This is a genomic window from Haladaptatus sp. AB643 (assembly GCF_024136975.1).
Classification (GTDB): domain Archaea; phylum Halobacteriota; class Halobacteria; order Halobacteriales; family Haladaptataceae; genus Haladaptatus.
Genome location: NZ_JAMYJW010000001.1, coordinates 560169 through 784684 on the forward strand (window position 1 = coordinate 560169; position 224516 = coordinate 784684).

Here is a 224516-nt window from a genome sequence, read left to right on the forward strand (position 1 = left end):
ACAATTCGCCGGAGATTTGTGGCTATGTTTTCCTTGAGTTTTTCAATGGTAAATGATTCCTCGATGCTATCAGTGGGTTCCACCGGATCAAGGTTCTCGATGAAATCCTCCAGTTCTGGTGCCGACTCAATGAGATCCTCAATGACTCGGTCATAGAATGCCCGGATACTCAATCCAAGGTTGGAGACGTATGCCGGTGCAGCTTTGTGTTCCTCACCATCAACCTCGATTCCCTCTCGGATTTTATCACGAAGTTGCAGTAGGTGGTGGGATTTACCTGTCCCATACTCACCGTAGAGGAGATTTCGTTTCATCGAGTGTGGTTCTCGGATACCAGATTCCACAAACCGACGAAGTCTCTCTTCCTGATCGTCTCGACCTACGATTTTATACTGGCTGGCGATACTCTCGTCGGCGATAGTCGTATCGAAGGGATTCCGCGTGAATCCAAGTTTCTCGAAGTTGCTGGCTGGTTCACTCATAGATATGTGCCTCCATCAGAGCCGACAGGTCGATCGTCATCTCTTCATAACTTCCCTCAGCGACGATTCCATATCGCTGTAACCGGGAAAGTAATCTATCAAATGTGTTTCGGTCTACACCATACATCGTCTCAAGTCGTTCAAATAGCACGGGTTCTTTGACGTTCTTCGAATCGTCACCATCGGTCAAGTCGTTAAATTCCTCACCAAGAATATGGGCGAATGCCTGTTCGGGCCAAGATGCACCGACGACTCCCCTATCCGTATCCTCGATTACACCAGAGTCTCGGAGAATATGTTGGCTCATCGACAGCGTGAATTCATTCATTTTGTTTCCTCGGAAGGTTTGTCCATCGAATTCTCGCTTAATCTCGTGATCTTTGACGGGCCCATTTCGGAAGATGAATTTCGTGATAATTATTAGTTCAGGATACTCGTGAGCAAGGTTCGTGAAAAGACGATCCATCTGGGTCCGAGTATCGACGGTTTCAGCAACTTGTTTCCCAGTATGAAGAAAAACACCTTCTCTCCCACCAGGAATGTCATCCTCCGAACTCAAGCGTACCAAATTACTCTCCTCGATGATCACCAAGTGAATGTTCTGAAGTTCACTGATAATATCCTTCGCACCCTTATCGGAATCAGGCTGATTCGCTCCTAGACTCTTCCGATTCCGTATCTCTGTTACCAAATGATCTTTCTGCTGTTTCCCGTTCTCTCCGAGTACGTTAATTCCAGCACGCAGCAAATATGGACGAGCATATTGAAGTGTCATATCAGTCAATTAAGTGGCTATTGATTCAATAATTCTTAGAGATATGGTTTAAGTGTATCGGAATGTCAGACATCCTGAAAAGTCTCGTCAATCTCTAGTACATATAATTAGAAAAATCCAGTCTCAAAACTATATTCTACCGAGTCATCGGTCTCTTTCATCGTTATCAGACCCACCCTTGCCATCCGGCTCAACGTCTCCTCGACCTCGCGCGGCGTCACACCCTGTTTGACAACAGTAGGTAACCGTTCATATACCAGAGAAGATGGAGTGGGCGAGTCATCCAGAATTGTCTGCAATTCCTGTTCCAGTGACGCTCTATTATCCTCTGCAATCTCATCTTCTCCAACTAATTCCTCTTCCTCAGCGAATACTTCTAGAATTTCCTCTAAGACGCGCTCAGTATATACCCGGAGTGAAGGATCACGACCCTTCGTGGCCTGAAGAGTATCGAAAATACGGATAAATAATTCTTGGTAGCCGAGTAACCCAGTACCTCCACGTTCAATCATTGATTCAAATGTTTCCTGAATTTCATCAACCCGATGCCGGTCATAGCGATACCGTGCATAAACCCCTTCAGCTTCTGAGAATCTCTTTGAAAGTTCATCATTTTCCTCTCCTTCAATAACTGGTAATGGAAGAAGTCGAGTATTGATGTAGTGACGGGGATACGATGTGAGATATTCTAGCACTTCTTGCTCATCGATGCCCCAGAATCCTCCGATCACGATTGCGTAGTCCTCATCGATATCTGAGACAGAACCCGCTGGAATCTGGCCAGAAATCCGCTCGAACGAAGATACACACTCTCTCATATTCAGAAGACTCATCCCAAACGTTGGGTCGGTTATTCTAGCATGGTAGGGAACAGATTCCAACGAATAATGACAGATAGTACTATTTAGAGATTTGCCTCTCAAGATGGCCGCACGGGTAGCAAGCAGTTCCTTCGTTGGGGACGTAAATCCGCGTTCACCCATTCTCCTCAACTGATTTACCACCGATCTTACCTCGCGATCCTGAAGGCCAAACTCATCCGCTAGCTCAGGAATACTCCAGTGTCCTCTGTCGAACTTGTCGAGAATCAGTTCTCTAAGTGGCTTGGAAAATACCCGCACGGGTGTTCGTTCGTCCGGAATTTCGGTGACTAATTCTGAATTTGTAGCGATTCTCTTTTTCCTGATCAACCGCCTTTTCTCATTATTTGATAATTCGTGGAAATCTATATCGATATACTCGGACGACATATGTATCTGGTTATTATTACACTACACTTGAATTTTTTGTATAGAGAACTCTTTTGTCGTCTGCTTCATTAGGACTTCACATTCGTATCCACACCCTCACCGGAGTCAAGAAAGTAATAGGCTGCCCAGTGGGGTTCGACAAGACGTGAACATCGGAATCCCGACCTCCGATTAACAAAGCCGTCAGTACTCTTGGATGCCATAAAATCACGCTTCAGTGGACATTCCGTGTGGCACGATAAATTCTAGCGGTCCGAGATCGATTCTTGAATGAATTCCGGGGTTATTTCTGTTTCATTAGCATCGTTTGCTGAATCAAGTATACGACTACAGAGAGCGAGCACCTGCCGAACATTGCCCTGCGATCGCTGTAGGATCAGATCGAGACTTTCTTCCGAGAATGGTTGCATTCCTTCTGCGTTAGATTCTGTTTGTCGTTCTCTCTCTAGATAGTTTCCGACCAGTTGCCACAGTTGTTCACTCGTCAACGGTTGAAGCGCAACTTCCTGTCCAATTCGTTCGCTGAACGCATGATATTCACTCATCACATCCTGCCAAACTTCCGGGGCACACCCAAAGAGCAGACACAACCCGGAACTGTTCTGATCCATCAGGTGTCGAATACTGTTCAGCGTTGCTTGCTCGTTTTTAGACGAAAGACGGGCAATGCTCTCAAATTCGTCGACAAACACGAAAACACCGGTATACCCAAGGTCGAGTAAGAGGTTCTTCAGCGCGGTAAACGCCCGAACACCCATCGTATCGTCGTCGAGGGCGGTGTGAATCTCCATCTCTTTACGTTGTTCGTAACGAATACCTTCAGCCGTCAACCATTGCCAGGCGTAGAGATTCGTATCCTCATACACCATGTGAACAATCGCACGTGCGAAATCAGCGAAGTGGGTGATGTCACTGAGTCGTCTGATCGCTTCCGGGATAATCTCAGAGAGCAGGATATCACCTTCATCGATAAGCGATTGCATGGCCGCTGCATCGTGTGGATCGGCCTCGGTTAGATCGCGAGTTACGGTTGCTAAATGTTCGTACGCGATCTCCTGCAACCGGGTGAATCCGAGGTCGTAAACGAATTCGTGGTAGATGTCGAGGAACCCCTCGCCAGGTTGTGCGACATATCCAACGACTACGTCGTCACGATCGCGGACCAGTGACCGAGTGTATTTCAGCGTATGTGACTTGCCGTTCCCGTACTTGCCAGTAATGACAAGATGCTTCGACTTTCCAGTCGCGAGCATCGATGAGACTGTTGAGCTGATCTGCTTCGTGACGTGTTCTTGCCCACAGTAAATCTCCGGATCTTCGGCGGGAACTGGGCTATACGGGAACGGATTCGATTCTAGGCCGTACTGGGAGTAATCTCGTTGCTGGTCGGTAATGTTGAATGCGTTGGACATTATTGGGCCTCCGTTTCGAAGGTGAGTTCGCGGTCGTGTACCGCGAGATAATAGTATTGTTTGTCGTACAGTTCCACGCCAGCCATCACTTGCTGGCTCGACTGTGATGTCGAGACCAGTGCATCGTCATCAGCTAATTCGATTTGCTTGATACCAAGTGCAGCGTCTTTCGCCGCAGTATCGATCGGCGCGCCAGACAGTTCGAGTTTCCCAACGTTTTGTTGGCAGAGCTCAATTAGCGTCCGGTCGAATTCGTTTCGAGCACAACGTACTCGCTCACAGATCGTCTCCCGTAACTGTGGTATCGACAGATACCGCTGTCTGAGATTCACCCCTGCTGTCTGTTCTAGGTTGTCGTAGGCGTCGAGAAGCGTAGTAGAGAAATCGCTTAACTCACCAGCAGGAGATGGTCGGTAGTAACGACCTGTAAATGCGTTACGTTGCACACATCCGAGTCGTTCCGCCCAATCAGCCATTACATCAATACTCGTCTGATTGTATGTGTACGGCGTGTCCTGCTGGGTTTCCTCGAGTCGTTCAAGTACCGTGGTGATGTTCGCAGGGGCAATATCACCTACCACATCAAGAAATGCGGCAAAGTGAGGACTATTGGACTCGAGAATAGTACTCACCCGGTACCAATCCTCTGCCAGAATTGCTGCTAAGAAGTCGCCGCCAATTGTTGAGGTGGCATAGACTTGATCGTCATCGATCTCCGTTTCCTGCAGCAGTCCGATTCGGGTTGCTTCCAAGATCGTTTCGCGAGCACGACGATGTGATACATCGAGGTCACTCTCGAGCTGTTCTGTTGTGACTGGTTCCGTGTCACAAGCGTGTGTCAGTTCCGCTAACCGGCTAAGCGTGACTGGCCGAATGGTTGGTCTCTCGTCAGTCATACCAGCCTCCGGACTTGCTGTTTGGTGATTTCGTACGCTCGCTTTGTTACCTCGTTCCCCTGAAATCGAAGGTCAAGATAGTGTTCGATATCCCGTCCTGATTCGACCATATATCGGAAACGACGCAGTTCAGTTGCAAGCGCCCAGAGGTTGTGCTGTGTAAACGCCGCCCTGTCTTCTCGAATGTCATCAAGTGTACGCTGTCCACAAATCGGGCAGGGGCAGGGGAGTCGATCGATCTCTTCGATCTCGTGCATCTCTTCACCGCCAAATCCCGGTATCAGGTAGTTTCGATTCCCTGCACTGCGAATGAACGCAGACGAATCGAAACTATCCACTCCAAGATAGAGCAACAGCGGTTGATAGACGAGTCCACCAAGACCGTACACGTGTAGATGTTTGTTCGTCGCTTTTCGTGCAGAAAGAATTAGTTTTGTTACCTTTTTGTAATCCGTTCTGACCGGTATTAAACTGCCGAGTGCATAGCCGTCGAAGTCACCACGTTTCTCGAGATAACGAATGCTATTCCGGATGGTTTCAGGATCATATCCGTGAACGCTTGCGAGAAGAAACGCATCACCGTGATGGCGATCACTCGCCTCTAACGCAAACTCGATACTCTGCTCGGTGCGACGCTGATTTTCTTCTGTGCGGTTTTTTGGAGACAGTGGAACGTCGACCGTTCCATAGATGTCTGCATCCAACTGTCGTTGGGTCTCAAGTGTTTCTGCAGGGGTGGTATCGGGCTTTTCACTGAGGAAGTCGAATCCACCACTATCTGCGAAGACGATAGTGTCTTCGGGAACACCCATTTCTTCGCGAAGTGTAACGCCGTCCATCAGTCGATTCCACATCGGTTCGCGGTTTTTGATCGAACGAGCGTTGATCATGGCCGCCGAGAACTCAGGGATGGTACCGACGTATGCAGGGGTATTATCGCTTGACCGTTTGCCTATGTTTCGTACTGGGAAGAGAACTGGTGTGTGTAACTCCCCATGGGGAAGGTCGAGTTTTCGATGTCTGTACAGCATACCTCCCCTGCGGATAGGCTGTCGTATTTGATAGATAATCGGTGCATAGGATAATGACAGGAAAACGCTGATTTCGTGGTACGGGGCGGCTAACTAACAGTAGAGCGTTAATATTTCTCGAATACAGTCTGCGTTGGTTCTTCTTCGACTCGACGACAAAGTTGTTCGATTGTCCGTGGCTCTAAGTGGTCAATGTTGTTGATTCGCTGTGCGAAGTTCTTCATGTACAGCCCTTTCAAGCCGATGACGATCGTCCCATGGTTCTTTGCGTCCTCGGTTCGAGCTCCGACTGAAACGATATTGTCGAACTGTTCGTCAACCAGTTCACGGTTAAATACGACGCCGATGCGATCCGCTCGAACCATCTGAACCATCTCGTCAATGTCGATACTGGTGTAGTAGTCCTTTCCAAGGGTGAAAAAGACGAGATCGTAGTCAGTTTCCTCCAGCACCGGTCTCAAATCCTGTTGGATGCCTAGTTGTTCCGACCGTTCTCGAATTTCGTTGACTCTCATCGAACTGAAGGTGACTTCGTAGGGCGGTAACTCCTCATCCTCTTGTACGAGGCCGAATCCTGCACTTATGAAATATCGACTCACATTGTGCCCTTCATCTCCGAGCCAGCGCATTGCCTCCTTGACGTTTTCTTGCTGCCGTCCTGTGTAGAGGTCACGTGCAGCAATCCCAGGGACGTTTTCCCGCTCTAAGAGTTCCTCTTTCGAGAATTGGTCGAGTTCATCCTGCTCGAACACAGGTGCCCCATCAGGGACTTGCTTTGAGCCCGAACACTGATCGATGATGAGAATGTCCAGGTCATCGTCGGTATCGATTTGTGGTGGATGTGGCAGGAAATCGCGTCCAGCAGCGTAGTTTTCACCCAGTGCAGTGAGGACCTGTTCACGCAGTACCTCAGCGCGTTCAAACGTATGGAACTCACATTCGGTGCCCTCGACCGAATCGATAACGGAGTCGTCAAACTCGGCGTTAGGCAGATGAATGAATGCGTGTTGATAGCGCTGCGTCTGTTCACCAACGCTTGCTGCTATCGCATCGGGGTCAAGTGACACCGAATTCGGCGTTTCCTCCCACCACTCTCGCATACCATCTGCATCAAGAATTCCGATTTCAGCCACTGGAAGGTCGTGAACATGCTGCCAGAATGCAGGATGTTCTTCTCGGAGATAGTCCTCGACAGTCTCGTACTGTCCCTGTGCAGCAGTACCGGGCGTGGCAATCAAAACTTTTGGGAGATCTCTCGCGAACTCGTCGTAAAATCGTCGTGTATTATGGAATCCTCGACGTCGATTGCGATCGTTTCCACGGAAGATGCACACTTCGATTCCATGTTCTGAACAAATCGGACAATCGCACTTCTCCCACGGTCGTTCTTCAAGCGTTTGGTGATATTCTTCGAGAAGATCATCATCACCAACCCACGTCGCATAATCCCGAACGACAGCCCAAATCGGATCAACGGCATTACTATCAGACTGTTCTTCGATGGATTCGAGTTCTGACGTCATCCGAGGGAACGTCTCGAATCCACTCTCTGCCAGTTGCAAAAGATCGTCGTATTCCGCGAAGTCAAGGGCATTATCGTCCTTGTCTTTACGGAGTAATTTGACGATCCTCCGACGGAGGTTCGCACTGAAACTGGCTTGCAACTCGCGCCCATACTCGAAGTCTTCGCGGAATGCGGATTCGACATCTCGCAGGCGGGAGACATTGTACCGTTCGTCGTGACGATGCTCACGGAGATAGGCCCGGGTCGCCTCTAGAACTGGCTCCACCTTTGTTTTCCAATCCTGCAATGCAGCGATGATCGATTTGTTGTCCGCATAGGCACGAAGCGCAGCAAGTGTCTCTCGTCCCCTTAGCGATTTTTCGATAGACTGCTCTAAATCATCTCGAGTAGAGGGATATCGAACACGAATTGCATCGTAGCGCTCGTCGACATTTAGTCGGTAATTCTGGCCCCCCGTCCAAGCCGAGCGAAGCATGCTTGCACTGTCGAAGCTCGTCATTCCCGACCGGCCGACTGTCTCGAATCCTTCTGTCTTTGCAAATCCGAAGACGTGGGAGTCAACACGAGTGTTATTGTCCCGTTCATACCCCTTCACAACCTTTCCAATCCCCTTCACGATTTTTCGAACTTCGTGAATCGGGCTTCCAGCAACTCCACCGATACCAAGGTAGTCGTAGCCGATATCAAGTACATCATCCGCGGCTTCAACATAGGATTCTGTGTTCCAGCCCTGGATCGCTACCATCAAACGGAATGGATAGTCACCGTCTTCGTAGAGGTCGTACATCTCGCGAGCGTTTCGAAGCGTCAGATCGTATCGGAACTGTTTGTCGTCTTCTCGGTAGACCGCACGGGGATCGTCGGCGAGTTGTGCGAGAACGTCGTCTACGTCTCCGTCAAAGATGTCCGGGTCGAACGGGTCGACTTCCTCTTCAGAATCGGTTCGTATTGACGATTCGTACTCATCGACAAATGACGGCCACTCCTCTGGCCATTCATCGACCATCAAATCGACGACGTCAGTCAGTGTGTCCGGGATATCCTTTTGCTTGAAATCGCTGTGAAAGGCACGCTTATCTAGATAGAGACGACCTTTGTCCTTTCCAGACCCGAGGACGAGATGGTCGATTGTCACGCCCACAGAAACTTTGAGCGTTTCATAGAAATCGAGCATCTCCTCGTTGTCGTACGGGGGGAACGGGAGGGACTTGTATCCCCACGCACCACAATCGCTGATCGTCGGCAACCATTCCGGAATCGAGAGGACGGGATCATCGTAGACGCCGTACTCTTTGAGACGCTTTGCTTTCCGATCGGTATCTTCGACTTGCTCTCTAGAGATGAGGACACCATCGATCGGGGTAGTTTCTCGATCGAAGATATCCCAAATATAGTCTAATTTGCGCTCCTGTCGGTTGAGATTGGACAGTTCGTCGTGCTCGAAATCATAGCCAGCATCGACGGCGTCGTCCCACTCAGGAACGTAGAACCTCACGGATAGTATTCACCGTTCCTTCGTTATTCGTTCCACCATATGAATCTCCCTTTTGCGTTCGAGTTGAGATTATGATGGGAAGAGTTGCTACAGTAATCACCTCTATTTTGAAAACCAAATCGGACTGTCCACACCTAGATTGAGTGGAATCAACTGAACAGTCTTGTGGCATCGATTGAATCTATAAAGGATGATATCTTCCCAGAAACAGTGTTCTACAGCATCAAACCGTTTTTTCTCGCGCTTCAGTGATTGAAGCGCGATAAGTGACCAATCGAGCGAATCGACGGTTGCCATGGCAAATTCGTGCTTCTAAGAGAAGAGCATGTATACAGACAGTCGAAATCCAGGAAATACGGCGATAGAAGCGTCCTATAGAAGCCATTCGTGTCGAATAAGAGGGTCCACGAAATGACTGACTCGAGTAGAAAAGGGAATCCTGATCAATCTGATGTCTACCACTTACTGGATAACAAACGACGATTGCTCGTTATCGGGTACCTCTCTCTTTTCGATACAGGGGCGATCGTAGAAGTTCGGCACGTGGCAAGGGTAATCCGCGGGATCGAGACGGGCATCCCTCCCCGACAAATCGGAACTGGACAGTATGAATCAGCGTACAATAGTCTCATTCAGACTCATCTTTCCAAATTGGATGCTATGGATTTGATTGAATACGATGAAAGAGCCAAAGAGATAGTCGTCAACCAACGACTCGAGAGCTATGCATTTCTCATCGCTGTCACTCGTTTTGTCACCTCATCTGAGGGATTCTGAACACAATTTCAGCAGAGAAGGATGTATTAGATTCGTCCAGATTCCATATCTTGTTACGTTCGTATCGATTCGGCTTACGTCATACTGGATGTTGATTGGTAGTTGATTCATGACTGATGTCGCTCACCAGTAACTTCTGAACTTGCGTTTGAACCATGACGCATAGTTGGATAAATAACCAGGATTAATTGTCCATGCATTCCAATACACAATCATGACCAGAATTTCACAAACAACCCGTCTTGAGAAAGTCGAACACATCGTTGGGAGTGGGTCAGGATTACTCGATTTCGCAGTCAAGGGAGAGAACGGATACGATACGTGGGAAGGAAATGAGGATGCGGATTGGACTGTCGAGGATGTGGATTCAGTTCAGAACGTCGAAGAAGATCGCTACATCATGTATCCCGAAGGGGACTATTTCATCTGCGAGATTGAGGCGGATACCGAAGAACGAAATAGTGGCCCTGTTCGGTGCTGGTGTGAGTGAGGGGAACGATTCCATCAATATCTCGTAGGGACATTCCGAGGCGTTTCACTTCTCGTCGCCATTCTCTTCAGATCGTCTGTGAAATCTATTTCGTACTGGCTTCGATTCTCGAAGGACACTTCCCCATCTTCGGAAAGCGATTCGTATTCGCTTCAATAGCCGATTCGGTTGTCCAATAAGCGCAATCGAACTCCTCCACGAAACAGTAACCGCTGCGATTTTATTTGCCCCTGACGGGTGCGGGGCCAGTCATGAATTGGCCGTGCGTGACTACCGATGGCAACGAGTGAAATCTACACCAAGTCCTTCGACGAAGACAGTGGACGAATAATTAGCGCATCTGAGTGCCCGGAATGTGACGGAAAACTCGCTTCAGAAGGCGGTGAAATCGCCTGTGAAGATTGTGGTCTGGTCGTCAACGAGTATTGGATCGATCATGCAGCAGAACGGTCGTACTCACACGATGACGAAACAAATACCAAACGTACAGGACCGTTGCTCACTCAAACGAGACACGACCGTGGGCTTTCCACGGAGATTGGAATCGGCCGTGATGGGAAGGGAAAATCGCTTTCATTACAGAAGCGTTTGCACCTCGGCCGACTTCGGCGTGAACACAATCGTGCTCGCTGGCGGTCGACCGCTGAACGGAATCTCGGCACTGCCTGCACCGAAATTGCACGTCTGACGAGTGCACTTGAACTCCCACGTTCAATACGAGAAGAATCCTGTGTGCTTTTTCGAAGGGCTCAGGATGCCAATCTCGTTCGTGGGCGTTCGATCGAATCTATCGCAGCAGCAAGCGTCTACGTAGCGTGCCGCCAGAACGATCACACGCTTACCGTGACCGATTTCGCAGCTGTCGCTCAGTGTCCGGAACGAAAAGTAACGAATGGGTATCGAATTCTGAATTCGGAGCTTGGAGTGGCAATCCGGCCACGACTCCCCGCCGAATTTCTCCCGAGGTTTGCTTCCGAACTGGCAGTTCCGACATACGTCGAACGACGTGCTCACAATATCGCAAAACACGCGACAGATGCGGAACTCGTTGTAGGCTGCAACCCCGCAGGTGTGGCGGCCGGATGTCTCGCCATTGCCTCGAACGATTTGGATGTCACTATCCGGCAAATCGACCTAGCGGATGTAGCCGATGTTTCGGCCTATACAGTGCGTGTCCAGCGAAACCGGATTCGAGACGGAATTGAGGACGGGGAGTCGGTCGCATGAAGTCCCTGCTGAAGCGGCTTCTCGGACGGAGGCGAAGTACGACTATCGCCGAGTGTCGACGATGTGGCACGGTAGTCGAAGTTGGGGAGTCCCGCTGTCCAAATTGCGACCACGAAGCGATTGCAATCTACCGATTCGATTGACCGACTGGATTGTTTTTCTACGCTTGCTATGAGTGATCCTTTCCAGATAGCGTCGCACGCCTGTTTTTGTGCCCCCGATGGGTGCGGGGCACAGCAGATGTGCTTCGTGGAAAGACAATGACTAGTGAAAACCACGTCCTGTCCAACCTGACGTACAGTAAGCGAGTCGCAAAGCGCGCCCAATTCGAGGCCCTCGAATTTACAGTAGATGTTAGAGGTGTTCGCGTCCGCAACGCAAGTCACGCAAATCCAACTAACCACGAATATCTCGTCAACGTTCGTAATGGAATCCCCATTGCCTGTGAGTGTCCGGCGGATAAACAGTACAATGGTGCCTGCAAACACCGGGTGGGGGTCGCAATCCGAACGCCACTCCTGCAGGCAGCAACAGAACACTCGCTCGTCGCTGATGGTGGCACAGAAGTCGAGAGAACGCATGACTCTGACACGGAAGACAGCGATACCGACCAGCCAGCGGAGTGCGAGTGCGACGAACTCGGTGATTTTCCGTGTTGGCCCTGTGTGCGAACAGGGCGACGTGAGATTCCAGACGAGTAGCAACGAGTCAAGGCCGAGCTCGCTTTTCTCTATAACGGTTTGTGTGCGCCGGGAAGGGTGCCGGCGCACAGACAGAGATTCGTCTGATATCGTAGTGTCGAGCCAGTGCGTCGGCAAGGTGACCCCAATGCACCAGATCATTTACGCAGTCGTAGAAGCACCGACTGAAGACGACGCCCTCGCTAGTGGAAACGCAGTGTTTGACCGACTCGTTGGCGCTGACCCCGAAGCCGCCGCCGTCTTCGATTACTACGTGACGTTCGATGACGAGAGTTCGACCGTCGCGGGAAAAGCTCGCTGGGGAGAACTCCCAGTCGTGGCACCAGTCGATTCAACCGACGGCGAAGAGCTTGTAGCGCGTGGCTGGACGGCAACCAAACAGGAGTTCGAACGGAATCTTGACCAGGTGAGAACGGCGGTCAACGAGTTCAGTACTGACGAGTTCATGCACGACAAAGAGCTTGCCCGGCATGCCTGCTACAATCTCGGCGCCTACCGTGGGCCGTCACTCTTCCTGTACGACGAATTTGGAGGTGCGATTCGTCATAGAGAGCAACTCGATCGCGTCCTTGATGCAGACGAGCAGATGTGGATTATCCCAGCAGATGTCCATTATTGAACAACCAGCAGTCAAAATCCTCGTTCAGGGATTAACCAACAGTACGACTCTACTGGGAGCGACGTTGGTTAAGTTGAGCAACTGCCCTCCTTCACGAGTCAAACGACAAGAACGGTTTTTCACCCCCTGACAGGGGTGCGGGGGCAAACAGAGACCCTCGTGGAGAATATATGACTGAGTCCAGTAAACTACCGAGTACGAAAGCCGAGTCGAATCCGAATCGCAAGCCATCACCAGAGACAGAATACGTCGAACGAACTGACGTCGGTGTCTCACTCACAGTACAGCTCACGCGTGGCACCGGCACCCGCGATCAAGACAAGCTCACGACCAAAGTGAAGGCGGCAACGTTAGAGGAGGCACGGGAAGACATGGAGACGCTTCGAACGTACGTCCACAACCTCGCCGCGGATGTGCGGCAGATTCAGCCAAGCGACGAGCCTGAATAGCGTTCTCGGCAGCCATTTCGATTTTTGATGACTGTAGAAGGGCAACGGGAATGAGGACGAATCCTCTTTTTCGTAAGTTGTCTGTGAGCCAGAAGTCGAGTAGATTGTCTCTCCATGCGTAGGCTAGCAGTTGCAATGCCAACGAAGGACTACGACGCTGCCGCAACTCGCACATTGGAAACCATCGATACATCACCGACCATCCATCCGACGAACAAACGGCTCATTCGGGAATTTCACCGTGATCTACTCCTCGATGGAATCAGTGCAGCACGTCGGCAGAAAGTTACGGCGCATCTCAATATTGTCGCTGAACATATCGGGCAGAATCGCTTCGATCGATTAGAGCGACGTGACATTACCGATCTCATCGAATGGATCCACAATCGAGATATTATGTCATCGACGGTCTCAGACTACAAGCAGATCATCAAGCAGTTTTACAAGTGGCAAAACAACGGTGAGGAACCAGAACAGACCGCCTGGATCCGTCGCGACGCGGCATCATATCACCACATCCTTCCGCGTCATCTCCTTACTCCGCAAGATATCTCCCGACTCATCGATGCATGTGTCAACGACCGCGATCGAGCGTTCATCGCGCTCCTCTGGGAAACAGGCGCCCGCATTGGCGAGGTAATCGACCTTCGATATGGAGACATTGAAGATGACTCCATCGGAAAGCGTGTCGTCGTAATGGGGAAAACTGGCTCTCGACGACTTCCCCTCATCGAATCCAGTCCGTATATAGTGCAGTGGCTGATGACACATCCGGCTCCCGGGACGGAGGCTCCGCTCTGGTGTAAAATCGAGCAAGGCACATCAGACGACCAGATCGGCTATAACTACATCCGACTTCGGCTTCTCATGCGCGCTCAGAAGCGTGCTGACATCGAGAAACCGGTGAATCCGCACCACTTCAGACATAGTCGTGCAACCCATCTCGCAAACTGGCTCACGGAAGCCCAGCTGTGTGAATGGTTTGGGTGGGTACAGGGGTCGAAAATCCCAGCAAGATACGTTCATCTTTCCGGGCGGGATATCGACAATGCCTATCGAGCCCTATTCGATGAACAAGCGTACAATAGCTTACCGCAACCAAATAGACGCTAGCCTTGAACTCAGAATCACGATTCTTCTGAATTGATGAAGGCGGGATTCGCAGCCTGTCAGATACCGATTTCCCCATGAAAGGGAAGTCAGACAAGGGTGTGCGAAACTTGTGATACACCCCTTGATGGGCCGAGTTTTTAACTTACAGAATAACGAACTTGCTGCTATCAATGATATCTCCTCGGGATTCTAACTCCACACCGTTATCACCGATGGCGGAGGAAGCCTTCGCATATCTCCATGCCCACTTTGGGCCAGATGAGTCCTTCACCTATGGACAAGCGACGCAGGTGCTGCAGACGAATGATATAGAACATCTCCTTGCCGACGATTTGCTCGAAACACTGTTGCTCCGGGGCTATCTCTATGAAGTTGACGACAGGTTGCGCATCACCGAGTAACGACCACGACGAATCGCGGTGCTGAGTCAACGAGCAACTTCTCGGGGGCGCCGATATCCGTTCTTGCAGCAGAACAATTGAAGACCTACAAATCCTGTCCGCGCAGAGCAGTTTTTAGCCCCTTGAAGGGGTGCGGGGCAGTCCGAATCGGGTTGTCCCAGTACGAACTTATGGCGACAAGTGACTCCTCAGCGGTGTCGTTCGATGACTCCGACACCCGACGCGACCAGATGCATAGTACGATCGAAACCTGGATTGACGACCTCGTTACGTTGACTGACGAAGCACGAGCGAGCCAGCAATTCCAAGCGTGGCTCGACGTCCAGTCTCAGTTCCACAACTACTCACATCGAAACACGCTCCTCATCAACCTACAGTGTCCCGAAGCGACGAAGGTCGCAGGGTACAACACCTGGCAGTCCGAGTTCGGCCGGCACGTCCAAGAAGGCGAACAGGCCATCTGGATCTGGGCACCCGTTATCACCAAGCAGTGTCCCGAGTGTGAGAATTCTCCCTCTTATCATGAGTCGAGTGAGTGTGTGTACGACGGGACGCCACCCGATGAGTGGTCAAAAGGACTTGTTGGGTTCAAACCGGCCGCCATCTTCGACATCTCACAGACTGAGGGTAAGCCACTTCCCGAATTAGAGACCGAGGCAATTGGGAATGCTGATAGTCTGGTGCCTGCACTCCTCGATGTAGCGGATGACCTCAACGTGACGGTTAACATCGTCGACAGTGAAGACTGGGAGCATGGCGACGCGAAAGGTGTCTGTAAGCAACGTAGTTTCCACGATCTCAACCCAGTCATTGAAGTGAAAGCCAGAACGAACCAAGCCGATCTCGCGGTCACGCTGGTTCACGAGTACGCTCATGCGCTGCTCCACTTCGATGTCAAGGACGTAGATGAGCGGTCGAAACGCGAGGTAGAGGCAGAGGCAGTGGCGTACGTCGTTGGCCGGTACTTCGAGCTGGATACGAATGGATCGGCATTTTATCTCGCCGCGTGGCAGGGTGAACAACCGGAGACAGTTACGAATCGACTTGGTCGGATTCGCCACACAGCCAATGAGATAATCACCAATGTTCGCGAACAATCGGCCGTCAAGGCACCGGGCGACTCCTCATTATCTACCTGACTGTCTAAGGGTGTGAGTATTCCCCACAATTACTACAGCACGCATACAACCACTCCCTTGTCATATGTTTTCACGCTCGAAACGGGGAAGAGACGCAATCCACCCGGCTTCCTGCCAGATCGGTGAGAAAACCCATGACACCGCACTTAATATGGACGACTCGTTCTGCATGCAGAACCCTGACCGGGGTACCGAGGATTGTACTGTAAACGGTTCTGTCTTTAAGAAACGGTTGGTGAGGATGATCCTCGTGGGATACATCGCTATTAGAAGAATCAGTCTTCGCGCTACGAAAGAAATATTACATCTTTTGGGAAAGTGTTGAATCGTGTACCTCTATACGCCGGACGAGATCGACCGGGAACGCGCCCATCACCAAGCGGTCATTCAGGGGGCTGACAACATCGATGTCAAACGTATCGGGAACCTCGGCGAACTCGCCTTTGAGCAGTTCTGCCGTGAATACCTTCCCGTCGAGATGTGGGAGTGGGAAAATGAGGAAGCAATCCGGCGCTGTAATCCCGAGAGCTTCTCCGGCCACGACTTCAAGGCCTTCGGTTACAAGATCGACGTGAAAACCTCCCGGGACGTCTCCGCATTCCGTCCCGCCAAACTGCTCGACAACGATCCCGACGACGATATCTTGGTGATGGTCTGGCACCGTGACAACGAGGACGCCCTCATTCTTCTCGGCTGGGAGCGCACTGAGACTCTCAAATCGAAAGTTCGCACCCAAGAGCAGTACTCTGGCGACGAGCCGGAGAAACTTGCACATCTGGCTGCGCGTCCGATGAACGAGTTGCACGACCTCGGGCCCAATACGGCGCACCTGAACCAGAAACCAGAGAACCCATTCCGGCCTGGTGACCGCGTGGTCAAAGCTGGCGACAACGATGCCTCAACGGCTGTCGTCGTCGAAGTGTTGCCACCTGAAGAGAACGCGACACTCTACGGGCAAGAGATGGAAGGCGAAGCAGTGAGTGTGGCGTTCCCGAACATGCTCGACGCTGGACCTGGTAACTGGCGAGAGATTCATCCCGCGAAGCTTTCCTCGTACTGTAGCGATCAGGACATCAAACTCTACACGTACAAACACACGAATCTAGAGTATACCGACCGCCCGTTCACACCGGGCGATTACGTCATTAAACCCGACTACGATGATCCCGACCTCGCTGTCGTCGCAGAGGTGGTCGATGGCGACGTGAGCGTTGTCTTCCAGCATCACCTCGACAACGAACTAACCGATTCCTATGTTTCACCTGAAAACCTTACGACAGTCTGTGACGATGCCGGTATCAAGCAGTACACCTTCGAAGCCGACGCAATGGCATTCGAGCCACAGTATTAATCTAGTCGGCATCAGCCATCGTCCTGACCGACCATCTCACCGATGAAGTCGCAATAAATCTGGGGAGACGACACATGTCTATCGCGCCTTGAGCCGCATCGGCAGACCGTTCTTCGTCTTCGTAGTTATCTCTGGTTCAATCGAGACTGTCGTCTCTTCACCGGCCCATTCGAACGACCAGTGTTGTCCGATTGTCGCCAGTACAAGTGTCGCTTCTAGCCGAGCGAAGTCTCGACCAATACACGTCCGCCGACCACCACCAAACGGCATGAAAGTGTAGTCGGGAAGTTCGTTCTCGAACTCCGATATCCAGCGGTTGGGGCGGAACGAATCGGGGTTTTCGTAGAAGCGCTCGTCACGGTGAACCGAGAGTACAGCAAGGTGGATTTCCCTATCCGCTGGAATCTGGTATCCGTCGACCTCGACGGCACGTGTGGTTTGTCGAGGAATCGTATGCACAGGCGGATACATGCGAAGCGTCTCGGTGACGATTCGACATGTGAGTTCCAAGTCATCGATATCCTCGTGCGTGGGCGGGTCACCGCCGAGTACCGTGTCGAGTTCCTCGTGGAACGCCTGTTGAATGTCGGGATTCATCGCCAGCGAGTACCAGGCGAACCCGAGGGCAGCAGCAGTCGTCTCGTATCCCGCAAATAGCATCGTGAGCAGTTGTCCCTCTACTTCTTCGGTACTGAGATGGTTTTGCCCGCTCGAATGCCGCGCCTCATCAAGTTTCGACAGTAATGTTTCCCGTTGGAGACCATCTGGTTGTGAATTCTCGTCTGCTCTTTTGTCTGGATCGTGCTCTGTAAGCAATCGTCGAATCTCTGTTCGGAGGCGTTCCTTCGAGTCGAAAAACGCCCGTCGAGACGGGGTTGATACCCAATTGGGGAGAAGCCACGAGGTCGGTGCGAACCACTTATTGAGTCCCTCCGATGCAGTGCGCAGATCGGCCCCCTCTCCTGGTGTCAATTCCCGGCCGAAGAGTGTCGCGAAGAGAATTTCTAATGTGAGGTCCTGCATCTCTGATTCGACATCCTGAACCTCGCCTGGCGTCCACGTATCGAGGCGGCGCTGTGTCGCGGCGACCATGTAGTCTCCGTAGCCCGTAATGCGATCTTGGTGAAAGAGTGGTTGGAGGATTTTCCGTTGGCGACGCCACTGGGCACCGTCTGTTGCGAGTACTCCACTTCCGAACGCCTTCCGATAGTCGTCCGTTTTTCCGAACGCGTCGACGTCGGTTACCAGCACTTGTCTAAAATAGTCGGGATGGGCCATGACACAGACCTCGGTGGTCGGCAGGACTAACCGATAGATGTCTCCACACTCATCGATTGCACGATACGTGAATTCGAATGGATCCCGAGCGAAATCGAGTGTATGGCCGAGCACCGGCAAACCTGATGGAGTAGGTGGAGGCTGCGGTTCGGGACTCATACTCCAATAGCAATGCAGCAGTTAGATAAAGCCATTGCACCCCGAGCCATCATTTTCAACGATAGTGGATTATTATGGCTGAAGAAAGACGTATCTCTGCGATATTCAATGTGAAATCCCATATTTTGAGAGTTAGTTCGGGGATGTTGCAATTATCTTGTAAAGACACAAATCATATATTAGAGCCAGGAACCGAGAAGGCATCACCGATTTCAAATCGTGACTGCCACCGCACGGAACCCACTCACAGATGAGGTGCTCGATGTTCGAACCGTCATTAGTGAGACGGTGGACTCAGTACGCCTCGCTGTCCTTCGCGCGTTCAGGGAGCTTTCAAACCCAACAACAAGCAGGAACCTCGCTACCCACGCCAACGTCTCTCGACAAGCAGTTTCTCTACACCTCGGTGTTCTTCACGAGCGAGGATTGGTCAATCGCTACGATGGCGGAATCGAACTCACTACTGGTGGCCTCTTGTTTCTCGATGCAATCGAAGACTGCCTGCAAACCGTCCCGGTTGAAGCGCTTTCGTATTTGACTAGAACTGCCCACCCACTCACCCTCTTACAGTTGCTTGCAAAGCAACCCTATCGGTTGAGCGACCTACCGACCACAGCGAGCGATTTACCCTCACAATCCACGATCCGCCGCACCCTCATTGGCCTTACAGAGTATCAGTGGCTGAGTGATGATGGTGGTACGCACCGGATTACATCTGTAGGAAGCGACGCACTATCTGCGTATACTGAATTGGCCGCCATCGTCGAGCAACTCGTGGAGAAAGCCCCGTGGTTTCAACGTCTTCCACCGGAAGTCGTTCCGATCCCTATCGACGCGCTCGTCGACGCTGAATTCGTCGTCTCAAACCCTCGAAATCCTGCATCGGTCCTTTCGACTTGTCTGAAGCTGTATGACCGAAACATCAGTCAGTTCCGATGCCTCTGTTCCGTATTCAATCCCGTTCTCTTCCACGCATATCGTGGCTTGCTCGAACTCGGTATCGAGTCAGAGGCAATCCTTGATCGGCCGACAGCCCTGAAAGCAGCCAGCAACGCAGGCACCCGATACTCTGTCCAGAGTGGACGATACAGTCATTATCACCCCCTCGTGCTGGAGGAGTCTCAGACACTCGGAATCGGAATCTATGACGAGCGGAAAGTCGCTGTTGCAGCGTACAACGAGGCTGGCAGTGGAAAGCATATTGCGATGATTGTGGGTTCGAACGAGAAGCTGGTCAACTGGGGGATCGATTTGTATGACTCCTATCGTGCAGACGCGCGTCCCGCTACCGAAGTTGATCTAAATAGTAAGTAGGTATTCTAACACGCTCATATCTCGATTTTGGTCTTGTTAGGACTCCTTTGTCAGTCGACAGGATTCAATGGCCGTGCTGAATACAGAACGCGTGTCTTGCTTCGATCGAAGCAGGCAATTGGACGATACAAAGTTGTGGATGAGTAAAATGATGAGCGATTTTAGGATGCATATGGATTGTAGAGTCAATAATTCCCATCTCCGTCTATGATTGGTGACCAGAAATGAATATTGATTATGATTATGTCACCGTGTATATAGGGAAATGACGTGTTGTTTATGCTGATCGATGGCATATAAAACAGACTATGACAACATCAACCCACATCGACAATATTGATGGTGTGAATATTAAAAAATTCGAACTTGAAGACGGTGAAAAAGTAGCTTGGGGACGCCGAGTTAAAAGACTTGACTGGAAGGGTCCAACTGGTGTTCTAATTATCACGACCAATCGATTAGTCTTTTGTCCAAGTTCAAATTGGATAGAAGGTATGGGCACATCAATCTGGGAGGTGAAACTTGACCAAATTAGTAAAATTAGTGCTGAAAAATGGTCTGGTAATATGCTGTTTTCTTCCGCGAACGCAGGTGTTTCAATTACTGTTTCACCAATTGTTGGGAAAGTGTTTGATAGTATAGTAAAGTCCTATTGGTTATCCACTGTTAGAACTAAAGACGGCCAGGTAGAATATTTCAACAGTCTACCAAATCATTTCAATTGGCCCACAAAAGAATCAGCAGAGCAACTTTCATCAGAGATGAATGATGCATTAGACCATATCAAATAGTGCTCGCAATTCTTTCTGATACTGTCTTAGTTAATTCGAACCGTTTCAACCTGATTATATAGTTGGCATAAATGTAGTGTTGAATAGAGCCTCTGTATTCAGCATCTTACCTCCCACAGAATATGGACACCCTCAGCTTATAGTGAAACAGTAGGGATTCTCTCGAAGTTGTAAACAAAATACCTGCTAACGAGTTCACGGATTATCTCAGCAGACACAGGAGAATCAACAAGACTGATTATTCCGATTTCGAGGGCATGTTTGAGACATGTATACAGAATTTCCAGTGTTCCATACGCTTTTACAGTGTAAACGCCGGTGCAGATAATATACTGTAGTGGGAAACGATAGCCGTCAGAGATCGCGTCTCGACGGCTATCAAGCGATTGGACCGTCGGTTTGACGACTTCGAGAATCGAAAGCGTACGGCTCGCGGACGAGAAGTCGCCGGTGCGCGAATCACGCGAACCCTAGTGGGCTCTAATCACACGTTCGCGGGCGCACCGAGCATCTCTGGCACCTGCATCATGACCAAATCACACGCCCATGACCATGTCCCAGAGCAAGCACATCTTGGCGACCACGTTTTGTAAAGCTATCCCGACACCGGAGAAACGCGCAACCCAGACCCATCGGCGGGTTAAATTCTCTATTAGAGGCATCGGTCGCCGACGATTCCCCGAGACCCAGGCGTATTTTCATATACCAAACCAGGGGCAGACCACGATGTCCCCCCGATCCGGCAGCAACCAATGGATCACTCACCACCCGCTCGCTACCCGCCGAGCGCCGCCGGAGGTGTCCCGGCCATGACGTACGACACTGACCCCACCGAATACATCAAAGAGAACCGTACGAAAATCCTCGCTGTCATCCGTGGCAGCGACGACCCGTTCGCCCGAGCATGCGCGTGGGCGTTGCTCGACCGCTACACGCCAGACAACGACTTTGAAACGCTCTCCGAAGAACTCGAATTGGTGGCCAAACGGAGGGCTGATCCCTAATGCTACTCGACAGCAGACGGGACTTCGACATCAAGATCGCCCGCAATATCGACTGCCTGCTCGAAGAAGTCGTCATCGTCGAGCAGCATCTGGGTGACCGCCTTCCGCGTGAGGACGTCTTCCAGAAACTCCTCGTCCTGTTGGAAGAGATGAAGGGCCATGTCCGTGACTGTCGATTCGGTCTCGGCGAGATCTTCGTAGGTGTCGTGGTCGAGCGCTTGATTACACCACATGCAGATGTCCTTGTCCCGAGGAGTCTGCTGCCGACAGCGCGGGCACGTGATAGGTGTGTAGTCCTGCGGGTTCTCAGTTTCGACGTCCTGTCCGTGCATCGCGGCGTATTCGCGGGCGCGGTCGTCGCCGTACATCGCGACGTAATGCGATATGGCGTCACTGCCGCGTTTGCGGCCCTGGCGATCCTCGATGAACGATTCGTTCTTGCCGAGTTTGGCGAGCCACGTCGCATTCGATTTACGGAAGTTCTTGGGCGTGACGGGTTTGTCGAGACCGATACGCTTGGCAGCGCGCTTGAAGTACCGCTGGAAAGTGACGTAGCTCATCCGCTCACCGTTGGATTTCACCCAGAGGTAGGCGTCTTTGTCGCCAGGACAGGGATGGTGGTCACCCAGCCAGCGGTTCAGATATGGCAGGGCAAGAATCATCGTCACGGAGCGCTCGCCGGTCTTGCCGTCTACTTCGATTTCGACGCCATAGTCGGTATCTTTGACATCGCCGACCCGCATCTCGTAGAGTTCGCAGTGCGGTCGAAACCCACCCTCGAACTGGACGGCGAACAGTGCCTTGTTTCGGGCAGGGTCGGTTCCTTCGTTGATGAGCGGGAGGACGTCATCCTGCCAGTCGAGCATATCGGCGCGCGACGGTTGCGGGTCGTAGTTCCGGGGCGTGTTCGAAGACATCCAGGCGATGGACTCCGGTGGTTCGCCGTGCGTACCGCGTCGAAGGGCGTGCTTACCCATGGCGCGGATGGCGAGTCGGTAGTCACACTTCGTGCGTGGATTATCGTATTTCAGATTGATCCAACGGACAAGGGCCTCGGCAGCCTCACGGTCATCGAGTGCGTCGGTCAACCCGCCGACCTTCTCAGCAACGCGGACGAGGTGGCGCAGGAGCTTTTCGTGGCGGTTGTCGCTGTAGTCGTGAAGGTCGAATTGGTCGGAGACTGTGAGCAGCGTGGCGGCGTCGTCGTCGCTGATGGTGTCATCCTCGTATTTGGGGTCGTCGTAGTAGGTGGCGGCGCCCCCATCCCGGATGCGTTCTTTCAGTACCCGGATTCGTTCGCGCTTGGGCATACGGTATTAAGTACCACGGACGAGCAGGATTTAACCATGTGGCTAGAATCCCGGCCTAGGCTTCTCCGATTTTTGAACTACGAGTTACATCATTCGTGGTATGTTTCCTTTGGCTTCGTGGTTGACTACGGAACGATGCTCAGGGCAGTCTGTGATAACAATACGTGTTTTTAGAAACACACGTGTCTCTCCGAAAATATAGAATTCATTTCCAGTTATCGGATACATAAATGCGTTCTTGTAGGTATTATATGAATTATAGGGAAGGTCGTGTCGCCGAGAATGGTAATCGAACATGCCAGAAGACAGCAGGCGGACGTTCCTGAAGACGGTCGGCCTCGCCACCGGAGCCGCGACGGTCTCCGGAACGGGAATGGTCCTCGCACAGCAGAACGACGATAGCAGCGAAAGCAGCGACGAGAGCGGAGGCGACGACGCCACAGGACACGGTGGCGGTTGGACGACCTTCCGCGGCGACTCGGCTCGCACGGGAGCGACGGACGCCAGCGGTCCGAGTCCGTACGCGACGACCGATTGGTCGATGGACATCGACGGGACGACACGGCTGGGTGGTAGATCGACAAACGACGTGGATCGGAGCCAGATAGAACCGGTGTTCGCTGACGGGACGATGTACCTCGGCGTGAAGACCGATACTGGAACCTACGCGAGCGATGGATACGTCGTCGCGTACGACCCCGACACCGGCGACGAACTGTGGAAGCAGACCGATATGGGCGCACCTGATACACCAACGGTAAGCGACGGAACCCTCTACTTCGCCACGGAGACACCCGGAAACAACTACAAGGAAAGAGGTGCCCTCTACGCGCTCGATGCGAGTGACGGTTCGATACTGTGGAAACGGGATGACCATTTCCAATGGGCGAACCCGCTCGTCGCGAACGGTCGTGTCTACACCGCATACGGTCACTTCTCGAACGATTCCGGAACAGTCGCGCTCGACCCAAAATCAGGAGAGACCGCCTGGGAGAACACCGACGTTTACACCGACGAAGTATCCTACGCCGATGGAATACTGTACGCCCGGACCGGAACTGCTCTGAACGCTGACGATGGGACAGTGCTGTGGAATCGGGAACTCTCCTCGTTGGAAGCGGTCTCCGACGGTATCGTGTACGGCAGCCGTGAGCGTGACGGCGAACCGGGCTTCGACATCCTCGCGTACGCGGCGGCCGACGGTGAGGAAAAGTGGAACACGTCGTTCGACATCGAGTCGGACGATCAGATCAGCAACGTGGTCGTCGGGGAAGGAGGAGTGTACGTTCTCACCTACGCGGGGTATCCGGATGGCGCGAACGACCATCAGAAACTTCACGCCATCGACGCGAAGACCGGCGATATCGACTGGACGTACCGCACCCTCGCGTTCACCTATGGTGATCCCACGCTCGCCGACGGGACCGTCTACTTCGGCGGGAAATTTACTCCCGCTTCCGAACCCGACCCCGGCCCACCGGCTCACTACAAGACGGTCGTCTACGCCGTCGACGCGGCGTCGGGCGAACGGAAGTGGACCTACATGATGGACGGCGACAGGATCAGGACTTCCAGCACTCCTGTCGTTCGGGATGGCAAACTGTACGTCTCGACCTACGAACTCGATGGAGAGTACGCTAAGTACGTCTCGTCTCAGCTGTTCGTCCTCGAATCCACCGACGAAGCACCGGATGCCGACCATCGTATCGCTAACGACAAGGTCGTCGATCCGAACGAACAACCGACGGCGCACATCGAGTCGTCACCGGATTTGGACTCGCGTACGCTCGAAGCGGGCGACGAAGTCACACTCGACGGTTCCAACTCCACCGATGATGACGGTGTCGTCAGCTACAAGTGGGACACGGACGGCGACGGGACGTTCGATGCGACCGGAGAAACCGTGACGGTGACCGTGCCGCGCTGTGGTTCGGTGAAAGTCACGCTCGAAGTGAGCGATGGATACAACGCCGACAAAGCGAGCGTCACCATCTCGGCGAACTAACACCACACGAGTTGCCGATTTTCAGATCGTGAGTCCGAGTTCCGTCGGTTTCGGGGAACCGAGCGAGGTTTTTGGAATCGCCTTCATCATCTGAAATTCGTGAGGGCGGTCACTCGGTTCCTTCCGGGATGTAGCCGTGCAGGAACGACATCTTCGTGTTCGTTATTCCCTCGATGAAATCGATTATGACGCCGTCCTCCGGTTGTACACAGTTCGTCGATGAGAACACGACGAGGGTTCCGACGGCGGCCAATACGAGTGCGACCGGTAGCAGCACGATGGACAGGGAGACGAATCGAGACGCTATCACGGTCACCGGGATGAGAGCCAGTGGCACACGAGTCATCGTTCTGACGGTCCATCGGGAAAACGGCGTTATCCCGAATTTCCACCAGAGCACCGAGAACATGAAGAGATTGAGGATGATGTTCGAAGTCGAGGATGCGACCGCGGCACCGACGAACCCGTAGATGGGTATCAGGATCAAGTTCATAACGAAGTTGAGAGCGAACGCGATGGCGTTGCCCGCGAGTATCAACCGAGTATGACCGAGCGCGGAGAGTGTCTCACGGTTTCGGCCGCCCGCCGCGTTGGTAAAGAAACCAACGGACAGAATCGCGAGGGCGAGTCCACCACTCGCGTAGTCGGTACCGAAAAAGATCGAGATGACGTCACTGGGAAACGTAACGAAGAGGAGAAACGCGGGAAACGTGACGAGAAACACCCATTTCGTAGTGAGCTGATATATCTTCGTTATCTCGTCCCGCTCCCCGTCCGCATCGAGCTTCGATGCGAGGGGAAGATAGAGAAATCCGAACGACGAGAGTGCGATCAGTAGGCTGTTGGCGAGCGGATAGGCCGCCGAATAGAGTCCCACCTGATGGGAGGTGGAAAAGTAGCCGAGCATGACGGTATCAGTTCGGGTGAGGAGGTCACCGAGGACCGATGAAACGACGAGGGGTGCGGAAAACGTCGTAATCTCCTTCACGTGCAGGGTGAATTCACCGAAGAGAGGGATGAGTTTATTGAGAAGGTAGTGAGCGACCAGAAAGGCGATGACGGCGCTAACCAGGTATGCGTAGCCGGCCGCTTTCGCTCCGAACCCCAACGCCAACAGCGTGCCCAGAAGTAGTAATCTCCCGAACGGATAGAGGAGGTCACCGACGTACGTCTTGTAGATGGTGTTCTGGAAGCCGCGAATTCCGCCGATACCGACGAGATAGCCGACGACGGGAGGGATGGCGAACGCGAACACCGGTATCAGGTTGCTCGCCCCTCCGTGGTCGAACAGTTTCGACGCCACGAAATCCGCGTTGAAATAGAGGATTCCGGCGAACAGGACGCTCACGATACCGGCGAGGAGAAATCCAGTCAACCATGCGCCCCTCATATCGCGCTCCGTCTCGAACCGTGAGACGTAGCGCGGGATGCCCTGTCCGAGGCCGATGAGCGCGAACGTCGTTCCCAGCGCCATCGTCGTGATCGCGATGTTGATCTCGCCGTAGATATCCGGCGAGAAACTCCGCCCCAAAACGATTCGCTCGGCCAGTTTCGCTACTGCCGCCACACCTGCGCCAACGAAGACGAGGCTCGCACTCGAAAGGAGCTTTTTGAGTTCACGTTCCGATCCCATGGATTACAGGTAGCCGAGGTCCTCCAGTCGCGAGGTCACGTCGCCTTCCGTCTCGACCGTTTCCGTCGATCCGTACTCGATATCGCGGTACGAAGACCGCTCCACTGGCAACGTTACCATCCCCTGTGGAACGTGTCCGGTCATCCGGTCGGGAACGTCCAACCCGGCGGAAGCCATGACGATCGGAGCGACGTCCGTCAGCGAGAGTCGTTCGGGGTTGACGGAGGGATCGAACGACGGTCCGGTGCCGATGAAGACGCCGTCGGGTTTGTGGTTGTATTCGTCTACAGGGAGGAACCGCTCGCCGACGAGTCCCGGAAGGACGAGGTGGTTCATGTCCTTCGGCATGAAGACGACGTCCGGTCCGCTTCCCGGGTCCGGGTCGTGGTTTACGTTTTCTGCCCTGTCGACGAAGTCGAACGCCAACCGTCCGTCCGGCGTTCTGACCGACGAGAGGAGTTCGATCAACTCCGACCGAACGGCTTCGTACTCGGATTGCGGAACGACACCGCTGGGGTCTCTCCCTTCGAGGTTGATACGGATACCGAGTTCACCGAGCGCCCGACAGTACGCCTTCGACTGACGCCAATCGACGGTTCGTTCGGCCGCCGAGCGAACGTTGCTCGGGACGAGGCGTTTCAGTTCTTCCTCCAATCCGATATGTTGAGCCACGGTGAGCACCTTCGCCGGGGTTAAGCCGACCTTACCGAGCCCGGTAATCCCCATTGAGGCTGCGCGTTCTATCGGACTGTTTTCAGTATCGTCGCGTACTTCCTCGTCCGGGTTAACGATCGATTGTTTAACCGAACTGAGACTGGTTCCGTAGTTGTTCCCGGTCGAATCCTCCCGGACGAAGCCGTGCTCTCGGAGAATCTCGTTCACGAACAGTTTGTACCCGTTCGTGACACCCATCCCGTGGTCCGAGCAGACGACGATGTTGGCATCGGAGGCACACTGCTGAACGGTGCCGACGAGTTCATCGGCGGCCCGGTAAACCCGCCGAAACGCGCTTCGTTCGTCGAAATTGTGAAAAACTGCATCCGTCTTTTGGACTTGGATAATCGCCACGCGCCACTCGTAGTTCGTCAGTAAATATTCTGCCGCGCGCGCACGCATGCCAACGAGGTCAGCATATCCATCGAGTTTGCGTTCCTTGTCGCTCACCATCTCCGCTTGTGAGTAGATGGTGTACTCCTCGCCGAGCGCGTCGGACAACTCGCCTCTGATGTCCTTCGGATAGCCATCGGCGTCCTCCGATGCGAGGTATCCCGGAACGAGGACTCCGTTCAGCGGCTCCGCAGGATGCGTGACCGGGACGTTGAGCACGATGGATGGCTCGTCGATGGAAGTGAGGTAGTTCCAAATCGCCGGTTGCTGTACGTCGTTGCGAGTGATGATGTTCGCCTCGTCCGGATACGTGTCCTCGTAGTCGAAGAACCCGTACGCGTCGTGCCGACTCGGGTCGGTCCCCGTGTACATTGACGGCCACGCGCTTCCGGTCCACGGTGGATGTGTCGAACGAAGTGGTGCGTCGATACCCGTGGAACGGAGACGGCCGAAATTCGGCAGTTCATCCGCAAATTCGTCGAGATACTCGAAAGAAAGCGCATCGAATCCGAGCACGACGGTACGTGATCCGTCGGAAGTCACCGCTCCCACCTCACGACGGAACGCGTATCGATGATTCGATGCGTCGAGGATGTCGTTCTGACCCCGATCCGCCCAACGACTCGCCGATGTATACTGTCGAGAGGATGGAGGTGCCGATGTTCAGATGCTCCGCTCATTCACATCGTACACCCCCTTCGTGGTACTTTGTTATACTCTACAGCCCCGCTTGTAAGCGAAGCCTATGCGTATCACCGCACCTGCCTGAATAAATCATCAAGAATCTATCTGGAATTTTCCCCTGGCCGGTGACGCTGGCCACGAGTAAGCTGTAGATACTCATTTCGCTCCGGGTGTACTCCGGTAACGAGAGGTATCTCCGATCACGTATCACAAGAGAACCGCTCTCGTGTACGATTTCGACTATCTCGGTATTTCAGCGTCGATCCTGTGGTAATGGGTCACAACGTCGTATCATGGGTCTCCTTATAAATTGTTAGTACTACATTGAAAGAGAATCGCTACACTTTTACCATACCAACCTCACGTTGAACCTGCATGGCACGCGAATTCGAAAACGACACAACCGACAATGGATCGTTTCTGAAACGACGTTCGTTCCTGAAGGCGGCCGGTACCGCAGTGGCCGCGACAGGGGCAGTAGGCGTCAGTTCAGTGGCGAGTGCGAAAGGGTATGATACGATTACCGTCCCCGCTGGCCAGCAAAAGGCGATCGAAGTCGGCGACGGAGAAACGTTCGAAAACACGCTTATCGATCTCACCGCCGAAGGTGCCGGAGTCGCGTTCACGACGAGCGGAAGCGGATGGACGATTCGCAACGTCGGTATCAAGGGACAGGACAGCGGCCAGTCCTACATCATGATGCCCGGCGTCGAATCGCCGGACGGTCACGGTCTCATCGAAAACGTCTACATGGGCGACGGTACGAAGCCCGGAAAAAGCGGAGGCGGCATGTGGGTCAACGCCAACCTCCCGCACCAGGGCGTCATCACGGTTCGTCGCACGCACGTAGCAAAGACTGTCAACAACGGTCTGTACGCGTCGGGTCCGGGGAAACAGGGAGCGAAAGGAATTACGAACGTCGAGGATTCGTACTTCCACTCGAACAACATCTCCAACATCCGCCTGAACGCGAAGGGTGACCGAACACCGTACGTCAAGAATACGGTCGTAAAAGTCGACGATAAGACGCCCGTCTGTGGCGAGAACTGCTCGGCACCCGGTACGGTCAACAACCGTGGTGTCTGGTCGTGGTACGGTACGACGAAGGTCATCAACTCCGACATCCAGGGTGGCTTTGCCACCACGGACGGCGGAGACTTCAAAACGAAGAACACCAAGACCGGTAAACAGGCGGACACGACGCCCCCGAAGGGCGTCCCGATGTCGGCTGAAGAGGCCGTGAAAGGCCACAAATAACGAGAATTTGAGTTCGCCAGTCTCTTTCCTTTTCTATCTATTCCCATTTTGTCGCGGATCGCAGACGGTCAACGATCGTTGACGCTCCCCCGAACGAACGAGTGCAACGACAGCGAACGAGCGTCACGACGGGATGATCGTCGCATTCGATGGACGTCAGTCGACTCCACGTCCGCGGACGTAATCGAACGGGGAGAACCACCATCGTCGGTGGAAAGCCCTACGCCAGTAGCAACGGAAGCGGAATCCATGACTGAAGGCGAATAGGTGACGGAAGCAGAATCGGTGATAGAAGCAGCATCCGTAACGGAAATAGAATCCGCGACGGAAACGAAATTCGTGTCGAAGTCGGACCGTACGAACTTCGTGAAGCGTACCGACGCTTCGACCTTTTTGTCAACCCACCTTCACCGACCGTGACGTTTTTGTCGTCGGTCGCGTTCTGAAACAGTATGCGATTTGTTATCGTTGGGTATGGTCGTGTCGGGATCCGGACCGCACAGATACTCTCGGAGGAGGGTCACGAGGTCGTCGTCATCGATGACGACCCCGACAAAGTTGATCGTGCGCGAGAGGACGGCTTCGATGTCGTCGAAGGGGACGGGTCGGACGAGGACGTACTGACCGAGGCGGGCATCGAGTCGGCGGACGCCATCGGCGGACTGACGGGTGACTTGAACGTCAACTTCGCGGCGTGCATGGTCGGCAAGCATCACGGTTGTCGAACCGTCATGCGCATCGACGAGGACTACCGGGAGGAGATCTACCAGAAGTTCGCGGACGACGTGGACGACGTGATCTACCCCGAGCGCCTCGGTGCGGCAGGGGCGAAAACCGCGCTTCTCGGCGGCGACTTCGACGTCATCGCCGACTTGACCGAAAACCTCCAGTTGACGACGATGACGATTCCGGACGACTCGCCGCTGGTCGGAACGCGCGTTCAGGCGGTCGAACTCCCCACGAACGCACGGATCTACGCACACGGTCGAAACCGCGAGCGGATGACCATTCCGCTGCCGGGAACGAAGCTCGAAGCGGGAGACCGTGTCGCGCTCATCGCTTCACGCGAGGCGCTTCCGGCGGTACGCGACCGGCTCCAAGCGACTGCTTGAGAACGGGTTCGAGTATCGAAATCGGAGAAATCGCTCGTCGGTCGTATCGAAGCGAAAAACGATTGGGCAGCGCGGGGTTCTAGGGCCGTCCGGGACGAGAACTTTCGTGGGGGGGGTTGGTGACACTGTAACGGGAAGCCAACCCGTCGCCAGAGCCCCCGGCCCCGCCGGAGACCCACCGCGAGACTGCGACACGCTTCGCGCCCGAGCCGTCGGGCGCAACTGTACGAATGAGCGGACACCACTTTGTTATGAACCGTTTGCACCCGGTACAGGTACTCTTTGTTACGATCAGGATGTGTCTACGGACGAGTGGACGTCTCCTAAAACGGAAGAGGGGGAGTGTCGAACGGGATTGGAGAGCGGAACGGGATGGGAGAGCGGGGTACAGGGGCGATGTGGGTGGTGTGTGCCGGGCGCGCAGAGTGGGAGGATGGGAGAGAGGGTGTTGTGCGCGCCCATTTTCGGATGGGAACGGCGAGAACTTAAAACCGCGTCAGACACCCGTGAGACACTACCGCTCCCCCCGATTTCATACGCTCTCCGGGAGAGATGACTGCCATGCACGGAACTGGAGTACCGCTATTGACGCCGTTCGACCGGGAAGGAATCCTCCAAGAAAACGACCTCCGTGAACTCGTCGCGTGGGTCCAAGAGCGTGGCGTGGACTTCATCGTCCCGTGCGGGTCGAACAGCGAAGCGGAACTGATGAGCGTCGAGGAGCGTGCCCGCGTGGTCGAAATCGTGGTCGAGGAGGCGGACGTTCCAGTGCTGGCCGGAACGGGCCATCCGGGCTTTCACGAGACGCTCCGTCAAACGTCCCTCGCGGCGGAGGCGGGAGCCGACGCGGCGCTCGTGGTGACGCCGTTTTACTACGGCCACGACGACGAGTCGATGGCCGACTACTACCGTTCGGTTGCCGACGAGAGCCCCCTGCCGGTGTACCTCTACAGCGTCCCGGCCTACACGAATGTCGTCCTGTCGCCCGAAGTGGTCGATGAACTCGCCGACCACGAGAACATCGCCGGAATGAAGGATTCGAGTGGAAACCTCACGCGTCTCCAACGCGAGCGTGCCCGAACCGAGCACGCCGATTTCGATCTGTTCGTCGGAAGCGGGGGGGGTCTACGCCCCCGCACTCGACGCCGGGGCTGACGGCGGTATCCTCGGCTTGGCGAACGTCGTACCCGAGCGCGCCAGCGAAATCCATCGTCTTCACCGGGGCGGACACGGAGAACAGGCCCGACAGTTGAACGCCAGCCTCGTGGAACTGAACCATGCGGTCACGAGCGAATACGGCGTCCCCGGGGCCAAAGCGGCCATGGCGGAACGCGGCGCACCGGCCGGGGAACCCCGCAGTCCTCACCGACCGGCATCCGAGGAGGTTCGAGCGGAAATCATCGACCTCGTCGGTGCCGCCGAGCACTGATCTGTCCTCTTTCTCAATTTGACACGTTTCGTTGATCTTGGGTATGTCATATCCAATTTCGTTGTCGTGATGGCGGGTGATACCCGCTCTTGTACTGGATAATTACAGGTAAAGTTACTTGGTGGTGGCTGCGAATTGACCGGATAATGAACTGTGGGACAAAAGACATATATGTTAGGAGAGTAGACAATGGCGATTCGTAGCCTCCTCGGAAAACTGCTCGTGGGAGTGATGACGGTCCTCCTCGTGAGCGCTGGCGGACTGGGCGTGGCGCTCACGTCCGGAATCGTGACGGTCGGGCAACCGAGCGTCGACAACGTCGACGCCGCGTGGGGCGGCGTCAGCGCGAAGACGACCGAAATTCGGACGAACATCGACGTGAACAATCCCAGTTCGGTCGGGATGCCGGGTGTCGCGGACCTCGATTATCGGGTGGACATGAACGACGTGACCGTGGCGAACGGGAAAAAGGAGAACATCGGATTACCGTCCGGACGGTCCACGATTTCGATGAAGACACGCATGGACAACCGAAAGATACCGGCGTGGTGGGCGAGCCACATCAACAACGGCGAGAAGACGACGGTCAGTATCTCGCCGACGGTCAGCGTTCCGCTGTATTCGAAGCGACTTCCCGCACAGAAACGGACGTTCCGGACCGACCTGCTCAGCGCGTTCGACAGCAACGAGACGCGTACGATGACCGCTGGAAACCGGGAAATCCTGCGGGTGACGAAAACGAACGCATCGTGGGGACACGCCACGACGGAGCGGACGCCGCTGTCCGTCAACGCGACCGTCGAGAACCCGACCAGCGGCGAGGTGGTCTTCTCACAGTTGGGATATACGATCACGATGAACAACGTGACCGTCGCCAACGGAACGACCGACGGCGAGGTACACATGAAACCGGGGAAGACGACCACGTTCGGTATCGACTCGACGTTCGACAACGGCAAACTGCCGGAGTGGTGGGAAAACCACGTGGAGAACGGCGAGAAGACGACGATGGACGTGCAGTTTTACGCGGTCATGCACGACAACGGAACCACGCAAAACGTCGACCTCCCATTCCTGAGCAAGCGTATCGTCTTTACGACCGACGTACTCGGTAGCGGGAAGACGACGACGAAGGTCGTTCCACGCGACGGAAACTCGTCGTTCGCGCCGCCCGAACTCGAATCCGTCGAGAGTAACTGGATCGTTCCTGCGACGGGTGACACCGGCGTTCGAACCCGAGCGACCGTCGTAAACCCGAACGAACCGGGGTCGGTGTTCGCAAAGCACCTCTCGGTCGATGCGGGGTATCGCGTGTCGATGAACGACGTCCCGCTGGTCGAGGGTGAGACGGCCCGCCAAATCGAGTCAGGAAAAACACATCTCGACTTTACCGAAAGGATCTCTGATGAGAAGATCCAACGCTGGTGGGTCAGTCACGTCAACAACGGCGAGAGGACCGACCGCGTTATCGAGCGTAACGTGACCGTGGATGCCGGGTTTGCCCGACTGCCCGTCGGTGGCAAAGCCGACCGGGGAACGATAACGACCGATATGCTCGGCCCCGTCGATTCGACGTCGAGTCAGTCGTTCTCGGTCGCCGGGCAGGAGATCGGACGAATCTCCGATGTGCAGGCGAACTGGGGCCACGCGACGATGGAGAAGACACCCATCGACGCATCCGCGACCGTCGAAAACGATCGGAGTCAGTCGATTCATATCGTCGAAGTCGGATCACGTGTGACGATGAACGGCATCGTCCTTTCGGACGAATCGAGGCAGAAATCCGTCGAGGTCCGCCCGCACAGCGAGGCGACGATTCGGGATACGATGACCCTCGACAACTCGAAACTCGGCCCGTGGTGGAAGACACACCTTCAGAATGGTGAGAAGAGCACGCTCGAAGTCAGCTATTACGTCGTCGTCGAATACCACGGCTACACCGAACGGATCGATCTCGATTCGCTGAACTACCGGAAGACGGTGACCACGAACATCCTCGGAAACTCGACGGCCTGAGACACGTTCGTCCTGTTTCCGTGTTGATTTCCAGCCACACGTTCGTAATTCCCGACGCAATTTATTTGTGTGTGAAGGTAAATACTCGCGTATGCCTTCGAGACGTGCCGTGCTAGCATCCCTGTCGGCCGCCGTGGTGGGCGGGGGTCTCGCTGGCTGTTCCGCGTTTGCATCCGTCGGTGGATTCGTCCGAAAGAAGGAGATAACCGGCAAACGTCGAACCAGCGGCGGTCTTCGTGACGAAACCATCGTCAGCGTCGGGCTAACGAAACCGAGCGACGAACCGATAATGGACGTCGCGAAGGAGTGGGCTGACCGCTTTTCCAACCCGGGGGAGTTACACGTCTCGACTACGCTCAACGACCTCCTACGGGACGAATACGAGGAGTTCGGCTACGTCATCGGCGTCTGTAGCAAGGATTGGTCGGGTGGTGGTGACCGGATCGGGTGTTACACCGCCTCCACGAAACGCGAGGACTTCAACCGGGCACAGGTCGGGGACCACGTGAAAGCCAGTTACTCCGATTCGTCCATCGAGATTCACGGCGTCGAAGGGACGTAACGTCCGAGCGAGCGAAAAATAAGTGCGTGTTTTTGGAATTCAGTCGCGCCGGGCGAGCAGTGCCACTGCGGCGAGCGCGACGACTGCGACACCGATGCCGAAACCGGGTTGGCCAGATTCACTCTTCGATTCCTTCACCCGTTCATCCATACCAGTTTTCCCGTTCGGCCACACACGTCGAACCATGACGTGGCGCGACCTGTTCGACCGAGCAGCGCGGTTCGAAACGGACATCGAGACGATTCGGAAGACGCTCGCGGAGCGACGCGATGAGTGACCCAAATCCCGCCCGCCTCGCCGTCGATGCCGACGTGTTGGCGGCGGACGTACTCGTCGGCGGCAGTGCCCGCGAGGCGATGGACATCGTCCGTGCACACTCGTGGGTCGAACTCGTCGCCAGCAACGAACTACTCGACGATGCCGAGGAAGTCATCCGTGAACTGGCCGACGACGAGTTGGCCGATGACTGGCGAGAAACGGTCGAGGATCTGCGAATCGAGGTGGAACAGACACCCGGAGACCATCCCGCCCTCGCCAGTGCACACGCGGGCAACGCGGCCCACATCCTCTCCTACGACGACTCCCTGCGGAGCGCGGAAACGGCAAGTGCGCTTCAGGGCCGGATTCCGGTCAGCGTGAAGCGCCCCGACGGGTTCGTGACCCTGTTCGACCCCGAGAGCCTGTACGACGCGGTGGTCGGCGGGGAGTACCCGGGGCCGGACCACGATTCGCGGGAGTAACTGCAAACGTCGAAAACGACCCTCGCTACCTCTCAGCCAACCAGTCCGCGAACTTCGCCAGTGCGCGGCCGCGGTGTGAGATGGCGTTTTTCTCCTCGGTGCTCATCTCCGCGAGCGTCTTCCCTTCGTGTTCGAAGATGGGATCGTAGCCGAATCCGCCGTCGCCGCGGGGCGCGACGAGCGTGCCCGGAACCGCGCCGGAGAACGTCTCGGCGGTCTCGCCGTCGTAGTACGCGACGACACAGCGGAAGTGTGCGCGGCGGTTCTCCTCCCCCTCCGCGAGTTGCCACACGCGCTCGACGCCGAGAGTGTCCTCGACGTAGGCCGAGTACGGTCCCGGAAACCCGCCGACGGAATCGATGAACAGTCCCGCGTCGTCCACGATTATCGGGTCGTCGTCGCCCGTCTCCTCGAACGCCTCGCGCGCGCCGTGGAGCGCGATTTCGGCGAGGTCGTCGCTCTGGACTTCCGTGTAGTCGTAGTCGATCTGGCGAACCTCGTCGTCCAGATACTCGCGTGCCTCCCGAACCTTTCCCTCGTTGCCGGTGACGAATCGAATCATACGCGAGAGAGGGATGTGCGGGGAAAAAGAAGCGTCGAATCAGTCGTCGTCGACGATGACTTCGACGGGTTCGTTCTCGGCTTCGGACTTGCCTTCCTTCTCGCTCTCCAAGTAGAACATCAGGCCGGCGACGGCGAGGATGACCCACGAGCGCCAGTTGGCGAGGTTGAGCGTGTAGCCGACGCCGAACGGTTTCTCGACGAGCATTCCCTCGCCCGGCTTCCAGTACGCCGAGAGCATTCGCCCGACGCTGGGGCGTTCGAAGTTGTACGGGACACCGAAGAGCGTTCCTGACGTTTCTTTGTCGGACATGTGATAGACATTGTCCGCACCTATTATAGCGTTTGGGGCATCGGATTGCAAGGCGACGGAGGGTCCGTTTCGGATGTCGTTCGGGAGTCGATACGGACGAAGAAGCGGATTCGAAAACGAGTTCGTTCTCACTGATACCGGCCGCGGCCTTCGATCTCACGGAGTTGGTCGAGAACGAGGTCGTCGCCGGTCTCCTCGTAGGCGGATTCGAACTCGCGCTGGAGGTCCTCCGCGTCGTCGGCGGTCCCGGCGAGGCTCTGGCTGAAGACGTGCAGATCCATCGCGTAGTCCTCCACGTCGTCCGAGTAGTAGCCCAGTCCGAAGTCGATGGCGTAGGTTCGGTCGGCCGAACACCGGAAGTTCCGCGTCGTCGGGTCGCCGTGAACGATACCCTCGCGGTGGAGCGTGCCGAGGTGACGGCCCACGTCCCGCACGCGGTCGGCGGTGAGTTCGTCGCGCAAATCCGCCTCGCCGACGCGTTCGAACTCGATGGAAAATTCGGCGAGATCGATGTCGTAGACGACCGGCGTCGGGACGCCAGCGCGTCGGGCGTCGCTCGTCAGGCGCGCTTCGAGCGTCGTGCGCTCCTTGCGAAGCGTCGCGTCGAGTTCGGGATGGCGGTAGGATTTGGGCGTCCGGCGCTTTTCGACGCGCTCGGGACCGATGTCCACAGTCGCTTCCGCGCCGCGAACCTCGCGCTCGTCGGGGTGCCGAAGCACGTCGGGGGCTTCCGTCCCACGCCACGACACGGCGACTTGATCCGGGCGGAAGTTCGAGTTTACCGCGGATTCGGCAACCGGAATCGTGTCGCCCGCCGCGACCATCTCCGCGCCGAGCACCGCGATCATTCCGGCGTTGTCGCTCAAAAAGCGCGGTTCCGGCGCGTAGAACTTCGCCCCGCGCTGCTCGCACATCTCGGCGAGCATCTCGCGCAGTCGAGCGTTGTTTCCGACACCGCCGCCGAGGACGAGTTCGTCCCGGCCGGTCAGCGAGAGGGCGCGCTCGGCCACCTCGGTCAGCATGGCGAAGATGTTCTCCTGCAGGGAAAAGCACACGTCCGGAATCTCGTGACCGTCGTCGACGGCCTGCTTCGCCGCGCTCATGATTCCCGAAAACGAGAAATCCATCCCCTTCACGACGTACGGCATGTCGATGTACTCGCCGTCCGCGGCGGCCTGCTCGACTTTCGGTCCGCCGGGGTGTGACCACCCGACGTGGCGCGTGAACTTGTCGATGGCGTTGCCGACGCCCGTGTCCATCGTTTCCCCGAGGACGCGGTACCGGCCGTTTCGGTAGCCCAGCACGTGAGCGTTGGCACCGCTCGCGTTCAGACAGACGGGCGAGTCGAACCCGGATCGTTGCCGCCCGATTTCGAGGTGGGCGACCATGTGATTCACGCCGACCAGCGGCACGTCCAACGTCTGTGAGAGCGCGCGGGCCGCCGTCCCGACGATACGCAGACACGGGCCGAGGCCCGGGCCGCGCGAGAAGGCGACGGCATCAACGGGCGACGCCCGTTTGCTCGATGAGCGAAGCTCATCGGTGTCGATATCACCGTCGGCCTCGGAGAGTGCCGTTTCGATGACGCGCGGAATCGCCTCGCTCATGTGCTCGGCGGCTTCGCGCGGATGAATGCCGCCGCTCTCCGGTTGGTAGGCGTCGGTTTCGATAAAAACGGAATCGGTGTTCGAATCGTAGACGGACGCGCTGGCCGCCCACGCGGTACCCTCAACGCCGAGGATTCGCATTTACTTCCACTCGGTGTAGCTGCACTTGCCACAGTGAAGCCGGTCACCGTGGTCCGCGAGGAACGTGTCGCCACAGCGCGGGCACTGCTCGCGCTCGGTCGTGCCGTCGTCGTTGTAGAGTTCGTTTCGCGCCATTATTCAGCCTCCTCGGCTTCCGGTTCCGCCTCGCCCTCGGAGTCGGCCGTGATCTTGTTTCGTTCGAGCATGTACTCCTGCTCGACGTCACGGGCGTGTTCGGAGCTGTCGTAGACCTTCGCGTAGCCGACGGTCTTTCGCATCCCGAACTTCGTGTTCATCTCGTGAACGACGACTTCGTCCGCGTTCTTGTCGAGTTTCGCCGCGAGGCTGTCGCGCACCGAGAGGCGCGAGGGCGTTGCCTCGTCGTGAACGATCTGGAACCGCACTTCAGTCCGGTGGAGCATTGGATTTTGCTCCTGTGAGAGGATTTCGACTTCCATGTGTAACACTCAGTTATAGTGTTCTTCTCCCCGAAGCGTGTAAAAGGATTTCGAAGTGGGCGATTCCACTGGAACGCGATTACAGTGGAAGCCACGGCGAACGGAGGTCGTGATGGGGAAAATGCCACCGCTCCTCCCGTCCTGCCTCGACGCGATATTCGATGACGCCGTCGAACAGCGGTTCGAGGGCCGTCACGAGTTCGTGGTCGTACGGTCGCGGCAGGACGTAGTGACCCATCCCGTTCGCGCCGCGGACTTGCCCACCGACGATGCCGAGGAACTGCCGAACGAGCGTCGGATCGTACCGGGTCAACATCGACCCGAGCGAGTCGAGGCCGAGTCGGAGTTCGCCCGGTTGAAAGTTCCTCGACCCCTCGAACGACGTTATCGTCTCCGAAATAGAACTAGTGAGCTCCCGAATCCCCGAATCGACATCGACGACCGGCGCGGAAATGTGGGGTGGTATCGACACGCCTTCGTGTGAGATGACGGTGGCGTTCTCGTCCAACGCCGTCGTCGGCAATCGTTCGTACACCACTGTCCGTGGCGTTCCCGAGAGAACGGCAACGCGAAATCGACGCTCTTCGGGGTCGCCGAACAGCTTTCGGCTTGCCGCTGAGAGCACGGAATCCGGAACGGAACCGACGAGTAGGAGGTTACACCCCTCCCGTTTCAACCGCTGGAGCGTTCGCTCGAACTCCAGCGCACGCGTCTCGTCGGTTCCACTTTTCCGCATCGTGATACAATTGTGAAACCAGCCTAATAAACTGTTTCACCTCCTGTTAGCGGCGGTCAGCGTAACCGACGAGCGAGAACAACCGCTCGACGTCGCCGTCCATGCGCGCCAACAGGTCGGCAACGTCGGTTTGTAGGTCGGACGTGACGCTCGTGAGAACCATCCCTTCGTTCGGCTGTCCGTAGACGACGCTTCCACCGACCGGCACGGCGAGCACCGCCGGAAGCGCGGCGAGGTCCTCCTCCCCGTCCACGACGAGAACGGTCGATGCGTCCGCCTCGATCGCGTCGGCGAGCGCCATAAGGAGGTCGTCCGTGAGGACGCCGGCCGGGTTCTCCACCGGAACGCGTCGCGCGTCGTCGCTGACGGCGTCCCGGATTTCGGGGTCGACGGCGTCGCGTTTGGTGATCCCGTCCACGAGCGCGACGTCCGGCGTGACGCCAGCCGATTCGAGGTGATACGTGACGACGTCGCCGACGGCGACTAGCGGTCGCTCGGCCGATTCGAGAAGCGTCTCCGCGTCGGTGAAAATCGGTCCGAGCGGTTCCTTTAGCTCTCCACGCAACGCGCGGGGAAGCGAGACGACTGTTTCTGACACGTCCCTATCTGACTTTCAGCGCGTAGCTTCCCGGCTCCGTTACTTCCATCTCCCGCCCGATTTCGCTCTCCTCGGGGTGGGCGATGGAGACGTAGCCGCTCCAGTCCTCGGTGAGGCTGGTGGAGTTACAGACGGGACAGATTTCCTCGTCCGGCTCCACGACGGCGTGGCAGTCACGGCAGGCGAGGCGATTGCTCGCCATCGTTATTCGCTCTCCGTCGTCGCGTGGCGCTTCTGACGGTCTTCTTTCAGCCAGCCGTGTTTACCGAGGCCGACCTGCTTCGCCGTGAGACCGATCTTGCTCTCACGCGGGTTGCGTTCGTCGATGCTCTTGGTGACGATACGCGTGCGAACGGAGTCGCCGACGCCGAGCGTGCGGTTGGACTCGCGGGAGGCGAGCGCTTGGCCCTCCTCGTCGAACGCGAGGTATTCGTCCGAAATCTGGGAGACGTGGAGCAGGCCGTCCACCGGCCCGATGCCGACGAACGCCCCGAAGTTGACGACTTCGACGACTTCGCCGTCCACGACTTCCTGCATCTGCGGGTCGAACGTCAGCGCGTCGAACTCCGCTTCGTAGTAGACGCCGGGACGGTTCGGCAGCACTGCACCTTCGCCGATGTCGTGAACTTCGGTGACGCTGACGACGCTTCCGACGTCCTCGTCCATCCGTCCTTCGAGTTTGTCCTGTAGTAACCGTTTCACCAGGTCCGGCGTAACGTCTGCGAGGAACTGGGGAGGTACTTCGACCGTGTCCTTCAATCTGGCCCGTTTATACATGCTATGGTTGAGTGATTGCGAGTTTGTTCTTCCCCCTTATATGGATTACCGATACGCCAGCGTCGAGCAGGCGTGTACGAAGGGGTGCGTCGTTCGTGACGACGAAGTCGAACTCGGGTCCGAGTTCGACCAATGCGTCGTCGGCGTACGATTCCTCGTGGTCGATGGTTCGACATCGCGTCGCCAAATCGGCTCCCACACTCGCGGCGGTCGCCTCCTTGCCGTTGCCCTGTGACAGTCCGTCGAGTTCGGTGACGACGGCGCGAGGGGTGACACACTCGAACTGGCCCAATAGCCGGTCGAGTTCGTCGAACACCCTGACGCCACATTCGACGGGCATCATGAGGGCACTGGTATCCATGACGACGGTGTGAACCATCAGTTCTGGGTCGTGAGGGTTCCGATGCCGATGAGCCGCCAGCGTGCGCCGATACGGCGGTTGATGGCGATTTTCGCCCCTTCAGCCGCACAGACGGGACGCTTGAGCGAGACTTCACACTCGTCGTCGCGCGCGCTGGTGACGGCACCGACCGTCGTCGCCGTTCCGACCGTCAGCATGAGCGGTTCGCCCGTGCTGATTTCGTCCACGTTCTGCTCGTCCATGCCGACGAGACGTTCGAGCAGATCGACTTTCATCGTGAACTGCTCCCACGTCGGCGGGAGACTGCCGGGGGTCCCTGCGACCTGTCCGGCCAGCGCGTCACCCTTGGTGAGGCTCGGGTCGAGACCCGTTCCGACGCCGAGTAGGCCGCCGGGCGTGGCTTCGTCCACCATCTCGCCACCCGCTTGGAGGGACCGAACGTCGGTCTGGATGGGTTCCCACTGCGTTTGGCCGCCTTCTTCCACTTCGCGTCCGGGACGGAGTTCGAGTTCGTCGCCCGCGTTGAGCTTTCCTTGAACGAGACTGCCGCCGAGCACGCCGCCTGTGAGACTGTCCCACGTCGTGCCGGGACGGTTGATGTCGAAACTGCGAGCGACGTACATCTGTGGGTCGTCGTTCGGGTCCTGTTCCGGTGTCGGGATCTCCTCCTCGATGGCCTGAATCAGCAGGTCGATGTTGACCTCCTGTTGGGCGCTGATCGGGACGACTGGCGCGTCCTCCGCGACCGTCCCTTCCACGAACTCCTGAATCTGTTCGTAGTTACGTCGCGCGCGGTCGGGACTGACGAGGTCGATCTTGTTCTGTGCGATGACGATGTTCTCGATGCCGATGATGTCGAGCGCCATCAGGTGCTCTTCGGTCTGGGCCTGCGGAACGTTCTCCGTGGCCGAGACGACGAGCACTGCGCCGTCCATCAGCGACGCTCCCGAGAGCATGGTCGCCATGAGCGTTTCGTGGCCGGGCGCGTCCACGAACGATACTGTTCGAATCGGTTCGCTTTCCGAACCGTCGGCGCACGTCTCGTCTACCGTGTAGCACTCCGGTGCGTCCACGCCAGGGCACTGCCTGAACGTCGCGTCCGCGTATCCGAGTCTGATAGAAATCCCCCGCTTCATCTCCTCGGAGTGCTGGTCGGTCCATTCGCCGGAAAGAGCCTGCACGAGCGTTGTCTTTCCGTGGTCTACGTGGCCGACGAGTCCGATATTCACCTCCGGTTGGTTGTGTGTTCCTGTCAACGTTGACCTCCTGAAGTAATCTTGTCGTAGATTCGGCCCGAACGACTGATAAACCTACTGTTCTCGCATCGAGCGAGTTCCTGACAAGGACGTTACAAAAATGTAATTCACATAACGTTTTATCCGCTACCCGACGAAACTACTCCCATGAGCAGCGACACCGAGTTACAGGAGTGTGAGGACTGTCTTGCTCCGGCGAAAGCGTTCTCGGTCATCGCCAACGAGACGCGCCTCTCGATTCTGGAGGCGCTCTGGCAGGCCCCGGAACGACCAGTCGGCTTTTCCGAACTTCGAAAGGAGGTCGGGATGCGCGACAGCGCCCAGTTCAACTACCATCTGAAACAGCTGACCGACCACTTCGTCGTTCGAACCGACGAGGGCTACGACTTCCGCCAGGCCGGAAAGAAGGTCGTGAGCGCGGTGCTGGCGGGTTCGTTCAACGAACATCCGCATCTCGACCCCATCGAACTGGACGAGACGTGCGCCGCCTGTGGTTCCCACCTCCGAGCGACGTACGAGGAGGAGACGCTGACGGTGGCCTGTCCCGACTGCGGGAAGGCCCACGGCAACTATCCGTTCCCACCGGGCGGTCTGAACGACCGTACCAGCGACGAAATCATGGACGCGTTCAATCAGCGCGTGCGCCACCTCCACTGTCTCGCCGCCGACGGGGTGTGTCCGGAGTGCAACGGGAAGATGGGAACGACGGTGAAGAAGGATACGGAGAACGTCCTCGGAACGAAGGTCAGGGTGGACCACCACTGCGAGCAGTGCCATCACCAACTCCATTCCACGGTCGGACTGTCGCTTCTGGACCAGTCGCGGGTCGTCACGTTCTACAGCGACCACGGCATCGACCTCTGTACGAAGCCGTTCTGGTCGCTCTCGTGGTGTGTGGGCGACGAAACCACGACGATTCTCGGGGACGACCCGTGGCGAATCCGAGTCTCGATAACGCTTTCCGACGAGACCCTCGACGTCACCCTCGACGCCGACATGAACGTCGTCGAAATCGATCAGAGCTGTCCGTCGGCAACCGACGCCGAGAGCGTCGCCTGACACCGAAATTACAGGAACGCGTTTCAGTATCGGATCCTACAGAAGTGTTCTTCAGCTAACATATTTGTCGGTAGCTCCCCTTCGTTCAAACGAGGAGAGCCACCATGAAGTACGAAACCACCGTCGGATTTGCTGAACTGAACCCCACCTTCGACATCGTCCGCCGAGCGCTCGCCGCGCTACTCGCGCTTGTGCTCGGAACCGCTGTTGCACTTGCTATCGGCCTCGTCTTCGTCTACGGTGCGGCGATGGTCGGTGCAACACTCCCCGCTATGCTCGTCGCGTGGGCGGCTATCTTCGGAATTCTCGTCTTGCTCCCGTTCCTCGTCGTCCGAACGATGGCGAGCGTGTTTACGGCGTTGGAACTCTGAACGAATCGTTTGTGATTTCGGGTTACGGCGGGAACGTGGGGTTGTTGGATTCGTTTGTCGATTCCAACCGAGACGACACCGGTTTTGTTGTGGTTCGTTTGTAGCAACTGCGATGACGATGAGGAGCGCTTCCGTGCTCCCGTTTGCAACCTCACGAGAACTACGTTCAGTCGTCTCGCGCGACGGCGCACGGCCGTGCGCCGTGCGCTACTCGGACGTAACGTTCGTCTTCTGGACGACGTCGCCGTCGTGAACGACCGTCAGCGTGAATTTCCGGTTCGGACCGCCGTCCGGAATTTCGACGGTTGCGGTGTAGTTCGCCAGCGCGGGGCACCCTCGCTCGGCTTTTCCCGTTTCTTTCCGACTATTCACCCGGAGCATGTAGTCTCGCCAGCCGTTTTTCACCAGTTTCGGCTGGTCGAGCGAATGTGCGGCGTCGGGGACGCTCACGTTTCCGGTGACGACGAGGAGCGACCGTCCGCTCGCGTTGCGCCGGGTCACTTCGACGCGGTTCGCCGGTGATGGGACACAGCCACCCCCCGTGCTTACCGCGTCGACGAGTTTCGGTTCCACCGGTTTCTTCTCGACGTCGACCTGCGTCGTTCGGTCGAGAACTCCGGCGTCGCTGCAACCCGCGAGGAGGACGGAAACGACGACGAGGCCGGCGAGGAATTGCGAGCGCATCGACGCTGTAATCACGCGTCGTCGGTATATGCTTTCCTCACGGACCCCGAACAGTTATCGCCGCTCGAACAGACCACGAAACCATGACAGCGCCAGCGGATCTGATCCTCACGAACGCGGAGGTGCACACCCTCGCGGACGACTCGGCGGGAAACGACGACGCGGACGACCGACCTGAAGCGGTCGCGGTCCGGGACGGGGAAATCGTTCGCGTCGATTCGGCGTACGAGGTGAACTTCCTGAACGGAGTCCAAACCGAAGTCATCGACCTCGGCGGACGCGTCCTCCTGCCGGGATTCATCGACGCGCACACCCACATGCAGACCGTGGGGAGCTATCTGGTGAACGCCGACCTCTCGGACGCCGATTCACCTGCCGACTGCGTCGACCTGCTGGCCGAGTTGGACGAGGACCGCGATTCGAACGACCACGAGTGGGTCCTGGGCTACGGCTTCGACGAGAGCATGTGGGACGAGTCGCGCTATCTCACCCGCGAGGACCTCGATTCGGTGAGCGAAACCCGTCCCGTCGCCGCGTTCCGCGAGGACCTGCACGTCGCCTCGGTCAACGGCGTGGTGCTCGACCGACTGGGCGACGAGATGCCCGAGGAGGACGTCGAAACCGAGGACGGCGAACCGACCGGCGTCATCGTGGAGGACGCGGTCAACGCCGTCTACGAGGCCATCGAACCCGACGCCGAGACGACCCGCGAACTCCTGCTGGCGGCCCAGCGCGACGCCCACGAGAAGGGCGTCACCGGGGTCCACGACATGTGTCGGCAATCCCGTTCGCCGGTGGTGTACCGCCGACTCGAACTGGAGGGTGACCTGACCATGCGCGTCCGCATCAACTACTGGAGCGACCACATCGAGGCCGCGGAGGAGGTCGGTCTCGTGACGAACCACGGCAGTTCGTTGGTGACGACGGGCGCGATAAAGTCGTTCACCGACGGCAGTTTCGGCGGTCGGACGGCGAAGCTCTTGGAACCGTACGCCGATGCGGAGGAGGTCGTCGATGCGGACGCCGACGACGTGACCGGCCAGTGGGTCGTCTCCCCCGAGGAACTGGACGACATCGTCACGCGGGCGGACGGTGCCGGATTTCAGGTGACGGCCCACGCCATCGGCGACGAGGCGATCGAGGCCGTGCTGGACGCCTTCGACGAGACCGGGGACGCGGGCGAGAAGCGCCACCGGGTCGAGCACGTCGAACTCGTGACGGACGAACAGATCGAGCGGTTCGCGGAGTCGGGCGTAATCGCCTCGGTGCAACCGAACTTCCTGAAGTGGGCGCAACCGGGCGGCCTGTACGACGCTCGACTGGGCGAGGAGCGCCGGAAGCAGACGAACCGCTACCGCACTCTGCTCGATGCGGGTGCACATCTCGCGTTCGGCAGCGACTGCATGCCCCTCGACCCACTGCTCGGGATTCACCAAACCGTCAACGCGCCCGTCGAGGAACAGCAGCTTTCCGTGACGGAAGCGCTCCGCGCGTACACGCTCGGGGCGGCCTACGCCGGATTCGACGAGGACGACCTCGGCACCGTCGAAGTCGGCAAGAGGGCCGACTTCACCGTCCTCGACCGCTCGCCGTGGAAACACGCCGACGACATCGAAAACATCGACGTGGCGATGACCGTCGTGGACGGCGTCGTCGCTTTCGACGGACGGAACGATTAAGCCGTTTCCAGACAGTTCTCGATCATGTCCTTCGCCCTCCCCATCCTCTTCCCCATCTCCATTCCCCTCGCCGCCGAACTCGGCGGCATCTTCGTCCTCTTCTTTCTCTTCGCCATCGGTGGCCCGCTCGTCCTCTGGTGGCTCATCGATACGGAATCGGACCGCGAGGAGACCGAGCATCACGACTGGTCGAGCGCCGAACGCGCCGCCCGCCGCGACACGCGCGACGACCGGCGATAACGGGAACTGAACCCATTTGATACCGGGAACTGAACTCGTTTTTCGAGTCGTATTCCGCGGTGGATAGCGAACAGCACGCGCTATCAATAACCGAATGAATCGGAAACCGTGTTTTGAAGAGAAAATATTTTCAATACTGGCTGTTGTTGGCTAGTGCAACCACAGGTGGATCAACGTGCCAAAAATGGAGACCGCAAACCTCGAAACCGAGCTGAGTCTGTTCAAATACGATAATCTGGAACAGCTTCCATCGGAATATCGGGGGTTGAGTGAAGAAGAGCGAACGGAGCGTATCGAGCGGGCGCTCGATACGCTGGGCGACGACGTCGTCGTCCTCGGACACAACTACCAGCGGCGGGAAATCGTCGAACACGCGGATTTCATCGGCGATTCCTACCAACTGAGCGTGAAGGCGGCCGAGGCCGACGCGAAGTACGTCGTCTTCGGCGGCGTCACGTTCATGGCCGAGTCGGCGGACATCATCACGGACGACGATCAGACCGTCATCCTACCGTCGATGGAGGCGTCCTGTCCGATGGCCGGGATGGCCGAGGCGTTGCAGGTTGATTCCGCGTGGGCGAAAATCGAGGCGGCCGCGCCCGACGCGAACATCATCCCGATCACGTACATGAACTCCTACGCCGACTTGAAGGCGTTCTGCGCCGAGCAGGGCGGCGCGGTCTGTACGTCCTCGAACGCTCACCGAGTCTTCAAGTGGGCGCTGGAGCAGGGCGACAAGGTGCTCTTCCTGCCGGACAAACACCTCGGCGAGAACACGGCCCATCGTCTCGGATTGGAGGACGAGACGGCGATGTGGAACCCGTGGGACCCCGAGGAACAGGACGCCGCTGCTATCGCGGATTCGAAGATCGTCCTCTGGGACGGCTACTGCCAGGTCCACGAGCGCTTCGGCGTGGAACACATCGACCGAGTTCGTGCGGACCACCCCGATGCGAAGGTCGTCGTCCACCCCGAATGCCGCCGCGAGGTCGTGGAGGCGGCGGACGTCGTCGGAAGCACGGCGACGATCTGCGAGTCCATCGCCGAGGCCGACCCCGGCGAGACGTGGGCCATCGGAACGGAGATCCACCTCGTCAACCACCTCGAACGCTGGCATCCCGAAGTGAACGTCCTCCCGCTCTGCGGCGACGCCTGCATGGACTGCAACGCGATGCGCCAGATCGATCCGAACTACCTGACGTGGGTGCTCGAAGAACTGGTCGAAGGGCGGGAACGGAACGTCATCGAAGTCGCGCCGGAGGAAAAGGACCTCGCCATGCTGGCGCTGGAGAGGATGCTGGAGCTATGAGCGGGGAAGAAACCGATATCCTCGTTATCGGAAGCGGTATTGCGGGCTGTAGCGCCGCGCTCGGCGCGGCGCGTGCGGGTGCGAACGTGCTCGTCGCCACGAAGGCGACTCGCCCGGAAAACGCTTCGACGCACTGGGCACAGGGCGGTATCGCCGTCACCCGAGACGATCCGAAGGCGTTCCACGCCGACGTCCTGTCGGCGAGCGCGGACACGGCCGACGCCGAAGCGGTCGACGTACTGGTCGAGAACGCGAACGACGCCGTCGAGGACGTGCTCATCGATACGCTCGGCATCACCTTCGACTCGGACGGCGAGGGGTACGATTACGGGCGGGAGGCCGCCCATTCCGAAGAGCGAATCCTCCACATCGACGCCAGCACGGGCCAGCACGTTCTCGGCCCGTTCCTCTCCCATCTCGATTCCCATCCGCGCGTGACCGTCGCGGAGGACACCGCCGCGCTCACGCTCGTGACCCACGAGGGTCGCGTTCACGGCGCGATGCTCGAACGGGACGGCGAAATTTGGCCCGTCTTCGCCGGGGCCACGTTACTCGCCACCGGCGGGGTCGGCGCACTGTACGACCACACGACGAACCCCGATTCGGCGACGGGTGACGGCATCTCCATGGCCGCGCTGGCGGGGGCGAAGACGAGGGACATGGCGTACGTGCAGTTCCATCCAACCGCATATAGCGGAGACGACCCCTTCCTCGTCAGCGAAGCCGTTCGCGGCGAGGGCGCAGTCCTCCGGAACGCCGACGGCGAGCGGTTCATGGTCGACGAACACCCGGACGCCGAACTCGCGCCGCGGGACGTGGTCGCCCGCGCGGTCCAGCGCGAACGCGACCGAACCGGCGAAGTCGTCCTCGATACGACGCCGCTGGATTTCGCGGGGACGTTCCCCGACCTCGCCGAGAAATGCGACGAGCGCGACGTATCCCACGACTCGATTCCGGTCGCGCCGAGCGAGCACTTCCTCTGCGGCGGCATCGAGGTGGACGACCACGGAACGACGAGCCTCGACCGCTTGTTCGCGGTCGGCGAGTGTGCGCGGACCGGCGTTCACGGCGCGAACCGCCTCGCCTCGACCAGCCTTCTCGAAGGGTTGGTCTGGGGTCTCCGCGCGGGTGAGCGCGCGGCAGACGTTTCGACCGGCCCGGAACCGGTCGAAACCCCGGAATTACTGAACAGCGACCCGGCGCTTCCCGCCGGGTTCGCCCGCGACAAGTTCACCCGCCTCCGACAGGTGATGGACGAGTACGTCGGCCTCTCGCGGAATCCCGACGACCTCCGACGGGCGACCGCCGCGATTCGGCGGTTGAAAGGAGAGGTGGACGCCTACGCCAGAACCCGAACCGCACGGGACCTGTACGAACTCCGACACGCGAGCGTCGTCGCCCTGCTCATCGCCCGGGACGCGATGGACGCCGAATCCGTCGGCTGTCACCACGTGGAGGAAATCCATGCTGACTGATAGCGACGTCGAGCGATGGCTCCGCGAGGACGTGGGCCACCACGACGTGACCAACCACGTTCCAGGAAAGACCGTCGGGCGACTCGTCGCGCGGGAGTCCGGCGTCGTCGCCGGGTTGGACGCCGCGCTGGCCGTGTTCGACTACCTCGACTGCGAGACGAACCCGCTGGTCGAGAACGGCGCGAACGTGGACGTGGGCGAAACCGTCTTCGAGGTCCACGGCCCGGCGACCGACGTGCTCCGCGGGGAGCGAATCGCGGTCAACCTCGTCGGTCACGCCTCCGGAATCGCCACGAAGACGGCCGAAGCGGTGTCCGCCGCGCGACTCGTCAGCGACGACGTGGCGATTGCAGGAACACGAAAAACCACGCCCGGCCTGCGCGGCATCGAAAAGCGGGCGGTCGCCGCCGGTGGCGGCGACACGCACCGCCTCACGCTGTCGGGCATGGTCATGGTCAAGGACAACCACATCGAGGAGATGGGGATGGTCGGCGCGATCGAGCACTTCCGGGAGTTGGCGTCGTTCGCCACGAAAATCGAGGTGGAGGTCGAACGACCGGAGGACGGTCGTCGCGCGGCGGAGGCGGGCGCGGACATCGTCATGTTCGACAACCTTCCCCCCGAAGCAGTCGAAACGGGCGTCGAACTCCTTCCCGACGGCGTCCTCTCCGAAGCCAGCGGCGGTATCGACCTCGAAGCCGTCCCCGACTACGCCGGAACCGGCGTGGACGTGATTTCCATCGGCGCGTTGACCCACAGCGCGCCGTCGCTGGACTTCTCGTTCCGTACCGGGTGAAATCGGGCGACCGGGACCGGGACGGATTTTACCGCTCGATGACAACTATTACTATGGAAAACGATCTTCCGGACGAGCGCCGCCTCGATTCGTTCGAGGCGGCGGGCGTTCGGGCGTGTGAACTCGCGGGCGAGTATCTCGTGTCCGAGTTCGAGACCGAATCGCTCGCCGCGGAGTACGGCCCGGACGACGTGAAGGCGCTCGCCGATAGGGAAGCGGAGACGCGGATTTTGGACGTTCTGACCGACGAATTCCCGGATCACGCGATTTACGCCGAGGAGTCCGGACGGCGGTCGGGTTCGGGCGCGTACCGCTGGGTCGTGGACCCACTCGACGGGACGAACAACTTCTGTTCGGGGATTCCGTACTTCGGGACTGCACTCGCGCTCCTCCGTGGGGACGTTCCCGTGTTGTCGGTGGTGTGCGACCCGCTCCACGATCACACGTACGTCGCTCGACGGGACGGCGGTGCCACCCTGAACGGCGAGCGGATTCGAGCCGAAAGCGCCGTTGCGAGCGACAACGCGACGGTGTCGTTCGTCCTCGGGTTGGACGCGCTTCGGGACGACGAACTGCGGGGGACGGCCGACCGACTGGAAGCCGAGGTCGGAACTCGTTGTAAACGGGTGTGGCGCAGTTGGGCACCCGCACTGGATTGGGGACTGCTCGCGCGCGGCAAACTGGAAGCCGTCGTCTGTTTCCATCCCGACACAGTGGAACAGCACGCGGGGTGGTTGCTCGCGGGCGAAAGCGGTGCGAGGCTGATGCGCGAGGACGGACTGTACCTCGCGGCGGCCAACGACGACGTGTTCGAGGCGTTGGAATCCCTCTTCTGATTCGACTCCCTGTTTCGGTGGATCTGTCAATCGATTCGATTGGCTTCCTCGCCGGGTCGCTCCGCTTCAATGGTGGGAAACACCGGTCGAAATCGAGCATGGGCTCGCGTCAGAATAACGACCAAACATCTCGAATAATCGATATGGTTATGTGGTGCCATGACAAAGCATACCGTATGGCAACTAGGTCGAGCCGGTCGCCATTCGACCGACTCCGTCAGCACTACGAACACAAGGAGCACAAATGCATCAAGTGTGGATACATCGATACGGACACTCACTGGCGCGTCACGAAACGCGGCCACGAAATCCACTACCAGCACATCTGCCCGTCGTGTGGCAACGTCGACACGCGTGTGCTTCGATACGGCGAGCGGTAGCCGGTACCGATTGGTGACTGACGGCCGCTAAAGGCGGTTGCTGACTAGTTTTCCAACAACGATTCGCCGGTCATCGCGCCCGGCTGTTCGACGCCGATGAGTGACAGGAGCGTCGGCGCGAGGTCACAGAGCGATCCGCCGCTTCGAACCGTCTTTCCGTCGTCGTCGCCGTTCGGGGAGACGTAGACGAGCGGGACAGGGTTGTAGGTATGTGCCGTGTGCGGGTCGTCCGGCGTTCCCATGTCGTCGGCGTTGCCGTGGTCCGCCGTGATGAGGACGTGTGCCCCGTGTGCTTCGAGCGTTTCCACGAGTCGCCCGAGTTGTTCGTCCACCGCCTCGACGGCTTCGACGGCGGCGTCGAAATCGCCGGTGTGGCCCACCATGTCCGGGTTCGCGTAGTTCAACACGAGCACGTCGGGGTCGTCCGAGTCGATGACCGAGATGGCCGTGTCCGTCACTTCCTCGGCGCTCATCTCCGGTTGCTGGTCGTAGGTCGGTACGTCCGGACTCTGGATGATGCGCCGGATTTCGCCGTCGAACTCGATCTCCCGTCCGCCGTTCAGGAAGTAGGTCACGTGGGCGTACTTCTCCGATTCCGCGAGACGAAGCTGTGTCAGGCCGTGCTCCGAAAGCACCTCGCCCAGCGTGTCCTCGGGTTGATGCGGTGGGAACGCAACGGGAAGATCGAAATCGGGGTCGTACTGGGTCATCATGACGAACTCCACGTCCGGCGGATGCGTGTCGAACGTCCACACCGGGTCGATATCCGCGATCATCCGCGTCAGTTGCCGGGCGCGGTCCGAGCGATAGTTGAAGAAGACGACCGCATCGCCGTCCGCCAATTCGGGACCGTCCGCCACCAGCGTCGGTTTCACGAACTCGTCCGTGTCGCCGCGGTCGTAGGAGTTCTCGACGGCCTCCACTGCGGTTCCGGCTTCGAACTCCGCGTCCCGGTTGACGATGGCGTCGTAGACTCGGTTCGTCCGCTCCCAGTTCTGGTCGCGGTCCATCGCGTAGTAGCGCCCGGAGACGGTGGCGACCTCGCCGGTTCCCTGCTCGTCGATGACCTCCTGTAATTCCCCGAGGAAGCCCGCCCCGCTCTCCGGCGACGTATCCCGTCCGTCCGTAAAGGCGTGGGTGACGGCCTCGACACCGTGGTCCGCCGCGAGTTCGATGAGCGAGTACAGGTGTTTCTGGTCGGAGTGGACTCCACCCTCGCTGACCAAGCCCATGAAGTGGACCCGGCCGTCGTGCTCGTCGGCGTAATCGAGCGCGCCGATGATGGCCTCGTTTTCGTCCAACTCACCGTCCGCGATGGCGTCGCTGATTCGCGTGTACTCCTGTCTGACCACCCGTCCCGCGCCGATGTTCAGGTGTCCGACCTCGCTGTTCCCCATCTGGCCGTCGGGTAGTCCGACCCGCCGCCCCGTCACGTCGAGCGTGCCGTACGCGCCCGACTCCGCGAGATGGTCGAAATTCGGCGTGTCCGCCGCCTCGATGGCGTTCCGGCCGCCGTCTTCGCTTCCCAATCCCCAACCGTCGAGGACGATGAGTCCCGCTTTCATATTCGATTCGTCGTCGGGGCGGGGTAACAAGTCTTCGCCTGCGGTGGAAAATGCGACCGTGACCGGTGGGGCGCTTTCGTTCACTTTCACTCCACGTAAGAATTCGTTTAACTATCGAGGCGGTGGTGCTTGTACTCGCTCGTTCCAAACGACGGGTGATATTATGCCCAATGGGGCACCATCGAACGGGGTTTCCGTGGCGCTCATCACCGCTGGCGCGACGATCATCGCCAGTCGAAACGACTGCGGGTGGATACTCGTCGCCGTCGGAGTACTGATAGCAAAGCGGAACTCGGGCGGATAACGGCCATCAGACGTCCATCCGCCCGAAATCTACCACTTTTGTTGTAACGCCGAGCGCGTCGCTCGACGGAACCGAGTAGGGAACGGAGCGTTTTATTCGTTGCGACAGCATGAAACTTTGACATTTTAACGCCGGTTCGACCGTGTCCGAACCGACTCGTTTCACGTATCGAAGAACGGTATCTTTTTTCGGGGTGGACCGGGTTGGACCGAGCATGACACTCGACCCCGTTCACTTCGACGGCATCGCCGAACTGGCGGACAGGATAGAGTACGAAGGGGAAGAGCGCAACCATCGGGAACTCGCACGGGAGGTCTGGGAGAACTATCTCGACCCGCTGTACCACGACGGGACGGAGGTCCTCGCGCCGCTAACGGACCTCGAACGCCGGTGTGCGAACATCGAGGAACTCGCGCTGGAAACCGATCAGTTCGAGACGATGCACGGGTTGGATTCGGGGAGCATCAACCCGAAGGTGTTCAAGAACGGACTGGTGGTCGATGTGGCCCACGCGGCGATGAGTTCGTCGCCGTCCGACCTCGACCTGCACGACTCGCGCACGGTGGTCAAGGCGCTCCACACGAACGATGTGGAGCCAAAATTCGGTACCGAGTGGGAATCGTACAACGAGGGAAGTAAACGCCGTATCGTACACGCGCCACGGCGGGACGAGTTCGAACAGGACATCGTCCACGCGCTGGCGCTGTACCGCGCGGAAAGCAGACACGCGCTCGACCACACGGAGGACGTATCGGATCTTCTCCTGCTGGACGGGCCGGTGTACCCGAAAGGAATCATCCGCTGGCGTGACCGCGGTTCGATTCTTCCGGACCTGTTCGAGGAATCGAAGGAAGTACGGACGATTCTCGAAAACTACGTCGAATTGGTCGAGACGTTCGCCGACCGCGACGTGCCGTTGGCGGGATTCGTCAAGAACATCTCCGCGCGGTCGATAATCCGGACCCTTCGGGAGAAAGGCGTGAACACGCCGTGGGCACACGACGCCGCGTTTTTCTCGCAGGTTCTCGAACGCGGTGAGGTCACCGATGGGGAGTACGAGCGATTGACCGACGACCTGACGCTGACGAACTGGTTCGTCTCCCGGGCCGGTTCGGACGCTTTTTTCGGGGGCGACGAAGCCACCCGATACATCGACCGGAAGTTCGCACCGGAGCAGTACGACGTGACGTTCTGTGTCATCTACGACCCGCGGCAGGATCTGCTGTTCAAAATCGAAGCGCCCAGGGTCTTCACGAGCGACGAGACGTGTCGTCGTCGTATCGAACGACAGGTGTTGAAAGAAATCGCGATCTCTCGAGGGCCTCCGACCGTTATCTCGAAAGCCGACTCGCTCGCCCGAATCGGGCGCAACAGCACCTATTCGTTGCTACGGAGTTTCGAGCGGTCGTTCGACAGCGAACTGGACGAAAACTACAACAACGTCCGTTGGGGACTCAATTACTGAAGTTCGCCCTTCTCCATCGAGAACTCGACTTCGCTCTCGTCCACGCCGATGCGGGCGAACTGCGTTCGGATGTGTTCTTCGGCGGCGTCGAGGGCCTGGTCACGGGTGTCGAACCCGCGCGGCATCGGGGTCTCGAACGCGACGTGAACCTCCTTGCCGGAGACCATCTGGGAGGTCCCGCCGCTCTCGACCTGATAGAACTCGTCGCAGACCCATACGTACGGCGCGTCTTCGTCCGGCGCGCCCTTGAACGTGGGTGAGCGTTCACCCCGCTCGTACAGCGTTCCTGTGAGGGTCGTCCCTCCCGCCTCGCCGCGAACGAGCAACATAGCACTCAGTAGGACTCGGGAGGATAAAAGGGAAGTGGGAAACGGGGTGTGGAATGACACGGTGGTGGTCGTGACGGAGGGTGCGATGACACATTACCATCCGCGCCGACCGCCACCCGTGCGAAACACGTTTCAATCACGCACGAGATGGCAGGTCCATGAGCGATTTGGGCGACTTCTCGGATTTCGGGAGCGACTCCGGCGACTCGTCGGCGTCGGAATCGGCGGAAACGGACGGGGAGACTGCCGAAAACGGTGACGAGGGAAGCACGGGACGCGAGGGAACGACGGATGCAGGGCGGAACGACGGCTTCGATCGGATGGACCTCGACCCGGTCGGCGACGATTACGGTATCGGCAGTCTCGCCGTCTCCGAGGGACTCTCCATCGGCGAGGAGAGCGACGATACCTGCCTACGGGCGTACATCACCGCGCCGAACCGGGGCGACGTGCGGATCGGGAAGTACCTGCTCGTCCCCTACCCGGACGGCGAAAAGCTGTTCTGTCGCATCACGACGCTCGAATACGCACAGGAGTTCCACAGCGACGACGCCACCGAGATTCACGCCCGCCGGGCGATGCGAAACGGATCGATAGACGAGACGGACTACAAGTTCATGGCGACGTTGGAGCCCATCGCGGTGCTCTTCGCGGACGGCGACGACCTGAAGCGGCGGATGACCGACCGCGTGCCGAAACCCGAGACGGTGGTTCGACAGGCCAGCGACAAGGGAGAGATCAAGACGGGATTGAAGATTCCCGAGAACGGCGTCTTTCTGGGCCACCTCTCGGTCGGGGGCGAAAAGGTTCGGACGGCCGCCCAACCGCCGACCATCGACTACCGCGTGAAGGACGATTACGACTCGGGCGACCCGCTCGTCTTCCGGCACTCGCTCGTGGCGGGTGGCACCGGGTCGGGAAAGACCCACGGCGCGAAGAACATCCTCCGGCAGTATCTCGCCGAGGAACGGACGTATCCGATGGACGACGGGCGAAACGCCCGGATGGCTGTCGTGCAGTTCGACCCGCAGGACGAGTACGCCCAGATGCACGACGACAACCCGGACGTGACGGCCGAGGACGAACGCGCGTGGGAACGCGAGGGCGTCGCCCACGGCGGCCACGACGAGACGGTGGCGTTCGTCCCGAAAGTCGGCGGCGAGACGTATGCCGCGAGCCACCACGACGCCGAGCAGGTCGAGTTCACGATTCCGTTCTCGATGGTTCGGGGCAACCAGTGGCTCGTCGCGGGCGCGAGCCTCAACGACAACCAGTACGGCGCGCTGACACACCTGCTCAATCGGTTCTTCCGAGAGCGCGGCGACGGCGGGACGTACCAGGAGTTCCTGAGTTTCCTCGACGACCCGGCGCTCCGCGAGGAACTGGACGAGAGCGGGCGGGTACACGAGGCCACGTTCGACGCCGTGAAACGCCGTGCCCGCTCCGTTCCGGGCGGCGTGTTCGATCAAGCGGCGGACCCCATCACCGACCTCGTCCCGCAGTTCGTTCGCTCGGGGCGGCTGTCGGTCGTGCCGACCTACCACCTGCCGTCGAGTCGGGCGAAGGAGATGGTCGTCCTCGCCGTGTCGAGCCTGCTCATCGACGAGAAGCTCTCGAACGCGCCGAACTACCCGACCATCAAGGAGACCCCGCTCCTCGTCGGCATGGACGAGGCGCACAACTTCCTCTCGAACGCCGACAGCGTGCAGGCTCGGCAGGTCATCGGCAAGTTCACCGACGCGGCCAAGCAGGGCCGCAAGGAACGACTCGGGTTGTTCCTCATCACGCAGGACCCACAGGACATCGCGGAACCCGTGTTCAAGCAAATCAACACGACCGTCGTCCTGAACCTCGGCGACGAGGACGCCATCAAGAGCGTGAACATCCCGACCACGCTGGAGAAGAAGGTGCCGTACATGGAGAAGGGACAGATGGTCGTCTACTCGCCGGACAACTCCGAACCCGTCGAAATCACCGGCCTGCCGAAGTGCGTCACCCGCCACGGCAGGGATTGAGTCTCACGAGAGGAGAATTGGATAAAACGCTATGTGATGGCGATGTGTCTCTCCAACCATGGTAGAGAAAATACTCATTCCGATAGACGGTTCGGAGCACGCGACGAAGGCACTGTCGTACACGTTCGAGGAATTCCCGGACGCGGAGGCCACCGTCATCAACGTCATCGACCCCATCGATGTCGGCTACACGTCGACGGTCGGAATGCCCGGTTACTCCGAGGAGTGGTACGAGGACTCGAAGGAGAACGCGGAGGAGTTGTTCGCGGAGGCACAGGAGAAGGCCGACGAGTACGGAACCACGGTCTCGACGATAACCGACGTCGGGCAACCCGCCCAAACCATCGTCACTGCCGCCGAGGACTTCGACCACGTCGTGATGGGCAGTCACGGCCGTTCGGGCGTCTCCCGAATCCTTCTCGGAAGCGTCGCGGAAACGGTCGTCCGACGCTCGCCGGTTCCCGTGACCGTCGTTCGGTAATTCGGCAGAACTCACCAGATGTCGTGCAGAAGATAGTGGCTGTGAAACACGGGTTGCCAGCCGAGACGCTTTCATTATCACCAGTTCCCTTCGAAGAAGGAGAGTACATTGGGGAAATAAACCAGAATCATCATCCACAGAGCAACGTAGTACAGCAACGCAATGACGCGGAGGACGACTGCAGTGCGATAGTACCGCTCCGGCAGGACGTTCGGCACCGAGAGAAGGAGCAGTCCCCCACCCGCGAGGATACCGACTTTGGCTCCCCGGACGACGAGAGCGTACCCCGCGAGCAACACGCTGAACGCAAAAAACGACCACCCGTAGAGGCCCCCAGCGGGGTCGCTGAATATCGTCTTTCCGATAACCGGATACTCACGATATCTCTCGAAGTTCATATTCGATAATCAATTTATTCCCTAATAACGTATGCTCACGCTCGACTGAATCGGTTGGTCTCGTTGGCCACTGAGATGACCGTCAGCGACGGAATCTGCACAACCGCCAGAAACGGCCAGTGGCACGACCGCCGGACGGGATTTCGGTCCCTCGTAACCATACTGATTCTGACAACCAATACGGACGTTCCGAATCTGGTGCGCGTATCTTTCACACGCCCGTTTCCGTTGAATCGGCCGGATTACGTCGGTGCAGAAATATCAGAAGACCGATTCCAACGAAAGCGATGAGAATTCCGGGGAGTAAATAGACGATATTTGGTGAGCAGTGATCCCCGGGACCGCCTACCATCGAACACATCTGCCGCTGGAATCCATACCAAATCAGGATACCACCGCTAACGATACCAAGAGTACCGATTGCCTGTAAGAGACGTGTTGAATACATATCAGATATGAACGCGAGACCCGGTAAATCTCTTCTGTAAAGTCGAAATAGACCTGCGTAATTTGCACCACGAACTCCCAGTCAGTGATGTGGGATTCGCACCAGTATTCAGCACGCTCTCTCTGTCACGGTCTACGGGTTTCAAGGGAGTCGGGATTTCGGTTCTTTTCAGAAAACTCATAACCACAACTCACTACCGTGGGATATGGAACGAAATACACTCGCCTCTGCTCTCCTCGCGTACACCGTCGTTGCAGCGGGTGTGACGGTCGTTCCGCTCGCGTATTTCTTGGGCCGAGCCATCGTCCTACTGCTAATCGTGTCCCTGTTCGTGTTCTCCCTTCTCCATGCACGGACCGGAAGCGGTCCGACCATGCAGATGGATGGCGATGGTGGTGGTGGAGAAGACTATACAGAAATGGACGCCGCACCATCCCAGGTCCATATCGGGTCCTCACTCCCCACGAACAATCGAGCGATTCTCACGTTTTACCTCCTCGGAATCGTCCTCTGGAGCTTCGTTGGGACTATCATCGTCGTCATCTGAGATTCTACTTGGTTCTCTCCACTTCCGCACGCTCCAGGGTGTTTTAAAGAGAATTGGAGTTTTCACAACCACCAGAGACGGCCTACGACACAACCACTAGTCGCTAGCAATTCCGCCGGAAAATCGGAGATTTTCCGGGCCGACGACTGAACGGAGCGAAGTCCTCGTGAGTGAAACGAACGAGGGCACGGAAGACGCATTGCGTCTTCCGAAGCGAAGTGAGGGAGGAGCGCTTTTGATCGACATTTTGCCAGGGAGCCATCAGGGATGCCGACGGGTGCCGTCGGCATCCCTGACAGCGACCACAGCAAAAGGTCGTTTAGAAGAGATTGGCCTGCTGGTACACGCTGATTCCCTCGTCCGTGATGTCGTAGGGTTTGATGTCGCGGGAGTGGTTGGCGTCGCGGATCTTTTGGATTTCGATGGCGAGTCGGGTTTCGATGAATTCGTCCTCGCTTCGGACGTAGCGGAGGACGAACACGGCGTCGGTGAGGTACTCGATGATGCCGTGGCGTGAGGCGTAGGGGTTGTCGTCGCTGGCCTCGCTCGTGAGCATGGTGGTGACGCCCGCTTCCTTGAGACTGCGGGTGAAGTCGTAGATTTCGTTGCGGCGGGTGGCCTGTTCCTCGTACATCATTTCGAGGAGCGAGACGGAGTCGAGGACGAGGCGCGTGGCACCGAAATCGCGGACGAGTCCCGGTAGTTCGCTGCGGATGCTCGACAGCGAGTTGGCCATCTCGATGGGGTCCAAGTCCACGACCGCGAGTTTTCCGTCTTCGACGTACTCGTCGTAGGGCCAGCCTTTCTCGGTCGCGCTGTCCACGATTCGTTGGTGGCTTTCCTCCAGCGTGACGTAGACGGCCTTCTCGCCGCGTTCGAGGGCGTGGTTCAGGAACTGAAGCCCGAACGTGGTTTTTCCGGTCCCCGCGTTGCCGATTGCGACCATCAGGGTGTGCTGGGGGACGCCGCCCTGGATCATCCTATCGAGACCGTCGATCCCGATGTCGATGCGTGGAATCGCTGACTCGAACTCCTCGTCGTCGAAGTTGGTACTGGACGGGCCGCCGCCGAATCCGCCGCTACCGCCATCGAAGTCACTGCCGCCACCGAACCCGCCTGCGTCGAATCCACTGGCGTCGAACCCATCGGCACCGGCGTCGCCGCCGAAGTTGCCATCGTCGTCGAAGTCCGGTTCGGTTCCGCCCATGTTGGGGGCTGATGCGAACGCGCTGGCGAAGTCGTCGTCGAACAGCGGTTTATCGTCGGACTCCGCCTCCGGCGACGTTTCCGGGACCGGGTCGGGGTCGCCGTCCGTCGAGTCAGTCACCGCTCCCGTTTCCGGTTCGATATCGCCGTCCGATTTGTCGGGGTCGTCCGCGTCCTCTTCATCCGCGTTCGTCTCGTCCGCGTTTGCCTCATCCACTTCCACTTCATCCGCATCGTCCGCCTCCCCATCTCGGAGTGCGGTCTCGAACCAATCGTCGTCGTCGCTCACACCGCTTCCTCCTGGCCGTTCGTGGTTTGACGTGGCCCGTGGCACGGTGGTTCGGTCGTCCGCGTCCGTATCCGAGCGACAGCTATCATCGTCCTGTCACTGGCACTCTGCGTAAATTAATGTTCGTGTCGGCGGCTTTTTGAGCACCGAGGGAGAACGAGGGCGTGATGAACGTCGGCATCGTCGCGCAGCGAGGAAACGAGCGGGCCGCGACACTTGCGGGGAAACTACGTGAGACACTCCGAGACGATACCGTGACGGTTCACCTCGACACGGCAACTGCCGAGCACTTGGGTATCGACGGCGTCGATGTGAGCCGAATGGCGGAAAACGATCTCGTCGTCAGCATCGGCGGCGACGGCACGTTTCTCTTCTCCGCGAGCGGTGCGGGTGGGACGCCGATACTCGGTGTGAACCTCGGCGAAGTCGGATTTCTGAACGCCGTCGCCCCGGAAGACGCCGTTCGTGAAGTCCGCGAGGTCGTCAGCGAATATCTGGACTCGGGAGAGATTCCGTCGCGCGAAGTACCACGGCTGGAAGCGACCGGCGAGGGCGACTGGTCGGTCCATCCCGCATTGAACGAAATCGTCGTGCAGGGCGCACAGCGTGGTCACGGACAGGGGATCGACTACGAGATCCACGTCGACGATGTGGAGTACGGCAGCGGCCACGCCGACGGCATATTGGTTTCGACGCCGACCGGGAGCACGGCGTACAACCTCAGCGAGGGTGGGCCGTTGGTCCACCCGAGCGTGAACGGTCTCATCCTCACCGAGATGTGCGCATCGCACCCGATGCCGCCGCTGGTGTTCGAGCCGAATCACGACGTGGAGATCCGCGTGACGAATGCACCCTCCGCGGTCGTCGGAAGCGACGGGAAACAGGCCCGCATCGACCTTCCGGAGACGATCACCGTCTCCGCGTCCTCCGAACCGGCCAGAATCGCCGGTCCGTCTCCGACGTTCTTCGAAGCGCTCGGAAAGCTCGACTAGCTGCCGGAAGCGGAAGCCTCTAATTCTGCCTCCCGTAAGGAAACCACAATGAAAGGGCAACTTCCCGACGTACAGGCGACTGAGCCTGACGTGACCGTCGGGTTGAACCGAGTGGGAGTAACCGGAGTCGAGAAACTGGTCGAGGTCGCCCGACCGGACAAACGACCGTACGTTCTCACCGCCGAATTCGACGTGCTGGTGGACCTCCCGAGTTGGCGCAAGGGCGCGGACATGAGCCGAAACATGGAGGTCGTGGACGAAGTCCTCGAAGACGCCGTCGAGGAGCCGACCTACCGCCTCGAAGACGTGTGCGGCGACGCCGCAGAACGACTACTCGAAAAGCACGACTACACCTCGAAGGCCGAAGTCAGCATGGAAGCTGAGTTCATGGTGCGCGACAGGACCCCCGAGAGCGAGCGGCCCACCCAAGCCATGGTGGACGTCATCGCCAGCGCGACGGCGACCGAGGAGGAGACCACGGAAGAGATCGGCGCGCGCGTCACGGGCATGACCGTCTGCCCCTGCTCGCAGGGCATGATGTCCGGCCGTGCGGAGGAGAAACTGCTCGACCTCGGCGTCGGCGAGCGCGAAGTCAAGGAGTTCCTGCGCGAGATTCCGCAGGCGGGTCACTCCCAGCGCGGCCACGCCACGCTCACCGTCGAGAGCGCGGGCGCGCCCGAGGTGGACCTCCACGAACTCATCGAGGTCGCGCGCGATTCGATGAGCGCGCGGATTTACAACCTCGCCAAGCGTCCCGACGAGGATCACATGACGTTTCAGGCCCACGCCGACGCGAAGTTCGTCGAGGACTGCGTGCGCGACATGGCCCACGGCGTGGTCGATAGCTTCCCCGACCTGCCGGACGACGCCGTCGTGACGATGAAACAGAGCAACGACGAGTCCATCCACCAGCACAACGCCCACGCCGAGCGCGTGGCCGAGGTGGGAACCCTGCGCGAGGAAGTCGCCGAATCGGACCGCGAATAAGTCGGCGAAACAGTTTATTTTCTATTATTTCGTGGACATCGACCGAGCATGATCGGTCGAGACGTGATTCTGTTTGGAATTCTGGTCGTCCTTTTCGGTGGGTTCAACTCGATCATGGATGGGAGACCGCTCGGTCCGAACGCTGGATACTGGATAATGATTCTCGGACTGCTCATCGGCCTGTTGGGCCTCACGAACAGCGTTTCGAACGAATTCTCGGAGTGATCCACGATCCGCATCGGTTTCCCGCGGAAAACGTGTGCTCGCTATCGAATCCGAACGCCGCCGACGTATAGCCCGTTACCGAGGATGAACAGGCCGATGGCACCGTAGAGGACGGCCGAGGCGGGGACGGTGTGCGGGTCGATGGCCCAGTCGATGATTTCGACCGCGATGAACGCGAGGAGGAGACCGAACAGTTGCCGGGAGAGAGACCTCGGAAGGACGTGAACGGGACCGAAGAGGCGGCGGGACCGGGATGGGGACGTATCGGAGGACATCATGTGATACTCGATTCGTCAGTAACAAATACGTTCTGTATCCGGTCTGATTTTTCGTGGCCGTTTGATAGGAAACGATTCCAACTTTGGAGCGATGAAGAAGGCCCTGAAAGCCCCTGTCCGTTCGCTACGATTCGTGTATGATGGTTTTGCGATCACAGTTGCTGAGAAGTATACCTCCTCGAAAGCCCCCGTCCGTTCGCGGTCGGGGGGCTTTCTGGGCCTTCTTCGTAGTCGCTGCAGTCGCAAAACCTTCAAATTCGTCTCAGAGCGAGCGGGCGGGGGCTTTCGAGGTCTTTCTCACAGTTGCTGCAGTCGCAAACCGATCGAAATCTATTCTAACTCATCGTAGCGAGCGTGGTTTTCGAAACCACTTTTCGTTCGAACCTGTCCGATTGCTGGGTCGTAACACGTATTCCACGGGGGGACGAATCGACGGACTATGATAGGTATCGTTGGTGGGGGAATCGCCGGATTGGCCGCCGCCTACCGCCTCCAACAGCACGGCTACGACGTGCAGGTATTCGAAGCGAGCGACGACCTCGGTGGACTCGCCGCGACCTACGAGACGAACGGGGACCGCATCGAGAAGTTCTACCACCACCTCTCCGCCTCGGAGGAGACCATCATCGACCTCATGGGTGAACTCGGATTGGACGACGACTTGGAGTGGCCCATCGGGAAGAACGCCTACTACGTCGATGGGGTCGTCCACCCGCTCGACAAGCCGTGGGAAATCCTCGCTTACCCGCACATGAGCGCCTACGACAAGTTCCGGTTGGCGCTCCTCACGCAGGAAATCGACATCCGGGGCGGGATTCCGAAGTTCGATTCCTACGAACGACTGGAGGATTACGAAGACGTGCCGATAGACCAGTTCCTCATCGAGCACACCTCGCGCGGCGTCTACGAGAACTTCTTCGGGCCGCTTCTGGACGCGAAGTTCGGCAGCAGAAAGGAGGACGTGAGCGCGGCGTGGCTCCTCGGACGCATCAAGTTCCGCGGCGAGCGCGACCTCCTGCGCGGCGAACCGCTGGGCTACCTCCGCGGTGGGTTCGGCCGTCTCATCGACGGGCTTGTCGAGGAGGTCGGCAGGGAGAACATCACGACCGGCGTGTACGTCACCGACCTCGACAGCGAGGACGGGCAGGTCACGTCGCTCACGACGAAACCGGCGGGGAGCGCGGAAGTCGCCGCCGCGGACGGCGGAAGTTCGGATGGCGACACCGCGACCGAGACGCACGACGTGGACGACGTCGTCGTCGCCGCGATGCCGAACGTCCTCGAAGAGTTGACGGGATACGAGTGCACCATCGACTTCCAAGGGGCGGTCTGTGCGCTCGTGACGATGGACGAACCGCTGACCGACACCTACTGGCTCAACATCGGACACGACGCGCCCTTCGGCGCGCTCATCGAGCACACCAACTACATCCCGCCGGAGCGCTACGGCGGCGACCACCTGCTGTACGTCGCCAGCTACATTCAGGACTACGAGGAGGAGTTGTGGGGGATGAACGACGAGGAAGTCGAGGACCTGTGGCTGGGTCACATCGAGGAGATGTTCCCCGACTGGGACCGCTCGTCGGTGTCCGAGTTCCGCCTCGCCCGCAACGCGCGCGCCGCGCCGGTGTACGAACGCGGCTATCTCGACATGGTCGTCCCGTACGACCTCGGAGACGACATCGCGGACGGCATCTACTACGCCGGAATGGCGAGCAAGGCCCAGTACCCCGAGCGTAGCCTGAACGGCGGCATCGTCGCGGGCTACGAATGTGCGGACAGAATCGCGGGCCAGAAAGTCGTCGTCGATCCGAACGACTACCAGCAGTCCTCATAACCACCTCGAATACGCCACGCGCAGGGTTTTGCCCGCTCGTCGCTTCCATTATGCATCATGGTTGGGGTGGGGCAGTTGGGAATCGTCGGTATCGGCGCAGTGGCGAGTTTCTTCATGGCGTGGACGGTCGGCGCGGGGTGGACGCCGTACGCGCCCGGCGTCGGCGCTCGTCGGATGACGGTCATGCGAGCGGCCTTCTTCACCGGTCTGTTCGGGATTCTGGGCGCGGTGGTTCAGGGACAGAACGTCACGGAAGCGATTTCCGCCGGACTCATCAACGGCGTGACGCTCTCGCCGGTAGCGGCCGTCATCGCGCTCGTCGTCGCCGCCGGACTCGTCGCGATCGGAATCTTCGCGGGCTATCCGCTCGCGACGGCCTTTACCGCGACCGGTGCGGTCATCGGCGTCGGGTTGGCACTCGGCGGAGCACCGGCGTACGCGAAGTATCAGCAAATCCTGCTCCTGTGGGTGCTGACGCCGGTCTTCTGCGGCGGAATCGCGTACGGACTCGCCCGCCTGATCCGGCGTGACGACGTACCGGACGAGTACTCGATTCCGCTGTTCGGGGCCATCGTCGGCCTCATCCTCGCCAACTCGCCGTTCACCTTCCTCGCGCCGGAATCGGGCGGCGCGTCGGTCGCCGCGGTGGCAGCCGAAAGCCTCCCCGTTCCGTCGCTCGCCGGTCTCGTCGCGGCGACCCTGTTCGTCGCGCTCGTCTTCGGCGTGATACTCCTGATCGAGGTGCGTACCGACGTCAAGACGGGACAGCGACACCTGCTGTTCGGTATCGGCGCGCTCGTCTCGTTCTCGGCAGGCGGGAGCCAAGTCGGTCTCGCCGTCGGGCCGCTCGCACCGATGACGATACCCATCGGACTCTCGCTCGCCGTCGTCCTCCTGTTCGGCGGTATCGGCGTCATGCTCGGCGCGTGGATGGGTGCGCCGCGGATGATCAAGGCGCTCGCGCGGGACTTCTCGTCGCTCGGGCCGCGACGGGCGACCGCCGCGCTGATTCCGGCGTTCGCCATCGCGCAGACGGCGGTGCTGTTCGGCATACCCGTCTCGTTCAACGAAATCGTCGTCAGTGCCATCATCGGGAGCGGTTACGCGGCGGGGGCCGGACGCGTCAGCAAGAAGAAGATGTCCTACACCGTCCTCGGGTGGGTCGTCTCGTTGCTCCTCTCGTTCGTGTTGGCCTACGGCGCGTTCGTCGGCGTCGGACTGATTTAGTCACGTCTCGTGATGCTAACGATTCACCGCAGTCCGTTACCGTAACACCGCGACTCCGGGTATTTGTCAAAAATCTAGATATCCGTTGCGAGCGTACCACGCGATATGGAGGAGAGCGTTGCTGGCTTCAAGGAGACGGGGGACTGGGTGACCATCGTCGAACACGGCGAGAGAATCACGACGGCGCTCGAAGCGGAATCCGTCGAGGGTCGTGCCTTCGACGACTGGAACGAGTGGCGGCCGAAAGTACACGAGCGACTGAGAGAGGACGTCAAAGAGAAGACTGCGGAGCAAGCGAGCGCGTCACGCGGGGAGGGGGAAAAGGCAGGGAAGACGCCGACGGAGGACGTGAAGACAGCACGGGAGGAACTCGGAGACACAGTGTCGGAACTCGCCGAGGGCGACATCGACGACGCGGTCGATGAAGGGCAAGATACCGTCGAATATGCGACGCGTGCGGCCGATACGGTGGGGCGGAAGGCGCTTCGAACCGTCGAGGAAACGGTGTACAAACACGTCATGACGCAGGTGTCGCCGGTGTACTTCGACAACGAACTCGTCAGCGCGAACGTCGAACGCGGTCGGAGCGGAAACGAATACACCTTCGAGGTGAACATCAACGACGACGACCTCAAGGGTCGCGTCGGCGACCGACTGAAGGAGTACGAGGACGTCGACCGCTGGCGTGGCGAGACCGAAAAGCGGACCGATTCCGCCGAGGCCGCCGAGGGAATCGACCCGGTGGAGTGACGACATGTACGACCGAATTCTCGTCCCCATCGACGGCAGCGACGCGGCGGCGAACGCGATTCCGTACGCGCTCGACGCCGCGAAAACGTACGACGCCGCGCTCTACACGCTGTCCGTAGTCAATGCGGGCGACGCTGACGACGGGGAAAAGCGCGAGGCGATGTACGAGGAGTTCGAGACGGAATCGAAACGGACGGTCGAAGATCTGATCGATCGCGCGGAGGAAGAAGGAATCCGAACGACGGCAGGGTCCATCGCCGAGGGGAAGCCACACCGAGCGATTCGTCGGTACGCCGACGAACAGGGTATCGACCTCATCGTGATGGGAACGCACGGGCGGGGCGGTATCCGCTATCCGCTTCGACGGAGCGTCACGGAGGCGGTCCTCCGGCGCGCGGACGTGCCGGTGTTGGTGATCCGATTGGGAAATGACGAGAGTTGAACGGACTCAGGCTTCGCCTTCGTCCACGCCGACCGCGTCCGAGATGTCCACGTCCTCGGGTTCGTCGAACCCGCCCACACGAATCTCGCCGTCGTCACCTTCGACGTACACGTCGTCGGCGAAGCCACCCTCCGCGTGCGGGTGGACCGGATCGTCCAGTTTTTCGGGCGTCGATGGCGCTTCCGGTATCTCGTCGGGCGCGAAGTCGCCGAGCGGGTCGGCGATGGTGATGTCGTGGTTCGAGAAGAACGTCTCGTAGCGCTCGTAATGTTCCTCCAGTTCGTCGCTCGGGAATTCCATCATCTCCGTCCAGCCGTGATTGTAGAAGTCGAAGTTGGACTGGATGTGCGTGATTTCGCGGGCTTCCTCCTCCGGCGCGCCCGCTTGTAGCGCGGCGAGGTACGAATCCATCGTCGCATCGAAGAACGCGTCCAAGCGTTCCTTCCGCTCTTCCCGGTGCTCCGGGTCGGCCTTCTCCAGGAAGATTCCGGTGTGCATTCTCACCAATCCGGCCTTCGTTACGTCCCTGACGACCGGCAGTTCGAGTGCCTTCTTCGACGCGAAGTGGCGCGCGTTCTGGTGGATTTTCATGCACGTGGCTTGGGACGCGAAGGTCTTCAACGTCCCGACTACCCCCTCTATGTGGTCGTTTGATACCGACTTCCAGATAGCAACCCACTTTAATCCCGACGAAGAACGTCTCAGACATGACCGAATCGTACGTGATTATCGGGGATGGTATCGCGGGTAGTTCCGCGGCCGAAACCATCCGTGAAGAGAAGCCAGACGCTGACATCGCAGTCATCACCGACGAAGGTGAAGCGCTGTACAACCGCATTCTCATCAAGGAGTTCGCCAAAGGAAAACTTCCGGAAGCGCCGATCTCCATTCACGAACCCGACTGGTACGACGAGCGCGACATCGACCTCGAACTGAACACGTTCGTCACCGACATCGACCCGGACGCACACGAGGTCCACACGCACGCGAGCGGAACGTACGACTACGACAAACTGCTCGTCGCCACCGGCGGGACGCCGACACAGCTTCCGGTCGATAACAGCGACGCAGACGGCATCCACCACTTCTGGACGTTCCAGGACGCCCGACGCATCGCCGAACACGCGGAAGCGGCGGACACCGGTGTCATCATCGGTGCCGGACTGCTCGGCATCGACCTCGCCGCCATCTGTGCCGCACAGGACGTGGACGCCAAGTACATCATGCGCGGTAACCGCTGGTGGCGCTACGGTCTGAGCCTCGACGGCGCGGAGATCATCCACGACGCGCTCGAAGAGAAGGGCCTCGATATCGTCCTCGAAAGCGGCGTCAACGGCTTCAAGACCGACGACGACGGCAACGTCGTCGCCACCATCGACGCGGACGACAACGAGTACGAGAGCGACTTCGTCGGCGTCGCCATCGGTCTGAACTTCAACACGGAGTACCTGCAGGGCAGCGGCGTCGAGACGGACAACGGCGTCGTCGTCGACCAGTTCATGCAGACGAGCGTGGACGACATCTACGCCGCAGGGGACATCACCCGGTTCTACGACACGATTCTGGACGAGTACGCCCAGAACGGATCGTGGGGCAGCGCGAAGGAACAGGGTGTCGTCGCCGCCAAGAACATGGTCGCGGACGACGAAGCCGAGGAGTTCCGCTGGGTCTCCTCGTACTCCATCACGCACTTCGACTTCCCGTTCCTCTCCTTCGGGTTCCCGACGCTGGGCGACGATGAGTGCGAGCGGAAGTACAGCGACACCGAGTGGCGGCGTCTCTCGTTCAAGGACGGCAAACTCGTCGGCGGCGTCCTGATCGGCGACCTCGCCCCGCAGGGCAAGTACAAGGACCTCATCCGCAACGAAGTCGAGTGTGCGGACCAGAAGGAGGTCCTCCTCGAAAAGCAGTTCGACCCCGAGAAGCTCGCACAGCCACAGGAACAGTAAGATCGTCGTGCGATGCGGTGGTTTTTTTTGTCGTAGTTTCGAGAGCGACTGCCCCGGCGACGGGTCGCCGCAACAATCGGCCCCGATTGTCTCGACGTGAAGGTTTAAGTCCCACCACGACAATCGGTAGCACTGACCACATCGGTCGGGTGACTTCGTGAAATACAAAATCGCTCTCGAACCAGTGGAAACGGTCCCTGACGACGCACGCGTCCGCCACTACGACGAACTCGACTACGGTGCGAAGGGGCACTTCCCCGACGTCGTCGAGCGTGGCGAACGACTCATCGACCCGGAGACGGCACGCCAGTTTAGCGACGGCGAGTTCGTCAAATACACCGGCTATTTCCGCGTCCTGCTCGCGTAGCTTCTATTCTTCACGTTTGTTCACCTTTCAGCCGCAAGCTTTAACACCCACTACGACAATTGATAACATATACCAATGGCATCGAACAGCACGAGTAGTCTGGGGTCTTCATCGACCGGAGAACCGGCGGCGCTCATCGTCACCCGAACCGAAACCGTGCCAGCGGGCGTTCCGGTGCGAAGTTACGACGAACTGTCGGACACCGCTCAGGGGTTCCTGGCGGAGTTCGACGGTCACGAGAAGGTCGTCCGGATGACCAGCGACGTGTCCGAGGAGTTCACCGAGGACACCGTCATCGTGTTCAACGACTACCTCCGGGTCGACGTGGCGTGAGGAACCAACAACCGAAGCCGTTTTCTCCGGCAGGACGGCATGTAGGGACATGAGCATGAGCGGAAGCGGTGAGATGACGCTGGCCTTCGAACTGTCGGCGCTCAAAGAGCTTGCGAGCCCCGGCACCGTCTTCGAGGACGCCCGGCGCTGGACGCGCTACGTCGGCGTCATCTCCGACCAACCGACATACGTGGTGACGAACTTCACCCGAAAGAATCGCATCCGACAGGATTTCTTCTCCGGTCCGAAGGGACGGGCCGAAAGCCTCGACAGCGTGAAATCGCAGTTCGACACCGACCGACACGTCTTCGTCGGTACGACCGACGACGACCGTGAACTCGCCGAGGACCACGACTGGGAGTTCCTGCACGTCGAAGACGCCGCCGAGGCGGCCGAGTGGGACCTGGCGTCCGACGCCGACGAGGACGACGAAGGGAAAGAAGAGGACGTGCGCGACGATTGGCCATAGCCACCCGGAATTTTCGTCCCGTCAGCACTCCGCCCGCAGGCGCTGTTTTCCCCGCTCGGTGATCTCGTAACAACACCAGTTCGTGTTTCGCACGAGGTTACGCTCGGCGAGGGAGCGACAGCGGCTCGCGGTGACGCAGTTCGACAGGGCGAGTCGCCGTTCGATGTCGAGTCGAACCTGTATTCCGTCGGCCGCGAGCAATCGGAGGATTCGTTCGTCTATCGGGCGCAGTCGGTCGGGAACCCCGCTGGCCTGTGCCATACGCCACCTCTTTTTTCCGGGGATAAGTAGCTCGCTAAGAGGGGTATTGAGGGGGGACGGTCGGTGGGGAGCGCTATTGAGAACTATCCCTACGCTGACGACACCTGTCGGAATTCGTTCGTATCCTCGCACGGCGATATCCGATCACGCCGTTTAAAATCGTCAGGACCGAACGGACCGGTATGGCAGAACCGCGCGTCCCGGGAGGGAACGGTGCGACGCTCGAACTCCCCTGTGGCGAGACGGTAGCGACCGGACGACTCGACATGGGGATGCGCGAGTACGACTGTGACTGTGGCGAATCGCACGCGGTCGTCATGGACGTGCACCCGCCGTCACGCTTCGTTCCCGAATTTCTCGTGGACATCCTCCGCGAAACCATCGATACGACCGACGAGAACGTCGAGTTCGGCACGCTTCACATCATGGGCGTCGTCATGGAGGAGTTCCCCGAGGACGTCGCCAGCGAGGACGTGGCCGACAACCCCGACCTCGGCTATTCGATGGTCTGGGTGACGGACTTCGACTCCCGACGGCTTCACGAAATCGTCGTCGAACTCATCGTCGAACTGATGGAACACGCCATCAGCCACGCCGAGGACGACGAGGCGATGAGCCAGTTCGAAGCGGACATGCTGAACTTCGACGTGCCGACCTTCGTCGATCAGTATCGAGCCGAACGGGACTTCTCCGGCCCACACGACCGCCCCGCGTGAGGATACTTCCGCCGAACTGACCTCGCCGAGCAGACACTTGTCTGACAGAGGTTTAAGTGGTGGGCAGCCAACCCTGCTCATATGTCTGCTCGGGAAGAAACGTTCGAATCCATCCGGCAGGCCGTTACCGAGCACGACGCTGGTGAACCGCTCACCGCGCGCGAGATTCTCGAACTCCTCGACGAAACGGACCACAGCGGCGGGGAGTTCGGGAGCACACACGAAATCGCGACCGTCCTCGGACGGCGAGCACGGGCGGGTGACGTACGGGTGATTCGTTCCTCCCCGTACCGGTACGAACTCTAGATTTTTCCACATACCAAACTACAAGACCCCGGGACACGCGCTTCGAGTCGATGCTGGACGAGTTGCTCGGGCGCGCCGAGTTGAAAGAGCGAATCGACGAACTCGAAGACGAGAACCATCATCTCGAACGACGGGCACAAGCCGAGGAGGAACGCCGCTCCGAGGCCGTGACGGAGCGTCAGAACGCCGAGGAGCAGGTCAATCGTCTCGAAAGCCGTATCGTCGAACTCGAAGACAGGGTCGAACGGCTAGGGGACGACGAGGAGTCAGTGGAGTTTCGAGGCACCGAATCGCTTCACGGGAAGCGACTGGACGAGGTGCTGGCCCGTCTCGAACGTATCGAGACGGAACCCGAAGGGGTGCTGACCGCGATGGTGACCGACGACCTGTCGGAGACGGTCCGCGACGCGTTCGGCGACCACGCGCCGCTCGTCGCCCGTGCCGCGCCGTGTTTGGCGCTGACCGACGACGCGGGACTGGTCAGCGCGGCGCTCTCCCCGCCGAATCCCCCGGAGGAGTTCGCCTCGTGGAGCGATTCGTTCGATTTCGATTCGGCGTGGTTCCGCCCGGAGGGGCGCTTTACCTTCGCGCTCGTCCGCTCCGACCTGTTCGCCATCGCGGAGTACGACGGCCGGGAGCGACTGTCCGTTTCGGGCTTCGAAAGCGACGTGAAGGGTGACCACTCGAAAGGCGGGTTCTCGCAGGCGCGATTCGAGCGGATTCGGGAGGGACAGATCGCCGACCATCTCGACCGCTGCCGGGAGGAAATCGACTCCCACGACGCGGACCGACTGTACGTCGTCGGCCAGCGGACGCTCCTCGCGGAGTTCCGCGATGTCGCCGACCGAACGAAACCGGTCGATGCGACCGGAAAACCGAAAGAGGCGCTGGACGACGCGTTCTACGAATTCTGGACGACGCGGCTGTTTCGCATCTAACCGATTCGGCCGTTCCGGATCAAACCGATTCGGCCATTCTGGATCTAGTCCAACTTCGCGTGAAACAGCAGTCGGCCGCATTCCGGACACATCGCCGTCTCGACTTCCTTTCGCTCGTTCATCCCGAGCGAGCCGAGAAGCCCGCCTCGGCGTTCGCTCGTCTTGACGTACGGTTTCCACGCGTCATTCATGCCGAATTTGACCGGTTCGAGCGAAACGCCACAATCGGGACAGCGATCACTGCTCGTCATGGGTAACTCGTCACGGAGAAGCCTCGTGGTCGTTACGATCCGCTCATTCTTCTATCGTCGCGCCACCACCGATCGCGGTCGGATACGCACGGGCCTCGACGTCCTCGTCGTAGAAGGCGTCGAGCATCGCGCTCGCGATGGCGTTCCGTTTCCCGTCGTGACAGACGGCGAGGACGCTCGGTCCGGCCCCGCTCACGGCGACGCCGGTCGCACCCGCGTCGAGTGCGGCGGTTCGGACCTCGTCGAACCCGTCGATGAGCGCCGCCCGCGACCCCGTGACCGACCCGTCTTCGAGTCCCTTCCCGACCAGTTCCGGGTCGTCGCGGAACATCCCGGCGGTCAGCGTCGCGGCGTTGCCCACGGTACTGACGAGTTCGTCGACTTCGACCGATTGGGGGACGACACGCCTCGCGTCCCGCGTCGAGACGACGGTTTCCGGCAGGCAGGCGACGACCGGTATCGACGCGTCCACCTGCGTGATTTCGTCCTCGGTAACGATCGTGAATCCACCGAGAATCGAGGGAGCGACGTTGTCCGCGTGGGCTTCGCCCGAGACGGCCGCTTCCCCCTCCGCCGCGACGCGAACGAGTTCCTTTCGCGTGAGACCGCAGTCGTAGAGTTCGTTCAGCGCGACGGCGGCGGCGGCAGCGCTGGCGGCCGACGACCCGAGTCCCGACGAGGGTCGAACCCCTTTGTTGATTCGAATGTGTGCGGGCGCGCCGAGTTCCTGGGCGACGACGCCCGCCGTGTTCTTCGCCGGTTCCTCGGGGATGTACTGTCGCCCGACACCCGTTACCTCTATCGTCGTCTCCTCGGCGCGTTCGACCCGTACGATATCCGCGGGTCGTTCCAACGCCAACCCGAACACATCGAACCCACACCCGAGATTGGCACTCGTGGCCGGTGCCCGCACTGTGACCATGCAACACGTATCGAAAGCACGGACAAAAACCTTCGCCTCCGGTCGAAAATTGTCCGACGCTGGCGGGGGGTGCATCGAAACGAGATAGGTAGGTTTTATGATGCCCGTTCGGTGCGACGGCTTCCACGTTACCGGGAGAGTCGGCTTTAAGATACCGTGCCACCACCGCACACGCATGCAGGTTGCGATACTGGCGCACGAAAAGTTCCCCGGTCGCGCGAAAACGGCGGTCGGAATTCTACGATATGCGGACTACGATGTCGCAGCGGTGCTCGACCGAGACCATCCCGGCGAACGCGTCAACGACCACGTTCCCGACGTGCAGGACGCGCCCATCGTCGCCGGGATGGACGACGTGCCCGAGGTGGACGCACTCATCATCGGCATCGCGCCCATCGGCGGCGGGTTCGACGAGTCGTGGCGGTCGGACGTGGCGACCGCGCTCTCCCGCGGTTGTGACGTAATCTCCGGACTCCACTACTTCCTCGAAGACGACGAGGAGTTCGCCCGACTCGCCGCGGCGAACGACTGTGAACTCTGGGACGTTCGAAAACCCCACGACGACCTCACCGTCAGCCAAGGCATCGCGAAGGACGTGGACGCCGAAATCGTCCTCACGGTCGGCACGGACTGCTCGGTCGGCAAGATGACCGCGACGCTGGAACTCGTACAGGCGGCCCGCGACCGCGGCGTAAACGCCGGATTCATTCCAACGGGACAGACCGGCATCATGATCGACGGCGGCGGAAACCCCATCGACCGCGTGGTAAGCGACTTCACCGCCGGGGCCGTCGAGGAGACGATTCTGGAGCGCGCCGACGAGTACGACTACCTGTTCGTGGAGGGACAGGGGAGCATCGTCCATCCGGCCTACTCCGCGGTGACGTGCGGAATCCTCCACGGGTCGATGCCCGACAAACTCGTCCTCTGCCACGAGGCGGGCAAGGAGGCCATTCACGGCTACGAATCCGTCTCCCTGCCGCCGATTTCCGAGTACGTCTCGCTCTACGAGGGACTCGCCCACCCCGTTCACGAAACAGAAATCGTCGCCGGAGCCATCAACACCTCCGGAATCGCGGACGACGAGGACGCCCGCGCGGCCGTCGCGGAGTACGGATCCGAACTCGACGCACCCGCGGCCGACCTCGTCCGTTTCGACGCGGATGCGGTCTTGGAGGAGATTCTATGACCCTCACGACGGCGTTCGAACGGATTTCGCTCCCGCTCGAACACGCCTTCACCATCTCTCGCGGAACGCAGACGACGGCCGAGAACGTCGTCGTCAAGATCGAGGACGACGACGGCAACGTCGGTATCGGCGGGGCCGCACCCTCCGAACACTACGGCGAGACGGCGGCGACGGTCGAGGCGGTCATGCCGGACCTGCTCGACGTCGTGGAGCGGGTGGACGACCCGCACGCGCTCGACCACATCGAACGCGAGATGCGCGAGACGGTCAATCGGAATCCCGCGGCGCGCTGTGCGGTGAGCATCGCGCTGCACGACCTCGCCGCGAAACGCACCGGACTGCCGCTGTATCGCTACTGGGGACTCGACCCCGAAGACACGCTGGAAACGTCGTTCACGGTCGGCATCGACACGACCGACGTCATGGCCGAGAAGACGCGGGAGGCCGTCGAAGCCGGGTACGGCACGCTGAAAGTCAAAGTCGGTACCGACCGCGACGAGGAAATCGTCGGCGCGATTCGGGACGAGGCCCCGGACGCGACGATTCGCGTGGACGCGAATCAGGCGTGGAGTCCGCGTGAGGCAGTGCAAAAAATCGAGGCGCTCGCCGAGTTCGACGTGGAGTTCGTCGAACAGCCGATTCCCGCCGAGAATCCCGAGGGAATGCGGTTCGTGCGCGAACGCGCCGCGCTCCCCATCGCGGCCGACGAATCCTGCGTCACGCTGGAGGACATCCCGCGAATCGCCGACAAGGCCGACATCGCCAACCTGAAACTGATGAAATGCGGCGGCCTTCGGGAAGCGATGCGGATGATTCACGCCGCGCGGGCGGAGGGCCTGGAACTCATGCTCGGCTGTATGATCGAAAGCAACGCCAGCATCGCGGCCGCGTGCCACCTCGTCCCGCTGCTCGACTACGCCGATTTGGACGGCTCGCTCCTCCTCGCGGAGGACGACTACGAGGGCGTTCCCATGCCGAATGGCGTCATCGACCTCGAAACGGGATTGGCTGGAACCGGCGCGCGGAAACGCTAACCCTACTCTTACTCGACCAGTTTTCCGACCCGTTCGGCTCGAAACCCGACCATCTCATCGTAACCGTCGGTGGACATCAAGACGGGATAGAACGGCCGGTCGGCGCGGAGTTCGCTGGCCCGGTCGTCCTCTCTTCGGGCGAACACCTCTCCTTCCGCGACGCGGACGAAGTTCTCGCCGACGAACTCGTAGTTCGCGCCCTCCACGGCGTCGAACACCCGGTACAGTTCGGGGGAACCGTCGTCCGAAAGGGTATCCAGTGCGTCCATCTCGCCGAGGAAGTTCCGGAGGACGCGCTCGGCGTTTCGCTCCGCTCGTTCGCTTCCCCGGTACCCGCACTCGACTGCCACGCCGTCGACGTAGTCGATGAGGCCGCCAGCGAGGTAGCTGATGTCCACGACGCGCCCCACGCCGGTCGCCCGCGCCAGCCGTTTCGTTCGGTCGTTCAGCCGCGTGACGAGCGCGAACGGCTCGGGTTGTGATTCCGTCGAATGTAAGTCGAGGACACCACACCCGTCGAGTTCCGGCAGGAGTTCCGCCGCGAGCCGGGATTCGTGTGTTTTCCCGTTCGAGTCTCCCGGAAACGCACGGTTCAAATCCTCGTCGATGAATCGGACGTCCTCCGCGATGGCCTCCTCGTTGGCGAGGACGAAACGAACCGCGCGGGAGAAAGAGGGTTTTTCGGCCAGCACGCGCTCGACGGCCGTCTTTCCGCAGCGTTCGTTGCCGTGCAGGCAGGCGACGACGGCCAGGTCAGGGGTCCCGGCACCGAAGGTCTGGACGCGCATCGATAATCGTGCCACGCAGACCCACGACTTGAGGCTGTGGATTCCCGCACGACGTTGCCTCCTATTCCCGCTTTTTCTCGTGTTCGGTGTCGTGGGTTCGGAGTTGAACCTCCTTGTCCGTTATCCCGTGGATGGCCTCGTGCGGAAGCGGGTAGATGTCCTTCGCCTCGTCCTTCCACCCGAGTAGCATCTTGTACTCGTCGAGGAGGCTCGGATGCGGATCGACGTAGGCGATACCGTCCTCGACCTTGGTGATGATGCCGACCTTCTGCTCGTCCACGTTGAACACCGGCTTGTCCACGTCCTCGGGCTTCGGTGATTTTCGCATAGGGGTCGTACTACTGTCAGCACCTTCATATTAACCGTCGAACGCGGTGCCGTCGTCACCGACCATCGGTCGCGTGAACGTCGTCGGTCGGGTCGTACTCCATCTCTTCGGCGACGGTGCGAACGATTTCGGTCCCGAACTCGCGCTCGACGATGTGGAACGCGAGGTCGATACCCGACGTGACACCACCGGCGGTCAGGATATCGCCGTCGTCGACGACGCGAGCGTCGACGACGTGTGCCGCCGAGTCCCGGAGGTCGGGGAGTGCTCCGGCGTGGGTGACTGCGGGACGACCGTCGAGTAGTCCCGCACTGGAGAGCAACATTCCGCCGGTGCAGACCGCGGCGATTGTCGTTCCCCGTTCGTGGTGCGTCGCCAAAGCGTCGGGAAGGTCGCCTCGTTCCGCTTCCGTCCGCGCTCCCGCCTCGCTCCGGTCGTTCCATCCACCGCCGGGAACGACGATGAGGTCCGGTGAGCGGTCGTCGAGTGTCGCGTCGGGTTCGACACGGAGGCCGTGACTCGCCGTGATTCGTTCCGTTTCCGCGAGCGTACAGAGAGAGACCGTGAGGTCCGAACCGGCATCGGCCGCGTTCTCGAACACTTCGTACGGGCCGATGGCGTCCAACTCGTCGAATCCCTCGAAGAGGACGATAGCGATTTCCATGTTCCGACTATCGATAGCGCTTTTCGAGATAGTAAACCCGCTGGTGAACCGGATATCGAACCCCTGTCCGTCGTGGTTCCTCGCGCCGTCTCAACACACTTATCTGGCGCGTGGCGCGTACCCAACCGCATGAGCGATATCGTTGTCACGCTCCCGGACGGTGCCGAACTCCAGATGGAGGACGGTTCGACCGTGGAGGACGTGGCGTACGAAATCGGCCCCGGACTTGGCAAGGACACGGTGGCAGGTGTCGTGGACGGCGAACTCGTGGACAAAGCGACGCCGCTGTCGGCGGACTGCCGACTCGTCATCGTCACCGACCAGAGCGACGAGTACCTGAGCGTCCTCCGTCACTCCGCCGCCCACGTCTTCGCACAGGCGCTGAAACGACTCCACCCCGAAGCGAAACTCACCATCGGCCCGTGGACCGACGAGGGATTCTACTACGACATCGCGGGCGTGGAACTCGACAGCGACGACCTCGCCGCAATCGAGGACGAGGCCCACGACATCATCGCCGAGGACCTCGACATCGAGCGCACCGAGAAGTCCCGCGAGGAAGCGTTCGACTTCTACGAGGACAACGAGTACAAACAGGACATTCTCGACACCGAGGCGGCCGACGACGACTCGATATCCTTCTACGAACAGGGCGAGTTCACCGACCTTTGTAAGGGTCCGCACGTCTCCTCGACGGGCGAAATCGGCGGCTTCAAACTCCTCGAAACCTCCGCGGCCTACTGGCGCGGCGACGAGGAGAACGACACGCTGACCCGCGTCTACGGTACGGCGTTCCCCTCCGAGAAGGACCTCGAACAGTACCTCACGCGAGTGGAGGAAGCCGAGGAGCGCGACCACCGCAAACTCGGCAAGGAACTCGACCTGTTCTCCATCGACGAGACGACCGGCCCCGGCCTCCCGCTGTATCACCCCAACGGGAAGACCATCCTGCGCGAACTGTCGGACTACGCGGGCGAACTCAACCGCGGCGCGGGCTACGACGAAGTCGAGACGCCCCACCTGTTCCGGACGGAACTGTGGAAGAAGTCGGGCCACTACGACAACTACGTGGACGACATGTTCCTCCTCGACGTGAACGACGAGGAGTACGGCCTGAAGCCGATGAACTGCCCCGGCCACGCGACCATCTTCGACCAGCACAGTTGGAGTTACCGCGACCTGCCGATCCGCTACTTCGAGAACGGCAAAGTGTATCGCAAGGAACAACGCGGCGAACTCTCCGGTCTCTCCCGCGTCTGGTCGTTCACCATCGACGACGGCCACCTGTTCGTCCGCCCCGACCAGATCGAACGCGAGATTCGCCAAGTGATGGACCTCATCTTCGAGGTTATCGAGACGTTCGACTTGGACGTGGAAGTCGCCCTCGCGACCCGCCCCGAGAAGTCCGTCGGTAGCGACGAACTCTGGGAGCACGCGGAGGAGCAACTCCGCTCCGTCCTCGAATCCAGCGGCATGGATTACGACATCGAAGCGGGAGACGGCGCGTTCTACGGCCCGAAGATCGACTTCGGCTTCGAAGACGCCCTCGGGCGCGTCTGGGACGGCCCGACGGTCCAACTCGACTTCAACATGCCCGAGCGCTTCGACCTGAGCTACGTCACCGAGGACAACGAGGAGGAGCGCCCGGTCATGATCCACCGCGCGCTGTACGGTAGCTACGAGCGCTTCTTCATGGTGCTTATCGAGCACTTCGACGGCAAGTTCCCGCTCTGGCTTTCGCCCGAACAGGTCCGCGTGCTCCCCGTCAGCGACGACAATCTTGGGTATGCTCACCGCGTTGCCAACCAACTCGACGACTTCCGCGTGGAAGTCGAGGACCGCTCGTGGACCGTCGGCCGAAAGATCCAGCAGGCCCACGACGACCGCATCCCGTACATGATCGTCGTCGGCGGCGACGAGGAGGAAGCGGGCACGATTTCGGTCCGCGACCGTCTGGAGCGCGAGGAGAAGGACGTTTCGCTGGAGGAGTTCCGCGAGCATCTGGAAGAAGAACGCGACGAGAAGAGTACGGACCTCGCGTTCTTGGACTGAACCCCTGTGGTATTTCCCTAAGCGAGTTTTTCACGTGGAATCGACCGTCACGTCGTCCAATCACTCGATTTCTAGCTGGCCACTCCCACTATCTCCCTCTCCGCTGTTCTCGTCCCATTCGAGTTCGAACTCGATACTCAATTCACCGGGTCCGTCCGTCGGTCCTTCACGTTCGGCTTTGACCTCGAACGTTGGACGTGCCGATGGCTCCATCGTCACGGACTCGGACCCCGATTTTAGCGTAATCGCGTCACCTTGTTCCAACTTCTCGGCTACACGGCGAAGGTACGTTGCGATTTCCTCTCGACTCTGATCGCTCTCCGATTTGAACAGGACTTCTTCGGGCATGTAGACGTATACACAGCCCATACTGATAACTGCACCCTCTGCTTGGACCGCTCTGCTGAACTCATCCTCTGCACTGACACCATACTGCCCCGAACAAATCTCGAACGAATCACTCACTCGACCCACCCACTGCTCAGTCCACCTCGTCGCTTCCGCTCGTCTCCCGTCGAACGAACGGCCAGATTCACTCTATCCGCGCACGGAGGTCGTTCGCTACCTGTTCGGTCCCCGAATCGCCGCCGATATCGGGGGTTCGCGGGGCGCTCGTCTCGGCCAGTTGGTTCGCGACGGCGGTCCGCAGCGCCCGTGCGACCGCCTGTTCGTCGAGGTGGTCCCAGAGGAGCTCCCACGAAAGCACCGTTCCAATCGGGTTCGCGATACCCTCGCCCATGATGTCGAAGGCGCTCCCGTGAACCGGTTCGAACATCGACGGATACTCTCCCGTCGGGTCGATGTTCGTCGACGGAGCGAGACCCATGCTTCCGGAGATACCCGCGCCGAGGTCGGTGAGGATGTCTCCGAAGAGGTTCGAGGCGACGATAACGTCGAACTCCTCCGGTCGCCTGACGAAGTCCATGCTGGCCGCGTCTACGAGCAGCCGTTCGACGTCGACTTCGGGATAGTCTCGATGAACTTCGGTTACGATATCGTCCCAGAAGACCATCCCATGAGCCTGTGCGTTGGATTTCGTGATACTGGTGAGTCGTCCTTCGCGCTCGGCCGCGGCGGCGAACGCCGCGCGGACGATACTCTCGGTGCCTTCGCGAGTGTAAAGGGCACTCTGGATCGCGACTTCGTTCTCGAAGCCCTGGTATTCCCTGCCGCCCACGTCGGCGTACTCACCCTCCGTGTTCTGTCTGTAGACGACGAAGTCGATATCCCCGTCGGCGTAGTTCCGCAGCGGACTGGTAACGCCCTCGAACAGGTAGGTGGGACGTTTGCAGACGTGTTGCTTGAATCCCTTCGTGATCTCTAGTCTGAGCCCACGCAAGGTCACGTGGTCGGGGACGTCGGGGTGTCCGACCGCACCGAGAAAGATGGCGTCGTACTCACGGAGTTCGTCGAGTCCGTCGTCCGGCATCATCATCCCTTTTTCGAGGTATCGCTCGGACCCCCAATCGTACAGGGTCGTCTCGAACGAGACGCCGCACGCGTTGGCTGCGGCCTCGACGACCGGCATCGAGCACTCGACGACTTCGGATCCGATACCGTCACCCGGAATCACCGCTATCTCATATGACATTAGCTACCATAAAACAGGGAATCACAAGGGTGTTATGAATCTCGACGTGTCGTGAATCCCGGTGTACCGTAGTGTTCGCAATGTCGAAATCCGTACTTCCAACCGACCCACTTCTCACTCCAACTCGTCGCTTCGCTTCGTCTCCCGCAGGATGAACGGTCCGATCGAAAGCGTCCGCTTGGCCACCGTCGCAATCCGGAGAATAAACGCCAGCAGGATCATGAACGGCGTGATCGCAATCGTGGACGCCAGACTGACCGTCAGCACGTCGTTGCTGATGCCGAACGTGTAGCCCGGAATCGCTTTCGCGTCGAAGTAGATTATCATCGAAATCGTGACCACGAGCGCGGGGACCGCCGTGTACAGCATGGCCCGCGAGAGGTTGACGAGTTCCCACTGGAAGTAGAGCGTCTTGAAGTGCTCACGCGCCGGTCCGAAGAAGGTGAGCGATTCGATGATGTCCTCGAAGGCGTCGTTCGCGTCCTCGGAGAGCGCATCGGCGTGCTTGTGGCGGATCTTCCGCGCGAGGAAGACCTTCCACGAGTAGTTGAAGTTGAGGATCGCGGAGAGTACGTCGAACGTCCCGAACTGCGTGTCCTCGAGCGTGTCGCTCACCTCGTCCGCGTTGCCCGTCAGGCCATCGACGTAGCTCCGGATTTCCTCTTTGAGGTCTTCGTCTCGACTTTCGTCCACGGCGTCGGCAAGCGTTTCGGCCCGCGATGCGGTTTCATCGAGGAGCGCCTTCATGAACGACGCCGGTTCGGGCGGTGCGGCCGGAACGTCGAGCGCGTTCTCGACCTCCTGGCGAAACTCCATCGCACCCTCCATTCGACTCCGCTGGTCGCCGACCGGCCCGAGTTCCTGCGAGAGGACGAGTTGGTTCAGCGTCACGACGAGGGTCACGCCCGTGATGATCGCCCCGACGAAGCCCTGAAACACCGTATCGACCGCGTCGTCGCTCGGGCCGATGTACTGTTGCAGCGGCGACGGGTCGAGCACGCCCAACACGACCAGCGCCACGAAGACGGCTATCAGGGTACCGCCCGCGACGAACCATCGGTTCGCCTCCATCAAGATCCACAGCTTCACCCGGCTCTCGTTCGCTCGCTCGCGCATCGTGTCCCCGGGTTGCGCGCTCCCGCCAGACTCGCTCATGGGAAATGAAAAGCCGAGTACGTTGAAATAGACACTTGCCGAATACGGTCGTTCTTGCCGGAGGGATTACGAATTGTTCTGTTCGGTCTCGCTCTCCGTTTCGCTCTCCGCGTCCGATTCCGATTCCGATTCTTCCGTGGCGACTTCCGCTTCGATGTCCGAGAGGTCGATTTCGTCGTCATCGGAGGACGTGGACGCCGATTCTTCTTCGGGTTCGTCCTCGATTCCCATGTCGGCTTTCAGCGTCTCCAGTTCGGAGTCGACTTCGCCGCTCGTGCGCATCTCTTCGAGTTCGCGGTCGAGGCTGCTTTTATCCGAAAGCGCATCCTCGAACGCGCCGGTGTCCTGCAGTTCGTCCATCGCTTCCGCACGGGCTTCCATGTCCTCCGTCTTCTCCTCGGCGCGCTCGATGGCCATCCCGACGTCTTGCATCTCGTCGCCGACGCCGGTCATCGCCTCGGAGACGCGGCTGTTGGCTTCCGCGGCCTCGTAGCGGGCTTTCATGCTCTCCTTCTTCGTACGGAACTCCTCGATGCGGTTCTGGAGTTCGTTCTTCTTCTCCACGAGGTTGTCCTGTGTGTTCTGGAGTTGTGCAATCTGACTCTCCAGGTCCTCGATCTGGTTCATCTTCTGCTTTTTCTTTTCGAGGGCCTGTCGGGCCAAATCCTCGCGGTCCTGCTTGACCGCTTGGCGCGCCTGATCGTTGTGCTTCTCGACGTTCTCTTCGAGGCGGCGCTTCTGGATTTCGAGGCGTTTTTTCTGCGTCGTGAGGTCTGCGATGCCCTGTTTGACGTCCTGTAGTTCATCGCGCATCTGCTCGTAGGAGTAATCGAGCGTCTCGGTCGGGTCTTCTGCCCTGTTGAGGACGGCGTTTACCTTCGAGCGGACGACGTACGACATGCGTGAGAGTACTCCCATACCACTATATTCAGAACCCGACCTTTAAAATCCTCACCAAGCTAACACGCCAGTGTGACCTCGAACAAAGTCGTCGTCCCCGGCGTTCGGGACGTGCGGGGGTCGTTGGACGAGCCTGAAGGGGAGACGGACGGGGTAATAGTCGCCTGTCCACCCCATCCACAGTTCGACGGCAACCGAAACGACAACCGCCTCGTCGCACTGTCGGAGTACCTCACGGACCACGGCATCGCCTGTCTGCGCTTCGATTACGGCGATTGGGACGAAGGCTACGGCGAGCGCGAGGACGCCCGCAATGCCGTGCGCTTTGCGCGCGAACGCTACGACTCGGTGGGAATCTTCGGCTTCAGTTTCGGCGGCGCGATCGCCACCCTCGCGGGCGTGGACGAGAACGTGGATGTCATCGCACTTCTCGCACCCGCCTCCCGGCTCACCGACGAGTTGGACGCCGCGGCCGCGCTTGACGACGTCGAAGTCCCGCTGAAAGTCCTCTACGGAACGCGCGACGATTTGGCGGACTGGGAACCGCTCGTCGAGCGCGCGGACGAACTCGGCTTCGAGACCGAGGAGTTCCCCGCCGACCACTTCTTCGTCGGCCAGGAGCAGAAAGTAGCGAATCGACTCGGAGAATTTCTCGTTGCACGACTCGAAAGCCCTGCGTAGACGGGACGACGCGCCGTCCGACTCGATAGGAGAGCGAAGTGGAAGCGATAGGCAAACGAACCGACGTTACAGCGATTCGGTGAGCTCGGTCAGTCGGTCGCTCCCGTCACGATAAAACGGGACGCCGTGACCCATCGCCGCTATTTCGAAGTCGGGTGCGCGGGACTGGAGGGAGAGGATGCTGTCGTGTACCGCTTCGGTGTCGTAGCTCATCGCCCACGCGGAGGCGGTCAGTTTTCCGTGGTCCTCGAAAACGAGGTCCCCGAGGAAGGCCACGCTCAGCGATTCGCTGACGTAGGCGAGGTGGCCCGGCGAGTGCCCCGGGGTTGCGTAGGCCGTGAAACTCCCGATTTCGTCGCCGTCCTCCACGGGATGGACTTCGGTGTCGGGTCGGGAGAGGAGCGCGCCTGCCACACGCTGGAACGCTCCCTTGTGGTTGTGCCAGTCGGGCGCGTCCGCCCCGGAGACGAGCGGGGCGTCCGCTTCGCCGACGTATATCGGCGCTTGGAGCGGTAGACGGGCGAGTGCGCCGACGTGGTCGAAGTCGTAGTGCGTGATGAGAACGCGGTCGACGTCGTTGATGGAGTAGCCCGCCTCCCGCACCTCGCGCATGATGTCGCCGCTGTCGAAGGGCGTCCCGGCATCAACGAGGGTCAGATCGCCGTCGTCGTCCGCGAGATAGCAGTTGACGCCTCCGAGGTCGAGCCACCACACTTCGTCCGAGAGTTGTGTCACCATGCGAGGTGGTACGACGGCTAGCCACTTGAGCATGAACGGGTGATTCTTCCAACGTACGGACGAACGGTTGCCACCGCGTGGGCACGAACGGACGGTTTTTGGTCGTCCGCCACGCAACAGGTGGTATGGGAACGCCACTACCAACCGAAACCGGTGAAGTAGACCGGTGGCGGGCGATGAAAGCAGTCGTTCCGTTCATGGCGCTCGGGTTGATAGACTTGGTGCTCATTCTCGGCTGGGGACTCAACCCGCTCTGGGGGTTCGCCATCCTCCCGCCGATGATCTTCATCAGCGTGCTGGCGTGGATCAGCTTCAAATCCGGATTCATCGACGAGAACGCGAGCGCGGAGTACTACGAGGGGGAGTAGCGTGCGCGACCGCTATCCCGACCTCGACCCGGACGAGGGCGAAGTACTGACCGAGGAACTGGTCGTCACTGACGACGTGCTCGTGAAGGCCTTCGCGCTCGGGCCCGGCGCGGAACTCACCCCACACGAACACGGCGACAGCACGAACGTCTTCCACGTCCTCTCCGGCGAGGTGACCGTGATTCAAGACGGTGAGGAGGAGACGGTATCGGCACCCGGAGTGATTCTGCACGAGCGCGGTGTGAGCCACGGCGCGCGGAACGATTCGGACGAGCGTGCGATTCTGACGGCGAGCCTCTGTCCGCTTCCGTGACGGCGGGAAGGTGTCGAATTTGGCAGGCGTCGCGTCTCGCTGGTCGCATCTGACTGCAATATCGTCCCACCGTCTGTACTTTCGTCCAACTCCACGACGGGCCCCTAGCCGAGGTGACCGCTTTCGGAACGATTTTGAAACCGCGATACATCCCCGCATGCATGAACCGAATCATCGGGGAGCGCGAGTTGGATGAAACCCCGTTCTCCGCGGAAGAGGCGCGAGAGACCTACCGGCAGATGGTTCTCGCCCGGCGATTCGACGAGCGCGCGATCGCGCTCCAACGACGCGGCTGGATGAGCAGTTGGCCGCCGTACCGCGGACAGGAAGCCTCGCAAGTCGGTGCCGCGCTGGCGATGGCCGACGACGATTGGCTCTTCCCTACCTACCGCTCGAACGGACTGCAGGTCGCACGTGGCGTCCCGATCAGCGACATCCTGCTGTTCCGCCGTGGCCGACCGGAGTTCAACTCCGGCCACGACATCCCGACGTTCCCGCAGGCGGTTCCCATCGCAACACAGATCCCGCACGCGGCGGGCGCTGGCATGGCGATGAACTACCGCGGCGACGAGAACGCCGCCCTCTGTTACTTCGGCGACGGGGCGACGAGCGAGGGCGACTTCCACGAAGGGCTGAATTTCGCGGGCGTGTTCGACGCGCCGGTCGTCTTCTTCTGTGAGAACAACAACTGGGCCATCAGCCTCCCGCGACACAAACAGACCGCGAGCGAGAGCATCGCGGTGAAAGCGCAGGCCTACGGGTTCGACGGCGTGCAGGTCGACGGCAACGACCCGCTGGCGGTTCGCCAGACGGTCACCGAAGCGCTCGAATCCGCCCGTCAGGGCGAACCCGTCCTCGTGGAGAGCCTGACCTACCGACAGGGTGCCCACACCACGAGCGACGACCCGAGCAAGTACGAGGACGTGGAGAAGGAACTCCCGGCGTGGCGCAAGATGGACCCCCTCGAACGCTACGAGTCGTGGCTCACAGAACAGGACCTCATCACCGACGAGTTCGTGGAGGGGGTCCACGACGAGGCGGACGAAAAACTCGCCGAAGCCGTCGAGGAAGCGGAAGCCGTCGAGGACGTGGACCCGCACGACGTGTTCGACCGGGTGTACGCCGAGATTCCGCCCCGACTCCGCGAGCAGCGCGGATGGCTCGACTCGTTCCTCGAAGACCACGACGTGTACGAACTGGAACACTGAGAACTACACAAGTCGCTCGTTCTGCGACCGTGGCCAGCCGTTTAAGTCACCTCCATTCGAACATCAGCCGAGTCAATGCCCGTACCGAGTTTTGGAATCGCCCATCGACATTACCACGGACAGTATTTCGGAGTGGAATGACCGATGACCGAGGACAGCGACGTACGGGCCATCGCCGCGCTCCTCGAAGACGAGTACGCCCATGCAATTCTCATCCACACGAGCGACCGAGCCATGTCCGCACACGAACTGAGCGATGTGTGTGATGCCTCGGTCTCGACCGTTTACCGGCGTATCGAGCGACTGCAGGAACACGAACTGCTGACGGAGCGATTGGAACTCGACCGCGACGGCCACCACTACAACACCTACACCGCCCGACTCGACCGAATCGAGATTCGACTGGAGGAGGGTGCGTTCGAAATCGAAGTCACGTACCGGGAGGAGAACGCCGCCGACCGATTCACCGACCTGTTCGAGGGGTTGCGATGATTGCTACCCTTCAGATGCTGGCGGAGACGACAACGACGACCGGCGGCTCCACGCTCGTCATCGTCCTCGCGCTGGTCGGTTTGCTCGTCACCGCCGGGCTGTCGCTCGCGGTGGCGTACCTCGTAATTCGCGGCTACCGGTGGAACCGCGACAGGGCACGGCTGTGGCTAGCAATCGGTCTGATACTGCTCACGACCGCGCCAATCATGTTACAGCTCGTCCTGACGAATCTTACAGAAGTCTCAGCAGTCGGGCGATCCGCGGCCGCGAACGCGAGCAAACTGCTCGGACTCGGTGCCATGCTGTACGCGATTTACGGCGTGACCCGTCCCCGAAAGACATCCGAAACGAACGGGCCGCGAAACGAATCGAGCGGTGCAGAAAAGGCGGTTCTGCCGTTCGTTCCGCTGGCCGCGACGACGAACACGGATGCAGGCAACCTCACATTCGTTTTCGCGGGGATAACCGGCGTTGCCGGGTTGTTCGTCGCGTCGTTGGCCTACCGTGGCTATCGACGCAACGGGAGCAGGCCGATGCTGTATCTCGCGCTCGGAATCGTCCTGCTCACCGCCGTCCCTGCCGTCGTCAATTTCCTGTTGACGGTTGTGACGGGGGCCACCGACGCGGAAATTCTGCTCTCCATCATCGTCGCCAACCTCGGCGGTGTCGTGTCGATTCTGTACGCACTCACGAGGGCGTGATGTCCGTGTGCTGTCCACGTCCGCATCAGTCCTGCAACATGATTCGTGCGTACCGACCCCACAGTCGGGCCAGCCCGTTCAGCAACTGAACCGAACAGAGGAACAAGAGCGCCCCGAGGACGGCGACGAGGAGGGCACCGGGAAGCGTCTCGACGTGCCACGACCCGAGTTCGAACGTCGTCGTGAGACCGACAAGGAGGTTGTCCCAGCCGAATAAGATGTCGAGCGTAAACGGGCGGGTCGGAATCGGGGAGAACACGGCGACGGGTGAACGGGTGTAGTAGAACGGCGCGAGCAGGAAGCTCCCGGCCGTGGCGACGAGCCACCACAGCACGCTGAACACGACCGTTCCGTAGACGAACTCGCTCAGCAAGTACGCGACCGACCTCCACGTTCGCGTGTCCGTCACGAGGTGTTTGGCGCGGTTCCAGAGACCGTCGTGGGATTCCGTGGGTGAGAGCGGTATCTCGACGCCGAGCAACGAACCGACGAGGGTGCGTTCGAGGCCAGCCAACGTGACAGCCAGTGCGAGCGACAGCATGAGGATGGGAATCCCGACGAGGACTATCGTGAGACCGATACCGAACGGGACCACGAAGGAGAACAACACGAAATAGCCGAGGCCCAGCGGAAACATCAATAGGAGATAACAGAGGTTGCGATACGTCTGGGGGCGTGTCGGCGCGCGGAGCAGACGACCGAGATGGCCGACGTCTCCTGTCTGGGGCGAAGGCTGGGCCGACATCGTGCTATGATCGGGGAGCGACCGGCAAAGGTCTATCCGTCCATCGGGTGGAATTCGAAAACTCGTGTACTGTCATCTCTGATACTGGAGTTGGTTCCACAATCGTATATAAAATTTGTGCAGACTCGCCCCGGCTGCGACCGTGCTATCCGGGTTATGGCCAGCTCTGTCGATGCTCCGAACGAGACAATTATGACGGACAAACGACTCGGAGACAACGTTGCTCGGACGAAAATCGGTCGGCGGAACCTCCTTCGTGCAACTGGTGGAATGATCCTCACGGGCGTCCTTGCCGGCTGTTCCGGTAACGGGGACGGCGATACTGGAAACGGCGATGGCGACAGCGAAAACACCAGCGTTGATGAGTGGCTGTCGAGCACCGATAACTACGATTCGGTGACGGATATGACCGGAAAGGACGCCGTCACCGTCGAAGTCGGGCCGAGCGGGAACGAATACGTGTTCGAACCGGCCGCGATTCGAATCGACCCCGGAACGACCGTGACGTGGCAGTGGGTGGGAAGCGGCCACCACAACGTCGTCGCCACCGACGGGGGATTCAAAAGCGGCCCGCCGGAGAAAGAAGCGACGTTCGAACACACGTTCGATTCGGCCGGAAAGGCGCTGTACTACTGCCAGCCGCACAAGTCGATGGGCATGAAAGGTGCCGTCGTGGTCGGAAGCAGTGACGAGGGGACGGATGACAACAACTGACTGGGTAATGAAGACCGTTTCCCGTCGAACGCGGTGGGTACGATACAGCTACGTCGGACTGTTGGCACTGTTCGCCGTCTGTGTCGTCGTCCAGATTTACATCGCCGGGATGGCGGTGTTCATCGACCCGGCGAACTGGGGGATGCACATGGGGTTCGTCCACGCCTTCGAACTCCTTCCCCTCCTCATGCTCGTCGTCGCGTTTCTGGGTGGACTTCCGCGGACGTTCAAAGCGATTCCGGTCGTCCTGTCTGTGCTCATCAGCGTTCAGTACGCGACGGCACACCTGTACGGGTCGTACGTCGCCGCGATTCATCCGGTGAACGGGATGGTGATTCTCGGCGTGGCAGTCGACGGGACGAAACGAGCGTGGTCGCAAGTGGCACGATAAAAGCTCAGTCGATGGAGATGTACGTTTTCGTGTCCATGACGCCGTCGAGCCCCTGAATCGACGAGGAGGAAGTCTGGAGCACTTCGTACACCTCGTCCGCGTCCACCTCGACGACGATGTCGTAATCCCCGGCGACGATGTGTGCCTCCCCGACGTTCGCCAACTCGCGCACCGAATCGAGCAACCCCTGTGACTTTCCTGCGGCCGTGTTCACCATGATAAATGCATGCACCATTATGGTGTGGGATACTCTACCATGCGAGAAAAACCTTTGCCCGGGGACGGTAGCTACCGTCGGTTCATCGGAGCTATCACGGACGGAGAGCGGCCAACTCCGGAGGAAAATTTGATGCGGGTTCGTCTCCGGAGAAAGCTTATTTAACCCCTCTATCGTACAACCGTTCATGCGATTCGTTATCATAGGTGCCGGGAGGGTCGGCCTACGAACCGCCCGTGTCCTCCGCGAGGAGGGTCACGAGGTGACGTTGGTCGAAAACGACACGACGAAGGCAAAGCGTGCGCGCACCGACGGTTTCGAGGTCATCGAAGGGGATGGGTCGCGTGAGGCGGTACTCCAACAGGCGAATCTCGATGATGCGGACGCGCTGGGTGGGCTGACGGGTGATCTGAACGTCAACTTCGCGGCTTGTTTGATCGGTAAGCACCACGGCTGTCGAACCATCCTCCGGATCGACGAGGATTACCGCGAGGACATCTACCGGAAGTACGCGAGCGACGTGGACGAGGTCGTCTATCCGGAACGCCTCGGTGCGATCGGCGCGAAGAACGCGCTTCTCGGCGGAAACATCCGTGCAATCGCCGATATCGCACAGAACTTGCAGGTGGTCGAACTCACGATCACCGAGGAGTCACCCATGCGTGGGTACTCCATCAGCGAACTGGAACTGCCCGCGAACTCGCGTGTTCTCGCGTTCGGCAAGCGCGACGAACGGATGGGAATCCCGCTCTCCGACGACTCGCTCGAAGTCGGCGACAGGGTCGCCGTCCTCGCCGATTTCGACGTCCTCGATGACGTTCGCAAAATCCTCGTCGGCGACGGTAGTCGAGCGACTCCGGCAGGAGGTATTTAAAATGGTTGCCGCATACATCATGGTCAAGGCGAACACGGGAGAGGCTGATCGACTGAAAAACGCGATTCTCGACATCGAGGGGGTCGAAGACGCCCACATCGTCGCCGGGGACGTAGACATTATCGTCAAGGTCAACGTCGACAACCCCGCCGAAGTGAAGACCGTCGCTGCCGACGGGATTCAGGGCGTACAGGGCGTCGAGGACACCCAAACGTACATCTCGATGGATTGAGGTCGACGGAAAATCAGTCGTACTGCTGGTGTGCCCGGTTCAGCATTCCCGCCGCTGGCTCACCGTACTCGTAGCCCGGAATGATCCCTTGCATCCACGTTCCTTCGGCGAAATCCACGATAGCCTTGGCGTCGTCGGCCGCCTTGTCGCTCCCCGAGAACTCGACCGAGAGAACTACTTCGTCCCCGTCGCGCTCGACCGTCGGTGGCGTCGCATCGTCCGCCGAAACGACGCTGTGAGCGTCTTCCAACCGTAGTTCGAGCGTTTCTAACCAGCCGGATTCGACGACGTCTGCGACCGGTTCGTCCGTCACGACGGCCGACAACGTCGGCATTCGTACGGTCACTTCGATGCTATCGTCTACCGTGACAGATCCGTCGAACGGCGTCGTGGTTACGACGTACTCCTCGTCGTCGTCTTCGAATCCGTCGTGGAGACGAAACGCCCGTTCGACCGCGTCCTTCCGATTCATTGGTCCCGTTAGGGAGGGGAGAGGGAAGGGCGTTACGAGAGGTCCCGATGGACGTCGATCTCGGACGACCACCGCATCTCGTCGTCGTACATGACCGGCGTCTCCGCGAGACCGAAACACCGTTGCAGTTCGTCTCCCGTGAGCGTGAACGTCGGGAGATCGCCGCCGACGAGGAAGTATCGCTCTACGCCGTCGAGGAACGGCATGGCGAACGATCCTATCGGGTTCCGACTCGTCGGAAACATGCGCATACGGAACTCGTATTCGTCGCCGCCCAACGGTTCGACGAAGAAGATGGTCGGTGCACTCTCCGATTGGACGACTTGGATGCCGCCGTCACCCACGACGACGTACTGATTGCCGACGAGTCGGCGACGTTTGGCGATCGAAAGCGCCGCCCGGAGCGGGAATCCGGCGTTGAGCAGTCTGGCAATCGTCCGCCCGATGACCGTCGCGCCGGCGTTTCCGATCTCGCTGTACGTGACGATGCCGCCGACGCTTCCCGCCTCGACGAGTCGCTTTCCGGGGACGTAGGATCGACACGCGTTCAACAGGAACATGTCCACGCCGATGTCGGAGACATCGGCGGGGTGGAGCAGTCCGTCGTGGCAGACGAACGCCTCGTTTTCGACGTGACCGATGTAGTGGAAGAAGTCCGTCGGTTCTCGAAGATGGTTTCGAAGCTCCGCCGTCGAGCAGTTCTGCTCGACGGTCACGTCGAACGGCAGTCGGTCGCGGTTGCCGTACAGGGTATCCTGATACTCCGCCCGCATCTTCGGGTCGTTACAGACGATGGTGATTTTGGCGTCGTCCGCCGACTCTTCGCGGTCCAACCGGTGTTCGAACCCGGACGGGATCAGTTTGTTTCCGCCGACCGGTGCACCGTCCCCTAGCCACGCGTGTTCGAGCGTGTCGGTGTCCGACGGGAGGACGTACTGTTCGTCCGGAACGGGTGACGACGGATACGTCGGGTTCGTTTCCGTCGTCCGCGTGAATTCGTTGATAGCAGTCGGTGATGCGACTGCACTCTTCGCTTCTTGGCTCCGTGTCTTCACGTCGATAACCGGCAAGTCCCTGAGGACGTACGGGAGCTGTGCTACGTTTTCGGCTTCGTCCGTAAGCTGTAGCGTGAGTCGCCACGTCGGAAGTTCGCCTTCGATGAGTGAAAACGGCACGTCGAGATACGCATCGAGTTGCTCGGCGAGTGACGCATCGTAGAGGGATTCAAAATCGAGATCGAGCATCGATCCGACCTGCTCGCGTTCGTGCAACTCGACTCGGTACAACCCCTCCGTTCGGACGAGACAGTCGAGGAACAGCGTCTGTTTGAGGACGCGTGCCACTTCGCCCTCGAACCCGCGTTCGGGATGATCGAGCGAGTGGATGCCCCTGTTCGTGACGATTCGGGGTGTATCGCCGGGAACGACGGTCGCCCCGAGATAGTACGCGAGCGGGACGACGGGGAAAACGAACTCGTATTCGGGTGGGACTTCGATGGTGATGCCCGTCTCCGGCGGTTGCAGGTCGTCCGGAATCCGAAGTTCGTCGCCGAATTCGACCACCGGGGGATGGCCCCGGAGGGTCGGGAACGAGCGCTCGGGGGAGAACGTCTTCAACGCCGACCCGAACGTCGAGACGGCGGCCATCACGTCCGCCGGATCGGTCGTCGTCGTCACCGTTCCCGCCGGACGGGTGTGGTCCGACCGAGCACCGATTTCGACGGCGACTTCGTCCCCGAACGAGATATGAAATTCGTCACCCCGAATCTCGAACGTGACGGACGATTCGACGCGTAAATACGTCTTCACCTTCGTCGTCAGTTCGATGTAATACTCACCGCTGGGGAGCGTTACTTCCTTTTCGTAGTCGACAGCGGCGATCAGCTCCCCGGATTTATCGCGGACGTAGGCGGAAATGACGAACGGAAACTCGATCCGATCCGTCCGGATGCGAGCGACGGCACCGACCGGTGCGTCGAACTCTTCGACCGGGACGGGTTGTGGGGTCACCGGTCGAGTCGTCCCGATCGAGTACTGACTCCGTTCAAGCGGGTCGATGATGGTCAACCCGACGGGGTCGTCCCGTAGTTGGAAGAGAGGTTGGACGCTTGTTCCGACGGTATCGGAAACGGGTACGTCACTCATTGTTGGATGGTTTCAGAGGTCGAACCACTCGGTCGTATGATTCGTTTCACGGAGATACCAGCGCTGTTCCGGGCCGCTCTCCCCCGCGCGGAGTTCGATTATCGCGTCGAACTTGTGGGCTATCGCGGTGACTTGGGGAGAATCTCGCTCGATGGGGAGTACGTAGTGGGCCATTCCGGCGACGTCCTTGATGCGCTCGCAGATCGGCCCAAGGAACGCATCGACTTCGGCGTCGTCGTGGTTTTCAACCAACGGACGGAGCGTGTCGAAGCAGAATCGAAGCTCTGCAGGGGCAAAGCCCCCGTGACTCTCGTCGAGTTTATCGATGGTCTCGACGATCGTGCTTCGAAATTCCTCGATATCACCGTCGACGCGTTCTACGGTCAGGGTGTCCGACATCGTCGATTCGGTGCTAACGGACCGCGCACCGGTATGATAGTCAACGACGTGAGCGTTGGAACCCATGCCGTTGGCCATCGCGAGGCGACTGCGTGCCGTCGCGATGCTCCGGTCGTGAAGCGCGAAGAGTCGCGTCCGATCGTGTGCCATCTCACCGAGAAGCGGAACGCTGGCCGCGTCGATCACGGAATCCGGAACCGCACCGACGACGAGGAGATTCCCCCCGAGTTGCTTGATACGCGCCAAGCCGGGTTGCACCGTGATGGTTCCGTCACCACGGATGGTCACGTGATGACCGTACAGCGAAAACGAGAGTCGGCCACCCCGTCGCGCCACGCCGTCGTCGCGTGGTTTGAAGAGCCTGTCGAGCGCCTCCGGGTCGATAACGTCGTAGAGTTGTTCGGGGATGTCCGAAGGTTCGACACCCGCCACGTCCGCAACAGCCACCGTTACCGTCGTACTGAGCGACTGCGGGCCGGTAAGGTCGTGTTGCACGCGATGGACGTCGCGCTCGTCGGAGGGACCATCCTCGTTCATATACTTTGTAAGCGTCGGCGAGCAACAGTCAAAAATCCATCGTCAGTGACTCGACACTGGATTTGGGAAGTTCGCCGGAAATCGTCGGATAGTATAGGGCTTCTGACTTCAGAACCGATTAGAAATAGTGGGTGTAGGAACCTGATTGTCTTTTTATTGATATCCGTGTGAGTGCTCGGACGGGAGTGAAGAAGTCGCTGAAATACCGCGGGACCGCCGTCGGTGCCATCACTCGACCCACGAATACGCACGGGAGGACAACCACGGAACCACGATCAGCAGAACGCCGAGACAGCCCACGAGGAGCGCGACGGTATCGCCGAGCGTCCACTCGTTCGTCGTGTTTTCACCGCCATTCGACGGCGGGTTTGGTCCGCTGGAATCGCCTCCAACCGTCGAGTTCGTCGTCGTGGGTATCGCTTCCGTCCGTGTCCTCGTTCGTCGGTTGGTAGTCGTCCACGTCGTTTTTCGTCCTGCACCGGTCGTCGCAGTCTTCGTAGACGCCGGTGGTTCCGTCGTTTCGGTCGTGCTCCGGGTTGTTTTCGTCTCTGTCGTCGCTGTCGTGGCGGTCGGAACCGCGGTGGTCGTCGGTGTGGTAGTGGCCGCGGTGGTCGTCGGTGTGGTAGTGGCCGCGGTCGTCGTCTGTGTAGTTGCTGGAACCGTCGTCGTGGTGGTCGCTGTCGTAGTTTGCGTAGTCGTTGGAACTGTCGTTGTGGCAGTGGCTGTCGTCGAAGTCGTGGTTTGCGTAGTCGTTGGAACTGTCGTCGTAGTGGTCGCTGTCGTCGACGTCGTAGTTTGTGTAGTCGTGGTGGTTGTCGAAGTCGTGGTCGTCGGTGTCGTTGTACTCGTCGTCGCTGTCGATGTCGGTGTCGTTGTAGCCGTTGCAGTCGTTGTAGTCGTCGTTCCGTTGGTTGTCGTCGTTCCGTTGATTGTCGTCGTCCCGTTGATTGTCGTCCCGTTCGTCGTCGTATTACCGGCCGCGGCGGAGGCGATTCGTGGTCCGTCGGGCCCGCCGATCGTCGAACTCGATATTCCGGCGAGAAGGAGTCCCGCAATGGAGACGAGGAGCAGCAAACGGGCTGTCGAAGTTCGCATGTGAACAGGGGACATAGATCGCTGCTCATCGATTCCCAGCATCGACTGATTATTGTTACGATTATCCATGCAAAACTGCAGAATACTACGATATTCTTCGAGAAATTACCCTGTTTGTGGTCTATTTATGGATGGGATTCTAAAATTACCAATATATTGATGAATGACTTCACACATCAATGAGCAATCGAAACATCTCTCTGTTGTCGCAATTCGAGCGCTCTTATTTCTTCACTGATCGTATTCGACCTTCTTTCAGTATAGTTCGGCGACGGGACAATTCGGTACTCGTTGCGTTCGGATCACAACAGTGCGGCTTCCTGTCGCTTTTTCACGACCACTGGAATCGACGTCGTATCGGTCTGACCGGCAAACGTCACCGTCACGGTCACGTGGTCGGGGAGCTTCCGCACCATCTCCTTTTGCGTCACCCCCGGGCCGGTCGGTGCAGTCGAGACGAACCAATCTCCGTCGTGAGACGACAGGCCGGACGAGGTATATGCGTCGTCGAAAATCACTTCGATGCGCCGTTGAACCCTACGGATCGCAATCCCCCCGGCTTTCATCTCGCCCCACTGCTCGAACGGCTCCGTGGCGTACGCAACCGCACCCGAACTGTTCCGGGCGGTCACGACCCTGACTTCGTTCGTCTTCGGGAGGTATTCGGCGTCCGTATCCTCGACGGTCGTTCGTACGTCGAGCGGTTCTCCGGTGGCTCGAACCCCCGGAAGCGGGGACAGACTGGCGGCGATTTTCTCCTTCGTGAACCCGTTCACCTGCGAGCCGACGAGGCCGAGTCCGGCCGCCGTACAACCCGCCGCGAGGAAGGCCCGTCGTGAGGAGGGGGACATTGTTGTTTCCACGAATAAGGTCGGTAAATGCTTTGTGCAAAAATCCGTACTTCCTGCTCATCGGGTGTGCCATCCTCCGTTTCGATCGAAACCAAAAATACGCGATCAGGAATGCTATTCTCACCCACTCGAACACCACTTCCGGCCTTTCGGCATAACCCGCTCGCTTCGTTGAATAAATGACATTCTATGGGAGTACTCCTACCGATTAGGTGTTCCCGATATTGGAAAATGCGAGGGACGGGATTCGAACTACGCCCGGACATGCTCACTGCGTTGCGCGTGCCCGGTCTAATTCGAATCCCATCCGATCGATTCGCACGGCGCGACGGTTCGTCGCGCCGACTCATGCGAGGGATGGGATTCGAACCCATGGACGTCTACACGAGCGGGTCTTAAGCCCGCCGCCGTTGGCCTGGCTTGGCAACCCTCGCGCGTCAGTCGATTGCCGCTTCCACTGCAAGTGGGTTTCGGTTGGTACACGGCCCCCTCGTTTATTCGCGTTCCCGCCGAAATCCCGTCCATGCTCGCCTTCTCGCGCGAAGTGTACGATATGCTCGTCAGCCGTGCGCGTCGGGGTCGCCCCGACGAGATTTGCGGAATCCTCGCGGGGTCGCACGGCGAGCGGGCCGAAGTGGAGGGCGTGTATCACGCCGAAAACGTCGCGGCGGACACGCGCACGAACTACGAGATCGACCCGGAGGAGCAACTCGCGGTCATGGATCGAATCGAAGCGGACGGCTCCGAGGTGGTCGGCTTCTATCACTCCCATCCCATGGGTCCCGACGCGCCCAGCGAAACCGACGCCGCGGACGCGACGTGGGACGGCTACTCCTACGTCATCGTCTCGCTGAACGGCTCCCATCCGTTCGTCGGGTCGTGGCGCTGGACCGGCGAGGCGTTCGAACCGGAAGTCGTCCAACTCCGATAGCGCGAGCCAACTAGGGGGTGGCTTTTTGAGGGCGCTCCGAACACAGGGGGCATGGACCGGAGCGAACGAACGGGAACCGAACGGTTGGACGACGGCGAACGGTTGAATGACGGCCACCGCGCGCTGTTGGCACTCCAACGCTGTCGAACCGCCCACGCACCCGACGAGCGGGTTGCCGTCTTCGACGTGACCCCCGAACCGACCACTGATGGAATCGAACTTCATGGACGCGTCTCGACGCCGCAACTCGAAGCCGAGGCGCGAGCGGCGGTCGAACGAGCAATCGGGACGCCGGTGACCAGTGACCTCGAAATCCTCGATGAACTGCGAACCGAGCGAACCGTCACCGGATCAGTCGTCTCCGTGCGCGACGATCCGGACGACGAGGCCGAACAGGTAACGCAGGTGCTCTACGGCGCGCGAGTCGAGGTGTTCGACGACGAGGACGAAACCTGGTCTCGGGTGCTGACGCCGGACGGCTATCTGGGATGGCTCGACCGAAGCGCGCTCGCGCCGATCGAGGACGACGAAACGAACGCGGTCGTCGTCCACGATACGAAGACGGACGACGGAGAGACGGTGTACGCCGGAACCGACTGCCGAGTCGAGGACGAAGATGGGAACGAGACGACCGTTCGCTTCCGCACCGGCGAGCACGCAACCGCCTCCGTGGGAGTCGTCCAGCGGCCACCCGAGAACCCGACCGGCGAGGCCGTCGTCGAAATCGCGCGGGAGTTCCTCGAAACCGACTACGACTGGGGTGGCATGACGAGCGACGGAATCGACTGCTCCGGACTGGCGTGGATCGCCTATCGAGTCAACGGTATCACCCTGCCACGCGACGCCGACCAACAGCGAGTCATGGGACGGTCCGTCGAGCGTGACGAACTGCTCCCCGGTGACCTGCTCTTCTTCCCCGGCCACGTCGCGGTCAGCCTCGGCGGCGATGAGTACGTCCACGCCTACGGCGGCGCGGAGTCGGTGGTGATCAACAGCCTCGACCCGGAGGACGACGCGTATATCGAAGATCTGGACGAGAAGTTCGAACTCGCGCGACGCTTCATCCCAGCCACGTGAACACGGCGTCGCCGATTTCCGCGATGGCGTCCGCCGCGTCGGCACCGTTCTGACGAGCGTCTCCGTTTTCGCCGTCCGCCGAACCGACGCCGTCGATGAACACCGAAAACACGAGCGGTTCGTCCCGGTCGGGGACGAATAGGATTCCGGTGTCCAACGCGGCGGTCGGGAGCCACCCGGTTTTGTGGGCGACTTCGGTTTCGTAGGGAAGATAACGCGGGATCATCGACGTGTCCTTTTGTGCACTGAGCGGGACTCGCATTCGCTCGTAGGCATCCGCTGAGAGCGTCCTCCGACGGACGAGGTCGGCGAAAAATCGAGCACAGTCGAGCGGCGTCGTGGCGTTCGTCGGTTCGTCTGCCGGGACGCCGATATCGAACTCCTCGAAGTCAGTCTCCTCCAGCGTCGCCATCATCTTTCGCGCGAGGCGGGTTCGCTCCATGCCGAGTCGGGTCGCCGCGTCGTTCACCGATTCGATGCCGAGGTGGTCGATGAGTTGGTTCGTCGCGGCGTTGTCGCTGACCGAGATCATGGCCACGGCGAGGTCTTCGAGGGTCGGCGTCGCGTCGAGTAAGTGCAAAAGCCCGCTTCCGCCGACGCGATTCTCCGGGGCGAGCGGACACGGACTGTCGAGTTCGTCGAGTCGGCCGTCGTATCGCTCGTAGAGGGCGTAAAGAACGGGGAGCTTGATCGTGCTCGCGCTCTGGAAGACGCAGGTCTCGTCGCGAGCGTAGATCACGTCGAAGTCCCTATCGTCGGTCGGGAATCCGAGGAAGACGCCGAGTTCGCCCTCGATTTCGTCGTCGTATCGCTCGATGTATCCCGCCAGTTCGTCGCGGGTTTCGATGCCGGACGCGTCAGGGCGCATCGGGAATCGACTCCGGTTTCGTTGCCATGCCGACACACTGGTCCCCGGTTCCTACAAATAGTTTCGTGTCGGGGAAGGGGTAACGAAACGCGACGGTCGTCGCCTAGCATGGGAGGGCGAACGATTATCCTCGCGTTGTCGGATGTTTTGGCATGGAACTAGCGGACAGAATGGAGCGACTGCGCACGCACGCTGACGACCTCGTCTCGGCGTTCGGCTCGCCGCTCTACGCCTTCTTCGAGGACGACCTGCGCACGAACTACGACACCCTCCGCGGAGCGCTGGACGAGCAGTATCCGAACTCAGAGATTCACTTCGCGGTGAAGGCCAACTACAACCTCGGTATCCTCTCGGTGCTCCGGGACGCGGGCTGTAAGGCCGAAGCGTACGCCCGCTGTGAACTGACGGCCACGCAACGGGCGGGGTTCGACCCCGAAGACGTCCTCCTCACCGGCATGAACCGCACTCCGGCGGATATCGAACGCGCGCTCGACTGGGGGGTCTCGCACCTGCTCATCGACAACGCGACGGAGTTGGAGAAAGTGGTCGTGGCCGCCGAGGCGACTGGGGTGGTTCCGGACGTGCTGATCCGCGGTAATCCCGCGATGGACGTGCCGACTCACCCGGAAGTTGCGACGGCCACGCTCGAAAGCAAGTTCGGACTCGACATCGAAAGCGGGCGGGCGATGGCCGTCGCCGAGAAGACGGTCGAATCCGACGCCGTCTCGCTCGCTGGCGTACAACTACACGTCGGCAGTCAGGTTCGCGGCGTCGAACCGTACGGCGTCGCGGCCCGCGAGATGCTCGGCTTCGCGGCGGACGTGCGCGACGAACTGGGCGTCGAAATCGACGTCCTCGACCTCGGCGGCGGCTTCCCCGTCCCGTACGACGAGGACGTCCCCGCAACCGAGGACATCGTGTCGTACATGGCCGACACGATTCGGGAGAGCTGTGCGGAACACGACCTTTCGGAGCCGAAGCTGTTCGTCGAACCCGGACGGCGACTCGTCGGCAACGCCGGGGCGTTTGTGGCGACGGTCGGCGTGATCAAGGAGACGCCGTTCGCCGACTTCGTGGTGCTCGACGGCGGGACGAACGCGGTCTCCTCCTACTGGCCGTACCCCGTCTACGCGGTGAAAGACCGTGATCCGGGACAGGAATACCACGTCGCCGGGCCGCTTTGCTACTCGGGGGACGTGATAAGCGAGGACGTTTCCCTCCCCCAACTCGGCCCCGGTGACCTCGTGGCGGTGGACCGAATCGGCGCGTACTCGCTCGGGAGCGCGAGTCACACGAACGCCGAGCCGAAACCCCCGGTCGTGCTGGTTCGAACGGACGGCACGCACGAACTCCTCCGACGGCGCGAGACGTGTGACGACGTTCTCGGGCGGGATTCGATTCCTGACGGGTTGGAACGGTGAACACCGTGAGAAAGATATTTCGAACGGCGAATGCCGTGAGAAAGACATTCGGAACGGTGCACACCGTGAGAAAGACCTTTAGGCGGCGCGTTCCCTGAAAAATCCATGCAACCACCGAACCCGCTGTCGCCCGACCCGGCGGGTGGAATCGACGATACGGGGAGCTTTTTCGCGGGTCTCGTTCCGGACCCGGTCGCGCTTCGGTGTCTGTCGGTCGAACTCCGCGCGCCGAGGGAAATCGTCGTGGGCGAACCGGCCACGTTTCTCCTTCGGATTCGCAACCGATTGCCCGCGCCCGTGAGCGTTCGACTGCCGACGAGTCGGCTGTGGGGATGGGCGGTAAACGGTATTCCGGAGGCTGACGAACGGGGGTTCGAACCGCCGGAGACCTCACGGACGGTCGCGTTTCGGACCCGTGAGATCAAACAGTTCGAGGGGACGTGGGACGGTCATATCCGCCGCGCGGGAATCGACGGCGACGTGTGGCGACCTGAAACGGGAACGCACACGCTCAGCGCCCATCTCGCGACGGAGAATCCACGGCAGCAGCTATCCGATAGCGTACAAATAACGGTCGTATCGAGTCAATCCTAGTATGAAAGGGCGGCGTTATATGCCCTGTTCATCTTTGCTATTAGGTATCACGAACCGGGCGACTTGTCCCGACGAACGATATCATGACAGAAAAACCAAAATATTCGTGGAACCGGCGGCGGTTTTTGACGGTAAGTGCCCTTGGCGGAGTGACGGCCATCGCAGGATGTGGCGGGAAGAGCACGACCGGAGACGGCTCAGGCGGTGCCGGAACCTCCGACGGTGGTAACACGAATACGAACAGCGGCAGCGACGACGGCAACGACAACAGTAACGCGAAGAAGGGCGGGACGTTCGTCAACGTCGCACCCGAAGAGGCGACGACCCTCGACCCGCGGATGAACGAACTCGCGTGGGCGAACGGGATGATGCACTACCTCTTCGACGGGCTGTTGGCCATGAAGCCCGACGGGAGCGAACTCGTCCCGCACCTCGCAAAGGAGCTCCCGAAAAAGCAGGACGACACGACGTTCACCGTCCCGCTCAAAGAGGGCGTCAAGTTCCACAACGGGACCACGCTCACCGCAGACGACGTGGAGTACTCGTTCAGTTGGGTGCTCGACTCCGACAACAAATCCACGAACCAGGAGAACCTCTCCTTTGTCGATAGCGTCGAGAAATCGGGTGATATGGAGGTTACGTTCAACCTCAAGCACCCCTACGCGCTGTTCGAGCAGACGTTGGCGGGCATGAACGCCGCCATCGTTCCGAAGAAGTACGCGAGCGACAAGGGCCAGAAGAAGTTCTCCCGGAAACCCGTCGGTACCGGACCGTTCAAACTCAAGAACTGGCAGGCCGGGTCCTCGCTCACCCTCGAACGCTTCGACGATTACTTCATCGAAGCGCCGAACCTCAAACAGCTCAAATATCGCGTCATCCCCGAGTCGGATACCGCGTACTTCGAACTCGCGAGCGGGGGCGTTCAGCAGGCGTCGGTTCCCAAAACGTTGCTCGGGAAGGCCCAAAACAACAACAAGCTGAAGATGAAGCGTATCTCGCAGTTCGACTACAACGGCCTCATGTTCAACGCGAACCACGAGCCGTTCGACAACCGCAAGGTGCGCAAAGCCATGCAGTACCTCGTGGATTACGACGAGATGCTGGAAGCGGCAAAGGGGCAACTCGGCAAGCGCAGCTACGGATACATGCCGACGGAGGTCAACAAGGCGTGGGACTTCCCGTGGCAGGACTGGAAGAAGAAGTACTTCCCGGAGAAGAACTACGACAAGGCAAAGCAACTGCTCAAAGAGGCGGGATACGGCGACGGCTTCGAGGTCGACATGCCGACCGCAACCTCTGGGAAGTTCAAGAACATGGCTATCTTGCTCCAGAACGGGATGGAGAAGGTGGGAATCAAAGCCAACGTTCGGGAGATCACCATCGGCCAGTGGCTCGACCTGCTCGACAACGGCAAGTACGACGTGACGTTCTACGGCTGGTCCGGTGGGCAGGACCCGGATGGGTTCTTCTACTACCTGTTCCGCGACCCGCAGAACGACGACAGCCCGGTTCCGGACGATTACGTCGGCAACGCCTCCGCCGGGATGCTCTACCAAGCCTATCCGGACAGCAAGAAGCTACAGGACGCGGACGCGAAGATTCGCAAGGCACGCAAACTGCAGGACCGCGACAAGCGTCGGAAACTGTACATCGACATCGCGGAGACGTTCCAGTCCGAGTATCCGCACATTCAGGTGTACTCGGAGCAGTCCGCGACCGCGTGGAACAAGTCCGTGAAGGATTACGACCCGACGGCCTACGTCGCCCAACCCCTCTGCAACGAGTGGTCGAACTCCTGGCTTAGCAACTAACTCCCCCTATCTTTCCATACACACGAAATCATGAGCATGTACCGATACACCGTCCGGCGGATTTTGCAGATAATTCCCGTTCTGCTGGGCGTTTTCACGCTGACGTTCGTAATGATGCACTCCCTGCCGGGCAACCCAGTCAAGATCTATCTCGGGTTGAACCCGAGCAAGGAGCTTGCAGACCAACTCATCCACCAATATGGCTTCGACCAACCGCTGTGGAAGCAGTACCTCGACTATCTATCCAAGGTGCTCCACGGCAACCTCGGCGAGTCGTTCATGCTGAAACGACCCGTCATCGACCTGATGCTGGAGCGCGTCGGCCCGACGTTCACCCTGATGGGGCTGTCGTACGTCATCGCGCTTCCCATCTCGATCCTGCTCGGCGTTTACGCCGCCTCGCGACACAACGAACTCGGCGACCACGTCTCCCGATTCGTGGGGCTGGCGGGGCTTTCGACGCCGAACTTCTGGTTGGGGCTGATGCTGATGTTCATAGTCGCAGTCAAGTTGCAGTGGCTCCCGGTGTCCGGATACGTCCCTTTCGCACAGGCCCCGGTCGAGTCCGCAAAACGGCTCGTCATGCCGGTCATCACGCTCTCGACTGCGATGACCGCAACGTTGATGCGGATGACGCGTTCCAGCATGGTCGAGGAGCTATCACAGGATTACGTCCAGACGGCGCGGGCCTACGGTCTGCCCGAGCGGCGCATCCTGCTCAAACACTCGTTCAGGAACGCGCTGTTGCCGCTCGTCACCATTATCGGACTGCAGTTGTCCTTCCTGTTGGACGGCAGCGTCGTCACCGAGAAAATCTTTGCCATTCCGGGTATGGGTCGGCTGTTCTTCAACGGCATGACGAACAACGATTACGGTGTTATCATGGGGATGACCCTGACGTTCGCCCTGTTGTTCCTGGCCGGAGTCCTGCTGACCGACCTCGCCTACGCGTACATCGACCCGCGGATCAGATACGACTGACATGAGTACGAATCAACCAGTTACCGAGAGTGGAATCGACACCGAAAGTCGCCTACGGGGAACACTTCGGGAGCTACGGTACAGTCCGACGGCAATCGCTGGCGCGATTATGATCGCCATCCTCGTCGTACTGGCGATATTCTCGACCATCGACATCGTGATTTTCAACAGACACATCATTACCTCCCTCCTCGCCGACCCACACGAACCGGACCCGCTACATTCGAACGCGGCCCCGTCCGTCGCACACCCGATGGGCACCGACAACCTCGGGAGGGATATACTGGCACGGATAATCTACGGTAGCCGCATCGCGCTCGCCATTGGCGTCATCTCCGTCGGAATCAGCTTCCTCGGCGGTATCGCCTGCGGCGCGACGGCGGCGTACTTCGGGGGTAGAATCGACGACCTCATCATGCGACTACTGGAGGTACTGTACTCGATTCCGGGTCTCATCCTCGCCATGACGCTGATGGCCATCATGGGAGCGAGCGTGTACAACCTCTTTCTCGCCTACGGCGTCATCGGCATTCCCGCGTACGCCCGCGTGATGCGGTCGGAAGTGCTCTCCCTTCGGGAGGAGGAGTACGTCGAAGCGGCACGCGCCGCCGGACTACCCACCCGAACCATCCTCTTCCGCGAAATCGTCCCGAACGGGTTGGCCGCGGTGCTCGTCCAAGCGACGCTCTCGATGGGTGGCGTCATCATCGGCGCGGCGGCGCTGTCGTTCCTCGGATTCGGCGTTCAACCCCCGACGGCTTCGTGGGGTCGGATGTTGAGTAACTCGCGGCAGGCCATGATCATCGCACCGTGGATTACGATCTTCCCCGGTCTGATGATATTTTTCACTGTGATGGGCTTCAACATGCTCGGTGACGGCTTGCGGGACGCGATGGACCCGAAAACGACGCTTTGGAAGGCGGACTGGGACGAACTCGGCGACGACTTCCTGCCCACGGAAAACTCGCGTGACGAACCCGAACCGATCACCGAAAACCCCGCCACGGACGGCGGAACGGAGACGGAGAAGTGGGAGGAACTGGATAGGAACGACGAAACCGACGGAGGCAACCGATGAGTCTACTCGAAGTCGAAGACCTCAGGACGTACTTCTACACGCAAAGCGGAATCGTACAGGCGGTCGATGGCGTCAGCTTCGAGGTCGAGAAGGGCGAGACCATCGGCTTGGTCGGAGAGAGCGGGGCCGGGAAGAGCGTGACGGTGAAGAGTCTGCTCGGTCTCATCAACCCGCCCGGCAAGGTGGTCGATGGCTCCGTTCGATTCGACGGACGCGAGTTGACCGACTGCACCGAACGCGAACTCCGACAGGAGGTTCGCGGTAGCGAAATCTCGTTCGTGTTTCAGGACCCGATGTCGGCGCTGAATCCCGTCTTCACCGTCGGAAATCAGATCGCCGAAGTCGTGGAGTACCACACCGACTGTACCGGCGAGGAGTCCCGTCAACGGGCCATCGAACTGCTGGACGACGTCGGAATTCCGGACCCGGAACAGCGGGTCGATCAGTACCCGCACGAGTTCTCGGGCGGGATGCGCCAGCGCGCCCTCATCGCCATGGCGTTGTCGTGCAACCCGAAACTCATCATCGCGGACGAACCGACGACGGCGCTTGACGTGACGATCCAGGCCCAAATCCTCGACCTGTTCGACGACATCCAGGACAAGTACGACACGAGCGTCGTCTACGTCACCCACGACATGGGCGTCGTCCGTGAGGTCTGTGACCGCGTTGCCGTGATGTATCTCGGCAAGGTGGTCGAGCAGGCACCCTACGAGGAACTGTACCGCAATCCGAAACATCCGTACACGCAAGCGCTCCTGCGGTCGGTCGTCCGCCCCGACCAGCGCGTGGACGACCTGAACCCCATCCAGGGGACGGTGCCGAGCGCGATAGATCCACCCTCCGGCTGTCGGTTCCGCACGCGATGTCCCGTCGCCATCGATGACTGTTCGAAAATCGAACCGCCGCGCATCGGCGTGGGCCCGAACCACGATTCGGCGTGTCTGCTCTACAAGGAGGGATACGGTGCCGAGGAGCCACGACTGCACGAGGAAGCACGACGGGGGAGACCATGAGTCAACACGTACAACAACGGCCGAAAGCGCGGGGCGAACCGCTGCTCAGGGTTGAAAACCTGACGAAACACTTCCCGGTGAACACCGGGTTCATCAGCTCGCTCCGGTGGAACTCCGAGGGCGGATTTCCGCTGACGTTTGACGACGAGAGCGTCAAAGCGGTCGACGGCGTGAGCTTCGACCTCTACCCCGGCGAAACGCTGGGAATCGTCGGCGAATCCGGATGCGGAAAATCGACGCTCGCACGAACCCTTCTGGGACTGACCGACCCGACCGACGGCGTCGTGGAATTCCAGGGAACGCGAACCACGTCGTTCGATTCGGACGCGAAGCGCGAGTTCCGGCGGAACGCACAGATCGTGTTTCAGGACCCGATGAGCAGCCTGAACCCACGACGGAAAGTCGGAAGCATCATCGCCGACCCGCTGGAGGCCGCCGGGTGGGACCCGGCGGACCGGCGGGAGCGCGTCGTGGAACTGCTCGACCAGGTCGGACTCACGGAGGAACACTACGGACGGTATCCGCACGAGTTCTCCGGCGGGCAGCGCCAGCGGATCAACCTCGCACGGGCGCTTTCGATCAACCCGGACCTCGTCGTCGCCGACGAACCCGTGAGCGGCCTCGACATGAGCGTGCAGGCCCAAATTCTCTCGCTCATGCAGGACATTCAGGACGAGTACGACCTGACCTACCTGTTCATCACCCACGACCTGAGCGTCGTCCGCAACGTCGCCGACCGCGTGGCGGTGATGTATCTCGGCGACTTCGTTGAAACCGGCCCGGTTGACCGGCTCTTCACGGAGCCACACCACCCCTACACCCGCGCGCTTCTGGACGCGGTGCCGAACCCCGACCCGGACACGCGCGGCGTCGAATCGAAACTCGTCGGGGACGTTCCGAGCCCGAGCAATCCGCCATCCGGCTGTAAGTTCCACACGCGCTGTCCCGACATCATCGTCCCTGACCCGTTCACCCGTGAGACGTTCCGCGAGTACATGGACCTCAAAAGCGACGTCGCCGAGGAATCCCTTCGGACGGAGGCCGAACCCGCCGCCGTCCGCTCGGAGTACTTCAAACACGACCCACCGGCGGGTGTCGAGAAGACGATTCAGCGGGCCGTTTCGGAAGCGGCCGACGGAGACTGGGACGATGCAGCCGACACCCTGAACGAATATCAGTCGCCGTGCGAAACCGACGTGCCGAAACTGGAATCCGTGGGTGAAAACCAGCTCTCGGCCTGTCACCTCGACGTCGACGAACGGGAACCGTTCTCGTGGTGAATGGGATGACCGGTCTCGATACGGATTCGTTCGGAACGAGCATCCTGGTCCGCGAACTCGGTGGAACCGGTCTCGCGGCACGAAGCCCGGACGTTCCGCTCCCACCAGCCTCGAACACGAAACTGCTCACGGCAGCGCTCGCGCTGCACTATCTCACCCCGGACTACCGCTTCGAGACGCACGTCACCAGTGTCGAAGACTCGCTCGTCCTCTCCGGCCGTGGAAACCCGTCGCTCTCACGGGAGGAACTGACGACGCTCGCCGACGCGGTACGGGATGCGGGCATCGACTCCGTGACGGACATCGTCGCCGACGTGGCGTGGTTCGACGGGGAGTCCCGCGGTCCGGGGTGGATGTGGGAGGACGGACAGTACGGGTACGGCGCGGAGAGCACCCCGCTCGCGCTCGACCGAAATTTGGTCTCGGTGACGGTGTCCGGAACCGACGTCGAACTCACGCCGAACACGGACGAAATCGAATACGCGACCGAGTTCGACGAGTCCGCCGACGAACTCCTGGTGTTCCGCGACCTCACCACCGGAACGATCAGAGTCGGGGGAAAACCGACGGACGCGCCGCAGACGGAAACCGTTCCGGTCGGGAAACCGGTTCGCCACTGCCTGTTGGCGTTTCGTGACGCGCTCGAAACGGAGGGGGTGACTCACACCGGCGAACTCGGCGTCACCCGAAACCAGACCTCCGGCGAGCCGATTGCGGCGGTGAAATCACCGTCGGTCGCCGACCTCGTCCGCGAGATGAACGTCCCGTCGGACAACTTCCTCGCCGAAGGACTCGCCCGAACCGTCGCCCGCGACGTTCGTGGCGAGGGGTCGTGGGGGGCGTGGGAGACCGTCGTTCGGGAGTTCCTCGAAGAACGAGGCGCTGATAAATTCCGCATCCGGGACGGGTCCGGTCTCTCCCGTTACAACCTGATTTCGGCCCGAGGCATGGTCAAAACCCTCGAATGGGTTGCCGACCAGCCGTGGTCCGAGGTCTTCTTCGACTCGCTTCCGACCGCGGGCGAGGGGACGTTGGAGACCCGGTTTTCGGCTATGGGGTCAGAAATCAGAGCGAAGACCGGAACCCTGACCGGCAGTCGAACGCTCTCTGGAATCATTCGCAGGGAGGGCGAACCGGACGTGGTGTTCTCCGTCCTCCTCGGTGGATTGGTCGGCGAGGACGAGGAAAAAGCACGGGACCGACTCGACGAGTTCGTGTGCGAACTCGTCGAGTAAGCACGAAGGTTTTTCAGCGAAAACGGAACCAGTGCGGTGTGATGTGCTGGTTCCTCGAACTACTCGTCCGACTCCGTTTCGAGCGAGCGGTTTGGACTGCTCTCGGCTCATCACTTCTTCCGATGGATAGCGACCACGGGGTCGAAAATCGAAAACCGAACGGCGTCGCCTCCATGGAGCGTCTTCGAAGGGAAATTCTCGACGCTGGACCGCCACCGCCTACCCGTAAAACTCGTTTCGCCCAGCGCCGCCGCCGTGGATCATCGCCACGGAGGCTTCGAACGCCTCGACGTACGAGTCCGCTTCGACGCGGGTCGTCCGGCCAGCGACGCGTTCGACCGACGGGATCGATGCTGCGCTGGCGGCTTGGTTCGTGGCCGCCCAATCGACCTCGATAGCAACCGGTTCGTCGGGAATCGGCTGTTCGAACGTCGATACACGGCGAACCGCTCGCTTCGCACCCTCTCGAATCCGGTGGCGTGCGTCCTCGGGCGGCAAGCAGTCCGCCGTGAAGCGGTCGATGCCGTCCTTCACGACGGCGGTTTCGACGGTTTCCAACCGGTCGATAGCCTCGGCTTCGGTCGCGTCGTCGCCCGTAACGAGACCGACCGGAACGCCGAGCGAGGCGGCGAGTCCGGCGTTCCAGCCCAGTTCGCCGACCTCCTCGTCGTTCACGCGGAGCGAGACGAGCACCTGTCCGTAGTAGGTGTGGTTGAGGACGGCGTGCTCCGTCCCGGCCTTCGCGTGGTAACCGACGAAGCAGGCGACGTCGTGGCCCTCGGTGAGTCCCTGCATCATCGACCACGGTTTCGTCCCGCCGCGGATCAGGCGCGCTGCTTCGTGGACCGAATCCCGGGGTAGGTTCGTCATCGAGGAATGGGAGTCGTTGACCAGCACCTCGTCTGCACCGCCAGCGAGCGCGCCCTCGATGGCGGCGTTCACGTCCCCGACCATGAGTTCCCGTCCGGCGGGATAGTTCGCTTCCCCTTGCACCACGTCGAGCGGGTCTGCGATGCCGGTGATGCCTTCCATATCGGCCGAAATGAAGACCTTCATCGGTCGTCCTCCAGGATTCGCTCGACCTTCCGCAGGGTTCGCTCCCACGTCGCCCGCTTCGAGAAGACGTGGTTTTCGTCGGGATAGTGGTCGGCGTCGAACTCCTTGCCGAGGTCGGTGAGGGTCTCGACCACCACGTCGAGTTGCTCGAAGTTGACGTAGCGGTCGCCGGTCCCGTGGAAGTTGTAGAGCGGAGCCTCGTAGTTCTCCATGTGCGTCTCCGGGGACGCCTCGGCCCATCGCTCGGGAACTTCCCACGGTTCGCCGCCCATTCGGAGCGCTTCCGACGAGGCCGCCGCCGGATGCTTCGTCTCTTCGGCCCATTCCTTGTACAGTTCGAGGTCGGCCAATCCGGCGAGGTTGATTCCGAGCGAGAAGGTATCGGGGTGAGTTCCGAGAACTTGTAGCGTCGCGTAGCCACCGTAGGAGAGCCCCCAAACCGTGACTGCATCGGAATCAACGTACGAGAGCGCTTTCAGGAACTCCCCTGCTCGGCCCACGTCCTCGATTTCGTCCTCGCCACGGGTGCCCGCGATGGCCTGCCTGAACTCCTTTCCGTAGCCGATGCCGCCGCGATAGTTGACGAAGAGACAAGCGTAGCCCTTCGTGGCGAGATACTGGTGATAGCTGTAGAAGAGGCCGTAGGAGCGCGACGGATGCCACCCGTCGCGCATCTGGCGCATCGGCCCGCCGTGCACGCAGACGACGGCGGGGAGGTCCGTCGCGTCGTCGGCGACGGCGTCCGATTTGCGCGGGTCGAGCAGGTAGCCGTCGATGGTTCGACCGGCGCTCTCGAACTCGATCCGTTCCGGCTCGATCGGTGGTATCGGCCACTCCTCGACTGTCGAGCGCATGAGCCGTTCGCGTCCACGGTCCCTGAAATCGAAGATTCGGAGCTCCGGCGACAGTTCCCCGTCGGCGTGAACGTACGCTATCGTTCCGCCATCCGGTGCGGGTCGTGGATGGACGTTCGTTCCGTCGGTCTCTACGAGCGCGGTCGTCTCTCCGTCCAACGTGATCGAAAACAGGTGGCGCTGGCCGGAACCGTTTCGATTGGACGCGAAAACGAGCGTTTCGTCGTCCAGCCACTGCGGCGTCGCGTCCGCGACGCCTTTGTCCTCGAACGCTCCCTCGGTGAGTTGCGTTCGATCTCCGGCTTCCACGTCGATGACGTGAACGTGGTCCCATCCGTCGAGTGGAAGCGACAGGGCGATTCGGCGACCGTCCGGGGACACTTCCGGTGCGCCACTCGAAACGATTCCGCGTTCGCGGTCGGATTCCCGGAACAGGACCGTTTGCCCCGTGGTCTCCGGATTGGCGGCGACAATCCGTCTGATCGTGCCACCCTCGCCGTGCTGGTCGAACAGGACGCGTCCGTCGGCTAGCCACGCGGGGGTTGAACTCGCCAGTTCGCCGTGCGTGCGCCAGACGAGTTCGCCGGACTCGGTGTGGATGACGCCGACGTGTGTCGTCCCGTCCTCGACGAACCGGTAGGCCAACAGGGTATCGTCGTCGGACCACGCGAACATTCGGGCTTCGCCGAGGAACGGACCGCGTTTCGGTCCGTCGAATCCACGCTCTGCCCCGGTTTCGATGTCGCGGACGAACGGGCGACCGTCGCGGTAGAACGCGAAGCGGGTGCCGTCGTTCGACCACGTGTACGCGCTCCTCTCGTCCGGCCCAGAGAGCAGACGGGCGGTCGTCCTTTCTTTGGGGTCGGCGAGCAACAGGTCTCCGGCGTCCGTTGCGACGAGAAGGGAGGACTCGGTCGGCGACCACGCAAATTCGGTAACGTGCCCGTCGTCCGGCGTGAATCGCCACGGTCGGTCGTTTTTCGGATCGGTAACCAACAGGACGTTTCCATCGTCCTCGTAGACGGTCGCCGCGAGAAAATTCCCGTTCGCGGACCACGACGGCGCACTGGGATATTCGATATCCAGCGCATCCGAAAGTGTGAGTGCGGGTGGCATGACAACCACATTCGTACCCACCGCCAAAGCGGTTCGTAATGCGGCTATCCAGGGCCGATGGGGGCGTCGTCCGGTCAGTAATTCCGTCCGGCGAGTTTGGTGAGGAAGGCATCGAGGACTTTGTGTTCCCCCTTCCGAAGGTGTTCGAGGAACGTCGGGCCGCTGATACCGAAATCACTCGCGATTTCGCTCGCTGCCACGTCGCGGGGCCAGTTGTAATATCCGGCGTCGTGGGCCGCGAACAGACACTCCATCTGCCGCACTGAGAGCGAGTCGTAGATACGGTCGCTGGTGTTCGCGAACTCCACGTTGTCGTTCGGGTCCACCTCGTGAATCGACTCCAACTGGATGTCGTACTCCTCCTCCAACCGGGTGAACACCGATTCGAGTTGATCCGAACGGACGAGGACGGTCCAGTACTCGTACCCGCCGGTCATGTGAACCGGTTCTATCGGCATGAACTCCGAGTTGACGATTTCGGGGACGATACTGGACGAACGCTCGTAGGTGACGACGACGCGGGCCCGGTCGCCGCTGTTTTTGAGGATGGCCGTGCTCTCGACGACTCGGTGGGCGTCGATGGCTTCGACGAACGTTTCGATGTCGTGGTCGCCCTCCGAGACGATGATGAAATCCCCCTTGACGGTTTCGTCGGTCGGATACAGCGATTTTTCGAGAATATGGACTCCGTCGTACTCGTCGGTGACTTCGAGCGTCCAGCACCCCGGATGCCACAGTTTGAGTTCCACTTGCCGGTGTGTCGTTCTATCGTCCCGAGCAGTAACGTCGATGACGCTCATCTTGTGTGTGATTCTCCCACACCCTGAAAAATTTGTGCATTCACGAACTTACTCTTTTCCGTGATATTCGGGTGGGGATATTGCACTCAACACCGGATGTATGGGAATAATATTCTGAAATTTGGAAGGAAACAACCTCGATGTCTGTTCCGAAACTGGGCGGGAGTGTCAAACTGTGAACAAAACGAGCTTGATCCGTCGCTCGGATTCCGCTCGTCGTGTGATTTATTCCCTCTCCTGGGCCGACCACACCGATAGCGCGCCGAGCGCCAGCGCCGGGATCATCGGCAGGATGAGATAGGCGAATTTGAACGGGAGGTACGGCGGGTGGAGGTAGATGAGCAGCGGCGACACGATAAACGCCAGTATGATCGCGGCGACCAGGATCCATCCGCTCCGTCCGAACTCCCTCGTTTTGGTGTGCTCCGTCGTCATAGCTCGCTATCGGGTTTTACCACCACTTTACCAAAGCCTTCCCGATTTTCGAGCATCTCGTGAGCGCGGGCCGTCTCGCTCATCGGAAGGACTTCCCGAATCGCGGGTTCGAACGTGCCGTCCCACACCAGTTCCATCACGTCGCTCGCCTCGCCGAGGCTCGCCATCGTTGAGCCGATGACCGAAAGCTGATTCCAGAAGATGCGGTTGATGTCGGTCTCCGGTTGCCCGCCCGTCGTCGCGCCGCAGGTGACGATTTTTCCGCCCTTGGCGAGCGCCTTGAGCGAGTTCTGCCACGTCGCCGCGCCGATGTGGTCCACGACGATGTCCACGCCGCGCCCGTCGGTCAACTCGCGGATTCGTTTGGCGAAGTTCTCGTCCTCGTAGTCGATGGCGTGGTCGGCACCCAACTCGCGGGCGTGTTCGAGTTTCTCCTCGCTGCTGCCGGTCGCGTAGACGGTCGCTCCGGCGTAGTCCGCGATTTGGACCGCCGCGTGGCCGACGCCGCCGGACGCGCCGAGGACGAGGACGTGTTCGCCCGGCGTAAGTTCCGCGCGCGAGATGAGCATCCGCCACGCCGTCTGGAAGACGAGCGGGGCCGCCGCGGCCGTCTCCCACGAAACGCCTTCGGGAACCGGGAGCAGATTGTCCTCGGGGAGGGCCGCCATTTCGCTGTGAACGCCGCGGACGTGTTCGCCGATGATGTGGTAGCCCACACACATCGAATGTTCGCCGTGACGGCAGAACTCGCATTTGCCGCAACTGACGCCCGCCGAGAGGGCGACGCGGTCGCCGGGTTCGAATCGGGTCACGTCCTCGCCGACTTCCACGACTTCGCCCGCCCCGTCGCTGCCGGGGATGTGAGGCATGTCGAGGTCGATGCCGGGGAGTCCGCGGCGCGTCCACACGTCCAAGTGGTTTAGCGCGCCCGCCTTGATATCGACGAGAACCTCGTCCCGGTCGGGTTCCGGGTCCGGGAATTCGTCGTACTCGATAACCTCCGTCCCGCCGTGCTCCGAGAACTGGACGGCTTTCATGCATGGCACGTCGGGCGCGAACACTAAAATAGTATTCAAAGCGGGGGTCCGTGTGAACTTTTGCGCTGGCGCGTCGAAGTAACGGTATGACGGATCACGATGGGGACGACGAGCACAGCGAAACTGACGAACATAGTCACGGTCATCACGACCATAGCCACGACGATCACGACCACGACCACAGCAACGACCACGACAACCACGAGCATCACGCTCACGACGTGGACGAACTCGGCTTCGCCGTCGTCACCGTCTCGACCTCGCGGTCGGTCGACGACGACCCAGCAGGAGACGCCATCAAGGTCCTGGTAGAGCAGGCGGGTCACGACGTCGTGACGCGGGAACTCGTCGCCGACGACCACGACCGCGTGCAGAAGACGGTGAACAACATCGTCGGGCGCGGCGACACGGACGTCGTCGTCACGACCGGCGGCACCGGCGTCACGCCCGACGACGTGACCATCGAGGCGGTTTCGGCGTTGTTCGAGAAGGAACTGCCCGGCTTTGGCGAACTGTTCCGGAAGCTCTCCTACGACGAAATCGGGACGAAAACCGTCGGCACGCGAGCGACCGCGGGTACCTCGAACGGTACCGTCATCTTCTGTCTGCCCGGGAGCGAGAACGCCGTTAGATTGGGTGTCGGTGACATCGTTCTCGAAGAAGCGGGCCACCTCGTCGGCCTCGCCGGACGGGAGTGAGAAGAATTCGGGTAGTTGGTAGTGTATTTTAGTATGAGATAGTGGGTTTTAGTAGAACAGCACGAGAGGAGTTCGAGAGCGATTTCTGCTGCAAAATCTGATCTTGAAACCGTAGCAACTGGTGATAATGGTCCAGAAAACCCTCGCCCGCTCGCTTCGGAAAGATGTGGTTGGTGGTTCTGCGACTGCAACTATTGAGAGGTAGCCCTCGAAAGCCCCACCTGCTCGCGGCCGCTGTACGAGATATCCGCGCTCCGCACCGCGCGCGGGCTTTCTAGACCTTTCACAGTAGTCACTGCAAGAGAACCAACGCAAAATCAGTTGCGGAGCGAACGATTCGGGAGTTTCAAAGATGATCGTTCGGTAACGGCAATCACGAGAACGACGTTCCAAAAACGAATCAGAAATGACTCTTTTTTCTGTTCAGAAGTGAAGCGGTTCGGCGGTCTCCCAGCGGGAGGAGAACTGATTGTTGACGTTCGCCGCGAACTCGGGGTCTTTCAGGTCGATCATGGCGAACGCCTCGCCGGGCGAGAGCGGGTTCGCCACCTCGATACAGACTTCGAGGTCGTCGATGAGGTTGAAGGTCCCGTCGAGTTCCGCCGTCGTTCGGACCGAAAACTTCGGATGGTCCGACAGCGTGTCGGCGTATCGCCGACCGACGCTCTCGGGGAGCGTGCTGACGAGTTCCGGCGACATGAGGACGGATACCTCCACGCCACGGGATAGCGCCGTTTCGAGATGCTCCGCGACGGTGTCCCCGACGTTGCCGATGTCGAACGTCGGCGACACCCGACCGGCGACCATGACGATGCGGCGTTCCGCGGCATCCAAGCGCTCGATGAGGAGTTCGAGCGAGTCGTCCGGACCGACCGCCGCCGTCCAGAAGCCCTCCTCTATCGGCGGGTCCACGGCGTCGAGTTCGGTGCTCAAATCGTCCACGATGTCCTCGTACTGGTCGGCCTTCGCGTTCAGTTCGTCCAGTTTGTCGTCCAGTAGTCGGTCGAGCGCGGTGGTCGGCTCGACGGCGACGTACTTCTTCGGGCGACTCGCGCTCTGACTTCGCACGAGGTTGTGCGTCTCCAGGCTGTTGAGAACGTCGTAAATCCGCCCCATCGGAACGTCGCTCACCCGAGAGAGGTCCTTCGCCGTCGTCGGTCCCGTGTTCAAGAGCGCTCGATACGCACGCGCTTCGTACTCGGAGAGACCCAAATCGCGAAGACTTGCCATAGCTGTTGACATTAGCCCGACAGTATATAAACTCTACGTGCGTTTTATGTGTCCCAACTGGACAGAGTATCCTTTTCGCAAATATTGCTCAAAAGAAACTCGATGCCAGTTCACTCAGCTCCGCCGGAGATGTCGCCGGAGCGGATTCGTTATCGCCGTCGACGAGTCGGGCGGTTCCCCGCTCGTACTCGCCGTCAGGCGCGAGGACGACGACTTTCTCGTGGTCGGCGAGTCGAAGCGCGGCACGGTGTAGGTTCGACCCCGGTTCGTCGGCGACCACGACTTGGAGGGGTGTCCTGCACAGTCGGGAGGCGGCCGTCGCGTAGCCCGCGACCTGCACGCCGATTCGGTCCGCCGCACCCGCGAACGCGCCGACCGCCTCGCGCGCGGCCGCTTCGTACGACGAATCGCCCGTCAGGACGGTCAAATCGACCAGCGCGTCGGCCAAGACGGCGTTGTCATCGACGGGGCGAAGTTCACGGTCGAGCAGTCCCGGTCCTTCGCGCGGCCCGTCGACGAACGCACCGTCGTCGGCTTGGAGCGTTTCGATGGCGTGATCCGCGACCGCTCGCGCGGTTTCGAGGTACTCGTCGCCGCCGAGAACCTGTGCGGCGGTGACGAAGGCTCGCGTCACGTGGGCGTGGTCGGCGAGCAGGCCGCGTTCCCCAACCTCGTCGCCGTCACGGTAGTGAACGACCGCACCGTTTTCGACGCACGTCGAGAGGAATTCGAGGGTTCGTTCGGCGTACCGTCGTGCGTGTTCGTCGTCGGTGTAGGCGGCGTACGTGAGCAACGCGTCCGCGGCGAGCGCGTTGCGGTCGGCGAAGGCGGTGAAATCGACGGGTGGTGCCTCCCGACTCTCGCGGTCGCTCGCGTCGCCCTCGTAGTAGCCGTCGCCGGGTTGCTGGCTGCCGCCGAAGGCGTCGCCCTCCCAGAGCGTCGTCGTCAGGTATTCGACGGTCTTCGCGGCGGGGTCGCGGTAGCGGTCCTCGCCCGTGTACAGGTAGGCGTTCGCGTAGGTGTGCAGGAGTGCGGCGTTCAGATCCAGCATCTTCTCGCGGTGGATGTCGTTCCACTCGTGGGTACCGGAGTAGCGGAAGAACCCGCCCTCGTAGTCGTCGTAGAGGTTCGCCGTGATCGGCGAAAGGGTGGCGAGTGCGCGTTCCCGGTCGCGTTTCAGCGCGAACTCCACGGTTCGTGGAAGCGGGAACTTCGCGTCGTCGCCCCAACCGCCGTTGGTCGGGTCGAACTGGTCCTCTATCTGTCCGACCATCAGGCGCTCGATTTCGCCGGTGACTTCGCCCGACGGTGGGTTCTGGTCGCGGATGTTGCGCGGTACTTGCGAGGCTTCCCGGCCCTTGTGCTCCCAGAGGTCGCGCACCTGTCCGACCACTTGGCGCATGGTGTTCGCGTCGAGGAACGTCGCGCCGGTCAGGTGTTCGCCTTCGGGCGTCAGAAACACCGTCGTCGGGAACCCGCCCATATTGTACCGTTCCCTGACACGGGGGTGGCGGTCGATGTCGGCCCGGACCGGGACGAACGAGTCGTTGACGTTCGCCGCCAGCGTCGGCACCGCGTAGGTCGTGTCGTCCATCTCGTGGCACCACGAGCACCACCGAGCGGACAGCGAGAGAAGGATGGGTTTGTCGGCTTCCTGTGCCTCCTCGAACGCCGCGTCACCCCACTCGCGCCACTCGATTTTCGTCCGTTCCGCAGACTGATCCATGGCCTGACTTTGGGTCGAACGTGGGAAGTGGTTTCGGAATTCGCGTCGGTAACGAAGGGGTCAACCTCCGGAACCGTGGCTCGTCCGTCTGCGATACGGTCGGTTACCTACGCAGTCGCATCGAATTACGTGCTTCGAACTGACCGAAAAGATATACAAATCGAACTCATCGCCACGAACATGAGATCGAAGACGAAATTCCTTGTCACAGTTATCTTCCTTCTCATCGGGGGCCTTCTCGACTTTCTGCTCGTCACGCAGTTACAATATGGAATTACAGAAAGCACCGTGTTCATCGCCATGGTCGTCGGCTTCGCGCTGGTCGAAATCGTGCTGGACAACGCGTCCATCTGACTGCCGAACCGGTAGCTAACCGCTATTCAAATAGTGTCGCGTTCTGCTTCGATCCACTCGGCGTACGCCGTCGCGATGGCGTCGAGGATCTCTTCCCCGGCCTCCGCCGTTCCCTCGCGCGGATCGCCGAGAACGCCGTTCTCGGTGATGGGTTTGAATCCCTCGCTGAGGAGTCGGGAGACGGAGAATACACCTCCTCAGTACGCTTGGTTGACTATCAAGGGTGCCGGAGGGGGAATGGACTGGCAAACACGAGAGGGAACGTAGTCTTCCATTTGACTCGAGCCGTCAACCAGTGACTCGTTGGGATCGTTATTTCAAAGCGAATGCTGAAACAACGCGCAAAAAAGAACCGAGTAATCGAATCGAAAAACGGCGCTCAGTCGTGAATCTCGACGGATTCGAGGACGACGTCGTCGAGCGGCTTGTCCTGCGGGTTCGTATCGACGGAGCCGATTTCCTCGACGACGTCCATGCCGTCTACGACCTCACCGAAAACGGCGTGGCGGTTGTTGAGGTGCGGCGTGGCGTCGAGCGTGATGAAGAACTGCGAGCCGTTGGTGTTCGGTCCGGAGTTGGCCATCGAGAGGACGCCCTCGCTGTCGTGGGTGAGTTCCGGGTGGAACTCGTCGTCGAACTGGTAGCCGGGACCGCCGCGGCCCGTTCCCGTCGGGTCGCCGCCCTGAATCATGAAGCCCTCGATGACGCGGTGGAAGAGCACGTCGTCGTAGAGCGGTTCGTCGGTCTTTCGGTCGCCCGACTGTGGGTCGGTCCACTCGCGGTCACCCGTCGCCAGTCCGACGAAGTTCGCCACCGTCTTGGGTGCGCGCTCGTCGAACAACTCGACTTCGATGTCGCCGTGATTCGTGTGAAGTGTGGCCGTTAGGTCGTCTGCCATATCCGTACTGTCGGCCTCCAAGGAAAAAAGGTGTTCTATCCACCAGCGGTATCCGAACGGGAGAAAGACGGATGCCGTTACGCCTCGCTGGACCCGGTCAGTTCCAGCGGACGTATCCAGACGAACCAGATGAAGATGGCGGCCGTCAGGTATAGCGTGAAGAAAATCACGGTTCCGAGCATGCTGTAGCCGATCTGGGTCAGGAAATATTTTATCAATCCCGGAACGATGATGCCGAGGGCCATCATCAAGCCGAAGCGGATCTTCCCGCCGGCGTTGTTCGTGCTCATGAAGGGGGCTTCGTGCTCCACCTGCCTGAATCGTACGGTTTCGAGCTGACAAACACAACACATAACAGATCACAAAGTATTTGCCGGGACGTTACACGAATCGGACATGAACCGAGAACGAATATTGGCGGTCGCCATCGCAGTCGTCGCCGTGGCGGGCCTGCTCACGCTCGCCGTTCTTCCCGGTGCGATTGCGACGGCGTCCACGGACGACCCTCCGAGTCGTCTTCGAATCGAGGACGTCGCCATCGCGCCCGGCCACGTTTCCGGTGGAACGGCGACGTTACGCATCGAAACCCGACTCGACCACAGGGGTGGGTCGGCGGAAAACATCTCCGTCCTCGTCCGGGCGATTCATCTCGATTCCGGGTTGGTCGAGGCGACGACGCGAACGCGAGTTCCGACCATCGACGGGGAACGGGAAACGAGCATTATCGAAAACCTCTCGGTCGAACGTCGCGGCGGCTACCGGATCGAAACCGTGGTTTTCGAGAACGGGGAACGCATCGCCGAGGGCGGTAAGGAGGTTCGAGGCGTCGATGCGCTCGAACCTGCCTACGAGCGGACGGCCGTCGATTTCCACTGGAACGGCGACACGAGTGGACTCCCACCGATCGACTACTCCATCGCTGACGTCCACGACGATACGGCGTCGCTCAACGTCTCCACGTATCTGACGAATCGCGGCGACGACGCATCGGAGAACGTCCGTATCGTCTTCGTCGCGCGGCAAGCGGATTCCAACATCGTCGCCGACCGCGTCTCCGTTCCCGTCGGGACGATCGAGACGGGACGAACTGCGGACCCGTCCGCGACCGTGACCGTCCCGGACGGCTACAACTACTATCTCGACGCGATCCTCTGGAAGGACGGCGTCGTCGTCGGCTCAGCGCGGAGCGCCGCGAACCTCGACCCGTCGAAGCGGCTCTCGGTGAACGAGACGCAGACGGACGTCGAACTGTCCGTTTCGGACTTCCAAGAGGGCGACAGGGGGAAATCGGAGCGGACGACCAGAACGGCGAACGACGGCGGCCAACCCGGTTTCACCGTCCTCGCCGGTATCGTCGCCCTTCTCGGGGCGGGACTACTCGTGCGGCGAAACGGACAACCATGACTGAAACCGAATCAACGACGACCTCCGAGCGGTCGGAATCCGAATCGAAACGAGAGGAAAGCGAGCAGACAAACGCGGTTGACGAGCAACACGGGCAAGGGGACCGTCACGCCCGCCACGAGACGCCGGAAAAGGCCGGACGAACGAATCCGTCCCGTGACCCGAGCCCACGGAAGTATCTGTATCAGGGAGCACTCGTCGTCCTCGTCCTTCTCGCGGTCGTAGCCCTGTTCCAGTTCTACATGAGCGCCCTCGACGTGATTTGGACGTTCGTCGCGGACCGGTACCGACCGCTGTTCAACGCGGCGTTCAACCTCGTCGTCCTGCTGGCGGCCGGTATCGGTATCTCGTTCACCGTCCGGTCGATGGACTGAGAACGCGACACGGCGAAACGGAACGGCGGAACGGAGAACTGGAGCGGCGGAACGGAACGACGCGCGTTAGCGATCCTTCACGGTCACCTCGACCGGATTTTCGGGGTGCAAGGTGACGAGCGGAACGAGCGTCAGCGGCGTGTCGGAGACGAGGTCGAACTCGAATCGCTTGCCGAGCGTCGCCAACACGAGTTTCGCCTCGCGCATGGCGAAGCCATCGCCGATGCATTTGCGCGGGCCACCGCCGAACGGGAAGTACGCGAACTGTGGGAGTTCGCGGCGGAACTCGTCCGTCCAGCGCTCCGGTCGGAACTCCCACGGGTCGTCGAAGAAGCGTTCGTCGTGGTGAACGACCCACTGCGGGGTCGAAACGACGGTGTCGGCGGGGACGTGAAACCCGGCGAGGTCGTCCGCCTCGTTCGCTTGCCGGTAGACGACGTAGGCGGGCGGGTAGAGACGCAACGTCTCCGTCACGATTTCGTCGAGGTAGTCGAGATCCGCGAGGTCAGCGACGGTCGGCGTCCCGTCGACCACTGCATCGAGTTCGTCGTGGAACTCCCGCCGTACGTCGGGGTGCTTCGCGAGCAGGTACCAGGCGTACGTCAGCGTCAAAGCGGTCGTGTCGTGACCTGCGAGCAACAACGTCATCATCTCGTTGCGAACGCTCTCGTCGGTGAGGTTCCCCTGTTCGCGCTCGCCGAGCAACGTTCCGAGCAGGTCGTCCTCGTCGCCCGAGTAGTCGTGCTGTCGTCGAATCTCTCGGAGGATTCGATCCAACCTGTCCACGGCGCGGCGGTAGCGAACGTTTCGCGGCGTCGGTACCTCCTCGGGGACGAACCCTTCCGGCCCGGGTTGAAACCGCTCGCCGACTTCGATGAGGGCCTCCCGGATGGCGCGCTCCATCCCGTCGATTCGCGAACCGAGCAGGCTCTCGACGACGATTCTGAGGGTGAGTTGGGACATCTCGGCGTGGATGTCCGTGTGCTCCCCGTCGGTGAACGAGTCGGCCAACTCGGTCGTATCACGGACGATGATATCGCCGTACTCGTTCAGCTTCGTACCGTAAAACGACGGTTGCATGACCGTGCGCTGGCGTCGCCAGTGCTCGCCGTCGCTCGTCAGTAAACCGTCTCCGAGCAACCCTCCAAGTCCCTCGTCCCCGCCCAACGTCGGCTTACGGTAGTTCTCGGCGTTCGTCACGAGGACGCGCCGAATGGCCTCCGGATCGGCCACCTGGTACACCTCCGTCCCGTACACGTCGATTCGGGCCACGTCGCCGTACTCGCGTGCGACGCGCTCCATGAACCCCAACGGGTCGTCTGCGTACTGGAGACTCGACCCCAAAAACGGTACCCCCTCCGGTCCCGATGGCACGCGGTTTGCCATGCAAGAGATTGGGTTGCACACCGTAAGAGCCTGCTCCCTAACGAGTGACAGACTTTTCATGAACCGTGGTAAAGAAGGTGATATGAGTGATGGGCATCTCTCCCTCGTCGACCAAATTCCGCCCCTCGTCGCGATTGCCGTCCTCGGAGCCGGGTTGCTCGCGCTGTTTCTCGGCTACAGTTGGTTCTGGATGGTGTTCGTATTTGGATTCGCCGTCGTTCTCCCGCTTTTGACGATCCTCTCACAGTCGTTTTCGGAGCGCCAACGGACACGACGAAAACGAGACCATCAACGGTACGACGACCGCCAAACCGACCGAACGGGGAAACGAAACGATGACCGACAGGACGCCCTCGATACGCTCCGGGACAGATACGCCCGCGGGGAGATCGACGAAGAAGAGTTCGAACGGCGGGTAGATCTGCTGTTGGAGAACGAGACGGTGGCGGACGTGGAGGCGCGGCGGGAGCGGGAACGGGAATTCGAGTAACACCGATCATCGAACTGAAATCTTATGCCGTCGTTCGCGTTTTTTCTTCCCGATGAGACGACGCCGTCTACTGATCTGCGGGAGTGCCCTCCTGTCGAGTGGACTGTCCGGCTGTCTCGGTTCAACGAACTTCGCGAGAGAGAGGGGAATCGACCACAAACGAATCGACCACTCGAACCACGACGGACACCGGAACCGAAGGACTCGCACTAGCAAATGATAGCTCGAAAACGCGGACAGTCCACGTTGCCATCTCTCGGAAGTCGGACCAAACGCTGCCGGTCGATGCGAAATACGAGGTTCCGAGCGGGCATCTCCTGTGGTCCTCCGAGACGTTCGAACACGGGGCTCGTATCGAGGCCGACATCATCGGCGGGAAATCACGAACCACGACACTGACCGCGGAAGGGTGTGCCGGGGATACATACAACCCGAACGGGAGCCACCCGGTCGTCACAGTTCACAACCGATGGGACCTTTTATCCGCCTGAAGTAGTGGCCACATGGCCCTGAAAAAGAGCCTTCTGAGCGGCCTCGTCGCATTCATCGTCGCGACAGCCGCTGCGCGTGTCGTCGGCGGGAAGGAACTCGGGACGAGAATCGGCCTCTTGACCGGGGTGTCGGTGGCCCTGAGCACTTGGGTGTCCAGTCGTCAGAGTGGGAAAGAAACCGAACTCGCAGACGAAACGACGGCTGTGTGATCGAACGAGAGCGTGAATGAGAAGATAAGCCGAATATTTTTCCACACGTCCCCCCGAAACGTAGTTTCATCGGGTAACTGATCCATGATCATATACGGAAGTCGAGAACCGTCCATTCACTTTGGTCGAACTGACGCTGTATCTCTTGCGAGAATTCAACTCCACACGAGAAGCGAGTCGCTGTAGAAGGTGAGTACCGTAAGATTAGTTGGCTGGGGAGGTTACGCCCCCGTTTTCGATCGGTCAAAGACCGAGTGAAAGTAGAATCTCGGACCCCAATTTACTGGATATCTCCGTTCAATCTTTTAGCTTATAGACACTATTAGTCATTGCAAACAAGAAATCAGATATTAAATTCATTTCGTAGTTCGTCTGGGGAATGGTCGATACAATAAAGACCTGGTCCAAGAGATATCATAGGGTCGCCTTGTTCCGAGGGTCTCCAAACAAATTTTACATGGTGAAAAATTGGATCTTCTTCACATTCAAGACAGGTGCCATTTGTGTTCGCAGCGTCATATAACTCAATATTGCAATCTGTACAAAGTACGGGTTTAATGATATTCTCGCCTCCAAATTTGGCACAAACATGTGCTCTTGGATCGGTGCTACCACAGATTACACAGTCAGACATTGTATTAATCAATCGCTGTGAGTAATCAAAAAGTTATTTATCTATATCATATATATTCTAATTAAATGTATGTGAATAGAGTCTATAGTAAAACCGGTCACTTAACACATATAGAGCCTATTATATAATATTGTTGAGATAAAGAACTACGACAATCACTTCAATAAGGATTGAAACGATACTCATTCGAGGTAGCCACAATACGATCTTACCTACAAATGTCGAAGAAACTATTGAACTACTTTTTCCAGAATCGACTGCTGCGTGAATTCCTTGATTATCCATTTCCACTCTTTTTTTCCATTCCAGATTATGGAGACCTGGTTCAAAAATACGTTTTCTAAAAAACCCATCAATTAATACTAAAGAGGGCACCAATATAACAGAAAATAGACAAACGAATAGAACCAAAGCAATATTCAGTGATTTATTTCCAAATTTACTTAGTGAAAAAGTGATTAGCAGTAAAACAGGATATAAAACACCTGCGGTAAGAGACAGTCCACCAATCACCGTTCCTATAAATGCAGCAATACTCACAATCTCTTCATACGTACTTTCGTCTGTTTGGAATGAAGATTCAATCTCCGAAGAGATATTTATAACATATATTAATCCACCGAACCAAATCGCAGCGAGAGCTACAAATATTTGTAATAGTGCAGTCCCCAGCTGGAGAAATTGATTGTTCGGCATGGCACTACTCTCAACACCAATAGATATAATTCCCCTTGTCAATTCTCACTCAAATTTGACTATGGGTGTTAATGATTAATTCAAGAAATCAGTCACATTTTGATGGTAAATCACATGTCCTTTTAGGATAGTTAGAAGAGCCGTCGTTTTTACTCACTAATCATCTTCTCTGACCAACTTGAGCATACTTAGTATTTAAACAGAGTGTACCGGTGGGTCTGCAAGCATGCGAGAAGATCTACTCGACTGCGTCAATAGCTCAATTTCGCACATCGGTGCGTCCGTTCGGGCGCATCTAATGTGCAATTCATAGCATCTAATTCTCGTCCGCGAAAAACCCCGTGGAGCCGTACCAAAACTGGGTCCCAAAGAAAATAATAGGAAAGATATTCAGGATAGACATAAGTAAGAGAATTCATGAATGATGAAGGGAAAGCAAATGAGATTTTCCACCGGTTAAAACGAGATTGGTGGCTTTTTCTCTTAGCACTCGGACTACTGGCGGCTGTGCCTATTGCGTGGCATTTGTCATCGATTACTCAATATACGTTTATAGATTGGATTCAAGTAGTGAGCTTACTTGGATCGTTAGTCCTCTCACTAACATTGGCCTTTCTATATCAAGGATTGAAAGAGCTCCAAGGAAAGCAAAATAGACTGATGGAAGTAGAGCATGAACCTGAATTAGAATTAGATCAAGTAAAGGTTGTTGACTCTACACCAAATGCTCCTAGTGGATTAGTAGTTTATCTGTCTAATGTTGGAAAAGGAACGGCAAATAATCTATCCGGAAAAATTGAGACGAGTCCGATTCCAGAATCAAATTTGGAATTTTCATTGAGTAGTAAAACAATAAATCTCGAACGTTATGATGAGCTACTTCAGAATAAGTCTGATAAACAGCTAATCAAAAACCAGGGATCGTTTCTCAGACCTAACGAGAGTAGAGTTGCCATGTTTCTACCATTACTTGTAAAATACGACTCTGAGGATGGGGGTGGGACTACTTTAATTTCGGAACTACCCTTTGGTTTGAGTATGAGATTTAATGATTCTTTATGCAATATTGAACATGAGTCAGAAAGAAGAGATGAGGGATTTCCTGAAAAAGAGTGGGTTGAGGTTCAATTTAAAAGCGAGGGAAGGATGTGGATGAGAATTGATCCAGAAAAGAAGAGATTCATTAACAATAATGACTTTGGGATGGATATTTTGGAAGACGACCATGAAACGGCAGGCCTTCCTAATGAAGATATTCTTCGAAAAAGGATCGAAAATACACTTGATTTCAATAAATTTAGGATTAATGTCTCTGTAGAGTATACCGGTTCGGAAAAGAGTGGAGAAAAGAATTTAGAAATCATTGACAGAGTTATCCCGATCAGACACGGCGAGGATGTTTCTGTACTGTTTGCAGCTGGGGAAATGTATGAAGATCATCAAAGAAACGACCGATCTGATTTCATTTTCTGGAATCTTGCTAGTGATATTGCAGATCGGGAAATCTCTGAGGAGATTACGTAGACTAGCTCTGTTTCTTCTGTGGTGCGTGAATTTCCGCTTTATCAGTGTTCTCCTCACCGGTCCATAGAACTTCGTCGCCACCAGTGATTCCAAGTTCGTCGGGGATGTCTTTCGGTACCGTTAGCTGAATCACGTTATTTCCTTCTTGTGCCGTTCGCGTATCTGCAAATCTTTGTTTAATTCCCATATTGACCACGGCAATCTCGCGAACCGCATTTGTAATAAATATGTAGGGTGTTGAAAGCGACTACGTAGTTTGCCAATGTGCTCCACAAAATTCGCAGGTGGTTCTCTTTGAACCCCGTCCGCTTTCGGGAAGTGGTTCACAGCGACCACTTCCGGCTATTGAAATCACCAGAGGGCGTAGGTGCCGCCGGGAAACCTGTTCAACTCCACATGAGAAGCGGGTCGCTGTAGAAAGTGAGTACCGTAAGATTAGTTGGCTGGGGAGGTTACGCCCCCGTTTTCGATCGGTCAAAGACCGAGTGAAAGTGGGATGGGCCAACGCGGATTTGAACCGCGGACCTCCCGGTTATCAGCCGAGCGCTCAACCTAACTGAGCTATTGGCCCTCTGTTGGGCGCATTTACTCATTGCCCGGTGAGATTTTTAAGGGTTTCCTTTCTCCTCCGCGTCGTCATCGAAACCGATATCGTAGGAGTCCGAATCCACCCGGTACGTATCACCGTCCTGACCACTCGAACCGGCCGTGCCGCTGCCGCTCACGCTGCCACCGTCAGGGAAGCCGAAGGTGTAGACGTTACCCGAGGCGAACCCGCCGGTCTGCTTGTCGATGTAGGGCGTGATGACCCACTTCTTCGCCACGGTCCGGAACACCGCGCGCGTGGGCGGGAGCGCGAACAGGAACCCGAGCGTGTCGGTGATGAGGCCGGGCGTGAGCAGGAAGGCACCGGCGACGAGCAGGAATCCGCCGTCGATGATCCGATTCGTGGGAATATCCCCGCGCGCGAGGTCGGATTGGATCTTTCTGATGGTGTGTCTCCCTTCGGCACGAACCAGCAACATTCCGAGCAGGGCGGTCAGTACGACGAGCAGGACGGTTATCTGCCAGCCAATCTGGGTGGCGACGAAGACGAGAAACAGCCCGTCGAGTAACGGAATCAACAGCAACAGCGCCAGCATCCGTTTCCACATGATTCGACGTAGTGGTTCAGGCTGTAAAACCCTTTACCTGCTGATGTGTGCTCGGAGAGCGAAACGAGTCATTCTCGTTTTCCGCGTCCGCGTGCGGCGTGAGACGACGCAAGGGCGCTTCAGTAACGACCGCAGTTACAGCCACGATGACGATTTCCGTGACGACAGCGACGACTCCCGTTCCTCGGAAACACCCCGCCCTCACTCGGTCAGTCGCTCGTGGGCGCACGCGCCCACTCGTACTATCCCTCGCTCGCCCGGGACCCGCCAGGACAGCGGCGGGCCGGGTGCGAGGCGCACCCGGCCCGCAAGCGGTTGGTCGGCCTGCCGCCCACATTCTTCCTCAACGATCATCAGTATCTCCCGCTTAGCCCCGTTCTTTGAGTACGATATTCACGAAGAGATAGAAACGTGCCTACTGTCTTCGTTCATTTCTACACTCGTTTCTTCGTCCTTCGGCCACTAATACCTTCCAATCAATCCAATATTTCCAATTCTCAGTCTGCCCTTCCGAAATTCGAAATCAAGTTTCGTACCTCGTAATGATTCGTGGGGCTTATTACGATGTACGAACTTCACACGGGTAACAGCCATGAGTGACACCGAGAACAGGACGATTTTGCTCATCGGAAGCGGACCCATCCAGATAGGCCAGGCTGCGGAGTTCGACTACTCCGGCGCGCAAGCCTGCCGTGCACTACAGGAGGAGGGGGCGCGAGTCGTTCTCGTGAACTCCAACCCGGCGACCATCATGACCGACCCGGAGATGGCCGACGAGGTGTACATCGAACCCATCACCACCGAAGCCATCGCCGAAATCATCCGGAAGGAGCGCCCTGACGGGGTCATCGCCGGACTCGGAGGACAGACGGGACTGAACGTCACCGCGGAACTCAGCGAGGAGGGCATCCTCGAAGAGTACGACGTGGAGATCATGGGAACGCCGCTGGAAACCATCTACGCGACGGAGGACCGCGACCTCTTCCGTCAGCGGATGCAGGAACTCGGCCAACCCATGCCGTACTCGACGACCATCACGCTCGACGAGGGCGAGACTGTCGCCGAGTTGGACGAGGAGGCCCTCGGCCAGCGCGTTGAGGACGCAGTCGAGACCGTCGGCGGACTCCCCGTCATCTCGCGCACGACCTACACCCTCGGCGGGTCCGGGTCCGGCGTCGTTCACGAGATGGACGAACTGAAAGAGCGCGTGCGCAAGGGACTGCGCCTCTCGCGCAACAGCGAGGTGCTCATCACGGAATCCATCGCGGGTTGGGTCGAACTGGAGTACGAGGTGATGCGCGACGCGGACGACTCGTGTATCATCATCTGCAACATGGAGAACCTGGACCCGATGGGGATTCACACGGGCGAATCCACCGTCGTCACGCCCTCGCAAGTCATTCCCGACGAGGGTCACCAGGAGATGCGCGACGCGGCCCTCGAAGTCATCCGCGACTTGGGGATTCAGGGCGGATGTAACATCCAGTTCGCGTGGCACGACGACGGCACGCCCGGCGGCGAGTACCGCGTCGTCGAAGTGAACCCGCGTGTCTCGCGCTCCTCGGCGCTCGCGTCCAAGGCGACGGGATATCCCATCGCCCGCGTGACGGCGAAAGTCGCGCTCGGCAAACGCCTGCACGAGATCGAGAACGAGATCACGGGCGAGACGACGGCGGCGTTCGAACCCGCCATCGACTACGTGGTGACGAAGGTGCCGCGCTGGCCCAAGGACAAGTTCGACGACGTGGACTTCGAACTCAGCACGGCGATGAAGTCCACGGGCGAGGCGATGGCAATCGGTCGGACGTTCGAGGAGAGCCTCCTCAAGGCGCTCCGCAGTTCGGAGTACGAACCAGACGCGGAGTGGGACGAAGTCGGCGACGACGAACTCGAATCCTACTATCTCGAAAGACCCTCCCCCGACCGTCCGTACGCCATGTTCGAGGCGTTCGAGCGCGGCTACACGGCCGAACAGGTCGCCGACCTGACCGGCATCGAGTCGTGGTACGTCGAGCGCTACGGCCGCATCGCCGAGGCCGTCGAGGCCGCACAGGACGGCGAGTTCGCCCCCGCCGCGGAGAAAGGGTTCACTAATCAGGAAGTCGCGGCGATGGCCGGTGCGGACGTCGGTTCCGTCGAGACGAGTGCTCCGGAACGCTCGTTCAAGCAGGTCGATACCTGCGCGGGCGAGTTCGCGGCGTCGACGCCGTACTACTACTCCGCGCGCTCGGCCCGCGAGACGAACGTGTTCGGGAACGACGAACTGCAAGTCGATCCGGACGTCGAGAACGTCGTCGTCGTCGGTGGCGGCCCGATTCGCATCGGGCAGGGCGTGGAGTTCGACTACTGTTCGGTGCACGCGGTTCGCGCGCTCCGCGAGATGGGCATCGAAGCGCACGTCGTGAACAACAACCCCGAAACCGTCTCGACCGACTACGACACTTCTGATGGGTTGTTCTTCGAACCCATCACCGCCGAGGAGGTCGCCGACGTCATCGAGGCGACGGACGCCGACGGCGTGATGGTGCAGTTCGGTGGTCAGACTTCGGTCGATATCGGCCACCCGCTGGCCGAGGAAATCGAGCGCAGAGGTCTCGACTGCAAGGTTCTCGGGACCACGGTGGACGCGATGGACCTCGCGGAGGACCGCGACCGCTTCAACCGCCTGATGGACGACCTGGGCATCGAACAGCCGACCGGCGGAAGCGCGACGAGCGAGGAGGAGGCCCTCGAACTCGCACACGACATTGGTTACCCCGTCCTCGTGCGCCCGTCCTACGTCCTCGGTGGCCGCGCGATGGACATCGTGTACGACGACGAGGAACTCACGGAGTACATCGAGGAGGCGGTTCGCGTCTCGCCCGACAAGCCAATCCTCGTGGACGAGTTCCTCGCCGACGCGGTGGAACTGGACGTGGACGCCGTCTCGGACGGCGAGGACATCGTCATCGGCGGTATCATGGAACACGTCGAGAGCGCGGGCGTCCACTCGGGCGACTCCGCCTGCCTGATTCCGACGCGTTCGCTCTCCGAGGAGACGTTGGGCCGCGTGCGCGAAGTGACGGAGGACATCGCTCGCGCCCTCGACACGGTCGGGTTGATGAACGTTCAGTTGGCCGTCCAAGACGATACAGTCTACGTCCTCGAAGCCAACCCGCGCTCCTCGCGGACGGTCCCGTTCGTCTCGAAGGCGACGGGCGTCCCGATCGCGAAACTCGCGGCGAAGGTGATGGCCGGGAAGACGTTGGCCGAACTCGACGTGACCGAACGGATTCCCGAGCAGACGAGCGTGAAGGAGGTCGTCCTTCCGTTCGACCGCCTCTCGGGATCCGACCCCCGCCTCGGCCCGGAGATGAAATCGACGGGCGAAGTGATGGGCACCGCGGATTCGTTCGGCAAGGCGTACGAGAAGGCCCAATCCGCCGCCTCGAACACGCTTCCAAAAGAGGGCGTTGCAGTCGTCGACTTCGACCTCGACGGCTTCGGCGACTACTACGAACTCGGCGAGTTCGAGGACGTCAACGACGCGATTCGCACCGGAAAAGTCGACCTCCTCGTGAGCGACGACCGCGCCGCACTGGAGACGGCCGTCGAGGAGGACATCCCGTACTTCACGACCGTCGCCAGCGCGAAGGCGGCACTCGAAGCGCTCGCGGCCCGTGACGAAGACCTCTGCGTGCAGTCGGTCGGCGACAGGCCGAAAGTCGCCCGCGAGTGGGGTCGCTGACGGGACCGATTCTCTTTAACTGGAGTTCAGGTAGAACTCGTTTTTCGAGGAGAGGTCGTAGTTATCGCTGCCGTTCGAGAAGTTCGCTTTCACCTCGTTTCCGGAGAGGGTTCGTCGCCCCATCGAGTCCTCGTAGTGGTTCATCGACGCTGCGCTCGACGGCTGGAAGCCGATGAAGTTCTCGCGGGTGTCGTCGTCCCACGCGGAGTTGAGCTTCAACTGCCACCGGTTGTACTCGTTGGTCGGCGAAGACTCGTCCACGACTTCGACGTTCGGTTGGGAGTACGACCAGCTAAGGCCCGCCGTGACCGACGCGGTCATCCAGCCGACGCTCACACTGAGCGAGTAACTGGTCGAGGACGACCCGCCCTGCGTTCCGTACGGGTTCCATTGCCCGTAATCCACGTCGGTATTGCCCATCTCGCTCTGATTCCATTTGTGATACACTCTCCCCCACTCGTTCTTGTAATCGCTTCCGTACGCGGAGATTCCCGGCTCGAACCCGGCCGGGGAGTGGAGAGCGAACACGTCGCCCTCGCTGCTCCCGAGCGTGTCCATGAACACGTAGAACGTGGCACCGACCGTCCCGTACGGGTCGTCGGCATATTCGAGTTTCTGCGAGAACATCTGTTGCATGTTGTCCGTGCTGGACACGGTTCCACCGGCCATCGTGGTAACCTGCTCGGACGCTTTGATTGTCGAGGAAATGTCCGCGACGTGACTGTCGAGTTGGTCGTGAATCAGGGCTTCGGAGCGCCCCGACTCCGCCTGTGGTTCCGTCAGGTCTTCGGCGGCAACGCCGACGTAGGAGTGCCCGACGCCGTCCGCATCGAAACCGTAGGCGTACGCCACGACCCCGCCCGAACTCGTCTCCTGCTCACTCGCGGGGATAACCGCGGGAGCACGACCGTTCTTTTCCGCGAAATCGTCGGCGGCTCGCCGACGAACCGCTCGTCGTTGCTCGTCCGACACCGCGGCTCCACCGGACGCCTTCGCGGTGTACACCGCACTTCCCCGTGAGCGTTTTTCGTTCAGCTTCGCGCTGGCGAACCCGGTACCCGTGACGAGGCTCGTCATCCCGAGTGCGCCGGTTTTGAGAATCGTTCGTCTGTTCATCCGTCCGTTGCTTCCGCCGGAGTACTCTTTTTCTTCCATGCTACGAATATATGATAATAACGAAGATACAAATAACTAACTAGAAATTGAGTAAATTTAATACTTTATTTTCCAGATGCAATTTGGTGTCCGAAAACGTGCTTTGGGAGCGAACCGGGACGTGAAGTCGCACGAGCGTTTCGATCGCACCACTTGGTGAAGACGAGACGGGCGTGAGCCACGGTTTACGGCGGCGTCTTCGTACACGCTTGGAATCGGTCCGCTGACGCGTTCAGCCTACGCGGGTTCTTTGTAGAACGTGGACGTGTGGGCGAGCCAGTGCTCCGAGCCGTCGTTAACGAACTGGCCTTTCACCTTGTTGATGCAGATGGTTTTCTCTCCCATCGAGCTATCGTAGTGGTCCATCGAGGCGGCACTCGACGGCTGAAACCCGACGAAGTTCTGACTCACGTCGTCCCCGCCGTTGACCTTCAACTGCCACTGGTTGTAATTGTGGTACGACGAGGACTCGTCGATGACTTCGACATCCGGCTGCGTGTACGACCAGCTAAAGCCCGCCGTAACCGATGCCGTCATCCAGCCGACACTGACGCTAAGCGAGTAGCTTCTGGATGACGAACCTCCTTGGGTGCCGTACGGTTGCCACTGACCATAATCGACGTCCACGTTGCCCATCTCAGTCTCGTCCCACTGGTGAAACACGCGTCCCCAGTCGTTCTCCCAGTCGCTCCCAAACGCCGAGGTGCCCGGTTCGAATCCGGCGGGTGAGTTGAACGAGTGAACGTCCCCGTCGGTGCTGTCGAGGGTGTCCTGGTACCAATACGACGTTGCCCCGGCGACGCCGTACGGATCTATCGCGTTTTCGAGTTTGTGCGAATAGATCTGTTGCATGTTGTTCGTCCCCGTCACGGGACCACCGGACATCGTCGTCGCTTGTTCGGACGCCGTGACGGCTGATGAGAGTTCAGCGACCCGGCCGTCGAACCGGTCGTGAATGAGCGCCTCGGCCCGTCCGGACTGCGTCTCGGGTTCGTCCGTGTCCTCGCCAGCGATGCCGGTGTACGCCCGGCCGACGCCGTTCGCATCGAGCGCGTATGCGTATGCGACCACGTCACCGTCGTCGGATTGCAGGTCGCTGGCGGGGATGGCATCCGGGGAACGCCCGTTTTTCCGCTCGAAATCGCGGACCGCACGTCTCCTGACCTGCCGTCGCTGTTCGTCGGAAATCGTCGCTCCACGGGACGCTTTTGCCGTGTGAACCGCACTTCCCCGCGGTTGCTTCTCGTTCAGTTCCGCACTGGCAAGACCGGTACCCGCGACGAGGCTCGTCACCCCGAGTGCACCGGTTTTGAGGATGGTTCGTCTGTTCGTTCGGTCGTCGTTTCCGTCTCTGCTTGGACTTTCTTTCATGGCCCAGAATAACAATCAAAACAAGGACACAAATAATTAACTAGAAATTGAGTGAAATTAACAAGTAGTGGCAGAACGGTAAAATTATTGGTTTGTATGGTTGTTTTCGAGAATCCAATGTCGTCGCTGAGAGAACCGACGAAAATCAGGGAAGCGTTCCGAGCGCTCCGCCCATCAGGAACGCGGCCAACGCGTACCACGGTTCCCGGCGGAGTTTTCGGTGGACGCCCGGCATCGTGCCGTTGACACCGACACCGAGCGAGAGACCGATGAAGAGCACACCGCCCGCGATGGCCACGCTTCGGAATCCGTGTTCGCTGGCGTACCCCGCAAGGACCCCGATTATCACACCGAAAATCGCGGCGAGAAGGTCGATGTCGGTGATGTGGTGATCGGTAGTTGATCGCGATGGCATACCTGTATCAGGAATTGATTCATATTATTTCATTCTATTTCTGGCAAACACTACTGAACTCAGTACCTGGCCGACCGAGCGGTGACGGCGCTACCGGAATCCACCGTCCACCACCGATATCCCTCGTACCGACGGGCCGAACGACGAGCGTCCACGAGGGCGGTATCTTCGCCCTCGGTTGCGACACTGTTGGCCGGGAACCCTTTCAGCTTCCTGCACGAATTCACGTAAGATGTCGAACGAAATCGAGCGCCTGCTGGTTGCTGGTGCGAGCGGTGACACGGGGCGCGAACTCCTCCGGCAGCTACGCAGCGTTGACGTACAGGTCAGAGCCATGACGCGCTCGCCGAACAAGGAACGGGAGCTGTCGGAGGAAGGCGCGGACGAGGTCATCATCGGTGACCTCCTCGACCCGGCGGACGCCTCCCGTGCCGTCGCGGACTGCGATGCCGTCCTCTGTGCGGTCGGGTCGTCCCCGAGCCTCGACGCACTTCTCGGCGGTGACCTCGTGGACGGTGCCGGTGTCGAGAACCTCGTCTACGCGGCCGTCGCAGCGGGCGTCGAGGGCTTCGTCTTCGAGAGTTCCATCGGCGTCGGTGACTCCCGCGAGGGGATGCCCGCCGCGCTTCGACTCCCGCTCTGGCACGTTCTCAACCAAAAGAACCACGCCGAGTCGGTGCTCCGCACGTCGGGTCTCTCCTACACCATCATCCGCCCCGGCGGCCTGACGAACGCACCCGCAACCGGCAACGTGCTGGTCGGTGAAGGCGGTGAAAGCGTCTCGGGGAGCATCCCGCGCGAGGACGTCGCCCGACTGATGATCGCCGCGCTGTTCACGTCGGACGCCGAGAACCGGACGTTCGAAGTCGTGAGTCGGGAGGGTCAGCGCGGCACCGCTCGGGGAGTCGTCGAGATAGACTGGCAAGTGCCCGGCGAACACGAAATAGAAATCGAGGAGTAAGCGGTACGCGGGAGTTCGCCGACCGCCAATCCTCGGCGGTCAGCGTCGTCAAAACGCGGTCGGATCAGTCAGCAGTGACGAGTCGCCGTCGGGGTGCCATCGCGAGGACGTCGTCGAAGAATCCGAGGGTGTCGTTCGGGCCGGGGTTCGCTTCGGGGTGGTACTGACGCGTGATGACGTCGAGTTCGTCGTTTTCCAGCCCTTCGGGGGTATCGTCGTTGACGTTGATCTGCGTGACTTCGAGGTTACCGGGGTCGGCAACCGTGTAGCCGTGGTTCTGCGTGGTCATGACGACCTGTCCCGATTCGAGGTCACGAACGGGCTGATTGACACCGCGGTGACCGAAGTCCATCTTCGAGGTGGTTCCACCGAGCGCGCGGGCGATGATCTGCTGTCCGAGACAGATGCCCGCGAGCGGGAGTTCCCCGGCGAAGGTATCGACCAGTTCCTGGGCCGCTTCGAAGTTCGCAGGATCGCCCGGGCCGTTCGAAACGAAGAGGATGTCGGCCTCGAGGGCTTCGACGTCCTCGGGCGTGGCGTCGTGCGGGAGGACGTGAACGTCCGCGCCGCGTTCGACCAGCGCGTCGATGATACTTCCTTTCGCACCACAGTCCACGAGCGCGACGGTTTGGCCGTCCTCGTCGCCATCGCCGAGGTGAACCTCGGGTTCGGAGACGCTGACCTGCGCGCCGATGTCGTGGTGGTCGCTCATGCCCGGACAGCGCGCGAGTTCCGCGAGCGCGTCGTCAGGCGTGGCGTTCTCGCCGACCGCGATTCCGCACTTCATCGCGCCCTCTTCCCGAATCCCGCCGACGAGGTCGCGGGTGTCGAGGTGGTCCACCGCGGGGACGCCCTCGGCTTCGAGCCACTCCGCGACGTCCTCGGTGAGTTCGCGTGCGACGACCGCACGCGGGTGGACTCGGTCGCTCTCGAAGCGTTCCTCTCGGACGCCGTAATTCCCGATGAGGGGGTACGAGAACGTGAGGACCTGTTCCTCGTAGGACGGGTCGGTGAGGCTCTCCTCGTAACCCGTGTATGCTGTTGTAAAGACCAGTTCACCGCAAGCCGTACCTGGGGAGCGACCACGGGCTTCCACCACATGGCCACCCTCCAGCGCGACGTAGGCACCCGGCATTACGAGATTCATATGCAACACGGCACTATAAACCTTGCTTTCGAAGCATTCTTACGAAATTCGTAATCATCAAGTAGCGGGCGACACTACCTGCAAATCTCCATGGACGCACTCGACCGACAGATATTGAATCTTCTCCGGCGAGACGCCCGGACGCCGTACACGGAGATCGCCGAGAGCGTCGGCACATCCGAGGGAACGGTTCGAAATCGCGTCGAACGCATGACTGAGGACGGCGTTATCGAACGATTCACCGTTACCACTCACACGGGGAACGTGAAAGCTATGATAGAGATCGGCGTCGATGTCGCGGTTGACACGACAGCGATATCCGATACGTTCGCGGAGTGGGAACAGGTCGATTTCGTCTGGCAGGTCAGCGGCGAGGACGACATCGTCCTCATCGTCGACGCCTCCGACACGCAGGGCGTGAACCAACTCATCACTCGCGCGCGAGAATTGGAGGAAGTCGTGAGCACGAAGACTCGACTCATCTTGGACGAGCGACTTGGATGAGGCCATCTCGGCCGAATCCAAGTTGCACTCGAGATGAGTCGAAGAGTGATTTTGGACGAGCAACTCGGGTCAGCGGCAGCGTCCCGAGTCGTTCGACGGAATCGGGATAAAATCCGTTCGTTCGGGTTCGGATGCCGACCGTGAGGTTTCGAACGTTGGCTTTTCGGGCTGTTTACGCGGCTCTCTCTGTCTAAACGATTTATATCTTTGGCCAAAATAGAACGTATGGCAATCTAATCTCGACTTTGCACTATATTTATGCAGTTATTCGTCGTGCGTCTATTCGAACGTCAGATGTACGATTATCGAAGCGAAGCGGAGTTCGATCGACTCCGCGCCGTCCGGGTACACAAACCGGGGTGTGAAACGTTCGTCGGCGCGGTCGATCCGGTGCCGAACCTGTTTCGCAGTCAGTCCTCCGTCGCCAACGCACAGCGGGAACACGAACGACTGGTCGAAATCCTCGAAGCGAACGGCGTCACCGTCCACCATCTCTGTGACGACCTCGCGGAGGGGACGACCCTCGACGCCCTGCTCGCGTCGCGCGTCCGTATCGACTGTAGCGATTTACCCCGAGACAGACGGACTGCGACGCGGGACTCGATGTGGAACGAGTTGCTCTCGCTTCCCCCGTACGAAAAACTGCAACTCGTCGGGAGCAACGCGACGCTGTACCGCCACCGAAACGGGTCGGGGAAGACTGGCGACCACGATTTCAGCGTCGGGCGCTTCGACACGACGAGCATCCGTTTCCGACAACCGCTCTCGAACCTCTACTTCCAGCGCGACCAGCAGATCGTCACGGACGACGGTCCCGTCATCGGATCGTTCCGGAACGAGACGCGGGACGCGGAGACGGGAATCGCGGTCAAGGGTTGGGAAGCGATCGGCGGTTCGCCGCGGCCCCACAACGGCCTCGTGGAATTCTTCCAGCCCACGGACCAGACGTTGGAGGGCGGCGATTTCATTCCGGCGGGCGAGTTCGCACTGCTCGGTATCTCGGCGTTCGAGGGCGAAACCGAGATTCCGATTCGGACGACACGCGGCGCGGGTCGGACGCTGCTGGAAGCCGACGTGATGTCCTACGACGAAGTCGGACTCGTCCACGCGCCGCGGACCGCGGACGCCGAGGAACAGGCCTGGAAGACGAACGGTGGCGAGACGGCGGAGACGGACATGGAGGTGATGCACCTCGATACGTGGTTCAACATCGCCGATGAGGGTATTGCGGTCGCTCGAAAACACCTCGTGGACAACACCGACGTGGAGGTGTACGGTCGGACGGGAACGGGCTACGAACACCTCCGAACCATCGGCTTCGGGGAGTACCTCTCCGAGAAGGACTACCGCATCATCGACGTGCCGTTCGACGAGCGCGCCGTCGGGACGAACTTCCTCACGCTCGACGCCGGGAAGATACTCCCGATACACTACCCCGACGAGGACGGTGAGTACGACCCGGCACGCAACGAACTCATCGAGACCATGCGCGCGGAAGGACTCGACGTCGTTCCGGACGGCGTCGGAATTCCGCTGGAACACCTCCGGGCAGGATACGGCGGCGTCCACTGCGTCACGACGCCGCTCCGGCGCGCGTAGTTATGGTTCAGTCGTTCCCGTTCGTCTTTCAGTCGTCCCCGTTCGTCTCGCTTTTCGGCGGCTCTCCCACACCCGGCGTTTCCTCCTTCGGGCGATGGAGGTTCTCCTTCTGTTGGTGGACCTTCCGATAGCCGCGGCGGACGAGTTTGTCCAACGTCCCGCGCCGAACTTCCGGTTTCACTCGGCCGTCACGAATCGCGGCGACGACGTTCTCGGGTGTGAGCGTGTCGGCATCGACCAGCGTGTAGGCCCGTCCGACTTCGATGGGATAGTGGGCGTCGCTCCCGCCGACGAGCGGCAGGTCGTACTGTTCCGCCAAGTCCCGCGCCCACTGCTCGGTTCGCGGATGTTTGCCGTTGACCTCGATGGCGTCGAACTCCGCGTCCACCTCGCGCACCGTGCTGTTCCGGTAGGGATGGGCGACGATGGCGGCACAGCCGCGTTCGTGGGCCAACTCGACCACCTCCTTCGGCGTGAGCGTCCCCGGGGAGGTGCGCGTCGGTGGGTCGGGTCCGACCACGAGGATGTGGCCCTTCGTCGAGGACACCTCGATGCCCGGAATCGTCTGCACGAGTTGCCCGGAGAACGAATGGTAGTAATCGTGATTCGTCAATGCGACGCCGTCCAACCCCCGATAGCGGGCTCCCAGTTCGAGCAGTCTGACGCCAATCGGGTCGAAGAGCGCAGCGGCCTGTTCGTGGCCGTGGAAAAATCGCGTGTGGGCGTGTAGGTCGATGGCAAACACGTTCGTCAATATGCAGCCGATAGGTCTTTGGTTTTTCCGCCGGTTTTCCTCGGCATGAAAGCCGACGGGGACGCCGTGGATGACCTCGCGGCGACCGAGGACGGAATCGAGTACGAGCGCGTCGTGATCTCCAACCCGATCAGCGGCGACGGGACCCACCGCGAACAGGTCCGGAGCCTCGCCATCGAACACGACTACACCGTGCTCGAAACGCAGGGTGAGGGCGACGCCGTCGAGTTCGCACGAAAGGCCACCGAAAGCGGCGCGTCGCTGGTCGCTGCCGCAGGGGGTGACGGAACCCTCCACGAAGTCGTTCTGGGGTTGGACGAAGCGGACGCGCTGGACTCGGTGACGTTCGGCGTGGTCCCGGCCGGGACGGGCAACAACTTCGCCGGAAACATCGGCGTCCGGAGCATCTCCCACGCCTTCGACGTGCTCGATTCGGGCGAGCGCAGGCGGATCGACCTCGGGACGGCGAACGGTCGCCCCTTCGTCAACTCCTGTGTCGGCGGGTTGACGGCCGACGCGAGCCACGAGACCGATCCCGAGCAGAAAGAGCGCCTCGGCGTGCTGGCCTACGTCGTGAACACCCTCCAGTTGATGACCGACTACGAGGGGTTGCCGCTCTCCATCGAGGCGTCCGACGAGGGCGACGTTTCGTGGTCGGGCGACGCCGTCTTCGTCCTCGTCGGCAACGGCCGACGGTTTCCGACGAAGGGGCGCACGCAGGCGAACATGGAGGACGGCCTGCTCGACGTGACCATCGTCGAAAACGTCCCCGCCGCGAACCTCCTGCAGGAAGCCACGATGCAGCGCCTGTTCGGGGCCGAAACCGAGAACGTCACCCACCTTCAGACGCCGACGCTGAACATCGAAATCGAGGGGAACTCGCCCGTCGAGTTCAGCCTGGACGGCGAGATGGGCGAATGGGACGAACTGACGCTCGACGTTCGTGAAAACGCGCTCGAAATTCCCGTCGGTGAAGGGTACGAGCGATATCCGGAGAAGCGACGATGAGGTTGGACGTTCCGGCGGAATCGGCGCTGAACGTGACCAAGTGATATTCGAACCGTGTCGCCATCATCGCCGTCTTCGTAACAACGTTTACGCCGCCCCCGTGCCTCAGTTCGCGTATGGCAATCACGGCCCGCGATTTGATGACGACTGAGGTGGAAACCGTCTCGCCCGACGACGAAATCGGGGAAGTGCTGACCCGTCTCGCGCGGGTGCAGTTCAACGGGTTTCCCGTCACGGACGACGGGGAGGTCGTCGGTATCGTCACCCAACACGACTTCGTACATATGTTTCAGCCGAGCGACCGAACGCTGTGGATTCCCATCGGCTTCCCGCCGTTTCTCGAAAGTCTGGAATACGGGTTCGACCTCTCGTGGGACGAGTTCGATGTGGGTATCGACCTCGTGCGAAACGCCGGAAAACCGGTCCGAACGGTCATGAGCGAGAACGTGGTGACGGTGACGCCCGACGACGACATCGACCGCGTCCTCGATCTGCTGGTCGACGCGGAAAACGACATCAACCGTTTGCCGGTCGTCGAGGACGGAAAACTCGTCGGCATCATCGCCCGACAGGACGTGCTGCGGGCGCTTCGGGACGAACGCCGCGCGCGGTGAGACGGGGCGACGTTCCGCTATCGAACCCGGCATTCGGGGTGGGTTTTCGAAACCTACACTACGACTCCTTTTACTGGGGTTTTGGCCTGAATACACATGACAGACCTAACCCCAATACCGCCGACCGAAGCAGTTGAATTGTATCTCGACCAACGTCGATCAGCTTGGTACATCAGTTCAGTCAGTCGAGAATGTCCGTGAGAGCGTAGATGATGCTATCGACACCTTGTTGAGGATAGTTCGCTTCACCAACGAGAAATCCGTCGAGAACGTGATGACGCTCACTACAAAGAGACACTTGACGAGAACCGACGGCACTGGTATATCAAAGAGAATTGTGCTGTAGAGGATGATGAAGAATCGGCGTTTGATGTGACTTTTGGGACATCATCGAACTAATAGACGTTCTATAACGACCGTTGTAGTTCAATATAGTCTTTGAACTCATCCTCATTTTTCTCATAGGCATATTTCCAGATGACCCTTACTAGTGATTTTGCTGCATTGAAATGACCTTCAACATAGTATTCGACATCAATTTTGTCAAAGCCAATTTCTGAATATGGGTTCCAACCTGAATTTTTGTCTTTACTAGGATGGTTATAGCCATACGGAGGATAACGGTCTACATCTGATTCAATCGTTTGTACTTCGTCAAGTGGGACAGTTATCGTACTACGTTGGGTGTCGAGATCAGGATTATAGAAATAGGAGTAGTTGACAGGAATCGTTAGATTGTGCTGTGAATATACTCGGAGACCTTCAATAACATGGTATTTTTCTTTATATTCCTCTCTACTTTTAGGGACATCGCCATCTGTCGGTAAATGATTTTGAGTAGTATGGAAAATTTGGTCAAACGAATATGCAGATGCAGCATAATTATGGAGATCAGTTATCACCTCCGTGTTAAACGCTCTATCACCGTCAAACCCATTCTCACGAAATTCTTCGCAAGATTCTATGATTCGTCTCCCATTCACATAGAGTATTTTTAACGCCTGTTTTAGCTCATTCAAATTATCAAGAATTTCCCTAAAATTGTGAGTTTCCATCTTCACAAGTGGATCAATACCTACAGAATGTATTCTAGCAACGTCGGTGTCTGGGTCTTGAACGGATAGATACGTCTTTATTGACAAACCCGCCTCTACATCGGAAATTCGAATATTATAATCTGTGTCGCAATCAGGACAAGTATAATCGGTTGTGAAGAGAAGATCTGAACCATCATTCACTCTACTAAATTTGGGAGAGTCATCGAACTCTGTTTTGCATTTATTGCATTCTAGTCGATTAAAAAGAACATGTGCCGATTTGAGATCTTCATAGCTCATAAACTAATTATTGTCCTAAGAACATAAAACTCCTACACCGAGATATCTTTGTACAATGCATGAATCTCGGGAGAAGGATGTCTCTACGCTCACTCGCCATCTAGTATGATGACCCTCTCGAAGAGAAGTTAGGAAAATATTCTATCTATGACGGAATGATCTATCCCTATATAAATGGAGTTTCCACCGTGGTTTTTCACGATAGAGGATTTCACCGATACAAGCCCGCTATTCTCTATTGTTGGGCCTTTAAGATCCTTAATCTATGTCATAAGAGCCTTGTGTATGGACAACAGTTATATATGGATTATGGATAAATTGAAAACGAGGTTCACGGACAGAAATCTACGCTGGATCCAACACCCATGCGTTGTATTCTGCTCCGTTGATCTTCGAGAGTAAGACATGAGGACAGAGAGTGACATCAACGGTCAGAAGGATGAATCGCCCCAGAATAACATTCAATCAATTACAGTCGTTGTCGAGAAGCTTAGCACACTACTCAATGCAGTTCAGAAGTTCGTTATTGCTATAGCATGTCTCATTTGGGTATTGCTTCTCGTCCTCTCCCAATTCTCATTGCTCCTCGTAATCTGCACAACAATCCTCATCCTCGTAACCGTGCAGTTGCTGTACCAAATATTCCCTTCGTAGAACAACGAGGATTCTGGCTGCATTCCAGAAACCTACGCTGGATCCAACATAAGTAATTCTGGAGTAAGAAGACTTCAACTTTGCTACTGAATATTGTCATTTGTGGTGGTACTCTGATCAAATAGTCATCGATGACTGATTACTCCATCATTGCGAGTAACCGAACGGCGATGATGGTGATGCCAATCAGTATTAGCAACCATGCCCATCCTCGAAGATGGACATCCATCACTGTATATATCGATGACGATAATATGTTCATGAAAATACCACCAATTAGGAATGTACCTCCAACCACAAGAGGCTCTTCAGACATTCGTAACCACCGTTCTTACGCACTCTTTGTCACTATCTCGAACAATTTCGACACGATTGGTTTGTTTGCTATACATCACAAATTAGGTTCAGCTTGCCATAGGATTATAAGAGGGTGCGAACGTCTCTATCGGGACAAGGACACAGTGCGTCTGCATTCAGACATGTCCGTGTCCGCATAGGGACATCATGATGAAATCAAAAGACAGCGAAGAGGTGGAGGATATAGACCCATATCTGAAAGAGCAAAATGAAGGAATTTTCAATGCCTTCGCACGAGAGGACCATTCTATCCTCACAACTTCGGAGATTGCAGAACATGTGAATCTCGTCCCACGCCAAGTCCGTCGGCGATTAGATGATTTGGAGGACGAAGGTATCGTAGGATCACGAAAGCCAGGACGATCTAAACTATGGTGGCTTCAAAGCGAGGTCAGAGAGCCGACTTCTGCTCAATATCCGATTATCCAACTGATTCAAGAACGAATCAGCCTACAGCTTGCAATGTTGGGAATATTGTCTGGGGTACTAACTGTTATCTTCACCTCAATCTCGACGGTAGCACTCGCATACGATATTATACCGCCATTCATCAGTACAGAAACCGTCATTCGATATGGTCTATTAGCGAGTATGGTATCGGCAGGATTCTTCATCGCATCTGGTGCGATTGCGGCTATCGACTGGATGTTCAGACACCTGGGTATCGAAATCAAGTATAATACTGGAAGCTAATCCGTTGGTAGCCAATACTAACCGAGAACCATTCGAGCGGTAATGGGATCGAGGACTAAGACACATTATGCCGATAGCTCTATCCCACTGTGCCAACAGATTAATCACAACCTCAGTAAGGGGAGTACCGACACTCATCTGATGCAGGATTACAATTCGCGTTCTGCGGGAAGATGAGCGTCCAACTGCGGAATCAAGTGGTCTCGAAGCTCCCACTGTCGCTTTAAGCGATTAAATGATGCGGCATTCGAGGTGGGTTTTCGAAACCTACACCACCTCTCGGGAGAGACCTCGTACAGTGACCCGGTATCGAAACGTTCTGCTGTTCGTTATTCTCGCCGCGTTCTGGGGGTCGGCGTTCATGGCCATCCGGGCCGGACTGGAGTTCATTCCGCCGGTCCTGTTCGCGGCGATTCGCTACGACGTGGCGGGCGTGTTGATGCTCGCCTACGCCATCTACGTGACCGACCGCTGGCGGCCACGGACGCGCGGCGAGTGGACGCTCGTCCTCGTCGGGGGCGCGCTGATGATCGCGGCGTATCACTCGTTCCTGTTCATCGGTGAACGACGGACGCCGAGCGCCGCCGCCGCCATCATCGTCAGCCTCAGCCCGATTCTGACCTCCGGTTTCGCCAGGATATTCCTTCCCAGCGAGCGGCTTACGCCCGCCGGAATCGCCGGATTGCTTCTCGGATTCGTCGGTGTGGCAGTCCTGAGCCTCTCGAACTCCGGTTCGGGTGAATCGCTGACGACGACGGTGATTCCGCAATTGCTCGTGTTCCTCGCCGCGTTCTCGTTCGCGCTCGGCAGCGTCCTCACGCAGCGAATCGAGGCCGAACTCCCCATCGAGACGATGGAAGCGTGGTCGATGCTCCTCGGCGCGCTCATGATGCACGCCATCAGCGTCGCCCGCCCGAGCGAATCTTTCTCGGCGATCCGGTGGACGCCCGACGCAATCGTCGCCATCGCTTACCTCTCCATCTTCGCGAGCGCGATCGGCTTTCTGATCTACTTCGACCTGCTCGATCGCCTCGGCGCGGTCGAGATCAACCTCGTTTCGTACGTTGCCCCTCTGTTCGCGGCGCTCACGGGTTGGTACTTCCTCGACGAGGTGGTGACCCCTCTGACCGTCGTCGGATTCTGTATCGTTTTCGCGGGCTTCTGCCTGCTGAAACGCCACGCGATTTCGCGCGAACTCCCCCGCGTGACGGGCGTGTTCACGTCCGGACGCTGAGTCGAGAAAATCCGATTGTTCGAGAATCGAAGCTCAGGCGAACCCGTAGAGGACGCCCTCGCCGTCGGTGCCGCCGATGTCGGGGAGCGTCGCTCGCTCGGGATGGGGCATCATGACCGCGACGGAATCCGAATCGCCGATGATTCCGGCCACGCTACCTTTCGACCCGTTGGGGTTCGTCTCGTCGTTGACGACGCCGTTCTCGTCGCAGTAGCGGAAGAGGATACGGTCGTCGGCGTCGAGTTCCTCGTACTTCTCGTCGGTAATCTCGAAGCGCCCCTCGCCGTGTGCGATGGGGACTTCGATGACTTCCCCTTCCTCGTAGGCCGCGGTCCACGGCGTGTCGGCGTTTTCGACGCGCAGGTAGACGTGTTCACACTGGAAGCGCGCGCTCCGGTTGGTCGTGAACGCGCCGGGCGTGAGTCCGGACTCACAGCCGATTTGTGCGCCGTTGCAGACGCCGAGGACGGGAACGCCCGACTCGGCGGCCTCGCGCACCTGTCCCATGATGGGCGAGTTCGCCGCGATGGCACCCGCACGGAGGTAGTCCCCGTAGGAGAATCCACCCGGCAGCATCACGCCGGTCGTGTCCTCCGGCAGGTCGTCCTCGTGCCAAACGAGTTCCGCGTCCACGCCGATGTGGGTGAGCGCGCGAATCGCGTCGCGGTCGCAGTTGCTCCCGCCGAACTGGACGATTGCGACCGTCATCGCTCCTCGACGGCCACCGTGTAGTCGTGAATCGTCGGATTGGCCAGCAGACGCTCGGCCATCTCCCCGGCGCGTTCCTCCGCGTCCGAGGACGATTCGGCGTCGAGGTCGATTTCGAACTCGTCCGCCGAGCGCAGCGATTCCAGTTCGAAACCGAGTCGTTCGAGCGCTCCTCGGGTCGTTTCGGCCTCCGGGTCGAGCACGCCCGCCTTTAGCCGAACCGTCACCGTCGCGGTGTAAGCAGTCATCGGTTGACCGTGCGCGTTCGTGTTCAAAAGCTCTTTTGGAACCGATTCGTTGTGCACGTTCGTGGTACTCCCGGGCAGTGGGAACCCGTATAGGCACCCCCTGACGATTGTCAGCACGGTCGGGAAATTTTGCACGGGAGCGAATACTTTTCCCGCCCGCCCGCAATACACATCCTCTATGGCCCAATTTCGCAACCGGCAGGTGAAGCGATGAACCACCGAGAGCTAACCGAAATCACCGTCGTCGGCGACGACGACACCGGACTCGTCGCCAACGTCACGACCCTCCTCTTCGAGCGCGGAATCAACATCGAGGACATCGACCAAGCCGTCCGCGAGGGCGTCTTCCGGATGACGGTCCACGTCGAGACGAGCGACATGGACGTGAGCAAACACCGACTCCGGCGCGACCTCGCCGACCTCGGCGACGATTTGGATGTGGACGTCCGCGTCCGCTTCCCGTCCGAACGCGACTCCCGACAGGTCGCCGTCCTCGTCACGAAGGAGTCCCACTGTCTGCAGCGACTGCTCGACGCCCGCGACGAGTTCGACGCCGAAATCGGAGTCATCATCGGCAATCACGACGACCTCGAACCGCTCGCGACCGAGCACGGAATCCCCTTCCACGACGTCGGCGATGACGGCGGCGTCCACGACGAAGAGAAATTGCTCTCACTGCTGGACGACTACGACACCGACCTCGTCGTCCTCGCGCGGTTCATGCGCATTTTGAGCCCCAACGTCGTCTTCCGCTACGAGGGGCGCATCATCAACATCCACCCAAGCCTGCTCCCGGCGTTCCCCGGCGCGAAAGCCTACCGACAGGCCAAGGAAGCGGGTGCTCGCATCGCTGGCGTCACCGCTCACTACGTGACGACCGATCTGGATCAGGGCCCCATTATCTCCCAGCGCGTGTTCAACGTCCCGGACGACGCCGCGGTCGAAGCGCTACGCGAACGCGGCCAACCGCTCGAAGCCGACGCGCTCCTCGAAGCCGTCCGCCTCCACCTCAACGACGACGTGGAGATCCGTCGCGGTCGAACGGAACTGCGCGAAAGCGGTGGTGACGAATCGAAGTATCAACTCGGCATGCCACCCGAACTCGACGCCGAGATGCCTGACGGACCGATCGACGGGACCCTCGCTCTCGGCGAGTCCGACGACTGAAATTACTTCGTCTCTTCCGACTCGGTACGCCGTGCGAGGACGAACGTGGCGGTTCCGCCCATCTCGTCGTTTACGGTGTGTCGCCAGCGAATTTCGAACCCTGATTCCTCCAGAATTCGCTCGCTCTCGTCCGGCGACGGGATGCTCCAATGCATTTCGACACCCGTCCCGAGCCAATCGTCGTTACTTCCCTCCCACGCCTCGGAACCGATCGTAAGGAGGAGATGGCCACCCGGCCGCAGGAGACGACGGAACTCCCGTGCTACGTCGGGATGGTTGCCCGACGGCACGTGAATGATCGAGTGGTAGGCACAGATACCGTCGAACGTGCCGTCTCCGAATCCGAGTTCGGTCATATCCGCTTGGCAGAACCGCCCCTCGGGAACGTTCTTCCGGGCACGGGCTATCTGTTCGCGCGAGAAATCGATTCCGACCAGATCGACATCCCCCGCCAGCAGTTGCGCGATGGGACGACCGGCACCACAACCGGCGTCGAGCACGCGGGCGTCCTCCGGGAGGTGCATGTAGAACTCCTCCAACAACGCGAGGTCCTCGCTGTCGTCGTCTTCACTTCGCTCAGCGAGGTACTCATCCGCGATTCGGTCGTACGCGCGACGAACGTCGTTTCTATCGTAGGGCATGGGTTATGTGAGCTGACGGTGCTGTGGGTCCCTTGGTTCGGTCTCGCATAAAAAGCTTCGTCACCGACAGGGATTGCTACGTAACTGATTTCGAGCCGAATTTCTTGTGACGGCAAGGACTACGATGAAGGCCCAGAAAGCCCCCGGCCGCTCGCTACGACATGGGTTTGATTGCTTTGCGATTGGAGTTGCTGAGAAGCAGACGACCTCGAAAGCCCCCGCCCGCTCGCGGTCGCTGTGCAGGATATCTGTGCTCTCCACACCGTTCGCACAGATAGTTGCCTGCACAGACGCCCACGTAAACGCGAGCGGGCGGCCCCTTTCAGTCCTACCCGACCGCCACCGCACCACCCACACACCTCCCCAACCTCCTCGCTCCCTACGGTCGCTCGTCCACCGTCAGGCTCTGACGAGCCATTCGTTCACTCACATCGTTCGCTCACGAAGACCTCGCGCGGGCGTACTGACGTGCGCCTCCGCACGCCGGTCAGCTGGCCAATATCGCCCCGCCCGTCCAACCGAGTGGCGCGCGCGAGAAACGCGCGCGAGGGATGACGGAGCGACTTAAATTCCCGTGAGCGGAGGAATAGGTTGGGGAGGGCGTGGTGCGATTGCGGTATTCATGCGGCTCGGGTACTGAAATCAGACTAGGAATCAAACCCTTCTGTGCGGAGGGAACGGGCGGGGGCTTTCGAGGTAGTCTACCTACCAGTAACCGCAATCACACACCAGACAAACCCACCTCGTTGCTGTTCCGAGAGACGATTCTCGACGACAGTCAGCGAATCCAGAGTAATACTTCTTTCCGAAAAACAACGCTAAAACGCACCTATCCAAGCCCGTTCGCCGATTTTACAGCTCTTTGACGGCCATGACGGCGTCCTCCAGCGACGGCGCGTCGAAGAAGTCGCGGCTGACGTAGGCGTTGGTACCGGCGGTGTAGAGGTCACGGGCGGCGGTGAGCAGTTCGTCCGGGAGCGGCTGTGGGTCCTCGGAACACAGCGATTTCCAGTCGGCGATGTCCCGCTCTTTCGCCTCGACTTTGGCGTCCTTGACGGCGTCGACCCACGCGGGTTGCTCGCGCTTGTGGTACTGGCGGATGAACTCCTTGCTGACCTGCTGGCCGTGGAAGGTGAACCGGTTCTCGTCGAAGGTGCCGACCACGTCGGCGACGCGAATCTCGCCGTCGTAGTAGAGACACTCGATCTTGCCGTCCTCGTGGGTCAGGTTCGATTTCGCGGCCTGCCGGGTGACGAGGTCGTTGACCTCGCGTGCGACGCGTTCCAGTTCCGAGATGTCGGCCTTCCCCGCGATTTCGTCCGCCTCGCTCCGCGAGAGATATCGGTCGCCCTTCTCGAACTTGGTCGAGAACTCGATCACCGGCTCTTCGAGTTGGACGGCTCCATCGGGCCACTCCGGGAAGTCCAGCCCGTGGTCGGCGGGGTCGGTGCGGCGGCGCAGACTCGATCCGACCGGCACGCTGTTACGGAAGACGACCTCCAGCGGGATGAGGTAGTTGTCGTTCGCGCCGCTGTGGAACAGTTCGTAATCGTAATCTCGGCCCTCGTGCGGCAGGTTCGGTACCTGCGTCAGATCGATGGCCATCTCGGTCGGCGGTTCGGTCACGTCCGAGAGGGAAACCACGTTGCCGTCGGAAACGACGCCGCGGTAGTGGGTCGGAATGCCTTCCTCCTCCAGTCGTTCGAAGTTGAACGCGCCCATGGTACAGAGGCTCGCGCCCTTGTCCGGAATCGTATCGGGCATCTTGCCCCAGTCGAACACCGAGTAGTCGTTCGTGAACACGAACGACCCGCGCCCGAGTGAGTCCGGCGTCGGTTCTTCCTCGACCCGGAACTCCTTCACACTCGTCATGGTGGTGTTTCTGCCGTCCCCGGACTAAGTAGTTTCCATCTTCGTGCTGAACTGAGCCGACATGTGGCCGAAAGATGTACATATGCATGCAGTGGTGTCTGCCGTGACCCTGCGATTTTTGGGGGTCGGACGGGATGATTGTCCCATGGCTAACGTGCGCGCGGAGAGCAACATCCCACGGGACCGGTTCGGGTTCGAACACGTCCCGGAGACGGATCAATCGTTCGAGAACGCCCTCGAACGGGCGCGAAACGGCGACCGACTGACGGTCGCCGACGGCGTCGAACTGCTGACGACCGGCACCGACCACCCCGGCATCGACCTCGTCCGAAAGGAGCGCGTGTTGGAGGCCGCCGACCGCCGCCGCGAGGAAGTCGTCGGCGACACGGTCACGTTCGTCGCCAACCTGAACAACAACGTCACGACGGCGTGCAACACCGGTTGTCTCTTCTGCAACTTCAAGAACACCGCACGGAACTTCGAGGTCGGCGCGGACGAGGATCACGGCGGATTCACGAAAACGCCGGACGAATCCCGTGAAATCGTCGCCGACGCACGCGAACGCGGCATCTACGAGGTTACGTCGGTCAGCGGTCTCCACCCCGGACTCGCGCTCGACGACGAACACCTCGAAATCCTCGATGCGAGCGAGCGCGGCGATTTGAACTTCAAACACCCGGACGAGTACAAAACCGACCCCGCGACGTACGTCGATCAGATTCGCGCGATGAGCCTTCCCGGCATTCACATCCACTCGATGACGCCCGAGGAAGCGTATCACGCCCGTCGCGGCACGGACTGGAGTTACGAGGAGGTGTACCGCAGGCTGAAGGCCGCCGGACTCGACAGCGCGCCGGGCACCGCCGCCGAGATTCTGGTGGACGAGGTGCGGGGCGTCATCTGTCCCGGAAAGATCCGTACGGACGAGTGGATGGAGTCCATGGAGGCCGCCGCGAACGTCGGCCTCGACACGACGGCGACCATCATGTACGGCCACGTCGAAAACGAGATGCACCGCGTGATGCATCTCGAAAAACTCCGCGAGTTACAGGACCGAACGGGAGCGATAACGGAGTTCGTCCCGCTCTCGTTTATCCATCAGAACACGCCGCTGTACGAGCGCGGGATGGTCGAGAACGGAGCGAGCATCCACGAGGACGAACTGCTCATCGCCGTCGCCCGACTCTTCTTGGACAACATCGAGAACATCCAGTCATCGTGGGTCAAATACGGCGACGAACAGGGACTCAAGATGCTCTCCTGTGGCGCGAACGACTTCATGGGCACCATCCTCTCGGAGGAGATCACGAAACGCGCGGGCGGCCAGTTCGGCGAGTTCCGCTCCTTCGAGGAATACGTCGAGATGATAACGACCATCGGCCGCACTCCGGCGGAGCGTTCGACCGACTACCGGCAGATCCGCGAAATCGACCCCGACGACCCGCCGTTCGGCCCGACGCTCGGCCCGTGTGCGGACGGTACGCCGCTCCTCGACTGACGATTCTCGACTGACGATCCCGTTCCGGCCGAATTAGCGCCCCAAAACGTCCCGGTATCGCCGACCGGCGTCGGTATTCGCGTCGATCTCCGTCCGAATTCGGTCGGAAACCCACTCGTTCGCGACGTATCGTTCGTACACCGGGAGACGCTCGTGGAGCGGAACACCCGCCGATTCCGCGATGTCCTCCAGTTCGCGCAGGGCGGGCCATTCGTAGTCCGGATTGATGTAATCGTCCGTGACGGGCGACACGCCGCCCAGATCGTCCACGCCGCAGTCGAGCAGTTCCCGCGTCGGCGAGAGGTTCGGCGGCACCTGCACCGAAATCTCGTCCGGAAGCGCCACCCGCGCCATCGCCACGACCCGGCGCATGGTCTCGACCGACGGTTGCTCGAACCGCGAGCGCTCGTTCGGGACGACGTTCTGAACGATGATCTCCTGAACGTGTCCGTACCGTTCGTGCAGTTCCCGAATCGCCAACAGGCTCTCGGCCCTGTCGCGCCACTCCTCGCCGATGCCGACGAGCAGTCCGGTCGTGAACGGAACCCCGAGTTCGCCCGCGTTGCGAATCGTGGCGAGTCGCTGGCCCGGATTCTTCCGTCGCGGACCAGCGTGTGCGTCCACGTCTGCCGTCGTCTCCAGCATCACGCCCATGCTGGCGTTCACGTCCGCGACGAGTTCCATCTGCTCGCGGGTCTGGTCGCCCGGATTCGAGTGGGGAAGCAGACCCACGTCCAGCGCGAGTTCGCACACTTCCCGGAGGTAGGAGTGAATCGAGTCGTGGCCCCACTCGTCCAACTGCTCGTGAATCCGCGTGTAGCGGTCGTCGGGGTCGTCGCCGAAGGTGAACAGCGCCTCGGTACAGCCCGCATCGACGCCGGTTTCGAGGATGTCCCGAACCTCCTCGGGGGACAGCAGCGACGCCTGCCCCGGCGCGTCGAAGTAGGTGCAGTACGTGCAGGTGTAGCGACACGCCGTCGTCAGCGGAACGAAGACGTTCTTCGCGTAGGTCAGCGCGTCGGCGGGCGACGCGTCCGCCGGGGTGACGGCGAGCAGTCGGTCGATTTCCGCTTCGTCGAAAGTGATGTCGATGTCGTACTCTTCGGCCCCCGGAATCATACCGTGGGCTACGGAAGGAGGGGTAAAAGGGTTTGGAGCTTCGGGTCGGAAACGAATCCCCCACTCCCCGAATCCGAAGTTTCAAGCAACGATACAAAATACGAACCGGTAGATGTCCCCGCCAAGCGATGCCGGGCCGAAGGAACTACTCCACTGGTTTCGGACGACCGACGAGGAGCCAGTTCCCCTGCTCCGCGACCTACTGAAGACGCTACTGTGGCTCGTCGCCATCGGTGCCCTCCTGTTTGCGATCACGGGTGTGTGGCCGCCCATGGTCGCCGTCGAGAGCGGCAGCATGCAACCGCACATGGAGAAGGGCGATCTCATCGTCGTGATAGAGAAAGGGCGATTCGTCGGGGATGGGTCGTACGGCGACACGGGTGTCGTGCCGTATCGCGCGGGGAAGGGGTCGGGCTATCGGTCGTTCCATAGCTACGGGGACGTGATCATCTATCGGCCGGACGGCGCGACCGGGGAGACACCGATCATCCATCGTGCTCGGTTCTGGGTGCAAAAGAACGAGAACTGGTACGATAGGGCGGATCAGAAGTTCATCGGAAGCGCGGACAACTGCGAGGAGTTGCCGAACTGCCCCGCACCGCACGCCGGGTTCATCACCAAGGGCGACCACAACGGCGAGTACGACCAGGTTTACCGGGGAATCGGCGGGCCGATCAGCAGCCCCGTCGAATCCTCGTGGATCGTCGCCAAAGCGAAGATTCGAATCCCGTGGCTCGGCTGGGTTCGACTGGCGGTCTGATCGTTCGTTTTCCGGGTTTTCCTACCGCGTGACCGTCACGCGACCGCTCGTCACCGAGAGCGAGAACCCGGCGTCTTCGAGCCAATCGCCGGCGGAACCGTCGCCGTGCAACAGCACTTCCGCGAGGTCGTCCGGTTCGTCCACGTCCGTCGCGAGGCGATGGGAGTCGAGTTCGGTGACGGACGCGTTCGCCGCCGCCGCGATTTCGACGTGGTCGAGATACGAGGTGCCGTGATAATCCACCCGAAAGTCGGGATGGCGGGCGACGAGCGCGTTCGTCCCCCCGCCACGGCCCGGCGCGAGGACGACGTCGCCGTCGGCCGAGAAGAGGCGTTCGAGGGCGTCCGGGGTCGCCAACGCGAGGTCGGCCATCACGATTGCCGTGGAATCCCGCTCCTTTGATTCGACCGATTCGGCAAGTACCGCGTTCACCGCGGGCGTCAGCGGGCGAGTGTCGATGGTGAGTGGTGCATCGATATCGATTTCGCGGGTCGTGAGCACTCGTGGGCTCCGACCGGTCGCACGAATCGTCCCGAGAACGTCTTCGAGCATCACCAGCGCGAACTCGCGGCGCTCGTCGGCCGACAGTGTCCCGGCGAGTCTCGTCTTCGGTTCGCCCGCAGCGAACGGCACCACTACCTGCATGGACTGAAGTACTCGGTCGGCGTGTTAAGTGGTTGCGAAAGCGAGGACGACAAAAAGGTCGAAGGTGTGTCGCCGTCAGCGCAGACGGTAGTTGTTCTGCTGCTGGGAACGGTACCAGAACCCAGCACCGCCGATGATGATGATGACGAGAACTGCGATTCCACCGTACATGAGCAGCTTGTTCTGTTGTTCCGACTGCTGTGCCTTGTCCGATGCCGAGTTGGCGCTCTTTTTGGCCTTGTCGGCGAGGTTCGTGGCGAGGTCGAAGTTCTCCCCGTTGTACGCCGAGATGGCGTCGTCGAGGGAGCTCTGCGCCTCCTCCGTGTTCGCACCCGAGGACGCGTCGTCGATAGCGCCCTGTGCGGCCACGATGGCGTTACGGGCGTTCTTGCTGTCCTCGGTGTGGTAGTTCGCCGTCCACGTTTCTATCTCCTCGGTGTTGCCGCCCTTTCGGGTCTGGCTGAGTTTTGCGAACGTGAACGCCTGTTGGGGGTCGTACGAGAAGTTCTCGACTTCGGGCACCGTACCGGACACCTTCACGACCGCTTTGCTCGCGTCGCTGTCGAGCGCGAGCGAGTGGTTGAACGTCCGGCCGTCGTAGGATTTCTTGGCCTTCTGGTTACCCGCTTGGTCGTACGTCGTGACGGTCCACGTCACGTCGGTCAGTTCAGTTTTCCCGTGGAGCGTCCACTCCTCGTAGTTGCTGTAGAGGTCGGTCAGCGTCATCGTCGCGGTGACGGAGTCGCCGACTTTCGCGTCGCTCGGGACGTCCTTCCCCTTCGTCGAAATCGCCGTGGCAGGTGCGACTGCCGAGAGGGCGAGCGTGGCGACGAGGAGGAGGGCGAATAGCTTAGAACAACGGGTCGAGTTCATCTTCATCATCCTCGACGAGGTTTTCGAGGTTCGTCTGGCTCTCTTGTTGAATGTCGTCGATGTTGTCTTGGGCTTCGATGGCGACCTGCTGGAGTTCCTTGATCCGTGGAACGTTCGTGATTCCCGAGAGCAGGACGACGCTGGCGACGCTGGGTTCGTTGACGGGGTAGTCACCGCCACGGACTTCCATGCTACCGGTCTGCTCTTCGAGCCACTTGCGACCGCGCTCGATACCTTTCCGATTCAGGTGAGGGGACGGCCCGCTCATGACGAGGAGGGCGCGCTCCGTTCCCTGAATCTCACAGGGCATGGTCAACCGGCCGAGCGCCGCTTTGCGGACGAGGCTCGTGATTCGGTTGGTCGTGTGTGCCGTGTCCTTGGCCTGTCCGCCACTGCCGCCGGTGAAGCGGGAGAGAAGACCGCCGGAGTTCTGCATCTCGACTTCCTCCGCGGCGTAGCCGATGGTGGAGACGCCGCCACCGGCGAGCGTGTTGATGATCTCGCTGGAGTCGACGACGCTTTCGGCCACGTCGTCGCCGCCACCGACCTCACCGGCACCGAACAGGATGCCGAAGCGGGTGACGATCTCCTCGTTGATCTCCGCGTAGCCGCCCTCCATGCTTTCGCCGGATTGGCGCCACGCGTCGTTGTCGAACACCATCAGGTTGTCCACTTCGCGGACGAACGTCTGGAACGAACGCGCCGCGTTGAGCGTGTAGATGCCCCCTTCGTCGCCACCGGGCAGGATACCCAGCCCGTAGACGGGTTCGGTGTAGATTCGCTTCAGATGTTTCGCCACGACGGGCGCTCCGCCGCTTCCCGAACCGCCGCCCATTCCGGCGATGATGAGGAAGGCGTCCACCTCGTGGACGGGGATGTTGTCGATAGCCCCCTGCACTTCGTCGATATCCTCTTCGGCGATTTCCGCGCCGAGTTCGTTGTCCGCACCCACGCCGTGTCCTTTGACGCGGGACTGTCCGATGAGCACCCGGTTTTCCTCCGGAACGTGCTGTAGACCCATGAGGTCAGCACGGGCAGTGTTGACGGCGACAGCCGCGCGGACGATGCCGCTCTGTGTTCGCTGGTCGTATTCCAGGAACTTGTCGACGATTTTACCGCCTGCCTGACCAAATCCGATCATCGCGAGTTTCATTTTTCGGTACCGTTCTCCGTTGAGAGAAGAACAGAAGGAATAAGGGTATAAACTTTGTGGTATGTTCTGTTTCAAACTACGGACATACGTAGCACAAAAACGCAATACGGCGTCGGATTTTAGTGCAGTTTTCTTCCCGACTTGATTTGTATCATATGCCCCCTCTTTAAGTCTGCATATATCCAGAACAGTCTCGTTTGTGTTATGTCGGATCGATGGACTCAATCCCGAGATATTCCTCCAACGTAGTCAATTCTTCGGATTTAATGTCGAAGTTCCGAACATCGTTGTCCGACGTCGTATTGTCGAACTTCAGTGATCGATACTGGTCCGCACCCATCGGGAATCCCGGAATCGCGCCGCCGACCTTCAGCCCGACGCCCGCGAGTTCCATCGGTATCGGGAGCACGGTAACCGATTGTCCCTCGGCCCATCGAGCGAGTTTCGCAACCTCCGCCAGGGTCAACACTTCCGGGCCGCCGATCTCGTAGATCTGCCCGTCGTGGGATTCGTCCAGTCCGTCGGCCAGTATCGGCACGAGGTCGTCCACCCAGATGGGCTGGAACCGCGTTTTGCCCCCGCCGGGAAGCGGCGCGAGGTACGGCGGCGTGAGTTTCTTCGTGAACGAGACGAACTCGCCGCCGTCGCCGAAGACGACCGACGGGCGGAAAATCGTCCACCGGCGGTCGGACTCCTCCACGACTTCCTCGGCCCGCCCCTTCGCTCGGATGTACTCCGTCGGGCCGTACGGATCGGCCCCCAGCGCGCTCATCTGGACGATCTTTCCGACGTCGTGTTCCTCCGCCGCCCGGACGACGTTCTCCGTCCCGACGAGGTGGACACTCATGTGCGACAGCCCACGCGGCGGTTTGAACAACGGCGAGAGCGCCACGAGGTTGACGACCGCATCCTGTCCCGCGAATGCCTCCTCGATGGAGGCGTACGCCGTCACGTCACCCATCGCCGTCTCGACGCCGTCCGGAAATTCGGCTTCGTCCGGGTTCCGCGCCAACGCCGTCACCTCGTGGCCGCGTTCGTGCAGTTCGGGGACGAGGTTTCGACCGATGAATCCGGTGCCGCCGGTCACGAGAACTTTCATACCGTAGATATATGCTCCACTGCTGGTAAAGGTATCTCCCAACGAAACCGGCTAGGAAACGCGAGTGATCGGTAGAGGAAGGTGTGGCCCTTGCGATGCGGTACGATGGGGTTCGGTCGTCCAAAACGTACGTCCTGTTTTCGTCGCCGCCCGCAGACTGATGGTTGTCGCTCCCGTCTCTCGAACCATGAGCGTCAGTGGCCTGTGTCAGATCTGTGAAGCAGCGGAGGCGACGCACGACTGTGACCGCTGTGGGGCACTCGTCTGTGACGAACACTGGAACCGGTCGAGCGGGTACTGCGTCGAGTGTGCGGCCGAGTTGGGTGTCGGCGGGGAGCAAAATCGGACACCGAGCGGGCCGGGGGCGGAGGACATCACGCCGCCGGATACGGACGACGAGACACACCAACTCTGAGCTTCGAATCCCCTCCGTCCCGGTTCATCGATACTGGTTCAGCCGCTTCTTGAGCCGTTTCGCCGCTTGCCCAGAGGCCTTGGCGAACTGCTCGCCCGCGTCCTCGCCCGCGAAGATGATGCCGCGGGAGGAGTTGACGAGTCCGGCACCGTCCGCGAGGGCGTAGGTGGCGGCGGCCTCGGCGTCGCCGCCCTGTGCGCCGACACCGGGGACGAGGAACGGGAGGTCCGGGACGCGCTCGCGCAGTTCTTCGAGTTCGTCGGGGGTCGTCGCGCCGACGACGAGGCCGACGTTGCCGTTGCCGTTCCACAGGTCGGCGAGCGAGGCGACCCACTCGTACAGCGTCTCGCCGGAGGCCAGTTCGAGATTTTGCAGGTCCGATCCGCCGGGGTTGGAGGTTCGACAGAGGATGAACACGCCCTTGTCCTCGCGCGAGAGGAACGGGTCGAGCGAGTCCCGTCCCATGTAGGGGTTTGCGGTGATGGCGTCGGCCGAATCGAGGAGTTTCGCGTACTGACGGGCCGTGTTGCCGATGTCGCCGCGCTTCGCGTCCAACAGGACGGGGACGCCCTTCCCGTGTGCGTACGCGATGGTCTCGGTGAGCGCGGCCCAGCCGTCGCCGTCCTCGTAGAAGGCGGCGTTGGGTTTGTAGACGGCCGCGTGTTCGTGGGTCGCGTCGATGATGCGCCGGTTGAACGCCCAGCGCGGCAGGTCGTATTCGTGAAGGTGGTCGGGGATGCGTTCGATGTCGGGGTCGAGTCCGATGGAGACGATGCTGTCGGTGGTCTCGATGCGGTCGGCGAGCCGGTCGAAGAAGTTCATGTTCGGAAATTTTCGCGGTGGCTCAAGGAGTTATCGAACTGGTAAAGACAGTTCGGACCCATGAGTTCTGTACAATGCCTGTGACCGCTGTGGGCTTCGACCTCGACGAGACCCTCGCCGTGACCGAGAGGGCGCGAGAGAAACTGCTCGCGGATGCGACGAAGGCAGTCGGTGCTCCATCACTCACCCGTGAGGAGTATCTCGATGCCCACAGTCGTCATTTGACGAGTGACTCGCGGAAACCCATCTTTGCCGACCTGCTCGCCGATGGTCTCGGAGCGGATGCGGAGGAACTCACCGACGCCTATCAACAGGCGATTCTGGACTCGCTCGCGTCGGTCGGCGACATCCCGTCGCTTCTCTCGGAACTCCACCGGGAGTATCGCCTCGGCCTGCTCACGAACGGCCCGGTAGAGGCACAACGCGGAAAGCTTCACCAGTTGGGGTGGGAGGAGTACTTCGATGCGACGGTCGTCACCGGCGAACTCGAAGCTGGAAAGCCGGACCGCCGCGCGTTCGATGCGCTCTGTGAACGACTCGACGTTCGACCCGAGGAGATGGTGTACATCGGTGACAACCCGGAGGCGGACATCCGCGGCGCGAGCGACATCGGGATGAAGACGGTACAGGTTCTGTTTCCCGACGGACCGGAACCGGAACCGTCGGCCGACGCGTACGTCGACCGCGAGGAACTCGTGTCCGCGCTTCCGGGGATAATCGCGAAACTGGTCGAACCGAACGAGGACTAGGAGTACAACGACTCGACGACGGAATCCACGGCTCGTTTGACCTCCGCGCCGCTTTCCACGAACACGAGAACGCGAGGCGGGCGAACCGCCTTCGGGCGGACGCGAATGTCGGACTCGGCGGCTTTTCGTTCGACGGCTTCGACGTCCCCGGTCAGTTCGATACGGACCCTATCAGGATGGACGAACACCTCCGCGAACGGGTCGTCGTCCCCTTCGCGTTCGAGTTCGTAGGCGAGCGCCCCGTCTTCGGTCGGTTCGACGTCCGAGTCGGCGTTCACGACGGCGACGGAATCGAGCGGTGGATCCTCCCTGCCGTCGAACTCGGAGGAGAGAAGTTGTGCGATCCGTACCCCGTCCGTGATTTCGTCAACGACCATGGTTCGGATTGGGAGAGCGTCGGTTTACGTTTTGAGATCCGAGAGCGCCTCGGTCGCCTCGGTGCTCACGTCGATACCTTTCTTCCGCGCATAGACGACCGCGGCGGCCTCGACGGTGATTCCGGCGTTCCGCTGGAGTTCGTTGATTTCGGCGACCGCGGTCTGTTTGGTCGTCCCGTGTGCGACGGTCTTGTCGAGCACCTTTTCGAAAGTCGATTGCTCCTGCAAGAGGCTCTCGTCGGGAACGAACTCCTCGGGAATCTCGACTGTCGAGGGGTCGAACTCCGCGACGAGTTCGTCGTCGTCGTGTGACAACAATCCCTGACTGCTGGCGACGTCAACGAGGCGCTTCGCTTGGTCGGGCGAAAACCAGTCCCGGTCGAGCGACAGCGAGACCACGAACTCGCTCTCGCGCATGCGTTCGCGCCCTTGCTGCTGAAACGGCGTTGCGACTGCTATCCGCAGACTCATCGTCCGGCGAGACTGGACACGAGGGCCTAAATCTGGCGATGTAGGACTGCGAACCGAGTCATTGAAGTATTTCGTAGGCTACCTTCCCGGTATGAAAGACCAAGGACGCTCCACGCGAAAGCGAACCGGTGGACGACTGAAGCCCCTCCACAAGAAGAAAAAGCACGAACTCGGCCGTCAGCCCACCGAAACACAGGTCGGCGAACCGCGTTTCCGCACCACGGACGCCCGTGGCCGCAACTCGAAGATCCGCGCGCTCACGACCAACGTCGCCAACGTGACCGACGGCGGCGAAACGGTCAGCGCGACGATTCAGGACGTGCTCGAAAACGGCGCGAACCCGAACTACGCCCGCCGTAACATCATCACGAAGGGTGCCGTCATCGTCACGAACGAGGGCAAGGCCCGCGTGACCTCCCGTCCCGGCCAGACCGGACAGGTCAACGCTGTCGCCATCGACGACGAATAATCGACCCCGATTCTTTCGATTCGCAGGGAACGTAGCGACTGCGTCGTTCCGAGCGAAAGTTTCGGGCAGAGTATCGAATATCTCACATATTGCCACGGGGAACCACTCGGTTCCCCATCAACGAAATCGGACACGGGCGGGCAATTCTCGGCGTCGTCACTGCTGTACGTCTGGCAACGGGGACGACACGCGAACGTTCGAAAAGCAGTTGTCGAATAGCAGTCAGGGTTCGTTTTCCTACGGGCGCGGCGCGGCCTTCTGGAGCGCCGTCTCGGCGATGTTGCCGCCATAGTCGGCACACCGTGAGAGCGAGTCGACCACCAGTCCGAGCAGTTGTGCCTGTTGTGGGTCCTGCTTGCGCAGGAGTTTGTCGATCGCGCGCGCGTGCTCGTCGATGTCGAGAATGGACTCTCGCGCGTCGTTCGCCAACTTCGTCGCCTCCTCGCTGTCGTCCGTGAGCAGGGCGTCCATCGCCTCGTCGATGACGGCCGTCGAATCCTCGTGGAGCGCCTCGTAGCTCTCGATGACTTCATCGTCTATCTCGGGAAGCTGAAGCGTGAGCTGGCCGATTTTGGCGGCGTGGTCGGCGATGCGTTCGAGTTGCCGGGCGCTCGAATGGTAGTCGAAACACACCTCGCGGGACATGCCGAGTTCCTCCGTCGCCTTCGCCGTGCGAAGCGTCGCCCGGAAGATACGCGAGACGACGAACCAGAGGCGGTCAACGTCCTCGTCGCGCTCGATCACGTCGCGGGCGATGTCGTTGTCGTTCTCCGCGAGCGCGGTGACGGCGTCTTCGAGCATCGAGAGGGCGATGAGTCGCATGCGCGTGACCGCGTTGTGGATCGACAGTTCGGAGGAGTCCAGCAAGTCCTGAATTACGACCTTGTTCCCCGTTTCTTCGAGGACTTCCAACCCGACGAGGCTCTGGGTTGCGGCACTGATCGTGCGGCGCTGCTCGGTGGTGATCCGAGTCGCCTCTAGTGTAATGATGTCGAACCCGCTCACGTACATCGTGAACACTGCTCGCCGTAGTTCCTCGTCCTGAAGGTTCGTGATGTCGATCGAGCCTTCCAGCTGCCCGCGTTCGTTCTTCGGCGTGAGCAACAGCGAATCCGATTCGGGGTAGAACTCGACGACGCTCCCTGCCTCGACGTCGTTCTCCGTCGCCCACGACTTCGGAAGCGAAACGGTGTACGTCGAACCGCCGGTAACCTGCACCTTGCGCGTCTCCATACACGGGGAGTGGTTTGGCCGAGACCATAAATCCAACTATATCTATATACTATCTTGAAAATGCGAGTATATCGTCCGAGACTATGGTTCTCGCTCCAATCCTTGTCCACGGGACGATGGTTCCACCGTGTTTAACGAACAAAATTAGAAAATACATACGTAGTACAAATAACGTCTCTTTGCTAACTCGCCGATAATCTGCCGCTTACGGCAATTGATGGTGAATTATGCGATCTCCCAACGTTCGTAGAACAGTACCAAATAGAGGACTATATAGAAATAATAGCAACGTATTATTACGTTCTGTCCTTGGATTTGAGTGTATGTCAGGCAAGTCGTCAGGCGGTGTTTCACGGCGGAAGTTCCTCGCGGCAACGGGAACGACGGGCGCACTCGCGCTTGCGGGATGTAGTAGCCTCGGTGGATCGGGTGGCTCATCCTCCATAGACGCTGCGGGTTCGTCGTTCGTCGCCCCACTGATGAACAAGTGGGCGGACGAGTACAACAAGAAAAATGACGTCGAGGTCAACTACCGTTCCATCGGATCCGGTGCCGGTGTGAGCAACCTGATGGACAAGACGGTCGTGTTCGCGGGTTCGGACGCGCCGCTCAGCAAGGACCAGTACAAGAAGGTCCAGAAGGAAGGCGGCTGTGTCCACATCCCCGAAAGTCTCGGCGCGATTGCACCCGTGTTCAGCGTCGAGGGCGTGGACAGCCTCAAGATCACCGGCGAAGTCCTCGCCGACATCTTCCTCGGCAACATCAAGAAGTGGAACGACTCGAAGCTGAAGAAGCTCAACCCCGACGCCAATCTCCCGAGCGCGAACATCACGGTCGCACACCGTTCGGACGCGTCCGGGACGACCTACGGCTTTACGGGCTACCTCAGTCAGGTTAGCAGCAAGTGGAAGAGCCAAATCGGACAGACCGAAACCCCTAGCTGGCCGGTCGGTGTCGGTGGCAAAGGGAACGAGGGTGTCTCGGCGGCGATGAAGAAGCAGAAGAACGCCATCGGGTACGTCGAACTCACCTATGCCAAGCAGAACGACCTCGACGTCTTCAAGATGAAGAACAAGGCCGGGAAGTTCGTCGAAGCGTCCCCGGAAGGCGTCTCGGCGGCGGCGTCCGGCGCGGCGAACGACCTTCCGAAGGGAACGGACGACTGGTCGGACGTTTCCATCAGCAACGCCCCCGGCGAGAAATCGTGGCCCATCTCGACGTTCACGTACGTCATCATGTACAAGGACTTCGGCAAGGCCTACGAAGACTCCTCGAAGGAGGAAATGAAGAAGACGCTCAAGTTCGTCAAGTGGGCAGTCAACGACGGCCAGCAGTACGCGCCGAAACTCCACTACCCGAAGCTGCCCAGTCCTGCTGCCAAGCTGGACAATGCGACGCTTAAAAACATGACCTTTAATGGCGACACGGTGCTTTAAGCCGAATTGAGTATTATGTCCGGAACGAACGACGCCGAAACGACGCGGACGGCATTAACCACGGCCGACGAGGGCGTGGCGATGGATTCCGCGTTCCGAACGCTTACGCTTTTGGCCGGTTTGGTCATCGTCGGGATTATCGTCGTTATCCTCGGTTCTCTGTTGCTTCGAGCGATGCCGTCGATAGAACAGTTCGGTGTAGGCTTTCTCACCTCCGCCAGTTGGAACTCGACCAAAGAGCAGTTCGGAGCGCTTCCGTTCATCAGCGGAACGGTGCTCACCAGTTTCATGGCGCTCATTCTCGGCGCGCCAGTGAGCATCGGTATCGCCGTCCTGCTCACCCAGTACACGAAAGGAATCGTCCGGGAGACGTTCGTCTTCCTCGTCGAACTGGTCGCCGCAATCCCGAGCGTAATCTACGGCCTCTGGGGATTGTTGTTCTTCGCGCCCATCGTCGATAAGTACGTCATCCCCGCCATCAACGCGACGCCGCTGGGAATGCTTCCCATCTTCGGGCAGCAGTCCTACAGCTACAACATGCTGCTCGCGTCGCTCGTCCTGGCACTCATGATAACGCCCATCATCGCGTCGTTCAGTCGGGAGTCGCTCATCCGCGTCCCGACGGACCAGCGCGATGCAGGCATCGCACTCGGGTTGACGCGCTGGGAGGTCATCACCGGCGTCGTTCTTCCGTACGCGCGCACGGGAATCATCTCCGCGATCATCCTCGGTCTCGGACGTGCGATCGGTGAAACCATGGCCGTGACCATGCTCATCGGGAATAAGTATCAAGTAACCTCGGACTTCTTCAGTCCCGGCGCGACGATGAGTTCGCTCCTCGCGAACGAGTTCAACCAGAGTCCGAGCGTACTCCACAACTCGGCGCTGTTCGAAGTCGGCTTGGTGTTGTTCCTCGTCGCATTCGTCGTGAACAGCTTTGCTCGGCTTGCAATCACCCGTCTCTCACACGAGGGGTCGAGCTAGATGTCCTTCGAAACCACCGGTAAACGACATCGGTACCGGAAGATGAAGGCCCGCGTGATGGTCGGTCTCTGCGTCATCGCGCTCCTGTTGGCCATCGTCCCGCTCGGAGCCGTCCTCTTCATGATCGCCACGAAGGGGCTCTCGATGCTCTCGTTGGAGTTCATCACGACACTCCCGCAGTCCCCGATGGCGGGTGACGGAGGTGGCGGTGTCCAGAACGCGATCATCGGTACCTTCTGGGTCGTCTTGGTCTCCTGTCTGTTCAGCATCCCCATCGGTATCCTCTCGGGAATCTATCTCAACGAATACGGTGACAATCGCATCGGACAGACCGTCCGATTCACCACCGAAGTCCTGTCCGGACTTCCGTCCATCATCGCCGGTGTCGTCGTTTACGGCATCGTCGTCGTCGCCATGGGCGGCGTTACCGCGTTCGCCGGTGGGATCGCACTGAGCCTCCTCGCCATCCCGTGGATAACGGTCGCAACCGAGGACGCGCTCGGATTGGTTCCGCAGGCACACCGTGACGCCAGCCTCGCACTCGGCGTGAACCGGACCCACACCACCCTCTGGATCGTGCTGCCGTCCGCGTTGGGCGGCGTCATCACCGGAACGATGCTCGCAGTGGCTCGTGTGGCTGGTGAGACGGCACCGCTGATCTGGACGGCCGGGTTCTCGAAGTTCGAGTTCCACGGCGTGTTCGATCAGACCGCGACGTTGTCGATTCTCATCTACAACTACGCCACCTCGCCGTACGATGCGTGGCACAACGTCGCATGGGGAGCCGCCGTTCTCCTCGTCGGCCTCATCCTCGTGACGAACATTCTCGCACGAGCGATCTGGGCGGTCAAACGGCGTTCAATGGAGGGTAGTCGATAATGTCACAACAGAACCAAGACAGCACGGTATCGGAAGACCAAAACGGGCCTGATCCGAAGAGCGATCAAGACGTATCAATGCGGTCCGTAACCACCGAACGTACCGGCGAGGAAGAGAACCGAGACCTCTCCGAAACGGAGACGAAAATCTCCGTCGAGGACTTGGACGTCTACTACGACGACGATCAAGCGCTCCAGAGCGTGTCGATGGACATCCCGGCCAACAGCGTGACGGCGCTCATCGGTCCATCCGGCTGTGGGAAATCCACCTTCCTCCGGTGTCTCAACCGGATGAACGACGAAATCGACGCCGCGAGCGTCGAGGGATCGATAGAACTCGACGACGAGGAGATAAACGAGGCCGAGATAGACCTCGTGGAACTCCGTCGCCGCGTCGGGATGGTGTTCCAGCAACCCAACCCGTTCCCGAAATCCATCCGCGAGAACATCACCTACGCGCCGAACAAGCACGGCGAGATCAAGACCGGCCTGATCGACCGCCTGCTCGGCCGTGCGAACACCGAGGAAGCCGAAAAACTGGTCGAAGACAGCCTCCGCGGTGCCGCGATTTGGGACGAGGTGAACGACCGCCTCGACGAGAGCGCGATGGGTCTCTCCGGCGGTCAACAACAGCGACTCTGTATCGCACGCGCCATCGCCGTCAGTCCGGACGTGATCCTGATGGACGAACCGGCGAGCGCGCTCGACCCCGTCGCCACCTCGAAAATTGAGGACCTCATCACGGACCTCGCGGAGGACTACACGGTCGTCATCGTCACGCACAACATGCAGCAAGCAGCCCGCATCAGCGATCAGACCGCCGTGTTCCTCACCGGCGGCGAACTCGTCGAGTACGACAACACCGACAAAATCTTCGAGAACCCGGAAAGTCAGCGCGTCGAAGATTACATTACGGGTAAGTTCGGATAATAACATATGCCACGAAACGACTATCAGGCGCAACTCACGGACCTCCGTGAGAACGTCCTCTACATGAGCGAGGTCGTGATGGAACGGCTCCGTCTCGGTCTCAACGCACTGGAACAGAAAGACCCGGAACTCGCCCAGGAGGTCATCGAGGGCGACGACGAGGTGAACGAGCTGTATCTCTCGCTCGAACAGGACTGTATCGACCTGTTCGCGCTCCAACAGCCCGTCGCGAGCGACCTGCGAATGATCGCCGCGTCGTTCAAGATCATCACCGACCTCGAACGCATCGCCGACCTCGCGGTCAACCTCGGCGAGTACACGCTCGAAGCCGACCACGACGTGTTCCCCGAAGTCAACATTCAGGAACTGGGCAACATCACCCTCGACATGCTGGAAGTGACGATGGATGCCTACGCCGAGAACGACGCCGAAGATTGCTACGCCGTCGCCGAGCGCGACGAAGACCTCGACGACCTCTGTGAACGTGCGAGCGCGCTCGTCGTCCGTGACCTCATCGAGACCGAACTCGAAGAGAACACGGAGGAAGAAATCGAACGACTCCTGCAGGACGTCTCCCGTCTCCTGCTCACGATCCGCGACCTCGAACGCATCGGCGACCACTCCGTCAACATCGCCGCCCGAACGTTCTACATGGTTGAGAACGACGACGAACTCATCTACTAAGAACCCACCTTTTTATTGCGAGGGTCGCTCTGCGACCCTCGATAAAAATCTGGACCAAAAGCAACGGAAGACGTTCCTGCTCGCTTACGCTGTGCGGGCATGCGACTTCCTGGCCTTCCTTCACTACGTTCAGGAAGACACTCCTCATCCCACTTCGAGGTCGTCGGCCCGGAAAATCGGAGATTTTCCGGAGAGTGTGCTCGCGACTGGCGGTTGTTTCCATGCCGTCACCCAACTCTCATTCAATTTTCAGAGAACCACAGACTTCCCTCGCCTCCGATGAAACGGTGCTGTTTGCTTTGAAAGGCGAGCATTTATTTCGTGGTCCGGACGGCGACGAATTTGAACTCTCCCACCGGAGGAGAAGCGACTGCGCGAGACTGGTCACAACACTGGTGAAGATACGAAACCGCCGAGAATCAACCGATGACACAACCACCGAAAACAGAATCTTCGCAACCGCCAGAAATGACCAACGACACAACCGCGGAGGCCAGCGTCCTCTCCGGAAAATCGGAGATTTCCGGGCCGACGACTGAACGGCGTTTTAGACGACTCGCTGTGCGAGTCGTCTAAAACGAAGTGAAGGAGGAGTGCTTTTGGTCCAGATTTTGCCAGGGAGCGCGGCTATGCCGCGCGACCGCAGCAAAAGGTGGTTCTTATTGGAAGCCAATGCGGCCGCCGGTCTGGCGCTGCGGACCGGACGACCCGCCCTTGAACTCCTGTTCCATCTGGGAGTAGTAATCGAGCAGGTCTTCGGTGATGGTCGCGCGAACACTCTCCATCGCGGCGCGGAAGTGTCGCATCTCGACCTCTTCGGCGTCGTCGTCCTCGCGCAGGGCCTCGATTGCGGCCTCGCGGGCGATGGATTCCAGGTCGCTGCCGACGTAGCCGTCGGTCATCTCCGCGAGTTCGCGCAGGCTCACGTCGGGCGCGAGCGGACTGTCCTCGGTGTGGATCTTGAGGATCTGTTCGCGGCCTTCCTCGTCGGGTTGACCGATCATGACGAGACGGTCGAACCGACCGGAGCGGATGAGCGCCGGGTCGATCATGTCCGGGCGGTTGGTCGCGCCGATGACCATCACGTCGCCCTTGTCCTCCAACCCGTCGAGTTCGGTGAGGAGTTGGTTGACGACGCGTTCCGAGACGTTGCTCCCGACTTCCTGTCCCCGTCCGGGGGCGAGGCTGTCGAGTTCGTCGAAGAAGATGACCGTCGGGCTGACCTGCCGCGCCTTGCGGAACGTCTGCCGGATGGCCTTCTCCGATTCACCGACCCACTTCGACAGCAGTTGCGGGCCACGGACGCTGATGAAGTTGGCGTTCGTCTCGTTGGCGACGGCCTTCGCCATGAGCGTCTTTCCGGTTCCGGGCGGCCCGTAGAGCAGGACGCCGCTCGGCGGTTCGATTCCCATCCGTTCGAACTTCTCGGGCGAGGAGAGCGGCCACTCGACGCTCTCTTTGACCTGACTCTTGGCGTCTTCGAGGCCACCGACGTCGTCCCACGACACCTTCGGGAGTTCGACCAGCACCTCGCGCATCGCGGAGGGCTCGACCTCGTTCAGCGCGCCGCGGAAGTCCTCGCGCTTGACGATCATCCGGTCGATGAGCGACGGCGGGATGGACTCCTCGTCCAGGTCGATCTCGGGTAGGTAGCGCCGGAGCGCCTTCATCGCGGCCTCCTTGGTCAGGCTCTCGATGTCGGCACCGACGAACCCGTGGGTGTCGTTCGACAGGCCGGGAAGGTTCACGTCGTCCGACAGCGGCATCCCGCGGGTGTGAATCTGCAGGATCTCCGTGCGGCCCTCCTCGTCCGGCACGCCGATCTCGATCTCGCGGTCGAAGCGACCGGGGCGACGGAGCGCCGGATCGACCGAATCGACTCGGTTCGTGGCGGCGATGACGATGACCTGACCTCGTGCCTCCAACCCGTCCATCATCGTCAGCAGTTGGGCGACGACGCGGCGTTCGACTTCGCCGGTCACGTCCTCGCGCTTCGGTGCGATGGAGTCGAGTTCGTCGATGAAGATAATGGAGGGGGACTCCTCGGCCGCATCCTCGAAGATCTCACGGAGTTGCTGTTCGGACTCCCCGTAGTATTTCGAGATGATCTCCGGACCAGCGATGGAGAAGAAACTCGCGCTGGTTTCGTTGGCGACGGCCTTCGCCAACAGCGTCTTCCCGGTGCCCGGTGGACCGTGCAGGAGCACACCTTGCGGCGGCTCGATGCCGAGCTTTTGGAAGATCTGCGGGTGTTTCATCGGGAGTTCGACCATCTCCCGCACGCGCTGGATTTCGTTCTGAAGGCCACCGATGTCCTCGTAGGTGATGCCACCGCCGGTCTTCTCGAAGCCCGATATCGGCTCCTCTCGGAGTTCGACTTCGGTGTCCTCGGTTATGAGACAGACTCCCTGCGGGTCGGTTTCTACTGCGATGAGCGGGATCGCCTGTCCCGGCGAGCGCATGAATGGGTGATTCGTGCTCGACATGACGGGCACGATATCGCGCTCGACCACCGGGCGCTTCAGGATCTGTCGTTTGACCATTCCGGCCGCGTCGCTGCCGAACTGGACGCTCGCTTCCTCCGGCGGCGCGAGCACCAGTTTGTCGGCCTTGTCGGCCTCTGCTTTGCGGATTTCGACGCGTTCACCGATCCCGACGTCCGCGTTCTGGCGGGTGAAGCCGTCGATACGGACGGTGTCGGTGTTCCAGTCCTGTCGGTCGGCACGCCAGACTTTCGCGGCGGTCGTATCGCCTCCTTCTATCTCGATGATATCTCCGGGGCTCAGCTTCAGATGCAAGAGCGTGTCCGGGTCGAGACGGGCGATACCGCGTCCCGAATCGTTCGGATACGCCTTCGCCACCTCCAGTTGCACTTCGTTCATGATTGTTCAGTCACGGGGGATAGTTGTGGGTGATAGTTCGCAGGGCATAAGTCCTGTGCTACCGGGAACTTCGGCCATCTCCGATACCGTCGGACGGTGCCCGCGTTCGATGGCTGTCACTACGTGGGGGCAGTACAAAGGGATAGTGGTGGCGACATGACCGCAGGGACTTTCCCGTTCCGGGTCGGGGAGCGACGTATGAGAGCGCTTGCGTTCGACGGGCGAATGGGTGCCAGCGGTGATATGATTCTCGGGGCGCTGCTCGACGCGGGAGCGAACAGGGACGCACTCTCCCCCGTCGAAGACGCGCTGCCGGTGGAGTATTCGGCCGAAACGACGGTCAAAAACGGGATTTCCTCGACACGCGTTCACGTTCTCCTGACGGACGAGGATGGAGAATCGGATCGTTCGCACGGGGACCACACTCACGACCACCACAGCGACCACCATTCTCACGACGATCACACGCACAGCCACCAGCACGAACATAGTCACGACCACGATCACCAGCATTCCCACGACGAGCACCACGACCACGACCACCACCACAATCACGAACATGATCATCACGATCACCACCACCACGCCGAGGGTGCCGGTCCTGCTCGAACCTACCGCGAGGTCATCGACGTGCTCGAATCGATGGAACTCGATTCACCCATCGAGCGGAACGCGAAAGCCGTCTTCCGAATCCTGGGCGAAGCGGAGGCGAGCGTCCACGACACCGACCTCGAATCGACGCACTTCCACGAAGTCGGCACCGACGACGCCATCGCGGACATCGTCGGCGCGTCGCTACTGTTCGCGAACCTCGACGCCGAGCGGGTCGTGACGACGCCCCTCGCGACCGGCGGCGGCGAGGTCGGCATGAGTCACGGAACGTTCCCGATACCCGCGCCAGCGGTGGTCGAAATCGCGGCCGGGGCCGACTGGTCGCTCTCCGGTGGTCCCGTCGAAGCGGAACTGCTCACGCCGACCGGTGCCGCGATTCTCGCCCACTTCGCGGACGGGGTCGAAACCCTGCCGACGTTGAACGTCGAGAACTCGGGCTACGGCGCTGGTGGCTACGACTTTTCGGACCACCCGAACGTTCTGCGGGTCCTCGTCGGTGAATCGGCGGGTGGTCTCGTGCGCGACGAAATAACCGTTCTCGAAACGAACCTTGACGACACGTCGCCGGAGGTGCTCGGCGGGCTACAGGAAACCCTCGCGGATTCGGGTGCGCGGGACGTCTCAGTCGTCCCACTTTCGATGAAGAAATCCCGCCCCGGACACCTCGTGAAGGTCGTCGTCAAACCGGAGGACGCAGCGCGAGTGGCTCGAAAACTGGCCGAGGAGACGGGAACGCTCGGCGTTCGGCAATCGGGTGGCAGTTATCGGTGGATCGCTCACCGGGAGTTCGAGACGGTGACGCTGGACATCGACGGATCGAAATACGACGTGACGGTGAAGGTCGCGAGCGACGATTCCGGGTCGGTCTTCGACGTGAGCGCGGAGTTCGACGACGCGCAGGCTGTTGCGGAAGAGTCGGGAATGGCGGTGCGGGAAGTCATGCGTCGAGCGGAGGGAACCGTTCACGAAAACGAGTGACTGCGAATTTTTACTCCTCGCGGTGTTCCGCCAAGGCCTCCTCGATGGTCAAATCGCCCGCGGCGACCCGCCGTGCGAGTTCCTCGTCTATTTCGCGGTTGTCGGTCGACCGCTCGCGCGACCGGCGTTTGATCACGCCGAGTTCGCCCGCCGTCGGTTCGATGTCGCGCTCTTCCACGATTTCACCCTCCATTCGGGCGATGTTGACCGCCGCGAGAACGTCGCCCATGCCCCGCGCGCCGGTCCCGAGGTACGGCGTCGTTCCGGTTTCGTCCACCAGTTCCACTTGCACGTCTTCGAGTTCGCGGATGAGTTGCGCTCCCTGAAGCCGCGCCCCGTCACCGATTCTGACCACCGGGTCGATGGCATCCTCTATCTCCTCGTGGACCACGTCCGCGGCGTCCGCGAGCGGGACGTGAAACGACGCGATCACCATCTCGCCCGAGAGGACGGCGATTCCGGGGCGCGTGCCGGGATCGATGCCGATGACGGTCCGTCCGTTCTCGCCACGGAGTGCGGTCAACGCTTCCTCGACGGCCTTTCGAGGTCGCTTCGGGTCGGCCACGATGACCGGGAGTCCGGTCTGCACCTCGTCATCCTCCGCCCGGATGACGATCCGTGCACCATCCGGGAGTTCCGCACCCGGTTCGACCGTGGTGAAGCGAACCCCCCTGTCGCGTAGCTCGCCGACCACGTCGTGGTACACCTCGAAATCCTCCGTCGCAACGACGACTGTCACTACTGGAAGTTGGTCGGGGTGGAATAAAGTCGCCACGGTCACGACTGTTTGGAACCGAAATCGCAATCTCAGAAGCGAAATCACGACGATGAAACCGATTCGGTCGAGAGCTTCGAAACTCCGCTATATCATCGTATTTAGCTGTTCCCACAGGGATTGACGATGCTTGCGAGTCAACATCCCTCATGGAATCGATTGCCCTATCGGACCGTGAGGTGACGGAAGCGGTGGACGGCGTGTATCTCGCGCAGTTGGTCGCTGGCGAGCGGATGAGTATCCAGCATTTTCACATCGAACCCGGTGTAACCGTGCCTGAACACAGCCACGAACACGAGCAAACCGGCTTCGTCTACGGAGGTACACTGACGATTATCGTGGACGGCGAGGAGTTCACCATCGAGCAGGACGACTCCTACGCGATTCCGAGCGATGAACCCCACGCGGCGGAGAACCGAACCGACACGCCGGTTCGCGGTGTCGATATCTTCAGCCCTCCGCGACTCGGCGTGCCGTGGAAGTGACGGAAGCGACCGAAATCGGATCGATCGCGATTCACGCCGGGCCGTAACTGAAACTTATTATGGTGAGGGTCGTGCCTCTGCGTGGTAGTGTGCCATGATAGGAATCAGCGGACTGGAGGAGATGTTCGAAAACATGGTGACGGCGCGTCACTACGAGGAACGGCTACAGGAGGAGTATTTGGAGGGGAAACAACCGGCGTTCGACATTTCCGCCGGGCCGATACCGGGGGAGTTGCACCTCGCTGCAGGCCACGAGGCGTCCGGTGCAGGTGTGTGTCAGCATCTGCGTGACGACGACACGGTAACGGGACCGCACCGACCGCATCACATCGCCATCGCCAAGGGCGTGGATTTGGAGCGGATGACCGCCGAGATATTCGGCCGTGAGACGGGTCTCTGTCGGGGAAAAGGCGGGCACATGCACCTGTTCGACCCGGACGTGAACTTCGCGGCCAGCGGCATCATCGCCGAGGGGTGTCCCCCGGCGGTCGGTGCCGGACTCGCGGCGAAGATGCGAAACGAGGACAGCGTGGCCGTGGCGTTCCTCGGCGAGGGAGCCATCGACCAGGGTGGGTTCCTCGAATCGCTGAACCTCGCCAGCGTCCACGACCTGCCGGTCGTGTTCGTCGTGGAGGACAACGACTGGGCCATCAGCATGCCGAAGGGACGCGTGACGGACGTGGAAAACGGTGCCCAGCGCGCGGACGGGTTCGACATGCACGGTGAACGCGTCGATTGCGACGACGCGGTGGCCATCTACGAGGCGGCGGGGGAAGCCATTGGCCGCGCCCGGGACGGCAACGGGCCGACGCTGTTAGAGGTGCAGGTACACCGCCGGATGGGTCACTTCATGGGCGACGCCGAAGGGTATCGCCCGGAGGAGGACACCGAGCGGGCACAGCAACTCGACGCGATCGACCGACTGGAGGAGGATTTGCGCTCGATGGGAACCGACGAGGAAACCCTCGACGACATCCGCTCGCGCGCAACGGAGCGCGTCGAGGACGCCATCGAGTGGGCGAAGGAGCAACCGGAACCCGACCCGGAGGAGGCTTACGAGGACGTGTTCGTGAATCCGCCGGACGGCTACGCGGAAACCCTGCGAGGTGATGAGTGATGGCTGAATCGGACGGAAAGGAACTGACGATGAGTCGTGCGATGGTGGACGCCATCGCCCACGAGATGCACGAAAGCGACGACGTGTTCGTCATGGGCGAGGACATCGCCGACTACGGCGGCATCTTCGACAGCACGCAGGGACTCCTCGACGAGTTCGACCACGACCGAATCATGGACGTGCCCATCAGCGAAACCGCGTTCATCGGCGCGGCGGTCGGCGCGGCCCAACAGGGGATGCGTCCGATTGCCGAGTTGATGTTCGTGGATTTCTTCGGCGTCGCCATGGACCAGATCTACAACCAGATGGCCAAGAACACCTACATGAGCGGCGGGAGCGTCAACGTCCCGATGGTGTTGATGACGGCCGTCGGCGGCACGTACAACGACGCCGCCCAGCACTCCCAGACGCTGTACGGCACGTTCGCCCATCTGCCGGGCATGAAGGTGGTCGTTCCGTCCACGGCGTACGACGCCAAGGGGTTGATGCACGCGGCCATCCGCGACGACGACCCGGTCGTCTTCATGTTCCACAAGCGCCTGATGGGTATCGGGTGGATGCCCGCCCCGGAGGGACCGAAAACGCCCGTGCCGGACGAGGACTACACCATCGAGTTCGGCGAGGCCGACGTGAAACGTGAAGGCGATGACGTCACCGTCGTCACGCTCGGCCTGCACGTGCACCGTGCGATGGAGGCCGCCAAGGAACTGGCGGATGAGGGAGAAGTGGACGCGGAAGTCATCGACCTCCGGACGTTGGTGCCGCTGGACACCGAGACCATCGTCGAATCGGTGTCGAAGACCGGCCGACTCGTCGTGGTGGACGAGGATTATCACTCGTTCGGCGTCTCGGGAGAGATCATCGCGCGGGCCGCGGAAGGCGGACTTTCCGACCTTGACGCGGTCGAGCGCGTGACCATGCCGGACGTGCCGATTCCGTACGCCCGCCCGCTGGAACAGGAGGTCAACCCCGGAACCGAGGACATCGCAGACGCAATCCGCTCCGTGAACGATGAGTGATGGAGACCTCGTCCCGGTCGATTCGGCCGCCGTCTGGCCGGAGGATGCGATGGACGTCGAGGAGGCGGTCGTCTCGAACTGGTTCGTCAGCGAGGGAAGCCGAGTCGAAGAGGGTGACACCATCGCCGAGATTCAGATCGAGAAGGTGAGCGTGGACGTGCCCGCGCCTGCGACGGGCGAGTTGCTGGAACGACTGGTCGGCGAGAACGAGGAGTTCGAACGCGGTGACGCGCTGGCGCGGATTCAGCCCGCGTAATTCGCCGTCGTTCGTTTCGTCGTGCAGAAAGGTTTTACCGCCGTTCCGGTTTCTCTCTTTCATGACCCTACTGACACGTCGGAACCCCCTCCGAATCGCCGGGGTGGCGTTCGTCTTGCCCACGATTCGTACGACTCGCTAGCGACGTGTTTTGGTGGGTGAAAAAGGAAGAATACAGACGGATTGAGCCTCTTCGCGGCGGAGCCGCGAAGGTCAGAAAAACTCTCTACGAGAGTTTTTCGATGTTCTCGACGATGGCGTCAGCGTACTCGCTGGTGGCGAGTTTGTTGCCGCCTTCGATCTGGCGTTCGAGGTCGTAGGTGACGTCGCCGGAGGAGATGGTCTCCTCGACGGCGTCGTAGACGAGTTGGCTGGCGTCCTTCCAACCCATGTAGTCGAGCATGAGACGGCCGGAGAGGATCATCGCGGTCGGGTTGACTTTGTCCTCACCCGCGTATTTCGGGGCGGAACCGTGGACCGGTTCCGCGAGACAGCGGTGTTCACCGAAGTTCGCACCCGGTGCGATGCCGAGACCACCGATCTGTGCGCCGGCGGCGTCGGACATGTAGTCGCCGTTCAGGTTCATCGTGGCGATGACGTCGTACTCGTCGGTACGGGTCAACAACTGCTGGAGCATGTTGTCCGCGATGCGGTCCTTGACGACAATCTTGTCCTCGGGCTGCTCGCCGTCGTACTCGTCCCAAAGCTCGTCCTCGGTGATGGTGACGTCGCCGAACTCCTCCTCCGCGAGTTCGTAGCCCCAGTCACGGAACGCGCCTTCGGTGAACTTCATGATGTTACCCTTGTGGACGAGGGTGACGGAGTCGAGTTCGTTCTCGATGGCGTACTCGATCGCTTCGCGGACGAGACGCTTCGAGCCGAACTCCGTGATGGGCTTGATGCCGATGCCGACCGGACCGTCGTGGATCACGTCGTCGTAGCCCATGTCCTCCTCGACGAAGGTCTTGACTTCCTCGACTTCGTCGGTTCCGGCTTCCCACTCGATACCGGCGTAGACGTCCTCCGTGTTCTCACGGAAGAAGACCATGTCCATCGCCTCGGGGTGTTTGACGGGCGACGGGACGCCGTCGAGGTGGTAGGTCGGGCGGACGTTCGCGTACAGGTCGAGCGTCTTGCGGAGCGCGACGTTCAGGCTGCGGAAGCCCGCGCCGACGGGCGTCGTGAGCGGCCCCTTGATCGCGATGTTGAACTCCTTGATCGCCTCGACGGTGTCGTCGGGGAGGTTCTCGTCGTACTTGTCGCGGGCGCTCGAACCAGCGTAGACGCGCATCCAATTGATCTCTCGGCCGGTCGCTTTCGCGGCGGCGTCGAGAACTTTCTGTGCTGCCGGGCCGACGTCCGTCCCGATTCCGTCCCCGTGAATGATGGGGATGATGGGGTTCTCCGGTACGTCGAGTTCGCCTGTCTCCTCGTCGTACGTGATTTGGGCCCCGTCTTCTGGAACCTCTACTTTGTCGTACTCGTAGCTCATGAACGTGTGAACATCCGAACGAGGAGGATAAAAGGCCTGCCGTTTGTCCCCCGTATGGGCCTTATACTCCCTTAGATAATGGTGCGGGTTCGACGGAGGGTTAACAGCGGTCGTCCGAACCCCCGTCATTTCCGTCGTCGTCGCTCCTGTCCGAACCCCCGTCATTTCCGTCGTCGTCGCTCCCGTCCGAACCCCCGTCATTTCCGTCGTCGTCGCTTCCTGATTCATCATCGTTTCTGTCGTCGTCCGACGAACGCAGTGCAACGAGCGTTTTTCCGTGCCCTTCCGAGCCCGCGTAGTTCGCATAGAGCGTGTTACCCGCGACGACGGGGTAATCGCTCACGACGGTGCCATCTGCGGACGGCACGGACGGCACTGAACGCCTGTCGAGTAGTTTGCCGGTGTCCGTCTCTCTGGTGGCCAGCACGTACTCGACCGCGGTTTCCTCGTCGGTGGGGCGTGATTTCCGCACGAAATAATGAACCACGCCGTTGACGACGACGACCTCACCGGCATCCAACCAGCTCTCACCGCCGTACCATTTCGTTTCGACCTCCCACTCGACTCCGCCGGTATCGGCATCGAGTGCAAGCAACCGACCTTGGTTATCGTCGGTCGTGCCGACGGTGACGTATGCCGACCCGTCACCCGCAGCGCCGAACACAAACTCCTGACCGGCCGGTCGAAGCGACGAATCGGTTTTCCATCGTGTTTTGCCCGACTCCGTATCGAGTGCAGCGATTTCCTCGCTTCGTTCGATGTACAATACGTTCTCGGTTGCGATGAGACTGCCCAACTGCTTTCGTCCCGATTTCCACTCCTCCGTCCCATCGTTGAGCGACAAGGAGTGGACGTACTGGGTATCGTTGAAGCTCTCATACGCCGCGTACACGGAGCCGTTCGCAACAGCCAGATATAGGTTGACGGAGCCGTCCGCGAAGCTCCCACCACCGGTGTAGTCTCGTTTCCATCGAATGCTCCCGTCCTCGCGGGACATGGTCAACACTCGATACCCCTGTGCCGGTGTTGTGAGGTTATTATCCCCGATTTGGTGGGTAACGACGAGCGATTCATCGGTGACGGCGAGTTGTCCCCCACCGTGTTCGACGGTCCATCCTCGTTCACCGGTTTCGGCGTCGAAAGTCGTGGTTCGACCCCAGCGACTGAGATACACGACGTTGTCCGCCACGGCAATCCCATCGAAACCGAACTTTCCGACGTACTGATCCCCTTCGACGGTGCCGCGGACCGCAACTTTCAGGTCGGCGTTCCACAGTTCAGTACCGTCAGCTTCATCCAGCGCGTGCAGTACCTGTGTGACGTATGTTCCGTCGCCTTCTTCGCGATCCTGTCTTCGTTCCGAGAGCGTGTAGACGATGCCATCGGCGACGATAGGATACCGGTAACCGAAGTTGTACTGTCTCATACTGCTGTCCACATCCTCTCCGAACGTCCACGCGGCGGACAGCGCTCCGGTCGGAGTGGCACCGTCGGTGGTGTAGTTCGTTTGACCGTTGTCGTAGTTCGCCTGCGGCCACGCATCGGATCCCCAATCGACGCGTGAATCCTCACCATGGTCGGTGAGCACGGAGTTGTTCGTGGAGGCTTGTTTAGCGATGACGGTCCCACTCCCAGCGAGGCCGAGGGCGGTCATCGACAGCACTGTTCGGCGGTTGACCGTTGGTTTGTCGGGCATGATCAGGTTAGAAATAGTGAATGAACGATTATTCCTATGCATGAGTTAAGCGAGATCATCACTGATGCAGATCGGATTAATTATCAGTTAAAATGAAAGATGGTGCAGTGACCACACGTAGCGCAACTGAAAAACGAGGATCGATGAACGTCAGCAGTCGTCGTCCGAGTCGCCGTGTCCGTCGTCGTCGGAACCGTTTGGACTATCGGAGTCGTCGGAGTTTTCGGAGTCTCCGGATTCATCAGAACCGTCCTCGCCATGTGTTCCGTCGTCGCTCGGCCGCAAGGCGACGAGCTGAAACGTATTGTCAGAGCCCTCGATCATCCCGTACACCGTTTGGGAGGTAACGAGTGCACCCGTGTAGTCTTGAGACGGCAGGGTTCGCCTTCGAACGACTTGGAAGGTGTCAACGTCGCGTCCGACGAGTTGAATTTCGCCGTCGGATGTCTCATCTAGTTCGTAGAATTCGTCACCATGAACGCTATTGGTGTAATAGCCGTCCTCGCTGAGCGTTCGTCTATCTCCGGTTTCGATGTCGAACGCGTAGAACTTCTGCCGACCGATGTAGATGGCGTCGTCGGTAACGGCACAGGCGATACCGATGCCGGGCCACGGGGCACTTGGATCGTTCACGTCCGGTTTCTCGAACGTTTGCTGCCACCGCGTTTCGCCGCTTTCCGGTTCGAGAACGTAGAGGGTGTCGTATACCGACGCGACGACTTCGCCCTCCGTGGCGATGAGAGACCCACCTCGGTCGAAATCCCGCGTCCATCTCGTCTCTCCGGTTTCGACGTCGATGGCGTACAGCGTCCCTTCGTAGTCGTCGCTCGCATAGACCATTCCGTGGGCGACCGCATAGTATTCTGTCACAGCAAAGTCGTGCTCCCAGTGAACGGTTCCATCCTCACGGGCTATCGCGGCGGGCCCGGCGTCACCGGCGACGACGACGAACTCGTCGGTTATCTTCGGTGAAAATCCTCCTGCATTGGCGGACCACAGTTCGGTACCGTCCTCGATATCGAACGCGTACGTCATGCCCTCGGAGTTGACATCGATCCCGCTTTCGGTGTTGTACGAACTCGACCCGTTAGCCGTGACGTAAACCGTTCCATCGGCGACTGCCAGATTGGTTCCCCACTTTCTGAAGTCAACGTCCACGGACCAGCGTTCGGACCCGTCCGTCGCGTTCAGTGCGACCAACCCCGGATCATCTATCCGGGTGACGAGGACGGTTTCGTCGCTGACGATCGGTCCGTGATAGACTCCATCGTAGGACCAGGCTTCCGACAACGAACCCTCCGGAGGGCTTCCATTCGGACTGTAGCTCGTGTTACCGTTGTCGAAGCGCGACTGCGGCCACGCGTCCGTGTCGATGTCCACGGTCGAATCGTCGTCGTACTCGGCAAGAACGGACTTGGAGGAACTGGTACTGTTGGCGGTTCGTTTGGCGATGGCGGTCCCGCTTCCGACGAGACCGAGGCCGGCCATCGACAGCACGGTTCGCCGGTTTGCTTTGGGCCTATTGCTCATGCAACTACTGATGGAAAATAATGCATTTTAATTATCAGCATCATAATTGAAACTGCGGATCAAATAACGCCATTAGCAGTCAGATAATCCGACAATATCCGTGGGATATCGTCGTCTCCGTTTCATTCTGTCCGGTTCGAAGAGAGACGAATTCGCGTGCCGGACTGCCGTTTGACGTGTATTTAAGCCACCGTACGCGAGAGCACCCCCATGAACGTCATCGTGCACGGCGGTGCGGGCGGCGAACCGGACGAACCGACACCTCGACAGGGAGTTCTCGACGAAGCAGCGCAGGTCGGCGGCGAAGCGGAAACGGTCGTGGACGCCGTCGAAGCCGCGGTCCACGTCCTTGAATCCTCGCCGCGATTCAACGCGGGCGTCGGCGGTGCGGTCCAGAGCGACGGGGTAGTCAGAACCGATGCGGGAATCATGACGAGCGACCGCGAAGCGGGCGCGGCCTGTTCCATGCCCGGCGTCGAACACGCCGTCAGCGCGGCCCGCGTCGTGATGGAGGAGACGCCGCACGTGTTCGTCAGCGGCGAGCACGCGGTGGACCTCGCCGCCGACTTCGGCGTCGAAACGGGCGTCGACCTCTGGACGGAAAAAAGCCGGGAGCGATGGGCGGAGCACGACACGCCCGACGGGTCGCCGAGCGAGCATCTCAACTGGCTCCGTGAGAAATTTGGTGGTCACGATACGGTCGGCGCTGTCGCCTACGACGGCACGCAGTTCGCGGCGGCGACTTCGACCGGCGGTAGATGGCTCGCGCTCGCTGGGCGGGTCGGCGACGTGCCGCAAATCGGGAGCGGGTTCTACGCGGCCCCCGCCGGTGCGGCGAGTTCGACCGGTGCCGGTGAGGACATCGCCAAAGTGACGCTCACCCGCCGGGCGGTTCGCCACCTCGAATCGGGATACGATGCAGGGGAAGCGGCGGACCGCGCAATCGAGGAGTTCGCGGAACTCACTGGATCGGAAGCGGGCGTCATCGTTCTCGACCGGGACGGCAATTCCGGAAGCGCGTTCAACACCGACGCGATGCAGACCGCCGTGAACCGGTAGATTCGTCGCGTTGCCCCCGTTTCGCCGTAACGCAAACTCTTTCCGGCGTTCGGATGAACAACGGAGTATGAGCGAAGAGGTAGACCTCTCTGCCGAGAAGTACGAAAAGCATCGGGAAGCCGGTGAAATCCTCGCACAGGTGCGAGCGGAGGCGGCCGAAAAAGTCGACGTCGGCGTGACCCACCTCGAAGTCGCGGAGTTCGCCGAGGACCGAATCCGCGAACTCGGCGGGAAACCAGCGTTCCCCGTCAACATCAGCATCGACGAGGAGGCCGCCCACGCGACGCCGGGCATCGACGACGAAACCACGTTCGGCGAGGACATGGTCAACCTCGACATCGGCGTCCACGTCGATGGCTGGTTGGCGGACACCGCGATTACCGTGGACCTCTCCGGAAACGACGACCTCGCGGAGGCGAGCGCGGAAGCGCTCGACGCCGCGCTCGAAATCGTCGAACCGGGAGTCGAGACCGGCGAAATCGGCGCGAAAATCGAGTCCGTCATCGACGGCTACGGCTACAACCCCGTCGTCAATCTCTCGGGACACGGCCTCGCCCACTACGAACAGCACACGGACCCGAACATCCCGAACCTCGCCGTCGAACGCGGCGTCGAACTGGAAGTCGGCGACGTTGTCGCCATCGAACCGTTCGCCACGGACGGTAGCGGGAAAGTCGGTGAAGGGGCGGAGGAGGAGATTTTCGCCCTCGAACGGGAGTCGTCGGTTCGTGATCGAAGCGCCCGTAAAGCGCTCTCACAGATCACCGAGGAGTTCCGTACCCTTCCGTTCGCCACTCGATGGTTGGACGTGTCCCGACCGACGATGGCACTCCGTCGCTTGAAGATGAACAACATCGTTCACGGCTACCCGGTCCTCAAGGAAGAGGACGGCTACCTCGTCAGTCAGAAGGAACACTCGGTCATCGTCACCGAGGACGGTTGTGAAGTGTTCACTGAATAATCAACTTTTCTGCAGTTATATTCCGGTGACACGTGCTGCGAACCGGATCGAGAATAGGGCCGCCACCGACGAGAATCTGCTATTCGATTACGCGTTGTTCATCCGCTGGCTTTTCTCCTCACCACACGACTGACATCGCGTGACTCGGTACGGTTCCCGGGAGAACTCGGCGTTTTCCCGTTTTTTGCTCTCGGTTCGGATTTCTACGGAGACCTCGTGTGACGTCTCGCGGCCGCAGTTATCGCACAGTTCTACCATTGCCGAAAACCCCTGATTTTTTGTTGCCATCGTGACTTCCTGCTCGGTTCATACAAGCCCTGACACGAGCATAAAAACCCCTCTCTGTTGGGTGGCGTTCGAACCGTTTATTCGAACGCTGTCTTGCGATTTTGCCATTCTACGGATTCTGAGTGTCCCATTTCGTTTATAGAGCTCCCTGAACCGTTAATGAGGCTGGAACACTCTACAACAGCCGAATACTTTAAATACCTGATTAGGGGTTAAGTCCGAGGACGGCCGAGCGGAGAAATACGAGAACCGGGATTATCTCCAAACGGCCGACCCACATGTTGAGAACGAGCATCCCCTCGCCGAGCGACGACATCGTCGGTCCGACGATTCCGGTCGAAAGCCCGACGTTCCCCTGTGCACTGGCGACTTCGAACAGCGAGTCCGCGTAACCGTGCCCCGGCGCGACGTTGACGAGAACGAGGCTTCCCGAGATTAGCAGGATTATCCACAGCATACTCACGATGGACGCCTCGCTGAACTCCTCGAACATCTGCTCTCGCTTGAGCACGCGATCTCCGATTCGGACGTTGACGACGGCCGAAGAGGGGAGGAAGACACGGGTGAACTCCCACTGAATCCCCTTGCTTATCATGTAGCCACGGATGATTTTGATGCCGCCGACCGTGCTCCCGGCGGCCCCGCCGAGCACCATCGCCGCGCTGAGGATGAGTTTCCCACCGGCACTCCACTTCCCGATATCCGAGGACTGAAAGCCGGTGCAGGTCAGCGCGCTCACGAACTGAAACGTCGCATCGCGGGCCGCGTCGGCCGCCATCGGTGACATTCCGAAGTTTCCGAGCCCGACCCAACCGACCGCGTCGAACGCTTTGCTCGCAGTCGGGAGCGCGACGATGTTCTGGATGGAGAGGCCGAGGACGCCAACGACGTAGAGGATGAACAGCCAGCGCGTCTGGGTGTCCGAAATCAGCGGTTTCGCGTCCCTGTTCCGAAGCATGACGTAGTGAATCGGGAACGCGATTGCACCGAGCGTCATGATGGGGAGCAACACCCCTTCGACCAACGGCGAATCGTAGGACTGGATGGAGTTGTCCGTCACGCTGAACCCACCCGTCGAAAGCGCGGTCATCGCCTCGTTGAGCGCCTGCCAGAAGACGTCGAACAGCGGTAACTCCGGCTTCGCGACGAGGATGGCGAGAAACAGCGCCGCCACGGAAATCGCGGTGTAGAGTAGGAAGATACGCCACACGGTCTGGACGGTGTGGATGATGCTCGGGTGAATCCGCTCCTCCCGTGCTTCCGCCCGGTAGAGCGCGTAGCTCCCGCTCCCGGGTCTAGCGAGGATTGCGGTCGTGAGGACGATAACGCCGACGCCGCCGACCCACTGGATGAACGACCGCCACCACTGGACGGCCCGCGGCAACGACGGTTCGTGTACCGCCATCGTCAGGCCGCTCCCCGTCCACCCGGACATGCTCTCGAACAGCGCGTGAAGCGGGTTTTGGAAGTACGCGAGGCTCGACATCGTGGTCGCACCGCCGACCTGGATCGGTTGATACTCCGCCCCGACCGGAACGTAGGTGTTCATCACCGAAACCGGCGTGAGGTGTGCGGCGAGAAACAGCGGCAATCCCCCGAACACCGCGGTGGCGAACCACCCTCCGGCGGCGATGACCATCCCGTGTTTCATCACCGGATCGGGTGCGTCCCCGAAGAGCCTCCGGGCCGCACCCCCCATTCCGGCCGTGATTCCCCCGGAGAGCAGGAACGCAAGTGCCACGTACCACTCCCGAAACGCCAGCGCGACGAGGACGGTGAACGTCATCATCACGGCCTGTATCAGGACGAGTGCACCCACGTCCCGAAGGATGGTTGCGAGGTGCGCCGGAACGCCCGCGACCGTATTGCGTCGAACCATCTCAGCCGTGGTCCTCGTAGTGACCGAAGATGTCGGTCACTTTCGGCGTCGCACCGTTTTCGGAGAAGACGGTGACCACGTCGCCGCCCTCTATTTTCGTGTTTCCGTGGGGAGTGATGACCTCGTTCTCGCGGTCGATAGCGACGACGAGCATTCCCTCGTCGAACAACCCGTCGTCCGCCGCATCCGACAGCGTGAGACCGGCGATGGGGGCGTAGGAATCGACCGTGATTTCGAACACTTCGGCCTTCTTGCCGACCTTCATGTAATCCTTGATGGACGGGCGTTTGACCGCCCGATAGAGGTAGTTCGCGATGAGTCGCTGTGGGTTCTCGATGACGTTCACGCCGAGTTGGCGGAAAATGCTCATGTGCTCGGTGTTGTGCACCACCGAGACGAGCGACGGGATTTCCAGTTCCTGTCCCAGCAGGCAGACCATGATGTTCGTCGCGTCCTGGTCCGTCGTGCTGATGAGCGCGTCCGCGCGGTTCGCCCCCGCTTCCTCCAACGTGTCGAGAATCGTCGCGTCGTTATGGAGGACGAGACAGTCGAACTCCACCGACGCGCGTTCCGCCCGCTCGGCGTCCTTTTCGATTACCACCACGTCGTTGTTGTCCTGTGTCGCAATGCCGATGAGTTGCGAGCCGATATCGCCCGCGCCGACGATGATGAGATACATTCGTTACTCCTTCCTCCGGAGCCATCGGTTGAAAAGATACTGTTGTCACGTCTCTCTGACATCGTCCTCCGCCGGTCGTGACGGCGGTTCGATTCCGGTAAGTGTTCCTTTCGACACGGTTATGAATGGCTTAAATCAGTTATAACCGCTGTTTCGAGCGGAATTCGTTCGCTTCGGGACTGCCCCCGAGACGAGTCTGAAAACCTAAACCGTCCCCCGACGACATCCCGATATGAAACAGGTCTTCGCACCGTGGCGGATGGAGTGGGTCGAGCGCGATAGCGACGAGGAGTTCGACGGCTGTGTTTTCTGCGAGTTTCCGCGTCGTGAAAACGCGCGGGAACATCTGGTCGTCGCGCGTAACGACTGCGCGTTCGTCATGCTCAACAACTACCCGTACAACCCGGGGCACGCGATGGTGATTCCGGACGTGCACGAGAGCGACTACGCGAACCTCGACGACGAGACATTGCTCGGCCACGCACACCTGAAACAGCGGACGTTCGACGCGATGGAGGCCGCGTTCGGTCCGGACGGCTTCAACGCCGGACTGAACATCGGCGAGGGGAGCGGCGGGTCCATCGACCACCTGCACACGCACGTCGTCCCGCGCTGGAGCGGCGACACGAACTTCATGCCCGTCATCGCGGACACGAAAGTCATCGTGGAGGGGCTCGATGACACCTACGAGAAACTGCACGCCGCGTTCGCCGAACAGGAAGGTGCGACCGTGCCGAACCCGGACGCGGCGGTTTCGTTCGAGGAGTGAGCGGTCGTCGCCAACGACTCGACCGCCGACATACCCATACGGCGTGCGGTCCAATCACGAACGATGAATCGGGCGGGGGCGATTCGAACGGCGGGAGCCATCATCCTCACGGCGAACCTCCTCTTAGCCGTCGCCAAAGGAGCCGTCTGGTTCCAGACTGGGAGCCTCGCGGTCGGTTCGGAGGCCATCAACAGCCTCTCGGACGCGATTTACAGCGTCGTCGTCCTCGCCGGATTGTACCTGACGACGCAACCGCCGGACTTCGAGCATCCGCACGGGCACGAGCGAATCGAGCCGTTCGTCTCGCTGTTCGTCGCGCTCGGCGTGTTCTCGGCGGGTGGGTTGGTGCTGTGGCGGGCCGGGACCTCGATCCTCTCCGGCGACATCACGACGACGACGAGCGTTCTCGCTGTCGTCGTCCTCGTCGGTACGGGCGTCGTGAAATACGGACTCTACCGCTACTGCCTGCGAGTCGGTGACGCGGTCAACTCGCCCGCGGTGGTCGCGGCCGGGTTGGACAACCGAAACGACATCCTGACCGCCACGGCGGCCCTCGTCGGTGTGCTCGGCGCTCGGTTCGGATTTCCCGTCCTCGACCCTCTCGCGGCGGGTGTGGTCTCGTTCGGGATTCTGTACACCGGGTGGGAAATCGTCCGCGACAACGTGGACTACCTGGTCGGCCGCGCACCGCCGGAGGACCTCCGTGCGACCATCGTCCAACGCGCGCTCTCACATCCTGACGTCGAGGGCGTTCACGACGTCGTCGCCCACTACGTCGGCCCGGAAATCGACGTGAGCATGCACATCGAGGTCGAAGGCGACCGGACGCTCATCGAAGCCCACGACATCGAAACCGACCTGATGAACACCATTCGGGACATTCCAAACGTGGACGACGTTTTCATCCATATCGACCCGAAGGAACTCGGCGAGTGGAAAGCCGACGCCGAGGCCGACAGGTTGGCGGAGACGTCGGTTGGCGACGAGGAGGGACAACCGGATGGGTCGTCGTAGCAATAAACTAAGGAGAAACGCCCTTCGGGTTTTCAGTATCTGAGAATCGGTATCAGTATTCTTTTATCGAGAGGAGAGAGTGACGAACGTACTCTCATGACTCCCTCTCTTAGCAGGCGGATGCTACTGAAGGCGACCGGAACGACGGTCGTCAGCGCGACGCTCGCTGGCTGTTCGAGCAGCCAGCCTGAGCCGGACAAGACTCCTGCGGACACGACTGTGGTCGTCGGTGCGAACGGCAACTACCGGTTCGACCCCGAAAACCTCACGATCACCACCGGAACGACGGTCGCGTGGAAGTGGAAATCGAACAGACACAACATCGTCGTCAACAAGCAACCCAAGGACGCAAACTGGGAGGGGACGCCCGGCGGGAAGGGAAAACTGTACCACGACGGCTATCGCTACACCCACTCCTTCGACGTCCCCGGCTACTACCACTACTACTGCAACCCCCACCGCTCGATCGGGATGGTCGGCTCCGTCACGGTGAAGGAGGGTTCGGAAAACGGCGGGACGAAAACCAACGAAACGGACGGCGGTAGCGGAAAGACGACGACGGGAAGCAAAGCGACGACGACGTCCGGTGGCGAGACGACGACAACGACCGGAAGCGGGAACTGACTGCCGTTCCTCGATACCTATCGTCCGCGGTTCGGCCTGCCGCTCCGATATTCGTTCTACTCCTCGACGTCTACTTTCGCGGTTCCGGTCACGGCCCCATCGATGCGAGCGGTCACCGTCCCGGTCGTGTACTCCGTCCCGAACTCCTTCGACCACTCGACTGCCCCGCCAGCCTCCACCGAGCGCTCGATGATTGTCGATTCGTCGTCGTCGTACATCTCGTCCGTCGGCCAGTACAGCGCCGCGAGGAACCGTCCGTCGTTCTTCGAGACGTTTTTCGCCGCGAACGAGAGTTTCGCGTTCGAACCTTCCATCGTCGCGTCGAACGACTGGAGTTCGAACTTCGGGGCAGGCTTGGGGAGTTTCGCCACCGCGTCGTCGGGGAGCGACCACTCGGCGCTGTCGTCGTCGTACCGACACCGAATGGCCGCCTCGCTCGCGTCGAGCGGCGACGGCGGTTCGAAGGCGATCCAGCCGACATCGGATTCGTCCGCATAACCCATGTCGTAACGAACCTCACCACGTTCCGCGAACCGTCTGCTCCCGGCACCGATTCCGCCGACATCGTTTGCCGGATAGGTTTCGTCGTCCACGACGAGTTCGAAGGCGTCGTACTCCGGTTTTCCTTTCGCACTGACTGTTTCACCGTCTTGACTCTGAATTTCGGCGACGACGAACTGCTTCTCGTCCGGACTGAGAACCCCACCTGATCCCATGACGGCTTCGTATTCTACCGCTTTTCGAACCGTCGGGTTTACAACGGCAACCCACGCGTCGCCGACGGCCCGTATCGCCGAATCAGAGACTGAAAACGACGCTTTCTGGGGCGGTTCGTCGGCGGTCGTGGTCGAACTCATCGTATCCGTCGTGCCGTTCGTCTTCGTGGACGAGGCGGAATCGTCCGCTCCCGAGGAAGCGTCTCCGAGACAGCCAGCAAAACCGGCGGACAGAGCACCGGCGACGACGAGGAATTCCCGTCGGTTCGTGGGGGACATATTCTCGAATGTTTCGTCTCCCGATATATGTTTTCTGTCTGGGATATTTTGGTGCATGGGCGGAGTGATATTTCGAGAGGATTTCGATTCCCTCGCGATTACAGCAACCGCGGAAACACCGCAGGAGCCTGGTCGCCCCGATATACGCATAATTGACTAGTTAAGGAACTATTCAATTAGGGATGTATACCTCGAAACCGTCCGCCTGATCACGTGAGCATCGCTCGCGTGACCGGGTAGGTGATTTCTGGACCGGTATCGGAGTCGCTACTGAAATCGCGGGAAAACAGAACGCGCTCGTTCGAAGAAAACGATAGAGAACTCGCCGAAACCCCCGCTATCGACGTTTCAGACCGGTTTGCCGAACGCGTAGACGGTCTGGTGGCTGGTGACCTCCACGTCGAGGAAGTCGCCGGGTTCGATGCCGTGCTCGGAGGCGTGCTGGACGATGATCTGTCGGTAGGCTCCGTCCCGGCATTTCACGGAGTCACCGGTGCCTTCCTCCACGACCATCACACGCTTTTCGGTGCCGACCATGTCGTCGTAGGCCGCGCCGACGATGTCCATCTTGAGTTCGGACATCGCCTTGGAGCGCTCCTTCTTGATCGTCCCACCGAGACCCTTCATGTCCGCGGCGTCGGTCCCCGGCCGCTTGGAGAACCGGGTGACATTGAGCTTTTCGGGGCGCGTTTCTCGCAGAAGCGCCATGCTCTGTTCGTGGTCCTCGTCGGTTTCGGTGGGGAAGCCGACGATGAAGTCCGTCGAGAGCGTCCAGTAGTCCAGATACTCGTCGAACGTCTCGACGATTTCGACGTACTCCTCGACCTGATGCTGACGGCGCATGTCGCCGAGCACGTCGTTCGACCCGGACTGCACCGGCGCGTGGATGAAGTTGTACAACTCGTCGTTCTCGGCGAACACCTGCGCGAGTTCCTCGCGGATGCCGTGGACGCCCTTCGGGTTGGCCATGCCGACCCGAACCCGGAAGTCGCCCTCTATCTCGTTGCAGATGCGGTCGAGCAGGACGTGGAGTTTCCGCTCGCCTTGGTCCCATCCGTAGACGCCGGTGTCCTGTCCGGTGATCCGGAGTTCCTTTGCGCCCGCGTGGACGAGCGCTCGGGCCTTCTCGACGTTCTCTTGGACGGACGGCGAGTCGATTCTGCCCGTCGCGTGCTTCGTGATGCAGTACGAACAGTTCGACATACACCCGCGGGCGATGGGGAGGATGCCGACAACGCCGTCCAGCACGGGTTCGACGCCGGGGCCGGGGGTCGGACATTCGCCGTTCGTGACGGCCGTGGGCACGTCGTCCCAGTGGAGGATTTGGGCGTCCACGCCCTCGGTTTTGAACTCATCGCCCTGTGCGAGCGCCATACAGCCCGTAATGATGAGATCCGCCGTCTCCGATTGCAGTTCTTTGGCCCGTCGAACCATGTTCCGCTCCGTCTTCTCCACGACGGTGCAGGTGTTCATGATAGCGACGTCCGCACCCTCTGGTCCCTCGACACGGTAGTGGCCAGCGTCGCGCAGCGCGGACTCTATCTGGCGACTCTCACCTCGGTTCGAGGTGCATCCGTAGGTTTCGATGTGATACCGGGCCATTCACTCCTCGCTTTCGCCTACGCGGGCAAAAGGGCGACGATTGGGTGGCGTTCGTGCCGCAAACGGTGTGATGCGTGCACACTCCGCGATGGAGAACTCGGGCGTCGGGGACACCCGGTTCGGCGAAGCGCTGGAAACGCGAGTTCGAGAATCCGATCCGGGATGCATTCGCCATCACGGGCGGAACGCCGTTCGACGCCACCACGGAGGGGAAAGACTTCGTCGATGCTGTACGCGCTCCGAGAGGACTGAATCTTCCCCAAATCCTGTCATCGGTTTCGCATCCGACGGTAATGGTTCGTGTCCCTGCACGCGGAGACGACCGAAATCACAGAGAAGGCTGACTCTTTCGGTCACGCCGTTTCGCGCTCAGATTGTCCTTATTCTGTCAGTATTCCGGATTTCGTTCCCTTTTTCGGACACCATTCGATGAGAATCGTAACCGGATTCATTCGACGTTACCCCTCTACTCGCACGATTTAGGCGGCCAACAACAAACTGGCTGTAGCCCAACCAACGGGTGAACCACGCGACTGCGTGGGGGAGACCGAAAATGACACAACACGAACTCGTCACAAGCACCGTCTTACAAGCTGGTGGGCTCCCGGGATGGGTCCAAGACCCCGTTTCGGGGTTCATCGCACTGCTTCCGCGTCTCGTCGGCGCGATCGTCATCCTTCTCATCGGCTGGGTTATCGGTCGCGGCGCGGCCGCCGTCGTCCGCCGAATCGCCGACAGGATCGAACTCGACAGAATGGTACTCGACACGCCGCTCGGCCGGATGCTCGGCGGAACGGAAAGCGCCGTGTCGGGCGCGTTCGGCAAACTCGCCGCGTGGTTCATCTACGCACTCGCCATCCTCGCGGCGGCGAACGTGCTCGCCATCTCCACGCTGTCACTGTGGGTTTCGACGGCCGTCTCGTACCTTCCGGCGCTGATCGCCGGACTGCTCGTCATCGTGCTGGGCTTCGTCGTGGCCGACTTCATCGGCGACGCCATCATGCGAACCCGCGCGGCGACCCACACCGACTACACGACGTGGTTCGCCACGGGTACCCGGATGTTCCTGTACTTCACCGCCATCGTCATCGGCCTCGATACGATGGGAATCGACGTGGGCATCCTCTACCTCTTCGCTCGCGCCCTCGCGTGGGGCGTCGCCGCCGCCATCGCCATCGGTGCCGGTGTGGCGTTCGGCTGGGGCGGACGGGACTACGTCGCCGAGCACATCGACGGCTGGATGAGCAGCGCCCGACAGGGCACGCCCAGTCCGCAACCGAGCGACGACGACTGAGAAATGGGTGGGTTTTCGCGGCCTATCCGCGGAAATCCTCGACGATTTCCACGCCGCTGCTCGCGCCGATGCGCTCCGCACCGGCGTCGAGCATGGCCTTCGCTTTTTCGTAGTCGCCGATACCGCCGCTGGCTTTGACCGGCAGGTACTCCGCCATCAGTTTCACGTCCTCGACTTCAGCGCCGCCGTCGGCGAACCCAGTCGAGGTCTTGACGAATGCCGCGTCGGCCTCCTTCGCCAACCGGCAGGCATCGTGTTTCTCCTCGTCGGTGAGGAGCGCCGTCTCGATGATGACCTTCACCGGGACCGGCACGGCGGCGACGACGTCCTCGATATCCGCCCGCACCGCGTCGTGTTCGCCCGCCTTCAGTCGTCCGACGTTGATGACCATGTCCAGTTCGTCCGCGCCGTCGTCCCACGCGACCACCGCTTCCTCGCGCTTCGCGTCCGTCGCGTGCTGCCCGTGCGGGAACCCGACGACCGTTGCGAGCGTCACGTCCGGTTGGTACTCGGCCGCCTCGGCGACGTAGCACGGCGGAATACACGCGTTCATTCCGTACTCCTCCGCTTCGTTCATCACTTTCTTCACGTCCGAGAGGGTCGTCTCCGGTCCCAACACGGTGTGATCGATTTTTTCCGCGAGTTCGGCTTCGTTCATAGCCGGTGGGATGGACCCGCAGGGTAAAAATCCCGCTATCACGATGGTGAGAAATGGGTGTTTCGTGAGTTGGTGGCGGTTCGGTTCCTGTACACTTGCGACGAACCGACGTTTTCGATTCTTCCGCGGCTTCTGCTGCTGAGATGGAGACTTCGTCACGCTCGCTTCGTCGAGGTGATTTCGATTCGGTTGCGATTGCACTCGCTGGGAAGCGGTCCTCGAAAGCCCCACCCGCCCGGTTCACGAGGACTTCGCGTACCGCAGCGGCTGTTCGTATCGATCAGCTCGTCCAACAGGGTGGTGCGCGGGCCAGCACGCCCTCGGATGAACGCTATCCTCGGTCCTGCTGGCTATCGTGCGAGGGATGAGCGGAACGACTGACAAGGAGTCATTCGAAAATCTTCGATTTTCGTGATGCCGTCAGAACAGCTGTTCTGACTTCCAGCCAGAAGCCGTTGGCTTCTGGCGATGCCAAAAACCTCCGATTTTTGAGCATGAAGCGAATCGGTTGGGGAGGGGTGTGGTGCGGAAGTGGTCGGGGTGGGACTTCTGAAAGACTTCGTCTTTCAACTCCCCGCTCGTTCCTCGCGGTGGCTTTCGGGGCGGTCTGCTTCTTGGTAACTGCAATCACAAACCGACCAAGATCAATTCTGACTCATCGTAGCGAGCGGGCGGGGGCTTTCTCCGTCTCCCTCGAAGATGCTGTGCTCTCGATAAAACTACCAAACACCCCAGTTCAGAGTGAACATCCGGAAACAGCCCCAAACGACCACCCAACGAATCGAATCCATCGTCCATCCCGTAGCGCAACCCTTACCCACGCGCTCTTGCAATCGCGGGTAATGAGCAGAGAGAACTTCGAGATCCGCGACCAGGACGGCGGGGGTCGAATCGGCGAACTCACCGTCCCACGGGCGGGCGTGACGGTGGAGACGCCAGCGCTGTTGCCGGTGGTCAACCCCCACATGCAGACGGTCGAACCCTCGCGACTCGAATCCGAATTCGGCGCGGAAATCCTCATCACGAACTCCTACATCCTCTACAAGAGCGAGGATTTCCGCGACGAGGCGCTCGATGTCGGCCTGCACGAACTGCTGGACTTCGACGGGGCCATCATGACGGACTCGGGGTCGTTCCAGTTGGCAGAATACGGCGAAATCACGGTGACGACCGAGGAAATCCTGCAGTTCCAACACGACATCGGTTCGGACATCGGAACGCCGGTGGACATTCCGACGCCGCCGGACGTGGACCGCGAACAGGCGGAGGACGAACTCGCGACGACCCAAGAACGCCTCGAACTCGCGGAGACGGTCGATGTGGGCGACATGCTCGTCAACGCTCCGGTACAGGGGTCGACGTATCCCGACCTGCGCGAGGCGGCGGGCCGCCACGCGGAGGACACCTCGCTGGACGTGTTCCCGGTCGGTGCGGTCGTCCCGCTCATGAACGAGTACCGCTACGGCGACATGGTGGACGTGGTCGCGGGGGCAAAACGCGGACTGGGTGCGGACGCGCCAGTGCACTTGTTCGGTGCTGGCCACCCGATGATGTTCGCGCTGGCGGTCGCCATGGGCTGTGACCTGTTCGACTCGGCGGCGTACGCGCTGTACGCCCGCGACGACCGCTATCTGACGGTTCGCGGGACGGAGCAGTTGGAGGACCTCGATTACTTCCCCTGTTCGTGTCCGATCTGTGCGAACCACACGCCCGCGGAGATCCGAAGTCGTGGCGACAAGGAGCGGGAGCGACTGCTGGCGGAGCACAACCTCCACGTCACCTTCGAGGAAATCCGGACCATCAAGCAGGCGATTCGGACGGGCAACCTGTTCGAACTGGTCGAGAACCGCGCGCGTGCCCACCCGGCCATGCTCGACGGCTACCGGGCGCTCGGCGACCACGCGGCGCAACTCGAACGCACCGACCCCGCCTCGAAAGGTGCCTTCTTCTATCTCTCCGGCGAGAGCGCGGCCCGGCCGGAAGTCGTTCGCCACCACCAGCGACTCTCGCGGCTGAATCCCGAGGGTCGGGTGCTTCTGACCGAAGGCAACCCGAGCAGTCGCTACGACGAATCGTGGAACGTCGTCCCGCCGTTCGGTCCGTTCCCGCGTGCGCTCTCGGAGACGTACCCGCTCACCGCCGAGATTCCGGATCGGATGGACACGGCGGGGTACGAGTCGGCGGCCCACGGCGTGGCTCGGTTGGTCGAGGAGAACCCGGAGACTGCGTTCACGCTCGCACACCGTGGCTGGCCCGACTCGGCGCTCTCCGTCGTTCCCGATGCGGTGCGAACCGTGGACCTCTCGACCGTTTGAGCGACCGCAGATCCTCGGTGGCATATATATTCCATTAATTCGAAAGCGAAACCATTGGGTCGGGGTCCGTCCTTTATTTCAGGTGCCGGGATGGTATGGGTCCCGGTACTGGACAACTTATATGGCTGTCACGGACTCGCTGTGGAGGGCGAGTATCTTCCCGTGACCAGCGTGGCCCATCCGGGTCGGTGGCGGCGTCAACTCACTTCGACCCGACGGCTACGCTGTCCTTCTCTTCGACCGTTACTTCTCGCGATCAGTAGCGTGGCTACTCCACGGAGCTTTGGACCCCTCGTCGTTCGGATAAACTGCCTGCCATGGAAGCCAGAGTTCCCCTCCGGACGCATACCGTAATAGGAGTGCCGGGAAACCCGGTACGAGGTGACTATCAATGAGTTCGACCAACGAATCTACACCGTCGAAATGGGCGTCCGGTGCGAACGTTCTGCTCGGGTTGTGGCTGTTCTTCATCCCGACGTTCGTTTGGTCGGCCAGTGGCGCGAGCTTCTGGAACGACATCATCGTCGGAGCAGCCATCACCATCATCGGCGCGTACGGCGTGTATAGCGCGACGAATGGCGATTCACCGGCGAACTGGAGCAACGGACTCAACACGCTGCTCGGGTTGTGGATGATCGCGTCCGCGTTCATCTGGGGCGGGACCGCCCTGTTGTTCTGGAACGATATCGTCGTCGGCGTCGTCGTCGCGGTTCTCGCCGGGTTCGCGACGTTCACCGGTTCCGGTACCCGGACGGAGACCAGTCAGGAAGCGAACGCGGGCAGTGAGTAAGCATCGTATCCACCCAGTCGTCGCTTTTTTTCGAAAACGATAGTTCGAGAGGGTCACGGCTCCTGTCGGACATCGCGGTCTCGATGACGAACTCGTGGAGTTACGCAAGATAGTTCAATCCGCTTCCCCGAAACACGGGTATGACCGACTATTTCGAGGTTCACGGCCGCGACGGGGCGGCCCGAATCGGGGAACTTCGCCTCTCCGAGTCAGTGACCACGCCCGGACTCGCTGACGATGTGGTTTCCGACGGCGGAAGCCTCTGGTTCAAAGAGCGCGACGTGCCGGAAGGTGACGAGTCGAAACTGACCGTACTGCCACACCGCGCGTTCCCGAGCGGCACCGACGAGGAAGTGATGGAGTCGTTCGCGGTCGAGTATCCGGACGTGGAGTTCCCGAGCGCCGCCGTCGTCTCCCCGGAGACGGCCGAGGACTTCGGTGCCGACGCCTACGTTCTCTCCGGCGCACGTGGTTTCGTCGGCCACGGAGCGGGTTTCAAGGACGCCGTCATCGAAACCCGCGAGGCGATTCCCGGCGACAGCGCGCTCATGCTGTCGGGCGTCGCCACGCCGGAAAACGTCGCCACGCTGGTGTACGCCGGAGTTGACCTCGTGGACTCCGATTTGGCCGTCGTCAAGGGAACCCAAGGCAAGTACCTCACCACGGAAGGCCAGCACTATCTCGACGACCTCCACGAACTGCCGTGTTCCTGCCCGGCCTGCCAGCGTCCGTTGGACGAGTTCACGCGCGAACACTGCGTCGAACACAACGTCAACGCGCTCCGAGCCGAGTTGGCCATCGTTCGCGAGCGGATCCGTGCAGGGCGACTCCGGGACTACATCGAGGGGCAGGCCCGCCACGAGCAGTGGCTCACCGCGGCGTTCAGAGAGTTCGACCAGGAGTGGAGCTACATCGAGGAACGCACCCCAGTCATCCGCAATTCGGAACTCGCGGCCGCCACCGAGGACAGCCTGCGCCGCGTCGAGATTCAGCGCTTCGCCGACCGCGTGACGACGCGCTATCGAAACCGGTTCGACCGCCCGCTCGTCCTTCTTCCCTGCTCCGCAAAAAAGCCCTACAGCGAATCCCAGAGCCACGGTCAGTACCACGACGCCATCCAGTTCCGCGCGCATAAGGTGTCGATGACGAGTCCCATCGGCGTCGTTCCGCAGGAACTCGAACTCACCTATCCCGCACAGCACTACGATTCGGTCGTGACCGGTCGCTGGAGCGAGGATGAAAAGGAGTTCGTCGCGGAAGTCCTCCGGCGGTACTTGGAGCGAAACGAGTACCCGAGAGTTATCGCGCACGTTCCCGGGGAAGGCTACCGCGACATCTGTGAGCGCGTCGAGGATGCCCTCGGAATGTCGTTCGAGTACACCGTCGAGGACCACCCGACGACGACCGAATCGCTCGCCAACCTCGCGAGCACCCTGACCGGCGAATCGAAGTACGGTAAGCGCGACCGACAGCACAACACCGTCCGGGCGATGGCCGACTACCAGTTCGGCGACGGCGCGGGCGACGAACTGTTCTCGGAACTCAACATCCAGAGTCGCTACCCGAAACTGCGCGTGCACGACGACGACGGCGAGCAACTCGCCGCGATGGTTCCCCAGTACGGAACCCTCTCGTTCACGCTCAACGGTGCACGCCACTGGGTCGAGAGCGGCGCGCCGGTCAAGCGCGTCGAAATCGACGCCTTTGCCCCCCACGGAAGCGTCCTTGCACCCGGCGTCGTGGACGCGGACGACGACATCCGCCCCGGCGACGAAGTCGTCATCGAAGGCCCGAAGGCGTTCGCCATCGGCCGCGCCGAGATGAGTGGCCCTGAAATGGTCGAATCCACCCGTGGCATCGCCACCGAGGTTCGACACGTCGAAGAAAAGTAGGCTGATTCGCTCAGAATTTATAATTCGTTCGCGAGTTTATAATTCGAGCCGCGACTTTTTAGGCGATAAATAATAAATCCCCTCGGGGTGGTACCCTCTCCTATGGGAGCACCTGCCGACCTCGAGTTCGAAAACGCGATTCAACAACGTATCTACCACCACGTCGAGACCAGCGGGGCGGCCACCATCGGGGAGGTTCGTGACGAGGTCCGAATCGACTCGCCGTCCGGGTCGAAACCGGCCCGCTCGGGTACGACCGAGCCACGGGTTCGAATCCCGGCGGAGGAGTTCCACAACTCCGTCGCCGCGCTCGTGGATTCCGGTCTCCTCGTCCAGAGCGAAGGGGAACTTCACCTCGCGATGGACGACGACGTTGAGGAGTACGACGAAACCGACCTGTCGTACCGAATCCGGCAAGCCCACCAGTCCGACTGGCGGGGCATCGAAACCGCGATTCGTGAGGTCGCCGACGAGGGCGCGTCGATTTCCGCCAAGCGCGTCGCGGCCGACATCGGCGACGAGGGTGCGCTCCTCCGGCGCAACGACCGCCGCTCGCGCATGTTCTACGTCGCTACCGTCACCGGCGGCGAGAACGACGGCGAAGTCGCCGGATGGGTCCACTTGGACGCGCCGGAACTCGACGAACTGCGCCACACCGCCGAATTGACCGTCGGCGTCCGAAGCCCCTACCGTGAACACGGCATCGGCGGCCGACTCCTCGAACGCGCGATGAACTGGGCCACTGAGACGGATTTCACCAAAGTTTACCAGAGCCTCCCCGCCACCAACGAAACCGCCATCGAACTGCTGCAGGACTACGGCTGGGAGACCGAGGCCGTCCGTCCGGACCACTACCTCGTCGGCGACGAGTTCGTGGACGAAGTCATGATGGCTCGAAAACTCTGATTCGAGAAATACGTCTTCGATAAACGTGATAAGCCGTGATCTTCGTGTTTTTCGTCAGTCGTCAGTGACGACGAGATATGTTTGGTGATTTCGTGATTGCAGTTGCTAGGAGGCAGATCCCGAAAGCCCTCGCCCGTCCAAGCGAGTGGCGCGCGCGAGAAACGCGTGCGAGGGATGACTGAGCGAGTAGAACGAGCGAGGGAATCGGCTGGGGAGGCGTGTGGGCGGTTGTGGTGCTGTCGTTTGGGTGTCCCCGTGAGCTTGCGAACGGGTGCTCGTCGGAGCGTGTCTCCGACGGTGGATTGAAAGGGGCCGTCCGCTCGCGCATCGTTTAGTCGCTGTGGAGGCCCTATCCGCGCGGGTTGTGTGGAGAGCACGGATATCTTCCACAGCGACCGCGAGCGGGCGGGGGTTTTCGAGGAAGTCTTCCCAGCAACTGCCCCCGTAAAAGTACCAAAATTTCTCCGACGAAACGAGCGTGGCGGAAGTGTTCGAGGACGTTGGTTTCAGTCCGTCTATCGCGTCAGCAGTTTCCACACTGCGCTGACGATGAGTACGCCGACGAAAAGCAGGAGGAACGGCCACAGAGCGACCGGTTCGACGTACATCAGCGCTGTACCTCGGTCGGCGTGTCCGTAGCTATCCACTCCGCGGTTCGCTCCGGGTGTCGGATTTCCACCCAGCCGTTCGAACAGAACACCGTCTCGTACGTTCCCCCTGTCTTGGTCATCACTGCGGGCTGGTACCCATCCCCCCGTCCGATGAATGGCGTGGAACGTACTTTGTTATCCACGCCGTAGCCCCGATAAGTCGGCCCTGACTACCGGGCCAGCGGGAGGCTATAACTCGTTTCCCGCTCCATGACCGCATCCCACGTGTGCTCACACTCGCAACTTACCTCCTCGAACACGGAGGGGTCCTGGCGCAGGTCGAAGTCCTTGATGGCCTTCTGGACGAGGTCGTCGCACTCGCCGCAGTTGTGTGCGCCACGGTCGCTACCGTGCCCGACGGGATCGGAAACGACGATTGCCGGGGCGTCGGCGGTGTCCTCCAGCACGTCACAGACGCTCCAGAGCCACGGTGGACGGTAGCCGTTCCGGAAGTACAGTTCGTCGACCATCGTGTACCGCTGGACGTTCGTCGGGTTCATCGAGACGGTGTGGGCGTACTCGGCGCACTTCCGGATGGACTCCTTCATATCCTGGACGGCTTCCGGTTCCGAGAGAAACGGCGGCTTCATCAGCAGGTATGCTTTGATACCCGCTCCGACCGATGCGGCGTTCTCGCTGGCCTGGATGAAATCGTCGAAGTCGAAGTACTTGTTCACGCAATCGTGGCGAACGCGGTCGTTCGCCGTCTCCAGCCCGATGGCCACGTCGGTCTCCAGTCCCTCCTCGCGGAAGTCCCGTAGCTTCTCGGGGGTGACGAAGTCCGGCAGGCTCTCCACGACGATCCGGTCGCGGTCGGAAAACGTCTCGGCGATGGCCTTCCGCGTCTCCGCGCCGACTTCGCGCTCGTCCAGGAACGACCCCGAGGTGTAGATTTTGATGAGGCCGCTCTTCTCGTCTGCTCCCTCGCGTTCGTGTTCGAGACAGACGTCGATCTGATCCATCAGCGCGTCGTGGGGGACGCTGCCGCCCTCGACCGATTCGGCGACGTACCCGCACATCGTACAGCCACCGGCGCGTGCCCAGCGACAGCCGCCGGTGTTGAGGATGATGGTCAAACTCTGGTAGACGCCGTCGGGCGTGTTGTCCTCGTCCAACCACACCCGTGTCGGTTCGTGTGGGTCGTAGTGCTTCTCCTTCCGGGCGCGAATATCGCGCATCACGGAGTTGTGGGCGTCCATGCCCTTGCCCCGCTCGTAGCTCTCGGGCGTCGGCGTACTCATTGTCGGAGAAAACGGTTACGAGCGTAAATCGGCTTCGTCTCGTCGGGCGACGCGCCGCGAGCAGGTGAGGGCCAGTGCGCCGACGACCGCTCCGACCGTGTCGGCGAGCGCGTCCCACACCGACGGGTCCCGAGGGACCGGTATCTGTGCAATCTCCATGGCGATACCGAAGACGACGGCCGCCACGACCCCGACCGCGAAGACCACGACCCGTCGATAGTCGGGGCGAGACGCCGAGAGCGCGGCGGCGATGGTGGCGGCGAGCACGGCGTAGCCGCTCGCGTGAAACCACTTGTCCCGGCCGACGACCCCGAGAGGACCGAGTTTCTCCACGCCGACGTCCGGCGACGCGAACACCGAGAAGTAACAGATGACGGTCGCGACGAGAATCACGAGGAGCCATCGGAGGCGGACGGATTCGATTCGGGACCGAGTCATTCGTTCGTCTCATCGTCGGGAGATTTGTAAAGGACGACGGTTCGCCCGCGAGACGAGACCATTCCCCCCGAACGTGGGGCAAATAGCTTCACCGAACCTCGAACCTCGCCGAACTATCGCCATTATTCATCATTATCGGACAGTTAGGTGAGACAACAATAGGGGTTCAACTGACAACGAGTACAACAGTGATTTTAAACTGGAACGAAATGGCTGGAAAATTGACCTACTAGCCGATATTACTGATGAATTATCGGAGCCGCACAAATAACAGGGAAATGTCTTTTTCTGACGATGTGACTCACACATGACCTGTGCCGATCCAATCAATTATGCTAGGCAGAAACAACGCGGGAGAGTCCTTAGAAACCTGATAGCAAATAGGGTGCCGTTCCTTCCATGTCTCGTATGCCGGAAGATACACGACGTACGTTTTTGAAGACGGTCGGCCTCGCCGTCGGGGCCACGGGCATCGCCGGTGCAACCGGAACGAACCTCGGCGTCCTCGCAGACGGAGATACGCCCTCCACGCCCCTCCTCGATGATGAGAGTTGGACCACGTTCCAGTACGATGCCGCGAACACCGGTCACTCACCGGGTAGTGCGCCGTCGGAGTATCCCTTCGTCGAATGGAGCAAGCAAATCGGCGACGGTGGAGACATCATCTCCCCGCCGACCATCGTCGATGGCACGGGATACACCGTCGACACCAACGGGACGCTGACCGCGTTCGATTTGGAGACGAGGGAAACCGACTGGCAGGTATCGCTACAGAACGGTACGCCGCAGAAAGACGGACAGCAGACGCACAATCTCAGTCCCACCATCGTCGGTGACGTGGTACTCGCGTCCGTCCACGGCGTCCTCCACGCCCGCAACATCTCTGACGGGAGCGTGCAGTGGACGAAGGCCTTCGACAACGCGGACACGGAAAACAATTGGATCCTCTCCCCGACGACGGTCACCGACGGAACGGTGTACGTCTCCGCGGACGAGGACGGACTGTACGCCCTCGATTTGGTGGACGGATCCGAGCGATGGTCCGTCGACGCCTCGGGGGAGATGTACGCTCCCGCCGTCGTCGATGGGATGGCCTACTTCGTAGCGGACGACGGAATCCACGCCCTCGATGCCGACGACGGTACCGAACAGTGGCACGTCGAAGAAAATCGCAATCCGCACGCAGCACTGACCGTCGCCGACGGCCGTGTCTACGCGGACAATCGGGAGTACGTCATGGCGTACGACGCGGACGACGGAACGGAACGCTGGTCGTACGATGGCTCCGACTATTTCGGCGGTTCGTCCGCGTACGCGGACGGAACGCTGTTTTGTATCACGGAGTCGGGTAATCCGTTCGCTCTCGACGGTGCGACCGGAACGAGGTTGTGGCACTCGTCGGAAGTCGGTGGTTCGTCGTCGTCGCTCAGCGTCGCCGATGGCATCGTGTACGTCGTTAACGACGGCGTGTTCGCCACGAAAGACGAAATCGGTGCGTTCGGACTCGACGCGAAAACCGGCGACGTGTTGTGGCGATACCAACCGCGTGACGTGAGTCACTACGCGTACCAACCCGCGTCGCCGACCATCGCGGACGGGACGCTCTACGTCGGCGACGACATGGGCTACGTCTACGCGCTCGCGCCCACGGCACCGGACGGCACGAACTGGCGGTTCGAAATCGCGTCCGAGACGACAGAGGAATTCATCCGGAATTCGAACCTTTCGCCCGCCGTCGGCGAGGAAACGGTGTACAGCAGAACCGGCTGGGACGTGGTCGCCATCAACGATGAGAGCGGAACGGAACGATGGCGGTTCGAGGAGGAAATCGAACTCTATCTCGCTCCCGTCTCCGCCAACGGAACCGTTTTCGTCGTCGGCGAGGGCGACAACACCGGCGAGGACTTGCTGTACGCGCTGGACGAACAGGCCGGAACGGTGCAATGGAGACACTCGTTCGATAGTCGGGTTCATCAGATAACCGCCTCCGAGGACGGAACGGTGTACGCGTACTCCGACGAACAACTCTTCGCGCTGGACGCCGACACCGGAAAACAGGAGTGGGTCCTCACCGGCGATGATTGCTCGCCCATTCACTCCCCCCGAACCGACTTCGTCGTAACCGACGACGACATCCTCTATGGGGCGTACAGCCACCTCTACGCGATCGACCGAACCGACGGGACGATTCGCTGGTCGGTGTACCACCGTCTCATGTACACCGGTCTCGCCGTCGAGGACGGAATCGCCTACGTCGGCGTCAACGGCACGAGCGACGACGAACCGAACAACGTGTTGGCGTTCGACGTGGCCGACGGAAGCGAATTGTGGAGTACCCAAGTGACAGACATGCCTATCGACGGAATCGCCGTCGACGGCGATTCCCTGTACGCGACGCTCGGGTTCGGGGAAACACCGCTACTCGTCCAACTGTCGGCCGACGACGGAACCGAACGATGGCGATTCGAGGGCAACGCGGAAGGAGATGGCGTCGTCACCGCACCCGTCGCCGTGGACGACACCGTCTACTTCGCGGCGAACAGGCGGGTGTATGCGTTCGACAGTGACGGGAACCGGACCGAACGCTGGGAGACGACCGGCACGATAGCCGAATCACCCGTCGTCGCGGACGACGCGGTATACGTCCCGAGCGTGGAACAGGTCGGTAGTGGACTCCTCTGCTTCGTCTACTCCTTCGACCGCGACGAATAGCGACGGGCACGCTCCGGACCCGTTTGTTTCTCCTCGTCTTGGCGTGACCGTTCTTCCGTCGCCGACGCGGCCATTCCAACCGACCGGAGCGCACGCGCGCGAGCGAATCGCCGTCCGAAATCGCTGATTCGACGCCTGAGTTTAGCCGAAACATCTCGGAAAATTTTCATCCCGATGTCTCACGATAATTCAGAAAGGATCGCCATTCTCGCGGCGCATGGCAACATATGCCGGATCGAAAGCTTCTAAGTCTGGTTCTCGAACGGGACGATAGGATGTCCGACGAATCCGGAGACTCCCCGAAATTCGAAACGATGGCGGTGACGCACGCGGAACAACCGCCCCATCACGAACGAGCAGGCGACGTGACGATGCCGATTCACCTCGCATCGACGTACGAGGCGGGCGGTATCGACCCGGACGTGGGTCTCGAGGATTTGGATCCCGACGAGAACCAGTATCTCTACTCGCGTCTCGCCAACCCGACTCGCAATGCGCTTGAACACCGACTTGCGGCGCTCGAAGGCGGCGACTACGGGATGGCCTTCGCCTCCGGAACCTCCGCAATCGTCGCCACCATCACGGCGTCGGTTCGGCCCGGCGACCACGTCGTCGCGTTCGACGACCTGTACGGCGGCACCAAGACGATGCTCAAGGAGTTGTTCCGCGAGCGCCTCGACGTGGCCGTGGATTTCGTGGACGCCCGGGACACCGACGCCGTCTCCGACGCCGTCCGCGACGACACCGCCCTCATCTGGATGGAGACGCCGACGAACCCCCTGCTTCGACTCTGTGACATCGAAGCAATCGCCTCCATCGCCGAGTCCGTCGATGCGACCCTCGGCGTGGACAACACCTTCCTCTCGCCGTACTTCCAGCAGCCACTGGAACTCGGCGCCGACGTGGTCGTCCACAGCACGACCAAGTACCTGAACGGCCACAGCGACTCCATCGGCGGTGCCGTCATCACGGACGACGCCGACCTCGCCGACGAAATCGGCTTCCTCCAGCAGGTCGGCATGGGCAACATGCTCGCGCCGTTCGACGCCTTCCTCACCCTCCGCGGGTTGAAAACGCTCCCGCTCCGGATGCGTCAGCACGAGTCCAACGCCGCCGAAATCGCCGCGTACCTCGACGAACACGACGCGGTCTCGACGGTGTACTACCCCGGACTCGAATCCCACCCGCAGTACGAACTCGCCCAGCGTCAGATGGACGGCGGCGGTGGCGTCCTCTCGTTCGAAATCGACGGCGGCCTCGAAACCGTGGAGCGCTTCGTCGCCGAACTGGACGAGTTCCCGTTGGCCGTCAGTCTGGGCGGCGTCGAATCGCTCATCGAGCACCCGGCGAGCATGACTCACGCGCCGCTGACGCCGGAAGAACGCGAGGAAATCGGCATCTCGGATTCGTTGTTGCGCGTGTCCGTCGGCGTGGAACACCCGAAGGACCTCATCGCCGACCTGGAGTCGGCGTTCGAAGCGCTAGAATAGCCTTAGAGGTACCAGAACACCGCCATTCCGACGAGGAACGAAACGGCGGCGAGGGCTAAAATCGCGAGTCGCTGTACTGCGCTCGCGGACTCCGGGTCCGCGACGCGGTTCGGGCCACGGAACTGCATGACGCCGATGGCGACGAGCGGTAGCCCGGCAATCGATCCGAGTATCGCGTACGGCGAAACGAGAGTGGAACCGACGAGAAATGCGAGGGCCGTCGTGACACCGATAATGATGGACCCGATTCCCCGCTTTTGATGCCGTTCCATACCTGAGGCTCCTCGTTCGAATCAGTTAGTCGTTCGGTTGTCTCGGTGACACCCGTTTCGAACCGAGTGCACCGGAGAGGGCACCAACCAGCAGCAGACAGACGACCGTCCCGGCGACGACGGAGGTGTCGCTGTCGGCGACGAGCCATTTGCCGAGTTCCGCGACCAGTCCGTCAGCCCCGACGAACAACGCGGCCCCTCCCGCGAGAATCACGAGCGATATGGCGGCGGTGAGCAGTCCGTGAACCCCACCGCGAACCGAATTACCTCCCACGAACTTCCCCGTGACGTAGCTACCGACCGGAAACGCCAGCGTGCTGGCCAGGGCCGCCGCGCCGAACAGCGTGTCGAACACGCCGACGAGCACGAGGAGCGCGGGAACGAGATGCGCGCCGAGCGTGATGATCAGTCCGACCGCGACTGCCCCGCCGTCGATTCGGGAGGGTGCCGACGGTCGACTCTTCGCCCGGCGAACCCTGGTCAACGGCGGATCGTCGTCGCTCATTCGTCATCGCCCCGTTCGATGGTCGGTACCGTCCATACTATCGAATCGTTCGCTCTCCATCAAAAACGCTTGGCTCCGGAGATTACGCCGATTTCGCGTCCGTCAGTCGCTTGAACTGGTCGTCGGTGAGCGACACCTCGGTCGCGGCGAGGTTCTCGTCCAACTGTTCGACGGTTCGTGCGCCGATGATGGGTGCGGTGACGGCGTCGTGTTCGAGCAACCACGCGAGGCTGACCTTCGCGGGCGTCGTCCCGATTTCGTCAGCCACTTCTTCGACGACGTCCAGCACGTCGAAGTTCTCCTCGGTGAGGTAACTGTCGCGAAACTGCTGGTCGGTCGCACCGCGGGTGCCCGCCGCCGGTTCCTCGTCGCGTTCGTACTTGCCGGTCAGGAAGCCACCGGCCAGCGGCGACCACGGGATGATACCGATGTCGTAATCCTCACACATCGGGATGTAGTTCGGTTCGGTTTCCCGGTTGACGAGGTTGTAGCGGGGCTGTGCGAGGCGGAATGGCTCGTACTCCATCTCGTTAGCCTTGACGACCTTCCACGCGTTGGGTTCGAGCGTCGAGGTGCCGAGATAGTTCACCTTCCCGTCACGGACGAAGCCGTCGAGCGTCCGCATGAACTCGCCTGCGGGCGTTTCGTCGTCCCAACGGTGGATGTAGAGCAGGTCGACGTAGTCGGTGCCGAGGCGGTCCAGAATGAGGTCCATCTGTCGTCGCAGGTGCTTCCGGGAGAGACCGCGGCCGTTCGGGTCGTCCTTCCGGGTCGGCCAGTATATCTTGGACGCGATGATGAAGTCCTCGCGGTCACGGTCGGCGAGCCAATTTCCGATGTATCGCTCGCTCTCCCCGTCGCCGTACATGTCGGCGGTGTCGATGAAGTTCCCGCCCGCGTCGGCGTAGGCGTCGAGCAGTTCGTGAGCACGGTCCTCGTCGATTTCGACCTCGCCTTCGTCGTTTTCGTGACCGAATCGCCACGTTCCGAACGCGATTTCGCTTACTTTCGTTCCGGTGTTCCCCAGCGATACGGTTTCGAGCTCCATATCGCATCGTATTCGTGCATGACGGTTAAATCGAGCGAAGGAAGGCGACTGGCCGAGCAGAACGGCAGGGACCGGAGGGCGACAGCGGGGACTCGAATAGGGCGGACCAGTGGTCTGTTACTTCCGTCCGTACGCGTGTCCGATGAGGAGGGAGATGACGTTACAGCCAAGCAGGCAGAAGAAGACGGTCATCTCTGCGTCAGAGAGACCATTCAGGAGTAAAACGAGATAGCAGAACGGAAAGACGACTGCCGACCAGAAGCCAACGAACTGGATCGGCGTCGTCAGCGAATGCTCGTTGAATCGTGCGTGCAGTGCGGTGAGTTTCCGGCGGCCGACGGCGAGCGACTCACCATCGTTCTTGTAGGTTGTTCCCGACATGGTAGCACACCCGTGCCCGGCTAAATCGTAGACGAGATACCCCTTATAACGGGCAGAGCGTTGGGATGGATTCACACCGTTTACCGTTGATGAACGGACCTGTCTATCTCCCTCTAACTCTCCCAAATCGTCCTATTTGATTTAAAATCGTTTTTGAACCGGTCTGAGAACCCGTGTTTTTCGTGAAGGACGGTATCAGTGGGCGGGTTTGCAACAGGGTTCAGATGAACGCCAGTGGGAGCATCAACAGCACGCCCAGGGTGAGCCCTGAAACCAGTTCGCGGTGTCCATCTCCCGGTAGGCTCTGCCCGACTTCGAGCGCTTCGGGGATGAACTCCGAGAGGACGAGGTAAATCATGGCACCCGCGGCGAATCCGAAGCCCATCGGAAGGAACCCGCGTGCGCTACGCACGAAGTAGAAGGCGATGACCGCACCGATCGGTTGCGGAAGGCTGGAAAAGACCGACCACCAGACCATCCGCCACTTTCCCACGCCCATCGCGTTGAGCGGGATGGAAATGGCGACCCCCTCCGGGATGTTGTGAATCGAGATGGCAGCGGTCATGAAGATGGCGAGCAGGGGAATCACGAATCCGTCGAAGTGGTAGCCGCCTTGGAATCCGAGGTCCGCGAACGAGACGCCGATGGCGACACCTTCCGGAAAACTGTGGACGGTGAGAACGCCGAGGATGAGGACGAGTTTCTTGAAATCCGCCTCTTCGTACTTCTTCGGGTTCACGTCCGCCCCGGAGATGACGTAGTCGCTGACGACGACGAGTGCGACGCCGACCAGTAATCCGATGACGACGCCCTGTACACTGCCACCGTTTGCACTCGATAACCCTTCGGAGATAAGCCCGAAGACGGATGCCGAGACCATGATCCCCGATGCGAGTCCCCAAAGGACGACGTTCCAACGGTCGTTCACTTCCTGGACGAGAAAAAATGGGAGCGCACCAATACCGGTCGCCAGTGCCGTGATCAAGCCCGCGATGAACACCAACGTCAGATTCGCAAAGAGATCCATACTTCGGGTAGGTACTCGATGCGGTTAATAGTTATCATTCTAGTTACCATTTTTTGGTAGGCCTAAACTCTATAGGGCTATTGTGGGAACAACAGTTTAAGAATCGGAAAAATTACTTTCTTCATTCTCTGATATGTCTCGTCAAGCAAAACTCGTCGGAGGCAAAAGACGAGTGATCGACGACGAGAATCGATGGAAAACCGTCGGAAGATATTCGGTGTATCGAAACGAACCGGGAAAATCGAATGGAGAGGATTAGGGTAGATTCAGGGCGTGAATCCGGGGTATTGGAACGGGTTTGGAGTCCCAATGCAGGGGGCACGGGCGGTTCGTGTTCGTCGTCCTCAATCGCTCTTGTAGCCGTGGCCGACGAACATCGCGACGAGGTTGAGCACGAGGAGCGGGCCGAGCACGTCGATGGAGGGGGCGAGGCGACTCCCGTAGAGCAGGGGAAGATATCCGAACGGAAGCGCAACCGCCGACCAGAAGCCGACGAATTGGACCGGCATGAGGAGCTTTTTCACCGCCGTCCCGACGCCGTGCTGGTCGGGGAATTCGAAGTTCGATGCGCGTTCGTTCCGTAGCGTTGGAGGACTGGACATGATTTCTTCGGGATGTATTTCTCTCTATGACTGGAGGGGTCATATAACAGGCCGAGAGTAAACAGAAATTCACGACATTTCACCCGCCCGTGTCGATTTATCGACGTTTCATAACTCCTTCAAAAACGCTTAGACCTTTTATCATTCGATTAGAAACGATATCTCCAATCCGGTTCTGTATGGGGTGATAACTGACATTCTCGACTATCTCAACTGATTCATTCTGTATGAGGATAGATTACATTTCTTCCCGTTTGGTCGTGTACTGATCATTGATCGCTCTCCGTACCGTTCCAAAATCGGATCCCGTTCGGGCGGTAAACGAGGGATGGGGGAAACGTGGTCGATTGGAGGTTCACTTCGGAGACGACGAGTTCCGTTCGTGCCCCGTTATCGAGGAGTCGCCGACCGGCGTCGGCGAACAGGTGGCTCATGATCGATATGAGTCCTCGAACGAGCGACGATTCGAAGGAGTCGTCCGACGAAAAACAGAATCGAAGAAACTCCACCCACTGTTCGCATAATCGTCGTTGTCGGCCGTTTTCACGACGTCTCGCGTGAAAAAAAAAACGAACAAAATCGTCCGTTCTCAGCCGTTGTCAGCAGTTGTCCGTGCCACCGCTGTTCGAACTTGACTCCGAGCCGTTCGACGATGTGCTGATGTCGGAATCATCCGACCCGCTGGAACTGTCACTGGTGGTAGTGGTGGTGTCGTTCGATCCGTCGGAAGTCTCGTCGTCGGTAGTGGTCGTGGTCGACGTTGTTCCGTCGTCGGTAGTGGTTGTCTCGTTACCGTCTGTCGTAGTCGTGGTTGTCCCGTCGTTAGCGTCCGTCGTGGTTTCTTCGCTCGTTGTAGTGGTTTCCTCTTCCGTCGTGGTTTCTTCGCTCGTCGTACTGTCCTCTTCCGTGGTCGATGTCTCGTCGGTCGTCGTCGAGGTGTCGTCGCCACCGCCGGAACCACCGGATCCCCCACCGAACATGTCGTCCTCGCTGTTTGCGACTTCGTTGTCGTTGGAATCGAGGAGTGCAATCACGTCGCTGCGGTTCCGCTTGATGACCCGTTCGTCGAACGGCGGTTGGACGACGACATCGGCGTCGTCGACCGATACCGCACCGGAGGCGATTTTGATTATCCCCCCGGACCCGACCGTCGTCCCACTTGGAATCGTGCCGGTCTGGTCCACGCTGTCGTTTCCGTATTCGAAGTCGACGGTCCACCCGGAGAGATCGACCGATCCACCGCTATCGTTGTAGAAGGTGATGGTATCCTCGGTGGCCGATACGTTCAGCACTTCGAACGCCGGTGTGCCGTCCTGCTGTCCGAACGCCTGTGTTGCACCGCCGCCGATCGCGAGTGTCGCTCCTATCCCAGCAAGAACTGTTCTTCGAGTGGGCTCCATGATACATTCGCACCAACACAGATTATACACTTAACATGATTTGGTCACTGAAGTTCATATCTACGGGAATATAATTTAGGGATGAGTTGACAACTTTAGCGATAACTTCCTAAAATTGAGCTCATTCCATTGAGTCAATAACGGTGCCATCCGGCGATATTGGGGTGGTATAGCGGATGGACATTTCGAATCAGAAACTAGACAATATTCTTCCAGGAATCTATTTTTGGATCGTGATGGGAAATAAAATCACGACAGATCACCGTTATGTGGTTCACCCGAGGGAGTCGCGTTTCGTGTCGAAAGAACCCGATGTACTAGCCGTTCGACACCATTACACGACCTACCACACCGACGGCTACGAAGGATTAGTTTTTCGTAAGAATACGATGCCCGGGGAGGGCTCCGAACCCTCGATCTCCGCATGTCCCAGATTCGAGACCTGGCGGGGTCTCTCGGGCGCATGGGAGGCTTCCAAGGCCTGAGCGCCAAATCTCAGAACCCTATGAGTGCGGCGCTATGTCCAGCTAAGCCACCCGGGCTCAATTACGGGTAGGCAACTGGTACTCTTTAAAGTTCCCATCTCGATTGAGGATGTGAGAGTGTCGATTGCCACCGCGTCGCTCGATTTTGTCCACGCGCGAACCGTCCCAGTTAGTGTTCGAGACGATATGAGTTTTCCCCCTGTCGTGTCTACCCATCGGTTTTAAGACATGGGCATGACCATTCCCATCATGAACGTTCCGGGAATCGTCCAGTCCAGCCTCGGTGACGAACACGTTGCCGCCAAAGTATCTCTCGGAGGGGAAGACACCCTCTACGTGACGCCGACGCGGACGCTCATTTACCGCGCCGACGGCTTGCTCAGCGACGAATCCGTCGAAGAATATCCGCACGACGCGGAGCGAATCACCGTCTCCGAAGGTCGACGGAAGTCCTCCATCACGCTCGACTACGGCATCGACGGCACAGAGCAGTTCAAAATTCCGTCCAAACGTCTCCACGATGCGCTTCATCCCGTCATCGCTGGCGTGCTGAACGGCGCAGGTGTCACCGACTCGAACGAACAAGTCCTCCAGACCTACCAATTCAGTGAATTGACACTCGTCCTCACGAGCGCGCGCGTCGTGAAACACGTCGGCGAGGCTATCTGGGATACGGACTTCGAGCAGTTCCACTTCGCGGACGTGACGCGTCTCGATGTCGAGGAAGGAAACGTCTCCTCGCAGATCATCATCGAAGCAGATGGTCGCCCACAGCGGATCAAAACCCCGACCGACCGGACGCGGGAGGTTCGTGAACGAATCGAGCAGGGACTGCTGTCCTACCACGACGTGGGAAGTTATGCCGAGTTCGAGCAACGCGTGACTCCCGAGGATCCGGAACCGGAACCCGACGAGAACGTCTCGCTCGAAGACGACGACGTGTTCGGCGGCGGCGTCAAACCCCTCGACGCGAACCCACCCGAACTGGACACCGAGGGGCAGATAATCGATACGCCCGGCGACGACCCGCTCGGCGACAGTGAACCGCAGACTACGACCGAATCACAAACTGCGGCTGAACCGCAAACGACGGCTGAATCACGAACCTCCACCGTCGCCGAAGCCGCATCCACCGAGGAAGCGTCCGATCGGACGGAGGCGACGGGGACGACAACGTCGAACACGTCGACTACGACGAGCGCGGTAGCGACCGAACCGGAATCCGAGGAACCCTCGTCGGACGAACCCACCGGATTCGCCGACTCGGGCTTCGAGTCCGCGAGCGAGAATCTGGACGACCCCGTCGAATCCCAACTCGCGGCGTTGACCGAAACGGTCGAACGACAGAACGAACTGCTCGAACGACAGCAGAAAACCATCGAGCAACTCATCGCCGAACTCAGTCGCGGACGGTAGGAACCTTCATCCGATTCCACCCTCGTTCGGTTTCCCTTCCTACCTGATTTCTATTCCCGCCCGGTTACCTTCCGGATGCAGGAGGAGCCGAACGGGCCGAGTTCGCCCGCGTCGAGGCGGATGAAATGGCCCGTCGAGATGCCGGTGCCACAGCGACGGCAGGTAAAATCGCCCTCCTTCGTCACGACTTGGCTCTCGAAGCGGACGAACCCACCGCCACTCGGTCGAATGATTCCGTTTTCTCGGTCGATGACGCCGCGTTTTTCGGCCTCGTCGAGGATCGTTCGCGTCGTCGTCGGGTCGGTCGTGATCGTCTCGATACGGTCCACCGCCTCCGCGACCGACAGTTCCGGTTGTTCTAGCTTGCTCAACAGTTCGACCCCCATCGCCACGGGGTCGGCGTCCGCGTCCATCGTTTATGGCTGTGATACGAAGCGGATTAAGCGTTGCGCGCTCGGGTGGAAAGAATTTAACCACTCCTCCGGCAACGATTGGTCAGATGGAACTTTCGGGGAATCGACGACAAGTAACCGGTATCGCGGTGGTCACGGTGGTCGTCGTCGCTGGCGTCCTTCTCTCGCCAAAATTCCTCATCGAGCAGGTAAAGCACGTCAAGCAGACGCCGATTCTCGCGGGCGGATTGTTTCTCGCCGTCTATCTCGTCCGCCCGATGTTCGCGTGGCCGACGACAGTGGTCGCCGTCGCCGTCGGCTACGTGTACGGGCCGGTCGTCGGATTTCCGGCCGCGCTCTGTGGGACCGTGATGAGTGCGTATCTTCCGTTCGTGGCGGCCCGGTACTTCCGCGTCGATTCGGGCATCTTCGGCCGCCTCGGTGACTCCGGAGAACGGTTTTTCGACACGACGGGAGACCTGCGCGGGATGATCGCCTCGCGTCTGTTTCCCGTCCCCTCCGATGCGGTCTCGGCGGCCGCCGGACTCTCGAACGTCTCCGATGGCTCGTTCCTCCTCGGAACGGCGATCGGCGAAGTGCCGTGGATGGTCGTCGCCGTCCTCGCCGGAAGTTCGCTGGACACGCTCTCGCTCGACGGGATCGAGGACAACTGGATGCTCATCGTCGCCGCCGCGCTCGGGGGGATTCTGTTGTTGGCCGGTCCCGCCTACCGGGCCTACACCGACGATCAGTAGAACGTGTCCGCACAGTCGTAGACGACGCCGTGTTGCGGGCAGACGTACTTGCAATGGCGATGCATCATCGACGCACCGCAAAACGGACAGGGCCGTCCTTTCGGCGTCTCTTCCATATTCGTAACACGAGCCCCGTGAGGTATCACGTTTTCCGTCGGTGGTGTCCGGGACGTGATCCCCACATCTGCACTGCATCTCGAATTTGGAAGTAATTTGGAAGAGAGTGGAAGACAGTGCGAAGGGAGTGGGGTTGGAGTTCGAAAAACGGCTATTTAGCGACGAGAACTCGATTCGGATATGCGATTCAAACACGCACTCGCAGTGGCTCTCGTACTGACCGTCTGTGCCGTTCCGCTCACGGTGAGCGCCGGAACGCCGGTCGATGACGTTTCCCCCGTTCAACTCGCCCAGAGTTCGACGACGACGGAGACGATGCACAACGGGACGATGGACGACGGCATGCACGACAACATGACGACCACGACCGACGAGATGGGTAACGACTCGATGGACGATGGCATGCACAACGGTTCGGATAACATGACCACGACTCACGAGATGGACGACGGGACGATGACGGACGACAACATGACGGACGACGAGATGACCGATACGACCGACGACAACATGAGTGACGACAACATGTCCGACACCACGACGGACGACACGATGAACGACGGGGAGAGCGGCGGTTCGGGCAACTCCCTCCCCGGATTCGGTATCGGTGTCGCGCTGGTCGCACTGGTCGCTGGCGCACTGTACATCGCACGGAACCGATAACCATGACCGACGACCTGCGCGAAACTGATCGAGGCGATCTTCCTGTCGTAGCGGCCGAGGGAGCGATCGCACTCCTCGCCGGAATCGCCGCCGTCGCCGGGTCGTACGCCGCAGTCGGGTTCACCCCGTCGTTCGTCGCCGCGCCGGTCAGCACGTTCGTCGTCGCAACCACGCCGAGCGCGGTCATCACGTGGTCGATACAGACGCTCGGGGACCTCGGCGACCAACTCGGGTTCCTGCTGGCGCTCACCCTGACCGTCCTGCTGTTCGCGGTGACGGCGGCCATCGGGACGCGAGCGGCGGATGCGATTCCCGCCCCCGTCCCTGCGTCCCTCGCGGTCGGCCTGTTCTGTGTTGTGCCTGCACTGGCGTTGACGGGCGCTCTCATCTCCGCGTTGGGGGCCGGAATCGGCGCCGGACTGGTCGTCGCCGCCGCATCGTTCGGCTCGACGGCTACAATCGGATCGGCCGGTTCGACCGGTTCTGGCACCGATTCTATTTCGGCAGCGCGGAGGAGTCTCCTCCAGGCTATCGCCGGGACCATCGCGATCGGTGGCATCGGTGGCGTACTCGGCTCTGGACGTGGCAGCGGTGGCGATACGCCGAAACCGTCCGGGCCGGTGGCCGCGGACGTGGGTTCGTTGCTCGCCGAAGCCGAGGACAAATCGCTCGCCGTCGGCGGACTCGAAGGCTTGGTGAGCGAGGATTTCTATCAGGTGGACATCAACAGCGTGGACCCCGTCGTCTCGGCCTCCGACTGGAACCTTCGGGTGACGGGTGCCGCTGAGGAGGAGTTGTCCTTCAGTCTCTCCGACCTCAAATCGATGGACAAAGAACATCGGTTCATCACGCTCCGCTGTGTCGGCGAGTCGCTGAACGGGAAGAAAATGGACAACGCGCTCTGGACGGGCGTGCCGATTTCGGCGCTATTGGACGGGACGACCGTTTCCGACGAATGCTGTGTCATGTTTCGGGCGGCCGACAACTACTACGAGGAGTTCCCCCTCGCGGCGCTCAAGGATGGCTTTCTGGCCTACGAGATGAACGGCCGACCGCTTCCCCGTAGCCACGGCTATCCGGTTCGCGCGCTGATTCCCGGTCACTGGGGCGAAATCAACGTGAAGTGGATCACCGAGATCCAGGTGTTGGAGCAGAAGGCGGAAGGCTACTGGGAGAAGAACGGCTGGCACGGGACCGGCCCGGTCAACACCGTCGCCAAACTCCACGCCGTCAACCATCTCGATGGTGGCAACGTTCAAGTCGGCGGGCACGCCTACGCCGGGACGCGCGGTATCGAGCGCGTCGAGGTTTCGACCGACGGCGGTTCGTCGTGGACCGACGCCACCCTCTCGGAACCGCTCCCCGGAACGGACGTGTGGCGACAGTGGGAGTACACGTACGAGCCGAGCGGCTCGCACGAAGTGGTGGTTCGCGCGACGGACGGTGAGGGGAACCGTCAGCCGAGGGAACAGGAGAACGCGTTCCCGAACGGGGCATCCGGGTGGGTGTCGAAGCGTATCGAGCCGTAGATATATCTGGCTGCATGACTCCCAACCAAGTGACCGTTCGATGGATAAGGCGCTCTGGTATCTACTCACAGCGACACGCGGCGGTGAAAATCGCGCGCGTATCATTCGCGCCCTCTCGGAGCGCCCACGAAACGCCAACCAACTGGCGTCGGAACTCGGCGTGGAGTACAAAACGATCCGACATCACCTCGACATGCTCGTCGACCACGGCGTCGTGGAACCGGGCGACAACGAGTACGGCAAACTCTACTTTCTCACCGACCGGTTCGAACACCATCGGGACGCATTCGAGGAAATCATGGAGCAGATAGAATGAATTCGATACAACTCGCAAGCGGACTCGCGGTCGTGAACATCCTCCTGCTCGCCGTACTGGTGGGCGTCTGGGTGCGAAGCTACCTGAAGTTCCGTACCGCGCTCGTCCTCGGACTGTTGGCCTTCGCCCTCGTGATGCTCGCCGAAAACGTCGTCGCCCTCTACTACTTCTTCGGCATGCAGATGTTCTACTCCGGAAATCCGGCGGTACAGCAAGCGGTGTTGGTGCTCCGGACGCTCCAGTTCGTCGCCCTCGTGTTCCTGACGTGGGTGACGGTGAAGTAGCGAAATCGAAAAAACGCAACCGAAAAATCGAATTCTATTCTCTCGACCTATCTACGAGCACTCGCTCCAGCCACAGGACTCGCAGGTCTTGCAGCCTTCCGAGAAGTACAGCGAGAGCGACCCGCACTCGGGACACTCCGGACTCTCACCCGCGTCGATGAGCGACTGGGAGGCGTCCTTCTCTTCCGCTTTCGCGGCACCGCCATCGGTTTCGGTGTCGTCGGCCGTCTCTTCGAGCGTCTTCTGTTGCGGGTAGGATGCCTTCTCGATTTCGCCGTCGAGGTAGCGCCGCATGGCGACGCCGATGGCGTCCGGGATGGAGTTGATCTGCTCGCCCTTGTCCCACGCGACCTTCGGGCTACGGATGCCCTGCAGGTCGGAGGCGATCTCGTTCGGATCGACGCCGCTACGCAGCGCGTAGCTGATGACCTTCGCCAGCGCTTCGGTGAAGGAGTTGGTGAACCCGCCGGAGTTGCCGATGGTGGCGAACAACTCGAACGGTTCGCCGTTCTCGTCCTCGTTGATGTTGACGTACATCTTGCCGTAGCCCGTGTCGACGCGCTGGGTTACGCCGTGAAGCACGTCGGGACGCGGTCGTTCCTTGGCGTACGCGCCGCCGGTGACGCCCTCGTCCAGGAGGTCGCCGAGTTCGTTGCCGAGTTTGGCTTGGACCTCCTCGTTCTTGATGAAGCCTTCGACGCCGCCGAAGACGGTCTCGATCTGCTCCACGATGGTCTCGGCCGCCTCCTCCTCGTCGGCGAATTCCGCGTTGTCGGCCCGCGTGGTGAGCACCTGCTTCGAGCGCGTGCCGTCGCGGTACACCGTGACGCCCTTGCCGCCGTGGTCGTAGATATAGCGGTAGACTTCGTCCATGTCCTCCTTGCTGGCGGAGTTCGGGAAGTTACACGTCTTGCTGATGGCCGAGTCCACACCCTTCTGGCAGGCACACTGGACTGCGGCGTGTTGCTTGCCGGTGAGGTCGCCCGTCACGACGAACAGTTCGCCGATGGCGTCCGGAACGGTGTCGAGTCCCTCGACGCCGGAGAACTCGTTGTTCGCCATCTGGTCTTGGGCCTCCTGTTTCACCGCTTCCATGTCGATGTCGTTCGCCTCCAGCGTGCGGAGGAAGTAGTCGTCGAACTCTACGAGCATCTCGTCTCCCTGCACGTCGTCGGAGACGTTCTTGTAGTACGCGACGTTGTAAATCGGTTCACAGCCACCCGTGGTGTTGCCGACCATCGAGGTGGTGCCCGTCGGCGCGATGGTGGTCGTGTTGTGGTTGCGGACCGCGAAGCCGTCCGTCCACTTCTCGGCGTCGAGGCCGGTCTGGCCTTCGAACCATTCGGGGTAGTCGGTCGGGTTCGCGTACTTCGAGTCCGACCAGTCGTTGAACGAGCCGCGTTCCTCCGCGAGTTCGTGGGAGGCCCACTTGGACTCGTGGTTGATGTGGGTCATCAACTGCTTGGCGATTTCGTTGCCCTCCTCGGAGCCGTAGCGGACGCCGAGTTGGATGTACAACTGGGCGAGACCCATGACGCCGAGACCGATCTTGCGCATGTCCCGAACCTTCTGCTCGATCTTTTCGACCGGGAAGTCGGACATCGTGACGACGTTTTCGAGGAATCGCGTCCCGTACTCGATGCGGTAGTCGAACTCGTCCCAGTCGATACCTTCGCGGAGGAAGGCATCGACGGCTTCCGAGAGCGACCCGTAGTCCTCGCCGTTGTTCTCGTACCAGACGCGCCAGTCCGGCGCATCGAGGTCGGCCAGCGTCGAGAGGTTGATATGGCCGAGGTTACAGGCTTCGTACTCTTCGAGCGGTTGTTCGCCGCACGGGTTCGTGGCGAGAATCCGGTGGTCCGGGTGTTTCTCGACGTCGAAGGAGTGTTCCTTGTTCACCCGTTCGAGGTAGATGATTCCGGGTTCGCCGTTCTCCCACGCACCGTCCACGATGCGGTCCCAGAGGACCTTCGCCGGAATCGAGAGCACTTCGCCCGGCGTGACGTAGTCGCCGAGGCCGAACATGTCGTACATCTCTTCCGTGTGTTCGGTGGCGACGTGGGGTTCTTCCGTCCGCGGGTTGGTGAAGACGAACTCCTCGTCGTTGTACAACGCGTCCATGAAGTCGTCCGTGACGCCGACGGAGATGTTGAAATTAGAGAGATGACCTTCGGCGGCGTTGCGGAGGTGCTTCGGCACGCGGCCGTCCTCGTCGATGAGTTCGCGGGCCTCTTCGAGCGCTTCCTTGAACGACGTGTGCGTGTAGTCGTCGGGGTCGTTCAGGCGGAGCGTGTTGGCGAGGCTCACGTCCTTGTTCTTCGCGTGGATGAACTGGATGACGTCGGGGTGGGAGACGCGCATGACGCCCATCTGTGCGCCGCGCCGGGCACCGCCCTGCGCGATGGTTTCGCACATCTGATCGTACGTGCGCATGAACGTGATCGGACCGGACGCGATGCCGCCGGTCGAACCGACGGCGTCACCGTACGGTCGAAGTTTCCAGAAGGCATACCCCATCCCGCCACCGGACTGGAACACCTCGGCGGCTTCCTTCGCAGTCTGGTGGATGTCCGTGATGTCGTCGCCCGGGGAGTCCACGAAACACGCCGAGAGCTGTTGGAGTTCGTCGCCCGCGTTCATCAGCGTCGGGGAGTTCGGGACGAACGAGAGCTGTCCCATCAGGTCCTCGAACTCGTCCCGGGCCGACTCCACGTGGTCGCGGATGTCCTCGGGAAGTTCGGGAACGACCGTGTCGTAGGCGAACTTGTTGACGTTGTAGATAGACAGCGTCGTCTCTTCGTCGTCTTCCGTCGTGGTTCCCTTCCCGAACACTTCCGCGGCGAGTTCGTCGCGGCGCGGGTGACCGGGCTTCAACTGCTCGGGCGTGACGGTGAGTTCGACGCCCTGCTTTTCGGACTCGTAGACGGCCTCCGCGAGCGCGATGTTCTTCGCCACGCGCGGGAACAGGTCGTCCTGTGATTCGACGAGGTTGCCGTCCGCGTCCTTGCGGAGATAGCGCGCCGGAAGGATGTTTTGATAGGCGTTTCCGGTCATCCGGTCCTCTAGCGTCTCTCCCCTCGTCCGCTTGACAGGAAGCGTGACCTCGTCGGCGTTCGCCTCGTGCGCGTCGCTCATGTACGCGCCACCACCGTTCGTTCAGTACTCTGCACGTCGATTCTCACTTGGTTTCTCACGTAGACCCGTTTCATTCGTGACGAAGAATCCATTTCTCCCAACCCCAATTAAGCTTACTTTCTTTATGTCAACTGTAGTTGAATAGTGATGCCTCTGCGATTTTTCTTCTTGCTATCTCTGAGTAACACGCCGAGCAATATAAGAGTGTTCAGACCGGAGCGAAAGTGACCGGAATGACGATATTTCCCATGGTAACGAGTCATTACCGTGCTTCCGTCTGTCAAGTCTCAACCGATTGAAAACCGACACCATCGATACGTTTACCAACTGGTAGGGTGTCATTTCGCACATGTTCCCCCTCGCCATCGAGCCCGTCGGTATCGTCGTCGCCATCGTCGCCGTCATCCTCCTCATCGCCGCCATCCGATTCGCGATCAGCATCCTCTTTCGCGTCGGTATCGTCGTCGTCCTCGTCGCCGCCGCGCTCTACGCGGCGGGCGTGCTGACGTTCTGATTTTACGCTAGTCGATCCTCCCGGGTGAGGAAGTTCCCGATCAGTTCCCGACCACGCGCCGTGAGAACGCTTTCCGGGTGGAACTGCACGCATTCGATGGGATATTCCCGATGGCGGATTCCCATCACGAGTTCCGTGTCCTCGTGGGTCGTCGTCGCGCTCACTTCGAAACAATCCGGGACGCCGGTCGTCACGAGCGAGTGATATCGTCCGGCCTGAAAGTCCTGCTCGATTCCCTCGAAAACTCCCTTCCCGTCGTGTTCGACGGGGAACGCCTTGCCGTGGATCGGTTCCGGCGCACGACCGATTTCGCCGCCGTATTCGTAAATCGCCGCCTCCAACCCGAGACAGACGCCGAGGGTCGGGATTTCCGGCGACAACTCCCGAAGGACGTCCGCCGTGACCCCAACGTCCCGCTCGTTTTTCGGGTGGCCGGGACCGGGACTGATGACGATGACGTCGGGGTCGAAGTCGCGGATGTCCGCGAGCGACGCCGTGTTCTTCACGACCGTCGTTTCGAACTCCGCTTCGTTCGCTCGAAGCGCGTCCTCGGCGTACTCCACGAGGTTGTACGTGAACGAGTCGTAGTTGTCCACGAACAGCAGGCGCGTCATTTGGAGGCCTCCATTTCGACGGCTTCCGTTCCCGGTTCCAGTCGATCCAGCGCGGCCAACACGCCGCCCATCTTCTGTTCGGTCTCCTCGTACTCGGACGCCGGGTCGCTGTCGGCGACGATTCCCGCGCCCGCTTGCACCGTGATTTCGTCGGTGGTTCCGTGCGAGATGGTCGCCGTCCGGATGGCGATGGCGAAGTCAGCGTCGTCGGTCCACGAGATGTACCCGACCCCGCCGCCGTAGACGCCGCGGGTCGTCCGTTCGAGGTCGTCGATGATCTCCATCGCGCGGATTTTCGGCGCGCCGGTCAGCGTCCCCGCCGGGAACGACGCCCGCACCGCGTCGAAGGCGTCGCGGTTTTCGGCGAGCGCTCCCGTGACGGTGCTCTCGATGTGCTGAACGTGGCTGTACTTGATGACGTTCATGAACTCCTCGACGCGCACGCTGCCGGATTCCGCGACCCGTCGAACGTCGTTTCGCGCCAGGTCCACGAGCATGGCGTGTTCCGAACGCTCCTTCTCGTCGGCGAGGAGTTCGCCCGCGAGCCTGCGGTCCTCCATCGGGCTGTTGCCGCGCGAGCACGTCCCCGCGATGGGGTTCGAGACGATTTCCTCGTCCTGCACCGAAACCAGCGTTTCCGGGCTCGCACCGACGATGCTCAGGTCGTCGTAGCCGAGGAGGTACATGTACGGCGAGGGGTTCACGTCCCGGAGCGCCGCGTACAGCGCCCGCGGGTCGATATCCGCCTCCACGGTTCGTTTGCGCGAGATGACGCCTTGGTAGATGTCGCCCGCCGTGACGTGTTCGTTGGCCCGCTCCACCGCGGCCTCGTACTCGTCCTGCGGCCCTGCCGTCCCGCTTTTCGGACGGTAGTCGCCGAACGACGGTGCGGTCGCTGATTCGAGTTTCTCGGTGACGCGGTCACGTTCCGCCACCAACTCGTCGTACCGTTCGTCGACGTCGTCGTCCGGAGAAACGAGCGGCGTGAACACGAGCGACAGCGTCCCCTCGACGTGGTCGAAGACGAGCGTCTTCGTGCTCAGGACGAACTGCGCGTCGGGTAGCTCCGTGTCGGGGCGTTCGATGCCCTGCTCGTCCAACCAGAGGTCGTAGACGGCGTTGTACGCGAGGAATCCGACCAGTCCACCACAGAACCCTTCGCCGTCCGGAAACCCGCGACGCGGGACGTCAGGGAGCGCTGTCCGAAGCCTGTCGAGCACGTCGTCGTCCTCGGAGCCGTCGGCGTTCAGTTCACGATTCCACTTCTCGCGTAGCACCTGCACGTCGGTCTCGTCCGGAGTGACGGACACCACCGCCGCGGGGTCGTAGCCGACGAAGGAGTAGCGTGCTCGGCTGTGGTGGCCGGTGTCGGCCTCGTGTGTGCCCGCGTCGAACGCGCCGTACGGGTCGCTGGAGGCGACTTTGTCGGCGCTTTCGAGGAGGTAATCGTACTCCCCACCACCGAGTGTCGAGTACGCCGTGAGCGGGTCGATGGACGCGTCGAGGTCGAGTTCCGCCGAGACGTAGACGACCGCACCGTCGTTGGCGTCCCCGTCGTCGCTTTCGTTACAGTCGATACTCCCCGCCAACTCGCTGAACTTCCCTCGATTCATTGATGAGCGATTGCCTGTCGACCACGTTTCGCGTTTCTGACGAACGATTCGACGGCGTCGTGGTCCTTTTCCCCGCCGCTCGATTCGACGCCGCTGGCGACGTCCACGGCGAACGGTTCGACCGTCTCCACCGCGTCCGCGACGTTCTCGGGCGTTAGTCCCCCCGCGAGCAGGACCGGGGAGGAGAGTGAGTCCGATAGCTCCCGTGCCCGGTCCCAGTCGTGTGTTTCACCGGTGCCGCCGACCTTACCCGCGTCGAGCAGCAGGCCGTCGGCCACGGTGTCGTATCGCTCGGGCCGGTCGGTGTCGGGAGCGATGACGGGAATCACGTTCGCGTCGATGTTCGACGAGAGGTACGCGAGGTCGCCGACGCTGGTGTCGTGGACCTGTACGATGTCGGGTTCCACGAGTTGAGCGAGTTCGACGGTTCGCTCGATTCGTTCGGGCATCGTTACCAACACCGTCGAGACGAACGGCGGTATTTCGTGGGCCAGTTCGACGGCCCGGTCCGGGCTGATTTCGCGCGGCGAATCGACCGGGACGTCCACCAGCAAGCCGATCGCATCGGCTCCGGCGCCGATGGCGGCCGCGAGGTCGTCCTCGTTCGTCAGGCCGCAAATCTTTACGCGAGTCATGCCGACAACGCCCCCGTCATCGCCGCCAGTTTCTCGCCCGCGCTTCCCGAATCGATGGCCTGTCGTGCCTGTTCCACGCCGTCTTCGAGCGAGTCGGCCCGTCCGGAGACGTAGATCGCGGCCCCGGCGTTCGCCAGTATGATATCGCGCTTCGCGCCGCCCACGGTCCCCTCCACGATGCCGCGGAGGTCGCGGGCGTTCTCGGTCGGCGTGCCACCGGCGACGGCGGACACGTCGTGCTGTTCCACGCCGAGGTCGGTGGGCGAGAGCGTGTACTCCTCGATGCTTCCGTTCTCGACTTCGGCGACCGTCGTCTCGTCGTGGATCGCGATTTCGTCCATGCCGGAACCGTGAACGACGAGCGCGTGATCCACGTCCATGTGCGAGAGCGCACGGGCGAGGACGGGAACGAGGTCGGGGTCGTAGACGCCGACGACCTGCGCGTCCGCTCCAGCGGGGTTCGTCAGCGGCCCGAGGACGTTGAACACGGTTCGCATGCCGAGTTCCTTGCGTGGCCCGATGACGGCCTTCATCGCCGGGTGGAACACCGGCGCGAGCATGAACCCGATCCCCTGCTCTTCGATGGCCTGCTCGACGGCGGGCGGTTCGGAGTCGATGACGACACCGACTTCGTCGAGTACGTCGGCGCTGCCGGAGGAGGAGGAAACGGAGTAGTTGCCGTGTTTCGCCACCGGAACCCCCGCACCGCTGGCGACGATGGCGGACGTCGTCGAGACGTTGATGGTGTTGTAGTCGTCGCCCCCCGTTCCGCAGGTGTCAACGAGCGGCGTCCGGTCGGGGGAAATCGTCCGGGCCGCTCCGCGCATTCCCTGCGCGAAGCCAGCGATTTCGGCCTCGGTCTCGCCCTTGGCGCGCAACCCGGTGAGCAACGCACCGATCTGGGCCTCCGTGGCCCCGTCGAAGACGGCCGTAGCCGCCTCCCGTGCTTGGGTGAGTGTCAAATCCTGACCGTCCGTAACGAGTTCGATGTAATCCTGCATAGTGAACACCAATGAACTTCTTTGGGTTACAATGAACACATACGTACATCAACTTAAAGCTGTCGTGCGGTACGTTCACGAATAAAACCGTGACAGGGCGGCGCGTTTCGAAAGGTTCAATTACCCTTGCGGGTAACTGATGAATGCGTTCAGACAGAGGCCGACTGGGTTTGTGGTCTAGTTGGTTATGACACCTCCTTGACATGGAGGAGGCCGGCAGTTCAAATCTGCCCAAACCCATACTTTTCCGCGCTACTAACCGACGAGCGAAGCGAGTCGCGGTAGCGCGGAAAATACTCGTTTGGCAGATTTGAATCAGGGAGTGGAGCGCAGCGAAACGACCGTGGTTCAAATCTGGCCAACCCGCTCAAATTTTCTCAGGAGACTGCTTCCGGTGGATGCCGTTCCGTTCATCGGGAGTTGAAAACGATGCAAAGAGAGTACGCAAGAACAGAAGAACACTGATGCATCACCGACCGAAATGTAGCTTATGAGAAACGTGCACCACTTCTACCATCGTCTCGACGAGTGGACGCGAAATCTATCGCGTGGTGGATACGCTGCCCTCATTGGGGCCGTATCCACTTTGTCTTACCTACTCGTTAGCATACTGTTCGGTGAACTTGAAACCCTCAAGGCCGTCACGATGGGAGTCACGCTGACTATCCTATTTTACGCGTCCAATCCCAATCAAAAGAGGTGACGTTTCTCGACCTTCGACGGCGATGGATCAGGGTCGGATGGAGAGAGTTCAGCCGAACCACAAAACGTCCGAAGAGTAAATATATAGTTTCGTTCGATCACGATCCAGTATGGACGAATCCCCCCACCAGACCCAACTCGACCGAATCGAGCGACGACAAAAGTACATCCTCGCGTTGCTCATCGGTGGGTACCTCATCTGGTTCGCGACGATAATCGACGTCGTGATTGCGGCGTTCCTCTACTTCGTGCTGGGAGTCACCGCCTTTGTGCTGATCACGATCCACAGACACAACCGAGACACGGCGGAGCAGTAGCCACTCGACTCCATCCGCTCGAACAGACGGAAACGAGCACTCGACACGAGTTCGACGCGGCGGGACGATGGTCGTAGAGGGGGGCCACCGCAGCAATCGAACCCAGTATCGCCTTCGTGCTGATCGGTTCGACACACGCTGAACGCGTTTCCGGGGACGATTGCCGAGCGGTACGCTTTTCTTTCGGAAAATCGGTCGGGACATACTCCGATAGCCCGAAGCGGGCAGGTATGTGTTCCAAGCGCCTGCCCGTTACAGCGACGCCCTGTTGGTTCGTCCGGCGTATCTCGTCTTGCGGAGTTACTTCTATCGGACGGAGGGGACGGTCAAAGTCGCGTTTCCGCGACTTCACGGGTGAAAAACGGGTGACGGAATAATCGCTTCCGGCGAAAACGAATCGTGCCGGGGAGGGCGATGCCGTACGGGAGTTCCGGACGGATCGGAACGCTCACACTGACCACGAACAGGCGGTTTCTGATGATCGTGGATGGATACTATTCGAGTACTATCAGCACATCGGTACAGTCAACGTCTCGGATCGTTCGGTTAGGAAACCCGTAGAATGAGCGGATTTCGAGTAGCCACTTCGTCCGAACGAGATAGCGGACTACAATATGTCTGTTAATAACAGTTTACTGGTTTTTCCTCGTCGATCGGTCCGTGCTTCGTGCAACCGCTCACAACCGAGAAATCAGAAAATCGGCTCACGGAGGGTCTACCGTCCGGTAACGGTCGATTCGAGAGATGGGTGAGAAGAACCCCCCATTCTGAGCCATCACATCGGTGAACCACACCCCCGTGGCTCCGGATATCGATGGTCTGAAAGCCGAATCCGAATTACTCGTCGGAGACTTCGGGTGCCTGTTCGCCGGTTGACGGTGCGTTCCGTGCGTCGTAGGTGTGTGCTATGGCGACGATGGTGAACGCGACGACGACGAACAGTGCGAGTCCGATATCAGTGACTCCCGCGAGCGGCGGGACCTGGAGCCACGCCGCGGTAAGCAGTGCGAATCCGGCGGCCGCGATTCCGAGATATCGCTTGCACCACGAGATGTCGTCTCTGGTATTCGTTTCGAGATATGGGTCGAGTTGTTCCGCCGCAGTGGAGAGCTCGACGATACCCCTGTTTTGGTTGTAATCTACGATTCCTGCGTCGTCCAATTTCGGGAGGTGGGACTGGTAGAGTGCGGTGTAGACCCGTTTTCGCTCCGCCGCCGAGATCGCGCCGACCGTGGTGTCGTTCTCCCACGCGGCGACCTGTTCCGCAAGGTCGCTCAACTGCACGGTTTCGTCGGCCTGTTTCAGATAGTGGAGCGCGTACCGTCGCCGTTGGTTTTTCAGCACGTCAAAAACCATATCGCGGGAGAGCGGTGTTGCTCGTTCCTCGTGCGAGCGATTCGAGTCGAGGATATCCGAGACCTGCTCGGCGACAGTCGAGTCCGATTCACTTGGTTGGTTGTCCGTGTTGTTGTCTCCTGTGCCTGAGGAGTCACCGATTGTGCTCATTACTACGCCACCCCTTGCTCGTAACCCAGCATGGATTCGAACATTGCCGGGTTTGTTCTTTGTTATTCACCATTTACCAGCCGTAAACGAGTGGTTACCAAAAACTTCAGATAAATTGTACCCCGTCGCCGTCTGGCGGTAATGACCCGTTACACGGACTTTTTCACCCCGTTTCACCGCCGGAGCAGGTTCTCGTGTATTCCGAGGACGAGGGCCGGGACGACGACG

General features: G+C 59.9%; 236 protein-coding genes, 4 tRNA genes and 1 pseudogene (2 of these 241 cut by a window edge). 125 read left to right on the plus strand and 116 right to left on the minus strand.

Annotated elements, in window-relative coordinates; genetic code table 11:
* From NKF25_RS02825 to NKF25_RS02855, 7 genes are all read right to left on the minus strand, one after another.
* Positions 1–482 carry the start of an AAA family ATPase gene (locus NKF25_RS02825; RefSeq protein WP_253225202.1) on the minus strand. The gene continues 2905 nt to the left of window position 1, outside the view, so only the first 482 of its 3387 coding nucleotides appear in the window; its start codon is at positions 480–482; its stop codon lies beyond the left edge, outside the window.
* Positions 475–1257, minus strand: coding sequence for a hypothetical protein (locus NKF25_RS02830; protein WP_253225203.1), 783 nt, complete (start codon positions 1255–1257; stop codon positions 475–477). The genes NKF25_RS02825 and NKF25_RS02830 overlap by 8 nt, the downstream gene beginning before the upstream one ends.
* Positions 1258–1364: 107 nt before the next feature.
* On the minus strand, positions 1365–2507 hold the full coding sequence (locus NKF25_RS02835) for a hypothetical protein (protein ID WP_253225204.1): 1143 nt from the start codon (positions 2505–2507) through the stop codon (positions 1365–1367).
* Positions 2508–2752: 245 nt separating this feature from the next.
* Entirely contained in the window at positions 2753–3919 is a 1167-nt protein-coding gene (locus NKF25_RS02840) for a BREX system ATP-binding domain-containing protein (protein WP_253225205.1), read from the minus strand.
* Entirely contained in the window at positions 3919–4815 is an 897-nt protein-coding gene (locus tag NKF25_RS02845) for a hypothetical protein (RefSeq protein ID WP_253225206.1), read from the minus strand. Before NKF25_RS02845 ends, NKF25_RS02840 begins: the two co-directional genes overlap by 1 nt.
* Positions 4812–5846 (minus strand): tRNA-guanine transglycosylase, encoded by a 1035-nt coding sequence (locus NKF25_RS02850; RefSeq protein ID WP_253225207.1) that lies wholly within the window; start codon positions 5844–5846, stop codon positions 4812–4814. The genes NKF25_RS02845 and NKF25_RS02850 overlap by 4 nt, the downstream gene beginning before the upstream one ends.
* Positions 5847–5953: 107 nt before the next feature.
* A complete protein-coding gene (locus NKF25_RS02855) occupies positions 5954–8866 on the minus strand; it encodes a queuine tRNA-ribosyltransferase tRNA-guanine transglycosylase (protein ID WP_253225208.1) in 2913 nt (970 codons plus the stop codon).
* Between the two features lie 991 nt (positions 8867–9857).
* On the opposite strand from NKF25_RS02855, the gene NKF25_RS02860 reads away from it, so the two are divergent.
* The 9 genes from NKF25_RS02860 (at position 9858) to NKF25_RS02900 (ending at position 17133) form a co-directional block, all read left to right on the plus strand.
* A complete protein-coding gene (locus NKF25_RS02860; protein ID WP_253225209.1) occupies positions 9858–10133 on the plus strand; it encodes a hypothetical protein in 276 nt (91 codons plus the stop codon).
* Positions 10134–10409: 276 nt separating this feature from the next.
* Positions 10410–11360 carry a transcription initiation factor IIB family protein gene (locus NKF25_RS02865; RefSeq protein WP_253225210.1) on the plus strand — a complete coding sequence of 317 codons (951 nt, stop codon included), beginning with the start codon at positions 10410–10412 and terminating at the stop codon, positions 11358–11360.
* Between the two features lie 260 nt (positions 11361–11620).
* Positions 11621–12061 carry an SWIM zinc finger family protein gene (locus tag NKF25_RS02870; RefSeq protein WP_253225211.1) on the plus strand — a complete coding sequence of 147 codons (441 nt, stop codon included), beginning with the start codon at positions 11621–11623 and terminating at the stop codon, positions 12059–12061.
* Positions 12062–12188: 127 nt separating this feature from the next.
* On the plus strand, positions 12189–12680 hold the full coding sequence (locus NKF25_RS02875; RefSeq protein WP_253225212.1) for a hypothetical protein: 492 nt from the start codon (positions 12189–12191) through the stop codon (positions 12678–12680).
* Positions 12681–12850: 170 nt separating this feature from the next.
* On the plus strand, positions 12851–13129 hold the full coding sequence (locus NKF25_RS02880) for a hypothetical protein (RefSeq protein WP_253225213.1): 279 nt from the start codon (positions 12851–12853) through the stop codon (positions 13127–13129).
* A 135-nt stretch (positions 13130–13264) separates the two neighbouring features.
* Positions 13265–14242 (plus strand): tyrosine-type recombinase/integrase, encoded by a 978-nt coding sequence (locus tag NKF25_RS02885; RefSeq protein ID WP_253225214.1) that lies wholly within the window; start codon positions 13265–13267, stop codon positions 14240–14242.
* 212 nt (positions 14243–14454) lie between these two features.
* Positions 14455–14643 carry a hypothetical protein gene (locus NKF25_RS02890; protein ID WP_253225215.1) on the plus strand — a complete coding sequence of 63 codons (189 nt, stop codon included), beginning with the start codon at positions 14455–14457 and terminating at the stop codon, positions 14641–14643.
* 170 nt (positions 14644–14813) lie between these two features.
* Positions 14814–15782: an ArdC-like ssDNA-binding domain-containing protein gene (locus NKF25_RS02895; protein WP_253225216.1), complete on the plus strand. Its 969-nt coding sequence runs from the start codon at positions 14814–14816 to the stop codon at positions 15780–15782.
* Positions 15783–16110: 328 nt separating this feature from the next.
* A complete protein-coding gene (locus NKF25_RS02900) occupies positions 16111–17133 on the plus strand; it encodes a hypothetical protein (RefSeq protein ID WP_253225217.1) in 1023 nt (340 codons plus the stop codon).
* A 78-nt stretch (positions 17134–17211) separates the two neighbouring features.
* On the opposite strand, the gene NKF25_RS02905 is transcribed toward NKF25_RS02900, so the two are convergent.
* The gene (locus NKF25_RS02905) at positions 17212–18570 is read right to left on the minus strand and encodes a cytochrome P450 (RefSeq protein WP_253225218.1); all 1359 of its coding nucleotides are present in this window, start codon (positions 18568–18570) and stop codon (positions 17212–17214) included.
* Between the two features lie 219 nt (positions 18571–18789).
* Between NKF25_RS02905 and NKF25_RS02910 the strand changes: the two genes are divergently transcribed.
* The 3 genes from NKF25_RS02910 to NKF25_RS02920 all read left to right on the plus strand — a co-directional run bounded on the left by NKF25_RS02910 (position 18790) and on the right by NKF25_RS02920 (position 21679).
* Entirely contained in the window at positions 18790–19884 is a 1095-nt protein-coding gene (locus NKF25_RS02910; RefSeq protein ID WP_253225219.1) for an ArsR family transcriptional regulator, read from the plus strand.
* A 308-nt stretch (positions 19885–20192) separates the two neighbouring features.
* Positions 20193–20675 (plus strand): hypothetical protein, encoded by a 483-nt coding sequence (locus NKF25_RS02915; protein ID WP_253225220.1) that lies wholly within the window; start codon positions 20193–20195, stop codon positions 20673–20675.
* Positions 20676–21427: 752 nt separating this feature from the next.
* Positions 21428–21679, plus strand: coding sequence for a hypothetical protein (locus NKF25_RS02920; protein ID WP_253225221.1), 252 nt, complete (start codon positions 21428–21430; stop codon positions 21677–21679).
* A gap of 2 nt (positions 21680–21681) precedes the next feature.
* Here NKF25_RS02920 and NKF25_RS02925 read toward each other — a convergent pair whose 3' ends face one another.
* Complete coding sequence (locus NKF25_RS02925) at positions 21682–22989, minus strand: tyrosine-type recombinase/integrase (protein ID WP_253225222.1); 1308 nt, start codon at positions 22987–22989, stop codon at positions 21682–21684.
* 295 nt (positions 22990–23284) lie between these two features.
* Between NKF25_RS02925 and NKF25_RS02930 the strand changes: the two genes are divergently transcribed.
* Positions 23285–24994 carry a PQQ-binding-like beta-propeller repeat protein gene (locus NKF25_RS02930; protein WP_253225223.1) on the plus strand — a complete coding sequence of 570 codons (1710 nt, stop codon included), beginning with the start codon at positions 23285–23287 and terminating at the stop codon, positions 24992–24994.
* A 109-nt stretch (positions 24995–25103) separates the two neighbouring features.
* On the opposite strand, the gene NKF25_RS02935 is transcribed toward NKF25_RS02930, so the two are convergent.
* Together NKF25_RS02935 and NKF25_RS02940 are read right to left on the minus strand one after the other, a co-directional pair.
* Positions 25104–26627 (minus strand): flippase, encoded by a 1524-nt coding sequence (locus NKF25_RS02935; protein WP_253225224.1) that lies wholly within the window; start codon positions 26625–26627, stop codon positions 25104–25106.
* Between the two features lie 3 nt (positions 26628–26630).
* A complete protein-coding gene (locus NKF25_RS02940; protein WP_253225225.1) occupies positions 26631–28277 on the minus strand; it encodes an alkaline phosphatase family protein in 1647 nt (548 codons plus the stop codon).
* 516 nt (positions 28278–28793) lie between these two features.
* Between NKF25_RS02940 and NKF25_RS02945 the strand changes: the two genes are divergently transcribed.
* The 6 genes from NKF25_RS02945 (at position 28794) to NKF25_RS02970 (ending at position 34794) form a co-directional block, all read left to right on the plus strand.
* A complete protein-coding gene (locus NKF25_RS02945; RefSeq protein ID WP_253225226.1) occupies positions 28794–29675 on the plus strand; it encodes a twin-arginine translocation signal domain-containing protein in 882 nt (293 codons plus the stop codon).
* A gap of 452 nt (positions 29676–30127) precedes the next feature.
* A complete protein-coding gene (locus NKF25_RS02950) occupies positions 30128–30787 on the plus strand; it encodes a TrkA family potassium uptake protein (RefSeq protein WP_253225227.1) in 660 nt (219 codons plus the stop codon).
* Between the two features lie 561 nt (positions 30788–31348).
* A complete protein-coding gene (locus tag NKF25_RS02955; protein WP_253225228.1) occupies positions 31349–31942 on the plus strand; it encodes a dihydrodipicolinate synthase family protein in 594 nt (197 codons plus the stop codon).
* A gap of 16 nt (positions 31943–31958) precedes the next feature.
* Positions 31959–32216, plus strand: a complete 258-nt coding sequence (locus tag NKF25_RS02960; protein ID WP_253225229.1) for a dihydrodipicolinate synthase family protein — start codon at positions 31959–31961, stop codon at positions 32214–32216.
* Between the two features lie 189 nt (positions 32217–32405).
* On the plus strand, positions 32406–34232 hold the full coding sequence (locus NKF25_RS02965; protein ID WP_253225230.1) for an LEA type 2 family protein: 1827 nt from the start codon (positions 32406–32408) through the stop codon (positions 34230–34232).
* Between the two features lie 91 nt (positions 34233–34323).
* Entirely contained in the window at positions 34324–34794 is a 471-nt protein-coding gene (locus NKF25_RS02970; RefSeq protein WP_253225231.1) for a hypothetical protein, read from the plus strand.
* A gap of 39 nt (positions 34795–34833) precedes the next feature.
* Here NKF25_RS02970 and NKF25_RS02975 read toward each other — a convergent pair whose 3' ends face one another.
* Positions 34834–34944, minus strand: a complete 111-nt coding sequence (locus tag NKF25_RS02975; RefSeq protein ID WP_253225232.1) for a PGF-CTERM sorting domain-containing protein — start codon at positions 34942–34944, stop codon at positions 34834–34836.
* 119 nt (positions 34945–35063) lie between these two features.
* Here NKF25_RS02975 and NKF25_RS02980 point away from each other — a divergent pair, with 119 nt between their 5' ends.
* Positions 35064–35534, plus strand: coding sequence for a hypothetical protein (locus tag NKF25_RS02980; RefSeq protein WP_253225233.1), 471 nt, complete (start codon positions 35064–35066; stop codon positions 35532–35534).
* Positions 35535–35559: 25 nt separating this feature from the next.
* Here NKF25_RS02980 and NKF25_RS02985 read toward each other — a convergent pair whose 3' ends face one another.
* From NKF25_RS02985 to NKF25_RS03035, 11 genes are all read right to left on the minus strand, one after another.
* On the minus strand, positions 35560–36096 hold the full coding sequence (locus NKF25_RS02985; protein ID WP_253225234.1) for an XTP/dITP diphosphatase: 537 nt from the start codon (positions 36094–36096) through the stop codon (positions 35560–35562).
* 39 nt (positions 36097–36135) lie between these two features.
* Entirely contained in the window at positions 36136–36408 is a 273-nt protein-coding gene (locus NKF25_RS02990) for a DUF5808 domain-containing protein (protein WP_253225235.1), read from the minus strand.
* 128 nt (positions 36409–36536) lie between these two features.
* On the minus strand, positions 36537–38156 hold the full coding sequence (locus tag NKF25_RS02995) for a bifunctional N(6)-L-threonylcarbamoyladenine synthase/serine/threonine protein kinase (protein ID WP_253225236.1): 1620 nt from the start codon (positions 38154–38156) through the stop codon (positions 36537–36539).
* The gene (locus NKF25_RS03000; RefSeq protein ID WP_253225237.1) at positions 38157–38291 is read right to left on the minus strand and encodes a 30S ribosomal protein S27ae; all 135 of its coding nucleotides are present in this window, start codon (positions 38289–38291) and stop codon (positions 38157–38159) included.
* On the minus strand, positions 38291–38614 hold the full coding sequence (locus NKF25_RS03005) for a 30S ribosomal protein S24e (RefSeq protein WP_066140930.1): 324 nt from the start codon (positions 38612–38614) through the stop codon (positions 38291–38293). The genes NKF25_RS03000 and NKF25_RS03005 overlap by 1 nt, the downstream gene beginning before the upstream one ends.
* A 79-nt stretch (positions 38615–38693) precedes the next feature.
* The gene (locus NKF25_RS03010) at positions 38694–39350 is read right to left on the minus strand and encodes a hypothetical protein (RefSeq protein WP_253225238.1); all 657 of its coding nucleotides are present in this window, start codon (positions 39348–39350) and stop codon (positions 38694–38696) included.
* A 46-nt stretch (positions 39351–39396) separates the two neighbouring features.
* Entirely contained in the window at positions 39397–39948 is a 552-nt protein-coding gene (locus NKF25_RS03015; RefSeq protein WP_253225239.1) for a DUF359 domain-containing protein, read from the minus strand.
* A 4-nt stretch (positions 39949–39952) separates the two neighbouring features.
* Positions 39953–40150 carry a transcription elongation factor subunit Spt4 gene (gene spt4, locus NKF25_RS03020; RefSeq protein WP_066140939.1) on the minus strand — a complete coding sequence of 66 codons (198 nt, stop codon included), beginning with the start codon at positions 40148–40150 and terminating at the stop codon, positions 39953–39955.
* A gap of 2 nt (positions 40151–40152) precedes the next feature.
* Positions 40153–40725, minus strand: coding sequence for a DNA-directed RNA polymerase (locus tag NKF25_RS03025; protein WP_066140942.1), 573 nt, complete (start codon positions 40723–40725; stop codon positions 40153–40155).
* 1 nt (position 40726) lies between these two features.
* On the minus strand, positions 40727–41104 hold the full coding sequence (locus NKF25_RS03030; protein ID WP_066140944.1) for a DUF188 domain-containing protein: 378 nt from the start codon (positions 41102–41104) through the stop codon (positions 40727–40729).
* Positions 41104–42342 carry a translation initiation factor IF-2 subunit gamma gene (locus NKF25_RS03035; RefSeq protein WP_253225240.1) on the minus strand — a complete coding sequence of 413 codons (1239 nt, stop codon included), beginning with the start codon at positions 42340–42342 and terminating at the stop codon, positions 41104–41106. The genes NKF25_RS03030 and NKF25_RS03035 overlap by 1 nt, the downstream gene beginning before the upstream one ends.
* 147 nt (positions 42343–42489) lie before the next feature.
* Here NKF25_RS03035 and NKF25_RS03040 point away from each other — a divergent pair, with 147 nt between their 5' ends.
* Together NKF25_RS03040 and NKF25_RS03045 are read left to right on the plus strand one after the other, a co-directional pair.
* Positions 42490–43401: a winged helix-turn-helix domain-containing protein gene (locus NKF25_RS03040; protein WP_253225241.1), complete on the plus strand. Its 912-nt coding sequence runs from the start codon at positions 42490–42492 to the stop codon at positions 43399–43401.
* Between the two features lie 104 nt (positions 43402–43505).
* The gene (locus tag NKF25_RS03045; protein WP_253225242.1) at positions 43506–43772 is read left to right on the plus strand and encodes a hypothetical protein; all 267 of its coding nucleotides are present in this window, start codon (positions 43506–43508) and stop codon (positions 43770–43772) included.
* Positions 43773–43979: 207 nt separating this feature from the next.
* Here NKF25_RS03045 and NKF25_RS03050 read toward each other — a convergent pair whose 3' ends face one another.
* The gene (locus NKF25_RS03050) at positions 43980–44456 is read right to left on the minus strand and encodes a hypothetical protein (RefSeq protein ID WP_253225243.1); all 477 of its coding nucleotides are present in this window, start codon (positions 44454–44456) and stop codon (positions 43980–43982) included.
* A gap of 83 nt (positions 44457–44539) precedes the next feature.
* On the opposite strand from NKF25_RS03050, the gene NKF25_RS03055 reads away from it, so the two are divergent.
* The 7 genes from NKF25_RS03055 (at position 44540) to NKF25_RS03085 (ending at position 51171) form a co-directional block, all read left to right on the plus strand.
* Positions 44540–46135: an amidohydrolase gene (locus NKF25_RS03055; RefSeq protein WP_253225244.1), complete on the plus strand. Its 1596-nt coding sequence runs from the start codon at positions 44540–44542 to the stop codon at positions 46133–46135.
* Between the two features lie 24 nt (positions 46136–46159).
* A complete protein-coding gene (locus tag NKF25_RS03060) occupies positions 46160–46375 on the plus strand; it encodes a hypothetical protein (protein WP_253225245.1) in 216 nt (71 codons plus the stop codon).
* A gap of 184 nt (positions 46376–46559) precedes the next feature.
* Complete coding sequence (gene nadA, locus NKF25_RS03065) at positions 46560–47684, plus strand: quinolinate synthase NadA (RefSeq protein WP_253225246.1); 1125 nt, start codon at positions 46560–46562, stop codon at positions 47682–47684.
* On the plus strand, positions 47681–49159 hold the full coding sequence (locus tag NKF25_RS03070) for an FAD-dependent oxidoreductase (protein WP_253225247.1): 1479 nt from the start codon (positions 47681–47683) through the stop codon (positions 49157–49159). Before nadA ends, NKF25_RS03070 begins: the two co-directional genes overlap by 4 nt.
* Positions 49149–49955, plus strand: coding sequence for a carboxylating nicotinate-nucleotide diphosphorylase (gene nadC / locus NKF25_RS03075; protein ID WP_253225248.1), 807 nt, complete (start codon positions 49149–49151; stop codon positions 49953–49955). Before NKF25_RS03070 ends, nadC begins: the two co-directional genes overlap by 11 nt.
* Before the next feature lie 53 nt (positions 49956–50008).
* On the plus strand, positions 50009–50791 hold the full coding sequence (locus NKF25_RS03080; RefSeq protein ID WP_253225249.1) for an inositol monophosphatase: 783 nt from the start codon (positions 50009–50011) through the stop codon (positions 50789–50791).
* A 176-nt stretch (positions 50792–50967) separates the two neighbouring features.
* Positions 50968–51171 (plus strand): HVO_0649 family zinc finger protein, encoded by a 204-nt coding sequence (locus NKF25_RS03085; RefSeq protein ID WP_253225250.1) that lies wholly within the window; start codon positions 50968–50970, stop codon positions 51169–51171.
* Positions 51172–51215: 44 nt separating this feature from the next.
* Here NKF25_RS03085 and gpmI read toward each other — a convergent pair whose 3' ends face one another.
* A complete protein-coding gene (gene gpmI, locus NKF25_RS03090; protein ID WP_253225585.1) occupies positions 51216–52736 on the minus strand; it encodes a 2,3-bisphosphoglycerate-independent phosphoglycerate mutase in 1521 nt (506 codons plus the stop codon).
* A 163-nt stretch (positions 52737–52899) separates the two neighbouring features.
* On the opposite strand from gpmI, the gene NKF25_RS03095 reads away from it, so the two are divergent.
* Both NKF25_RS03095 and NKF25_RS03100 read left to right on the plus strand, forming a co-directional pair.
* Entirely contained in the window at positions 52900–53040 is a 141-nt protein-coding gene (locus tag NKF25_RS03095) for a hypothetical protein (RefSeq protein WP_253225251.1), read from the plus strand.
* A 214-nt stretch (positions 53041–53254) separates the two neighbouring features.
* Entirely contained in the window at positions 53255–54505 is a 1251-nt protein-coding gene (locus tag NKF25_RS03100) for a DNA double-strand break repair nuclease NurA (RefSeq protein WP_253225252.1), read from the plus strand.
* Here the strand turns inward: NKF25_RS03100 and NKF25_RS03105 are convergent.
* On the minus strand, positions 54499–54834 hold the full coding sequence (locus NKF25_RS03105) for a hypothetical protein (RefSeq protein WP_253225253.1): 336 nt from the start codon (positions 54832–54834) through the stop codon (positions 54499–54501). The genes NKF25_RS03100 and NKF25_RS03105 overlap by 7 nt on opposite strands.
* Before the next feature lie 158 nt (positions 54835–54992).
* Here NKF25_RS03105 and NKF25_RS03110 point away from each other — a divergent pair, with 158 nt between their 5' ends.
* Both NKF25_RS03110 and NKF25_RS03115 read left to right on the plus strand, forming a co-directional pair.
* Positions 54993–56849, plus strand: coding sequence for an ATP-binding protein (locus tag NKF25_RS03110; RefSeq protein WP_253225254.1), 1857 nt, complete (start codon positions 54993–54995; stop codon positions 56847–56849).
* A 58-nt stretch (positions 56850–56907) separates the two neighbouring features.
* Entirely contained in the window at positions 56908–57330 is a 423-nt protein-coding gene (locus tag NKF25_RS03115; protein ID WP_253225255.1) for a universal stress protein, read from the plus strand.
* Between the two features lie 77 nt (positions 57331–57407).
* Here the strand turns inward: NKF25_RS03115 and NKF25_RS03120 are convergent, their stop codons facing one another.
* Positions 57408–57728 carry a hypothetical protein gene (locus NKF25_RS03120; protein WP_253225256.1) on the minus strand — a complete coding sequence of 107 codons (321 nt, stop codon included), beginning with the start codon at positions 57726–57728 and terminating at the stop codon, positions 57408–57410.
* 653 nt (positions 57729–58381) lie between these two features.
* Here NKF25_RS03120 and NKF25_RS03125 point away from each other — a divergent pair.
* The gene (locus NKF25_RS03125) at positions 58382–58723 is read left to right on the plus strand and encodes a hypothetical protein (RefSeq protein ID WP_066140978.1); all 342 of its coding nucleotides are present in this window, start codon (positions 58382–58384) and stop codon (positions 58721–58723) included.
* Positions 58724–59042: 319 nt separating this feature from the next.
* Here NKF25_RS03125 and NKF25_RS03130 read toward each other — a convergent pair whose 3' ends face one another.
* Entirely contained in the window at positions 59043–60218 is a 1176-nt protein-coding gene (locus tag NKF25_RS03130; protein ID WP_253225257.1) for a KaiC domain-containing protein, read from the minus strand.
* Between the two features lie 167 nt (positions 60219–60385).
* On the opposite strand from NKF25_RS03130, the gene NKF25_RS03135 reads away from it, so the two are divergent.
* From NKF25_RS03135 to NKF25_RS03145, 3 genes are read left to right on the plus strand one after another with little or no spacing between them, the layout of a single operon-like run.
* Positions 60386–61210 carry an NAD(+)/NADH kinase gene (locus NKF25_RS03135; protein ID WP_253225258.1) on the plus strand — a complete coding sequence of 275 codons (825 nt, stop codon included), beginning with the start codon at positions 60386–60388 and terminating at the stop codon, positions 61208–61210.
* 48 nt (positions 61211–61258) lie between these two features.
* Positions 61259–62197 carry a GTP cyclohydrolase MptA gene (gene mptA, locus NKF25_RS03140; RefSeq protein WP_253225259.1) on the plus strand — a complete coding sequence of 313 codons (939 nt, stop codon included), beginning with the start codon at positions 61259–61261 and terminating at the stop codon, positions 62195–62197.
* Positions 62198–62245: 48 nt separating this feature from the next.
* The gene (locus NKF25_RS03145) at positions 62246–62422 is read left to right on the plus strand and encodes a hypothetical protein (RefSeq protein ID WP_253225260.1); all 177 of its coding nucleotides are present in this window, start codon (positions 62246–62248) and stop codon (positions 62420–62422) included.
* A gap of 41 nt (positions 62423–62463) precedes the next feature.
* Here NKF25_RS03145 and NKF25_RS03150 read toward each other — a convergent pair whose 3' ends face one another.
* Complete coding sequence (locus NKF25_RS03150) at positions 62464–62697, minus strand: hypothetical protein (protein ID WP_253225261.1); 234 nt, start codon at positions 62695–62697, stop codon at positions 62464–62466.
* A gap of 442 nt (positions 62698–63139) precedes the next feature.
* On the opposite strand from NKF25_RS03150, the gene NKF25_RS03155 reads away from it, so the two are divergent.
* The 4 genes from NKF25_RS03155 (at position 63140) to NKF25_RS03170 (ending at position 66956) form a co-directional block, all read left to right on the plus strand.
* Positions 63140–64537, plus strand: coding sequence for an NAD(P)/FAD-dependent oxidoreductase (locus NKF25_RS03155; RefSeq protein ID WP_253225262.1), 1398 nt, complete (start codon positions 63140–63142; stop codon positions 64535–64537).
* Positions 64538–64594: 57 nt separating this feature from the next.
* The gene (locus tag NKF25_RS03160) at positions 64595–65764 is read left to right on the plus strand and encodes an inorganic phosphate transporter (protein ID WP_253225263.1); all 1170 of its coding nucleotides are present in this window, start codon (positions 64595–64597) and stop codon (positions 65762–65764) included.
* 105 nt (positions 65765–65869) lie between these two features.
* Positions 65870–66514, plus strand: a complete 645-nt coding sequence (locus NKF25_RS03165) for a DUF5828 family protein (protein ID WP_253225264.1) — start codon at positions 65870–65872, stop codon at positions 66512–66514.
* A 4-nt stretch (positions 66515–66518) separates the two neighbouring features.
* Positions 66519–66956: a universal stress protein gene (locus NKF25_RS03170; RefSeq protein WP_253225265.1), complete on the plus strand. Its 438-nt coding sequence runs from the start codon at positions 66519–66521 to the stop codon at positions 66954–66956.
* A gap of 6 nt (positions 66957–66962) precedes the next feature.
* On the opposite strand, the gene NKF25_RS03175 is transcribed toward NKF25_RS03170, so the two are convergent.
* Positions 66963–67547, minus strand: coding sequence for a DUF6149 family protein (locus tag NKF25_RS03175; protein WP_253225266.1), 585 nt, complete (start codon positions 67545–67547; stop codon positions 66963–66965).
* 116 nt (positions 67548–67663) lie between these two features.
* Here NKF25_RS03175 and NKF25_RS03180 point away from each other — a divergent pair, with 116 nt between their 5' ends.
* From NKF25_RS03180 to NKF25_RS03195, 4 genes are all read left to right on the plus strand, one after another.
* Positions 67664–68905: an FAD-dependent oxidoreductase gene (locus NKF25_RS03180; RefSeq protein WP_253225267.1), complete on the plus strand. Its 1242-nt coding sequence runs from the start codon at positions 67664–67666 to the stop codon at positions 68903–68905.
* A gap of 157 nt (positions 68906–69062) precedes the next feature.
* A complete protein-coding gene (locus NKF25_RS03185; protein WP_066141004.1) occupies positions 69063–69272 on the plus strand; it encodes a hypothetical protein in 210 nt (69 codons plus the stop codon).
* Positions 69273–69347: 75 nt separating this feature from the next.
* The gene (locus tag NKF25_RS03190) at positions 69348–69605 is read left to right on the plus strand and encodes a hypothetical protein (protein WP_253225268.1); all 258 of its coding nucleotides are present in this window, start codon (positions 69348–69350) and stop codon (positions 69603–69605) included.
* Between the two features lie 49 nt (positions 69606–69654).
* Complete coding sequence (locus tag NKF25_RS03195; protein WP_253225269.1) at positions 69655–70074, plus strand: hypothetical protein; 420 nt, start codon at positions 69655–69657, stop codon at positions 70072–70074.
* Positions 70075–70095: 21 nt separating this feature from the next.
* On the opposite strand, the gene NKF25_RS03200 is transcribed toward NKF25_RS03195, so the two are convergent.
* Positions 70096–70335: a hypothetical protein gene (locus NKF25_RS03200; RefSeq protein WP_253225270.1), complete on the minus strand. Its 240-nt coding sequence runs from the start codon at positions 70333–70335 to the stop codon at positions 70096–70098.
* A 182-nt stretch (positions 70336–70517) separates the two neighbouring features.
* Between NKF25_RS03200 and NKF25_RS03205 the strand changes: the two genes are divergently transcribed.
* The 3 genes from NKF25_RS03205 (at position 70518) to NKF25_RS03215 (ending at position 72295) form a co-directional block, all read left to right on the plus strand.
* Positions 70518–71051, plus strand: a complete 534-nt coding sequence (locus NKF25_RS03205) for a DUF5815 family protein (RefSeq protein WP_066141015.1) — start codon at positions 70518–70520, stop codon at positions 71049–71051.
* An 81-nt stretch (positions 71052–71132) separates the two neighbouring features.
* Positions 71133–71357, plus strand: coding sequence for a hypothetical protein (locus NKF25_RS03210; RefSeq protein WP_253225271.1), 225 nt, complete (start codon positions 71133–71135; stop codon positions 71355–71357).
* Positions 71358–71407: 50 nt separating this feature from the next.
* Entirely contained in the window at positions 71408–72295 is an 888-nt protein-coding gene (locus tag NKF25_RS03215) for a Vms1/Ankzf1 family peptidyl-tRNA hydrolase (protein WP_253225272.1), read from the plus strand.
* A 44-nt stretch (positions 72296–72339) separates the two neighbouring features.
* Here the strand turns inward: NKF25_RS03215 and NKF25_RS03220 are convergent, their stop codons facing one another.
* Entirely contained in the window at positions 72340–72546 is a 207-nt protein-coding gene (locus NKF25_RS03220) for a hypothetical protein (protein WP_066141023.1), read from the minus strand.
* Positions 72547–72589: 43 nt separating this feature from the next.
* Positions 72590–73468: a homoserine kinase gene (locus tag NKF25_RS03225; RefSeq protein WP_253225273.1), complete on the minus strand. Its 879-nt coding sequence runs from the start codon at positions 73466–73468 to the stop codon at positions 72590–72592.
* A 175-nt stretch (positions 73469–73643) separates the two neighbouring features.
* Between NKF25_RS03225 and NKF25_RS03230 the strand changes: the two genes are divergently transcribed.
* Both NKF25_RS03230 and NKF25_RS03235 read left to right on the plus strand, forming a co-directional pair.
* On the plus strand, positions 73644–74657 hold the full coding sequence (locus NKF25_RS03230) for a DUF1611 domain-containing protein (RefSeq protein WP_253225274.1): 1014 nt from the start codon (positions 73644–73646) through the stop codon (positions 74655–74657).
* The gene (locus tag NKF25_RS03235; RefSeq protein ID WP_253225275.1) at positions 74654–75691 is read left to right on the plus strand and encodes a dipeptide epimerase; all 1038 of its coding nucleotides are present in this window, start codon (positions 74654–74656) and stop codon (positions 75689–75691) included. Before NKF25_RS03230 ends, NKF25_RS03235 begins: the two co-directional genes overlap by 4 nt.
* An 8-nt stretch (positions 75692–75699) precedes the next feature.
* Here NKF25_RS03235 and NKF25_RS03240 read toward each other — a convergent pair whose 3' ends face one another.
* From NKF25_RS03240 to NKF25_RS03250, 3 genes are read right to left on the minus strand one after another with little or no spacing between them, the layout of a single operon-like run.
* The gene (locus NKF25_RS03240) at positions 75700–76494 is read right to left on the minus strand and encodes a succinylglutamate desuccinylase/aspartoacylase family protein (protein ID WP_253225276.1); all 795 of its coding nucleotides are present in this window, start codon (positions 76492–76494) and stop codon (positions 75700–75702) included.
* Positions 76495–76540: 46 nt separating this feature from the next.
* Positions 76541–76807, minus strand: coding sequence for a hypothetical protein (locus tag NKF25_RS03245; RefSeq protein WP_253225277.1), 267 nt, complete (start codon positions 76805–76807; stop codon positions 76541–76543).
* 55 nt (positions 76808–76862) lie between these two features.
* Positions 76863–77471 carry a DJ-1/PfpI family protein gene (locus NKF25_RS03250; protein WP_253225278.1) on the minus strand — a complete coding sequence of 203 codons (609 nt, stop codon included), beginning with the start codon at positions 77469–77471 and terminating at the stop codon, positions 76863–76865.
* 129 nt (positions 77472–77600) lie between these two features.
* Between NKF25_RS03250 and thrS the strand changes: the two genes are divergently transcribed.
* The gene (gene thrS / locus NKF25_RS03255) at positions 77601–79523 is read left to right on the plus strand and encodes a threonine--tRNA ligase (RefSeq protein WP_253225279.1); all 1923 of its coding nucleotides are present in this window, start codon (positions 77601–77603) and stop codon (positions 79521–79523) included.
* A gap of 60 nt (positions 79524–79583) precedes the next feature.
* Here thrS and NKF25_RS03260 read toward each other — a convergent pair whose 3' ends face one another.
* The 4 genes from NKF25_RS03260 to NKF25_RS03275 form a co-directional block, all read right to left on the minus strand.
* A complete protein-coding gene (locus tag NKF25_RS03260) occupies positions 79584–79871 on the minus strand; it encodes an amphi-Trp domain-containing protein (protein ID WP_253225586.1) in 288 nt (95 codons plus the stop codon).
* A 184-nt stretch (positions 79872–80055) separates the two neighbouring features.
* Positions 80056–81114 carry an isocitrate/isopropylmalate family dehydrogenase gene (locus tag NKF25_RS03265; protein WP_253225280.1) on the minus strand — a complete coding sequence of 353 codons (1059 nt, stop codon included), beginning with the start codon at positions 81112–81114 and terminating at the stop codon, positions 80056–80058.
* A gap of 114 nt (positions 81115–81228) precedes the next feature.
* Complete coding sequence (locus NKF25_RS03270; protein ID WP_253225281.1) at positions 81229–82269, minus strand: hypothetical protein; 1041 nt, start codon at positions 82267–82269, stop codon at positions 81229–81231.
* A 66-nt stretch (positions 82270–82335) separates the two neighbouring features.
* Positions 82336–83187, minus strand: a complete 852-nt coding sequence (locus NKF25_RS03275) for a PspA/IM30 family protein (RefSeq protein ID WP_253225282.1) — start codon at positions 83185–83187, stop codon at positions 82336–82338.
* Positions 83188–83241: 54 nt separating this feature from the next.
* Here NKF25_RS03275 and NKF25_RS03280 point away from each other — a divergent pair, with 54 nt between their 5' ends.
* The gene (locus NKF25_RS03280; RefSeq protein WP_253225283.1) at positions 83242–83850 is read left to right on the plus strand and encodes an alpha/beta hydrolase; all 609 of its coding nucleotides are present in this window, start codon (positions 83242–83244) and stop codon (positions 83848–83850) included.
* A gap of 66 nt (positions 83851–83916) precedes the next feature.
* On the opposite strand, the gene NKF25_RS03285 is transcribed toward NKF25_RS03280, so the two are convergent.
* Positions 83917–84588 (minus strand): MBL fold metallo-hydrolase, encoded by a 672-nt coding sequence (locus tag NKF25_RS03285; protein ID WP_253225284.1) that lies wholly within the window; start codon positions 84586–84588, stop codon positions 83917–83919.
* A 125-nt stretch (positions 84589–84713) separates the two neighbouring features.
* Between NKF25_RS03285 and NKF25_RS03290 the strand changes: the two genes are divergently transcribed.
* The 5 genes from NKF25_RS03290 (at position 84714) to NKF25_RS03310 (ending at position 87670) form a co-directional block, all read left to right on the plus strand.
* Positions 84714–84956, plus strand: a complete 243-nt coding sequence (locus tag NKF25_RS03290) for a hypothetical protein (RefSeq protein ID WP_253225285.1) — start codon at positions 84714–84716, stop codon at positions 84954–84956.
* Position 84957: 1 nt separating this feature from the next.
* Entirely contained in the window at positions 84958–85269 is a 312-nt protein-coding gene (locus NKF25_RS03295) for a cupin domain-containing protein (protein ID WP_253225286.1), read from the plus strand.
* 161 nt (positions 85270–85430) lie between these two features.
* Positions 85431–86477, plus strand: a complete 1047-nt coding sequence (gene pdhA, locus NKF25_RS03300; RefSeq protein WP_253225287.1) for a pyruvate dehydrogenase (acetyl-transferring) E1 component subunit alpha — start codon at positions 85431–85433, stop codon at positions 86475–86477.
* Positions 86478–86621: 144 nt separating this feature from the next.
* Entirely contained in the window at positions 86622–86969 is a 348-nt protein-coding gene (locus NKF25_RS03305; RefSeq protein ID WP_253225288.1) for a helix-turn-helix domain-containing protein, read from the plus strand.
* Positions 86966–87670 carry a hypothetical protein gene (locus tag NKF25_RS03310; protein ID WP_253225289.1) on the plus strand — a complete coding sequence of 235 codons (705 nt, stop codon included), beginning with the start codon at positions 86966–86968 and terminating at the stop codon, positions 87668–87670. Before NKF25_RS03305 ends, NKF25_RS03310 begins: the two co-directional genes overlap by 4 nt.
* Before the next feature lie 25 nt (positions 87671–87695).
* Here the strand turns inward: NKF25_RS03310 and NKF25_RS03315 are convergent, their stop codons facing one another.
* Positions 87696–88415: a sensor domain-containing protein gene (locus NKF25_RS03315; protein WP_253225290.1), complete on the minus strand. Its 720-nt coding sequence runs from the start codon at positions 88413–88415 to the stop codon at positions 87696–87698.
* 192 nt (positions 88416–88607) lie between these two features.
* Here NKF25_RS03315 and NKF25_RS03320 point away from each other — a divergent pair, with 192 nt between their 5' ends.
* On the plus strand, positions 88608–89129 hold the full coding sequence (locus NKF25_RS03320) for a halocyanin domain-containing protein (RefSeq protein WP_253225291.1): 522 nt from the start codon (positions 88608–88610) through the stop codon (positions 89127–89129).
* Positions 89116–89520 carry a DUF6220 domain-containing protein gene (locus tag NKF25_RS03325; RefSeq protein WP_253225292.1) on the plus strand — a complete coding sequence of 135 codons (405 nt, stop codon included), beginning with the start codon at positions 89116–89118 and terminating at the stop codon, positions 89518–89520. Before NKF25_RS03320 ends, NKF25_RS03325 begins: the two co-directional genes overlap by 14 nt.
* 4 nt (positions 89521–89524) lie before the next feature.
* Here NKF25_RS03325 and NKF25_RS03330 read toward each other — a convergent pair whose 3' ends face one another.
* Positions 89525–89755: an Lrp/AsnC ligand binding domain-containing protein gene (locus NKF25_RS03330; RefSeq protein ID WP_253225293.1), complete on the minus strand. Its 231-nt coding sequence runs from the start codon at positions 89753–89755 to the stop codon at positions 89525–89527.
* 169 nt (positions 89756–89924) lie between these two features.
* Between NKF25_RS03330 and NKF25_RS03335 the strand changes: the two genes are divergently transcribed.
* Both NKF25_RS03335 and NKF25_RS03340 read left to right on the plus strand, forming a co-directional pair.
* Positions 89925–90611: a TrkA family potassium uptake protein gene (locus NKF25_RS03335; protein WP_253225294.1), complete on the plus strand. Its 687-nt coding sequence runs from the start codon at positions 89925–89927 to the stop codon at positions 90609–90611.
* Between the two features lies 1 nt (position 90612).
* On the plus strand, positions 90613–90843 hold the full coding sequence (locus NKF25_RS03340) for an Lrp/AsnC ligand binding domain-containing protein (protein WP_253225295.1): 231 nt from the start codon (positions 90613–90615) through the stop codon (positions 90841–90843).
* A gap of 13 nt (positions 90844–90856) precedes the next feature.
* Here the strand turns inward: NKF25_RS03340 and NKF25_RS03345 are convergent, their stop codons facing one another.
* Genes NKF25_RS03345 through NKF25_RS03355 form a run of 3 tightly spaced genes read right to left on the minus strand, consistent with a single transcriptional unit; the run spans position 90857 to position 94395 of the window.
* Positions 90857–91315 (minus strand): DUF5813 family protein, encoded by a 459-nt coding sequence (locus tag NKF25_RS03345; protein WP_253225296.1) that lies wholly within the window; start codon positions 91313–91315, stop codon positions 90857–90859.
* A 32-nt stretch (positions 91316–91347) separates the two neighbouring features.
* Entirely contained in the window at positions 91348–93459 is a 2112-nt protein-coding gene (locus NKF25_RS03350) for a hypothetical protein (protein WP_253225297.1), read from the minus strand.
* 12 nt (positions 93460–93471) lie between these two features.
* Complete coding sequence (locus tag NKF25_RS03355) at positions 93472–94395, minus strand: HalOD1 output domain-containing protein (RefSeq protein WP_253225298.1); 924 nt, start codon at positions 94393–94395, stop codon at positions 93472–93474.
* Between the two features lie 445 nt (positions 94396–94840).
* On the opposite strand from NKF25_RS03355, the gene NKF25_RS03360 reads away from it, so the two are divergent.
* Positions 94841–95494, plus strand: coding sequence for a hypothetical protein (locus NKF25_RS03360; protein WP_253225299.1), 654 nt, complete (start codon positions 94841–94843; stop codon positions 95492–95494).
* A gap of 298 nt (positions 95495–95792) precedes the next feature.
* Here the strand turns inward: NKF25_RS03360 and NKF25_RS03365 are convergent, their stop codons facing one another.
* A complete protein-coding gene (locus tag NKF25_RS03365; RefSeq protein ID WP_253225300.1) occupies positions 95793–96341 on the minus strand; it encodes a hypothetical protein in 549 nt (182 codons plus the stop codon).
* 349 nt (positions 96342–96690) lie between these two features.
* Positions 96691–96775, minus strand: a tRNA-Leu gene (locus tag NKF25_RS03370).
* A gap of 89 nt (positions 96776–96864) precedes the next feature.
* Here NKF25_RS03370 and NKF25_RS03375 point away from each other — a divergent pair.
* Together NKF25_RS03375 and NKF25_RS03380 are read left to right on the plus strand one after the other, a co-directional pair.
* Positions 96865–97272: a desampylase gene (locus NKF25_RS03375; protein ID WP_253225301.1), complete on the plus strand. Its 408-nt coding sequence runs from the start codon at positions 96865–96867 to the stop codon at positions 97270–97272.
* Positions 97273–97323: 51 nt separating this feature from the next.
* Positions 97324–98349 (plus strand): C40 family peptidase, encoded by a 1026-nt coding sequence (locus NKF25_RS03380; RefSeq protein ID WP_253225302.1) that lies wholly within the window; start codon positions 97324–97326, stop codon positions 98347–98349.
* Here the strand turns inward: NKF25_RS03380 and NKF25_RS03385 are convergent.
* Positions 98333–99217: a serine hydrolase gene (locus NKF25_RS03385; protein ID WP_253225303.1), complete on the minus strand. Its 885-nt coding sequence runs from the start codon at positions 99215–99217 to the stop codon at positions 98333–98335. The two genes, NKF25_RS03380 and NKF25_RS03385, sit on opposite strands and share 17 nt — an antisense overlap.
* Before the next feature lie 152 nt (positions 99218–99369).
* Here NKF25_RS03385 and lysA point away from each other — a divergent pair, with 152 nt between their 5' ends.
* The 8 genes from lysA to dacB all read left to right on the plus strand — a co-directional run bounded on the left by lysA (position 99370) and on the right by dacB (position 108633).
* Entirely contained in the window at positions 99370–100638 is a 1269-nt protein-coding gene (gene lysA, locus NKF25_RS03390; protein WP_253225304.1) for a diaminopimelate decarboxylase, read from the plus strand.
* A gap of 105 nt (positions 100639–100743) precedes the next feature.
* Positions 100744–101232: a hypothetical protein gene (locus tag NKF25_RS03395; protein ID WP_253225305.1), complete on the plus strand. Its 489-nt coding sequence runs from the start codon at positions 100744–100746 to the stop codon at positions 101230–101232.
* An 83-nt stretch (positions 101233–101315) separates the two neighbouring features.
* Positions 101316–103043 carry an ABC transporter substrate-binding protein gene (locus tag NKF25_RS03400; protein ID WP_253225306.1) on the plus strand — a complete coding sequence of 576 codons (1728 nt, stop codon included), beginning with the start codon at positions 101316–101318 and terminating at the stop codon, positions 103041–103043.
* A gap of 30 nt (positions 103044–103073) precedes the next feature.
* Positions 103074–104024 carry an ABC transporter permease gene (locus tag NKF25_RS03405; RefSeq protein ID WP_253225307.1) on the plus strand — a complete coding sequence of 317 codons (951 nt, stop codon included), beginning with the start codon at positions 103074–103076 and terminating at the stop codon, positions 104022–104024.
* Position 104025: 1 nt separating this feature from the next.
* Positions 104026–105102 carry an ABC transporter permease gene (locus NKF25_RS03410; RefSeq protein WP_253225308.1) on the plus strand — a complete coding sequence of 359 codons (1077 nt, stop codon included), beginning with the start codon at positions 104026–104028 and terminating at the stop codon, positions 105100–105102.
* The gene (locus NKF25_RS03415) at positions 105099–106118 is read left to right on the plus strand and encodes an ABC transporter ATP-binding protein (RefSeq protein WP_253225309.1); all 1020 of its coding nucleotides are present in this window, start codon (positions 105099–105101) and stop codon (positions 106116–106118) included. The genes NKF25_RS03410 and NKF25_RS03415 overlap by 4 nt, the downstream gene beginning before the upstream one ends.
* Entirely contained in the window at positions 106115–107398 is a 1284-nt protein-coding gene (locus tag NKF25_RS03420) for an oligopeptide/dipeptide ABC transporter ATP-binding protein (RefSeq protein ID WP_253225310.1), read from the plus strand. Before NKF25_RS03415 ends, NKF25_RS03420 begins: the two co-directional genes overlap by 4 nt.
* A gap of 5 nt (positions 107399–107403) precedes the next feature.
* On the plus strand, positions 107404–108633 hold the full coding sequence (dacB, locus tag NKF25_RS03425; RefSeq protein ID WP_253225311.1) for a D-alanyl-D-alanine carboxypeptidase/D-alanyl-D-alanine-endopeptidase: 1230 nt from the start codon (positions 107404–107406) through the stop codon (positions 108631–108633).
* A gap of 219 nt (positions 108634–108852) precedes the next feature.
* Here dacB and NKF25_RS03430 read toward each other — a convergent pair whose 3' ends face one another.
* From NKF25_RS03430 to NKF25_RS03450, 5 genes are all read right to left on the minus strand, one after another.
* Positions 108853–109689, minus strand: a complete 837-nt coding sequence (locus NKF25_RS03430) for a M55 family metallopeptidase (RefSeq protein WP_253225312.1) — start codon at positions 109687–109689, stop codon at positions 108853–108855.
* Entirely contained in the window at positions 109686–111659 is a 1974-nt protein-coding gene (locus NKF25_RS03435; protein WP_253225313.1) for a prolyl oligopeptidase family serine peptidase, read from the minus strand. Before NKF25_RS03435 ends, NKF25_RS03430 begins: the two co-directional genes overlap by 4 nt.
* 74 nt (positions 111660–111733) lie before the next feature.
* On the minus strand, positions 111734–112459 hold the full coding sequence (locus NKF25_RS03440; protein ID WP_253225314.1) for a helix-turn-helix domain-containing protein: 726 nt from the start codon (positions 112457–112459) through the stop codon (positions 111734–111736).
* A gap of 225 nt (positions 112460–112684) precedes the next feature.
* Positions 112685–112894, minus strand: a complete 210-nt coding sequence (locus tag NKF25_RS03445; RefSeq protein WP_066141119.1) for a hypothetical protein — start codon at positions 112892–112894, stop codon at positions 112685–112687.
* Positions 112891–113931 carry a zinc-binding dehydrogenase gene (locus tag NKF25_RS03450; protein WP_253225315.1) on the minus strand — a complete coding sequence of 347 codons (1041 nt, stop codon included), beginning with the start codon at positions 113929–113931 and terminating at the stop codon, positions 112891–112893. The genes NKF25_RS03445 and NKF25_RS03450 overlap by 4 nt, the downstream gene beginning before the upstream one ends.
* An 86-nt stretch (positions 113932–114017) precedes the next feature.
* Between NKF25_RS03450 and NKF25_RS03455 the strand changes: the two genes are divergently transcribed.
* Positions 114018–114629: a molybdenum cofactor biosynthesis protein B gene (locus NKF25_RS03455; RefSeq protein ID WP_253225316.1), complete on the plus strand. Its 612-nt coding sequence runs from the start codon at positions 114018–114020 to the stop codon at positions 114627–114629.
* A gap of 423 nt (positions 114630–115052) precedes the next feature.
* Here the strand turns inward: NKF25_RS03455 and NKF25_RS03460 are convergent, their stop codons facing one another.
* Positions 115053–115859: a helix-turn-helix domain-containing protein gene (locus NKF25_RS03460; protein ID WP_066141128.1), complete on the minus strand. Its 807-nt coding sequence runs from the start codon at positions 115857–115859 to the stop codon at positions 115053–115055.
* Positions 115860–115947: 88 nt separating this feature from the next.
* Positions 115948–117585: a DUF255 domain-containing protein gene (locus tag NKF25_RS03465; RefSeq protein ID WP_253225317.1), complete on the minus strand. Its 1638-nt coding sequence runs from the start codon at positions 117583–117585 to the stop codon at positions 115948–115950.
* Positions 117586–117765: 180 nt separating this feature from the next.
* On the opposite strand from NKF25_RS03465, the gene NKF25_RS03470 reads away from it, so the two are divergent.
* Positions 117766–117939: a hypothetical protein gene (locus NKF25_RS03470; RefSeq protein WP_253225318.1), complete on the plus strand. Its 174-nt coding sequence runs from the start codon at positions 117766–117768 to the stop codon at positions 117937–117939.
* 26 nt (positions 117940–117965) lie between these two features.
* On the opposite strand, the pseudogene NKF25_RS24415 reads toward NKF25_RS03470, so the two are convergent.
* The 3 genes and pseudogenes from NKF25_RS24415 to NKF25_RS03480 form a co-directional block, all read right to left on the minus strand.
* Positions 117966–118097, minus strand: a pseudogene (locus NKF25_RS24415) (creatininase family protein); the annotation flags it as partial.
* 221 nt (positions 118098–118318) lie between these two features.
* Positions 118319–118837, minus strand: coding sequence for a peptidylprolyl isomerase (locus tag NKF25_RS03475; protein ID WP_066141140.1), 519 nt, complete (start codon positions 118835–118837; stop codon positions 118319–118321).
* Between the two features lie 77 nt (positions 118838–118914).
* The gene (locus NKF25_RS03480) at positions 118915–119127 is read right to left on the minus strand and encodes a hypothetical protein (protein WP_253225319.1); all 213 of its coding nucleotides are present in this window, start codon (positions 119125–119127) and stop codon (positions 118915–118917) included.
* Positions 119128–119233: 106 nt separating this feature from the next.
* Between NKF25_RS03480 and NKF25_RS03485 the strand changes: the two genes are divergently transcribed.
* Both NKF25_RS03485 and NKF25_RS03490 read left to right on the plus strand, forming a co-directional pair.
* Entirely contained in the window at positions 119234–120241 is a 1008-nt protein-coding gene (locus tag NKF25_RS03485) for a PGF-CTERM sorting domain-containing protein (RefSeq protein ID WP_253225320.1), read from the plus strand.
* Entirely contained in the window at positions 120238–120615 is a 378-nt protein-coding gene (locus tag NKF25_RS03490) for a hypothetical protein (protein ID WP_253225321.1), read from the plus strand. The genes NKF25_RS03485 and NKF25_RS03490 overlap by 4 nt, the downstream gene beginning before the upstream one ends.
* A 66-nt stretch (positions 120616–120681) precedes the next feature.
* On the opposite strand, the gene NKF25_RS03495 is transcribed toward NKF25_RS03490, so the two are convergent.
* Entirely contained in the window at positions 120682–122001 is a 1320-nt protein-coding gene (locus tag NKF25_RS03495) for a cytochrome P450 (protein ID WP_253225322.1), read from the minus strand.
* A gap of 82 nt (positions 122002–122083) precedes the next feature.
* Here NKF25_RS03495 and NKF25_RS03500 point away from each other — a divergent pair, with 82 nt between their 5' ends.
* Together NKF25_RS03500 and NKF25_RS03505 are read left to right on the plus strand one after the other, a co-directional pair.
* Positions 122084–122491: an SHOCT domain-containing protein gene (locus tag NKF25_RS03500; protein ID WP_253225323.1), complete on the plus strand. Its 408-nt coding sequence runs from the start codon at positions 122084–122086 to the stop codon at positions 122489–122491.
* A gap of 503 nt (positions 122492–122994) precedes the next feature.
* Positions 122995–123192, plus strand: a complete 198-nt coding sequence (locus tag NKF25_RS03505) for a hypothetical protein (RefSeq protein ID WP_253225324.1) — start codon at positions 122995–122997, stop codon at positions 123190–123192.
* A gap of 754 nt (positions 123193–123946) precedes the next feature.
* On the opposite strand, the gene NKF25_RS03510 is transcribed toward NKF25_RS03505, so the two are convergent.
* On the minus strand, positions 123947–124522 hold the full coding sequence (locus NKF25_RS03510; RefSeq protein WP_253225325.1) for a hypothetical protein: 576 nt from the start codon (positions 124520–124522) through the stop codon (positions 123947–123949).
* Between the two features lie 417 nt (positions 124523–124939).
* Here NKF25_RS03510 and NKF25_RS03515 point away from each other — a divergent pair, with 417 nt between their 5' ends.
* Positions 124940–126046, plus strand: coding sequence for a hypothetical protein (locus NKF25_RS03515; RefSeq protein ID WP_253225326.1), 1107 nt, complete (start codon positions 124940–124942; stop codon positions 126044–126046).
* 1 nt (position 126047) lies between these two features.
* On the opposite strand, the gene NKF25_RS03520 is transcribed toward NKF25_RS03515, so the two are convergent.
* The 4 genes from NKF25_RS03520 to NKF25_RS03535 form a co-directional block, all read right to left on the minus strand.
* Positions 126048–126242, minus strand: coding sequence for an AbrB/MazE/SpoVT family DNA-binding domain-containing protein (locus NKF25_RS03520; protein WP_253225327.1), 195 nt, complete (start codon positions 126240–126242; stop codon positions 126048–126050).
* 301 nt (positions 126243–126543) lie between these two features.
* Positions 126544–126617, minus strand: a tRNA-Ile gene (locus NKF25_RS03525).
* 37 nt (positions 126618–126654) lie between these two features.
* A complete protein-coding gene (locus NKF25_RS03530) occupies positions 126655–127200 on the minus strand; it encodes an FxsA family protein (RefSeq protein WP_253225328.1) in 546 nt (181 codons plus the stop codon).
* Between the two features lie 201 nt (positions 127201–127401).
* Entirely contained in the window at positions 127402–127554 is a 153-nt protein-coding gene (locus NKF25_RS03535) for a hypothetical protein (RefSeq protein WP_253225329.1), read from the minus strand.
* A 238-nt stretch (positions 127555–127792) separates the two neighbouring features.
* On the opposite strand from NKF25_RS03535, the gene carB reads away from it, so the two are divergent.
* Positions 127793–130927, plus strand: a complete 3135-nt coding sequence (gene carB / locus NKF25_RS03540; protein ID WP_253225330.1) for a carbamoyl-phosphate synthase large subunit — start codon at positions 127793–127795, stop codon at positions 130925–130927.
* A 15-nt stretch (positions 130928–130942) separates the two neighbouring features.
* Here carB and NKF25_RS03545 read toward each other — a convergent pair whose 3' ends face one another.
* The 3 genes from NKF25_RS03545 to NKF25_RS03555 form a co-directional block, all read right to left on the minus strand.
* The gene (locus NKF25_RS03545) at positions 130943–132082 is read right to left on the minus strand and encodes a hypothetical protein (protein ID WP_253225331.1); all 1140 of its coding nucleotides are present in this window, start codon (positions 132080–132082) and stop codon (positions 130943–130945) included.
* Positions 132083–132319: 237 nt separating this feature from the next.
* Positions 132320–133453 carry a hypothetical protein gene (locus NKF25_RS03550; protein ID WP_253225332.1) on the minus strand — a complete coding sequence of 378 codons (1134 nt, stop codon included), beginning with the start codon at positions 133451–133453 and terminating at the stop codon, positions 132320–132322.
* 145 nt (positions 133454–133598) lie between these two features.
* Positions 133599–133868 (minus strand): hypothetical protein, encoded by a 270-nt coding sequence (locus NKF25_RS03555; RefSeq protein WP_253225333.1) that lies wholly within the window; start codon positions 133866–133868, stop codon positions 133599–133601.
* 232 nt (positions 133869–134100) lie between these two features.
* On the opposite strand from NKF25_RS03555, the gene NKF25_RS03560 reads away from it, so the two are divergent.
* Positions 134101–134829, plus strand: coding sequence for an SDR family oxidoreductase (locus NKF25_RS03560; RefSeq protein WP_253225334.1), 729 nt, complete (start codon positions 134101–134103; stop codon positions 134827–134829).
* A 64-nt stretch (positions 134830–134893) separates the two neighbouring features.
* On the opposite strand, the gene carA is transcribed toward NKF25_RS03560, so the two are convergent.
* The gene (gene carA / locus NKF25_RS03565; RefSeq protein ID WP_253225335.1) at positions 134894–135964 is read right to left on the minus strand and encodes a glutamine-hydrolyzing carbamoyl-phosphate synthase small subunit; all 1071 of its coding nucleotides are present in this window, start codon (positions 135962–135964) and stop codon (positions 134894–134896) included.
* Between the two features lie 102 nt (positions 135965–136066).
* On the opposite strand from carA, the gene NKF25_RS03570 reads away from it, so the two are divergent.
* Positions 136067–136480, plus strand: coding sequence for an Lrp/AsnC family transcriptional regulator (locus NKF25_RS03570; RefSeq protein WP_066141181.1), 414 nt, complete (start codon positions 136067–136069; stop codon positions 136478–136480).
* 294 nt (positions 136481–136774) lie between these two features.
* Positions 136775–138079 (plus strand): arginine deiminase family protein, encoded by a 1305-nt coding sequence (locus NKF25_RS03575; RefSeq protein ID WP_253225336.1) that lies wholly within the window; start codon positions 136775–136777, stop codon positions 138077–138079.
* Between the two features lie 28 nt (positions 138080–138107).
* Here the strand turns inward: NKF25_RS03575 and NKF25_RS03580 are convergent, their stop codons facing one another.
* Positions 138108–138824: a PHP-associated domain-containing protein gene (locus NKF25_RS03580; protein WP_253225337.1), complete on the minus strand. Its 717-nt coding sequence runs from the start codon at positions 138822–138824 to the stop codon at positions 138108–138110.
* Positions 138825–138878: 54 nt separating this feature from the next.
* Between NKF25_RS03580 and NKF25_RS03585 the strand changes: the two genes are divergently transcribed.
* Positions 138879–139841 carry a diacylglycerol kinase family protein gene (locus NKF25_RS03585; RefSeq protein WP_253225338.1) on the plus strand — a complete coding sequence of 321 codons (963 nt, stop codon included), beginning with the start codon at positions 138879–138881 and terminating at the stop codon, positions 139839–139841.
* A gap of 116 nt (positions 139842–139957) precedes the next feature.
* The gene (locus tag NKF25_RS03590; RefSeq protein WP_066141194.1) at positions 139958–140455 is read left to right on the plus strand and encodes a CBS domain-containing protein; all 498 of its coding nucleotides are present in this window, start codon (positions 139958–139960) and stop codon (positions 140453–140455) included.
* Between the two features lie 407 nt (positions 140456–140862).
* Here NKF25_RS03590 and NKF25_RS03595 read toward each other — a convergent pair whose 3' ends face one another.
* A complete protein-coding gene (locus tag NKF25_RS03595; protein WP_253225339.1) occupies positions 140863–141792 on the minus strand; it encodes a hypothetical protein in 930 nt (309 codons plus the stop codon).
* A 1161-nt stretch (positions 141793–142953) separates the two neighbouring features.
* On the opposite strand from NKF25_RS03595, the gene NKF25_RS03600 reads away from it, so the two are divergent.
* Both NKF25_RS03600 and NKF25_RS03605 read left to right on the plus strand, forming a co-directional pair.
* Positions 142954–143496 (plus strand): winged helix-turn-helix domain-containing protein, encoded by a 543-nt coding sequence (locus NKF25_RS03600; protein WP_253225340.1) that lies wholly within the window; start codon positions 142954–142956, stop codon positions 143494–143496.
* A gap of 298 nt (positions 143497–143794) precedes the next feature.
* A complete protein-coding gene (locus tag NKF25_RS03605; protein WP_253225341.1) occupies positions 143795–144730 on the plus strand; it encodes an EamA family transporter in 936 nt (311 codons plus the stop codon).
* A 33-nt stretch (positions 144731–144763) separates the two neighbouring features.
* Here NKF25_RS03605 and purQ read toward each other — a convergent pair whose 3' ends face one another.
* Positions 144764–145438, minus strand: a complete 675-nt coding sequence (purQ, locus tag NKF25_RS03610; RefSeq protein ID WP_253225342.1) for a phosphoribosylformylglycinamidine synthase I — start codon at positions 145436–145438, stop codon at positions 144764–144766.
* Entirely contained in the window at positions 145435–145686 is a 252-nt protein-coding gene (gene purS / locus NKF25_RS03615) for a phosphoribosylformylglycinamidine synthase subunit PurS (protein WP_066142421.1), read from the minus strand. The genes purQ and purS overlap by 4 nt, the downstream gene beginning before the upstream one ends.
* Before the next feature lie 210 nt (positions 145687–145896).
* Here purS and NKF25_RS03620 point away from each other — a divergent pair, with 210 nt between their 5' ends.
* Positions 145897–146853, plus strand: coding sequence for a formyltetrahydrofolate deformylase (locus NKF25_RS03620; RefSeq protein ID WP_253225343.1), 957 nt, complete (start codon positions 145897–145899; stop codon positions 146851–146853).
* A 2-nt stretch (positions 146854–146855) separates the two neighbouring features.
* Here NKF25_RS03620 and NKF25_RS03625 read toward each other — a convergent pair whose 3' ends face one another.
* Together NKF25_RS03625 and NKF25_RS03630 are read right to left on the minus strand one after the other, a co-directional pair.
* Positions 146856–147494, minus strand: coding sequence for a class I SAM-dependent methyltransferase (locus NKF25_RS03625; RefSeq protein ID WP_253225344.1), 639 nt, complete (start codon positions 147492–147494; stop codon positions 146856–146858).
* An 852-nt stretch (positions 147495–148346) separates the two neighbouring features.
* Positions 148347–149366: a phosphoribosylaminoimidazolesuccinocarboxamide synthase gene (locus NKF25_RS03630; RefSeq protein ID WP_253225345.1), complete on the minus strand. Its 1020-nt coding sequence runs from the start codon at positions 149364–149366 to the stop codon at positions 148347–148349.
* Positions 149367–149511: 145 nt separating this feature from the next.
* Between NKF25_RS03630 and cofH the strand changes: the two genes are divergently transcribed.
* On the plus strand, positions 149512–150864 hold the full coding sequence (gene cofH / locus NKF25_RS03635; protein ID WP_253225346.1) for a 7,8-didemethyl-8-hydroxy-5-deazariboflavin synthase subunit CofH: 1353 nt from the start codon (positions 149512–149514) through the stop codon (positions 150862–150864).
* Between the two features lie 33 nt (positions 150865–150897).
* On the opposite strand, the gene cofG is transcribed toward cofH, so the two are convergent.
* Positions 150898–151983, minus strand: coding sequence for a 7,8-didemethyl-8-hydroxy-5-deazariboflavin synthase subunit CofG (gene cofG / locus NKF25_RS03640; protein WP_253225347.1), 1086 nt, complete (start codon positions 151981–151983; stop codon positions 150898–150900).
* A gap of 112 nt (positions 151984–152095) precedes the next feature.
* Here cofG and NKF25_RS03645 point away from each other — a divergent pair, with 112 nt between their 5' ends.
* The gene (locus tag NKF25_RS03645; protein WP_066141213.1) at positions 152096–152743 is read left to right on the plus strand and encodes a S26 family signal peptidase; all 648 of its coding nucleotides are present in this window, start codon (positions 152096–152098) and stop codon (positions 152741–152743) included.
* Between the two features lie 21 nt (positions 152744–152764).
* On the opposite strand, the gene cofC is transcribed toward NKF25_RS03645, so the two are convergent.
* From cofC to NKF25_RS03665, 4 genes are all read right to left on the minus strand, one after another.
* Positions 152765–153388, minus strand: a complete 624-nt coding sequence (gene cofC / locus NKF25_RS03650; protein WP_253225348.1) for a 2-phospho-L-lactate guanylyltransferase — start codon at positions 153386–153388, stop codon at positions 152765–152767.
* 75 nt (positions 153389–153463) lie between these two features.
* Positions 153464–154261, minus strand: a complete 798-nt coding sequence (locus tag NKF25_RS03655; protein ID WP_253225349.1) for a DUF4398 domain-containing protein — start codon at positions 154259–154261, stop codon at positions 153464–153466.
* A complete protein-coding gene (locus NKF25_RS03660; RefSeq protein WP_253225350.1) occupies positions 154239–155414 on the minus strand; it encodes a tubulin/FtsZ family protein in 1176 nt (391 codons plus the stop codon). Before NKF25_RS03660 ends, NKF25_RS03655 begins: the two co-directional genes overlap by 23 nt.
* 202 nt (positions 155415–155616) lie before the next feature.
* Positions 155617–156513: a complex I NDUFA9 subunit family protein gene (locus tag NKF25_RS03665; RefSeq protein WP_253225351.1), complete on the minus strand. Its 897-nt coding sequence runs from the start codon at positions 156511–156513 to the stop codon at positions 155617–155619.
* A 187-nt stretch (positions 156514–156700) separates the two neighbouring features.
* On the opposite strand from NKF25_RS03665, the gene NKF25_RS03670 reads away from it, so the two are divergent.
* The gene (locus tag NKF25_RS03670; RefSeq protein WP_190303713.1) at positions 156701–156928 is read left to right on the plus strand and encodes a hypothetical protein; all 228 of its coding nucleotides are present in this window, start codon (positions 156701–156703) and stop codon (positions 156926–156928) included.
* Between the two features lie 24 nt (positions 156929–156952).
* Here the strand turns inward: NKF25_RS03670 and pyrF are convergent, their stop codons facing one another.
* Positions 156953–157750 (minus strand): orotidine-5'-phosphate decarboxylase, encoded by a 798-nt coding sequence (gene pyrF / locus NKF25_RS03675; RefSeq protein ID WP_253225352.1) that lies wholly within the window; start codon positions 157748–157750, stop codon positions 156953–156955.
* Between the two features lie 74 nt (positions 157751–157824).
* Between pyrF and NKF25_RS03680 the strand changes: the two genes are divergently transcribed.
* Positions 157825–158499, plus strand: a complete 675-nt coding sequence (locus NKF25_RS03680; RefSeq protein WP_253225353.1) for an HAD family hydrolase — start codon at positions 157825–157827, stop codon at positions 158497–158499.
* Here the strand turns inward: NKF25_RS03680 and NKF25_RS03685 are convergent.
* Complete coding sequence (locus NKF25_RS03685) at positions 158496–158876, minus strand: hypothetical protein (protein ID WP_253225354.1); 381 nt, start codon at positions 158874–158876, stop codon at positions 158496–158498. The two genes, NKF25_RS03680 and NKF25_RS03685, sit on opposite strands and share 4 nt — an antisense overlap.
* A 24-nt stretch (positions 158877–158900) precedes the next feature.
* Complete coding sequence (locus NKF25_RS03690) at positions 158901–159347, minus strand: DUF2240 family protein (RefSeq protein WP_253225355.1); 447 nt, start codon at positions 159345–159347, stop codon at positions 158901–158903.
* 91 nt (positions 159348–159438) lie between these two features.
* On the opposite strand from NKF25_RS03690, the gene NKF25_RS03695 reads away from it, so the two are divergent.
* A complete protein-coding gene (locus tag NKF25_RS03695; protein WP_253225356.1) occupies positions 159439–159816 on the plus strand; it encodes a 30S ribosomal protein S8e in 378 nt (125 codons plus the stop codon).
* A gap of 237 nt (positions 159817–160053) precedes the next feature.
* On the opposite strand, the gene NKF25_RS03700 is transcribed toward NKF25_RS03695, so the two are convergent.
* The gene (locus NKF25_RS03700; protein ID WP_253225357.1) at positions 160054–161049 is read right to left on the minus strand and encodes a phosphate uptake regulator PhoU; all 996 of its coding nucleotides are present in this window, start codon (positions 161047–161049) and stop codon (positions 160054–160056) included.
* Between the two features lie 323 nt (positions 161050–161372).
* Between NKF25_RS03700 and pstS the strand changes: the two genes are divergently transcribed.
* The 5 genes from pstS (at position 161373) to phoU (ending at position 165961) form a co-directional block, all read left to right on the plus strand.
* Positions 161373–162485 (plus strand): phosphate ABC transporter substrate-binding protein PstS, encoded by a 1113-nt coding sequence (gene pstS, locus NKF25_RS03705; protein ID WP_253225358.1) that lies wholly within the window; start codon positions 161373–161375, stop codon positions 162483–162485.
* Positions 162486–162500: 15 nt separating this feature from the next.
* Positions 162501–163469 carry a phosphate ABC transporter permease subunit PstC gene (gene pstC, locus NKF25_RS03710; protein WP_253225359.1) on the plus strand — a complete coding sequence of 323 codons (969 nt, stop codon included), beginning with the start codon at positions 162501–162503 and terminating at the stop codon, positions 163467–163469.
* A complete protein-coding gene (gene pstA / locus NKF25_RS03715; RefSeq protein WP_082837726.1) occupies positions 163470–164348 on the plus strand; it encodes a phosphate ABC transporter permease PstA in 879 nt (292 codons plus the stop codon). It abuts the gene before it with no gap.
* A 77-nt stretch (positions 164349–164425) separates the two neighbouring features.
* Positions 164426–165277 carry a phosphate ABC transporter ATP-binding protein PstB gene (gene pstB, locus NKF25_RS03720; RefSeq protein WP_253225360.1) on the plus strand — a complete coding sequence of 284 codons (852 nt, stop codon included), beginning with the start codon at positions 164426–164428 and terminating at the stop codon, positions 165275–165277.
* Between the two features lie 6 nt (positions 165278–165283).
* Positions 165284–165961, plus strand: a complete 678-nt coding sequence (gene phoU / locus NKF25_RS03725; RefSeq protein ID WP_253225361.1) for a phosphate signaling complex protein PhoU — start codon at positions 165284–165286, stop codon at positions 165959–165961.
* A 659-nt stretch (positions 165962–166620) separates the two neighbouring features.
* Here the strand turns inward: phoU and NKF25_RS03730 are convergent.
* Positions 166621–168843 carry a CDC48 family AAA ATPase gene (locus NKF25_RS03730; RefSeq protein ID WP_253225362.1) on the minus strand — a complete coding sequence of 741 codons (2223 nt, stop codon included), beginning with the start codon at positions 168841–168843 and terminating at the stop codon, positions 166621–166623.
* A gap of 198 nt (positions 168844–169041) precedes the next feature.
* Between NKF25_RS03730 and larC the strand changes: the two genes are divergently transcribed.
* Positions 169042–170433: a nickel pincer cofactor biosynthesis protein LarC gene (gene larC, locus NKF25_RS03735; protein WP_253225363.1), complete on the plus strand. Its 1392-nt coding sequence runs from the start codon at positions 169042–169044 to the stop codon at positions 170431–170433.
* Positions 170434–170443: 10 nt separating this feature from the next.
* Here the strand turns inward: larC and NKF25_RS03740 are convergent, their stop codons facing one another.
* Positions 170444–171172, minus strand: coding sequence for a hypothetical protein (locus NKF25_RS03740; RefSeq protein WP_253225364.1), 729 nt, complete (start codon positions 171170–171172; stop codon positions 170444–170446).
* A 185-nt stretch (positions 171173–171357) separates the two neighbouring features.
* On the opposite strand from NKF25_RS03740, the gene NKF25_RS03745 reads away from it, so the two are divergent.
* The 4 genes from NKF25_RS03745 to NKF25_RS03760 all read left to right on the plus strand — a co-directional run bounded on the left by NKF25_RS03745 (position 171358) and on the right by NKF25_RS03760 (position 174085).
* Positions 171358–171693, plus strand: a complete 336-nt coding sequence (locus tag NKF25_RS03745; protein WP_253225365.1) for a cupin domain-containing protein — start codon at positions 171358–171360, stop codon at positions 171691–171693.
* Between the two features lie 94 nt (positions 171694–171787).
* Positions 171788–172810 (plus strand): thiamine pyrophosphate-dependent dehydrogenase E1 component subunit alpha, encoded by a 1023-nt coding sequence (locus tag NKF25_RS03750; protein ID WP_253225366.1) that lies wholly within the window; start codon positions 171788–171790, stop codon positions 172808–172810.
* Positions 172810–173829 carry an alpha-ketoacid dehydrogenase subunit beta gene (locus tag NKF25_RS03755; RefSeq protein WP_253225367.1) on the plus strand — a complete coding sequence of 340 codons (1020 nt, stop codon included), beginning with the start codon at positions 172810–172812 and terminating at the stop codon, positions 173827–173829. Before NKF25_RS03750 ends, NKF25_RS03755 begins: the two co-directional genes overlap by 1 nt.
* Positions 173822–174085: a lipoyl domain-containing protein gene (locus tag NKF25_RS03760; RefSeq protein ID WP_253225368.1), complete on the plus strand. Its 264-nt coding sequence runs from the start codon at positions 173822–173824 to the stop codon at positions 174083–174085. Before NKF25_RS03755 ends, NKF25_RS03760 begins: the two co-directional genes overlap by 8 nt.
* Positions 174086–174311: 226 nt before the next feature.
* Here NKF25_RS03760 and icd read toward each other — a convergent pair whose 3' ends face one another.
* From icd to NKF25_RS03775, 3 genes are all read right to left on the minus strand, one after another.
* Positions 174312–175577 carry an isocitrate dehydrogenase (NADP(+)) gene (icd, locus tag NKF25_RS03765; RefSeq protein WP_066141269.1) on the minus strand — a complete coding sequence of 422 codons (1266 nt, stop codon included), beginning with the start codon at positions 175575–175577 and terminating at the stop codon, positions 174312–174314.
* Positions 175578–175677: 100 nt separating this feature from the next.
* A complete protein-coding gene (locus NKF25_RS03770; protein WP_253225369.1) occupies positions 175678–177273 on the minus strand; it encodes a PQQ-binding-like beta-propeller repeat protein in 1596 nt (531 codons plus the stop codon).
* A gap of 150 nt (positions 177274–177423) precedes the next feature.
* Positions 177424–178803, minus strand: coding sequence for a PQQ-like beta-propeller repeat protein (locus tag NKF25_RS03775; RefSeq protein ID WP_253225370.1), 1380 nt, complete (start codon positions 178801–178803; stop codon positions 177424–177426).
* A gap of 210 nt (positions 178804–179013) precedes the next feature.
* Between NKF25_RS03775 and NKF25_RS03780 the strand changes: the two genes are divergently transcribed.
* Positions 179014–179862 carry an isoaspartyl peptidase/L-asparaginase family protein gene (locus NKF25_RS03780; protein WP_253225371.1) on the plus strand — a complete coding sequence of 283 codons (849 nt, stop codon included), beginning with the start codon at positions 179014–179016 and terminating at the stop codon, positions 179860–179862.
* Between the two features lie 67 nt (positions 179863–179929).
* Entirely contained in the window at positions 179930–180823 is an 894-nt protein-coding gene (gene map, locus NKF25_RS03785; protein WP_253225372.1) for a type II methionyl aminopeptidase, read from the plus strand.
* Between the two features lie 87 nt (positions 180824–180910).
* Here the strand turns inward: map and NKF25_RS03790 are convergent, their stop codons facing one another.
* The 3 genes from NKF25_RS03790 to NKF25_RS03800 form a co-directional block, all read right to left on the minus strand.
* Complete coding sequence (locus NKF25_RS03790; RefSeq protein ID WP_066141277.1) at positions 180911–181111, minus strand: hypothetical protein; 201 nt, start codon at positions 181109–181111, stop codon at positions 180911–180913.
* 205 nt (positions 181112–181316) lie between these two features.
* Entirely contained in the window at positions 181317–182990 is a 1674-nt protein-coding gene (locus NKF25_RS03795) for a potassium transporter TrkG (protein WP_253225373.1), read from the minus strand.
* Position 182991: 1 nt separating this feature from the next.
* Positions 182992–183669 (minus strand): TrkA family potassium uptake protein, encoded by a 678-nt coding sequence (locus NKF25_RS03800; RefSeq protein ID WP_253225374.1) that lies wholly within the window; start codon positions 183667–183669, stop codon positions 182992–182994.
* Positions 183670–183901: 232 nt separating this feature from the next.
* Between NKF25_RS03800 and NKF25_RS03805 the strand changes: the two genes are divergently transcribed.
* From NKF25_RS03805 to NKF25_RS03815, 3 genes are all read left to right on the plus strand, one after another.
* Complete coding sequence (locus NKF25_RS03805; protein ID WP_253225375.1) at positions 183902–184438, plus strand: HIT domain-containing protein; 537 nt, start codon at positions 183902–183904, stop codon at positions 184436–184438.
* A 63-nt stretch (positions 184439–184501) separates the two neighbouring features.
* Complete coding sequence (locus tag NKF25_RS03810; protein WP_253225376.1) at positions 184502–185452, plus strand: cation diffusion facilitator family transporter; 951 nt, start codon at positions 184502–184504, stop codon at positions 185450–185452.
* 96 nt (positions 185453–185548) lie between these two features.
* Positions 185549–186076: a plastocyanin/azurin family copper-binding protein gene (locus NKF25_RS03815; protein WP_253225377.1), complete on the plus strand. Its 528-nt coding sequence runs from the start codon at positions 185549–185551 to the stop codon at positions 186074–186076.
* A gap of 56 nt (positions 186077–186132) precedes the next feature.
* On the opposite strand, the gene NKF25_RS03820 is transcribed toward NKF25_RS03815, so the two are convergent.
* Positions 186133–187071, minus strand: coding sequence for a hypothetical protein (locus NKF25_RS03820; RefSeq protein WP_253225378.1), 939 nt, complete (start codon positions 187069–187071; stop codon positions 186133–186135).
* A 348-nt stretch (positions 187072–187419) separates the two neighbouring features.
* Entirely contained in the window at positions 187420–188673 is a 1254-nt protein-coding gene (locus NKF25_RS03825) for a tRNA (N(6)-L-threonylcarbamoyladenosine(37)-C(2))-methylthiotransferase (protein ID WP_253225379.1), read from the minus strand.
* 553 nt (positions 188674–189226) lie between these two features.
* Here NKF25_RS03825 and NKF25_RS03830 point away from each other — a divergent pair.
* Positions 189227–189967, plus strand: a complete 741-nt coding sequence (locus tag NKF25_RS03830; RefSeq protein WP_253225380.1) for a hypothetical protein — start codon at positions 189227–189229, stop codon at positions 189965–189967.
* Positions 189968–189989: 22 nt separating this feature from the next.
* Here the strand turns inward: NKF25_RS03830 and deoC are convergent, their stop codons facing one another.
* Positions 189990–190625, minus strand: a complete 636-nt coding sequence (deoC, locus tag NKF25_RS03835) for a deoxyribose-phosphate aldolase (RefSeq protein WP_253225381.1) — start codon at positions 190623–190625, stop codon at positions 189990–189992.
* A gap of 842 nt (positions 190626–191467) precedes the next feature.
* Here deoC and tgtA point away from each other — a divergent pair.
* From tgtA to NKF25_RS03855, 4 genes are all read left to right on the plus strand, one after another.
* Positions 191468–192940: a tRNA guanosine(15) transglycosylase TgtA gene (gene tgtA / locus NKF25_RS03840; RefSeq protein ID WP_253225382.1), complete on the plus strand. Its 1473-nt coding sequence runs from the start codon at positions 191468–191470 to the stop codon at positions 192938–192940.
* A 391-nt stretch (positions 192941–193331) separates the two neighbouring features.
* Positions 193332–193730 carry an SPW repeat protein gene (locus tag NKF25_RS03845; protein WP_253225383.1) on the plus strand — a complete coding sequence of 133 codons (399 nt, stop codon included), beginning with the start codon at positions 193332–193334 and terminating at the stop codon, positions 193728–193730.
* Positions 193731–193870: 140 nt separating this feature from the next.
* Entirely contained in the window at positions 193871–195622 is a 1752-nt protein-coding gene (gene arcS, locus NKF25_RS03850) for an archaeosine synthase subunit alpha (RefSeq protein ID WP_253225384.1), read from the plus strand.
* A gap of 102 nt (positions 195623–195724) precedes the next feature.
* Positions 195725–196528: a GNAT family N-acetyltransferase gene (locus NKF25_RS03855; RefSeq protein WP_253225385.1), complete on the plus strand. Its 804-nt coding sequence runs from the start codon at positions 195725–195727 to the stop codon at positions 196526–196528.
* A gap of 607 nt (positions 196529–197135) precedes the next feature.
* Here NKF25_RS03855 and NKF25_RS24130 read toward each other — a convergent pair.
* From NKF25_RS24130 to NKF25_RS03865, 3 genes are all read right to left on the minus strand, one after another.
* Positions 197136–197258 carry a hypothetical protein gene (locus NKF25_RS24130; protein ID WP_256486587.1) on the minus strand — a complete coding sequence of 41 codons (123 nt, stop codon included), beginning with the start codon at positions 197256–197258 and terminating at the stop codon, positions 197136–197138.
* Between the two features lie 90 nt (positions 197259–197348).
* Positions 197349–198419: an archaeosine biosynthesis radical SAM protein RaSEA gene (locus tag NKF25_RS03860; RefSeq protein WP_253225386.1), complete on the minus strand. Its 1071-nt coding sequence runs from the start codon at positions 198417–198419 to the stop codon at positions 197349–197351.
* A 15-nt stretch (positions 198420–198434) separates the two neighbouring features.
* On the minus strand, positions 198435–198857 hold the full coding sequence (locus tag NKF25_RS03865; protein WP_253225387.1) for a VanZ family protein: 423 nt from the start codon (positions 198855–198857) through the stop codon (positions 198435–198437).
* Between the two features lie 408 nt (positions 198858–199265).
* On the opposite strand from NKF25_RS03865, the gene NKF25_RS03870 reads away from it, so the two are divergent.
* Together NKF25_RS03870 and NKF25_RS03875 are read left to right on the plus strand one after the other, a co-directional pair.
* Positions 199266–201569 (plus strand): PQQ-binding-like beta-propeller repeat protein, encoded by a 2304-nt coding sequence (locus NKF25_RS03870; RefSeq protein WP_253225388.1) that lies wholly within the window; start codon positions 199266–199268, stop codon positions 201567–201569.
* Positions 201570–201883: 314 nt separating this feature from the next.
* Entirely contained in the window at positions 201884–203059 is a 1176-nt protein-coding gene (locus NKF25_RS03875) for a PLP-dependent aspartate aminotransferase family protein (protein ID WP_253225587.1), read from the plus strand.
* 2 nt (positions 203060–203061) lie between these two features.
* Here NKF25_RS03875 and NKF25_RS03880 read toward each other — a convergent pair whose 3' ends face one another.
* The 9 genes from NKF25_RS03880 to NKF25_RS03920 all read right to left on the minus strand — a co-directional run bounded on the left by NKF25_RS03880 (position 203062) and on the right by NKF25_RS03920 (position 208836).
* A complete protein-coding gene (locus NKF25_RS03880; protein ID WP_253225389.1) occupies positions 203062–203331 on the minus strand; it encodes a hypothetical protein in 270 nt (89 codons plus the stop codon).
* A 25-nt stretch (positions 203332–203356) separates the two neighbouring features.
* A complete protein-coding gene (locus NKF25_RS03885; protein WP_253225390.1) occupies positions 203357–203836 on the minus strand; it encodes a hypothetical protein in 480 nt (159 codons plus the stop codon).
* 82 nt (positions 203837–203918) lie between these two features.
* A complete protein-coding gene (locus tag NKF25_RS03890) occupies positions 203919–204884 on the minus strand; it encodes an aldo/keto reductase (RefSeq protein ID WP_253225391.1) in 966 nt (321 codons plus the stop codon).
* A gap of 117 nt (positions 204885–205001) precedes the next feature.
* Positions 205002–205265 carry a hypothetical protein gene (locus NKF25_RS03895; RefSeq protein ID WP_253225392.1) on the minus strand — a complete coding sequence of 88 codons (264 nt, stop codon included), beginning with the start codon at positions 205263–205265 and terminating at the stop codon, positions 205002–205004.
* A 220-nt stretch (positions 205266–205485) separates the two neighbouring features.
* Positions 205486–206292, minus strand: coding sequence for a ZIP family metal transporter (locus tag NKF25_RS03900; protein ID WP_253225393.1), 807 nt, complete (start codon positions 206290–206292; stop codon positions 205486–205488).
* 344 nt (positions 206293–206636) lie between these two features.
* Entirely contained in the window at positions 206637–206894 is a 258-nt protein-coding gene (locus NKF25_RS03905; protein ID WP_253225394.1) for a hypothetical protein, read from the minus strand.
* 269 nt (positions 206895–207163) lie between these two features.
* On the minus strand, positions 207164–207328 hold the full coding sequence (locus tag NKF25_RS03910; RefSeq protein WP_253225395.1) for a hypothetical protein: 165 nt from the start codon (positions 207326–207328) through the stop codon (positions 207164–207166).
* Positions 207329–207493: 165 nt separating this feature from the next.
* On the minus strand, positions 207494–208294 hold the full coding sequence (locus NKF25_RS03915) for a lamin tail domain-containing protein (protein ID WP_253225396.1): 801 nt from the start codon (positions 208292–208294) through the stop codon (positions 207494–207496).
* A gap of 390 nt (positions 208295–208684) precedes the next feature.
* Positions 208685–208836, minus strand: a tRNA-Met gene (locus NKF25_RS03920).
* Between the two features lie 192 nt (positions 208837–209028).
* Here NKF25_RS03920 and NKF25_RS03925 point away from each other — a divergent pair.
* Positions 209029–210195 carry a hypothetical protein gene (locus NKF25_RS03925; protein ID WP_253225397.1) on the plus strand — a complete coding sequence of 389 codons (1167 nt, stop codon included), beginning with the start codon at positions 209029–209031 and terminating at the stop codon, positions 210193–210195.
* Positions 210196–210245: 50 nt separating this feature from the next.
* On the opposite strand, the gene NKF25_RS03930 is transcribed toward NKF25_RS03925, so the two are convergent.
* Positions 210246–210608, minus strand: a complete 363-nt coding sequence (locus NKF25_RS03930; protein ID WP_253225398.1) for a DUF5830 family protein — start codon at positions 210606–210608, stop codon at positions 210246–210248.
* 86 nt (positions 210609–210694) lie between these two features.
* On the opposite strand from NKF25_RS03930, the gene NKF25_RS03935 reads away from it, so the two are divergent.
* Positions 210695–211342, plus strand: a complete 648-nt coding sequence (locus tag NKF25_RS03935) for a VTT domain-containing protein (RefSeq protein ID WP_253225399.1) — start codon at positions 210695–210697, stop codon at positions 211340–211342.
* Here NKF25_RS03935 and NKF25_RS24135 read toward each other — a convergent pair.
* Entirely contained in the window at positions 211336–211458 is a 123-nt protein-coding gene (locus NKF25_RS24135) for an HVO_2523 family zinc finger protein (RefSeq protein WP_255359056.1), read from the minus strand. The genes NKF25_RS03935 and NKF25_RS24135 overlap by 7 nt on opposite strands.
* 181 nt (positions 211459–211639) lie before the next feature.
* Here NKF25_RS24135 and NKF25_RS03940 point away from each other — a divergent pair, with 181 nt between their 5' ends.
* Genes NKF25_RS03940 through NKF25_RS03955 form a run of 4 tightly spaced genes read left to right on the plus strand, consistent with a single transcriptional unit; the run spans position 211640 to position 214251 of the window.
* Positions 211640–212122, plus strand: a complete 483-nt coding sequence (locus NKF25_RS03940) for a PGF-CTERM sorting domain-containing protein (protein ID WP_253225400.1) — start codon at positions 211640–211642, stop codon at positions 212120–212122.
* Between the two features lie 2 nt (positions 212123–212124).
* Positions 212125–213651, plus strand: a complete 1527-nt coding sequence (locus NKF25_RS03945; protein ID WP_253225401.1) for a molybdopterin-dependent oxidoreductase — start codon at positions 212125–212127, stop codon at positions 213649–213651.
* Between the two features lie 40 nt (positions 213652–213691).
* Positions 213692–213967, plus strand: coding sequence for a winged helix-turn-helix domain-containing protein (locus NKF25_RS03950; RefSeq protein ID WP_066141447.1), 276 nt, complete (start codon positions 213692–213694; stop codon positions 213965–213967).
* Positions 213964–214251 carry a hypothetical protein gene (locus NKF25_RS03955; protein ID WP_066141450.1) on the plus strand — a complete coding sequence of 96 codons (288 nt, stop codon included), beginning with the start codon at positions 213964–213966 and terminating at the stop codon, positions 214249–214251. Before NKF25_RS03950 ends, NKF25_RS03955 begins: the two co-directional genes overlap by 4 nt.
* A 51-nt stretch (positions 214252–214302) precedes the next feature.
* Here the strand turns inward: NKF25_RS03955 and NKF25_RS03960 are convergent, their stop codons facing one another.
* Positions 214303–217386: an adenosylcobalamin-dependent ribonucleoside-diphosphate reductase gene (locus NKF25_RS03960; RefSeq protein WP_253225402.1), complete on the minus strand. Its 3084-nt coding sequence runs from the start codon at positions 217384–217386 to the stop codon at positions 214303–214305.
* Between the two features lie 349 nt (positions 217387–217735).
* Between NKF25_RS03960 and NKF25_RS03965 the strand changes: the two genes are divergently transcribed.
* Positions 217736–217900, plus strand: a complete 165-nt coding sequence (locus NKF25_RS03965; protein WP_253225403.1) for a hypothetical protein — start codon at positions 217736–217738, stop codon at positions 217898–217900.
* A 2-nt stretch (positions 217901–217902) separates the two neighbouring features.
* Here NKF25_RS03965 and trpG read toward each other — a convergent pair whose 3' ends face one another.
* Genes trpG through trpD form a run of 4 tightly spaced genes read right to left on the minus strand, consistent with a single transcriptional unit; the run spans position 217903 to position 221763 of the window.
* Positions 217903–218514, minus strand: coding sequence for an anthranilate synthase component II (gene trpG, locus NKF25_RS03970; protein ID WP_253225404.1), 612 nt, complete (start codon positions 218512–218514; stop codon positions 217903–217905).
* Positions 218511–220127, minus strand: a complete 1617-nt coding sequence (trpE, locus tag NKF25_RS03975) for an anthranilate synthase component I (protein ID WP_253225405.1) — start codon at positions 220125–220127, stop codon at positions 218511–218513. Before trpE ends, trpG begins: the two co-directional genes overlap by 4 nt.
* A complete protein-coding gene (locus tag NKF25_RS03980; protein ID WP_253225406.1) occupies positions 220124–220762 on the minus strand; it encodes a phosphoribosylanthranilate isomerase in 639 nt (212 codons plus the stop codon). Before NKF25_RS03980 ends, trpE begins: the two co-directional genes overlap by 4 nt.
* Entirely contained in the window at positions 220759–221763 is a 1005-nt protein-coding gene (gene trpD, locus NKF25_RS03985) for an anthranilate phosphoribosyltransferase (RefSeq protein WP_253225407.1), read from the minus strand. The genes NKF25_RS03980 and trpD overlap by 4 nt, the downstream gene beginning before the upstream one ends.
* 166 nt (positions 221764–221929) lie before the next feature.
* Between trpD and NKF25_RS03990 the strand changes: the two genes are divergently transcribed.
* From NKF25_RS03990 to NKF25_RS24140, 3 genes are all read left to right on the plus strand, one after another.
* Positions 221930–222003 (plus strand) — tRNA-Val (locus tag NKF25_RS03990).
* Positions 222004–222575: 572 nt separating this feature from the next.
* Positions 222576–222782, plus strand: coding sequence for a hypothetical protein (locus NKF25_RS03995; protein ID WP_253225408.1), 207 nt, complete (start codon positions 222576–222578; stop codon positions 222780–222782).
* A gap of 232 nt (positions 222783–223014) precedes the next feature.
* Positions 223015–223140 (plus strand): hypothetical protein, encoded by a 126-nt coding sequence (locus NKF25_RS24140; protein ID WP_256486598.1) that lies wholly within the window; start codon positions 223015–223017, stop codon positions 223138–223140.
* A gap of 479 nt (positions 223141–223619) precedes the next feature.
* On the opposite strand, the gene NKF25_RS04000 is transcribed toward NKF25_RS24140, so the two are convergent.
* Together NKF25_RS04000 and NKF25_RS04005 are read right to left on the minus strand one after the other, a co-directional pair.
* On the minus strand, positions 223620–224288 hold the full coding sequence (locus tag NKF25_RS04000; RefSeq protein WP_253225409.1) for a hypothetical protein: 669 nt from the start codon (positions 224286–224288) through the stop codon (positions 223620–223622).
* A gap of 173 nt (positions 224289–224461) precedes the next feature.
* Positions 224462–224516, minus strand: partial view of a lycopene cyclase gene (locus tag NKF25_RS04005; protein ID WP_253225410.1) — the final stretch only. Its footprint extends 248 nt past the window's final position; only the last 55 of its 303 coding nucleotides appear in the window; the start codon falls outside the window, past its right edge; the stop codon is at positions 224462–224464.

What these genes read in the sequence shown, in the direction of transcription:
- NKF25_RS02835 (WP_253225204.1), bottom strand. Translation starts at nt 2,507, where the DNA reads ATGTCGTCCGAGTATATCGATATAGATTTCCACGAATTATCAAATAAT.
- NKF25_RS02890 (WP_253225215.1), top strand. Translation starts at nt 14,455, where the DNA reads ATGGCGGAGGAAGCCTTCGCATATCTCCATGCCCACTTTGGGCCAGAT.
- pyrF (WP_253225352.1), bottom strand. Translation starts at nt 157,750, where the DNA reads ATGAACTTCTTCGACCGGCTCGCCGACCGCATCGAGACCACCGACAGC.
- NKF25_RS03260 (WP_253225586.1), bottom strand. Translation starts at nt 79,871, where the DNA reads ATGCCCGAAGAAGTCCTGTTCAAATCGGAGAGCGATCAGAGTCGAGAG.
- NKF25_RS03025 (WP_066140942.1), bottom strand. Translation starts at nt 40,725, where the DNA reads ATGTATAAACGGGCCAGATTGAAGGACACGGTCGAAGTACCTCCCCAG.
- NKF25_RS03335 (WP_253225294.1), top strand. Translation starts at nt 89,925, where the DNA reads ATGCGATTCGTTATCATAGGTGCCGGGAGGGTCGGCCTACGAACCGCC.
- cofG (WP_253225347.1), bottom strand. Translation starts at nt 151,983, where the DNA reads ATGATTCCGGGGGCCGAAGAGTACGACATCGACATCACTTTCGACGAA.
- NKF25_RS02930 (WP_253225223.1), top strand. Translation starts at nt 23,285, where the DNA reads ATGCCAGAAGACAGCAGGCGGACGTTCCTGAAGACGGTCGGCCTCGCC.
- NKF25_RS03590 (WP_066141194.1), top strand. Translation starts at nt 139,958, where the DNA reads ATGGCAATCACGGCCCGCGATTTGATGACGACTGAGGTGGAAACCGTC.
- NKF25_RS03235 (WP_253225275.1), top strand. Translation starts at nt 74,654, where the DNA reads ATGACCCTCACGACGGCGTTCGAACGGATTTCGCTCCCGCTCGAACAC.
- NKF25_RS03655 (WP_253225349.1), bottom strand. Translation starts at nt 154,261, where the DNA reads ATGAACTCGACCCGTTGTTCTAAGCTATTCGCCCTCCTCCTCGTCGCC.
- NKF25_RS03760 (WP_253225368.1), top strand. Translation starts at nt 173,822, where the DNA reads ATGAGTGATGGAGACCTCGTCCCGGTCGATTCGGCCGCCGTCTGGCCG.
- NKF25_RS03900 (WP_253225393.1), bottom strand. Translation starts at nt 206,292, where the DNA reads ATGGATCTCTTTGCGAATCTGACGTTGGTGTTCATCGCGGGCTTGATC.
- pstS (WP_253225358.1), top strand. Translation starts at nt 161,373, where the DNA reads ATGTCAGGCAAGTCGTCAGGCGGTGTTTCACGGCGGAAGTTCCTCGCG.
- NKF25_RS02880 (WP_253225213.1), top strand. Translation starts at nt 12,851, where the DNA reads ATGACTGAGTCCAGTAAACTACCGAGTACGAAAGCCGAGTCGAATCCG.
- pstC (WP_253225359.1), top strand. Translation starts at nt 162,501, where the DNA reads ATGTCCGGAACGAACGACGCCGAAACGACGCGGACGGCATTAACCACG.
- NKF25_RS03925 (WP_253225397.1), top strand. Translation starts at nt 209,029, where the DNA reads ATGAACGTTCCGGGAATCGTCCAGTCCAGCCTCGGTGACGAACACGTT.
- carB (WP_253225330.1), top strand. Translation starts at nt 127,793, where the DNA reads ATGAGTGACACCGAGAACAGGACGATTTTGCTCATCGGAAGCGGACCC.
- NKF25_RS03815 (WP_253225377.1), top strand. Translation starts at nt 185,549, where the DNA reads ATGACTCCCTCTCTTAGCAGGCGGATGCTACTGAAGGCGACCGGAACG.
- NKF25_RS03905 (WP_253225394.1), bottom strand. Translation starts at nt 206,894, where the DNA reads ATGTCCAGTCCTCCAACGCTACGGAACGAACGCGCATCGAACTTCGAA.
- map (WP_253225372.1), top strand. Translation starts at nt 179,930, where the DNA reads ATGAGCGAAGAGGTAGACCTCTCTGCCGAGAAGTACGAAAAGCATCGG.
- NKF25_RS03010 (WP_253225238.1), bottom strand. Translation starts at nt 39,350, where the DNA reads ATGCGGAAAAGTGGAACCGACGAGACGCGTGCGCTGGAGTTCGAGCGA.
- NKF25_RS03500 (WP_253225323.1), top strand. Translation starts at nt 122,084, where the DNA reads ATGAGTGATGGGCATCTCTCCCTCGTCGACCAAATTCCGCCCCTCGTC.
- NKF25_RS03545 (WP_253225331.1), bottom strand. Translation starts at nt 132,082, where the DNA reads ATGGAAGAAAAAGAGTACTCCGGCGGAAGCAACGGACGGATGAACAGA.
- NKF25_RS03780 (WP_253225371.1), top strand. Translation starts at nt 179,014, where the DNA reads ATGAACGTCATCGTGCACGGCGGTGCGGGCGGCGAACCGGACGAACCG.
- NKF25_RS03955 (WP_066141450.1), top strand. Translation starts at nt 213,964, where the DNA reads ATGAATTCGATACAACTCGCAAGCGGACTCGCGGTCGTGAACATCCTC.
- NKF25_RS03445 (WP_066141119.1), bottom strand. Translation starts at nt 112,894, where the DNA reads ATGACGACGGAGCACACCAAAACGAGGGAGTTCGGACGGAGCGGATGG.
- NKF25_RS02970 (WP_253225231.1), top strand. Translation starts at nt 34,324, where the DNA reads ATGCCTTCGAGACGTGCCGTGCTAGCATCCCTGTCGGCCGCCGTGGTG.
- NKF25_RS03120 (WP_253225256.1), bottom strand. Translation starts at nt 57,728, where the DNA reads ATGAACTTCGAGAGATATCGTGAGTATCCGGTTATCGGAAAGACGATA.
- NKF25_RS03965 (WP_253225403.1), top strand. Translation starts at nt 217,736, where the DNA reads ATGTTCCCCCTCGCCATCGAGCCCGTCGGTATCGTCGTCGCCATCGTC.
- NKF25_RS03940 (WP_253225400.1), top strand. Translation starts at nt 211,640, where the DNA reads ATGCGATTCAAACACGCACTCGCAGTGGCTCTCGTACTGACCGTCTGT.
- NKF25_RS03575 (WP_253225336.1), top strand. Translation starts at nt 136,775, where the DNA reads ATGTACGATTATCGAAGCGAAGCGGAGTTCGATCGACTCCGCGCCGTC.
- NKF25_RS03430 (WP_253225312.1), bottom strand. Translation starts at nt 109,689, where the DNA reads ATGAAGGTCTTCATTTCGGCCGATATGGAAGGCATCACCGGCATCGCA.
- NKF25_RS03560 (WP_253225334.1), top strand. Translation starts at nt 134,101, where the DNA reads ATGTCGAACGAAATCGAGCGCCTGCTGGTTGCTGGTGCGAGCGGTGAC.
- NKF25_RS03435 (WP_253225313.1), bottom strand. Translation starts at nt 111,659, where the DNA reads ATGCCACCCGCACTCACACTTTCGGATGCGCTGGATATCGAATATCCC.
- NKF25_RS03535 (WP_253225329.1), bottom strand. Translation starts at nt 127,554, where the DNA reads ATGATCGTTGAGGAAGAATGTGGGCGGCAGGCCGACCAACCGCTTGCG.
- NKF25_RS02980 (WP_253225233.1), top strand. Translation starts at nt 35,064, where the DNA reads ATGAGTGACCCAAATCCCGCCCGCCTCGCCGTCGATGCCGACGTGTTG.
- NKF25_RS02830 (WP_253225203.1), bottom strand. Translation starts at nt 1,257, where the DNA reads ATGACACTTCAATATGCTCGTCCATATTTGCTGCGTGCTGGAATTAAC.
- NKF25_RS03855 (WP_253225385.1), top strand. Translation starts at nt 195,725, where the DNA reads ATGGGAGCACCTGCCGACCTCGAGTTCGAAAACGCGATTCAACAACGT.
- NKF25_RS03585 (WP_253225338.1), top strand. Translation starts at nt 138,879, where the DNA reads ATGAAAGCCGACGGGGACGCCGTGGATGACCTCGCGGCGACCGAGGAC.
- NKF25_RS03670 (WP_190303713.1), top strand. Translation starts at nt 156,701, where the DNA reads ATGAGCGTCAGTGGCCTGTGTCAGATCTGTGAAGCAGCGGAGGCGACG.
- NKF25_RS03110 (WP_253225254.1), top strand. Translation starts at nt 54,993, where the DNA reads ATGAGCGATTTGGGCGACTTCTCGGATTTCGGGAGCGACTCCGGCGAC.
- NKF25_RS03150 (WP_253225261.1), bottom strand. Translation starts at nt 62,697, where the DNA reads ATGTCCTCCGATACGTCCCCATCCCGGTCCCGCCGCCTCTTCGGTCCC.
- NKF25_RS03160 (WP_253225263.1), top strand. Translation starts at nt 64,595, where the DNA reads ATGGTTGGGGTGGGGCAGTTGGGAATCGTCGGTATCGGCGCAGTGGCG.
- NKF25_RS03055 (WP_253225244.1), top strand. Translation starts at nt 44,540, where the DNA reads ATGACAGCGCCAGCGGATCTGATCCTCACGAACGCGGAGGTGCACACC.
- carA (WP_253225335.1), bottom strand. Translation starts at nt 135,964, where the DNA reads ATGCCGGGTGCCTACGTCGCGCTGGAGGGTGGCCATGTGGTGGAAGCC.
- NKF25_RS02870 (WP_253225211.1), top strand. Translation starts at nt 11,621, where the DNA reads ATGACTAGTGAAAACCACGTCCTGTCCAACCTGACGTACAGTAAGCGA.
- NKF25_RS03870 (WP_253225388.1), top strand. Translation starts at nt 199,266, where the DNA reads ATGCCGGAAGATACACGACGTACGTTTTTGAAGACGGTCGGCCTCGCC.
- NKF25_RS03865 (WP_253225387.1), bottom strand. Translation starts at nt 198,857, where the DNA reads ATGACTCGGTCCCGAATCGAATCCGTCCGCCTCCGATGGCTCCTCGTG.
- NKF25_RS02955 (WP_253225228.1), top strand. Translation starts at nt 31,349, where the DNA reads ATGCACGGAACTGGAGTACCGCTATTGACGCCGTTCGACCGGGAAGGA.
- NKF25_RS03085 (WP_253225250.1), top strand. Translation starts at nt 50,968, where the DNA reads ATGGCAACTAGGTCGAGCCGGTCGCCATTCGACCGACTCCGTCAGCAC.
- tgtA (WP_253225382.1), top strand. Translation starts at nt 191,468, where the DNA reads ATGAGCAGAGAGAACTTCGAGATCCGCGACCAGGACGGCGGGGGTCGA.
- NKF25_RS03630 (WP_253225345.1), bottom strand. Translation starts at nt 149,366, where the DNA reads ATGACGAGTGTGAAGGAGTTCCGGGTCGAGGAAGAACCGACGCCGGAC.
- NKF25_RS04000 (WP_253225409.1), bottom strand. Translation starts at nt 224,288, where the DNA reads ATGAGCACAATCGGTGACTCCTCAGGCACAGGAGACAACAACACGGAC.
- NKF25_RS03695 (WP_253225356.1), top strand. Translation starts at nt 159,439, where the DNA reads ATGAAAGACCAAGGACGCTCCACGCGAAAGCGAACCGGTGGACGACTG.
- spt4 (WP_066140939.1), bottom strand. Translation starts at nt 40,150, where the DNA reads ATGGCGAGCAATCGCCTCGCCTGCCGTGACTGCCACGCCGTCGTGGAG.
- NKF25_RS03030 (WP_066140944.1), bottom strand. Translation starts at nt 41,104, where the DNA reads ATGGTTCACACCGTCGTCATGGATACCAGTGCCCTCATGATGCCCGTC.
- NKF25_RS03365 (WP_253225300.1), bottom strand. Translation starts at nt 96,341, where the DNA reads ATGTCCCCCTCCTCACGACGGGCCTTCCTCGCGGCGGGTTGTACGGCG.
- NKF25_RS03420 (WP_253225310.1), top strand. Translation starts at nt 106,115, where the DNA reads ATGAGTCAACACGTACAACAACGGCCGAAAGCGCGGGGCGAACCGCTG.
- NKF25_RS03980 (WP_253225406.1), bottom strand. Translation starts at nt 220,762, where the DNA reads ATGACTCGCGTAAAGATTTGCGGCCTGACGAACGAGGACGACCTCGCG.
- NKF25_RS24130 (WP_256486587.1), bottom strand. Translation starts at nt 197,258, where the DNA reads ATGACCAAGACAGGGGGAACGTACGAGACGGTGTTCTGTTCGAACGGC.
- NKF25_RS03070 (WP_253225247.1), top strand. Translation starts at nt 47,681, where the DNA reads ATGAGCGGGGAAGAAACCGATATCCTCGTTATCGGAAGCGGTATTGCG.
- NKF25_RS02845 (WP_253225206.1), bottom strand. Translation starts at nt 4,815, where the DNA reads ATGACTGACGAGAGACCAACCATTCGGCCAGTCACGCTTAGCCGGTTA.
- NKF25_RS03220 (WP_066141023.1), bottom strand. Translation starts at nt 72,546, where the DNA reads ATGACGAGCAGTGATCGCTGTCCCGATTGTGGCGTTTCGCTCGAACCG.
- pdhA (WP_253225287.1), top strand. Translation starts at nt 85,431, where the DNA reads ATGAACCGAATCATCGGGGAGCGCGAGTTGGATGAAACCCCGTTCTCC.
- NKF25_RS03480 (WP_253225319.1), bottom strand. Translation starts at nt 119,127, where the DNA reads ATGAGCACGAACAACGCCGGCGGGAAGATCCGCTTCGGCTTGATGATG.
- NKF25_RS02840 (WP_253225205.1), bottom strand. Translation starts at nt 3,919, where the DNA reads ATGTCCAACGCATTCAACATTACCGACCAGCAACGAGATTACTCCCAG.
- NKF25_RS03305 (WP_253225288.1), top strand. Translation starts at nt 86,622, where the DNA reads ATGACCGAGGACAGCGACGTACGGGCCATCGCCGCGCTCCTCGAAGAC.
- NKF25_RS03755 (WP_253225367.1), top strand. Translation starts at nt 172,810, where the DNA reads ATGGCTGAATCGGACGGAAAGGAACTGACGATGAGTCGTGCGATGGTG.
- NKF25_RS03825 (WP_253225379.1), bottom strand. Translation starts at nt 188,673, where the DNA reads ATGGCCCGGTATCACATCGAAACCTACGGATGCACCTCGAACCGAGGT.
- NKF25_RS03645 (WP_066141213.1), top strand. Translation starts at nt 152,096, where the DNA reads ATGTCCCCGCCAAGCGATGCCGGGCCGAAGGAACTACTCCACTGGTTT.
- NKF25_RS03620 (WP_253225343.1), top strand. Translation starts at nt 145,897, where the DNA reads ATGAACCACCGAGAGCTAACCGAAATCACCGTCGTCGGCGACGACGAC.
- NKF25_RS03775 (WP_253225370.1), bottom strand. Translation starts at nt 178,803, where the DNA reads ATGAGCAATAGGCCCAAAGCAAACCGGCGAACCGTGCTGTCGATGGCC.
- NKF25_RS03005 (WP_066140930.1), bottom strand. Translation starts at nt 38,614, where the DNA reads ATGGAAGTCGAAATCCTCTCACAGGAGCAAAATCCAATGCTCCACCGG.
- phoU (WP_253225361.1), top strand. Translation starts at nt 165,284, where the DNA reads ATGCCACGAAACGACTATCAGGCGCAACTCACGGACCTCCGTGAGAAC.
- NKF25_RS03195 (WP_253225269.1), top strand. Translation starts at nt 69,655, where the DNA reads ATGAGCATGAGCGGAAGCGGTGAGATGACGCTGGCCTTCGAACTGTCG.
- NKF25_RS03265 (WP_253225280.1), bottom strand. Translation starts at nt 81,114, where the DNA reads ATGTCATATGAGATAGCGGTGATTCCGGGTGACGGTATCGGATCCGAA.
- NKF25_RS03680 (WP_253225353.1), top strand. Translation starts at nt 157,825, where the DNA reads ATGCCTGTGACCGCTGTGGGCTTCGACCTCGACGAGACCCTCGCCGTG.
- NKF25_RS03115 (WP_253225255.1), top strand. Translation starts at nt 56,908, where the DNA reads ATGGTAGAGAAAATACTCATTCCGATAGACGGTTCGGAGCACGCGACG.
- NKF25_RS03845 (WP_253225383.1), top strand. Translation starts at nt 193,332, where the DNA reads ATGAGTTCGACCAACGAATCTACACCGTCGAAATGGGCGTCCGGTGCG.
- gpmI (WP_253225585.1), bottom strand. Translation starts at nt 52,736, where the DNA reads ATGAAAGCGGGACTCATCGTCCTCGACGGTTGGGGATTGGGAAGCGAA.
- NKF25_RS03175 (WP_253225266.1), bottom strand. Translation starts at nt 67,547, where the DNA reads ATGAAAATCCACCAGAACGCGCGCCACTTCGCGTCGAAGAAGGCACTC.
- NKF25_RS03385 (WP_253225303.1), bottom strand. Translation starts at nt 99,217, where the DNA reads ATGCGCCCTGACGCGTCCGGCATCGAAACCCGCGACGAACTGGCGGGA.
- NKF25_RS03595 (WP_253225339.1), bottom strand. Translation starts at nt 141,792, where the DNA reads ATGAGCTATGAAGATCTCAAATCGGCACATGTTCTTTTTAATCGACTA.
- NKF25_RS03530 (WP_253225328.1), bottom strand. Translation starts at nt 127,200, where the DNA reads ATGTGGAAACGGATGCTGGCGCTGTTGCTGTTGATTCCGTTACTCGAC.
- NKF25_RS02905 (WP_253225218.1), bottom strand. Translation starts at nt 18,570, where the DNA reads ATGAGTCCCGAACCGCAGCCTCCACCTACTCCATCAGGTTTGCCGGTG.
- NKF25_RS02995 (WP_253225236.1), bottom strand. Translation starts at nt 38,156, where the DNA reads ATGCGAATCCTCGGCGTTGAGGGTACCGCGTGGGCGGCCAGCGCGTCC.
- NKF25_RS03875 (WP_253225587.1), top strand. Translation starts at nt 201,884, where the DNA reads ATGGCGGTGACGCACGCGGAACAACCGCCCCATCACGAACGAGCAGGC.
- NKF25_RS03155 (WP_253225262.1), top strand. Translation starts at nt 63,140, where the DNA reads ATGATAGGTATCGTTGGTGGGGGAATCGCCGGATTGGCCGCCGCCTAC.
- NKF25_RS03485 (WP_253225320.1), top strand. Translation starts at nt 119,234, where the DNA reads ATGAACCGAGAACGAATATTGGCGGTCGCCATCGCAGTCGTCGCCGTG.
- NKF25_RS03205 (WP_066141015.1), top strand. Translation starts at nt 70,518, where the DNA reads ATGGCAGAACCGCGCGTCCCGGGAGGGAACGGTGCGACGCTCGAACTC.
- NKF25_RS02975 (WP_253225232.1), bottom strand. Translation starts at nt 34,944, where the DNA reads ATGGATGAACGGGTGAAGGAATCGAAGAGTGAATCTGGCCAACCCGGT.
- NKF25_RS02925 (WP_253225222.1), bottom strand. Translation starts at nt 22,989, where the DNA reads ATGCCCAAGCGCGAACGAATCCGGGTACTGAAAGAACGCATCCGGGAT.
- NKF25_RS03215 (WP_253225272.1), top strand. Translation starts at nt 71,408, where the DNA reads ATGCTGGACGAGTTGCTCGGGCGCGCCGAGTTGAAAGAGCGAATCGAC.
- icd (WP_066141269.1), bottom strand. Translation starts at nt 175,577, where the DNA reads ATGAGCTACGAGTACGACAAAGTAGAGGTTCCAGAAGACGGGGCCCAA.
- NKF25_RS03995 (WP_253225408.1), top strand. Translation starts at nt 222,576, where the DNA reads ATGGACGAATCCCCCCACCAGACCCAACTCGACCGAATCGAGCGACGA.
- NKF25_RS03250 (WP_253225278.1), bottom strand. Translation starts at nt 77,471, where the DNA reads ATGGAAATCGCTATCGTCCTCTTCGAGGGATTCGACGAGTTGGACGCC.
- NKF25_RS03230 (WP_253225274.1), top strand. Translation starts at nt 73,644, where the DNA reads ATGCAGGTTGCGATACTGGCGCACGAAAAGTTCCCCGGTCGCGCGAAA.
- NKF25_RS03935 (WP_253225399.1), top strand. Translation starts at nt 210,695, where the DNA reads ATGGAACTTTCGGGGAATCGACGACAAGTAACCGGTATCGCGGTGGTC.
- trpG (WP_253225404.1), bottom strand. Translation starts at nt 218,514, where the DNA reads ATGACGCGCCTGCTGTTCGTGGACAACTACGACTCGTTCACGTACAAC.
- NKF25_RS03165 (WP_253225264.1), top strand. Translation starts at nt 65,870, where the DNA reads ATGGAGGAGAGCGTTGCTGGCTTCAAGGAGACGGGGGACTGGGTGACC.
- NKF25_RS03395 (WP_253225305.1), top strand. Translation starts at nt 100,744, where the DNA reads ATGCAACCACCGAACCCGCTGTCGCCCGACCCGGCGGGTGGAATCGAC.
- NKF25_RS03200 (WP_253225270.1), bottom strand. Translation starts at nt 70,335, where the DNA reads ATGGCACAGGCCAGCGGGGTTCCCGACCGACTGCGCCCGATAGACGAA.
- NKF25_RS03340 (WP_253225295.1), top strand. Translation starts at nt 90,613, where the DNA reads ATGGTTGCCGCATACATCATGGTCAAGGCGAACACGGGAGAGGCTGAT.
- NKF25_RS03290 (WP_253225285.1), top strand. Translation starts at nt 84,714, where the DNA reads ATGGGAACGCCACTACCAACCGAAACCGGTGAAGTAGACCGGTGGCGG.
- NKF25_RS03515 (WP_253225326.1), top strand. Translation starts at nt 124,940, where the DNA reads ATGAATGATGAAGGGAAAGCAAATGAGATTTTCCACCGGTTAAAACGA.
- purQ (WP_253225342.1), bottom strand. Translation starts at nt 145,438, where the DNA reads ATGACGGTCGCAATCGTCCAGTTCGGCGGGAGCAACTGCGACCGCGAC.
- NKF25_RS03800 (WP_253225374.1), bottom strand. Translation starts at nt 183,669, where the DNA reads ATGTATCTCATCATCGTCGGCGCGGGCGATATCGGCTCGCAACTCATC.
- NKF25_RS03555 (WP_253225333.1), bottom strand. Translation starts at nt 133,868, where the DNA reads ATGCCATCGCGATCAACTACCGATCACCACATCACCGACATCGACCTT.
- NKF25_RS02945 (WP_253225226.1), top strand. Translation starts at nt 28,794, where the DNA reads ATGGCACGCGAATTCGAAAACGACACAACCGACAATGGATCGTTTCTG.
- NKF25_RS03060 (WP_253225245.1), top strand. Translation starts at nt 46,160, where the DNA reads ATGTCCTTCGCCCTCCCCATCCTCTTCCCCATCTCCATTCCCCTCGCC.
- NKF25_RS02990 (WP_253225235.1), bottom strand. Translation starts at nt 36,408, where the DNA reads ATGTCCGACAAAGAAACGTCAGGAACGCTCTTCGGTGTCCCGTACAAC.
- NKF25_RS03510 (WP_253225325.1), bottom strand. Translation starts at nt 124,522, where the DNA reads ATGCCGAACAATCAATTTCTCCAGCTGGGGACTGCACTATTACAAATA.
- NKF25_RS03880 (WP_253225389.1), bottom strand. Translation starts at nt 203,331, where the DNA reads ATGGAACGGCATCAAAAGCGGGGAATCGGGTCCATCATTATCGGTGTC.
- NKF25_RS03750 (WP_253225366.1), top strand. Translation starts at nt 171,788, where the DNA reads ATGATAGGAATCAGCGGACTGGAGGAGATGTTCGAAAACATGGTGACG.
- NKF25_RS03135 (WP_253225258.1), top strand. Translation starts at nt 60,386, where the DNA reads ATGAACGTCGGCATCGTCGCGCAGCGAGGAAACGAGCGGGCCGCGACA.
- NKF25_RS03440 (WP_253225314.1), bottom strand. Translation starts at nt 112,459, where the DNA reads ATGAGCGTCATCGACGTTACTGCTCGGGACGATAGAACGACACACCGG.
- NKF25_RS03895 (WP_253225392.1), bottom strand. Translation starts at nt 205,265, where the DNA reads ATGTCGGGAACAACCTACAAGAACGATGGTGAGTCGCTCGCCGTCGGC.
- NKF25_RS03460 (WP_066141128.1), bottom strand. Translation starts at nt 115,859, where the DNA reads ATGGCAAGTCTTCGCGATTTGGGTCTCTCCGAGTACGAAGCGCGTGCG.
- NKF25_RS03345 (WP_253225296.1), bottom strand. Translation starts at nt 91,315, where the DNA reads ATGAATCGGAAGGACGCGGTCGAACGGGCGTTTCGTCTCCACGACGGA.
- NKF25_RS03410 (WP_253225308.1), top strand. Translation starts at nt 104,026, where the DNA reads ATGAGTACGAATCAACCAGTTACCGAGAGTGGAATCGACACCGAAAGT.
- nadA (WP_253225246.1), top strand. Translation starts at nt 46,560, where the DNA reads ATGGAGACCGCAAACCTCGAAACCGAGCTGAGTCTGTTCAAATACGAT.
- NKF25_RS03450 (WP_253225315.1), bottom strand. Translation starts at nt 113,931, where the DNA reads ATGAAAGCCGTCCAGTTCTCGGAGCACGGCGGGACGGAGGTTATCGAG.
- deoC (WP_253225381.1), bottom strand. Translation starts at nt 190,625, where the DNA reads ATGAACGAAGCCGAACTCGCGGAAAAAATCGATCACACCGTGTTGGGA.
- NKF25_RS02965 (WP_253225230.1), top strand. Translation starts at nt 32,406, where the DNA reads ATGGCGATTCGTAGCCTCCTCGGAAAACTGCTCGTGGGAGTGATGACG.
- NKF25_RS03830 (WP_253225380.1), top strand. Translation starts at nt 189,227, where the DNA reads ATGACACAACACGAACTCGTCACAAGCACCGTCTTACAAGCTGGTGGG.
- NKF25_RS03890 (WP_253225391.1), bottom strand. Translation starts at nt 204,884, where the DNA reads ATGGAGCTCGAAACCGTATCGCTGGGGAACACCGGAACGAAAGTAAGC.
- NKF25_RS02865 (WP_253225210.1), top strand. Translation starts at nt 10,410, where the DNA reads ATGGCAACGAGTGAAATCTACACCAAGTCCTTCGACGAAGACAGTGGA.
- dacB (WP_253225311.1), top strand. Translation starts at nt 107,404, where the DNA reads ATGACCGGTCTCGATACGGATTCGTTCGGAACGAGCATCCTGGTCCGC.
- NKF25_RS03550 (WP_253225332.1), bottom strand. Translation starts at nt 133,453, where the DNA reads ATGAAAGAAAGTCCAAGCAGAGACGGAAACGACGACCGAACGAACAGA.
- NKF25_RS03455 (WP_253225316.1), top strand. Translation starts at nt 114,018, where the DNA reads ATGACGGATCACGATGGGGACGACGAGCACAGCGAAACTGACGAACAT.
- NKF25_RS03375 (WP_253225301.1), top strand. Translation starts at nt 96,865, where the DNA reads ATGCTCGCCTTCTCGCGCGAAGTGTACGATATGCTCGTCAGCCGTGCG.
- NKF25_RS03600 (WP_253225340.1), top strand. Translation starts at nt 142,954, where the DNA reads ATGAAATCAAAAGACAGCGAAGAGGTGGAGGATATAGACCCATATCTG.
- NKF25_RS03050 (WP_253225243.1), bottom strand. Translation starts at nt 44,456, where the DNA reads ATGCGCTCGCAATTCCTCGCCGGCCTCGTCGTCGTTTCCGTCCTCCTC.
- NKF25_RS03745 (WP_253225365.1), top strand. Translation starts at nt 171,358, where the DNA reads ATGGAATCGATTGCCCTATCGGACCGTGAGGTGACGGAAGCGGTGGAC.
- arcS (WP_253225384.1), top strand. Translation starts at nt 193,871, where the DNA reads ATGACCGACTATTTCGAGGTTCACGGCCGCGACGGGGCGGCCCGAATC.
- NKF25_RS03320 (WP_253225291.1), top strand. Translation starts at nt 88,608, where the DNA reads ATGACGGACAAACGACTCGGAGACAACGTTGCTCGGACGAAAATCGGT.
- NKF25_RS03465 (WP_253225317.1), bottom strand. Translation starts at nt 117,585, where the DNA reads ATGGATCAGTCTGCGGAACGGACGAAAATCGAGTGGCGCGAGTGGGGT.
- NKF25_RS03210 (WP_253225271.1), top strand. Translation starts at nt 71,133, where the DNA reads ATGTCTGCTCGGGAAGAAACGTTCGAATCCATCCGGCAGGCCGTTACC.
- NKF25_RS03495 (WP_253225322.1), bottom strand. Translation starts at nt 122,001, where the DNA reads ATGGCAAACCGCGTGCCATCGGGACCGGAGGGGGTACCGTTTTTGGGG.
- NKF25_RS03040 (WP_253225241.1), top strand. Translation starts at nt 42,490, where the DNA reads ATGAGCAGCGACACCGAGTTACAGGAGTGTGAGGACTGTCTTGCTCCG.
- NKF25_RS02875 (WP_253225212.1), top strand. Translation starts at nt 12,189, where the DNA reads ATGCACCAGATCATTTACGCAGTCGTAGAAGCACCGACTGAAGACGAC.
- NKF25_RS03000 (WP_253225237.1), bottom strand. Translation starts at nt 38,291, where the DNA reads ATGGCGCGAAACGAACTCTACAACGACGACGGCACGACCGAGCGCGAG.
- thrS (WP_253225279.1), top strand. Translation starts at nt 77,601, where the DNA reads ATGAGCGATATCGTTGTCACGCTCCCGGACGGTGCCGAACTCCAGATG.
- NKF25_RS02885 (WP_253225214.1), top strand. Translation starts at nt 13,265, where the DNA reads ATGCCAACGAAGGACTACGACGCTGCCGCAACTCGCACATTGGAAACC.
- NKF25_RS03885 (WP_253225390.1), bottom strand. Translation starts at nt 203,836, where the DNA reads ATGAGCGACGACGATCCGCCGTTGACCAGGGTTCGCCGGGCGAAGAGT.
- NKF25_RS03245 (WP_253225277.1), bottom strand. Translation starts at nt 76,807, where the DNA reads ATGCGAAAATCACCGAAGCCCGAGGACGTGGACAAGCCGGTGTTCAAC.
- NKF25_RS02920 (WP_253225221.1), top strand. Translation starts at nt 21,428, where the DNA reads ATGGATCACTCACCACCCGCTCGCTACCCGCCGAGCGCCGCCGGAGGT.
- NKF25_RS03225 (WP_253225273.1), bottom strand. Translation starts at nt 73,468, where the DNA reads ATGGTCACAGTGCGGGCACCGGCCACGAGTGCCAATCTCGGGTGTGGG.
- lysA (WP_253225304.1), top strand. Translation starts at nt 99,370, where the DNA reads ATGGAACTAGCGGACAGAATGGAGCGACTGCGCACGCACGCTGACGAC.
- NKF25_RS03350 (WP_253225297.1), bottom strand. Translation starts at nt 93,459, where the DNA reads ATGAGTGACGTACCCGTTTCCGATACCGTCGGAACAAGCGTCCAACCT.
- NKF25_RS02915 (WP_253225220.1), top strand. Translation starts at nt 20,193, where the DNA reads ATGACAACATCAACCCACATCGACAATATTGATGGTGTGAATATTAAA.
- NKF25_RS03400 (WP_253225306.1), top strand. Translation starts at nt 101,316, where the DNA reads ATGACAGAAAAACCAAAATATTCGTGGAACCGGCGGCGGTTTTTGACG.
- NKF25_RS02895 (WP_253225216.1), top strand. Translation starts at nt 14,814, where the DNA reads ATGGCGACAAGTGACTCCTCAGCGGTGTCGTTCGATGACTCCGACACC.
- cofH (WP_253225346.1), top strand. Translation starts at nt 149,512, where the DNA reads ATGGCTAACGTGCGCGCGGAGAGCAACATCCCACGGGACCGGTTCGGG.
- NKF25_RS03270 (WP_253225281.1), bottom strand. Translation starts at nt 82,269, where the DNA reads ATGAGCGAGTCTGGCGGGAGCGCGCAACCCGGGGACACGATGCGCGAG.
- NKF25_RS03100 (WP_253225252.1), top strand. Translation starts at nt 53,255, where the DNA reads ATGACACTCGACCCCGTTCACTTCGACGGCATCGCCGAACTGGCGGAC.
- NKF25_RS03690 (WP_253225355.1), bottom strand. Translation starts at nt 159,347, where the DNA reads ATGAGTCTGCGGATAGCAGTCGCAACGCCGTTTCAGCAGCAAGGGCGC.
- NKF25_RS03170 (WP_253225265.1), top strand. Translation starts at nt 66,519, where the DNA reads ATGTACGACCGAATTCTCGTCCCCATCGACGGCAGCGACGCGGCGGCG.
- larC (WP_253225363.1), top strand. Translation starts at nt 169,042, where the DNA reads ATGAGAGCGCTTGCGTTCGACGGGCGAATGGGTGCCAGCGGTGATATG.
- NKF25_RS03700 (WP_253225357.1), bottom strand. Translation starts at nt 161,049, where the DNA reads ATGGAGACGCGCAAGGTGCAGGTTACCGGCGGTTCGACGTACACCGTT.
- NKF25_RS03145 (WP_253225260.1), top strand. Translation starts at nt 62,246, where the DNA reads ATGATCGGTCGAGACGTGATTCTGTTTGGAATTCTGGTCGTCCTTTTC.
- NKF25_RS03660 (WP_253225350.1), bottom strand. Translation starts at nt 155,414, where the DNA reads ATGAAACTCGCGATGATCGGATTTGGTCAGGCAGGCGGTAAAATCGTC.
- trpE (WP_253225405.1), bottom strand. Translation starts at nt 220,127, where the DNA reads ATGAATCGAGGGAAGTTCAGCGAGTTGGCGGGGAGTATCGACTGTAAC.
- nadC (WP_253225248.1), top strand. Translation starts at nt 49,149, where the DNA reads ATGCTGACTGATAGCGACGTCGAGCGATGGCTCCGCGAGGACGTGGGC.
- NKF25_RS03045 (WP_253225242.1), top strand. Translation starts at nt 43,506, where the DNA reads ATGAAGTACGAAACCACCGTCGGATTTGCTGAACTGAACCCCACCTTC.
- NKF25_RS03860 (WP_253225386.1), bottom strand. Translation starts at nt 198,419, where the DNA reads ATGAGTACGCCGACGCCCGAGAGCTACGAGCGGGGCAAGGGCATGGAC.
- NKF25_RS24135 (WP_255359056.1), bottom strand. Translation starts at nt 211,458, where the DNA reads ATGGAAGAGACGCCGAAAGGACGGCCCTGTCCGTTTTGCGGTGCGTCG.
- purS (WP_066142421.1), bottom strand. Translation starts at nt 145,686, where the DNA reads ATGACTGCTTACACCGCGACGGTGACGGTTCGGCTAAAGGCGGGCGTG.
- NKF25_RS03795 (WP_253225373.1), bottom strand. Translation starts at nt 182,990, where the DNA reads ATGGTTCGACGCAATACGGTCGCGGGCGTTCCGGCGCACCTCGCAACC.
- NKF25_RS03310 (WP_253225289.1), top strand. Translation starts at nt 86,966, where the DNA reads ATGATTGCTACCCTTCAGATGCTGGCGGAGACGACAACGACGACCGGC.
- NKF25_RS03930 (WP_253225398.1), bottom strand. Translation starts at nt 210,608, where the DNA reads ATGGACGCGGACGCCGACCCCGTGGCGATGGGGGTCGAACTGTTGAGC.
- NKF25_RS03285 (WP_253225284.1), bottom strand. Translation starts at nt 84,588, where the DNA reads ATGGTGACACAACTCTCGGACGAAGTGTGGTGGCTCGACCTCGGAGGC.
- NKF25_RS03105 (WP_253225253.1), bottom strand. Translation starts at nt 54,834, where the DNA reads ATGTTGCTCGTTCGCGGCGAGGCGGGAGGGACGACCCTCACAGGAACG.
- NKF25_RS03770 (WP_253225369.1), bottom strand. Translation starts at nt 177,273, where the DNA reads ATGCCCGACAAACCAACGGTCAACCGCCGAACAGTGCTGTCGATGACC.
- NKF25_RS03275 (WP_253225282.1), bottom strand. Translation starts at nt 83,187, where the DNA reads ATGGGAGTACTCTCACGCATGTCGTACGTCGTCCGCTCGAAGGTAAAC.
- cofC (WP_253225348.1), bottom strand. Translation starts at nt 153,388, where the DNA reads ATGCAGGTAGTGGTGCCGTTCGCTGCGGGCGAACCGAAGACGAGACTC.
- NKF25_RS03805 (WP_253225375.1), top strand. Translation starts at nt 183,902, where the DNA reads ATGAAACAGGTCTTCGCACCGTGGCGGATGGAGTGGGTCGAGCGCGAT.
- NKF25_RS03470 (WP_253225318.1), top strand. Translation starts at nt 117,766, where the DNA reads ATGAGATCGAAGACGAAATTCCTTGTCACAGTTATCTTCCTTCTCATC.
- NKF25_RS03810 (WP_253225376.1), top strand. Translation starts at nt 184,502, where the DNA reads ATGAATCGGGCGGGGGCGATTCGAACGGCGGGAGCCATCATCCTCACG.
- NKF25_RS03625 (WP_253225344.1), bottom strand. Translation starts at nt 147,494, where the DNA reads ATGCCCTACGATAGAAACGACGTTCGTCGCGCGTACGACCGAATCGCG.
- NKF25_RS03315 (WP_253225290.1), bottom strand. Translation starts at nt 88,415, where the DNA reads ATGTCGGCCCAGCCTTCGCCCCAGACAGGAGACGTCGGCCATCTCGGT.
- NKF25_RS03505 (WP_253225324.1), top strand. Translation starts at nt 122,995, where the DNA reads ATGGCCCTGAAAAAGAGCCTTCTGAGCGGCCTCGTCGCATTCATCGTC.
- NKF25_RS03490 (WP_253225321.1), top strand. Translation starts at nt 120,238, where the DNA reads ATGACTGAAACCGAATCAACGACGACCTCCGAGCGGTCGGAATCCGAA.
- pstA (WP_082837726.1), top strand. Translation starts at nt 163,470, where the DNA reads ATGTCCTTCGAAACCACCGGTAAACGACATCGGTACCGGAAGATGAAG.
- NKF25_RS03095 (WP_253225251.1), top strand. Translation starts at nt 52,900, where the DNA reads ATGCCCAATGGGGCACCATCGAACGGGGTTTCCGTGGCGCTCATCACC.
- NKF25_RS02860 (WP_253225209.1), top strand. Translation starts at nt 9,858, where the DNA reads ATGACCAGAATTTCACAAACAACCCGTCTTGAGAAAGTCGAACACATC.
- NKF25_RS03325 (WP_253225292.1), top strand. Translation starts at nt 89,116, where the DNA reads ATGACAACAACTGACTGGGTAATGAAGACCGTTTCCCGTCGAACGCGG.
- NKF25_RS03380 (WP_253225302.1), top strand. Translation starts at nt 97,324, where the DNA reads ATGGACCGGAGCGAACGAACGGGAACCGAACGGTTGGACGACGGCGAA.
- NKF25_RS03685 (WP_253225354.1), bottom strand. Translation starts at nt 158,876, where the DNA reads ATGGTCGTTGACGAAATCACGGACGGGGTACGGATCGCACAACTTCTC.
- NKF25_RS03910 (WP_253225395.1), bottom strand. Translation starts at nt 207,328, where the DNA reads ATGAGCCACCTGTTCGCCGACGCCGGTCGGCGACTCCTCGATAACGGG.
- trpD (WP_253225407.1), bottom strand. Translation starts at nt 221,763, where the DNA reads ATGCAGGATTACATCGAACTCGTTACGGACGGTCAGGATTTGACACTC.
- NKF25_RS03475 (WP_066141140.1), bottom strand. Translation starts at nt 118,837, where the DNA reads ATGGCAGACGACCTAACGGCCACACTTCACACGAATCACGGCGACATC.
- NKF25_RS03820 (WP_253225378.1), bottom strand. Translation starts at nt 187,071, where the DNA reads ATGTCCCCCACGAACCGACGGGAATTCCTCGTCGTCGCCGGTGCTCTG.
- NKF25_RS03405 (WP_253225307.1), top strand. Translation starts at nt 103,074, where the DNA reads ATGAGCATGTACCGATACACCGTCCGGCGGATTTTGCAGATAATTCCC.
- NKF25_RS03945 (WP_253225401.1), top strand. Translation starts at nt 212,125, where the DNA reads ATGACCGACGACCTGCGCGAAACTGATCGAGGCGATCTTCCTGTCGTA.
- NKF25_RS03730 (WP_253225362.1), bottom strand. Translation starts at nt 168,843, where the DNA reads ATGAACGAAGTGCAACTGGAGGTGGCGAAGGCGTATCCGAACGATTCG.
- NKF25_RS03415 (WP_253225309.1), top strand. Translation starts at nt 105,099, where the DNA reads ATGAGTCTACTCGAAGTCGAAGACCTCAGGACGTACTTCTACACGCAA.
- NKF25_RS02935 (WP_253225224.1), bottom strand. Translation starts at nt 26,627, where the DNA reads ATGGGATCGGAACGTGAACTCAAAAAGCTCCTTTCGAGTGCGAGCCTC.
- pstB (WP_253225360.1), top strand. Translation starts at nt 164,426, where the DNA reads ATGCGGTCCGTAACCACCGAACGTACCGGCGAGGAAGAGAACCGAGAC.
- NKF25_RS03960 (WP_253225402.1), bottom strand. Translation starts at nt 217,386, where the DNA reads ATGAGCGACGCGCACGAGGCGAACGCCGACGAGGTCACGCTTCCTGTC.
- NKF25_RS03665 (WP_253225351.1), bottom strand. Translation starts at nt 156,513, where the DNA reads ATGAAAGTTCTCGTGACCGGCGGCACCGGATTCATCGGTCGAAACCTC.
- mptA (WP_253225259.1), top strand. Translation starts at nt 61,259, where the DNA reads ATGAAAGGGCAACTTCCCGACGTACAGGCGACTGAGCCTGACGTGACC.
- NKF25_RS02950 (WP_253225227.1), top strand. Translation starts at nt 30,128, where the DNA reads ATGCGATTTGTTATCGTTGGGTATGGTCGTGTCGGGATCCGGACCGCA.
- NKF25_RS02985 (WP_253225234.1), bottom strand. Translation starts at nt 36,096, where the DNA reads ATGATTCGATTCGTCACCGGCAACGAGGGAAAGGTTCGGGAGGCACGC.
- NKF25_RS03915 (WP_253225396.1), bottom strand. Translation starts at nt 208,294, where the DNA reads ATGGAGCCCACTCGAAGAACAGTTCTTGCTGGGATAGGAGCGACACTC.
- NKF25_RS02850 (WP_253225207.1), bottom strand. Translation starts at nt 5,846, where the DNA reads ATGCTGTACAGACATCGAAAACTCGACCTTCCCCATGGGGAGTTACAC.
- NKF25_RS03790 (WP_066141277.1), bottom strand. Translation starts at nt 181,111, where the DNA reads ATGGCAACAAAAAATCAGGGGTTTTCGGCAATGGTAGAACTGTGCGAT.
- NKF25_RS03180 (WP_253225267.1), top strand. Translation starts at nt 67,664, where the DNA reads ATGACCGAATCGTACGTGATTATCGGGGATGGTATCGCGGGTAGTTCC.
- NKF25_RS03190 (WP_253225268.1), top strand. Translation starts at nt 69,348, where the DNA reads ATGGCATCGAACAGCACGAGTAGTCTGGGGTCTTCATCGACCGGAGAA.
- NKF25_RS03125 (WP_066140978.1), top strand. Translation starts at nt 58,382, where the DNA reads ATGGAACGAAATACACTCGCCTCTGCTCTCCTCGCGTACACCGTCGTT.
- NKF25_RS03570 (WP_066141181.1), top strand. Translation starts at nt 136,067, where the DNA reads ATGGACGCACTCGACCGACAGATATTGAATCTTCTCCGGCGAGACGCC.
- NKF25_RS03950 (WP_066141447.1), top strand. Translation starts at nt 213,692, where the DNA reads ATGGATAAGGCGCTCTGGTATCTACTCACAGCGACACGCGGCGGTGAA.
- NKF25_RS03080 (WP_253225249.1), top strand. Translation starts at nt 50,009, where the DNA reads ATGGAAAACGATCTTCCGGACGAGCGCCGCCTCGATTCGTTCGAGGCG.
- NKF25_RS03355 (WP_253225298.1), bottom strand. Translation starts at nt 94,395, where the DNA reads ATGAACGAGGATGGTCCCTCCGACGAGCGCGACGTCCATCGCGTGCAA.
- NKF25_RS03330 (WP_253225293.1), bottom strand. Translation starts at nt 89,755, where the DNA reads ATGGTGCATGCATTTATCATGGTGAACACGGCCGCAGGAAAGTCACAG.